Raw genomic sequence first — 230686 nt, 5'->3', positions numbered from 1 at the left:
TTATCCCGAGAACATATTGAAGGACAATGCCAGCAATGTTGTGGATCAGGAAATGTCTTAAAACTCTCTCTAATGCAACATAAAGATAAAATTCTTAACTACTCTCCTACAGATCTCTTTAGGCTATTTTTCCCCGATAATTCCCCACAACGTGTCGTTGATCTTATTGGAGAACTGAAAATTTCCTCATCTACACAAATCCAAGATCTTAACATCCCTACTCAGGAAAAATTATTTCAAGGAACTCCAAGGCATGCGGGACTAGAAAGAATTCTCATGGAACAATTTAATCTTGTTCCCTCATGTTCTCTTTTACATCCTCTAATTATATCCGACACATGCCCAGCATGCTCAGGATGGGGAATCCACACTTATGCGCAACATGTGCGCATAGGAAAAACTTCTCTCATAGATATCTACCAAGAAGATACTAGCTTCCTCAAAGATCTTTTAATGACTATCCATGATGATCAAGCACAACCTATCATTCAAGACCTACAAAACCGCTTAGCATTCATTGACAAGGTAGGCTTGAGCTATATTACTTTAGGGCAAAAACAAGATACTTTAAGTGATGGCGAACATTACCGCCTACATCTAGCAAAGAAAATCTCTACAAATCTTACAGATATTGTTTATCTTCTTGAAGATCCCCTATCAGGACTGCATCCTCAAGATATTCCAACGTTAATAAAACTGCTTAAAGAACTCGTCACTAACAATAACACTGTTATTGCCACGGACCGTAATAATCTATTAAAATTTTACGCAGATCATACCATGGATTTAGGTCCAGGATCAGGACCTCAAGGAGGCTATCTAACTGCTCAACCACCAGTATCCATAGAAGATTCTGATCATAAAGAAGCTCCCTTTAAAGAAACTTTAGACGTACATCTCTCGATTCACAATATTTCTAATCTGCATGTACAAGCTCCCCTTTATAGTCTTGTGGCTATTGCTGGAGTATCAGGGTCTGGAAAAACTTCACTATTAACCGAAGGTTTTTATAAACAAGCACAAAAACTCATAGATTCTGGATATGAGCACTTCTTAAATGTAGTATTCTTAGATTCTCATCCTTTACCATCTTCACAAAGATCAGATATCAGTACATATTTTGATATTGCTCCATACCTGAGAAACTTTTACGCTTCGCTTACACAGGCAAAGGCCTTGAATATTACAGCAAGCATGCTGAGTACAAATACAAAACAAGGACAGTGTTCAGATTGCCTAGGCTTAGGATATCACCTAATAGATAGAGCTTTTTACGCTTTAGAAAAACGCACATGTCCTACATGTTCAGGATATCGCATTCAACCTCTATCTCAAGAAGTTGTTTATGAAGGGAAACACTTTGGAAAGCTCTTACAAACTCCTATTGAACAGATCCTTACTATCTTTCCTTTTCTTCAAAAAATCCAAGCACCTCTACGAGCTCTGATAGATTCGGGGCTTGGCTATCTTCCATTAGGTCAAAATCTCTCTTCCCTATCGCTAAGTGAAAAAATCTCTGTAAAAATTGCTCGGTTCCTTCATCTACCTCCTAAAGAACCCACGCTATTTCTCCTAGATGAAATAGCCACTTCCTTGGACATAAATAAGAAATGCCAACTGCAAAAGCTATTTCGCATACTAATATCCCAAGGACATTCTATTATCTATGTTGATCACGACATACAGTTGTTAAAACATGCCGATTATATTATAGAACTCGGACCGGGATCTGGGAAATATGGAGGAAAGGTGCTCTTTGCAGGACAGCCTAAAGATATAGCGACTTCTAAAAAGTCAGTATTAAAAACATATATACGTGAATTATAACGGACGCTCTATAGAGAGGAGATTATAAGCAAGACGACAATTGTCACGTTCTTCATTATTTCCTAAACAATGGAAAAAGATAAATTTCTGTAAAAGTAGTTGCCGACGTTCTTGATAACTCAGCTGCTCTTCACAAATACCTAATGGGCTACAAAATACTCCGACTAAGGCTCGTGGAAATACAGAATCTTCTCGACATCCTGAAAGATGTAAATAAGCCAAGGAACTATCCTCAGCAAGTGCTAACCAGCAACCATAAAGAACAAAGGCATGGCTATTATCATCTATCCACAAAGATTCATCATAATTAGATAAGAGATGGTAAACTTTACTCTCATCTTTCATCCACAAATAAGCAAGCACTTCATAAGACAAAAGATATTCGTAACGCTGCTGAGGAGAAATATACTTTTCTACTAGTGTAATAGCCTTCAGAATCTCTTCGCCCCTACCACGGATCAAAGCGTCTTTAGCAAACAAATCAAACAAATACAAAATCAAAACAGGATCTAAATTTTCAATGCGGTCAAAGATCTTTTCTGTAGATTCCTGGATAGAGATAGTCTTTAATCCTGAAAGGAAGAGTAGAAGCTGATCAGGGAGAATTTCTACGATTTCTTCAGTGAATGTCGTTATTTGAATATTCTCACGTAAAATTTCTGAGTATACTTCTATAAACTCTTTATTCCCTAAATCTGCAGCTGTATAAAAAATATCTGCAAGAGCACGATAATCTTTTAAATCCCAGGATCTTTGAAATAAACCTGGAAGGAATGACGTAAATCCTGACCAATAACTCAATAGCAATTCCATTTTAGAAGAACGGAAATCTACAGGAGAAATGTCTAAGTTACAAAATAGAGTATCTTGAATTTTCCCATGTAAATTTTGAAGGAAATGTTCTTCTTCAGAAGAATTTATAGATTCGGGAGCAACATGAAGAGCAAGAAGCATGAAGATTAAAGAGATACGATGATGGCTATATAATGCTTCATGCAAACGATAGACAACATGATCACGAACACGAGAAATTTCTGGACGTTGACAGTAGCGCTTTAAAGCTAGTAATAAGCTTTTAACTTCTTCGTTATACTCTCCTAATCTTTGATATACTAAAGCTTTACCGAGATACTCTAAAGGAGCTGCAACGCTGTTGTGCAAAGTAGAGAACTCTTCAAGAGCTTGAGTGAATCCCTCAGCATCATTACTTTCAGAGGCTTTTTCCAATAAAGCGATTCCTATACGAAATTGTGCTTCATACCCTTCCTTACGTCCTGGGAAAGATTCAACAATCCTGCGATAAAATGTAATTGCACGATCGTATAACTTTTCATTAAGAAAGGCATCAGGAACTGCTAAACAACTGACTTGTAAAGATCCGCTACTTTCTAAAACAACAATATTTCCACAAACATCGGCAACATCTTGAATGATCACACCAATACGTCCTCCCCGAGCAGGAAGATAATCCATATGAATCATCCACACGATATTATCGATAATCAATGATAAACGGTGATTTTGCTTTTCAAAAGCTATGAAAAACTTGTCTTTATGTTCATCTATATTTCGGAAAGTTTTTTGTATTTCTAAGCCATTTTTCACCAAGGATACAGACAATACATCTTCCTTAATGTGTAGCCAAAAACCATAACCATGATAAAAATCCCCGTGATCTACATCTTCAGAAGGAGGAAGTAAAATTCCAAAGCCCTCTTCTAATCCCTTTCGTAATAAGGTATATTCCAGACGGACTTCAGAAAAACTTTCTATCTTAGAAATTGCTAGGCTATACCATAAAGCTGGCGATACCTTTAGCATTGGGAAATACTTAGATAATAAAATAGGTTCGTGAAACTTCCAACATTCTGTATCTTGAGTGTGTAAAACAATCTTAGGAGTCCATTCGGGACTTCCTTGTAGATGTTGTTCTATATCTGCTTTCAAAGCACTTACAGAACGATAACGCACTTTAGGATCTGCTGCTAAAGCTCTCATGACTACTTGAGAAAGAAAAGGCGGAATCTCTCGATGAGGGGCAATCTCTTCAGGAAAACTAATTTGATGATGAAGACTGATTTTCTCTCCCTTTTTCTTCCGATAGGGAAAAGATAATGTCAACATTTGATAGAGAATTACCCCTAGAGCATAAATATCTGTACTTTCTGAAGCTGGAGTACCTCGCAAACGTTCAGGAGCCATATAGTCAGGAGTACCTACAATCTTACCAGGAATAGTCATGTTGGAAAACAACGACCCCTCATTAGGGATATCAATGTCTAAAAAGAAGTCTTCCTCCATTTCTTTAGATAATGCAGCTCCCCAATCTAAAATAACCACCTCACTAAAAAGCCCAAGCAAAATATTATCAGGTTTAAGATCTCTATGAAGAATTCCTCGAGAATGTACATATTCTATAGTAGAACAAATCTTATGAAAAATGGAGAGGAAAGTCCCTACTGATGTTTGCTCAGCAAGATCTTTAGGCAGGGAATCACATTGCCATACACTTTTTAGTAAACTCTTAAGAGTGTACCCCTCTATGTAAGGCATTGTGTAGTAAACAGGATCGCTATCACTACAAATCGTAAAAACGGGAACAACCCCCGGATGAACAAGATCAGCAGCAATCTTTGCTTCTCTAAGAAAACGTTTTTTCAATAGCTCATTATCAGAAAGATCCTCACGGATTCTCTTAATAGCCACCTTACGAGAACAAACGGGATCATAGGCTAAATAAACCTCTCCCATGCCCCCTTTACCGATCATTCTGATAATATCGTAACGCTGCAAAAGTGCTTTGTCCTCTAGTTCTAAGAAAACGACGCTAGCTTATCAAGAATACTTTGTAATTCCATACGATTATTTTTTAAAGCTTCTTCTTTAGAACGCACAAGATCCGGATTAGCCTTTGCTCGGAAACTTTCACTATCCAATAAGCATGAGACACTTTCGATAGCATTTTCTAAACGTATTTTCTCTTTTTCTAGTCGATTTTTTTCTTTAATAATTTGTTCTATAGGAACAAGTACCCCAAGACGAATACCTTCAACAACTCCTAAACTATAGACACGATCCTTAGGCTCTTCGGTCAGATACTCAAGAGAAGCTATCCCACCGAGAGCACATATCATAGGCGCATAAGCATCGATAGAAATTCCCTCAGGACAAATAACAAATACTTCTAAAGAAGCTCTAGGGTCTAGCTGTATCTCCCCACGAATATTCCTAATAGTATAAACTAACCTTTCTGCAAGAGCGAAAGATTCATGAAGATCCCTAGGAATAGCTATATCTATAGTTTGCGGATAAGGAGCTACTACATAAGACTCTGCTCGCAACATATCTAAAGCATGCGCTGTGATAGCATCAGTGGATTGCTCATTAACCTCACCTAACCTCTCCTTTAACTTCAGAAATAGTGTTTCTGTAACAAAAGGAGTTATAGGATGCAAAACACCCAAAATGTTCACCAGCAAAACTGCTAATAGCTTTTGCTTTGTAAGCCGATCTTCCTCTCTACCCTGCTTTCCATAAAGTATAGGCTTGATAATTTCTATATATGTAGAACAAAAATCATTCCTAAAAAATTCATACGCCATTGTTGTTATCTTATCGAAAGCATAGCTTTGATATGCAGAATCTAACTGTTTTAACAACTGATTGAATCCATCAAGAATATAGTAATCTTCTAATCCTAAAAGAGTCTTATCTATACCATTAGCGAGGTCTTTACTCGTTAAATTAGAAATATGACCAAAGATAAATCTCGCGCCATTCCAAATCTTATTCGCAAAATTTTTGTATTCCTCAAACAGACGATAGTCAAGATCTATTTGCTCACCACGATTCGCACATGAGCATAATGTCATACGAACAGCGTCAGCACCATACTTAGCAATCATCTCTAAAGGATCAATGACATTGCCCTTAGATTTGGAAAGCTTTTCCCACTTTGCCACAACATCTTTAGGAAGAGATTTCCCCATGTCATAAGCATGTTTTTCTTCCCCAGAAATATATGTCCATTCCCCAAGATCATTATAACGTTTGTAAGACTTACCAAAAATTAATCCGTGTAAGAAAACATCATCAAAAGGTTTCTCTCCAACCATAGCACTGCAAAGCAGCACCATACGTGTCACCCAGAAAAATAGAATATCATGGCCAGTAATAAGAACCGCTGTAGGATAAAATTTCTCCAAATCTCCAGATTCTACATCAGGCCAACCTAAACATGTTAGTGGCCACAACCCAGAAGAAAACCAAGTATCTAATACATCAGGATCTTGATACCAAGAATCAGGATCTTGAGCAACCTCTTCAGGGATCCCTTCACCATCGTAACAGAGTACTCGATCTTGATCGCTCTTATGATACCATACAGGAATACGATGTCCCCACCACAACTGCCGACTAATACACCAATCACGAAGGTTATTCACCCAAGAGAGATAATTCCGTGTAAATTCTGGAGGGAAAATTTTTATAGAATCACTGGCAACAAACTCACGTAAAGAATCTCGAAAACTATCTACAGAAACAAACCATTGTTTCGATAAATATGGTTCGATAACCGCTCCAGAACGATAAGACACGCCGACTCTTAGTTTATAGGGCTCTTTTTTGACAAATAGCCCCATGGTGTCCAATGCTGTGATAATATCTTCACGAGCTTTTTCTTTACTTAATCCTACAAATATTCCCCCATTCTCATTTATCTCTCCAGTAGGAGTCAGAATATTTACCATAGATAAATTGTGATTGATTCCTGTGCGGTAATCATCTCGATCATGGGCAGGCGTGATTTTTACAGCTCCAGTACCAAATAAAGGATCTACAGATATATCTCCAATTATAGGGATCTCGCGATCTACAAAAGGTAGGTGAACCTTAGCTCCTAATAAATGACTGTAACGCTGGTCATCAGGGGAAATAGCAATAGCGGTATCCCCAAGTAATGTTTCTGGACGTGTAGTTGCTACAATGATTTCTTCATCACTATCGACTACTTTATAACGAATATAGTAAAGCCAACCATCCTTCTCCTCATACTCTACTTCATCATCAGCAAGAGCCGTTTGTAAAACAGGATCCCAGTTAACAAGATAGTATCCTCTATAAATATGCCCTTTATCAAAAAGCACCTTGAAAGCTTTTTTTACAGCACGATTCGCTAATGGTTCCATAGTGAAACGTAACCGAGACCAGTCGCAAGAACATCCCAACTGACGTAATTGAGAAAGAATTACTCCCTCACTCTTTTCTTTCCATTCCCAAACATGTTTTAGGAATTCTTCTCGGGAAAAATCTATACGGCGTTTACCCAAGGAAGAATATAAATGTCTTTCTACTACTGTTTGTGTAGCAATACCAGCGTGATCTGTACCGGGAACCCAACAAACCTCGAATCCCGACATACGCTTATAACGAATAAGAACATCTTGAAGAGTATTTACAAGCGCATGTCCCATATGCAAAATACCCGTAACATTCGGGGGGGGCATAATAATAGCATAAGGGAGCTTATCACTTGCTGATTGTGCCGTGAACATACCCGACTCTTCCCAAAAAGCATAAAGCTTTTCCTCTAACCCTTTAGGATCATAAGCCTTGGGAAATTCATCCTCTTCCATAATTCTATATCCAAATCTCTAAAGTATTTTTAGATGTCGTAGTAGCAAAAACCTAGGTTTAAGAAGCATCTACAGAAATAACTTCCATCCAAAGATGATGGCGCCTACTGACTATTTCTTTGTCTCCGCTAGATAAAGAAACCTTATAAGAAACAATGCCCTGTCGCTCTTCATAATCATCGCCTTTCAGACAATAAATACGATAACCAGAAAGTTGACGCACTTCATATGTTAATTTTTCTATCTTCCCATCGCCATAGTACACCCAAAGATGTAAAGTTGCGGGAAGCATACTTGTCATTCGATAGGGCAGACTCCAGGTAACAACAACCTGCTGACCAAATATCTCATGAACACAAGCTTGCTCTATACCCAGATGTGCCGCAGCCGTATAATCATTATCTACAAACTCTGTAAATGAGGATAACGAAGGTTGCGAACACGCTGATAAACATAGTACCGATACCAGAGGAAATAGGACTATGATCAATAAGATTTTAGAATAATAATAACGCAAAAACAAAAGCAAAGAGTGCAAACGATTCAACTATCCCAATAGATGCAAAAGATTTACCATAAATAGCTGAAGAACGCGCGTATGCTTGGATAGCACTTACACAACACTTCCCCTGCATTACAGCGGATATTAATAATGCTATACCGACAGAAAGCCCCATAGCAATAGCGCCTATAGCACCCACTTTACCATCTTTAACCCCATCTCTGAGTAAAAGCATGAAAATCAATCCGTAGATAGATTGTGATGATGGCATCGCCGATAAACCTATAATCTTTCCATGTCCCTCATCAATTCGGGACATCACAGCGTGTGAAGCCACCCCTGCCATACCACAACCAATGGCGCTGCCTATCATTGCTAAGCCCATGGCGAAAACAGGACCAACAACCGACAAATCAATCATTATGTACCTCTATATCTCATAATAATATCTTAAGAAAACCTCGAAGAATCAGTTCTTTAGTTATCTTGTTTATAATTTAATTTTTCCAAAGATCACGAATTCTATCAAACCGTAGAATTATTACCTAAATCTATCCCTAGGAATCCACAACCTTATGGCATACTACTTTCTTTAAAGGATGTAGGAGTTTCCCTCCCCCATCAAAACTATAGTGATACCACTCAATAAAGTTTAATCTAAGTCCATGAATCACTCCTCCCATAATAGAAAGAAGTATATTCACCGAATGACCGAATAAAATAATAACGAAAGCTATAGCAGGAGGGAAACGATTGCTAATCTGCACAATTGTTGTTCCTACCATAGCTCCTGCCAATCCCAATGCATAGATACGCAAATAAGATAGAACATCTGAGAATACCTGAATAATCGCAGTAATCTCATCAATACCGCTAACTCCACGTTGTAAAATAGCACCAGCAACAGCGAGACCTATACCTACAAATACTCCGTAATAACCAATTACCCCTCCAAGATCATAAGGAACATGAAATAGATAATGAATCAGAGATACCGATTGCAAATACAAAGGTAGATACAAATAGGCGCCGCACATAAAAATAATCCATCCTAGACCTGAATAACGCTGACGGATATAACGCAACATTCCTAGAGCCATATGAATCACCCCAACAAATAAAGCTAACTCCATTAGGATGTTATCGGTAAACTTATCATAGACAACGGCACGTGCTACAGTATCTCCACTAGATTTTTCTGTAGCGAGAAGAAACTCTTCTGGATTTTGTTTATCTTTTAACAAAGGATGTTCATTAACTAACTCCTTATACCCCTTAGGATGCTTATCTAGATAATATTCTGCTTTTTTCAAAGCCAACATATGGGTAAGAGAATACTCTCGTAAAGGATTTGAAGGACTTATAGAAATCCCAAAAAATGACATTGTCGCAAATCCCCAGAAAATACACCCCAATCCTAAAATAGAAAACATCTTCAAGAAACGCGCCAATGACTTAGAACCCTTAAGAGCACGACGCGCTTTAAACGTTATGAAAAGCGAGGTTGCTAAGAAAACAAGTCCATAACCACCGTCATTGACAATCATAGAGAAGAAAAAGAAAAATGAGATAAATACCCATAATGAAGGATCTTTATCTGAAGATGCCGGTGTATCATAAATGTTTACCAAATCTTCTCCGATACGTCCGAGACCACTATTTTCTAAATATGTAGGGACAATCTCATCAGGATCTGGAGCCACTTTATGTAAACAAATATCAAACTGGTTACATAGTTGTTCCAGTTCTTGAATACGATCAGATATTACCCATCCTGAAATAGAAAAAATCTTACCATCAAAGAGCTCCTCCACACTATCTTCAGCATGTCTTAATCGTTGTTCATTATCATAATCACAAAGCCCTTCAAGAACATCTTGACGATAAGCATAAAGTTCACAAATTCTCGATTTCTTAAGATGAATATTTCTTAAAAGAACAGATTCTTTAGATTGCAATTCGTTAACAGAATGGGGGGCATCGATCTCTGTGAATTGATCTTTTGACAAGTTAACTATACCAATCACAGCATAGTAATCGAAATTATATGCCGTAGATAAGTAAAAGACATTGGATTGCTCTACTTCTATATCTTGACCATCTACGTGTTTTCCATAGAAAAATCTGATTGTTAACCCAGTTTTCCTCGTAAATTCGACAATATCATCAGAAGAAAATGGCCCTAAAGGTTTAACTCTAAGAATCTCTTTCCTTAAAGCTTTCGTAGCTTCCGTCAAAGAGAGAATTTCTTGATGAAGAGAAAATACTTCCTCTAGTATCTGTTCAACAGTTAAATCCTCGGATTTTGACAAAGATAAGTCAGCCGAGGGATATTCTCTTTTCAGGCAGTTTAGAATTTTCAAACATTCAGAAAAACGACGTAATTTTTCAGAAGTAATAAATCTTTTATCAGAGATGAACTCAACTATTCCAAGTTCTCTACAAGCAGTAAAAAATTCTGATCGGTTTCTTCCAATAAAGAGATACTTATCAACATTTACGCGCATTCGGATTCCTCCTTACGCTGCTGTATCTTTTTCTTAGCCATTTTTACTTGGCCAACATCTGTAATGCTGCGATCACTTAAGAAAATCGCAATCTTCTTAATCATTCGTGTGGTCTCTGGAATCAGTTTCTTCTCAAAGAGATTTACACGAATGGATACATTTCTTAATTCTTCCTCTAGAATTCTTTGCTTTTCTGTAGCCACTTCAGAACGCACTTTATTAATTACAAACTCTCTGGAGTAGGCTACAAGGGTATCGATCCAAATAGGGGTATCTAAAACGGAATAAGAAGATTCTGATAGGATAATATTTCTTACTACAGGAACTTCTACTCCTGTAATATTTTCATAATCCTTTTCAACTTTTTCTATCCTGAAGCTATTTGTAATCGCATCAACATAAAGAGGAACACTATAAAGCTCCGCGAAAGCATAAATACTTTCCCTAGCTTCTTCATATGCTTGTATACTCTCACTAGCCTCTCGGACAGCATTAGAAACTTCCACTTGCAAGAGCGCTTTTTTTAATTTTAACGTCGGTAAATATGTTTCCAGACGCGAGAGTTTTACCTTCTCTAAACGATAGGCATTCTTTGTTAGCTTTATCTGTGAAGACATGACTTCGGCCAATACTTATTGATCAATTGTTCCTTTATTCCCACTTCTTCGGAATGGAAACTTTGGGCAAGAATTTTCCAACCAATGTCTAAAGCTTCTTCTAAAGGAATATTCACTTCTAAACTCATTAATCGTGTTTCGAAAAGCTCAGCAAATGCCAATAGCTTTTTATCCCAATTTGACAACTTAAAGCCCATAGACATTCTTTCAGCAGCTTTTCTAGAATCGGCATACAGCCGTATTAAGGAGTTTGCAAGATCTCCATGATCTTCTCTAGTTACCTTGCCAATAACTAATTGCTTCAAACGAGATAATGAACCAAACGGATCAATACGATTATTTTTCAGATAAAACTGTCCTTCTGTAATAAATCCAGTGTTATCAGGAACAGGATGAGTAATATCATCCCCGGGCATTGTAGTGACACTAATTAAAGTGATAGATCCACCGTTTGCTATATCCATAGCTTTTTCATAACGCAATGCAAGATCTGAATATAAAGATCCTGGATATCCACGGTTTGCAGGAATTTGATCCATAGTGATGGCGATTTCTTTTAAAGCATCTGCAAATGCCGTCATGTCTGTAAGTAAGACCAAAACATTTTTATTATGATCTACAGCAAATTTTTCAGCACAGGCTAAAGCCATATCAGGAATTAAAACACACTCTACAGGCGCGTCTACAGCTTTATGAATAAACATCACACATTTATCTGCAAATCCCAATCTTTTGGATTCATCAACAAAAAAGCTATAGTCAATGAACGTTAATCCCATACCACCGATAATTACAATATCAGCATCTGTTTGTGCTGCGATACGCATCAATAAAGCATTGTGATTCTCCCCTGAAGAAGAAAAAATAGGAATTTTTTGTGACTTAACTAAACAATTGAAGACATCAATCATAGGAATATTAGTTTTCACCATATCCCTGGGCACAACACGACAAACAGGATTAAATGTAGGTGTTGAGATTTCAATCGGATCACCGAAGCATTCTCCCTCACCATCAATCGGCTTACCTACACCATTTAAGCGTCTACCTATTAAAGATTCCCCATAAGTAACCTCCATAGAACGACCTAAAAAGATGACCCTATCTCCTGTCGACAATCCAGAAGTGCCTCCAAAAACTTGTAAAGTCACTTTCTTAGCATCAAAGCGCAAAACAGAAGCGTATGAAGATCTTCCATCTACTCTTTCGATTTCCGCTAATTCGCCTAAACGTGCTCCCTCAGCTTCTACGGTTATTAAGTTTCCTTTGATGTCGGTAATTTTTGTATATATTGTCTGCATAACCTTACGCTGTTTGTACCATCTTCGTCTCTAATAACCTAAGAACTATTTCCATCCCTTCTTTGTATTCTTCAGAAAGAAACTTCTGTCCATTTAAGGTTTTAATTTTACTTTGCAGTTCAAGGAAAAAACTCCTCGCATTATCGGGACAATCAAAGCTAAATTTCGCGTCAAAAATACGACTCATTAATGAAAATAACTCAATTTGCCGATCAAAGGGACAATAACAATCTACAGCATCAAAAGCATTCTGTTGGAGATAACAAAAGTCATATAACTCAGCTTTTAGGTAGATCTCCATATCATCCATGGGAATACCTTCTTCTCCGACGACTTCCATACGTTTACCAATTTCGGATCCTTCGCGAAGGAAGTAATTTGCTTTTTTAACTGCCTCTCCCCAACCTTGAATCTTATTCTCTAATATATCTCCAACTTGATCTAAATATTTTGACCAGGAAATCATCGGATCAATAGAAGGATAACGTCGAGCATCAGCACGAGCTTTTGAAAGACCACAAAAAGCTCCTACTACAGATAAAGTAGCTTGTGTTACAGGCTCTTCAAAATTTCCTCCTGCAGGAGATACAGCACCGCATATTGTCAAAGAACCTTCCGACCCATCTTTCATACGCACAGCGCCACCTCGTTCATAAAAAGCGGCTATTCTTGATGCTAGATAAGCTGGGAAAGCTTCTTCTCCTGGAATTTCTTCTAATCTTCCTGAGATTTCTCTTAATGCTTGAGCCCATCGCGACGTCGAATCAGCAAGTAAAAGTACATGTAGACCCATCTGTCTATAATATTCTGCAATAGTAATTCCCAGATAGATTGAAGATTCTCTAGCTGCCACAGGCATGGAAGAGGTATTACAAATAATACATGTCCTATGCATTAAAGACTCTCCGGTATGAGGATCTGTAAGGTGAGGAAATTCTTGTAATACCTCTACCACTTCACCAGCACGCTCTCCACATGCACAAAGAATAACAATATCTACAGCAGCATACTTAGATAAATGGTGCTGCAAAACTGTTTTTCCCGCACCAAATGGACCGGGGGTACAAAATGTCCCACCTTTCAATACAGGAATTTGCGTATCCAAGATACGTACACCTACGTCCATAATCTCATGACAAGGCACCTTATCTCCTTGAATAAATGCCTGCTTAATTGGCCATTTCTGAACCATAGTAAAGTTGTATTCCTTCCCATCCGCATCTCGAGCTTTAGCAACTACCGTATCAACGCTATAGCTACCTTCGGAAATTACCCAAGTAATGGTTACCTCTTTAAAACAAGAAAACGGCACCATAATTTTATGGTTAAAGTAACCTTCTTTCACAAAACCTAGAGCATCCCCACGAACAAGAACATCTCCTACAACAGCTTTTGGCGTATATTCCCACAATGTATGCTTACAAAGAGCATTAACATATTCTCCTCGTTTCAAAAAGAAACTACTCTCTGCCAATACCTGTAGACGGTTTTGCAATCCGTCAAAAATTCCTTGCAACAATCCTGGGCCTAATTCTGCTTCTAATAAGTGCCCAGAGAAAGTCACTAAAGCTCCTCGGCAAACGTCTTGAGTATCTTCAAAAACCTGAATTTTAACCTCTTGACCAACAACCTCAATAACTTCAGCTTTTAACCATGTGTCATTAACACTAACATAAGCAACTTCTCCTTGACGCACGTGTCCATCAAAACGCACACGCAATAAATTGCCGTAGGCCTCTACAACATATCCCTGAGTTGTTTGTCCTGAAGTTACTACCATGTGATTGCCTTTTCCATAGAATTAATAATGTTTTTGCCTTTCTCTAAATTTACCATACTATTGCGAATGGCAAATAAATATGCTGCAACCCTTGCTAAAACTGCATTTGCATCAAAATATTTATCCCGATACATCTCCTCAATTTTATGAAACTCGTAAAGAGACAGTGTACGGTTCAATGTATGAGGTAAACGTCCATAATCTTGTAATACATCACTCAAATCTGAAAATTCTTCTGGAAGCTCGTAATTAGGAGCATCTTTTTGCATCAAAACTTGAAGCACCACAGGATCAGAACTGTCTTCATCTCTTAATACATAAGAGACATCAAGTTTCATAACTCGAGAACGAAATCCTGCTAGAATAATGCGTAAATTTTGTTTGAACGTAAAATACGTGCGAAGGAACTCAGAAGAGCTATGTTGGTAATAGGATAGAAATTCCCTAACTAATGAAGAAAAGTTGTCTACACGCTCTTTAGAAGTCTTATATTGCAAGAGAAAGTCTTTAAAAAAATCCTCAAACTCACAATCATCTGACCATTGTTGAAGATTAACCATACCCTCAACATTCTCTTGTGTTACGATGCCATAAGAATGCGGTAGAGGTTTCCCTGACCAGAAAAATGCAAAATTTTCAAAATCAAAAAAACGTTTTAAGATGACGTAATATCCTAGATCTTGATTGGATAAATTTAAATGAAGTAGATCATCAAGAATATCAAAAGAATAAACGGGCCGAGACTCAGGAAGCTGAGGAAGAAAAAACGACGATAAAAAGTAGTATTGAGTCATGGCAATAACTCTAAAATTGGTTAGGACTCCGCATTTGAGAAAAAAACCTAAGAGCCCTGAAATATCATTTCACGAAAATCTTTTTGCAAATAACGCATTAAAAGATCAAGCAAGGTATCCGAACTAAGATCTAAAACCCAGTTCTTGTCTTCAACTTTTAATTGAACACCACCGACAAACTTCCCGATAGCCACTCCCTTACCTTTGAGTTTTGCTAATACGGATTTTCCTAGGAGTTCATTAACAGCTCTTGTCGCCACGTGTTTACCGATATAAGCTGTAAGATCCCCGGAAATGCCTTGGTCTTCTATAGCCTGTATCAACGCTGCAACAAGTTTAGCAGACACCTCAGGATCAGCTAAAGCATTGTCTAGCCATTCTGCTAAGGATTCTTTAAAGACTTTGTTTTCTACAGATTGTTTTAAACTTTCTAAGGAACGCTTTCCTGCTTGAACTAAAGCAGATTCTCCCTGTTTTAGCTTATTGTCAGCTTCTTGTTGAGCTGAAGCAATAACCTGAGCAGCTCGCTCCTGAGCTTCATCAATTATCCTTTTCGCCTGTTCTTTTGCATTACGCACAATGGCGTCCGCTTCATCTTCAGCAGGTTTTAAAGTTTCTATTCGTAGAGCATCGCAGATTTGCTTTAATTTGTCTTCTGCACCGAGATCTGCCATATTATTGCTACCATGAGAAAACAGAGTTTATCTTAAAAAAAATTTCGATTATAATTCAACTAATCCAACAGATTATAGCATTAGATCATTTAAATAAAATTAAATAAAAGATTTCCATGAAACTTCATGCTCTTATTTCTTTTCTGTTTGCTAGTTTTTCGCTCATAGCAAGTGCAAATCCTCAAACGCAAAGAACACCACAAAACAGCGCAAAACCGTCTCACAGACGTCTCTCAAGCGTTTCCCAAAGAAGAGCATTAAAAAGATCACAAGCTATTGTTCCCAATGAAATTGCTTCACGTTATATTGCAAAAAGAGCAAATAAAAACAGAAGAACAACACAGGCAGAAAAAGCAAAACACTTAGTTTCATGGGTTTCTTATTCTTGCGATGAGTATTCAATTCGCATTCCAAATAACTGGCAATGTATAAATGATAAAACACAACTCCCTGAAAAACTAGATGTAGTGTTTATTGGACAAGGAATAGGCTCGTTAACCCCTACGATCAATATTTCTCAAGAAATTACATCTAAAAATCAACCTGAATATATTGAAGAGATCCTTGCGTATCATAAAGCTAATGAAATGACGTTGGAATCTTCTGTATTCACTCATATTCAATCTGCTAACGGGGAATTTACTATTATTAAGACAGAAAAAAATTCTTCTTGGGGTAAGGTTTTTTGCCTACAAGGTGTTGCTGTCATCAACCATAAAGCCTATATTTTTACAAGCACAGCTACTTTGGATGATTACCCCAATGTATCTTTGATTTTTTTAAAAACTGTTTCTTCATTTAAGCTTTCAGAAAAAGAAGCAGCTTCTGGAGATGCGATCCTCGAAGAAGCCTTAAAAGCTCTTCAAACAGAAATAGAGTAGTATTCAGAATTTTCAAACTAAAGACGCATTCTCTTTATGTAAGACTTCTTTTTTAAGGGCATCGAAAATAAAGCGGATTGCTATTTTCTTCCCTTCAATAATTAAATTGAAAACCACAGGGAATCTTGAAAAGAGCAGTTGGAAAGGGACCTCTACAGCACTACCTTGAATAGAGACTGAGACAGTAGCATTTCCTAAGATAGGAGAGGCTTCATGAATCCTCAAACATAATGCAGCGAATTGACGAATAGAGTTTCGCATTGATGGGTCGAAGGTATATGTAGAAGAACAACAACTACAAGCTAGGACTTCCTCCAAGCTAAATACAGAAAAAGAAACTTCTCCTTCGCAGCAGCACGGACAGGAAAAAACAAGTAACGAGTTATGGTTCATCTTATCTTCTTTAATTTGCCTTTAAAGTACTTAACATCAACTCAAAGACAGTTTTTCTTACGCATCTTGGGCAGCTATTTGCTTAATAAATTCTGTAACCGCTGCTTCAAGAATTTGAGTATCACCAGAAAATATACGAATACCCTCAGCAAGTTTCTCAGTAGCCATAGCATCTTCATTCATTAAGAATCGAAATACGCTTTCTGTCAATTCAACAGGTTGAACATCTAATTTCTTAGCAGCTGTAACATCTAATTTTTTTGTAACCGGCGATTGATCCTTTTTCAATTCATCTAACAATTTCGGAGAAACTGTTAGCAAATCACATCCTGCTAGAGCTAATACCTGTTCCTTAGAACGGAAAGAGGCGGCCATGATTTGTGTAGGGATATCAAACTTCTTATAATATGTATAGATATTCGATACAGAAGCTACACCAGGATCAGCTTCTATAGAGTAACCCTCATCTCCATAAGCAGCTATCCACCAATCATAAATACGACCAACGAACGGCGAAATCAATGTTGCTTTTGCTTTAGCAGCCGCAATAGCCTGAATCAAATTAAAGACAAGAGTAACATTACAAGCAATACCTTGTTTTTCTAGAACTTCTACAGCTTGAATTCCTTCCCAAGTACCAGGAATTTTAACTAAAAGACGTTTCTTATCCCCACCAGAAGCAGCAAATAATTCACTTAGAAAAATAGCTCTTTGAATCATTGCTTCTGTATTAAAGGAAAGACGCGCATCAATTTCCAAAGAAACTCTACCTGGAATACAGTTAAGAATTTCTAAACCAAAATTCACCTGTATCTTATCTAAAACAAAAGTTAAAGTTTGAATATCATCGCCGTTTTGTCGAATTCCCCAAGCAATTGCTTCGGTTAGCAATTCTTGATACTTCGGCTCTTGCGCAACTTTAAGAATAAGAGATGGATTCGTCGTTGCGTCTTGAGATCCTGAAGACTTAACTAACTCTGGATCACCAGTATCACAAACAAGAACACTCAAGAGTTTTAGTTGCTCGAATTGGCTAGACATAAGCACCCTGTTATCACTATTCGTCTTTCGGTGAGGCTACCAAAAAAAAACATTACTATCAAGGAGGTTATGGATCAAAGCTTAACCTCCTATTCCGATCGTTAAAGCCTAAAGCCTAGCTAACAAGCGCATTCAGATTCGCTTACAAAGTCAAAAACAAGATCCTCTTGTTCTTTTTCCAAGTATTGCTTAATCCGCTTATGCGTATCAAACCCAGTACCACCAGGAATCATATGTCCCATAATGACATTTTCTTTGAATCCTAAGAGATAGTCAGTTTTACTACTACAAGCTGCATCAGTTAATACCCGAGTCGTATCCTGGAAGGATGCTGCAGAAATAAAGGATTCTGTACCCAATGAAGCTTTAGTAATTCCTAACAATACAGGAACAGCTTGAGCTGGTTTACCACCATCCTCTTCCGTACGTCTATTCTCTTCGTAAAACTCTTTCTTATTAACTTCTTCACCAAAGAGTAAAGTTGTATCACCCGGATCAGTAATGCGAACTTTCTGTAACATCTGACGAACAATAATTTCAATATGCTTATCATTAATGTCCACACCCTGTAGACGATAAACTTCTTGAACTTCGTTCACCAAATATTTCTGTAATTCACGAACACCACAGATTTCTAAGATTTCATGAGGAACAACTAAACCATCTGTGAGCTGTTGCCCTTTCATCACGTTATCTCCACGCTGAACAATCAAGTGTTTGGTCAACGGAATGAGATGTTCTTCTTCCATTCCTGTGATTTCATCACGAACAACAAGAATTCGTTTATTTTTCTGAATTCCTTTAAAGTCTACAACACCATCAATCTTAGCAATGTCTGCAGCATCTTCGGGTTTTCTGGCTTCAACCAATTCAGCAACACGTGGTAAACCACCTGTAATATCCTTAGTCTTAATTGCTCCACGAGGCAATCTCGCTAACAACATGCCTGGATCAACTTTTTGATTTTCTTCCACAGAAATAATAGCTCCAGAAGGAATCGCGTATGTTCCAACTAATTCTGTTAAACCAGCATCAGAGTAAATAGCAATTTGAGGGTGTAATTCTCCCCGATGTTGTTTAACAATAAGCTCGACTAAACCTGTATTTTTATTGACGACTTTTTCTGTAGAAATACCTTCCACTAAATCTTCATATTTTACAAAACCAGGTTTATCGCAGATAATTGGAATATTGTGCAGTTCAACTTCAGCGATTCTTTGACCTGAAGATACCTTTTCACCATCACCAACCAAAATCTTCACACCAAGCTCTACCGGATAAGTCTCTAAACTTTCTATAGATTTGGTACTTAAAAGTTTCTTGTATTCTTCTAAACTACGTCCTTCATCACGAACAACGTGAATGGCGCCCTTTTTGTTCAATACAAGGTGATTTCCATCTTGGCCTACAACAACACGAAGATCCATATACACCAAGATCCCATCATGATCCGTAACGATTTCTGGCGTGGAGGATGTCGCAGCAATACCTCCAAGGTGGAACGTTCTCATTGTTAACTGTGTTCCAGGTTCTCCGATAGATTGGGCAGCAATAATGCCTACAGCTTCCCCTAAACCAATCAGGCGACCGTTGGCGAGATTTAACCCATAACACTTAGCGCAAACACCGCGACGACTTTCACAAGTAAGCGTAGAGCGAATTTTAATACTTTCAATTCCAGCATCATCAATAAGCTCTGCCTGGGCAGATGTGACAACATCTCCGTTCTTAGCAAGAAGCTTGCTCTTATCCCCCGGTTGATAGATATCTTCAGATACTGTGCGACCATAAATACGATCTTTCAAAGGTAAAAGCTCTTCAGAACCTTGGCGAATCGCAGAAATCTCAATATGGTTCAATGTTCCGCAATCTTTCTCTGTAATAATTACATCTTGAGCTACATCAACAAGTCTTCGAGTTAAATATCCAGAATCCGCTGTTTTCAAGGCGGTATCCGCTAAACCTTTTCTAGCACCGTGAGAAGAAATTGAGTATTCAAGAACTGTCAACCCTTCACGGAAATTCGAAGTAATTGGAGATTCAATAATTGCTCCATTTGGCTTCGCCATCAAACCACGCAAAGCGCCTAACTGTTTTAACTGGGACTTATTACCTCGAGCTCCAGAGTCAATCATCAAGAATAAAGGATTATGCTTACTCTTTGCTTGTTTGCTGATCTCAACATAAAGAGCATCTGACAACAACTCAGAAACTTCCGTCCAAATACTAATAGTTTTGGAATGGCGCTCCCCATCCGTGATAATACCATCATCATATTGTTTCTTAACAACTGTAACTTTGTCGTAAGCTTCTTTAAGAATCTCACTCTTAATTTCAGGAATTCTAACATCCTTCAATCCCATAGAAATCGCAGCTTTCGTCGCTTGGATAAATCCTAAATCTTTAAGATCATCTAGAAAACGAACAGTAGCTTCAAGACCGACTTTCTTATAACATTGTAAAATTAATTCACTGATACGCTTACTTGGCATACTGTAATTTTGAAATCCTAATTCTTTAGGAACAATTCTATTAAACAGAACTCTTCCAGGAGTGGTTTCAATAATCTGACCATCAATACGTACTTTGATCTTTTCATGAATATGGATGCCGCGTCCAGTTTCATCACAACGATTATCTATACGTTCATCGAGAAATCCACCTGTATACAACGCTCGTAATACTTCAGTAACATCTCTAAAGATCTTAATTTTTCCGCCGTGATCTTCTGGGAAATATGTAGGATCCGCCATTAGATAGTAAATACCCAATGTCATGTCTTTAGAAGGCGTTGCAACAGGTTTCCCTGAAGACGGTAAGAAGATATTATCAGGAGCCATCATCAAAACCTTAGCTTCTAGCTGTGCTTCGATAGATAATGGCACGTGAACAGCCATTTGGTCTCCGTCAAAGTCAGCGTTGAAAGCTGCACATACTAACGGGTGGACACGAATCGCTTTACCTTCAATCAATACGGGTTCAAAAGCCTGGATTCCCAAACGGTGAAGCGTAGGCGCTCGGTTAAGTAATACAGGATGACCTTTAATAATTTCCTCTAAAACATCCCAAACTTCAGGAGCTCCGCGTTGAATCATTTTCTTAGCAGAACGAATAGTATAGACACTACCTTGATCTTTGAGTCTTTTAATGATAAATGGCTCGAATAATTCAAGAGCCATTTCTTTAGGCAAACCACATTGATTAAATTTCAATTCGGGGCCAACGATAATAACAGAACGCCCGGAGTAGTCGACTCTCTTACCTAATAGATTTTGTCGGAAGCGTCCATTTTTCCCTTTCAACATTTCAGAAAGAGATTTTAAAGGACGATTTCCTGCTCCCATTACAGGATGTCCGTGACGACCATTATCAAATAAGGCGTCCACAGCTTCCTGTAGCATACGTTTTTCATTACGAACGATCACTTCCGGAGTTTTTAATCTTAGGATAGCCTTCAAACGATTGTTACGATTGATGACACGACGATATAAATCGTTTAAATCAGAAGTAGCAAATCTTCCGCCGTCTAATGGAACTAATGGACGAAGATCAGGTGGAACAACAGGAACGCTTTTTAAAACCATCCATTCAGGATGATTAGAAGAGGAAACAAAACCTTCTATAATCTTTAACCGTTTAGCAAGCTTCATTCTAGCTTGCTGAGATTTTGTTTTTCGTAAACGATCCTTCAGCTCTTTTAATAAACTTTGAAGATCTTCTGATTTTAATAAATCATAGATAGCTTCTCCGCCCATTTTAGCTACAAAAGCATCTTTACCCCACTTCTCAATGACTTCTCGGTATTGAGCGTCATTTAAAAGCTGTTTCTTATTCAAATCTGTCTTACCTGGATCTATAACTACGTATTCTTCATAATAGATAATCCTTTCAAGATCAGATGCAGTCATCCCTAAGACATTACCTATTCTTGAAGGTGTAGTCTTGAAAAACCATATATGCACAATAGGCACTGCTAGCTCTATATGCGCCATACGTTCACGACGCACTTTAGAAAGAGTTACCTCTACCCCACAGCGATCGCAAACAATCCCTTTGTGTTTTATCTTCTTGTATTTACCACAACAACATTCCCAATCCTTTGTAGGACCGAAAATCTTTTCGCAAAATAGTCCACCCTTTTCAGGTTTAAACGTACGGTAATTGATTGTTTCAGGCTTCTTAATTTCCCCACAAGACCACTTATCGCGAATAGTAATATCTGAGGCAATTCCAATTTCTAATTTATCAAATAGCCCCTCTTTAGATAGAGTGACATTGTCTCGAGAACCTTCTACGAACATTATTGTTTTTCTCCAATAAGTGATTTATTAAGCATCTACTATCATAGGACGGACATCGAGTCCTAAACCTTGCATTTCTTTAATTAAAACGTTAAACGACTCAGGCGTACCTGATTTAAGAAGATTTTCTCCTTTAACAATAGATTCGTAAATCCTTGTTCGTCCAGAAACGTCATCAGATTTTACTGTGAGAATCTCTTGGAGCATATGAGCTACCCCATAAGCTTCTAAAGCCCACACTTCCATCTCTCCAAATCTTTGTCCCCCCATCTGAGCTTTACCTCCAAGAGGCTGCTGAGTTACTAGAGAGTAAGGCCCAATAGATCTAGCGTGAATTTTATCTGCAATCAAGTGGCTGAGTTTCAACATATAAATGTAGCCAATAACTACAGTATTATCGAATCTCTCTCCTGTCTTTCCATCGTATAGGTAAGACTTACCGTCTGCAGGCAATCCTTGCTCGATCATCATGTCCCAAATACGAGATTCTGGGAAACCTTCAAACACTGGAGTTTTTACATGAATACCAGCAGTTTTTGCAGCATAACCAAGATGTGTTTCCAATACTTGGCCTAAGTTCATCCTCGAAGGCACCCCAAGAGGATTTAAGATCATCTGTACAGTTTCTCCATTAGCCAAATATGGCATATCAGCTTCAGGAACAATCTTAGAAACAACTCCCTTGTTTCCATGACGTCCAGCCATTTTATCTCCAACCTGAAGCTTTCTTTTCGAAGCTACATAAACTTTAACCTGACGAATGACACCATGATCAAGATCAGCATCTCCTTCACGGATATGCTCAACTTCTGTTTTATAATTGACTTCCAAACGTTGTAAAGAAGTCTCATAATCAGAAAGTAGACCTTTTAAGACATCGTACATTTCACAAGGAGGCATAAGAAGATCGACTAAAGTCTCTTGTTCAAGAAGCTCTATAGTCTCCTGATCAAATATTGTACCTTCTTGAACCAAAATATCCGCTGTACGACGATGAATAATCGAAGCTGGAGCTTTCTCATTAAGTAATAACGCTCCGAGTTTCTCACGATATTCAATCTTCAATACTGAAATTTGATTTTTATAACCCTTCTGTAAGTCTTTTAAATGAACCGCTTCTTCTACAAGTTCATCATCACTCTTAGAAAGCCTGTCTTTTCTACTAAAGACCTTAACATCCATGACGACCCCTTCTGTCCCTGGAGGCACTGTCAAAGAAGCGTCTTTAACATCAGCGGCTTTCTCTCCGAAAATAGCTCTTAGTAGACGTTCTTCAGGAGCAAGTTCTGTTTCTGATTTTGGAGTGATTTTACCAACAAGAATATCACCTGGTTTTACTTCAGCACCAATCCGAATAATTCCGTCTTCACCTAAGTTTGCTAAAACTTCTTCAGAAACATTAGGAATATCACGAGTGATCTCTTCTTTTCCTAATTTTGTATCTCTAGCTGTCAGTTCGAATTCTTCAATATAAATCGAAGTATAGGCATCTTGCTTAATGAGTTTTTCAGAAATAATAATCGCATCTTCAAAGTTGTAACCATACCATGGCATGAAGGCAACCAAGATGTTCTTTCCTAAAGCAAGTTCCCCTTGATCTGTAGCAGGACCATCAGCAATAACATCACCCTTAACCACTACATCTCCAACACTACATAAAGGTCGTTGGTTGATGCACGTACCTGAATTTGATCTTAAGAACTTTTTAAGATCATAAGTACGCTTCAATGTAGGGTTATGCTTAGCCGCAACAACTATCTTATAACCGTCAACATAGTCAACAATTCCGTCTTCTTCAGCAACAACAATAGCCCCAGAATCTTTAGCGGCACGAGATTCTAATCCCGTTCCAACAATAGGAGCTTCTGTTTTTAACAAAGGTACAGCTTGACGTTGCATATTCGATCCCATGAGAGCACGGTTAGCGTCATCATGTTCTAGAAATGGAATCAAACCTGTAACAATAGATACCAATTGTTTCGGAGAAACATCCATATGTGTAACAGTACTCGTATCAGCTTCAAAAGCCTCTCCACGACACCTTGCCCAACATACAGGGTCCACAAACATATTATATTCATCTAAAGTTGCTGAAGCCTGAGCAATCACACATTCTTCTTCAACATCAGCAGTCATGTATTCGATTTCATCGGTGACAATACCATCTCTAACAATGCGGTAGGGAGTCTCAATAAATCCAAATTCATTAATTTTTGCGAAAGAAGATAGAGAAGTAATTAAACCAATATTCGGTCCTTCCGGAGTTTCAATTGGACAAATACGTCCGTAATGGCTCGCATGTACGTCACGAACTTCAAATCCGGCTCTTTCCCTATTTAAACCTCCAGGACCCAAAGCTGATAAACGACGCTTATGCGTTAATTCCGCTACGGGATTAGTTTGATCCATAAATTGAGAAAGTTGAGAACGACCAAAAAAGTCTTTCAAAACACTTGCAAGACCTTTTGCTGAGATGATCTTTCCAGGAATTAATGTATCGGAAGAAAAATCAAACAGATTCATTCTCTCGCGAACAATTTTTTCCATTCTAGCCAAGCCTGAACGACATTGGTTTTGAATTAATTCCCCTACAGAACGTACACGACGATTCGCCAAATGGTCAATATCATCAATAGAAGCTTTTTCATCACCCATTTTTAAACGGATAAGATACTTTAAAGCACCAATAACATCTTCTTTTCTCAGAGTAACTTGTGATAGAGACTCATCATCCATTGGGAATCCGAGTTTTCTATTCAACTTATAACGACCTACTCTTCCTAAGTTATAGCGCTTAGAATCAAAGAATAGACGCATAATTGTAGATCTAGCATTCGCTAATGTTGCAGGTTCACCTGGACGCAATCTCCGATAGAAATCTTTTAAAGCAGCTTCATAAGAGTCTGTTGGATCTTTTGCCAACATTTTGATGATAGGGTGATTCTCATCTGCCTCTACAGCTATTTTTAAAGTTGAAATATCCGCATCCAGCATGCGTTTTAACATTGCTGTACTAAGTTTTTCACCAGCTTTTCCATAAACCAGGGAAGAAGCCTCATCAAGAACATTGTCGGCTAAAATCTTACCAACTAAAAGAGTAAAATCTTTTTCACTCTTTAAGGAGCGTTCTTCTATTTGGAAAAATTCTTCAATAATATCAGCATCAGATGAATACCCTAAAGCACGAATAAACGTCATAGCTAAAATCTTGCGACGACGTTTTTTTCTATCAATATGGATATAAATTAAATCATTGATATCAAAAATAGCTTCTAACCAACTACCTCGATAAGGAATAATTCTAAAAGAAAATAAAATATTTCCTTTGGAATGCTTTTCCTGTTCAAAGTTAATTCCTGGAGATCTGTGTACTTGAGAAACAACAACTCTTTCAGCACCGTTAATAATAAAGGTACCTTTATCCGTCATAATGGGTATAGTTCCCATATAGACTTCTTCTTCTTTGATTCCTGTTTCATCAGTCAAACGGAAACGAACTTTTAAAGTTACGCTATAGGTGATTCCTCTACGAATACACTCATCAGGGGAGTATTTCGGCACACCCAAGTTATAAGACAGATACTCTAAGATAGTAGCTTCGTTATAAGATTTAATTGGAAAAATCTCTCTGAAAACTTCTTCCAGGCCGACATTATCGCGCTCTTCCGCAAGCTTCCCAATCTGAAGAAATTGCTTGTATGACTTAATTTGAATTTCAATAAGATTTGGAAGATCTAAGATATCTTCCTTTTTTTTGACGCTAACCCGCTCCGGGCATTTGAACATGCGAGCTCTCCTAAGACTATTGTGATGCCAAAAGACTTCCCTTAAACAAGCCTACGTATGCCTGTTAAGGGAGTATTACGATTGTATACATGATAAAAAAAGAAAAGAAAAATCTTATAGATTTTTCTTTTCTATAAATTACAAGCCTTTAAAAGAAGCTTTTGCTCCTGCATCTTGTAATTTTTTAACAGTATCCTCAGCATCAGACTTAGAAGTTTTTTCTTTAACAGTTTTAGGTAAGCCTTCTGTCATTTCTTTAGCTTCTTTTAAAGCTAATCCAGTAACTTCTCGGACAACTTTTAAAACGCCGATTTTTTTATCTGCAGGAACATCTTCTAAGGTCACAGCAAATTCTGTTGACTCAGCAGGAGCGGCATCACCACCTCCAACAGCAGCGCCAGCAGCAACAGCCATCATAGGAGCAGCAGCAGTGACATCCCATTTTTCTTCTAACAATTTTTTTAAAGCAGCTAGTTCTAATACTGTTAAGTTGCTTAATGTCTCTACTAAAGTTTCCAAACTTTGTGTCGTCACTTTTGTCACCCTTACTTAATTTGAGAGTTTTAACATTCTTCTTAGTTTTTTTGTGTTTTCTGGTCGATACAGGAGATAACACCAGAAAGAGCTGAGCCCATAATTCCAACAACCTGAGACATAGGAGCAGCTAACAATCCTACAATTTGTTGTCTCAATTCTTTTACTGAAGGTAATTTGGCAACAGCCTCTACTTCCTTACCCGACAAGTTAGCGCTATCAATTCGCCCGGCGAGAAAAACTAGTGAATCATTATGTTGTTTATTAAAATCTAATACTTGTTTTGCTGCAGAAACAGCATCATCATAAGCAAATACTACGCCTAGATGTCCTCCGGTATCCGAAGAATCTATGTCAAAACCAGCACTTTCCATGGCTTTGAAAAAAATTCTTTTTTTCAATATTTCAAATTCTGCAGAAACTCCTGAGAGTGAATTGCGAAACTCTCTAGAATATGCCGCTGTAAATCCAAGATATCTTAATAAAATAAAACCTTGGGATGCGGAGATTTTCTCTTCCACCTCTTGAAGGAGTAATTTCTTTTCTTCTTTCATTTTCCCTCTTGAATTAAGACGCCATTAACTCTCTAGTATCTATAGAAATACCCGGCCCCATAGTTGAAGAAACGGTGAATGATACTAGATACTGCCCCTTAGCTGCCGGCGGCTTAACTTTGATTAAAGCAGAGCATAAAGCTTCGATATTTTCTTTAAGAAGGTTTCCATCGAATGATAGCTTACCTACACCAGCATTACATACTCCGGCGCGATCTGCTTTAAATTCAATTTTTCCTTTGCGTAACTCAACTATAGCTTTAGTTACATCCATAGTTACTGTACCAGCCTTAGGTGTAGGCATAAGATTTCTAGGTCCTAAAACCTTACCTAATTTCCCAACTTCACGCATCATATCTGGAGTGGCAACAGCAACATCAAAATCGACCCAACCACCTTTGATTCTTTCAACAAGATCATCACTACCCACGAAATCTGCTCCGGCGTCTAACGCCTCTTTAGCCTTTTCTCCAGCAGCAAATACAAGAATTTTTAAAGTCTTTCCTGTGCCATTAGGCAAGGAAACAGATCCACGAATTTGTTGATCACTTTTCTTTGGATCTATACCCAATTTGATAGATACGTCAACAGTTTGATCAAAGCGCACTGTGGGGCATTGTTTTAAAATGTCTATAGCTTCTTGCAAAGAATATGACTTTGAAAAATCATAGCTTTTTAAGATGCCTCGTATACGTTTTCCATGTTTTGTCATAATTATGCAGCCCTATTACAATTTACTCGACGTCTATACCCATACTTCGGGCTGTTCCTTCCACCATGCGTTTTGCTGAATCAAGAAGAACGACGTCCATATCTTTCATTTTTTGTTCGGCAATAGCTGTCACCTGTGCCTGAGTCAATTTTCCAACTTTATTTCTGTTAGGAATTTTAGATCCAGACTCTAGATTCAATGCCTTTTTAATCAAAGAAGACACGGGAGGTTGTTTGGTTATGAATTTAAAAGTTTTATCTGAATAAACAGTAATTACTACTGGCAATAGATCTCCAGGACGATCTTGTGTTGCAGCATTAAACTCTTTGCAAAATCCCATAATATTTACGCCAGCAGCACCTAAAGCAGGTCCTATTGGAGGAGCTGGATTGGCTTTACCACCAGGAATTTGCAGTTTAATTAACTTAATTACCTTTTTATTCGACATACTAAACCTTACTCTATCTTGACGCCCCTCTATGAATAAAGAGGAAGAAACGAAAAACTAAAATTATAAGAAGATAGAGAATAAGAATACACAGATTTTCTTACTCTTACTCACTTTCTTGTTCTAGAGCAACCTCTTCCACTTGCCAAAACTCTAAATCATCAACACGAGTTTCTCTTCCAAAGATGGATACCATGACGCTGAGGCGTCCCTTATCATGGAAAACTTCAGAAACGACACCAATGAAGTTTACAAAAACACCGTCATTAATTTTGACTCTGGAGCCAACATCAAATTTATGTTTTTGTACAACACCGGCTTTCTTCTCTTCGATATCCTTTAAAATGTTTCTTACTTCATCTTCAGATAAAGCTAGAGGAACTCCTCCACCTAAAAATTCAACAACGCCGGGATTATTTTTTACATATAACCAAGACTCATCCGTTAGATGCATTTTAATTAACAAGTACCCCGGCCAGATGAACTTCTCAACTACCTTATGTTCACCTTTTTTTACTTCCATAACGTTTTCTATAGGCAAGACAATTTCTTGTATAAAATCCGTCATTCCAGATGATTCTTTAAAATCTTCTAAAGCTTTTTTAACTTTTTTTTCTTGAGCCGTAAAAACTTGAACGACATACCACTTAAACATGCAACTAACCAAACAAAAAGCCTGTTATACTACTTAGCAACGTAAGTAGCTTACGAAACACTAGATCCACACAATATATAGAAAAGCCTAAGCCAAAAATACTTGCTATCACGATTTTAACGTATCTTTTCAGATCACGCTTACTGACCCATTCAATTTTTTTAATTTCGTCTAGAAAGCCAGCTCCTGCTTGCTTTTTAGCTTTAGAGATTTTTTTAGAGAGTGTCTCTTGGTGATTGCGTTGTTTCATAAGCGAATTTCTAGATCAAAAATTAAGTCTATACGGGTGCGAAGGGAGTCGAACCCCCGACCGGCGGCTTTGGAGGCCACTGCTCTACCAGCTAAGCTACACACCCAAAAAAGCATGATTGAGACCAGCAATCTCAATCATGCTTATAAATTTACCTATAATTAGGCAATAATTTTTGAAATCGTTCCAGCGCCAATTGTACGACCACCTTCACGAATAGCAAATCTCATGCCTTCTTCTAGAGCTACTGGGCTAATTAATTGAACATCGAATTCAACGTTATCGCCCGGCATAACCATTTCTGTACCCTCTGGAAGAGTTACAACACCTGTTACGTCTGTTGTACGGAAGAAGAATTGTGGTCTGTATCCAGTGAAGAAAGGTTTATGGCGTCCGCCTTCTTCTTTTTGTAGGATGTAAACAGTACCTTTAAATTGTGTGTGAGATTTTACACTATTAGGCTGGCAAATAACCATACCACGTTCAACATCATTCTTACCGATACCTCTGAGGAGCAAACCAACGTTTTCCCCTGCTTGACCTTCTGGAAGTTCTTTTCTAAACATTTCCACGCCGGTAACAATAGTATCTCTAGTATCTCTTAAACCAACAATCTGAACTTTATCACCAACTTTAACAATTCCACGCTCGATACGTCCTGTTACTACAGTGCCACGACCAGAAATAGAGAATACGTCTTCGATTGGCATTAAGAAAGGCTTATCAATTTCACGCTCTGGTGTAGGGATATTGTCATCCACTGCCTGCATTAATTCACGAATCTTTTCAACGTAGCTCGCGTCGCCTTCTAAAGCTTTCAAAGCAGAACCACGGATAATTGGGCAACCTTTGTAACCTTTCTCTTCTAGAAGTTCAGCTAATTCCATTTCAACTAAGTCTACAAGCTCAGCATCTTCTTGAGAAATCATATCAATCTTGTTAAGGAAAACAACGATATAAGGAACACCCACCTGTCTTGCTAAAAGAATGTGCTCTTTTGTCTGAGGCATAGCACCGTCAGTAGCTGAAACAACGAGAATTGCTCCGTCCATCTGAGCCGCACCTGTAATCATGTTTTTAACATAGTCGGCGTGACCAGGACAGTCTACGTGAGCGTAGTGCCGGTTAGGGGTTTCGTATTCAACGTGAGATGCGTTGATAGTAATCCCTCTAGCTTTTTCTTCAGGAGTATTGTCAATAGAACTGTAATCGCAAAAATTAGCCAACCCCTCTGCTGACAGCGCACGTGTAATCGCAGCTGTTAGCGTAGTTTTACCGTGGTCAACGTGTCCAATGGTCCCTATATTGATATGGGGTTTATTACGTTGAAAAGTTTCTTTTGACATTTCAGAATCCTCATTAAATTAGTTTTACTCCAACCATTGCTTCTGCCCAGAATAGGAATTGAACCTACGACCGCTTGCTTACCATGCAAGTGCTCTACCACTGAGCTATCTGGGCCTATATTCACTGTTTCATAATGGCTCAGAGAATTGCCTAGTCTATGTCACTTATTTTAAAACATCAATAGAAAACAGTTAACGATGCCTGTATACAACTCTAGCTTTTGTTAGATCATAAGCTGACATTTCAACGGTAACGCGATCTCCAACAAGCAAACGGATATTACTCATACGCATTTTACCGCATAAATGAGCTGTGACCGGCATGCCATTCTCTAATAATATTTTGAAATGCATCCCGGGAAGGAGTTCTTGCACCCTACCCTCAAGCACGATAGTGTCTTCTTTTTTTGCCATGTATTAATTATCCTTAAACAAAATCCTCTCGGCCACAGACATCTTAATATTAAAGATTGGCCAGACGGGCAGATTTGGTCTTTTTAAAGAATAGAGCTTAATCCCATTCCGCTCCATCCATAAATGCAGCAGAATTATATTCAGTGTGAAGAAAAAGTCAAACGCCTTTCACGGATATTCGAAATATTATAAAAAATTATTGAATGCTTAGGATCAAGTGAGAAAATTTATTACAATATTTACAACTAAAATCAATTTACTTTACTATGTAGCGACTTAATTATCTTTAATAAATATAGAATGACATCTTCTGTTGCTTTTAGAGCTCCTTCTCCTAGTAGCTTGGAGAGTGTGGTAAGCATGCAAAATCATAGTGAATCCGATAGTGAAACGGATATCCCTATAGAGAACCCTCAGCTACCTGACAGCAAGATTAATGGAATTGCTATATCCTCTTCTATCCCACCCCTATCTTCTTTAAAAATTTTACCGTACCGACCTTCTCCAAAAACATGTTTAGACCATGTGCGTTCTGTAGGAGAAAAAATTAGTTCCTTCTTAAGGGATAATTGGAAATATATTCTATTATATATTCTTGCCTGGGCTCTAATATTAGCTTGCCACCATACTATGGCGGTAACCTTAACCATATGGCTAGGCATTGGGCTAGGCATTGGGGTGATTTTCGGTATTTTTACCGCCAATGTTTTAGATAGAAAAAATAAGTATAAGAATACGAATAGTCTTTGGAATTTGATGAATTATGGGTTACAACAACTCGACCCAAATGGAACGCGTCAAATTCTTTTGGCTACAATTATTGCCTCTATTTCTGCTCTAATTTATGCCATTCCAGAGGCTGTTGGAATCACCATTGGTGCTTGCATAGGGAACCAAATTAGTATTCTCACCTGTTATGGATTGCGCTTAGGAGATGATGATAATTACGTGGCGGATCAAGAAGCTTTTGATAAAAAAGTAGCAAATATTCAAAAAGCAATTAATCAATATCAATTAATTAAAAATCAAATGATCATGCAAAAGCAGATTTCTGCAATTGCAGCACAACAGAATAATCCTCAAATGACCAGTGCGTTACATACTCTGCAATTAGAGATGAATGCGCCTTTACCTTATGTATTCGATGTGCCTACAACACAATATCAGGATCGCTTACATTTCAGTGATCCTGATATTGTTATCGCCTCAGCAAATCAAAGAATTCTTGCCCTATCGCAAACTTTAACCTATCTAAGACAAGAGCCTAATCGTGTTGTTGAGGAATAGTTTTGGAACCCTCTGTATGCCCATTACACCATTCTGGATGTTTGAAAAAACAGCATCGTATTTCACAGATGCTATTTCCTGAAAAATTTCATAAAGATGTGTTATACAACTCTCTTTTAGATATCGGATCACAATCCAAAACTTTCGATAAAAGTAAAATCACAAGAGAAAACCTTGTATTAGGCTGTCAGAGCGATTTATATCTATACGAGATACATCAAGAAGGTCGGTTATTCTTTTTCACCTATACAGAAGCTTTAATCTCGTCAGGAATTGCTGCACTATTTGCTGAGGTATATTCTGGAGAAACACCTGTTACTATATTAACATGTAAACCGGTATTTTTTGACCAACTCAGCCAATATCTATCCATTGGAAGGATAAATGGTGGAGAATCTCTATATATGCGTATGAAGCAAATCTCCGTACGTTATCTAAAATCTTCAGAATAGATGATGGATATCACTTGCTTGTCAGAAGGTTATATGCTATTATCCGTTCTCTTAATCACGGGGCAGTAGCTCAGCGGTTAGAGCCACGGACTCATAACCCGTTGGTCACAGGTTCGAATCCTGTCTGCCCCATGTTCTTTTTATTCCTATGCACAACTCTCTTTTTTACATTAGTTTCCATACCACTCTTTATTTTAACTCGTTCATAGTGTTTGACTTATAGAGAACATCTGATCTAAAATCTCCTGGGTTTTAAAAACTTATTATTACTTTTATGAGACTAACAGCCAACGTGATAACCACAGGTAACTCACTCAATAATCACAGGGAATCGCACTGGTAAATTAGTTTCAAAAACATTTTCTAAAATCATATATTATTATTTAGGAGATCTTATGGAGCCACCTACCAACCTCCCTCCTCCGCCTCCCTCACTTCCTTCGTGGTTGTTAGAACAAGCCGGAGATGCAGGTATAAAACATACTGAAGAAATATCCAGAACCCCCCCCCCCCCCAACAAGAATTTCTAAAATTCTATCTTCTAAAATTACCTGCATTGCAGCTGTAATCTTTGCTTTATTAGGCGTAATAGCATGCATCATAGGAGCCGTACTCTTTCCTATGCACCCTAACTTTATTGTTATCGGTGGTGCAATACTTTCATTAATTTCTATTGCATTGGTATCTGCTTTACTTGCCCACGGGAAAAAAGAAGAGAGAGCCCTTCGTATAGAATTAGAAGCATCGGACGCTAAAATAGATCAACTACTAGATCAGTATAATCAGCTTGTTGATGAATATAACGATGATAGTGATGACGATGATGACGAGGCTATTGAAAGACTCACAGCAGATTATAATGCATTAGCTCAACAGTATAACGATCTCCTTCAGCAATATAATGAATTACAAGATGAAAAAGGTTGGAGTGAAGATGAATTAGCAGATGCTAATGCCCAACGAGCTATTCAGTTAGAACAACAAAATGCTGATCTACAATCCCAAAACAACGATTTACAAGAGAAAAATACCGAACTACAAAATAGCTACGGGGCACTATTTTTAGAAAAAAGTGAGGCGGATGTACGGATTCAAGAACTTTCTGAAAATTGCGAACAGTTACAATCTGAAATATCTGATTTAAAAAATTTAATAACAGAGAAAGAAGCCGAAATCGCCGTGGAGAAATCTCAAAGTGAGACCCTGCTCTCCAAATCACAGAATTTAGAAGAAGAAATCACTCGTCTTCAAATGCTGATAGGAGAAAATAAAAGCTCTTCACAAAAATTACAATCACAACTCGAACAACAATTAACAGCTCAAAAAGAATTAGTTGAAAAAACTGAAAAGGCTCTAAAAGCATCAAAAGAAGAAAAACAAAAACTTGAAGATCTATTAAAAGAGGCTGTAGGCACATCTACGGGCATCACACAACAACATCGAATCCTAGTAGAATCCTCAAAAAATAAAGTTGAAAGCTTAGAAAAACAAGTAGAGCAGCAACAGTTAAAAGTAGAGACTCTTCAACAACAGTTAGAACAAGAGAAAATAAAAGTAAAAGAGCTAGAAACACAGCTAGAAAGCCTTAAAGTCAAAACAGAACAGGAAATTAAAGAACTTAAAGAAAAAATCTCCAAATTAGAAAGTGATAAGAGAAATCTTCTTACTGCATTAGAGACATCTCAAAGCAACGTGAACCGTTTACAAGAAGAAATCACCAAACTAAGAGAAACCTTTAATACAACATCGAAAGCATTACAGAATGAAAATGCTAAACTCAAAAAAGAAGTTAGTGATCTACAAACACGACTATCCGTCTATACATCAAATCAAAATCTAATTTGTGAGAAAACTGTTAGAACTGTCAAAGTACAACATACGGTAACTGCTAAAAATAACGTCCAGAAAGTTGTAAGAACAACTTCACATCCTGTAACTGATTGGGAACAGAAAACAGTAGTTATCAACATGCAAGCTTTTGATAAAAAATCTCTAAAAGCTTCCAAAAAATCTTCAATAACATCAAGCTCATCTGGACTCGGAAGCGCGCCAACAGGGCCTTCTGAAGGCAAAACATCGCCCACAAGTGAAAAGCCTCCTGTGCCACCAAAACCCAAAAAATCAAAATTTTTCAGATTTTTCCGCTCTAAACAATAAATATCCAAGGCCTCTCATACATTTGTGAGGCCGTTTTTATTATAAAAACGCGCTGAAGTATATCTCTAAGTCAATCTTACTGTTTGACTTAATAGAAATTCAACCCCTAGCATTTTATCAATTTGCAAACAATTAGAGTATGATACTTATGGGAATCGCTGTTAATCCAGAATCTATACAAGCAGAAAATAAACTACCTATCCCAGAACATCGCGTATCAAGAACTTCTAAAGTTGTAGAATATACTCTTATAGCTCTTGCTGTATTGTTAGCCTCGTTAGGTATCATTGCATGTTCTATAGGAGCAGCTCTTACACCTCACTTGCCCATGCTGGTTATTATCGGAGGCACCCTTTTATCGCTAATTAGCTGTTTTGTTCTTGGAGTATTGCTTGTGCGTCTCAGTAGAAAAAATTTTGAATTAGAGAATAAAATTGATTCTTTATTAAAAGATCTCGAAGAATGTACTAAAAATCAAGAATGCTTATTACAAGAAAATGCTGATATAAAAAGTTCGCTTGATGATCTTATTGATAAGCACAATCAATTTGTTAATGAAATGAGTCATTTGATCGATCAATACGATACTAATCAGTCTTCATAGAATAAGAAAGATATAACAAAGCCTTGCATTATTTTACTTAATAAGAACTAAATTTATTCTTCCTGTTTGACTTATAAAACCGCTCACCTTATTATTTTTTAGATTTTTGAATAACAACGGTTTACATGTCATGACGCTGATTAACAATTCAGAAACCACAAAAACAAATAACTCTCTACTCCTCACCTCCACAGAACGCTACACATCAAAATATGCTAAAGCTATCGAATATACTCTTATGGCTTTAGTAGTTTTATTAGAATGCGGAGCTATTGCTGGATGCATTGCTGAGGCCATTCTTCAACCCTCTCTACCTATGATAATAATCTTTAGTATCATATTGCTATCCTTGCTTAGTGGACTTGGGCTTGTTGCATTACTTGCCTATATGCGTAGAAAAAATACAACTTTAGATAAAAGAGTAGCTGATTTGGAACAACGAACTTCTCAGGAATCATCAGAAAAAGTTAAGGAGTTAGAACGTCGAATTGATATTCTAGCCAACGATTATAACGGATTAAAATTAGATATGGGTAAAATCACTTCATAATAAGAATTTCATGATTTAGGATCCTATACAAAAATTCAAAAGGGCGCTAAAAGGCTATTTTGAAGCTCTTTTCTTTCATATGAATCGACTAATATTCTCATCGAAGGAAAGAGCTGAAACTGCTCTTATTGTTTGACTTATATAAATCTTCTGTCTAATATGTCTAGGTTTGTAAACAGGTAACTTATCTTCATGCGACAAACAATTTATTCAACATCTGCTGATTTATCACGCGAAGACTCTACCCCCCCCCCCCCCGACGGGAATTTATAAGACCCTGAAGTCAAGGATAATTCTTGCTCTAATCGTGTTGTCGACATGTTTGGCATTGGCGGCATGTATAGCAGGAACAACTATTTTTTCTACACCACCAAAATTTATTGTTATAGGTGGAATATCTACCGCTCTAATCAATATTCTCTGTTTATGTATATTAATCCTATTGACACGCAATTCTGCGGTTAATCTGCATAGAGATGTGGATATTAAGTTGTACCTGTTATCTCAACACTATAGGAACTTCATCAACGAACATGATGCTTTTGTTGAAGAATATAATGCTTTCCTAGATGAATACCGGCTCTACACTATAAGCGAGACAATAACTAATTACCAATCTCACCTCATAGAACAACCTGAAAAAGGATCTAAAAAAATGAGAAATAGAAAATAAAATCTTTCTTGAAAACAAGGAAAGATCACATCTAAATAATCTTTTCAAAAAAGGTTTCCTCCTCTGGAGGAGACCTTGTCTTCATGTTGCCCGTATTTATAAGTCAGTCATATTATTTGACTTAATAAAGAAATCTCCCTTATCATCCCCTCAATTTAAATAATAAGGTGTTATTGTTATGCAAATAACAAATAATGAAGAGTTTAATAAGATTTCCAGTCTAAAACCACTAACCCCCCCCCCCCCAACACGTTATGTTAAAGTAGCTTCCTACTTAACAATCATACTAGCCCTAGCAGGCATCGCTGCTTGCATTACCGCAGCTATACTCTTCCCCTCACTATCCTATCTTATTATCGGCGCACTTCTTTCTGCATTAGTCTCCGTTTTACTCATTGGTAAAGTTATTCTAAGCATACATGATGACAATGGAAGCATTACCAACGGGATATACCATATAAGAGATGAAGCAAATCAGTTGAAACATCAACAAAATAGAATGGCAGCGGATATCAAGGATTTCAGTCAAAAACATTTAGAGCTTAACAAGCAATACTTCGAAAACAAATCTGAGATTCGGGACGAGATAGATGCATGCAAGAATCTCCTGAAAAATGCTAATACCGCCTTCAACGGATTGAAAACTATGATACAAGATAACCAGTATTGCTTTGCATTTATAGCAAAGCAAAAAAATATTCCTATTTCTAAAAATCCAACTCAAAAAAACTAATCTTAAAGCAATCTTCACAATTAAAATTATAGGGTAACTCTATGACTGTATTAAATACCTCACACGGCATTATAGAAAATTCACAGGAAACAGAGATATTCTTCGATTGGATATCGAAAACTTTTTTGATCTCTTCTAATAAGATTACTATATACCTGGTCTGTTTAGTGGCTTGCTTAGGAATTGCCTTAGCAATAGCTTCGGCTGTACTTTTTCCAACAGTGCCCTGCTTTATCATTGTTGGAAGTACAATTTTGGCTTTACTTTCTTCTATTGTCTTATGCGGATTATTACTCTATTTATGGAAAATGTGTCCTAGACAGGAACTTCAGGACTTGATTACTGAAAAAATGAGAATCGAGCAGAAACACAATTCGCAGGCTACAGACTATGATGGTCTCAATACAAAATATAAAGAATTTATACTTGCATATAAGCCCGCTTTTTTCCTACTTAAGGAGGAAATAAAAGAGGTTCCAATATCTTGCCGAAGAGGATTAATGGCTCAAATAACCTATCATAAAGAAGATTTGGAACAACAAAGAGAAATAATAAAACCTTTCTTAGATAAAAAAGGTATCCAAATTAAGAAACTCGAAAACTCTTAATCCACAATAAACTTACATTCTTTACGAAAACCCTATCCTCTATTACAGCTTGAATGCGTATAGTATTTAACTTAATAAAGAAAGTAGATCTATTCTTGGATTAATAATAAAGTGACGCCCCAAGCGTCGCATTAAAGTTACCGCCTGCGTCGCCATAGCTATGTTTTCTTCTACTCTACCCTCCCTTACATTATCAGCGGAGCTCTCACAGGACTAATTTCCATCATATTCTTATGTGTAATTATTTTATACATGGTTAAAGAACGTTTGACCACTCAAATAGAAATGAAACAATTAAAAGATAATGAAATTGATATAAAACGTGAGCTTATAGCTTTAGAAGCAGATTTTAAGATGTTTATAAAGGAAAACGATATCTTACATGCCTAGCATAAAGAAACACTGAAATTAGTAAAGCAATCCCTAGACGCTTGGTCAAATCCTTTAAACAATCAACAACAAGAGATTAGTAAACATCAAAAAGAACTCAATAGTTTAATCTCTAAGAAATCTTAATTAAAAAAAATCTATTATCTTTTATAGAAACTTTTTTTAATTATGCTTATTTTTTGACCATAAGAAAGTTACTTTGTTATTATGGATAGATTTTAATAATAATCTTCTAGTGTTATGACGATTCTCACTCTTCCTGAGAAGACAGGTCTTTTTCAATTAGATTTCTTAGACCCACAAATAAGTAGACCTGCTACGGTCGTGCAGAATACGACTCTTGTTATAACAGGTTTACTTGCTTGCCTGGGCATAACTATGATCATTATCGGCGCAATAAGTTCTCCCACATTAAATCCTGTTATCGCCATAGGGAGTATGCTTGCGATATTTTCTATATTAGGAATAAGTCTTTTACTTGCCTATCTGTGTAAAAAAACAGCAGATCAAAACCTAAGACTCTCCATAGAAAACAAACAGCTCCTTACCTATAGTAAAAGCTTGAGTACTAATCTTGAAAAATCCACAAAACTGTATCAAAATATATCCCCACAAGAATAAATACGCTCTAGAATACCCCTAAAGCCATTTTCTTATTATTGACTTAATAGAAAATTCTAAATTACTCTGATTTTAATCTTTCAAAATTACATACAATTTTTTCTATGAGTCAAGTCAGTAATCTTAGATTATCAGGGCCTTCGGCTGAAGATGCTCCTATGTTATCCCATCTAAAATCTAAACTAATGATTACCCTAGTGGCCTTATCAATTTGCGTAGGCCTTGCGGGATGTATTGCGGGGGCTATTCTGTTACCCACATTACCTATTTTGATGATTGCAGGAAGTGTTATCATCTCGTTAATTTCTATTATCTGTTTATGCTCTTTGCTTATGATCTCAAGTAAAACAAATAAAGAAATACGGCAAATTAACTACATTCTATTACAGCAAAACAAAGAACTTTTCCACGCTCACGCAGAGTCTCAAAACAATTATAACGATCTTAAACTGATTGTTACAAACCATGAGGATCTGCTGAATACACCTACTTCAGAAAATTCAAGCAACGCTGAAAAGGGATCTAACTAAAAACAATGTTTCTGCACGAACGTAGAAACATTGTTCTATAAAGAAGTTTATTAAAAAACTAAAAATATCATTTTTGGAAGAACTGAAGAGCCTTTCTTCCTTGAACAACCAGAAATATCTTCAACGCCTCTCCAATAACAAATGGAGCAGCACCTAATTGTAAACCTCGAACAAGATCCACTTTGTTTGTCATTGATGTCATATAAAGGTAACAAGCGAGCCACAATGATCCCAATAATAGTATGATAAACGCTGCTCCTGCAAGGATAGATCCCAAGACATAACTGTTAGGACTCTTAAATCGACGATAAAGTACTGATATGAATACGGCGACTAGAGGAAACGCATAGAGGTATCCTGCTGTTGGTCCGAAAAATGTAGTAATACCATAACCCGAACTATAAAACACGGGGAAGAACAATCCTTCTAGTAGATATGCGATCACACTACTAATAGCAATCGTGGGAGAGCATACCACACCAATACAGTAAATTCCTAAAGTTTGGAAAGTAACAGGAATGGGAGTAAATGGCAGCGGTAGGGTAATTTTTGCTAATAAAGCCAGGAAAAGTGATCCTTCTAAGATCTTAACTATCGAGCTACTCATTATCCCTAACAGCCAAGATTTCTTCGTCAGACTATAACTCATCTCTCTCTCCTATCTACGGATATCCGATGTTCTGTGTTATTTTGTAGCTTTATACCTACTCTTGTCAATTTCTGAATTTAAAAAGACCTCTTTATTAAAAGATGAAAAGAAAATTTAACTAAAAGATATATAAATTAATTATTTTAACAAAAAATCATAAGTAGTTAATTGTGAAATTATTATGTTTTGAATTAAAATGCCTGCGAAGACTTTTTATTTTAGAACATATTACTCATGTTTTACTTCTTATCTTCTATATCTATCTGCCCCAGTAGTCTCTCTTCCCGTTCGGGGGGGGGGGGGGTTAGCTCTCGCCGTCCTTTTTCTTACCGATCTCTCCTGCGTTCTTCAATGAGAGTCGGAAAGAAAAAGGGGTAATTTTAAATGTCATCACCATCATCATCAAGTAGTTCGTCCGCGCTATCTCCAGAACCTGTAGCACCATGTCCGTTTAGAAATTGGTCGCCTCCGGCTCCAGATCCTACACCATCAGAGGTTGTGAGTTTATCACAGCGTATTGACGGTTTTGTAGAAAACTATATTCCTTTAACGGGTGATGGCTGTTTAAAACGCGTTCCAGGGTGCCCTTCATGCCCTTCCGGAGCTTGCGTCCACTCAGGCGGCGGGGAGCCGTTATTGGAGTTTTGTCATTGTTGGACATGCTGTTTTGGAAGACCTACTGGAAATAGCATGCGAGGTTTTTATACTGAGATAAAAGAATACGCTAGAGTCCACGGAAATGCGTGTACTGCCCACTCTTTATTAAAATCGGGTATCGATGTCGCAAAAGTATCGAAACAATATGGCGAATTATCGGAAGAAGAAAAAGAAAAAATACAGCGATGTTGTCAAACAGAGTTAAGTGCTACTGATAAAAGATACATCTCGATTACTGCAAGAACAAAATCGATGATGAGATTAGCAGATAACATTAGAGAAGAAGGCCTTCTTGAGGGGGTTTCGGGACAAATATTAGACCTGTGGCATGCAGCTCCAGAAGATACGAACCCCGAAGATGCTCAAAAAGTTTGGGTAAAAACTAGTGATGGTAAGAAATCTCCATTCTGCTTTACACAATGTTTAAACTATCTCAGAACAATTCGTTGTTATAGAACAAATCGAGATCGTCAAGCCCATAACTTTTTATTTAAAGCAAGTCCTGGTAGTAGCATTGCTTCATGTGTGATGTATACTCTTGCAGCTATAGTCAAAAATGAGAATTTCAGAGATCGCTTACTCGAAGAAGAATCCGATGGAGCAGGTGGAACAATCTATACCTGTTCTTACAAATTAATTAAAATAATTCTCTTACTTTCTATAGTAGCCAGAGATAAACACCCGCACGCTGGCTTCACAGATCAGCGTAGACAATTCGAAGATACAGACGAAGATGCAATACATCTTGCGTCGAATGCTTTCCGAGAAAAAATCTTAGGAACATATATATTCGATAGACATGGCACACAAATTCCACGAGAACTTCTTAGAGAATTTCCTACAATAACCATGAACGCGGGTCTCAAACCTTGGGGCAGGCTGACTTCGACTCAACCGAATCCGGCTACTATATTCGGAGAAGAGTCTTCAGGAGAAGAAGAGGAAATACCAGAAACTCCTCCACCTCCCCAAAGAAGACGAAGACAGAGACGCCAAACACCTCGCACTCGACCGTCCTCTTCAAAAGAGTCCTTAGTGCTTCCTGTCAGCAGTGACAGCAGTGACAGCGGCTCTCCATATCTAGTCAGGCCCACTGAGAGCAGTCCCGCTTCAACAATCAGCACGCGTAGATTAAGCATCTCATCCATTTCTACTCTTATCACTGTGGAAGAAAATCCCGACGACTATACATCCGATATAGAACAGCTTGCTGCAACTTATCCGATATCGATTTTGACATCCCCTCCTCCGAAAACACCCGAACCCGGTTCTCCTCAATTTAGAATCACTTCTTCCCCTCTACCCTCACCTCTATTTTCCTATAGTGAAAGTCGAGATGGATCCCCTTCGACACCTCCACCACCTAGAACCCCCACAATAAGTCCAAGAGTAGAAACATCCCCAGAAAGGGACCTCCCCATTTCGGAAAGATCGTTTGTATTAATAAGTGATTCTGAAGAGGACGAATCAACTGGAGAAGAATCGGTTATCCCAAGCCCCATCACTATTTCTTCAGATTCATCTAGATCAAGCAGACCTTCTTCTAGAACATCATCATATTTAACTTCTTACATTGGATATGAAAGCAATAGCGAGGATTCACAACTTATGCCAATAACACCATCAAGTAGCCCAAGCAGATCTAGCTATGATTTATTCAGCGAATCATCAACATCCGAAGCTACCCCAGAAACACCTCAAACACCTCAACCTAGTCCTTGGGGATCTAGCCCCTCTCCAGAAGGCGAGCCCTATACTGGCTACTTCAGTGAAGATTCTGGAAGATCCACGCTACCGCCACCTAGAACCCCCACAATAAGTCCAAGAAGATCAAGTTCTTCGGGAGGATATGGTAATTTTAGTGAAGATTCTAACTCTTCAGGATCGACTACTATCACATTAGCTAGCCCAGGAAGCCCACCATGTTCTCCTTTAGGGGCAATATCTTCGGTTACAGGATCATCCACACCTGGATCGTCTAGTGATGATGATGAGCAAGATAAACCTTCACCACGCCCTTCGGCAATTCAAACTACAGGTACTCACCACACAGGATCTGATGAGGGTTCATCAAGGAAACGCTCCGCGGATAGTGAAAGTAGCCAAGAAGGAACATCTACTCAGCCAACTGATGAGCCAGCTACAAGCTCTACGACAACTCCAGGAGATAGTAGTCTACCTCCTAAAAAACGCTGGAGAAACTGGCAACCAACCTAATCACAGATACTAAGAACAACTTTACAGGATTTCCCGTTATCTCCTTCTATGGGGAACACGGAAAATCCTGGTGAAGATCACTAAATTTGCTATAAAAAAGAAAAAGCAAAACACTGCATTAACTACTTGGCTAACAGCATAAACATCCCCATCCTCTAGCGCCTCTGAAAAGGGCGGAAAAGGGCGCGTGATTATCTCTTCTTCCATACCATTTACCGTACGACAACTAGAATGCAGAGATATTCCCGCCATGGATATCACCATAGACACGTAGGGAAATATCAATCCGTGTACAGCTATTAAAGCAGCTTCTGATACCATACGTGCATCTTGTACCATATCCCTTCCTGCAGGAACAACCGCCTCTTGTTGATTTTGTTCCTCTGAAATCTCTCTTGATGTTCTCAAAGATAGTAAACGAAAGCTATACTCTTGTAATGCTCCACGAATACGTGTTAAAGGAAAAGCTATCAATTCTTGAATATTTAAAAAGACACCAAGATTTAATAGCATCGCGTACAACGCAGTGTCACACCCATCCATACGGTAACCAATAAGCAAACGTAGGGCATTCACTATATCTGCAGTGTTTACCAATATTTCCATAGGTGCGCAGGCAAGAGCAAACAGTCTGAGCCAACGAAAGCGTCGCCTACGACGTTGAGAATTTGTAAAAACAATAAGACTATAACGTGCAAGAGCTAGTCCCATAATCCCCGCGCATATACCTATGGAAACCATTGTTTCACCATCAGACGTCCAGAAAAATAGCGTGACGATATCCATCACCCTAACTATCATGCTCAACCCAACGGTACACCTTTCTATAAATCCGGGAGCTACGTAGTTTTCTGCGGTATCTGTAAATGTTAAAGGAGAGTTTGCTAAGGAAATCACCCTATCAAAAAACGTTGAATTTCCCGGAGAAAAGCTAATCAGCTCCACCTGATTATTCGCTAATATTCCTTCCCAAGCATTAACATTAATCAAAGAAGTTGAAGGCCCAACTGTCTGATGTAAAACAGTTACATGAGCTGCATCTAACATATGTGAGCGTATTACCGTTAGGAAAGCAGGATCACAAAATGAAGGAAAAAACACTCCAAAAGAATTGTGCGAGTAAGGAAGAATCCTGGGTTGAGAAAGAAGAAAACCCTCACGATCTAAAAGTGATGTGATATCTCCTGATAACCGGTAGGTTGTTACACGGCCTATTCTAGGATAAAACGTGGGACTGATTCCTATAACCTCTATCCTATCTATATAAGGAGTTAAAGATAGAGCCGCATTAATGACATGTCCACCATCACCATAGAAATATTGTAGAAAACATCCTTCAGGATGCTGAGAAAAATACTCTTCCCAAATCGCAAGTAAAACCTGACACACTACAGAATCTTGAGAAAGAGAACCTAAAAAAGGAAGGTGCCTCCAGGTTAACTCTCTCCCTGAATGGTAAACTCCTGAAACAGGCCCTCCTCCTAAAGCTTCGCTTAAATGCATAGCTTCTACCATAGCTTCACGATATGTCGAAGAGCTACCATTCACGTATCCCACTCCTACACGATGGCATTGTCTAGGAAGAGAATTTTCTGAAGGTAGATGTTGGACAAGGAAACGTATTGCAGGAGTTGCAAGTATTGAGAATCCATTTTGAGAGATAGGGACTATAGCTTCTGGAATAGAAATAACAGATATTTGATTACTTGAACTAGCTTGTTCAGTACCAATTTCTGATACTGATTCTGTATTTTCGTCGTTACGAACTTCCGCATTTCCCTGAGCATTATTGCTAGAGGAAAAAGGATTTGGACGTGTGGGTGCCGTCATTGGAGTCTACACTCCAAAAGCAAGAAATTCCAAGAATAATACAGCAACCCAGAACAAGAACCCTTAAAAAGGGCCTCGAGGGGAAAAAACATAAATAAAAGGCTTACTTACAATGAAAGAACAAAGACTCTTATAAAGTCATTCTAAGATACAAATAATAAAAATCAATCGATTTCAAAAGTAAAAAATCATGTTTACATGATTGATTATCAAGGGTTAATACCAATCGCTTAAAACTAATTTCCCTAGTTGAAAACCTACAATTTTAACTACACAAGACATGATCGGGGCATTCACAAATATTTTGCCAGCACTCTCTTTGTTGATAGTTCGTATCTAAAGAACCATAAACTAGATAGTTCGAAGAAAAATGATTATAGACAACAACACCTCGAAGAAGGGAAAGGATGCTTATAATATAAATACTGAAACCTATAACACCAGTTGTTATTGAACCAAGTGCCATGCCTACAATACTACAAATTACACCGAAAACAACAAAAACAATAGAGAATACTACACCAACGCGTTCCAGCAAAGGAAACTCCTTCCATAAGTTGATCTGCTGTTGATTTTGTACACATGCATGTGTAATAGGTGCCGTTGTCATAACCATTATCTTCTTGCTTTGAGGAAACAAAGCATAAACTGAAATTAAAAAAAATACTATGTAGTTTATCGTTTTTTACCGTCGTCGATTTCCACATACTAAATCCACCATAATCATAATATTTACTGCTAATACGATCATACATATAAACAAACTGACTGTCTGTGATACTGCTAAAATATCTCCAGTTGCCCAAGCTAAAGAAGCATTGTGCAACTGATTAGAATATACACCCGTATCTGTAGTAGAATTTCTGCCTAACGTACTTGGGATATTAATAACTATACTGTTTAACACCCCGATAGTAAAAGCCAAGAATATTCCGTGAGCCGTTCCTATCATCATCTGAACAGAGCCTATCCTACTTCCTTCAGCAGAACGCACAACCACCCTAGATTCTTCAGGTGCTCCTGTCAACCTTTGTAAAATTGTGCTTTGAATACGTCCACGTAATCCTCTCCAACAATTTCTAAATATCTCCATAAAAAGAACACTACCACTTAATGTGGATGCCACAACAAATATAGCTTGTAAAATTGAGGGGGATCGTCCGTATCTTCTAACACAGTTGATGTTATCAAGTAAGGTCACTAAGAAAATCAGGGGCACTATACCATGAGCTGCCAGCCTTGCTCTCCTAAACATATCCCGAGCAGAACGGCGATTTGTAAACAATAAAAGAAAGTAGCGTAGTAAATTCAGACTGTAACCGCACACAATCACATAAGAAACTTCGACATCCGGAGATTGTGTAACAGAGAGAATAATACATTCTTGCAACAGACCGCTAATTCTAAATATACTGAATATGCTCGATAAAACAACATCCGTTGCCGCTGTTGGAGCGAAGTTAAATTCTGCTTCTGCAGAAGTATCTCCTAATCTTAATAATTCAGATAATCTCTCAAACGCTCCACCTCCACGACCAATCTCCACCAAAGAAATCTGATTTGAAGTTCTTTCCATCTCTATTTCCGAAGGAGGGGTGGTTCCTGTTAAACGCAAAGCCCAAAGATAGCTTGGGCAACGTATACTTGGCAAAAATAAACCCTCCGTTCCTGATGAGTAAGGAACAGTCGTTACATTAGATTGCGTAAACCCTCCCTGATCAAAAAGAGTAGTAAAATCTCCAGACACTCTAAAATGGTGTACGTTATCTCCTCTAACGTATACTGTTGGAGCAATACCAATCACACAAATTCTATCTCCATATGGAGTATGATCTAATACTTGCTGAACTGCAGCTCCACCATCTCCATAAAATATAATTATATGTCTTCTATGCCGATTCTCTGGATGAGAGAAGAAATGATTTAAAGAATCTGATAAAGCCTGACATAAGGGACTAAATGGAGAAAAAATAGGTCTGCGAGATAATTGTGAACACCAGCTCCCTGAGCCCGAATTATACAACATGCGTACAGCTACATTACGCACTTCACTAATGTATAAAGATTCAAGCTGCGCCTCAGCTAGAGTTTGACCGCTACCATTAATGTAGGTAACATCAATATTGTGCGCCGCAGGTATTTCCATATTGTTATCGAAAATACTTACGGCTTCAAATACATCTGAGGATTCCGTGACAAACGGTCTAGGACCCCCATGAATAAATAAATTTACTTGTTCAGTAGTCTGTTCAGGAAAGTGTTGCTCGGTATCATTAGAATTCATTTGTTGATCTTCTAAATTGATACTTTCTAGAGTCGGACTGCTGCCAAGATCGACAGGCAAAACCATAAAAACATCCAGCCTTATAGGCAGATATAGGTATTCATAAACTCTCTTGCTAAGAAAAGGATAAGCCTATTTCCTAACAAGCCTTTGTACTATGCGTAGCACTTCATTCTGTAAAATCAAACCTAGAGATGTTTCCACGACAACACCCAATACTTTACAGAAATATAATTGCTATAAAGTAGTTAGATGAAAGAACTTACAGACAAGATTTTGTCTGATAATTCGTATCTGTGAAAAAATTGACACAAGTTTTTGATTTATTAATTCTATTTTGTCTACTGCTTTTTTTAAAAAGCTCCCGGGCTATAAAATAAAAAAAAAGTATCTGCAAAGGAAATCACAGATACTTTTATAAGCTTGCTAAACTATGGTGTTGGTTATTATCTCTTATACATCACCATATCTCTAGCGCACCTCTCGCGCTTCCACGCGAGTTCCTTATCTGCTTTCTCTTTCTGCCAAGCAAGAAGATCTTTTTTAAAATCCAATTCTCTTTCTCGCATTTCGAGATCTTTATAAGCATATTCCATATCTTTAGAATGACGATAATAACGCCAGACATTGGCAATCTCATCGAGCTTTTGTAGCAAAACATCAAAAGTAAGATTTTCGTTATTCAATTCTTCAGAAGATACGTGAAGACATGAGAAAATATTTCTACATACCTGTAGAATTCTCTGCCCAGCGGGAGACTCTTTCATTAGCTCTATAGCCTGTTCATTACTTTCTAATTCTATATTCTCGTTCTTACATACAAGAGCAAGATCACGGTATAATTCCTGACCTTCCTCTACTAAAACTTGAAATAAAGAATCTAGCTGATCTGCCAGGTTTTCTCTATCTCCATCACTTATAGAATCAAAACAACAATCCATTCTCGAACTTTGTTGCTCAATAGTCTCTGTAGTCTCAGCTAAGCTATAACTACAGCATACTAAAGGAAGGAATGCAGCGGCTAAACTATAAATCACAAATCTTTTAATCATATCTACTCGTATTCTTGCTTAATTTGAATCAACCCAATCAAATTCATGAAATAGTATATAAGATAAAAATCTAAAAAGCAAACAAATGTGCAAAAAAAAATCGATCTTAAAATTATTATAAATAAAAATATAGAAATTAAGATAGATATTAGTGAATGTTAATATAACTTATAGATAAAAAGAGCTTCACTAATTTCACAAAACGATTTTCAATATCTGAAATATTTCCTCTGCTCTTTATCCTCTAGAGGATTGTGCATGCATAGAATATGTAAAACACAAGAAATCGATATATAAACTACTGTAATAAACATCAGGATAGCATGATAAATGAAGCTAGAGAACCGCGTTAGTCCGATTCTTGATAAAAACTTATAAATCCTATCTAACTTGAGCATTTCCAAAATAAAATTCAGAAAATTCGATTTGCAAATTACCTGACCTTGTTCATTTTTTAATGCAGCTACAGGTTCAACAGCTCGAACAGGTAGTAGAGGAATTTTAGTATGTCGATGCATCTGTAATTAAGTAGAGGAAAAGCGCTAACGATCAAGGAAAATGCAGCACAAATCATTTAAAATCAATAGGAAAGAGATATTGTATTTTTCAATGTAACTCATTGAAAAATGCGTTTTTTCTTTCCTGAAATCTATGTGAGGACCTGCTGACCTACTTCTGACCACTGTGACATTTTTTCCACAATGATTGGCAAAGATTTTACCTTTTGTAAATCCCTAATAGATAGGGGTAAACGTAAAATACTATGAGCAATATCTCGCTTATAGGCAAGCAACGCCTTTATTGCGATGGGATTTGTCGTATGAGCAAGCCAAAGAGAAAGCTCTTGCCACAATAATGCATTGCTTTCTTGATAAGGATTATCTACATAGCTACGTGCTTCTCCCGGCCAACCATTAGATAAAACAGAAACGAGTCCTTGAGCTCCACATGAATGCATTTGCGGCCACAAACCATCATCACCACAATATAAAATAAGATCGGAATCTAGCTGTATATATTCGCGACATTGTTCAATAGACCCTCCCGAATCTTTTACTCCATAAAAGGAAGGATGAGTAGATAATGCACGTACGGTTTCTAAATACAACGGTGTTCCTGCCCTAGAGGGAATGTTATATAAAATCGCAGGTTTATTCGTAGCATTTAAGAGATGTTCAAACCATAATGTCTGACCACAAACTCCAGGTTTTGTATAGATAGGACTAGTGATTAAAAAACCATCAATAGAATAGGCGGAACATATCTTTATCCATTCTAGAGCATCATTTAGTGAAATGCCAGACACCCCAACAACTATAGGAATCTGCAGTTTCAAAGAACAGGCGAAAGAAACCAAGGCCTCCTTCTCTTTTACTGTTAATGCTAGGCTTTCTCCAGTACTTCCAAGAAGAACAACACCGTTTCCTTCTTTTTCTTGAGAACGTAAAATCTTCTCAAAACTTGGAAAATCAATTGCATAATTAGGAAGAAAAGGAGTGATACACGCGGTGAGTAATTTCATAATGCTTGTTTTATACTACAGAAAACCTCTGCTTAACATAATCATTATGGAGTTGTTCTACAATATTTCCTGCTAGATTTTCAGGAACTACTAAGCTCAATGCCATGCAACTTTGACAACAGCAAAAGACAGGAGAAGGATAATTACGTAGTTTATCTGTAACAGTAGTTACAACCTTTGTTGAAGCTAATCCAGAACCAATCATAGCAATCAACGCCAGATCATAAAGCATATGTACTGTTCCTATGTCAGATAGCTTACTATAGAGATCTTGGATAATTTCTTCAGAAATATCATCATCATCTGTCGTAAAAGATACCTTAGCATCCTGAGAAGTGATTAAACCAGGAAGAATATGATAAGTATCTAGTATAGGTAAAATCTTATCTAGGCTGACAGCACCTAAAACACCACAATCTACAGACCATAATCGTTGACGTTGACGTAAGGAAAGGGCTTTTACACGAGGTGCATAGCTTACAGTTTTATCCATAGCATAGATCCAAGTACCTCCTTTAGAAACATCAAAAGTAGAGGTTACGAAAATAGGGATCCCTGCACGCACACACGGAGAAAGCATAGGAGGATAGAGAATTTTAGCACCAAAGGTAGCGAGATTCTGCATTTCTTCGAAACTCAACTCTGGAATGAGTTGTGCATCTTCAATGATTCTCGGATCCATAGTATAAATACCATTCACATCGGTATAAATACGTACTTCTTCAGCGTTACTCATTTCAGCAATTAATGCTCCGGAATAATCACTCCCCCCTCTACCCAATACTGTGGTCTTCCCAGAAGCATCTGCTCCTATAAATCCCTGAGTGATATAACAAATATCACTCTTAAGGTTAAGGGCATGCCAATTTTCTCGCATACGCGAAATATCGGGAGAAGCACGATGGTATGCGCCATTTGTCAATATGACAGTTCTTGCTTCTAAAAATTCTATAGGAAAGTTATTGCTATCACAGAAAGCCTGAAATAAAGAAGCTGATATATCCTCTCCTACAGCTAGAATTTCGGCTCGATCACTTGGAGAAATTTCTTCTTTATCTACATAACTGTTCAACTTTTCTATCCAAGGAGATATGGAAAATGCGAGTCGAAGTTCATGGATAATTTCATTATGCTTCCCTGCAATATCAAGAACAATTTGTTCACGATATTCACTAGAAATAGAACAAAACATATCTAGTAAATCTGTAATTCCCGCTACAGCACTGACAACAATAAAATGCGGCGTATTTTTAGAGACAATAGCGTACACTTTACGTATACTTTCTGCAGTTTCTAAACTGGTCCCACCAAATTTATATACTACTGGAGACATGCATGTTCTCCGGCATTTTGAAAACAATAGTTGTGCATATTTGTCAATAAAGCTCCCGCAGCACCTCGAACAAGATTGTGTATCAATACATTCATTTTTATTGTTCGAGAATCACTCCCATAAGTAATGGGTCCTATATGCACACGCATGTCATCATCTGCAAGATCTTTTCTCGCTTGTGGATGCCAAGGAGAATCATAAAGTTTATACGTACCTGGAAATGCTACATTCCTATGATGATAGCAATGAAGGATCTCCTCTATATCGACGGGATCAAGAAAAGTCACATGTAAAGTTAATGTGTGTCCATAAACTACAGGAACACGATGTACAGTAACTGCTATAGAAAACTGTGCGGGTTCATCATACTTCCCCAAAATCTTTAATGTTTCTCTAAGGATTTTTTCTTCTTCCCCCACTATATGAGGGATCGTATTTCCTAAAATATCCATGGAAGAAACCCCAGGATGACCAGCACCGCTTGCTGATTGTAAAGTGACAATATTCACACGATCAATCCTAAACTCCTTTAAAGGAGCTAAAGCTAAAGCAATACCGGAGACACAACAATTAGAGTTGGTGATAATTCTTCCCTGGAAAGGCTGCGTGGCAATAAGGCTAAGATGATCCTGATTTACTTCGGGAATAATAATAGGAACTGCAGGATGCATTCTAAAAGCAGATGAATTAGAGAAGATTAATTTTCCCTTAGATAGACAATACGTCTCTAATGATTCAGCTACTCTTTCCGGCAAGAAGGATACAATAATATCCGATTCGATCTCTTCAATTCTACGAACAGGCACGTGAGCCATGCTCTCCGGCATAGGCCCCAAAGACTCTTGCCAAACACACGCAGAACCATAAGTCTGACTATATTTTGTCTCGGAGGCAACAACTTCACAAATATGCCAAGGAAACCATTTATACAAGAGAGCTACGAATTTCTGACCGACCAGCCCAGTAGCTCCCAAAACAGCCACACGCATGTGTTGCCTCCTGAAATCATACTACATCATCGCTGATAGTGAATAAGAAAGCAGGTTAATAATAAAACAGCCACTTAGTCTAGAGTGTCGACAAGACAAAATACGCACTCCTCTTATTCAAAAATCAAGGAATCTTAGGAGCCGCATTGTAATAACGGTTTTGTTTTTTAAGCAAGAACTGTTCGTTCACACAGAAACCTTTAACCCTACTTCAGGTCCATAACATCCGGGAGGTGGAGATTCGTTTAACAACCAATCTAAAATTCTCAAAACTCCCTCAGCAAAAACCTCACGAGAAAAGACCGTATGCCGTAAAGTAATTTGCTCTTTATCACCGATAAAAGCTATTTCATGCTCTCCAGAAATGTTGCCAACACGTGATGTATGTAATTCAATATTTTTCACATTATCAGATTTAGACCCAACACTATATTCCTGCTGCCATTCTTTCTGTTTAGCATCACAAAGAATAGAGACTAATTCGTTAGCTGTTCCTGAGATCAAATCTTTCTTGTTTCTATGATGCACCTCAGTAATACGGATATCGTAGGCATCATCGAAAACACTAGCGAGTAGAACAGCTAAACGCTTCTGCACACACGCTCCTAAGCTCGTATTTGGACAGACAACAACAGGAACATAAGCAGCTAAATCTTCTAATTTTCTATCTATAGATGAAGACGCACTGGGTTTAGTCGTAGCAAAAATTAAAGGTTTAGGATTACAAAGCAAAGCCGTAAGAAGTTCATCAGAAAAAGATGAAGAAGAAAAATCTACAAGAATATCGTTATTTTCTATAACAAAAGATAAAGAGTGAGCACTCGTTCTAGAAAATCCCGGGCCTAAATTAAAGCGTGCGATGGATTTCAATAGAGTGCCGAGCAATGTTCCCATTCTTCCTGAACATCCGATAATACCCACACGCATAAATTCATCTCAAAATACAGAAAAACATCATTATTCATAGCTCTGAGAAAGCATAGCTTTCTCTCGACAAAAATCCTAAAGGACCCTAGAATTTAAATCTCTTTGATTCTTTTCAATGTGAATCATTCTTTAATCTGTAATAATCAAGAAATAGAAAGCCTTGTTAATTAAAGTAGCTCTTAAACTATAAAACTTCGATCATTCATGGCTCATCACATTGGCACAATTCTTTCTAACTCTGAACATCATTCGGATACCCTCTTAAATTCTCGACTTCCTTTATGGAAAAATTACTGTCCCAAGGTCTTTTTTGAATATTTAGAGGTTCTACATTTAGTTAAAGAATCACCTATAGACCTTAACCATATAAATAATACCTTATTATCAAAATCAGGATTTACATTATCACCAACAGAAAATTATCTTCCGCCGCACAAATATTTATTTGAATTAAGTGAGAAGCGTTTTCCTATAGCCACATATATGCGTACCTTGGATGACGATGGATTTTCAATTCTTCCTGATATTGTTCATGATTTATTTTGCCATGTTCCTTGGCTATTACATCCCGAGTTAATGAAATTTTTCTTTGCTATGGGGCAGCTGTTCATAAAAGCTGTAAGACGAGCTAAAAATATTTATCCTTTCGAAGATCAGCCGCGTATTCTCAACAGCAATGCTCTTGCCATCTCGCGATGTTTTTGGTTTACAGTGGAGAACGGACTCATTGAAGAACAGGGGAAAAGAAAAGCTTATGGGGCTGCTATATTAAGCTCCACTGAACAATTATCCTATACCTTTAATAACAATGTGTTTGTTTCTCCATTTAAAACGGAACACATTATACAGCGTCCTTGCAATCCATATTCCCTACAAACAACATTTTTTATTATTCATGAGTTTAGCGAATTAAATGATATATCAGAAAAGATGCAACTCTTACTAGAACAAGGACAACTTGATTTCATTGTTTTTGGTCCTCACGATATATACTATCAAGATATCCTCTACTTTCTAAATGACCATGTCTTTTCATAAAAATAAGATATTTTTTAATCTATCCCTTACCTTCTCATTAATTCTGATCTTATCGAATCTGGTAGCAGCTTCTAAGCTCATCGTGACCCCCTACTTTACTATTCCTGGAGGACTACTTTTCTACCCTATAACCTTTGTGATTTCTAACATCGTTAATGAGATCTTCGGTCCTGAAAAAACTCGACACATGGTATTGTCAGCATTTACTGGTAATATTCTCTGCTTAATATTTCTCCAAATCGTCTCTCTTCTTCCGGCTTCGTCCATAGAAATCGCAAATGCTTGGCATATTCTCTTTGATATCAGTCCAATAGCTTTTATCGCTTCATTTACTGCCTTCTCCGTCTCGCAACAGCTGGACATTCTTTCCTTTCATTTTTTTAAACGACGTTTTCCTAAAGCATCCCCCTGGATACGCAACAACGCATCCTCCATGCTCTCACAAATGGTAGACACTCTTATCGTTGATCTCGGTATTGTCTATATAGGGATGCGTATGTCCTTTACAAAAACTTTACAAATTATGACTTACTCTTATCTCTATAAAGTTTTCTTTACCCTAGCTACTACTCCGGTTTTTTATATAGGCATAAGAAGAATATCTAACATTTATAAAGACAGTGTAAAAACAAAATACGAGACATTAGTATAGAAATAACTAACTATACTTAAAACTAAATGATTTATTTTTCTAAAAGAGTTATAATTTTTGCGAAAAAAAATTAAAAAAACATTTTTATGGCTAATTTCCTGCTATCCTCGCCAAATACCGAGACGGGGTCAATCTACACCTTATACAACCCTATCCCTCTACCCCCCAAAGATCAAGAATCTAGATTTATAAGGGGGAAAACTCCTATTACTGGCCCGGGATCCTTTGATAATGCTTCATTTTTAAGTAAGTTAGCCCGTGTCCTTCTTGCTGCTATACTTATTATAGTTACTCTAGGGTTAATTCTGTGCTTTATGTCCACACAAAATCTCTTAGATCTCAATACCCATGAAATCTGTGTAGATTATTTAGACTACGATTATCCTCCGTATTTCCCTTACGGATACCCGACTCATCAAACCACACACTATACCCCAGAACCAATAATTACATTTGCAACTTGGGACAATTCACAAATTTTAAATCAATTCCTACAGTTATCCGAACGCCATACCAATCTATTTGTGCCAACGAAAACAGTAATTCCCACCTGTTTTTCTATAGAACGTCTGGCACTTCAAGATATGCATATGTATGATCTAAATACCCAGGAACCTTTAAATCAACCTGATCCCACCCAATGTCGCCACAACGAAATAAGTAGTTATCCTCATCTACAAGGAAGGAATTGTAATAATTTCCGCATATTCGCCTACCCTATGTGGCACCACCCCATGGCAAACAATGAAGACGAAATGATCACAAGAATGTGGGCAACAATACAAGCAGGGTACGCAGGAATATCTCACTGGACATTAGTTATTGTGAATCTAGATAGAAGAGAGGTTCTTTTCTTCGATAGTCTTGCACATTTTGTAACAAGCGATAAGATCGATCCCGCGTTAAAATCTATTGCAACTAGATTAGGAAACCACTATCTCGATGCTAACGGAATGCGTGCCCCATTTACTGTAAAAAAAGTTATTAATACCCCTGTACAGAGAGACGGCTCATCTTGTGGAATTTGGATATCCATCTTCCTTGAAAAATATTTAGAAAATCCTGACTATACATTCCCTCCTATGGGATATACTCAAACGCAAAACTTTGTACAAAATTATCTGGATAATCTTCATGAAGAACCTGATAATTCTAATACATAGTAACACCCGTAAATCGAATGCATTATGTACAACTGCAGCAATCTAAGAAGACAGTTACGCTATTTTCTAATCTCATTGATCCTTTGTTCTCCTTTTTATGCGTTGGCAACAACAGAGGAACATCATCCCTGTGTTGTACTGACAGGAGCTTCGGGTCAATTAGGATCAGCAATCACACGTTATCTTCACGATAGCGATTTCCACCTATTACTGGTGGGAAGACAAAAGAGCAAGCTATCCGCACTACACGAGAAAAATCCTAACTCCTCAACTCTAGCTATAGACTATTCCCTCCCAGGATATCTCGCTGATTATAAAAAAACACTGAAAGACCTAAATCGTCCTGTTCACGGACTCATTATTTCTACCCCACGTCCTATCTGGGGTGGCATACTACAATCTCCAGAATCTTGGGAAGCTACACTGCAAACAACCTTTGTAGCACAGACAGCTTTAATTCAAGCTACTCTTCCCTATATGAGTCCACAAAGTTCTATTGTTATTATAGCAGGCACCACATCAGTACAGCTAATTCCTGCCTACGGCCTTTCTTGTGTTATTCGTCGTATGTGGACAACATATACTAAAGCACTGGCGTACGAATTAGGCCCGAAAGGAATTCGCGTAAACGTTGTCTCTCCAGGAGTCGTACGTACTCCATTCCACGAAGAAAGGATCCGAGAAAAGGCACGGGCAAATCATTCTAGTTATGTAGAAGAATATAATAAAGAGACTGAATCCATACCTCTACGACGTTTTTGTGAAACTGAAGAACTAGCAAAAACTATAGAATTTCTTCTATCATCATCCTCCTCCTTCATTTCAGGAACTAATTTAATTCTTGATGGAGGTTGCACAACTTCTCTTCACTAGCCACCATTTTTTCATTAAAATTAATTGATTCACCTATATCTAGTGAAATAATAGGAAAGTTCCCAACCCCCGTCTCATTAAACATACTTGTTCTAAGTTAGTTTTAAATTTAAATAAAATAAACGCTTATCTTTCTAATTTTAAATACTTTAACATGGATTTTCAAAAATCCCTTAATATTGACTTTCTACAGATTCTGTGTTAAGAATTGTCTCCTTTGTCTACGTTTTCAATCTCTTTCTAGGAAAATATTATTTATGAATGAATGCCCTGAACAATGGTCATTAGAAGCTATTAAAGAAGTATACGACTCTCCTGTTTTTGAATTAATTCATAGAGCGAATGCTATACTAAGAAGTAACTTTCCCCATTCAGAATTACAAACTTGTTATCTAGTTTCGATAAAAACTGGAGGTTGTACTGAGGATTGCGCCTATTGCGCACAATCTTCCCGCTACCAAACTAGTGTCAAACCCGAACCCATGATGAAAATTACTGAGGTTATGGATCGAGCAAAACATGCTGTAGACTCCGGGGCTACGCGTGTCTGTCTAGGAGCTGCTTGGAGAGAAGTAAAGGATAATCATCAATTTGACCGCACCTTAGAAATGATCAAAGGTATCACAAACATGGGTGCCGAGGTTTGTTGTGCTTTAGGAATGTTAACTGCTAGTCAAGCCGAAAAACTTTATGAGGCCGGTCTTTATGCCTATAATCATAATTTAGACTCTTCGGAAGGATTTTATAAGACTATTATTACTACAAGAAAATACGAAGATCGTTTGAAAACTTTAGATGTGGTTGAGAAATCTGGAATTAGCACGTGTTGTGGTGGGATTGTTGGCATGGGAGAAACTGCTGACGATCGTGTTGGATTACTCCATACTCTAGCTTGTAGAGAGCGCATGCCAGAATCTGTGCCTGTAAACGTACTCTGGCCTATAGAGGGAACTCCCCTTCAAGATCAAGAATCGATATCCTTTTGGGAAATATTACGCACAATAGCTACAGCGCGTATTGTATTTCCTCATTCTATGGTACGCCTTGCTGCAGGACGTGCTTTCTTATCTGTAGAACAGCAAACGCTATGTTTTATCGCTGGAGCGAATTCTATTTTCTATGGAGAGAAACTCCTAACCGTAGATAACAACGATATGAACGAAGATACCGAAATGCTGAATTTACTTGGAATGCGCCATCGACCAGCATTCTCAATGAAAAGAGGGCAGCCATGCCAATCTACGACCTGTTAACAGAAAGATTAGAGAAACAAAAATATAGAAATACGTATCGAACTTTAAAAACAGCCTCAGCAACTATAGATTTCACATCTAATGATTATCTAGGCTTTGCTAGGTCTTTAGACTTGAAACAAGCATTCTCTAATACATTAGATTACGCATATTCTCTAGGTTCTACAGGATCACGTCTGCTTACAGGGCAGTCTCTTTTAGCAGATCATGTGGAAAAATATATTGCCGCCTATCACCATAGAGAAAGCGCATTGATATTTAATTCTGGATACGTAGCAAATTTGGGATTGATTTCCGCATTAGCCTCTCAGGACGATCGTGTAATTCATGATGTATATATCCATGCTTCTATTCATGACGGAATTCGTCTTTCTAAAGCTCAAGGCATTCCCTTTCGTCACAATGATATGGAACATTTAGAAAAACGTTTATCACAGCCTCATTGCGGACAAACGTTTGTCTGTGTAGAATCTGTATATTCTCTACACGGTTCTGTATCTCCCCTAAAAACTATCTGTGAATTATGTAAGAAATATTCTGCTCATCTTATTGTTGATGAGGCTCACTCTATAGGCATCTTTGGAGATAAGGGAGAAGGGCTTGTAGCTGCTTTAGGTTTACAAAATGATGTTGCAGCAACTGTATATACTTTTGGAAAAGCTTTAGGAATTCACGGTGCAGCTGTTGTAGGAAGTCGTCTTCTTAAAGACTATCTTATTAACTTCTCTCGTCCTTTTATCTATACAACTGCTCTACCTCCGCATGCATTTACAATGATACACCTCGCTTATCAATACAACGAAAACGCTACAATTTCTAGAGAAAATCTCCAAGAGCTCATCGTTTATTTTCGAGAAAATGCCAGGGGTATGCAACTGCCTATTCTTCAAGATAATGAAAATACCCCAATTCAATCCTTATGTATACCAGGAAGCACACAAGTGCGTACTGCAGCTAATAAACTACAAAATTCTGGATTTGACGTACGTCCTATTGTGAGCCCGACAGTAAAGCGAAAAGAAGAGCTATTACGTATCTGTCTTCACGCATTTAATACAAAAAGTGAAATCACAGAATTTTTGAATAAATTATACGAAATTCAAGAAAGCTTATGCATATTATCGTAGCAGGAATTGATACAGAAGTAGGCAAAACTTTTGTTAGTGCGATCTTAACTAATTTACTTCAGGCGGAATATTGGAAACCGATACAAGCAGGGTCCTTAGAGCATTCCGATAGCACGGTAGTTCATGAACTCTCAGGGACTTTATGTCATAAAGAAGCTTACCGATTTACCCATCCCCTAGCAGCACATCAAGCAGCAGAAATTGATAATATTCTTATTCATGAAGAGAATATCTCCCTTCCAGAAACACAAGCTACATTGATTATTGAAACTTCTGGGGGTTTTCTCTCGCCGTGTACACCAACCTCCTTACAGGGAGATGTCTTCGCCAAATGGCCATGCTATTGGGTGCTTGTTAGTAAAAGTTATCTAGGGAGCATTAATCATACATGTTTAACAATAGAAGCCATGCAAGCAAGAAAATTAAATATCTTAGGTATGGTTCTTAATCAATATTCTGAGGAAGAAGAAAAATGGCTACTTAATATGACAGGAGTGCCTTTTTTAGGACGTTTAAATTACGAAACTACTGTGTCTAAAGAGATCGTACAAGACTACGCGAATCTATGGAAGGAAACATGGAAAATTAAAGAAGAAAAGCTATGCCTCACGATGTAAAATATACTCCCACAAAAAGAACATATTCTAAGATATGGCATCCCTTTGCTCAGCCCGGGTTAGATCATAATCCTATCCATATTACACGTGGAGAAGGTGCTTATCTTTATACAGAATCTGGAACAGCCTATCTCGATGCTATATCTTCTTGGTGGTGCAACCTCCACGGACACACTCACCCGCACATTGCCAAGAAGATATCCGAACAAGCTCATCAACTAGAGCATGTAATTTTTTCTAATATTACACATTCTCCTGCTGAAGAGCTCTCTCAAAAACTTACTCAAATTCTTCCAGAAGGTCTAGAACGCTGTTTTTTTTCTGATAATGGTTCCTGCTCCATAGAAATAGCGATGAAAATTTCCTTACAATATTTCTACAATCAAGGAATAAAAAAGACACGTTTTGTATCTTTAGTAAATGGTTATCACGGAGACACTTTCGGGGCTATGTCTGTAGTAGGACCTGCAGATATCAACAAACCTTTCCAATCCTTATTTTTTCCTACTGACACTATAGAACCTCCTTACTACGGAAAAGAAGATATTTCTATTCAACAAGCAGAAGCTCTATTTGCTACTGGAGAAATTACAGGATTTATTTATGAGCCTGTTTTACAAGGCGTGGCAGGTATGCGTGTACATAATCCTGAAGGATTGAACACTATCCTAGAAATCGCCAAACATTATGGTGTGCTATGCATAGCTGACGAAATTCTTACAGGATTTGGACGTACAGGACCATTATTCGCTTCAGAACTTATGCAAACACCTCCTGACATAATTTGCCTTTCTAAGGGATTAACAGGGGGATTTCTTCCCTTTGCTGTGACTGTAGTTCGAGAAGAGATCTATCAAGCCTTTATATCTAAAGACCGTAGAGAAGCATTCCTCCATGGCCATACCTATACGGGAAATCCCTTAGGATGTGCGGCAGCTCTAGCTTCTTTAGATCTGACATTATCTCCTCAATGTAGACAACAACGAGAAATGATTGAGAATTGCCATAAACACTTCCAATCATATTATGGAGCACATTGGCAACGTTGTGATGTGTTAGGAACAGTGCTTGCTATAGACTATCCCACAGCTTCATTAGGGTATTTTTCTAATCTACGTGATACACTCTATAATTTTTTTATAGAAAACCACATAATTTTACGTCCTTTAGGAAATACCATTTACGTGCTTCCTCCTTATTGTATCCATGAGGAAGACCTTCATAGAATTTATCATTATCTCCAGGAGGCCCTATGCTTACGATTACAATAAAAACATTTGCATCCTGTGCAACACGTTGGCAACCTGTCCTTAAAAATATAGTTGCCTCTGATGATCTACATAGCAAATGGATCAATACATTATCGTTTTTAGAGAACTGTGGGGCAAAAAAAATCTCTGCTAGCGAGCATCCAACACAAGTAAAAAGAGAGGTATTAAAACATGCTGCTGAAGAATTCCGTCACGCATTTTATCTAAAAACACAAATATCAAGAATATCCAATGAACCTTTCCTCGATTACTCCTTAGAACAAATGCTAGGCACTTATGGAATAAAGTATTATCTGCATCTTCTAGATTTACGCACATGCAAGGTGCTTAAAAATCAATACCATCTTTCCGGACAAACATTAAAAACCACTGCTTATGTACTTGTAACTTCTGCTATAGAAATGCGTGCTTCCGAACTCTATCCTATCTATCATAATGTTTTAAAAGACGCGGGGAGCAAGATTACAATAAAATCCATAATCTTAGAGGAGCAAGAACATTTAGCAGAAATGGAATCAGAATTAGCAACAATACCCCATGCAAAAGAACTTCTTTCTTATGCTTGCGAGTTTGAAAGCACACTATGCTTGCAATTACTAAGCTATTTAGAAAAATTAACAGAAATAACCTGCTCAGTTTAACCTTATATGGGAATTACATTTCCTTAGACGATAAATAGCGATTCAGGCAAGCTTTTGGAAAACTAAAATAAGTTAGCCAAAATGCTTGCTTATAAGATTTCTCCCTCCTCCATTTCTGGGAATGTTTGTATTCCCCCATCGAAGTCCCATACTCTACGAGCAATTTTCTGGGCTTCTGTGTCTCATGGCACTTCAATAATAGATAATGCTTTGGACTCTCCTGATTCAGAAGTGATGATTCAAGCTTGTGAGCAACTTGGTGCAAAGATTCGTAAGAAATCTACATCTCTTGAAATTACAGGAACCTCGAATCTTAGATTACCAGAAAATACAGTTATCGATGCAGGAAGTTCAGGGATTGTTTTTCGATTTTTCACAGCAATTGCAGCAATATTCTCTGAAAAAATAACAATTATAGGATCTTCTCAACTACAAAGGCGTCCCATAGCTCCACTAATCAAAGCCTTAGAAAATTTCGGAGCCACGTTTTCATATCAAGGAGATCTACACACAATTCCCCTCTCTGTTTCAGGACCTATTTCTTCAGGATATACTGAAGTCTTAGGAGACGATTCGCAATATGCCTCGGCACTCGCAATGGCATGCTCTTTAGCAGAAGGCCCATTCTCCTTTACTATAATCAATCCTAAAGAACGACCTTGGTTTAAATTGACCTTATGGTGGTTAGAACAATTAGCCATCCCCTATTCACAATCAGAGGATACCTATTCATTTTTAGGAAAAGCTCAACCCAAAGCTTTTTCCTATACTGTTGGGGGTGATTTTAGTAGTGCAGCATTTCTTGTCGCTGCTGCACTACTTTCCCAATCCCCACATCCCACATACTTGCAAAATCTTAATATAGACGATGTCCAGGGAGATAAAGAATTGCTCTTTCTCCTTAGAAAACTGGGAGCAAATATTGTTTTTGAAAATAATACGGTTATTGTTTTCCCCTCAATACTTTCTGGTGGGAATATAGATATGGATCCCTTTATTGACGCTCTTCCTATTCTTGCAGTTCTCTGTTGCTTTGCTACTTCCCCCTCACATCTATATAATGCTCGAGGAGCTAAAGACAAAGAAAGCGATCGTATTACCGCTATTACTGAAGAACTTCAAAAAATGGGTGCATGCATTCAACCTTGTCATGACGGTTTGCTCATCAATCCTAGTCCTCTATATGGAGCTTCTATGTACTCCCATAATGATCACAGAATAGCGATGGCGTTATCCATAGCAGCGATGTACGCCTCTGGAGATAGTACTATCTCTGATACTGAATGTATTAAAAAAACTTTTCCAAATTTTATACAGATTTTAAATTCCCTACACACAAATATTCAGGAATACTATGAACCTATTTCTGTGCGGACTACCAACAGTAGGCAAGACCTTGCTGGGTCGTGCCTTTGCTAATTATCTATCGATTTCTTTCTTTGATATTGATGATTTAATTGTAAGTAACTATGGCAACGGGCTATATTCCTCAGCATGCGAGATATTTCAAGCTGTTGGAGACGAGGCATTTACATCTTTAGAAATAGAGGCCCTACGCTCTTTACCCCTAGATGATAGCGTCGTAGCTTTAGGTGGGGGTACAATCATGCATCAAGAAGCTTGTGCCATAATTAAAAACAGGGGAACTTTGATTTACCTGTCTCTTCCTGTTATTGAAATTTATAAACGACTCTTGAAGCGCGGCCTTCCTGAAAGATTAAAGCGAGCGCCCAATGTAGAAGAAATCTTACAACAACGTATAGATCATATGCAACGTGTAGCAAATTATAGTTTTCCTCTAGATCATGTAAATCTCCTAGACCAGCATTCATTGTTATCTGCATGTGAATCTCTTAATACTTTACTAAATCAATGAGAAATCGATTCGGTTCTTTATTTTCTTTGACCACGTGGGGAGAATCTCACGGCTCCTCCATTGGGGTTGTTATTGACGGTTGTCCTGCAGGTTTATTGCTTGAACCTGAGGATTTCATATCCGCAATGTCACGTAGATCTCCGGGAAAACCTGGAACATCTCCTCGCAAAGAAAACGATATCGTTCACATTCTTTCCGGAGTATATCAGGGAAAAACAACGGGAACACCTATTTCCCTTCAAATTTTCAATACCGATGTAAAGAGTGATGTGTACCGTAAGCAAGATGACCGTTATCGTCCCGGTCATGGACAATTTGCTTATGAAAAAAAATATGGTATTGTAGATTCCTTAGGGGGAGGAAGGTCATCCGCTAGGGAAACAGCGTGTCGCGTAGCTGCAGGGGTTATCGCAGCAAAAATTCTCGCTCACTATGATATTTATTGTTTAGCCTTCTTATCCAAAATCGGAAAAGAATCTATTGAAAAATATCCCAAATTCTCTAACGAATTTGCCCAAAGTATCTATAGCTCTCCTTTCTTTTCTCCTCTCGATAATGATTCTATTTTCCAAATATTGACTAATCTACAAAATGAACAAGACTCTTTAGGTGGAGTAGTATCTTTTATCACTTCTCCTATTCACGAAAGTCTTGGCGAGCCTGTATTTAATAAAGTGCAGGCAGTTTTAGCCTCAGCACTTATGAGTATCCCCGCTGCCAAGGGATTTGAAATTGGCTTAGGATTTGCGTCTGCTGATAGATTTGGATCAGAATACATTGATCCATTTATCATTGAGGATGAAAAGATCTCTATGGGGTCGAATAACTGTGGGGGCTCACTCGGAGGAATTACTGTGGGAATGCCTCTAAACGGACGCGTAGCATTTAAACCTACATCCTCAATTAGGAAACCCTGCTTCACAGTAACAAAATCGGGAGAGCCAACTATTTATACTACACAAAAAGAAGGTCGCCACGATCCTTGTGTAGCTATAAGGGCTGTGGGCGTTGTAGAAGCAATGGTAAATCTTGTTCTTGCCGATTTATTACTACAACAACGGTGTGCTAAGCTATGATAAAGAATTTTATTTCCGATCCGCACAACGTTAAGTTCGTGGAGAATTTCTTCAATAAAAAGTTATTTTCTTCAATATCTATAGACTTTCCTATTGTAATTATTAGCGATCTCCATGTGGCAGAAGAAATTCTTCCTCCCATCTTAGATTTCATGGATTCTTTAGGTTACAAGGTAATCCTGCTGACATTCCCTCCTGGAGAAAAAAATAAAACATGGGAAATCTTTATTTCCCTACAAAATCAGCTGGTTGATCAAGATGTTTCTTTAGGATCTACAATCATTGGTATCGGTGGAGGTATAGTTTTAGATATGGCCGGATTCCTGGCTTCTACATATTGTCGAGGAATTCAGCTATTTTTAATTCCCACAACAATGACAGCAATGATTGACGCAAGCATTGGTGGGAAAAATGGCATCAATTTACGGGGATTAAAAAATCGTCTAGGGACTTTTTATCCTCCGAAAGATGTATGGATATGTCCTGAGTTCTTAGCGACATTACCAAGGAGAGAATGGTTTCACGGAATTTCTGAATCCATAAAGCACGGATGTATTGCCGATGCATATATATGGGAGTTTTTGCATAACTATAGTGATATGCTCTTTTCTTCCCGGGAAATTCTGAACGAGTTTATTAAAAGGAACTGCATGATTAAAGCTGCTATCGTTGCCAAAGATCCTAAAGATAAGAATCTAAGAAAAATACTTAATTTCGGTCATACGATTGCCCATGCAATAGAAACATTATCCAAAGGTTATATCCCTCATGGATTAGCAGTAAGTGTAGGAATGATAATAGAAATGAAAATTTCTCTAGAATCGGGAATTATGAAAAATCCTTATCTTATTGAGCAGTTATATAATTTATTAAAACATTTCTGTTTACCTACAACTCTTGAAGAGCTACGGTCTTTGATTCCACAACATCTTCATAACGGATTTTACAATCCGGAAAATATTATCAACACACTCGGTTATGATAAGAAAAATCTATCGAAAAAAGCCGTAAGAATGGTCATGATAGAACATTTAGGAAGAGTTGCTCCATATAATGGCACCTATTGTGCAACACCAAAAATGGATATCCTTTATGAAGTTCTAAAAAGTGAATGTCATGTTATGTGCAACGATTAGCGGTCCTTCTTTTTCTGAAGCAAAACAACAACTTTTACGCTCGTTACCTCTAGTAGATAGTATAGAATTACGTATCGACTGTCTTTTATCTCTATCATCAGATCAGCTGAAACATTTGGTCTCTTTAGCAAAGAAACCTATTCTTACATTAAAAAAGCACGCTAGTTTATCTGAATCGGCATGGATAGAACGCACTATGGAACTAGCAAAATTACAACCTGATTATCTTGATATCGATAAAGATTTTCCTAGAGAAGCTTTAAGAAATATCCAAAATCAATATCCTAATATAAAGATTATCCTTTCCTATCATAGCAAAACCTCAGAATACGTTCCGAATCTTTATAATGACATGCTAAAACAACAAGCTCATCATTATAAAATCGCAATCACTTCAACCAAATCCATAGATACCCTGCGTTATATACAAATAAAAAAACATCTTCCCGAAAATACTACACTACTTTGCATGGGAAATGAAGGCGTCGCCTCTCGTATCCTTTCGCCATTAATGAAAAATGCTATTAATTATGCTTCGGGAATAAACGCTCCCAAAGTAGCTCCAGGGCAACTTTCTATAGAAGATTTATTAGCATATAACTATGCAAATCTCTCTTCAGAAGCCAGTATCTATGGTCTTATTGGTAATCCTGTAGATCGCAGTATCAGTCATCTCTCTCATAATAAGCTGTTCTCAGAACTGAATATGAAGATGAGTTACATAAAAATCCTTTTAACATCTCAAGAACTTAAAGACTTTTTCTCCCTAACGCGAGATCTTCCTTTTCGAGGGCTTAGTGTAACGATGCCCTTTAAAACCGATGTTCTTGACTATGTCGATATTTTTGATGTTTCTGTAAAACATTGCCAGTCTTGTAATACTCTAGTTTTCAATAATAATAAGATCACAGGATACAATACAGACGGTTCGGGACTATTAAATCTTTTGAAACGCAAAAATATTGCCTTACAAAATACACACGTAGCTATTGTAGGTTCTGGAGGAGCAGCAATGGCTATAGCAACGACATTTGCTTATTCAGGAGCTCGTATTAGCATCTTCAACCGAACAGAAGCTAATGCTAAAAAACTCGCTGAGCTATGTAATGGGAATGCGTTTTCTTTAAACTCTCTATCAGAAAATCACAATATAGATATTCTAATTTTATGCCTTCCTCCTAATGTGGAAATCCCTGAAGTCTTCTCTCCAGTAATTATCGATATCAATACATTACCTAAAGAATCTCACTACACAAGAAAAGCTAAAAAGAGAGGATGCCGTATCCTTTACGGATATGAAATGTTTGCAGAGCAAGCTCTACTACAATTTTCTCTATGGTTTCCTGAAAAACTCTCCGAAGAGGATGGCGAGAGATTCCGTATTAGCGTAGAAAATATCGTTAATACCATGTAAAAAATCCTTGTTTTGCTTTATGCTTTTCAAAATTTTTTATTTGAAAGCACATGCAAAGATATTGGCTATTTTTCTTTTTTCTTTTTCCTCTAGCTATTCATAGTAGCGAAACCACACGTTATGTAGAGGTAAAATCCATTCATGAGATTGCAGGGGATATCCTTTATGATAGCAGTGACTTTTGGTTAATATTTGATCTCGATGACACGTTATTAGAAGGTGCCCAGGCGTTAACACAATCATTGTGGTTACAGAAAACAATAGAGGTATTTCAACAGTTAGGGCTTTCTGAAAACGAAGCTTGGGAAACTACTTACCCTTACTGGGAAGAGTTTCAAGAAAAAGGATCTGTAAAAACTATAGAAAATGCTATGCAAATTCTCATTACAAAGATCCACGAAAAAAAGAAAACGCTTTTTGCTTATACAGAACGTAAACTCTCTTCAGAAAATATCACCTTGCAACAATTGAAAAGCTTAAACCTAAAATTAGATCGTACAGCTCCCGCCATACCCACTCGTCTACCAAAAGGGATTCTCTTTTCTTCAGGAGTGTTATTTGGAGAAGAATTGCATAAAGGGCCAGGGCTGCAATTATTTCTAGATGCCATAGATGCTCATCCTGAAAAGATCATTTATATTGATAATCGCAAGGAAAATGTTTTGCGTATCGGTGAGTTATGTAAATTAAAAAAAATTTCCTATCTAGGGATTACCTATACAGCTCAGAAATTCTTACCCCCAGTATACATCCCAGAAATCTCTAAGGTTCAATATACATATTCTCAAAAACTCCTTAGCAATGAAGCTGCTGCCCTACTCTTAAGACATCAAATGACAGAGTAGTGTTAAAATAATAATTCCTTAACTTCCACCAAAAATGATGGCATAAAAAAACTTCTTTTTTTTAGAGTCACAACAAAGAGCAGCGTATCTTTTCTTTTGGTAGTTCATGGCGTCTTTTCGTTCTTCTCTATTAACCGCTCTATGTACTTACGGTATGTTGACGATGCCCGCTTATGGAATCGATCCAAATCATCCTGAGCATCATCATCATAGATACTCCGAAAGACTAAAAAAAAGTAACGCTAAAGATTCTGATATCTCCTCCCTACCTGCGACATCAGAATCATCTGAAACCTTACGCCAAGAACCTCGTCGTCACATACTTACCCCAGTACGTAATGTCTTAGAAGATCACCCTTGCGATGAGGGGTTGTCGATCTCAAAATTGTTACACTCGATAGAGAAAGAGACTAACTCTCAAATATCTGTGGATTTTACTATTCTCCCTCAATGGTTTTATCCTAAAAAAGGTGCCCTAACAGCAATCGATGAAAAGCAGCCAACTTGGCAATTTTACATGAGTCCTAGCATCTCTTGGCAGTTATACAATAACCCTACAGCAGGCGTAGGGAGTATTGATTTCTCCTATACATTAATACGTTATTGGAGAAACAACGCGCAAAATGCCAATAATGCTACAGGCATCGCCGGCGGGATCAACGATTATAGCTCTCGAGCCAACACCTTATCACAACTTACATTCTCTCAGACATTCCCTGGAGAAATGCTTACCGTTTCGTTAGGTCAATATAGCTTATATTCTATAGACGGAACTTTATACGATAACGATCAGCAATCCGGATTCATAAGCTATGCACTATCACAAAATGCTAGTGCGACATATTCCTTAGGGAGTGTTGGTGCCTATGTACAATTTACACCTACACCTTCTATAAATATCCAGGCTGGCTTTCAGGATGCCTATAACATTTTAGGCACCTCTTTTGATGTCTATAACCTCACAAGAAATCGATATAATTTCTATGGTTATTTCTCGTGGGCACCACAAAGTTCTCTAGGTAGTGGACAATATTCCGCATTGATCTATTCTACAAGAAAGGTCCCCCAACAGCCTACCCAAACAACAGGATGGTCATTGAATTTCGGGCAGCATTTCGGGGAAAAACTCTATGTATTTGGAAGATGGAATGGAGCCACAGGAACAGCAGTAAATCTTAATCGTTCGTATGTTCTTGGATTAGCATCAGCAAATCCAATAAATCGTAATTCTCAAGATCTTTTTGGAGCTGCTTGCTCGATGAGCAAGGTGAATCCCAAGGTCGTTACAGAAAGAAAAATTCGTAAATATGAAACTGTAATAGAAACATTTGCAACTATAGGATTTGGACCTCATATTTCTCTAACTCCAGATCTACAAATTTATATTCATCCAGCACGGAGACCTGATAAACGTTCTGCTAAAGTTTACGGTGTTCGGGCTAACTTCTCTACCTAATCCTATAACCTCATTATTTACATCCTTAGGAGTTTATACATGCCTTACGGGACACGCTACCCAACATTAGCCTTCCACACGGGAGGAGTAGGAGAATCTGACGATGGAATGCCTCCTCAACCTTTCGAAACTTTCTGCTATGACTCCGCTCTTTTACAAGCGAAAGTCGAAAATTTTAATATCGTTCCCTATACATCCGTATTACCTAAAGAACTTTTTGGGAATATTGTTCCCGTGGATCAATGTGTTAAATTCTTCAAACATGGTGCTGTTTTAGAAGTAATCATGGCTGGACGCGGGGCCGCGACAGTAGACGGCACTCACGCAATTGCTACAGGTGTTGGCATCTGCTGGGGGCAGGATAAAAATGGCGAGCTTATCGGTGGATGGGCCGCAGAATACGTAGAATTTTTCCCTACATGGATCAATGATGAGATCGCAGAATCCCATGCAAAAATGTGGTTAAAAAAATCCCTACAACATGAACTAGATCTTCGCTCTGTTGTCAAACATAGTGAATTTCAATACTTCCATAACTACATCAATATTAAGCAAAAGTACGGTTTCTCATTAACTGCATTAGGATTTCTCAACTTTGAAAATGCCGATCCGGCAACAATTAGATAAGGAGAATTCATGATTTCTAATGGGGGCAAAACCGGGAAAAACCTTGGGGCCATAGCTTTAGCAGGTATGGTAATTAGCTCTATGATTGGGGGAGGAATTTTTAGCCTTCCCCAAAATATGGCGGCATCCGCGGGAGCAGGAGCTATTATCTTAGCATGGATCTTGACAGGCGTAGGCATGTTTTTTATTGCCAATACTTTTAAAATTCTCTCATTAGTACGCCCCGATTTAACAACAGGGATCTACATGTACAGCCGAGAAGGGTTTGGACCTTATGTAGGATTTACTATTGGTTGGGGATATTGGCTATGCCAAATCTTTGGTAACGTCGGTTATGCCGTCATGACCATGGATGCATTGAATTATTTTTTCCCTCCCTATTTTAAAGGAGGAAATACTATCCCCGCAATTATTGGAGGCTCTATTCTTATATGGGTTTTCAATTTCATAGTCCTTAAAGGAATCCGTCAGGCATCTTTCATCAATATTATCGGAACCGTATGTAAACTCGTTCCTCTTATTGTATTTATTGTTATCACAGCATTCCTGTTCAAGCTTGCTATTTTCAAAACGGATTTTTGGGGACATACAGCCACAAAAACACAACCATTACTAGGATCAGTAACTAGCCAGTTAAAAAGTACAATGTTAGTAACTTTATGGGCTTTCATTGGAATCGAAGGTGCTGTCGTTATGTCAGCACGTGCAAAAAGCTCTAGTGCTGTTGGGAAAGCTACCATATTAGGTTTTGTAGGATGCTTAACTGTTTATATACTTTTATCCATCTTACCTTTTGGTTCCCTATTTCAATATCAACTTGCTGGTATTGCCAATCCTTCAACTGCTGGAGTATTAGATATTCTCGTAGGGAAATGGGGTGAGGTCTTAATGAACATAGGTCTTCTTGTAGCCATACTCTCCAGTTGGTTATCTTGGACCATGATTGTTGCAGAGATCCCTTATTCTGCAGCAAAAAATGGTACATTCCCGGAGATCTTCACAATAGAAAATGCTGTGCATTCTCCTAAAGTTTCGTTATATATAACGAGTGCTCTTATGCAAATCGCTATGCTTCTCGTATATTTTTCAACAAATGCGTGGAATACGATGTTGAGCATCACAGGAGTGATGGTTTTACCTGCCTATTTAGCAAGTGCCGCTTTTCTTTTTAAATTCAGCAAAGATAAAAATTATCCAAATAAAGGACCAATTAAGTCTTCGACTGCAAAATATACAGGAATTTTTGGTGTTATTTATTCTATCTGGTTGATCTATGCTGGAGGTTTAAATTATCTATTTATGGCCATCATTCTCTTAGCCTTAGGTATTCCATTCTACGTAGACGCTGGTAAGAAAGGTAAGAACGCTAAAACTTTTTTTGCAAAAAAAGAGGTTACAGAAATTACAATAATTGCTTTGTTAGCGTTATTAGCGATTTTCCTCTTTTCAACGGAAAAAATCCGTTTATAACGATCCCAATCACCCTTTGGGAGAGGCCTTCGGGTCTCTCTCATTTTTTCTTTAGTTCCTCTTTATTTTCTTCTGCATTCCTCTCTGTTATTTAATACGTTATTTGCTTATTCTCAGAAGTAGATATAGAGACAAATTCTTAATTAAGATCTTAGATTTCAAGGTAAATGTATGCGTATAGCAGTTTTAGGAGCAGGGTATGCTGGGCTTTCTGTAACTTGGCATTTGCTACTACACTCTCAGGGAACAGCAACAATAGATCTTTTCGATCCCGTTCCTTTAGGTCATGGCGCATCGGGATTATCCTCAGGTCTCCTTCATGGCTTTACTGGGAAAAAAGCTAGTAAACCTCCGCTTGCGGATCTAGGAATTACCTCTACTCATGGCTTAATCACAGAAGCTAGCAAAGCATTAAATATTCCTATTGTTCTTTCTCGAGGAATCATTCGCCCAGCCGTAGATGATGAACAAGCAGAAATTTTTATGAAACGCGTTGAAGAATTCCCTAATGAATTAGAATGGTGGGAAAAAGCACGTTGTGAAATGACAGTTCCGGGTATAGTTGCCAATCTTGGTGCTCTATTTATAAAGAACGGAGTCACTATAAATAATAATGCCTACATCAACGGTCTTTGGGATGCCTGTGCTAATCTTGGTACACAGTTTTATGATGAGCTTATAGAAAATATTGAAGATATTGAAGAGTTTTACGATCACATTATTGTAACTCCAGGAGCTAATGCTCAGGTTCTCCCCGAATTACAGAAGCTTCCTCTATCTAATGTAAAAGGTCAGCTTATAGAAATTTCTTGGCCTGAAGACCTAGCGACGCCACAATTCAGTATCAATGCGCATAAATATATGGTGGCAAACACAGAAAATAATACTTGTATTTTAGGAGCAACTTTCGAACATAACCAGCCTGAACCTGTTATTGACGAAACTATCGCCTATAACGAAATCATGCCTCCTGTTCTTTCATTATTTCCCTCTCTTAAAGAAGCAAAGATTCTGAACTACTACGCAGGAATGCGTTCATCAAGTTCTACTCGCCTACCTATAATTAGTAGAATAAAAGAAAACCTTTGGTTCCTAGGTGGCTTAGGATCCAAAGGTCTACTTTATCACGGTCTTACCGGGGATATGCTCGCTCAGGCTGTATTAAAACAATCTACAGCCTATGTCGCTAAAGAGTTTCTATTCACTCTTTAATTAGATTTTCTTTTGAGGTTTGCTTCTCTAAGTAAAAATCAAAAGAGAAATTAAAGAAAAAGGAAACTGCAGGTGTAAGAATTAATGCTATTGGCATAACCAATACCAAAACTTCCATCAAAAATGATCCTGTATTCATATCTGATAAACAGACTAAATGTGACATCAAATAAAACGAATCTAAAGCTAACCAGCTACACAAAGCTAAGGGTGTTGCTGCTATGATAAATCCAATGGATTGGTTTAAGACATTTCCCTGAAAACAACGAAGTAAGTGCATATAGTCAATGCTATCCTGATCACTTAAAGCAGGTATGCAGAAAAATAGAGATACAAAAGCACCTAGAAATAGCAAGATCAAAGTTGTTGCTGAAAGGTAAGGAACAAAAATTAGCAGGGTATGGAAGAATTTACCAATCCAAGGTAAAGAGCTTAAAAATACTGAAAGTAAAATTACTGTGCTTACTACAACCATCGCTATAAAAAACGGCATAGAAACAAGCAGTGATAGCCAAAGTGATTTCCAGTTCTTATGAAATGCTGAAATGATTTTACCCACATTTCCCGTGGATTCTTGTTTTAAAAGTGCCTGTACGATCACAGCAGAAGCACAAACAATACTAAAAGAAGAGAAAAAAGCTCCCAGTCCTAATGTTGATAATGAAAAACTAAGAACAAACTGTGAACATAGTTTTAAAAACATGGCAAAAACAAAACCAAAACAGCACAAACTAGAAAAAATAAAAAGAAATCGCTGTTTATTAAAAATCTTTTTAAAAGCATTTTGACTTAATACATCAAAAGATTGAGTCATAAATCACCCCACTAACTTGCGCTATAACAAAGAGACATTCGCTTTTTCCTGAGAAATTTCATCCAAGGATATTTGAATCTTATTTTTTATAAAGGCATCCCAAGATAATCCAGGAACAATCTCATAATCCCCAGAGGACAACATACGACATGGGAAACCAAAAATTAAATCTTCAGGAATACCGTAAGGATTATAATCGGAACATACTCCAGTAGAGAACCACTCCCCATCTTTAGGAAGAAAAATAGAGCGTGCCGCTTCTGCTAAAGCACGAGCAGCTGATCCTGCGGAAGATTTTCCACGAGCTTCAATCACAGCACTTCCTCGATTTTGGATAGAAGGTAGCATAATATTTTCAAGCCAATCACGATCGCTTATCACTTCTACAGCAGATTTTCCTGAAATTAATGCCTGAGTAAAATCGGGAACTTGTTTTGCAGAATGATTTCCCCAAATAACAACATTAGTAACCTCATCTAAAGGCACTTCTGCACGATGCGCTAACATTGTATGCATACGATTTTGATCTAAGCGCAGCATAGAATGAAAATTTCTTCTATTCAATCTTGGAGCCTGATTCATAGCAATCCAACAATTGGTATTTACAGGATTGCCGACAACAAAAATCTTTGCATCTCGTTTAGCTGAAGTATTTAGCACTGAACCTTGAAGAGAAAAAATTTCTCCATTACGTTTTAAAAGATCCGAACGTTCCATTCCAGGACCTCGAGGTGCTGCTCCTATTAAAAAGGCCGCATCAATACCATCAAAAGCATCTTCCAAAGAAGTTGTGACACGTAGGGATTGTAAAAGAGGATAAGCGCAATCATCGAGTTCCATACGAACACCGGAAAGCACTCTTTCTAAACCTGGGAGGTCATATACACGTAGATCAATGCCGCAATCATTACCAAAAACATCACCGTGAGCCAAAGCAAACAAAAAACTGTAGGCAATTTGCCCTGTTCCACCCGTCACAGCAACACTAACCGTACGTGCTAGTTTCATAATCACGCCTCCCTAAAAAAAATCACTATAATCTTTAAATAAAAACAAAATCAAGCGCGTCTATTTTTTGATAGCTAAAGAAAGAAAATTCCCTAGCTAAAACCGTGTTAAGAGGCGAAATAAATAAAAGCGCTATGCTCTTATCCACAATACTCCGCATCTGAATTCTATACCAAGACTTATGCTTTACTAACGTTTCTGTCAAACCATAGTTCCCATTCCAAACTCTTATAAAAGATAGGAATATCCCAGTAAAAACAGAGTAGAAAAATCTCAAAAAAATATTAGCATGTAAAAAAAGACAAAAAGAAACATTACTGCTTTTTAAAAACAGTTGCAAATTAAAAAAATGATAATCAAAAAGTCTAAAAGGCTATACGATAGAAAACAGCTCCTCGAGCCCCCACCCAAACTCCCGTACCGGATTTGATGACCTGTTCTCCCTTCCGAGTAAATAAAACACCGTGAATATCCAAAAATCCTACTGAACGCACACGAATAAAAAACATAGCGTTTCATCCATCGCTTAGAAAATGAAAATGCTAATTATACCATAAAAACTATTAAAATATTGAGAGAAAACGAGTTTTATCTCCTTCAAATCCCTAGAGTTGGGTATTTTTATTTTTTAGTATCATTAAAAAGTCTTAACAACGCTTCAGCTTCAAGAAGGCCTCCTTCTTTTCCTTCCCCCTGCATAACCTGTAAGACCTGGTTTGCTAGGTCTTTCCCCAGGGTAACTCCTTCTTGATCGAAGGAGTTAATTCCCCAGCAAAAACCCTGAAAGACTATTTTATGTTCATAGAAGGCTAAAAGTGCTCCCATAGTATAGGGAGTGAGTCTCTCAGACACAAGAATCGAGGAAGGACGATTTCCTCTAAAATTTTTATTTGGATTAGTATTTTCCCGTCCTTTTGCTAAGGCTATCGACTGGGCTACCATATTAGCGAAAAGCTTTTGAGAAGAACTCGATCCAGCTATAACGATATCCTTTCCTCTTTGATTTTCGAGAAAACCAATGAATTCTACAGGCACGATATCACTACCTTGATGAAGGCATTGAAAAAAAGAGTGTTGGCTATTTGTTCCCGCCTCACCCCAAATAATGGGACTTGTGGAAAAGCTTATTATTTCTCCAGTCTGAGCAACACTCTTTCCATTAGATTCCATACCGCATTGCTGTAAATGCGCAGGAAAATATTCCAGTCCTGTAGCATAGGGAACTACAACAGAAGTAGGATAACGTAAGAAATTACGATTCCAAATCCCTAACATTGCTGATAATAAAGGAAGATTCTGACTCATATGAGGTTCTAAAGCTGCCAAATCCATAGCTGCAGCTCCTTCAAGGAGCTGTAAAAACATATCAAAGCCATAGGCAAAGCCTAAAACAACTCCACCAACCATAGATGTAGAGGAATAGCGTCCTCCGATGCTATCCCAAATATGGAAAACTTCAAGATATTTATCTGTATCATCCATAGGGCTACCCTCGCAGGTAACAGCAATAAAATGCTCTCGAAAACTCAATCCTTGTTTTAAGAAATGGTCCGCTAGTAATTCTTCATTAACAGCAGTCTCTAATGTGGTTCCTGATTTCGATACAGTAACAACCAAAGTCTTTGCGCAATCTATCTCTTGTAAAACTTCTGCGGCATTATCGGGATCTACATTGGAGACGAAATACACTCTCTTATCTGATGGACAACAGCCTTTTAAAGCACAATGTAAAGCTTTAGGCCCAAGTTCGGAACCTCCTATTCCAATTTGTACAATAGTTGTAAAGGCATCCCTATATTTATTAAGAAAATCTTTTAAACGTTGTGCTTCGATTTTTGATCTTAAAGAAATATCCTCGGCATTACCTTTTAGAGGAATTTCCTTAACCCATGCACGCGTCGCGGTATGTAAAGCAGGTCGAGATTCGCTAGGGAAGTTATCAATATAGTTAACAACTTCTCCATTTTGCATTGCCTGCATAGATTCGATAAGACCACGTTCAGAAGTCAAATCCGTTAATGCGGATAAAATACCCTCATCGATACGTTCCGTAGCGTAACTTAATGTAAAACCTTCTACAGACAAGGAAAACCTCTCTATACGCTCTTTAGAAATTACTCCAGGAATTGTCAAATCTATAGGCGCCATAGCCAAATCTTGCAATATCTTTGTTGAGGAGCTCTCTAAAAAGCCTTTTCTATCCATTGTCTACCTCGTCCTAGCTTAAAAACTATCTAAATATCTATACTCAAAACTATACCAGCCGAAGTTAGATTTTATGACCTCAGCCCAGTTTTGTGATGTTATCCTTGAAAAATTTGTTCTTTTTCTCTCGGTAGATCGCGGTCTTTGCCGCAATTCTATTTCTGCATATTGTCAGGACATTACCTTATTCCTAAAAATAAGTGCCATTACATCAACCAAAGAAATTTCTCAAGATAGCGTACATCTGTTTGTTCGTCAGCTACATAAACGCAAAGAAGCCGAGTCTACTTTAGCGCGTCGTCTGATTGCCTTAAAAGTATTTTTTCGATTTCTTAAAGAGGCAAAGCTTCTTGATCATCCTCCTCTTATCGAACATCCAAAAATTTGGAAACGCCTTCCCTCTGTTTTAACGCCGAAAGAAGTTGATGCTCTTTTATCTGCTCCTCAACAAACCAAAATTTCTCCTATCATTTCTGCTAGAGATACCGCTATGCTCCATACACTATATTCCACAGGTATTCGCGTATCCGAACTCTGTGGTTTATGCATTGGTGACGTTAGTGATGATTTTCTACGTGTTACCGGGAAAGGTTCTAAAACACGACTTGTTCCTCTAGGGAAACTCGCTTGTGAAACTATCGATACCTATCTGTGTCCTTTTCGAGAGAACTTTCAAAAGAAAAATCCAGAAGAACATCACCTATTTCTCTCTATACGCGGGCGTAAGTTAGAGCGCTCCTGTGTATGGAGAAGAATCCATTACTACGCAAAGCAAGTAACCCATAAACGCGTCTCACCACACTCCCTAAGACATGCCTTTGCCACACATCTATTAGACAATAAAGCAGACCTCCGAGTCATTCAAGAAATGCTCGGGCATTCCCGTATTGCCTCTACAGAAATCTATACTCATGTGGCTGCGGATGCCCTAGTAGAAAACTTTCTTTCCTATCACCCAAGAAATCCCTAGTCACAATGATAGAAAAATGTACCGTCCTCAAATCGAGAATAACAATCTTCATTACCCTGTGATGTTCCGGTATAGCCTCCGTAAGTCTCAGGATAATAGTATCCATAATCATAAGGATAGTAGAAACTATAAGGAACATGACCGTTTTGCTCTTGAAATTGCAATCCCGATACAGGCACTGCCTTTACTAAGGATACAGACTCCGAAGCAAGGGAATTTTCTCCAAAAGCCACAGAAAAACAACAGCTTAGGAAACAAGCGAAAACTAGAAGCATTTTCTTCATAAAATTCCTCAAAAAAAATCTAAAACTCTAGATTTTATTTTACTACGAACGGGAATTTAATGATTTTTCCTAGAGAAGAGATGTTGAAATGCCCAGGATAGGACTTGAACCTACATGCCGCGAAGCACTGGATCCTAAATCCAGCGTGTCTACCAATTTCACCACCTGGGCAGAAAAACACTCTATGGTGGTTAGCAGACTCATTTTGATTCCTATCACTGTTTTTGTAAATAGAAAATCCCTATATTCTCGAGTATTCTCTCCTATCCTCTAACCCTTTTATAATCAAACTTGCAGGAAAATGGGGTTTTATATAATTTTCATCGTTTCTATGTCCCCATAACTTACTCGTGCGAAAATTAGTATGAACACTCCCCTGCCTTCAGCAGTCCCATCTACCAACATGACGTTAAAGGAAGATGCCTCTTCTTCATCTTCAGCATCAACATCTTCCAGCATTTTAAAAACCGCAGCCGGAGATGTTGCGCTTTCTGTATTTACTTCAGAAGGATCAACGCCAGCCTCTCTAAGTTCGCTTGCTGCTCTTGCTCTTGCACAAATTTCTGCAACTTCTGGAGAAAATACTAATCCTTTACAAGATTGCACGCATAATCTTGTTTTTCTTCCTCCGGAAACCGTTGAAGTTGAGATACTCATCTCTGATCTCCTACAAGCTTTAGAAACCGCAGACCCGAAAACACAAGAAGAACCAACAAGTTTAGGGAAACAAGAACAATTTCTTCCCCAAGAAGGATGCAAACCCCAAGATGTGGCGCCAAGATCTACAAAAGAAACATATGCGACACCAAAAGAATCACAACAACCCTCGAAAGCCTCCACTAGCTATTCCTCTGCGAAAGCTTCTGATTCTCGATCTCCTACCACTCATTCTTCAATACAACATACCTTGGGACAATCTGCACAACGTGCTGTTCATACAACAACACCTCAGCAATCTCGAACGGAAAAGGATGGGGAGCACGTTTCTTCTCAGTCCTATGGTTCCTTTGTCACAGAGAAAAAAGAACAGCAAATCTTCACAACAAAGTCTCAAGAATCTAAACAAGATCGCGAAAATCGAGATCAAAAACAAGATCGACAGCATGAAGGACAACATCAAGAAGATGATCCTCAAGGAAGAGGTCAGGGCAAAAAATATAAAGCAAAGGTTTCTTTCGAAGAAATTGAAGAAGTTTCTCCTGAACTCTCTATAGCACATCTACGCTATCTTAATGATGTACGGCAGGCTCGAGAAATTAACGTTGAGGAAGAGAAAACATTTAAAAGAAAAGTGCAATCTCCAATGGCACTTTTCACAGCAGCAACTCCTCTACAAGGATTTACCCCAATTCCCACTCCAAAAGTTGAAAACGTGTTTATACGTTTTATGAAACTTATGGAAAGAATTCTTGGACAAGCTGAAGCCGAAGCTCAAGAATTATACCTGCGCGTTAAAGAACGTACCGATAATGTGGATACATTAACGTTACTTATTTCTAAAATTAATTCTGAGAAGGGGGCTATTGATTGGAGAGAGAATTCAGAAATGAAAGCTCTCGTAGATCAAGCTAAAAAACTTGGAGTAACAATAACAGACACGTTGCAATGGTCTGAAGAAGAGAAAAAGCTTCTGAAAGAAAATATTCAGATGCGCAAAGAAAACATGGAGAAAATTACACAGCTTGAACGGACAGATATGCAAAGGCATCTTCAAGAAGTCTCACAATGTCATCAGGCACGCTCCAATGTATTAAAACTTCTTAAAGAACTCATGGATACCTTTATTTACAATTTGCGTCCGTAATGTCATATTTAGCTTATTTATTAGAAAAGATAGCTTCATCAAGCAAAGAAGATTATCCCTTTCCGGATGATTTAGAAAGTTATTTGTCAGGATATTTTCCAAGTAAAGATCTTCCGTTAGATACATATCAAAAACTCTTTAAAATTTCCTCTGAAGAACTAGAACGTGTCTACAAAGAAGGTTATAACGCCTATCTGAATAGAGAATACCAAGAGAGTAGTGAAACTTTTCGTTGGTTAGTCTTCTTTAATCCTTTTGTCTCTAAATTTTGGTTTTCTTTAGGAGCATCATTACATATGAGCCAACTTTATCCCCAAGCTTTACATGCCTATGCTGTGACTGCATTATTACGGGATAAAGATCCCTATCCTCACTATTATGCCTATATCTGTTATACCCTTATGGACCAACATGAAGATGCAAGTAAGGCGTTAGAACTTGCATGGGAACGAGCGAAACATCATAGCTTTTATCAAGAACTAAAAGCAGAAATCTTGGATATAAAAAACCATGCATAATCCCATAACTCTAGGGAACTGACTATGTCTTCCTGGCTAGCACAATCTACAGAGATTCTCTTAAATCAACAGCCTTATATTCCAGATGGCCCTAAGCAATCTGAAGGAATATCTAGTATAAAATATTCAATCACTTTAGCTCCGGAATCCTCAGGAAAATCTCTACAGAAGTTCTTCACAGATAAACTTAGTAAAACCTTATTTATCAAAACTGAAGGGCAGGTTATTGGGCATAAACAACTAACTCCTGCGAGTTCTAGAGAAAAAATCTTACACTTCGGAAGTTCTTTAGCGTCACAATTGCCAAGGAAAGAACAGACATCATCATCTTCACCATGGAATCTTTTTTCACAAAAAAATTCCAAAGAATCGATGAAAACTCTTCTTAAAGATTTAATAACGCCTAAAGCTCAGGAAAAGACCTCTGAAAAAAGCCTTTCCTCTGATAAATCTCTATCCACACCTACACCTAAACAATCTGAAGAACAATCAAAAACCCAACATAATTTAGAAAGAACTGAGATCTTCCGTGAATCTACAGAAGATTTGGAACACAAAATGCTATCTGAGGAGAAATTCCTTTCTTCTCGGGATGCTGATTTACGCAGCAAAGAAGAAGATCGACTAACTCTAAAATCGCCACAAGGAAAATATAGTAAAGGATTATCACAAGATGAGCATCCAGGAAAACAGCAGCATCAAGAATGTCTCTTTAAAAAATTCAAAAAAAATCAAAAAACGCGAGCAGCTTCTGTTGTTCCTATTATTAGCCCTCCTTCTGTTGGTGTATTTACCCTAAGCTACCTTTTGACAAAACAAGGGATACTTTCAGATTTTTCTGCTTATGCATCCTACAAAGATTGTGTGGAAACGACCCAAAGGGAGTTAGAAGCAACACATGAAGAACGCATAAAACAAATCCAAAAATCTATAGAAAAAGAAGAACAAGCAAAACGTTGGGGTTCATTGGCTACTATTGTAGAGTGGATTACTCCATGGATCTCCATAGGATTAGCTTCCGTTGCTATCGTCATGGGCGGAGGTGTTTTCTCTTGGGTAAGTTTACTTGCAGGTCTTATCGCCTTAACACTAACTTTATTAGACGCTTTAAATGGTTGGGAAGCTATTGAAAAACTTCTCCCGGGGAAAAATAAGCAGTTAAAACAAAAGATATTGAAAATAGTACAAATTGTTCTTTATGTCATAGCTGCCTTACTTTCTATAGCCACTTTAAGCATAGAAAATCTTGGGCTTTCTCCACTTGCAGAAGGGGCTATGCGAGGTATAGGCCCTGCTCTAGAAGGAGCCTTAGGTCTTTTACGCGGAGCTATGCTTTGGGTGCGATCCAGTCTGTTTAAAATTAAATCCCACTACGTATCTCTTGAAACAAAAATAGAATTATTAAGTTTGGAAAGGGATGATTACCTCGCTCGCACTCAAGAACTCATAGAAAGTATTCATGATTCTTTCGAAAATCTCGCACGCGTGTTACAGTTGTGCAGAGAAATGGATAGAACATTTCTGGAAGCTCTAAGATAAATTCTTTTTTTTAAGGAATGTTATGACAGCATCTTGTTCAACAACAACGAGTACAACTTCAGAAAGTGCCGAGCTTGATTTGTTAATGATAGAATCGGGATCAGAGACATCTTCAACAACCGATGCTGAGGTTAGCGTTCCTGATTGTTGCCAAATGGCTATCTTACGTTCCATGTCGGATACTTGCTTAAGTTTACTGAATCAATCAGGATCGGTATTTTCACAACTTCCTCCCCAAGATAAACCTGCGCCCTCAGAAACTTTAATGGCAAAGAATGGTATGTTGATGAAATCTTCATCTCTACCGAATCTGTCATCACAAAAATCTCTAGATACATTTTCCTCTTCTGATAAAAATCCTGCTTTGCGACAAGCCAGCCAATCTTCGTCTTTTGCTTCTGTAAAAGAACAAAAAGCACAAGCAAGTATGGGATTTTCCTCTTGCTTAGCTCCTAAAGACGAAAATTCCATAACAAAAACAACAACACTGGTCTTAAATCTACCGGAATCTAAAGACGATGGTTTAGGGGGAAAATCATCCATTACCCTATGTACAGCACAAGTTGAAGTTCAAACTTACGATAAACAAACCATAAAAGAACACAGTCTGAAAGATACTGTTAGAACTTCTGAAGAAGCTGCAAAATCTGCACTATCTTCACCAAAACCTTCTACATCTTCTCTCAGTCCTATGGCGCTATTCAGCCATGTACAGAAAGAGACTACAGAAACACGTCTCGATACAAAATCTCAAGAAAGAGAAGAAGGAAAAGGAGAACAAGGACAGCAAGAACGTCAGGATCAAGAACAACAACATCATAAACAGAAAAGAGATTTCGCTATTGAAGAACTTTCTAATCAAATGTCTGCTCACTATACGCAGTCGCGTAGCTTACCTGATGAGATTATTGAATTTGCTCTTACAGAAGCACAGCTCAGCTCTCTGATGCATATGCGTGTATCAAATTTGGATGTTCTTAGAATCTGTGCAGAAATTATGAAGCTCATGTTGAATAGCAGAGAACAAGATAATCTTTCTCGTTTAGAAGCTAGAAAGCATCTTTTAGAAAAAGCTAAAGAGCTCATTGAAAGTTATGAAAGTCAAGCCAAGATTTCACAATGGTTAGGAATTGCTACGGCAACTTTAGGTATTATAGGAGCGGCAACTCCAATTATTGGTGAAATTTCTGGAAAACGCATTCTAGGATTTATCCAAAAACATACAGGATTATGGAAAGGAGCAACAGCACGAACATTCTTTAAAGGCGCTGGTAAAATTTGTACTTCATTATCGCAACTTACAGAAGCCTCATCAAAAATTTATGAGTTGAAAGAAACTGCGTCACGAACATTTGCAGAAAATTATAAAGAGATATTCCGTATGGAACATGACGAAATCACCCGCTCTATCGAAGAGGTGAAAGATCATTGGAAAAACATGGATAATTTCTTATTACAGGTATTACAAACAGAACACGATGCTGTTCGCAGTCTTTATCAATAGAGCGTACTTACTTTCGTATATTTTTATATGCTTTTGTCTTACCCCAAGGAAAAGTAACATCACAACTTTTCTCTGTGAAAAATATTGCATCCCCATCAGGTAAAGAATCTAAAGGGAAGGAAATACTGATGACCATATTCCCTGACTTTAACTTTGCTAAAGCCATTAAAATACCTTTCAATACCTTCAAAGAATACGACGAACCATAAAAATAGACACAAGAAGCCTGTGATAGTTCTGTTTCATGAAAATATTCTTTAAAAAATATTGTCGGCCGCAAAGATAACAGCTTATGCATGCGAGAAGCGAAGTTAATAAAACTAGATTGATTATCTATACCCACAACCTGACATCTTAGAATATGGGAAAACCAAAAACACACCTTTCCTAATCCGCAACCTAAATCATAAACGATATCTTGAGAGGTAACTCCGAATTCCCTACTCACTTTATTTAATGCTGACCAAGGAGTTTCTCCATAAACATTCCCCTCCTTTAGTAATGAAGATTGCGGTGAACGACGTAATCTCTTGTAGGGATTCCTCAATAAAGAATAAGAAAACTTCGCTAGATCATATACGATTAGTTTTGGGTATTTAATGTAGAGCGAGAAGGATAAATAAATGTATTCTCTAATAGAGAACATTATTCTGTGCATTCCTACTCGCAACACATATAAAAATGAAGACTTTTTAATTACGAAGCTCTTTAGGCGGTTGGAATACGACATCTTCTATAGCAAATATATCTTCTTCAATTTGTAAATCGGGTATTAACTCTTTTAATCTAGAAATACAAGATTGAACAATATGCTCGGGAGTTGATGCTCCTGCTGTTATTGCAATATCACCGGAATAATTCAAAATCTCATCAGAAATATGATCCGGGCTGTTCACTAATCTAGAGGGAATATTTCGTTTTTCAGCAACTTCTCGCAAACGATTGGAGTTTGAACTTTGCACATCTCCAATAACATAAACAAAGTTTACCTTAGGCAACACCGAACGTAAAGCTTCTTGGCGATTTTGTGTAGCATAACATACAGAAGAACTAGGTAAGGTAACAATATTCGGGTAACGTACTTTTAATGCTTGGGTAATTTCAGCAACATCATCCAAACTCAACGTTGTTTGAGTCACAAAAAATAAAGGTATCTCTACTCCGAAAGGAAGGTTCGCAACATCTTCCATCTTTTCCACTACCGTAACACTTTCAGGAGCTTCTCCACGAATCCCAATAACCTCTACATGCTTTTTCTTGCCTATCAAAATAATTTGATAACCCTTACTTGCATAAAGCTTAACTGCGGAATGAATCTTAGTTACCAGAACACAAGTTGCATCAATATCAAAAAGATTCCGAGTCTTTGCTTCTTCACGAACTTCTGGAGGAATACCGTGAGCAGAATAGATAACCTTTTCTCCACAAGGAACATCGCTAAGATCTTCAATAAAGATAGCCCCTCTCCTTTTGAGATCATCTACCACATGACGGTTATGAACAATTTCATGTTTCACATAAATCGGGGCTCCCCATTTTTCTAAAGCAGCCTCTACCACTTGAATAGCACGAACTACCCCACCACAAAATCCTCTAGGATTACTTAATATAACCCTACGCATACACCTCACCTCCAAACTTGAGCATGATGCTTAATAAAAAAAAACCTTTGGAAAAAGATTTTTTACTTTTTCTAAAGGTTATTAATATAACAGAAGATTTTTATATTGTTATATTTATTATGACCTAGTTCTTATATTTTATCTTTCTTCCGAATGAGAGGCATTTTTATCTGCTTCTTTCTCAATGAGATCAAGAACTAAACTTTTCACATTATTAATGTAATCAGAATATCTTCCTGTTTGTACGTCCATATCTGTAACATCTAAATATACGTGAGGAGAGACTCCTAAATTCTCTATATAAGAACCGTCTGGTCTTACTGCTAGAGATCCAGTTAAAGAACAACTTTTAATTCCTGTTCTATTAGGAAACTCTACGTTAAAGACAAAACCTCCAGCTCCTGCTGTAGTCATTCCTACAATCAAGGCTCGCTTATTATCTTTCATAATCGCAGGGAATAAATCTCCACAGGAGAAATCTTCCTGATTGATCAAGACACATATAGGATGTGTATAACGATGCTCAGGATGTGGGTGCACTTTAGCAAATCCTAATAAAGGCATAGGTGTAGAGAGATTAATATCTCCATTTGCCCAGCATTTTAAAACGGTATTAGAAAATGTCTGTAGATATCCTACGGCATTCATATCGATAGGATAACCTTCCATATCATCACCGAGAGCATTTCTTGCTTGCTCGTCAGTTTCAACACCATCGAGAAGATTCAACCATTTTACTGCAGATTGAACTTCACTTTGGGTTAAAATCATCCTATGTCTAGGTGTTTCTAAAGGCGTGTCTGTTAATCTAGAGATCAACGCATAAAGATAGAATACACTACCACCTGGATTATTAGTCTGATCAATAATCAAAGCTTCTGTTTTCTCTTGTAAAACACTTATGATCTCACTGAAGTCATTCCATGGGGATTCCATATTCATAACACTACGGTCTTCCATATCCGTCCAAGAATATGTAGAAATTCTAAGGAATCCAATATTGTGAGATTGTCCACGATTATCTGTACATGTGAATACATAGGCATGGTAGGGGCCACTTTTAGCTCTCCACGTCACATGTCCGAAATCAGGGAAGAAACCTTTTTTACTTCCGATATTGTAATCACTATTTAAACCACGTTTATATTGCTCACGTAGTTCGCCCCAGAAATAGGGGACCATTTCGTTTGTGAATAAGCAGTTTTCAGAAGCATTAGATATTAAAGGTAAAGCGCGGCCAGATCTCATCTCAATTACTGGATCTTTTACCAAAGGAGCTATTAAAGATAGATCCTGAATATGCTCAGGGGTATGGCGCCATTTAACTTTTACCGTACGTGTCAAACCGCTAGGACGACGAACCTTTAACGTAGCTATTCCTATAGGAATTTGCTGGCCTAAGGCAGCAGAACGAGAAAAAAGTGTTCGTGCGGCTGCAGCATAATCAGAAGGAGCGCCTCTACCGGTACGTACACTTTCGATCACCTCCATAATCGGCATGCCGTCCATCTCTAAAATTTCATCTCCCACAGAAACATCTGAGCTATATGTATGCACGTCGACAACAAAGCATCTATGAGAATTGCTTAACTTGACTGTATAAGGTAAATGAGAATTCTCTGTACGGAAGAAGGTAATCCCAGCATGGAAGTCATTTAAATCGGAGATATATTGCGCAAAAACTCCTTGGCAATAGCTTGTTGAAGGATTTTCCTCAATACATAATCTTAAACGCGCCTGATCCGTTGAATCTTTCAAATTCCAACGAAAAAGCTTATGTTTCCACTCTTTAGGAGCGTATTTGACATCAAGTAAGTGTTCTAAAAAATCCAAGTCTGAACATGCATTTTTTTGAACTAGAGTCTTAGCAGAACCTGAAATCTGAAAACCTAATACTAGGGAGCAAATCAAGGTTGTAATTTGTTTCACTTTCATATTTACCTCTCTTCCAAATAGAGAATGTTTATAAGGAGGTGGTATGATAGGGGTATAAAGATTTTATTAAAACAAAGTTTTTAAAAAAAATTTTTAACTCTAAGACAACCAACTCAAAACAACATAGCAATGCGCTCGAGCATAAAATATGAAATAAGACCACCAAAATAGCTAGCTAGTGCAATCCAAGAGATCTTTTTAAAATACCATAGAAAATCAACTTTCTCGATACCCATGAAGGCAACTCCAGCAGCCGATCCTATGATTAAAATACTTCCCCCAGTGCCTGCCGCATAAGCAATCAACTTCCATAGAGTATCGTCCAATGGGACTTGATACATACCCATAGTCGCAGCAACAAGGGGAACATTATCCAATACGCTTGAAATAAGACCAATAAAAATAGCCACAACATTCCTAGAAAATATCCTGTCCATGCTCATTGAAAGTTCAGAAAGAACATTAGAAAAAGTCAAAGCATTAACAGACAACAAGATACCTATAAAGAAGGTAATGGAGGAAATATCGATCTTCGTTAAAATATGAGGAATACGTAAGTGATAACGATCTTCCCCATGGGGAGAATGAATCCAGTCGCTAGCCAACCAAACAAGCCCGAGTCCTAATAAAGCTCCAATAAATGGTGGAACACCTAAACAAGCTTTCCAAATCGGAACCATCAATAAAGATCCCAAACCAATACAAATAATTAAACCACTTTTTTTAGGAGATCCCTCCATCTCAACATCCTTAGAGATCATTCCTGTGGTTCTCTTCTTAAGCATAAATTGTGCGCAAATTCCAGCTATAAGAACACAAACTAAACTAGGAACAAATAAAGCACGAATGATTCCCCAAGAAGTCACTTTATTATTAATCCACAACATTGTTGTCGTTACATCTCCTAAAGGAGTCCAAGCCCCCCCAGCATTTACACTAATAACGCAAATTGCTCCTAAAAGCAGGCGATCTTCTCGAGACTTGACCAAACGCTTCAAAATAGAGATAATGATGATGATAGATGTTAAATTATCCAAGGCAGCGGATAAGAAAAAAGAAAGCCCTATCAGCACCCAAAGAAGTAGAGTTCTAGATTGTATATAACAACACCGTACTATAATTGAAAATCCCTTGTGTGCGTCTATGAGTTCAACAATGGCCATCGCTGCGAATAAGAAAAAGATTACCTGAGCCATATCAGCAATTTCTTCAGCTAGAATCATGTGATCTGCATGTTGCATATGAGAAAAACAAACTAGCCACATCAAACCTCCCATAGCTAAGGCTACAGCAGATTTATTCACTCGCACAATATGCTCGAAAACAATCGCGATATATCCAAATAAAAACAGAGCACACAATTGGAATTTCAACATAATGACCTCAAAAATAATTCTACGAACTAGTGTACTCCTATTTACAGGTTAGGTAAAGTAGGAAAAATCCTTCCAGATTAAGAAAAGCGTTTCTTTTTTATATACTAAAATCAAAAATTTGTTATTTAGCACCGTTTTATACAGCAATTCTATATTCTTGAAGCTTAGATTTGACGAAACAAAACGTCTATAAACATAACGAACTATTTGACAAAGATACTAAAGAACAGAACAATAATAAAGTTCTCTAGTTCTGAATCCACGTTAGGAGTCTAGTGAAAGTCGCCTTATCGTTTAAACATCTTGTTCCCAAGCTTTATACTTGTATTAAGGAAGGTTATACCTTTAATACATTTAAAAAAGATTTCTTAGCCGGACTTACTGTAGGCGTTCTAGCATTTCCGTTCGCTATTGCTATTGCAATCGGTGTAGGCGTATCCCCTATTCAAGGTTTGCTAGCCTCGATCGTTGGAGGTTTTATAGCCTCTGCTTTAGGCGGTAGCCGTGTTCTTATATCAGGACCTACAAGTGCTTTCATCTCTATACTTTACTGTATTTCAGCAAAATATGGTGTTGAGGGGTTATTCACAATCACCCTAATGGGAGGGGTATTCCTAGTAGCTTTTGGACTTACTGGGCTTGGCACTTTCATTAAATATATGCCCTATCCGGTGGTTACGGGATTAACAACAGGTTTAGCTGTTATCATTTTTTCCTCTCAAATTAGAGACTTTTTAGGTCTACAAATGGGAGATAGCGTTCCCACAGATTTTATTGCTAAATGGATAGCTTACTGGGATTATCTATGGACGTGGGATAGTAAAGCTTTTGCCGTAGGGTTGTTTACCCTACTGATCATGATTTATTTCCGCAATTATAAGCCCAGATATCCAGGAGTAATGATTGCTATTATCGTAGCTTCAACACTAGTGTGGTTGCTAAAAATCGATATTCCTACGATTGGTAGTCGTTACGGAGCTCTTCCACAATCGATACCTTTGCCTTCATTCCCACATCTTAGCCTGACAAAAATTTTACAGCTTATGCCGGATGCTTTAACTATCGCTGTTCTTTCCGGTATTGAAACTTTACTTTCAGCTGTAGTTGCTGATGGTATGACAGGATGGAGACATCAATCCAATTGCCAACTTGTCGCCCAAGGTATTGCAAATATTGGTACATCATTCTTTGCTGGAATGCCTGTAACAGGTTCCTTATCAAGAACCGCAGCAAGTATTAAATCTGGAGCTACAACTCCTGTAGCAGGATTAATTCATTCAGCCTTTATCTGTGTTATTCTTTTAGCTTTAGCACCGCTAACAGTAAAAATCCCCCTCACTTGTTTGGCTGCTGTTCTTATTCTTATTGCTTGGAATATGAGTGAAATCCATCACTTTATTCACTTATTCACCGCTCCTAAGAAAGATGTTGTTGTTCTCTTAACTGTCTTTATTCTTACAGTCATGACAACCATCACCTCTGCAGTGCAAGTGGGTATGATGTTAGCCGCATTTTTATTCATGAAACAGATGAGTGATCTTTCTGACGTGATATCTACAGCAAGATATTTTGATGAGAACAAGCAGGCAAAAGATGACGATCTATTTTCAAAATCTGAAGTTCCTGCACATACGGAAATCTATGAGATCAATGGTCCTTTCTTCTTTGGAATTGCTGATAGATTGAAAAATCTTCTCAATGAAATAGAAAAGCCCCCAAAAATTTTCATACTATGTATGAGTCGTGTACCCACAATTGACGCATCCGCTATGCATGCTCTAGAAGAGTTCTTCCTAGAATGTGATCGTCAAGGAACACTTTTACTTTTGGCAGGAGTGAAAAAAACACCGCTAAGTGATCTTAAACGCTATCATTTAGATGAGCTTATCGGTGTTGATCATATTTTTTCGAATACGAAGAGCGCTCTCTTATTTGCTCAAGCTTTGATTAATTTAGAGAGCAAATCCTCTCATTAATGTTTCCCTACCATAGATTCAGGAACAACAAGACGATCGAACTCTTCTGCAGATAGGTATCCCATCTGTACACATGCTTCCTTTAAACCTATATTGTCATGGAAAGCTTTTAAAGCCATTTTAGAACATTTATCATATCCTAAAACTGGAGTTAATGCTGTAACAAGCATTAAAGAATTATCCAAATATTCTTTGAGACGATACTTGTTCACACGCAAGCCTGAAACAAAATAATCTGCAAAAGCTTGCATAGCCCCCGAAAGAATATCTACAGATTGTAAGAAATTATAAATTATCAATGGTTTCATAACATTGAGTTCAAAATTTCCTCGGCTTCCACCAATGATTACTGCCTGATTATTTCCTATAACTTGAGCACAAACCATTTGCAAAGCTTCGCATTGTGTAGGATTGATCTTACCAGGCATTATTGAAGATCCCGGCTCATTCTCAGGAAATAGTAACTCTCCTAAACCACATCGAGGACCCGATCCTAAAAAACTCAGATCCGTAGCTATTTTTGTTAAAGAACAAGCTAAAGTAGCTAAAACACCATGAGCATTTACTAGCGTATCGTGATTAGATAATGCTGAGAAATAATTTGATGCAACAATGAAAGGCTCTCCTGTTTCCTGACGTAAATAGTGGATAACTTTATCTATAAATCCATCAGGAACATTCAATCCCGTGCCCACTGCAGTTCCCCCTATAGCCAACTCATACATATGTGTAAGGGAAAACGCAATCCTCTCTAAACATTGACGTATCTGATTACTATAGCCAGAAAACTCCTGTCCTAATGTCATAGGAACAGCGTCCATTAAATGTGTTCTCCCTATCTTCACACAATCGCGAAATTCAGCAACCTTAGTATCTAACACCCTTTGCAGATGATCCATAGCGGGGATCAACTTTTTCTTAAGACTAATCACCGCAGCAATATGCATAGCTGTAGGGAAAACATCGTTAGAAGATTGGGATTTATTTACATGATCATTAGGATGTATTGGTGTTTTACTACCTACAACACCTCCATGACGTTGAATAGCTAAATTAGCAATAACCTCATTTACGTTCATGTTGGATTGCGTACCGCTACCCGTTTGCCACACTTTTAAAGGAAAGTGCTCGTCAAAATTGCCTTCAAGAATCTCAGCAGCAGCAGAAACAATCATATCACAATATTTTGAATCTAAAAATCCTAGATCACGGTTTACTTTAGCAGCACATTTTTTAATCCTAACTAAAGCACGGACAACTTCTTGAGGCATAATCTCAGGAGCCCAGGAAAAATATTTTTGAGAACGCGCCGTTTGCGCGCCATATAACTTATCTTCAGGGACTTCCACAATTCCTAAACTATCATTTTCTTGCCGCATATATTCTACTCCCTTATGATTCCTTTATTATTTCTTCCTCTAGATTTACAAAATGAAAAAAAAGTTTTTACATTACTTTATAACTATTTCATTTTTAATTTTGTTTTGGGAATTTTTTGCTAAAAATAACGCATCATTTTCCTTTCTCTGTCCACCGCCATCAAAAATAGCAGTGAATTTTTCAGATTCTATGAATCTTATTCTTTCTTCTTCCTGGTATACTCTGCGAGGTATTTTAGGGGGATTCTTTTTAGCACTATTATTGTCGATAGGATTAGTAATCCTTATGCTGACCTATAAGCCAGCAAAAGATCTCTTAAATCCATTTTTCATACTGGTACAATGTACTCCTATGTTCACCCTAGCGCCGTTAATTGTGCTATGGTTTGGTTGGGGATTAAATGCTGTTATTGTCCCAACAGCACTCACAGTCTTTTTCCCGCTAACAATAACAATCTATCAAGGAATCACATCTACTCCTGAAGAACTCTTAGAACAATTTATTTTACATCAAGCAACAAAAAAACAAATTTTCATTAAGCTACGCCTCCCCAATGCTCTTCCTCATATATTTTCCGGATTAAAAATTGCTATGGGATCCGCAGGATTTGCTGCTATTGCTGGAGAATGGGTAGCTTCACAGTCCGGTCTGGGTATTCTCATTCTTGAAAGTCGAAGAAACTACGATATGGAAATGACCTTTTCAGGATTATTTGCATTAACAACGGTAACCTTTATTCTATTTCAATCGATTCTGCTAAGCGAAAAACTTACCTTTGCTCTATTTCGCATAGAGAAAACAACGAAGAGATTTAGATTGCCAAGTAGAAAATTTGCTTTTCTACTCATTCCTTTGCTCATCCTACCTATATGGAAAGTCAAGACTAAACAAATAAACCCAAGTAACCTCACCCCCATAACTATACTTTTAGATTGGACTCCTAATCCTAACCATATTCCTCTATATGTAGGAGTTTCTAAAGGATTTTTCCGTAACCAAGGTATAGATTTATATATTCAAAAAAGTACAGATACTGGTGCTGTTATTCCTCATGTTCTATTTGAACAAGTAGACCTGACTCTCTATCACGCCCTTGGAGTAATAAAAACCTCTCTTCAGGGGGCTCCCGTACAAATAGTAGGGTCTTTAATAGACTCCACCCTACAGGGGTTTATCTATAGAAAAGAAGACAATATTTCAAAATTTGAAGATTTAAATAATAGAGTATTGGGTTTTTGTTTAAACAACTCGAGGGACCTTTCCTGTCTATTAGAAACGTTGCGTCTACACGGAGTTATTCCCTCAGACGTAAGAAATGTAAGCTCTGATTTAATCTCACCAATGTTATTGAAAAAAATTGATTTCCTCTATGGAGCTTTTTATAACATTGAAGGTGTTAAACTAGATACTTTAGGAATGCCTGTAGGTTGTTTCCTCTCCGATTCTTATGGACTTCCTACCGGACCTCAACTTCTCTTATGTGGAAAAAAAGATACAAAAGCTACATCTCCTGAAGTTGTTGAAGCTATACAAATAGCTCTTCAACAAAGTATTGACTACTGTAAAAAATATCCTAAAAAAGCTTTTCAAGCTTATCTTAAAGCAACCCCCGACACACCTAAAATTGTGAAAGATGAAGTTCTTCAATGGGAGGCCACACTTCCTCGACTTGCAAAATCTCAAGAACCCTTAAGTCAAGAACTAGGGAATACCTTATTACAAGCTATAGTACATCGTTATCCAAACTTTGCAGCTAAGATCAGTAACTTTTCTCTAAGTCAGATATATCCGTCTAACTCACAGGTTTGCCAGGATGAGAAAATACATGAGCAAGCCGAGATAATACATCTCGAAGTACTTCCATCGGTTTCTGGTCAGCACTGATACGAGAAACCTTATGAATAGGATAGTGTTGAATGATGGCATCAATATCTTTTTGATATGACTGCAAACGCTTTTGCAATACTTCAATACCAACTTCGTTAATTCTTCCCTTACTATAAAGAGATAGTTGCGTACGCTCAAGTAACTTAGCCTCTTCATGCACCTCTAAAATAATTACATGACGTACTGTAATATATGAATCTAAAAGCTTGGCTTGCCCTACCGTTCTTGGAAGACCGCTAATGAGCAGATCTTGACGATCTGGCAGAAACTTTCCAGTAGCAACCAATCCTTGAACATAATAATTCCATACGGCAACAACATCTTCATCAGGAATCAAGGATCCAGAAACTGCGTATTTATGAAAAAGCTGTCGAATAGGAGATCCTATAGGATAACAACGAAAAATATCACCAAGAGAAACATAAACCTGACTGTCCCCGTGGGCTATGAAATTTCCCAGTAAATCTTTACCAGCTCCGGGAGGACCAAATAAAAGAATAGAAGAGAAAGGCTTAGTATAAAGCTTTATGCTATGTGCTATGGATTCATCTATCATAAGATAATTTAGCTATCGGTATCGTGATTTCTATGTTTCTCCACACTTTAGTTGATTACCTTGAAAAATAATAGCCCTAGCATATAAAAATTCTTCCCATGGACACTATTTATTTTTTGTTACCCCAGGCTTGCATATTATTATTAGCGGCTGATGCTTTAACTAATGTTTTAGTATTAAATCATGTACTTGCTCGTTACTCTAGAAGTGAGCGTTTATCGCTATTAGCCAGAGAAAGTGTATTTGCCCTCTTTAGTATGTTTGCTCTTTATGAGGCAGCTTTAGGCACTCTGTATATATTAAAAACTCCTCTATGCGCAATACAGGTTGTTGGGGGTATTGCTGTCACTTTGACGGGAATGCGGGCTATTTTAAATTTAAGTAGAGAAAATAGTTGGAAAGGCTTTACATCTCCCTCTGCTCTATCTTTGGTAACACCTATAGCTTTACCTCTTATGATCGGGCCTTCTTGGCTAGCAGCTTGCTGCATTTTAATAGGTAAACGCTATAGCTTTGCTTCTGTTTCTCTTATTCTCGTTCTTTCTTGGATCCTTATTTCTTTAGCAACGATTATCCTACAAGTTTTTGTCGGCGGAGGAAAGGAAAAGGCTAAAGTACTCCTCGCTACACAAACAGTACTCGGTCTTTTCGCGACAATTGTAGGTACACAGCTACTTATGTCTGGATTGCAATTAGCCTTCTTATAAAAGAGACGTCTTATGCTATTAACTCTGATTAATCTTAGCTTACTATTCTACGTGCTCTTTGATGCTCCAGGATCTGTTCCTGTTTTTGTGTCTTTATTGAAGCACTACTCGGCAAAAAGGCAACAACGTATCATTCTTAGAGAATGTATCTTTGCTCTTGTTACCTTATTACTTTTTGTCACATTTGGAAGAAAATTCTTTCAATTTCTTGATATCTCCTTATACGCATTTCAATTCATCGGCGGTGTTTTACTGTTTTCGGTATCATTGAAAATGATGTTGGTGCCCCCACCTATAGAATCCGATTCATCTGAACCTCAATCAGAGCCTATCTTCTTTCCTTTAGCTTTTCCTGTAATCACCGGACCAGCAGTTATTACTTCATTGCTTAGCTATATGGAAGAAGATCTGTTTTCTAAAGAACTCATTCTTGGTGCTATGATTATCGCTTGGGTATTATCTGTATTCACCTTATTAAGTTCGAGTTTCTTCAACCGCATTCTCGGGTCTTCTGGTTTAGTTGCCTTAGAAAGATTATTCAGTATTGCCTTATTATTAATGTCTGCAAACCTCATGCTCAAAGGTATTTCAATAGCATTTAACATAGGTTTTTATATTAAGTAGTGTAATTAGATGAAAAGAAACGATCCCTGCTGGTGTGGAAGCAAACGCAAGTGGAAACATTGCCACTATCCCCAGGCCCCTCAAGTATCTTGGGAACAACAAAAACAGTATTACGCGTCACAATATGATATTATTTTAAAGACTCCTGAAGAAATTGCAAAAATTCGTCATGCTTGTCAAGTTACCGCACGCATTCTTGATGCACTCTGTAAAGCATCTAAAGAAGGTGTAACTACAGAAGAATTAGACCAATTCTCACGTCAATTACATAAAGAATATAACGCAATCCCTGCACCTCTAAATTATGGGTCTCCACCTTTTCCAAAAACCATTTGTACTTCACTTAATGAAGTAATCTGTCATGGGATTCCGAATGATATTCCTTTAAGGAATGGCGATATTATGAATATCGACGTTTCTTGTATTGTTGATGGATACTATGGTGATTGTAGTCGTATGGTTATGATCGGTGATGTCTCTGATATCAAGAAACGCGTCTGTCAAGCATCTTTAGATTGTCTCAATGCAGCTATGGCCGTATTAAAACCTAACCTACCCTTATATGAGATTGGTGAAGCTATAGAAGCTTGTGCTGATACTTATGGGTTTTCTGTGGTAGATCAGTTCGTAGGTCATGGCGTAGGAATAAAATTCCATGAAAACCCTTATGTGCCTCACTATAGAAACCGTAGTAATATCCCTTTAGCTCCTGGGATGACATTTACCATAGAACCTATGATCAATGTCGGGAAAAAAGAAGGAATTATTGATCCAAGGAATCATTGGGAAGCAAGAACTTGCGACAATCAGCCTAGTGCACAATGGGAGCACACTCTATTAATTACTGAGACAGGTTATGAGATACTAACTCTTCTAGAGAAGTAATCTCTTCTTCTAAGCACTCTATATGTGCAAGAAGGTTTTGAATCATCTCAATATCTTTCATATCTGCAAAATTTGAGGTCATTTCCTCTTGTTTTTGTAAGGTAAGATAATCCTCACGAACCAAGAAAAGCTCTTTACGAACTTCTGCCAATGTTTCTGTCTTTTCAGCAAACTGTGCCTTTAGCTGTAAATACTTATCTTTATAAGATTTGGATTCATCAGCAACAGGAGTTTTAATAAGAGTTTCTTGTTGATTCACAAGAACGTGTAATTGAGTGAGTTCTTCGTCTTTCTGGTTTAAAAGATTCTGAAACTCTTCTAGTCGCGAGCGTAACTGATCTACTTCTTCAATATGAGATTTAAGACTATGGCATTCATTTTCTAAGTTTTTTCTTAATAACTTCTCTTCAATAAGAGCATTTTCTAAAGATGACACCTTTTCATCTTTTTCATGTAAAGCTCGGATCCATAATTCGGCGTCCTCACGTCTTTCTTCACTATTAGAGAAAGTTTCTTTTCCAGATACCCAAGAAAATACTGAAGTAGTTTCATCCCCAGCTACAAGACGAACATATTCATTATGTAAAACAGCATAATCTTCTAACCAACTATTTTTCTGATCAGCAAGAATTTGCAAATCTAAAGCCATATGCTCCTGCTTCTTACAAGAATCTTGCAGCAAAGTACGACATTCTTGAAGCTCAGATTCTAAAGCACATGCACGTTTTTCTAAAAATTCACACGCCATAGTTTTATCGTGAACTGCTTTATCATAAGACACTTGAATCTCAGTATATTGATTCGACAGCTGATCGTATTTTTGTCTTTGCTCCTCATTTTCTTCGTCGATAAGAGATATACCGAAAACAAAAATTCCCCAAGACAACAAAAAGGCCACAGATAATCCCAAAGCCCATAATAATGAAGAACAAGTAGCAATATGCTTATAGTAGTATACAAATAGAAATAAACAAGAAACTACACAATATCCCCAAAAACGGAAATATACAGAAGCAACTAATGCTAAAGCAGAAAAACACATCATCAATAAAAGTAAAGTCGTGTCCACAATAGAAGCACAACCTAATCCAGAGAAAATCAAAACTATAGATGATAGAAATACCCACTCTATTGAGAAAGACCTACATCTACCCAACAAGGTTTCCCATCTAAATCCTTGATAGACTTTCTGATAAAGATGCTTATTAAAAACGTGCATGGCCTCAAATCCCATACAAGAATACTCCTAAGACTCTTCCAGAGAATCTTGAGCTTTAGTTAATAAATAGCTAATTACAGCAGGATCCCCTTCATAGGTCATCTCTACTTTCATCTTGCCATCTGAAGACGCATGCCCACAAGTCACCAGTACATAAGCACTCACATCCTCATCGAAAGTTCCTGTACTGTCATCACATTCGTTTCCAGACACTTCCTTCTCCTCTCTAGCTAAAGGCCCCTATTTCCAATCTAGTGATCTCTCATTCATCGATTGATAACAAGTCCTTTATTTTCTTTAGAAACTCTAAATTTTAGAGATCAAAACTTTTTTACTTTCCTTGCAAAATTTTTTAATTCTATTTGTTACTAAAGGAAAACAACTTATTAAACAAACCAATTATTAATTGAATTTATTATTTAATAAAACGCTTTGTTTGTTGGTAAAATAAAACTAAACAAAACTAAAAATTTTTCTATTATGACAGTACAACCTATAAGCACCACATCTACGGCTTCGATAGCAACTAGAGAAGCGACGCAGGCTGCTCAACTTCCCCCACTGGATCCATTAAACACACCTCCTATTGGCGCATTGCTTTTTAGCATTTACGAGCTTCTTTTACAAGCGATTGAAATTCGACAACAAACAGTTCTGACTCAATCACAACAATTAAATGATAATACTAATATTCAACAACAATTAAACCAAGCAACTAATCAAATCAAATTTGCTGTAGTAAGTGCTGGGGGAAAAGAAGACGAAATTACTCGAGTACAAAACCAAAACCAAAACTACTCCGCTCAAAGATCAAATATTCAAGACGAATTAGTGACTGCTCGACAAAATGGACAAATTATTCTCTCACACGCATCTACGAACATCAATATCATCCAACAACTAGCTTCTCAAGACTCCTCATTCTTAAAAACAACAAGTTCCATTGGAAGTACAGTAAACCAACTCAATAAACCTCCTTCATAAGCAAGTAGGAAAACAACTTAAAGTTAATCGAAGAAAATAGGTAGGAAATTATGTGGTTCTCTTCTCCAGCACTTCAAACTAGCCCTAGAGCCGCTATTGACGTTCCCGGCACATCCATTACAGGTGGACCTAATACAGCAACAGCTGACGAAATTATTGCAAAATTTGCTAAAGATTCCAACCCACTGATTATTACCGTGTACTATGTATACCAGTCAGTATTGGTTGCTCAGGATAACTTATCTATTATCGCTCAAGAACTTCAGTCTAACGCTTCCGCTCAAACTTTTTTAAACAACCAAGAAGCTTTATACCAATATGTAACTATCCCTAAGAATAAATTAAATGATAACTCTTCGGCATTTTTACAGGATGTTCAAGCAACCAACCAAGCTGTTGGAGCTTCTAGACAAGCTCTGCAAAACCAGATTTCAGGACTAGGAAATGGTTCCCAAGTGATTTCAAGTAACTTGAATACTAACAACAATATTATCCAACAGTCCCTACAAGTAGGTCAGGCTTTAATTCAAACGTTCTCACAAATCGTGAGCTTGATAGCAAACATTTAATCTTAAGGAACTTAGTATAATGAGCATCCAATCTACAGCATCAAACGTTGATAAAGTCCCAACAGTTGTTCCTCCAAGTACAAAAGTTGTCCCCGATAGTATTGTGATCAATAAACCTTCGGCTATCTACTTTTGTATTTCTGTAATGCTACAATTATCCACATCAACTACAGAATTTGGAAAATCAATTATGGCAGTGCTACAAGACAATACTGTAGCACAACAAAAGAAAACAAAAGAGCTTATCAACTTGCCTTTATTGAAAGTTCCTGACCTTCAAAAAGTTGATAACTTTGACGAAAATAAGCCTGAATATAAAAACCAAACAGAAATTCAAGCTTTTCAAACATCGAATCAGCAAATTACTGCTAATCGACAGCTAATCCAACAAGAACTTTCTGCCGCACAACAAAGAGCTCAAGCAAACCAAAAAGCTGTAAATGCTACGTCTACGGAGTCTATGAAGTTATTGCAAGCAACTAATGCTCTCCTATCTTCATTAAAAGAATATACTATTAAAGCAAATCTAACGACATCTCCGTCTGATTAATTATTTAGATAAGGACTTCTAATAAAACAATCCATGATCTAATATAAGGCATTACTGAAAAGATAAAGAATCAGGTAAAACCTCCATGAGGGTTATCTTCCCAGATAAACATAACAAAAACCCGTTTCTCACTCAGGTACTTAGACAACTTCCTTCGTTTATCTTAATAACCTCGTGTATTTCTCCTTTACTTTCCTACCTGATGAAAAAACTCTTTGGTATTCCAGGGATTATTGAAACTTTAGCACTATCCACAGCGGGAATACATAAACATAAATTTTGGCAGTTTATTACTTACCCCCTGATTACCGCAGATTCTCTGTGCATCCATAAAGAAGGATGTATGGATATCACGCAGCGCTTACTTATTCGAAATGTACTTGGTTTTACTTTCTTCTATAAAGCGACCAACCATATTATTCGAAAACTAGGATCTATGACTTTCCTAGTTCTTATTGTTAGCCAAACTCTTATCACAGGAGTCGTAATTTGGGCATGCTTAAAACTATTTCACAGTTCACAAGCCCTATTTGGTCCAGAATGTTTGATTAGCACGCTAGTGTTAATTTGGGTTTTTCTTGATCCGGAAAAACGTCTTGGACTCAATCCCTTTCCCATTACCCTATCACGCAAATGGGGATTTGTAGTCTTAGCAACCTTCTACTTTTTTATTCTTCTGTTCTCAGGAGCTTTTGCTATATTTTTTGGATCAATGCTATCAATAATGTTAGGAGTTCTCTTTTGCTATAAAGAGAAAATTCCTAATCCTTACAGAATATCCCGAATGTTTTAAGCTTCATCGGCAAATAAAGCTAAAATTGCTGCTCTTGCTTCTCCTAATCCAGAAAGAACACCTTCTTCAAACCTAAAAAAAGGATTTTCTTCTAGTATAGAGAAATCCATCGGTTGCAATACATCATCCGAGGTTAAGTTTGGAATGATTTGTTCTCCAACATCTTGTAAACGAGATTTTTGATTCTCATAAAGCTGATTTAATAAATCATGTATTTTATTTTTCATTTTTCTCTTTTCGCTTCTCTATAAAGAATTGTTTCATCAATCGTTCGGACTCTTCACAGCAGATTCCAGAAAAACATTCGACATGGTGAAATGGATGTTTTTCTGTAAAAACATTTATCCAACTTCCCCCTGCGCCCAAACGTAAATCTGGAGCTGCCCAGACAGTTCTACGAATGCGAGCCAGCTGAATAGCTCCGGCACACATTAAACAAGGCTCTAGAGTACAATAGAGCTCAGCATCTACCAAACGCCAATTCTCTAAATATTGTGCTGCAGCCCCTATACATAAAATTTCAGCATGAGCTGTGGGATCTTGTAGCTTTTCCGTAGTGTTGTGACCACGAGCAATTATTTTATTATCTTTAACTATAACACAGCCTACAGGAACCTCGTCTTCGTCATATGCCTGACGAGCTTCCTTTAGAGCTTGATTCATAAAAAATATATCTTTTTCTATATCCATTGGCTTTATATTAAATAACTCATAACCACTTTTTGAATCAGATTATAAAAAAAAGACTCCTATATAATAAACAGTAAAAAGTCCTCATATTAGTTTAACAAGCATTTTTGAATCAGATTCAGAATGTGGAATTTTTATTTACAAATCAAAAAAACCCGTCTCACCATACCAAAAGGTGTACATTAACAATCTTCTCAAGTATAATTGGCTTTTGCGGCAATTATTTTATTTTAAGGAGACATCCAATGTCTTTGGATAAGGGAACTAAAGAAGAAATTACAAAAAAGTTTCAACTTCATGAAAAAGATACCGGTTCAGCAGATGTGCAGATCGCTATATTAACAGAACACATTACAGAACTAAAAGAACACCTCAAGAGATCTCCTAAAGACCAAAATTCTCGACTAGCCCTACTAAAACTGGTAGGACAAAGAAGAAAGCTCTTAGAGTATCTTAACTCTACAGACACCGAAAGATATAAAAATTTAATTACAAGATTAAATCTAAGAAAATAATCTTTCATTGATTTTCCCCGAACATAAGATCTAATCAGGAGTCCTTCATGACATTTGAAACTATTTCCGTTACCCTCGAAGAAGGCAAAACATTAGTATTTGAAACGGGGAAAATTGCTCGTCAAGCTAACGGCGCCGTTCTTGCTCGCATGCAAGAAACTTGGGTTTTCTCATCTGTTTGCGCGGCTAATCTCGAAGAACCGGTGGACTTCCTTCCTTTAAGAGTCGATTATCAAGAAAAATTTTCTTCTATAGGAAAAACTTTAGGTGGGTTCATTAAAAGAGAGGGTCGCCCAACTGAAAGAGAAATTTTAACCTCTCGTCTAATAGATCGCTCTATGCGTCCTTCTTTTCCAAATCGGTTAATGCAGGATGTTCAAGTTTTATCTTATGTATGGTCATATGATGGGGTAACTCTCCCCGATCCTATAGCTATTTGCGGTGTTTCTGCAGCATTAGCTATTTCTGATATTCCTCAAATTAGTATTGTAGCTGGTGTTCGTGTTGGCTTTGTCAACAATAGTTGGGTAGTGAATCCGACAAAAGCTGAAATGGATGTTTCTAGAATGGAACTCGTTTTAGCGGGAACTGAAAATGCTATTTTAATGATAGAGGGTCATTGTGATTTCTTTACAGAAGAGCAGGTTATTGAAGCTATTGAGTTTGGTCATAAACATATAGCAACAATCTGCGGGGCAATCAAAGATTGGCAAAAGAAGATAGGTAAGGAAAAGAACTCTGATGTTGTTGTTCCTCTTCCAGAACAAGTACAGTCTTCTGTAAATGCATTTGTTGAAGGTAAATTCTCTGATCTTTTGAAAATCAAAGAAAAGAAGGCTTTTGAGGCTGCTTCAAAACAATTAGAAAATAACATTGTAGAGAAGTTGTTAGAAGAAAATGAAATCTTCACAGCATTGGATATTAAAACAGCCTTTAAACAAGCTAAATCAGATTACATGCGTACTTTAATACGCGAACAAAGTGTTCGTTCTGATGGACGTTCAGTAACAACAATCCGCCCTATTTCCATTGATACATCCTTCTTACCAAGAACCCATGGAAGCTGTTTATTCACTCGTGGAGAAACGCAAACCATGGCTGTTTGTACTTTAGGTAGCGAAGCCATGGCACAACGGTATGAAGACTTGAATGGGGAAGGATTAGCTAAATTTTACTTACAGTATTTCTTCCCTCCTTTCTCTGTTGGAGAAGTAGGAAGAATAGGCTCTCCAGGAAGAAGAGAGATTGGTCATGGTAAGCTTGCTGAAAAAGCTTTAAGCCATACTTTACCTGATCCTACAAAGTTTCCTTATACTATCCGTATAGAATCCAATATTACTGAATCTAACGGTTCTTCATCTATGGCTTCTGTTTGCGGAGGCTGTTTAGCTTTAATGGATGCTGGGGTCCCTATTAAAACTCCTATAGCCGGTATTGCTATGGGATTAATCTTAGATAATGATCATGTAACTATTCTTTCAGATATTTCTGGATTAGAAGATCATTTAGGAGATATGGATTTTAAGGTTGCTGGGGATACCGAAGGAATCACGGCATTCCAAATGGACATCAAAGTAGAGGGTATTACTCCTGCAATTATGCAAGCAGCTTTAGCTCAAGCCAAAGCTGGTCGTCAACATATCCTTGACACCATGAAAGAAGCCCTTGCAGCTCCTAAAACAGATTTATCACAATATGCTCCTCGTATTGAAACGATGCAAATTAAGCCAAACAAGATCGCTACCGTTATTGGGCCCGGAGGCAAACAGATTCGTCAAATTATTGACGAAGCTGGAGTTCAAATTGATATTAATGACTCAGGTCTTGTCAGTATCTCAGCATCTTCTCCACAAGCAATAGAAAAAGCTAAGTCTATTATTGAAGGTTTAGTTGGTGAAGTGGAGGTTGGTAAGATCTATGAAGGTCGCGTGACATCTATCGTTCCTTTTGGAGCTTTCGTAGAAATTCTCCCTGGTAAGGAAGGCCTTTGTCATATTTCTGAGTTCTCTAAACAACGTATAGAAAACGTTGGCGATTTCGTTAAGCAAGGAGATATTTTAGCTGTTAAGTTGTTAAGTATTAACGAAAAAGGTCAATATAAACTCAGTCATAAAGCTACTCTTAGTGAATAGTCTTCGTTTCTCTTAAGTCACTTGAGAAAATAAAAAAGCCACATAAATTATGTGGCTTTTTTTAATATCATTACTAAATTCAAAAACTAGCTTAAGTAGTAGTGTTGTTGAGTTTTAATGTACCATCTTTCATAGCGTCTTCTTGAGGTGGAGGTGGAGGCAAATCATCAGATACCTTCTTGAACAACATTCCTTCTTCTTTCAAACGTGCTCTTTTCTTTTCAGGATCCCATGTATGATCCATGATTTCTTTAACATCCTTAGCATCTAAAGTTTCAAACTCAATTAACATCTGAGTCATAAGCTCTACTTCATCTCGATGCTCTCTGATAATTGTTAAAGCACGCTGATAGGCAGCATCTAACAATGCCCTTAATTCACCATCAATAGCTTTTGCTGTTTCTTCCGAATAACTTTTTTCATGATACGATCCATAACCCGTAGAAGCATCCGAACGTTCATCATAAGTTACAGTACCTAATTGTTCACTCATTCCCCATTCGCAGACCATACTACGGACTAATTTTGTAGCCTGAGAAATGTCTTGCTGAGCACCACTAGAAATATCTCCTAAAAAGATATCTTCTGCGGCACGACCTCCCATAAGAACAGCTAATTGATCGAAAAGTTCTTTTTTCCAATAGCTAAGCTTATTTTTCTCAGGAAGAAAATGCGTGGCTCCCAAAGATAAACCTCGAGGAATAATTGTGACTTTATCTACAGGATCTGCGTGTTGCACGCAAAGACCTACAACAGCATGTCCTGATTCATGGTATGCCGTAGTTTTTCTTTCTTCAGCATCCATCTCTAAACTACGACGTTCTTTACCATAGAGAACCTTATCACGAGCCTCAGCAACGTCTACAGCAGTAACTGCAGTACGATCTTTACGAGCAGCAAGAAGAGCTGCTTCATTTAATAAGTTCTCCAAATCAGCTCCAGAAGCCCCAGGAGTACTTCGCGCTACCGCCATAAGATCTACAGTAGGATCTAATTTGATTCTCTTAGCGTGTACAGCTAGGATTTCAAATCTACCTTTAATGTCAGGTAAATTCATAACCACACGACGATCAAAACGGCCAGGACGCAATAACGCCTTGTCTAATACGTCAGGACGATTAGTTGCAGCCATAAGGATAACCCCCTCATTCGTACCAAAACCATCCATCTCAACAAGTAATTGGTTTAATGTTTGTTCACGTTCATCATGACCACCACCAATACCCGCACCTCTATGACGACCCACAGCATCAATCTCATCAATGAAAATGATACAAGGAGCGTTTCTCTTGGCTTGCTCAAACATATCACGAATACGGCTAGCACCAACACCAACGAACATCTCTACAAAATCCGAACCTGCTATTGAGAAGAACGGTCGGTCGGCTTCTCCAGAAACGGCTTTGGCTATTAAAGTTTTCCCTGTTCCAGGAGGTCCTATTAATAATACACCTTTAGGGATTCTTCCCCCTAGACTCGTAAACTTTGTAGGATTTTTTAGAAAATCTACAATCTCTATTAATTCTTCTTTAGCCTCTTCAATACCGGCAACATCAGCAAAAGTAACTTTATTTTGTCCCTTCATTAACAAGCGTGCTGGAGATTTGCCGAAAGACATCGCAGAACCATTCATACCACGCACCTGTCTGGAAAAGACGAAATAGACAAAGACAAGCACAAGGATAATAGGTAAAAATGTAAATAGATATCCTATATAATGTGGAGCAGGCTCCTCACTTTTAAATGTTTTCTCTAATACCAAGTTACGTGGCTGATCAGGTGCCTTAAAAGTTAAGGTACGGTTATGAGAAAAACCTTCCCATTCTTGTTTTGCTCCAGAAAACCAATGAGCAAATACCTCAGGATCTTGTTTTTCTAAAGCTCGAGAAGATAACTCCTGATTATTGAAATACCAAACTACCTGGCTGAGTTCTCCTCGAAGCTTATCCAGCTGCGCTTGATTGATCTGACTATCTTCGACGAGTTTCTCATATTTACTACGTTCTTCACGATATAGACGTACTGAACGCAACTGACCAAAACGCTCGCCATTATCAGATAAAGCTAGTGATGAAGAAATTCTCTGTAAAGAACCTAAAACTTTCTGATAAAGAATACCAAGCTGCTCAGCATCCATCGATTGAGTTAAAGAAAGCTCTACTTGTTGGTAGAGATCTTTTAATTCGCGTTTCAAACTCTCAGAGCCCACCCCTAAAGCGGGAGATAGATACTTTCCAATCAGTTCATATAAATCTGAACCAAATGTACGCAGACTCTCACTAGATCTAGGAAGAGTTTGATAACGCTGCTCCAAAGAACGTAAATTGATAATTTGGAAATTATTTGAACCTTCAACTACAAGAGCTGCTAAAGAAGATTTTCCTAATTCTACGCTAGGAGAAATTAAATATCCTGTTTCAGGAATAGGCGATCCTGAAATTGCAGAAAACCATAAAACAGAGCTCTCGACCTCTTTCGAAAGGTTATCTAAACTCTTATTTATTTCTTGAAGATCAAATTCTAATTGATGTCTTTGATCTATTAATTCCAAATAATGATAGCGTAGCTGGCTTTCAGCTGTTGGAGATTCACGAAAACGTCCACTAAATGAAACTAAATTATCATTCAGAGCAATCTTTCGGCTATCTTCGGGATAAATCAATTTTAAGTTTACTAAATGCTCTAGCTGATGGCTAAAACTGACCCGGGCTTTCTTGGCGACTAGAAAATTTTGAACGGCGATCACACCGAAGATTACACCAAATAGAAGGAAAAAAAATACCGTAGGAAAATTTTTTTTCGATTCGGGCTTCATTTTTTTATCTTTAGACATAAACTACACAACTAAGCTAATCAATCAGACAGGTAATTATTTAATATAGCATATTTTTTATTATTTTGTTTATAAAACCTAGTTATAAAATAAAAAAAATATGAAACACTGTATATACAATGACCTACTACTCATCATCTTCGGATATACAATGAGAATCATCATTATATACTTTCTATTCTATCATTACTACCCCAGCTTTTACGATCACTCTTTTATCTCGAAGTCGCATTTGCGCTGGTAAATCACGATGTAAATGATCATAAATCATTTGCAAGAAATGCCTTGAGACAACCACTCCAGCCCTAAGAAAGAATTCCTTACAAACCCATTTTGCTAAAAAAACTTGGTCCATCAATGCTTTAGGAATTTCAATAGACCATGTTGCGTTTTCTTGTTGTATGTTTTCAAGAAAGGGCTCCGCTTGCAATTTCATATAACAAGAAAGTTCCTCAGAATCCTGAGCTAATGTCAATAAAGGCTGTGTAATATTCTTACCAAAAATCTCTTCTAACCAAGGAAATATCTTCTTACGCATTCTGGCGCGCAAATAACGCTCATCAGTATTGGTCACATCCTGAATATAAGGAATATTTTCTTCATCTAAAGCATTCACTAAAACTTGTTTAGGAATGTGCAGCAGGGGCCTAAAGAGTGGGATACCTTGATAATATGTTTCTTGAGCCATACCTTTTAAATTACTTAAGGATGCCCCTTCTAATAAGCGCTTTAATACAGTTTCAGCTTGATCATTAGCATGATGAGCTAAAAATATCCCCGACAGATTATATTCCTTACATACCTTATGAAATAATCCATAACGATAGCGACGCGCAGCATTTTCTGGATCTTTTGAAGTTCTACATTCGGGAGGAACATGATCTATAATAATAGGGATCCCTTCTTCCTCGTATCTAATTTTAAGTTCTTCAGCCTCACGATAGGAAGATTCTCTCCATCCATAATCTACATGGACTGGGATAAAAGAGACTCCTCGAGACTTAAGGAGATATAAAAGAAATAATGAATCACTTCCTCCTGATAAAGCAAGTAAGTAGCTTTTTTTCATATCTAAAGCAGAAAAAAAAACTTCTAATCGCTTATCATTTCTGAGTAGACAGGATAACATAATCTAAATACATGTCCGTGTAAATTCATTACAAATAAGTTAAGGCTTATCAACTTGAAGAAATACTGTCACATTATCCTTAACCTTAAAGAACTCCTGATACCAGGTATACTATGCCTATTTTATGGAAAGTCTTAATTTTCCGTTATTTAAGAACCGTTACTTTTTGTACGCTTAGTCTTATCTGTATTTCTATCATTAGTTCTCTTCAAGAAATCGTCAGTTATATAGCAAAAGACGTTCCCTATCCGACAGTTTTACGGCTAACAGCTTATCAAATTCCATACTTATTGCCTTTTATTCTTCCTATTTCTTGTTTTATTTCAGCTTTTGCGCTTTTTCGAGGTCTTTCTGATAATAACCAAATCACTTTCCTTAAGGCATCTGGAGCTTCTCAAGGAATTATTACCTTCCCTGTCCTGATGGTCTCCTGCGCCATCTGTTGTATAAATTTTTATACATGTTCTGAACTCGCCTCTATTTGTCGATTTCAAACCTGTAAAGAAATTGCTAATATGGCGATGACTTCGCCAACACTTCTACTTCAGACGCTACAGAAAAAAGAAAATAATCGTATTTTCATTACCGTTGATCATTGTGCAAAAAGTAAATTTGATAATGTGATCATTGCTTTAAAAAGAGATAAGGAAATTGCCAATGTAGGAATTATTAAAACTATTATCCCTGATGTAGCAAATGATACTGTACAAGCCAGAGATGTTGTGATGATTTCAAAACTTCCTTCTACATTAACAGATCAGCACTCTTCCAATTCTAAGGAATACTATATAGAAACTTTGGATGAGATGCTAATCCCTAAAATTACTTCAACATTATTCGCGGGGAAGTCTTACATGAAAACACGAACAGATTATTTGCCTTGGAAGCAACTTGTTAAACAATCGTTCAGCCATGCACATCTACCGGAAACCCTAAGAAGAATTGGTATAGGTTTGCTTTGCATCACATTGACATATTCAGGAATGGTTTTAGGGACCTACAAACCAAGATTTCGCAAATCTATAGCCATCTATTGTATCTTTCCTGTGATGGATTTGATTTTATTAATAGTTGGCAAAAATACTACAACACTAGTTCCTGCGCTTATGTTGTTTATTATTCCCCAGATAATCTCTTGGATAGTTTTTGCTATCCGTGCGTATCGAGAAAGCAGAGGCTATGCGTAGATTATGTATATTTGGAAACGTTATGTATTAACTAAATTTTGGCTGTCTTTAATATCTTTAATAGTACTGGCTTTTGTTTTTTATGCTTCAATTCATCATTCTCTGCATGCTATCAAAGGAAATACAACCTCATTAGTTTCGGGTGCCTCTTTAAAACTTTCTATCCTGTATTATCTATCTCAGATAGCTCTTAAAGCAGAATTTTTAATTCCTCAGCTGGTTGCTGTAGCTACGACGATTACATTATTTTCAATGCAAAACAAACGGGAAGTCCTTCTCCTACAGGCATCAGGACTCTCATTGAAATCTCTAACAGCTCCCTTAATTCGTTCCAGCTTCATTATCACCTTACTTCTATATGCAAATTTTCAATGGTTACATCCTATATGTGAAAAAATATCCACAACCAAAGAACATATGGATCGTGGAACACTGGACAAGGTGCAAGATAAAGTCCCTGCTCTCTATCTTAAAGATCAAACCGTCTTATTATATTCTTCTATTGAACAAAAAGCTTTAACTCTTAACAAAGTATTTTGGATTAAAAATCCAAAGACTATTTACACAATGGAAAAACTAGCGTTTACAACACCTTCTCTTCCTATCGGTCTTGATGTTATACGTTTTTCAGAAACAGAATCTGGTAATATGGAACTTAGTGAATTCTCAGATATGAAAGAATTCCCTGAGATTGAATTTGGATTCTATGATAATCCTTTTTCTAAGATTTTCACAGCAGGAGGGAAAAACCGCCTTTCGGAATCTTTCCGGGCTATTCCTTGGAATGCGACAGGATTAGGACTATCAACAACTATCCCCCAGCGTATTTTATCTTTGTTATCTACATTTTATTATATGTTGATTTCGCCTTTAGCTTGTATATCAGCGATGATCATTTCTGCTTATCTTTGTCTAAGGTTCAGTCGTGTATCTACAGTAACGCTCGCTTATCTCGTTCCCCTGGGTACAATAAATACCTTTTTCGTCTTCTTAAAAGCAGGGATGGTATTATCTAATAGCAGTGTTTTGCCGATATTACCCGTAATGTTATTCCCTCTACTCGCCTTAGCAATATTTACAAACTATGCTTATGCTAAGCTTCAGTAATTTCGTTGAGATAACCTGAGAAATCCCATTTCTCTAAATCATAACTAAAGAAGGACTTGAAATTAGACAAGTTTTGTTTATTTTTCCTTAAACAATTAAGAAACTTACTCATTAATTCTATATGATTTACGAATATTAAACGGTCTCTAGCTACTAAAGTAGGCGCAAGCACTTTTACCATGAGTAATTTGAGTCTATGCTCATCCCAAGACTCTTCGCCAGCAAAGAAAGTAAATCCTGCAATGAATATCGATGCATAATCTAAACCATCTTTAGACATAACTATAAGATTATTTGGATCTATAATTTCTATAAGCTTAAAGACAAGCAGATAAGAAATAATATGCAGAAGTAATAGCTTATCATTTTTAAATAAGATCTTTTTCTTAGAGAAAAACGTATCTTTTAAAACAGATAAACTATTATCTAAAAATTCATGAATTTGCCCTTTAGATATATTAGGAACAAAAAAAAGCGATAAAGATCCCGATTTATTGAACTCTTCTTTTAATACCGAAAAGAATCCAAAAAAAGTTTCCTGTTCTCCGTGTACTCTTTCTATGCTTTTCAGAAGATCTTCGGGTTCTGGAAATGAAAATATGAACGCTCTATCAATTCTATCCAAGCTCTCTTCTATCACACGACTTCGCGCACGATCTTTCCTAGATAAACGATTCTGTATATTTAAAATGAAGGTGGTATCTCCTAAATCTGCTTTAGCATTAAGAAAGCCCATAAATTCTTCGTTACAATTAGCATACAATATGGAGCTTTGCGTTATAGGGCTCGGAGATCGTATGACTGTTATCGATTTATCCCCTAATTTCAAAGTTCCTTCTATTCCGGGAAACATACCTAAAATAATAGGATCAAATACTGGGGAATTCTGATCAAGCATTCTGTCTATAGCTTTAAATAATGGTCCATTTGGGTATTTAGAAAGTAACCGATACAACTCCTCATACACTTCAGAAACATATTGTCCCGAAGATAGAGGTTTTTTATCCCCTTCTAATTGCAGTTTCGTATGTATATGAAAATATAAATACCGAGCGGCTTCTGTAAATACGAGTTTACCTTCAAAGATTCCACTACTTAACGCGGACATTAATGTATGGGAATGTCGATAATGCATCTGATCATGAGTATTATTACTCAAAGTCTTCCATGCATCCCTAAGGAAATAGAGAAAATCATTGAAATAATGAAGATTATCTTTTTTAGGATTATTAGAAACTACAGTAGCATCGTATCTAGAAAAGAATAATCCCATAACAGCATTGTGAATCTTTTCCGTGGATTCTGTTTCTAAATCACTCAGAGCCTTTTGATAAAATAGCCGTATAGGCATATCATTGGTAAATACTAAAGAAGAAGCTAGATTGTGGAGTTCTTCACTATTCCATAAAATCGTTTTTGTTAAGGGATCGCCCTCATGAGCTGTTTCGTGAACTTTTCCCTGCTTACAAATAATCTGAGTAAGTGTATCAGTATAGAAACGCTTATTTTCTTCATCAGACATATAGAAAAGTTCGTAAGAACGATCTCGCTTAACCTCTACTAGATTATTTAAGAAACGCTCCTCTTGATGCATTTCTTCTAATTCTCGTTCTACTAAATCCTCATCTTCTTCCTTGATGATTTTTCGACTAAGATTTGCTTGAGTCTTACTATAAACCTTACTTAACTCAGAATAGTCGTGAACTAGGCTCTGATATAGCTCTCTCTCTCGACTCTCTAAAAACGAAAATACATTCTGCACGCCAGCAATAAGGAAATTAGATTCTTGTAATGCCTTATTCGCCTCACTCTTGGGTAAAGAACCTGCTTTCTTGAGATAATCTTCTATATTCTTCAAAGCTTGCTTCATTTCACCGACATGATGATCAACAGAAAACATGTCATCAAACTTAGCGTTCTCTATAAAAGATGATGGAGAACTATAAGAAATCTTTTTTAATTTCTCTAAATGCTCCAATGCTTTTTCAAAATTATAACAAGATCTTCTCATATTTCCTCTTAAAGGAATCAAAAAATTAGATTATTATTTGACAATCGTTTTATTAGTTTATTATAAAAATAATTTAACTATCAATTAATTTTAGAATACAAATAAAACTATAGTTAATAAAACTCTGAAATAAAGAAATTAAGAACAAATAAAAAATAAAGAATAAAAAAGAAGATAAAAACCAGAAGAGAGAAGCTCGAATAAGCTAAAGGATTGGTATCTAAAAAGGAACGGAAGAAGAGGGATTCGAACCCCCGGACCCTTTCAGGTCTCCTGTTTTCAAGACAGGTGCATTAAACCGCTCTGCCATTCTTCCTTAAGAAAATTGCTGTAAAAACCTTAGGTCGTTTTCACAGAAAAGACGGATATCAGAAATTCCATGTTTTAACATAGCTAACCTCTCAATACCCATGCCAACAGCATACCCTGTATAGATTTCAGGATCAACATCACTGTTACGCAAAACTTGAGGATGTATCATACCAGCTCCTGCCACTTCCAGCCAACCAGTATGTTTACATAAGGCACATCCTACTCTCTGACATTCACAAGAAACGTCAACTTCTATTCCCGGCTCAACAAAAGGAAAGTAGCTGTGGCGTAAACGCAACTCTATTTTCCTTTCAAAAAACGTATGGTAAAATTCGGTCAACATCCCTGTCAAGTCAGGAAGTGTTACATTACAATCAACATAGAAGGCTTCTACCTGATGAAAAATAACGTGTGAACGTGCCGAAATATCTTCATTGCGAAAACACAAGCCTGGAGCTACAACTTTAATAGGAGGCTGTCCTTTATTAAGTTCTCTAACTTGAACATTAGACGTATGTGTGCGCAATACTGTTTTAGTATCCAGATAAAAAGTATCATGCATTTGTCTAGCAGGATGATCCTCTTCAAAATTCAATAAAGAAAAGTTGTTTTCTTCACTTTCAATATTCGGAGCCTCGCGAACACAAAATCCTAAATGAACAAAGATATCCACAACATCGTCTAAAACTGTTTTAATAATGTGCTTGCCTCCAGGACACCACGGCTCACCTGGTAATGTAACATCAATTTTTTCTTTGAGAAATTCTGTGGATTCTTCTTCTATAAGAATAGAGTTACTTTTATCTCGAATTAAATCCTCAATATAAGTTTTGCAATCATTTATGGAAGCACCCACTAGAGCTTTCTGATCCTGAGGACACTCCCTTAATTTATCTGCAAAAGAACGAAAAAGACCTTTCTTTCCCAAATAGCGAACCCTTAGGTCGAAAAGATCTTTTGAAGAGTTAACTTGATTTAATTCAGTACAAAATTGTTGCTTTGTAGCCTCAAGCTCCTCTTGAATCGTCATGAGATTAGTTTCCTAAACAGTTGCCTCTAAAGCTTTTTTTGCTTGATTGGCTACTTCTGTAAAACCCATTGGGTTATGAATAGCCATTTCGGATAGCATTTTTCTATTTAAATCGATTCCAGCACACTTTAAGCCATTAATTAAACGACTGTAGGATAGACCATTTATTCTAGAAGCCACGTTAAGACGAGCTATCCAAAGACTACGGAAATCGCCTTTACGATCTTTTCTATGCATGTAATTGAATGCCATAGCTCTCATTACAGAAGATCGGCTTTGACGAAAGTGGCCTTTTCTATCTCCCCAAAAACCTTTAGCCTGTTTCAATATACGCTTACGACGACGTCTGGAAGCTACTGAACCTGTTGCTCTTACCATAATAAAATCCTTTTATCCTTAAACAAGCATCATTCGCTTATACATTCCTACCTGACCCTTATCTACTAGAGGTTGCTTAGATAGGTTGCGTTTTTCTTGCGAAGATTTTTTTGATAACTTATGCCTCTTCCCTGGGCGGGTTCTTTTTAACTGACCAGAACCTGTCAACTTAAAACGCGCCGCAACGGACTTATTGCTTTTCATCTTGGGCATTGATTTTGTCCTGTTTTTTTTTAGTTTTTACCGTTCCTGGAGCCATTACGCAAATTAAAGAACGGCCGTTTAATTTTGGCTCAGATTCTATGAATCCTACGTCTTCGAGACCTTGACTCATCTTTTGCACAACTTTGTGCCCATGTTCTGGGTAAGCAAGTTCACGACCTCGGAACATACATGTAATTTTTACTTTATTCCCCTTTTCAATAAAAGCTCTAGCCTGCTTTAGCTTTGTAGAAAAGTCATTTTCGTCAATATTTGGCTTTAACTTGACTTCCTTGATACGCACTTGATGCTGAGCTTTCTTAGAATCTTTCTCTTTCTTCGTTAGATCATAGCGATACTTACCGTAATCCATGATTTTACATACGGGTGGCTCACTATTTGAAGCAACTTCTACAAGATCTAAATCAGCTTCTCTAGCCAAGTCTAGGGCATCTTTGGTATTCAATATGCCTAATTGTTCACCAGAAGAACCTATAAGACGGACCTTAGGAGCTCGTATCTGTCTATTAATTTTTAAATTTAATGCCACACTCTATCCCGATTACTCGTTAACACGATTCTTTAAATGATCAGAGGTCAGTACCTTGCCGCGGAAAAAATCTATAGAAATAATCTTCCCCTTACCTAGACAAGAAAGCTAAGATCTTAGAGTATCCATAAAAGAAAAGCAATTGAAATCCCATTGTCTGGTGCTTTGTCCATCAACTTTTTATCTCTTTATTTAGAAATTTTTAATATTTTCAAAACTTGTCTTTACAACGTTTTTAATAAAAACTGTTCTAGGAGCAAATCTGAGAGCATGATTTTTTGTTGCATTTAAAACTTTCTAAAATATAACCTTAATGCTTTCTCATTTCGCATCTTTCTATACTAAGTTCTTAATTTGGCAAACTGAAAGTGTATTTTTATAACTAATAAATCATCGTTGTTTTGGTGTCATAATGTCTACGCTGACCCCTGAAAGTTCCTTAGGGTCTTACGTCAAGATTTCTCGTCCCCTCCCCAAACAAAAAATGCGGGAGATTGTGCTGCAGATGCTTTATGCCTTAGGTATGGATCCCGCATCTGAAGAAAGTCTTGTTCCTCTTTTAATGTCTGAAACCGCTGTGACTCAAAAGCACGCTTTCTCAGCTTTAAATTTTTCAAAAGAAATCCTTGCAAAGTCTCCTGAATTGGATTTATTAATTGCTCAAACAGTTAAAAATACTTCTTTTGAGAAACTGACTTTGATGGAGAAAAATGTTTTGCGTTTAACTCTTTTCGAGCATTTCCATGGTCAACCTATAAATACTGCTATTTTAATTGCTGAGGCCACAAGGCTGGTAAAAAAATTTAGCTATATTGAGGCCTGTACTTTTATTCACGCAGTTTTAAATGATATTTTTCGTTTATCTATACCGGAAACACATCCAGAAACTTCATTAGTATGTTGTTAGACCTAACTATATCTTAAACTTACCTGGTATCCTAAACGTGAAAGAATCTACTGTCATTCATTTTCCTTTCTCAGTTCGTCGTAGTGTTTGGTTAAGTAAGTATTCTACATTTCGTATTGGAGGCCCAGCGAATTACTTCAAAGAGGTTCACTCGGCAAGTGAGGCGCAGCAAGTTATTCAATTTTTACATAGTCAAAACCACCCCTTTATTATTGTAGGCAAAGGTTCTAATTGCTTATTCGATGATCAAGGATTTGATGGCTTTGTCTTATATAATAGTATCCAAGGAAAGGAGTTTCTCTCAGATACTACTATTAAAGTATATTCAGGGATGTCTTTTTCTTTTCTAGGTAAAACCCTGTCCACATCAGGATATTCAGGATTAGAATTTGCCGTAGGTATTCCTGGATCTGTTGGAGGTGCGGTATTTATGAATGCTGGTATTGGCAATCAAGATACGGCCTCAGTAGTTGAAAGCGTGGAAGCAATTAATTCTAATGGAGAAATCCTTTCATACCAATCGGAAGAACTAGAATTCGGTTATCGAAAATCACGTTTTCAAAATCATAACGAATTTATCTTATCCGCAACCTTCCGTATATCAAAAAACACTTCCTCTGTACAAATAGCTAAAGATCTACTTCAAAATAGACTACTCTCTCAACCTTACCAACAACCCTCCGCTGGATGTATTTTCCGTAATCCTCCAGGAAACTCTGCTGGCAAGCTAATAGATGAAGCGGGTTTAAAAGGCTTTTCTTTAGGAGGAGCACAAATATCTCCTAAGCATGCAAATTTTATTGTGAATACAGGGAGAGCCACTTCTTACGAAGTTAAGGAGCTTATCCAGGTGATTCGAGATAAATTAAAATCTCAGGGAATTAGCTTAGAAGAAGAAATCCGCATTATTCCTTATCGTCTACCTTAAGAGAACGGAAAATTAAGAGTCTTGGAGCTTTATTTCTATTCATAATATAGAAAGATCCTACTTCCCATAATTTAGAATCTAATCCACTCGCTAGTCTCTCAATAGATATCATTTCATTCGCTCCCTCTTTGTGACCTGGATAACATACGACCGTAATCACTCCTTGAGGGGCTACTAAATTGAGTGCCTTTTGAACGCTAACAAGAGTTGATGTCTCTAAAGTAGTAAGGCTCTTATTACCGTTGGGAAGATAGCCTAAATTATAGTGAAACAACTTAGCACCAGCTTCATTGATATACTCATGTGACATCTCTTTGAATTCTATAATAGATCTTTCTTCAGGAGAGAGGGAGTTGAAACATAAAAGAGAGGCTTTATCCAAAGCTTCTCTTTGTACATCATAGGCTATAAGTTTTCCTTCCCCTTTTAATAATTTAGCCAAGATCAAGCAGTCCTTACCATTACCGCAAGTAGCATCAACAACAGTATCTCCAGGAGTAAGAACCTCTTGAAAAATTTCATGAGATAAGCGAACAACATTTCCTTGAAGTAATCCTATTCCTTTAAACATCAACAAGCCTATTGCAAAGATACTCTTTTCTCGATAACATTGTGCCCAAGTTCGGGGTATTAGCTCAGTTGGTTAGAGCGTCACGTTGACATCGTGAAGGTCAGCTGTTCAAGTCAGCTATATCCCAACTTCCTTACAAATTCTGTATAAAAAATTTCTTGTCCTTTCGATCTCCATAGCCTTTCAAACCAAGAATCTCCATAGTTATCCAGTACCTTACAATAGTAAGGATCTTCCATCATAGGAAGTAAATGTCGCCTCATGATCTTAATAGCTTCAAGAAGATAGTTTTTATCGTCCGTAGCAAGAACTAAAACTCCAAACTCTGTCAACACTCTAACAACATCATTCATGAACTCATCTTGAAATAAACGATGTTTACGATGACGAGACTTGGGCCATGGATCAGGGAAGTTGACAACTATACGTTCCACAATCTCATTTTTAAGATAGTAACGAAAGAATGTTTGAGCGTCCCCACAAACAATCCGCAAATTACTGATCTCAAAATTATGCATTTTCGACCAAATTTTCCTTACACGATCAAAACGTCTTTCAACAGCTATCCAATTCATATTCGGCATATTTTGAGCTTGAGAAACTACCCAATCACCATTCCCCGAGCAAAGCTCACAGGAAATGGGATTGTTATTTTTAAAAAGGTCTTCCCATGATGGCATAATGAATTGATTATGTTTAAAATAGTGATCGGGAATATAGAGGACTCCGTCCTTTATTTCGGTACTACGTTCTTCCCAAAGAAAAGGAACTTTTAAATCTTGAGGTTTCATCTAGAAATAATAATAAGAACTTATATCTCAGGAAATTATAAAAGCTATCTTAGTTTTCTCTAAGGATTTTCTTTTCAAGAAAAAAGAATTGAAAATGATTTCTAAATATAAAAAAACGACTTCCAGGATCACTGAAAGTCGTCAAAACATCTATAAAACTATCTCAGATAGAAATTACCAATTCAAATTCGCAGAAGTCTGGTATTCCGTTACACGAGTCTCAAAAAAGTTTTTCTCTTTGTTAAGATCAATAGTCTCACTCATCCAAGGGAACGGATTCTTAGAGTTATAAATAGGTTTTAAGCCAATTCTTTCTAAACGACGATCAGCAATATGGCGAACATAATCAATGAACATCGAAGATTTTAATCCTAAAATACCCCGTGGCAAGCAATCTCTAGCATATTCGATTTCTAGATCTACTGCTTCCTGAATAAGAGCTACAATTTCATCTTGAAGTTCTTGCGTCCATACCTCAGGATTTTCTTCTTTAATACCATTGATAAGATCGATACCGAAATTCAAATGAATAGTTTCATCCCGTAAGATGTACTGGTATTGTTCTCCTATCCCTGTCATTTTGTTTTGGCGATGGAAAGAAAGAATCATCACAAAACCACTATAGAAGAAAATCCCCTCCATAATGATGTAATAGCCTACCAAATTCTTAATGAACTGACGTAATCCCTCTACAGAATCTGTTGAGAAATTAGGATCTAAAACATCTCCCGTTAAGGTCATTTGGAAATCATCTTTGGCCTTAATAGTTGCGCGTTCATTATAGGCATTAAAAACTTCTGCCTCATCCAACCCTAAAGACTCACAAATATAAAGAAAAGTATGCGTATGCACAGCCTCTTCAAATGCTTGTCTCAATAAATATTGACGTGCTTCAGGGTTTGTAATGTGCTTGAAAATAGCCAATACAATATTGTTCCCTACTAAACTTTCTGCCGTACTGAAAAATCCTAGATTCAAGAGAATTACTCGACGCTCATCTTCGGAAAGATCATTAGATTTCCATAATTCGATATCACGAGCCATTGGGACTTCTGTCGGCAGCCAGTTATTTGCGCACCCATTTAAGTAATGTTCCCATGCCCATTTATATTTAATTGGGACTAACTGATTCACATCTACCTGGTTACAATTAACCAAGCGTTTACTATTTAATTGGACGCGTTTTGATTTACCGTCTAAAATATCTGCTTCCATTATTTCCATCCTTCTCTTTTGTATTACTGGCAAGATTCACAACCTTCTTCGAGAGAACAGACGGGTGTTTCCTTAGTTCTTTCTACGACAATGCTCGTAGAAGCTGACTTATTCTTCATCCATCGAGGTTGAATTCCTCGTTTATTGATATCAGTAAACGATTTCTCTACAGAGGTAGCTGCCGAGGACCTTAAGTAATACGTGGTTTTCAGTCCTTTTTTCCATGCTGTGAGATACATAGCAGAAAGTTTTTTACCGTTAGGTTCTGACAAATATAGATTGAGAGATTGCCCCATGTCGATCCATTTTTGTCTTCTAGAAGCACATTCAATCATCCATTCGGGTTCAATTTCAAACGCCGTAAGGAAGATTTTTTTCAAATCATCAGGAATGCGTTCGATCTCTAACAAGGAACCATCAAAATATTTCAAATCATCCAACATATCAGCATCCCATAATCCTAATTTCTTGAGTTTTTCAATTAGATACACATTAGGAATTGTAAATTCTCCAGAAAGATTGGATTTTACAAATAAATGCTTATATGTAGGTTCTATTGATTGAGTAACTCCGATAATATTAGAAATAGTTGCTGTTGGGGCGATTGCCATAGTATGGCTATTTCTCATACCATAAGATTTGATGGCTTCACGTACAGGCGTCCAGTCCTTACGTGATGTAGTATCCATAAGAACATTTTCTTCACCGCGGTATTCTTTTAATAACTCTATAGTATCTAGTGGTAGATAACCTCGATCCCACTTAGATCCTTTATAAGAACTGTATGTCCCCCGTTCTTTCGCTAATAAACTAGAGGATAGTAGTGCATAATAGGCAACTAATTCTGAACTCTTATCAGCAAACTCTACAGCTTCTGTAGATGCATAACTGATATTAAGCTTATATAGGGCATCTTGGAAGCCCATGATTCCCAAACCCACAGCTCTATGCGTTAAGTTTGCATTAGCTGCTTCTTGAGTTGGATAAAAGTTAAGATCAATAATGTTATCTAAAATACGAATAGCTATAGAAATGGTCTCTTCGAGCTTCTCCTCATTGATATCTCCATTTTCAATATGTTCTACTAAATTGACAGAACCTAGATTGCAAACAGCTGTTTCACTTCCTGAACAGTTTAATAAAATTTCTGTACATAAATTCGAACAACGGACAACACCGGTATGATCTTGTGCGGAACGAATATTAGAAGGATCTTTAAACGTTAACCATGGATGCCCAGTTTCATAAAGCATACTCAGCATCTTACGCCATAAATCCTCAGCAGGAATTTTCTTGTATAATTTAATTTCCCCTGTATCCACTTTTCTTTCGTATTCTTCATAAAGCTTATCAAATGCAAAACCATAAGCCTCATGCAATCCAGGAACATCATCAGGGCTAAATAGCGTCCAGGTGCCCTTCTGTTCTAAACGTTTGAAAAATAAATCAGGAATCCAACTAGCAGTATTGATATCGTGGGTTCTTCGACGTTCATCACCAGTGTTTTTTCTTAATTCTAAGAAATCTTCATAATCTAGATGCCAAATCTCCAGATATACACACATGGCTCCTTTACGCTTACCACCTTGATTCACAGCAATTGCTGTATCGTTGGCTACTTTGATGAAGGGAATGACACCTTGGCTTTTCCCGTTGGTTCCCTTAATCAAAGAACCCGTAGCACGCACTCCCGTCCAGTCATTACCAATGCCTCCTGCCCATTTAGAAAGCATAGCATTGTCTGCGATAACTTTGTAAATGTGCGCGAGGTCATCCTGCACGGTAGATAAATAACAAGAACTTAGTTGGGAATGACGCATTCCAGAATTAAATAGCGTGGGTGTTGCTGGTGTATAGCGGAATGTAGATAGCAGATTATAGAAAGTAATCGCCCATGAAGTTTTATCCTCACCTTCGTTTAATGCAAGCCCCATAGAAACACGCATCCAAAAAATCTGCGCTGTTTCTAATCTACGTCCTTCATGCTGATTAAAATAACGATCATAGAGATTTTGCACGCCCATATAAGAGAACTGACGATCTCTAGATATATCTAAAGCCTCAGCAAGGGCATCAAGATCATACTCTTTTAAATGAGGATTTAACCGATACTTTTCCCCATTTAGAATATAATTTTTAAAACATTGCTTTTGTGCTTCGGCGAGACTAGAGTCCGTGGCACTCTTCCCCATTGTTTCTTGATAAACAACATCTGTAAGCAATTCCGCAGCTACGTAGGCATAGTCTGGTTCTTTTTCTATATTGGCTCGTGCTGCCATAATGCAGGCTAAAACAATTTCCGATTCTTTAATTCCGGAATAGAAATTTGCAAATGCCATAGAGGCCAGTGTATGAGGATCGGTTGTTTCAGGAAATCTTTGACATGCCCAAACAAATTTATCAGTTAACTGAGCTTTATTTATTTGGTAAGTAGTTCCATCACTTTTAACAACATCATAAACTTCTTCAATACTTTCTTCTTGTGCAGATATATCTTGTTTATGTTCACGAATTCTAGACCGCGCTTCTCGATATAAAATATAATTTTTTGCAACATCATAATAACCAACTACCATCAATTGTTTTTCAACAATATCTTGTATAGCTTCTATATCGATGGTTTGTTCTGGAGAACAAACTGCCAAAATTTCTTCGACAATTTTATTAGTGAGCTCATTTATCTCAGAAAGAATCCCTTGAAGAGGAATATCAGTAATTTTTTGTGTAGCTCTAAAAGCTTTTTCTAAAGCTGCTGAGATTTTCATAGGGTTGAATCTTACAGCATTTCCGTCCCTACGTACTACAGAAATACAGTGCCAAGATCCCTCACGTTGCTCTTTATGTTGATCTCTATAAATAATATAATCTCTAGCAACATCCTGTAAGCCATTTACATATAACTGGTTCTCTACCATATCCTGAATACGCTCAACAGTAACGACCTGACCTTCTCTAATCTTTTGAACCACCTCATTAACAACTCGATGAGTAATATCTGAAATGGAATTTTCTAAATCTTCAGGCAGAGGAGAGGTATTTTCTAAACTACGTGTATCACGAAAAGCAGCTTCTAAAGCTTGAGATATTCGATCCTGGTTGAAGGGAACAAACATGCCATTACGTTTTACAATAGTATAATGTTTCTCTTTTACCTCGACCATATGTCATCCCCTAACAGCTGTATTTTCGATTCAAATAAGTATTTGCAAGCAATAACGGAATCCGACTAACCACTTAGGAAAAAATTAGGGAATCTCTCGCAGTCGAAGATCAAAAAACTTAGAGAAAATTCTCCCCTTCCTAGAAGACGTTTCTTCTAGAAAACCCAATATGTAGTGAAACATTATGCGCTTGTATACCATATATAGGAATAGACAACGTTTCGTGCAATTGAAAAGTACTCTCATTCTCCGGAAAAAAATATGCTTCTGAGGAACATTTTTCAACTTAGATATGCAATGATCTTTTCGGCAAAAACTTGTTGATTTTAGATGAATATATTATGCTAAGACCGTAACGAACTTCTGGAATTTTCATGGCAGAATTGGAATCAGAGATCCGAGGCAAGCGTCGTGTAGTAACTCCTAATGCTATCACAGCTTTCGGCCTCTGTTGTGGACTTTTCATTATTTTTAAGAGTGTTTTGAAGACATCGTCATCCGTAGAACTATTGCATCGTCTGCAAGGACTTTCGCTTCTGTTAATCAGTGCAATGATTGCAGATTTTTCTGACGGTGCTATTGCACGCATTATGAAAGCAGAAAGCGCTTTCGGCGCACAATTTGACTCTCTTTCTGACGCTGTGACATTCGGCATAGCACCTCCGCTTATTGCAATTAAAAGCCTTGATGGCGTGTATGCTGGGGGATTTTTTTCTTCGATTCTTCTCGTAACATCTATTATTTACTCACTATGTGGCGTCTTAAGACTAGTTCGTTATAACTTATTTTCTAAAAATCCTGTAGATACGACACGACACTCGTGTTTTATTGGTTTACCTATTCCCGCAGCAGCAGCGTGTGTTGTCTCTTTAGCTTTATTTATAGCTTCTGATTTTTCAACGGTACTACCAGTACAGGTACGTGTTATTTTGATCTCTTTAGGATTACTTTTTATTGGAAGTTTAATGATCTCTCCATGGAAATTTCCTGGAATCAAAAACTTACGCTTTAAAGTCTCCTCTTTTTTACTTGTCGTCACTACAGGATTAGTGGCGTGTTTATTTTTCCTAGGTCTTGTCGATCACTTTACTGAAGTATTTTTCTTAGTTTCTTGGTTATATGTTTTGGTAGTTTTCCCTATTTTTGCGATCACATATCAAGGGAAGAAGAAACGTCAATGATGGATTCCATAACGCATATTACTATTACTCTCATGGCTTTTGGCTTAGGGATTTCTTTATCTTCTCTTTACTATCGCAAAAGAGAATCTTCTCAGACTGCATGGAGGAGAAATTTAGAGCATGAAAATGAGCTTCTTAAGAATTCTTTAGAACTATCACGTCGTCAAGAACAGCTCATGGAAGATTTTAGCAACAAGCTCGCGGTATCTTCACAATCTCTTATCAAAGAAATGAAAGAAGAAACACAAAGCTACTTTTCTGAAAAATCTAAAACTATTGAGTCTATATTAACTCCGGTTCAGGCTACCTTAACAGCTTTTAAGCAAAACTTAGAAACTTTCGAAACTAAGCATGCTGAAGATCGGGGTTCCTTAAAAGAACAAATCACTCATCTTCTCGTGGCTGAGAAAAAGCTTGAAAAGGAAACACAAGCGCTTACAGATATCTTAAAACATCCGGGATCACGCGGTCGCTGGGGAGAAATTCAATTAGAAAGAATTTTAGAACTTTCTGGAATGCTGAAATATTGTGATTACGAAACTCAGGCTACAGATGCTCAAGGTTCAGCACGTGCTGATATGATTATCCGTCTCCCTCATGAGCGTTGTTTGATCATTGATTCGAAAGCTCCATTTTCAGAAACATATTTTTCTCAAGACACTTCTGATAAATCTGATCTTGTAGGAAAGATAAAAGATCATATCAAAACTCTAAAATCCAAAAGCTATTGGGAAAAATTTCATTATTCCCCAGAATTTGTGATTCTTTTTCTTCCTGGAGAGAGTATTTTTAATGATGCTCTGCGTATCGCTCCTGAGCTTATCGATGTTGCAGCGACCTCTAATGTCATTTTATCAGGACCTTTAACACTATTGGCATTACTAAAAACTGTTGCCCATATGTGGAAACAAGAAAATCTACAAAAGCAAATTCAAGAAATAGGTCAGTTAGGGAAAGAGCTGCACCACCGCTTACATATAGTCTTCAATCATTTTCATAAGATCGGGAAAAACCTGAATAATGCTGTGCAAAGTTACAACGATATGTCCTCTAGTTTGCAACATCGGGTATTACCAACATTAAGGAAATTTGAAGGTCTAGAAGTGTCTTCCTCCGTACATAAGATAGAAGACCCATCTCCTATTGATAATCCTGCAACCTCTTTATTGCCAAGTTATGAAGAAAAGGAACTTCCTATAGAAGATTCCTTATTGCAAGAAGATAAACTCTAATTCTTATAAAGCTGATTTGATTGGCAACTCTTGATCAAAATTCGTTGCGTTGTCCTCAAGCATTTCTTTTCCAGCGAAAGAAATAAATGTTGTTTTACTCATAGGATCTTTTAAATATTTTTTCATAACAGAGCAGATATGTTCTTTTGTTACATTAAGAACAGCTCTACGAAATGCTTGACGTAAAGCAGGGACTCTTCCACAACGCAATCTGTAATACGCTGTAGATGCACGACTTCCAGGAGCTATTGGTGAATCTAAATTTTGGATAACTCCGAGAACTCCTTCATGAATATCTTCATTTGAAAAATTTCCTTTGGAATTTTCATCAATACCATGAAGAAATGCTTGATGCGTATCAAAAATTGCTGGATCACGATAACTATAACAATAAAATGCTCCCCTACCAAGATTTACAGCAGCTCCTGACCCATACGCTCCACCTTGTTCGCGGATTTTTGTATGTAAGACAGTATTATCAAGGATCTCAGCAGCTACAGTAAGAGCTGCAGCATCTGGATGATCGTAAGGTAAATCTCCAATAGGGAAAGCTAAAGCATTAAAAGCTGCACGAGCCGGAATGTATAACCCTTGAGATGCTAGAGAGATATCTATAGAAGGATTTTTCCACGGCTCATGTGGTTGACCTTCTATATCTAAAATTCCATAGAAATCATTCTCATGTAAATGTTGATAATTTGTATTGCTGCCACTCAGAATTAGCTGGCGTTTACCAAAGAAACATTTTTTATATAAAGATTGTAAAATACCAACAACACTATCTACTTCTTTATCAAAGCTACTCGTCAAACTACGAATCTTATCTACATAAGGTAACCCTGAAGCTAAATAGGACATAGTTGCTGATATAGATTTATCCATACAAGCCATGCTTACAGCATAACCCATAGGACTATTACGCACGCTATTTGTCAGTGCTTCATTATGCTGCATAAGCAGCTCTTTAATTCTAGCTACATCTGTAAAATCGACACTTGTTAGTGTATCTCCCATAACTTGAAATAGCTTATCAGCCTTCGATGCTAAAGCTTTTCCACGAATACCTATCGAAGGTGATAACAGAGCATTTTTATTTGCATGTGGAGAAAATTCATAAGAAACGTCTACGCCTCCCGTATGTTCTAGGAGAAACTCTAATTGCTCTTTATAAGATCTCCCTGCGCATCCTAACTGTAGCATTAGGAAAACAAGCAAACGCAACCAAGGTAATTCTTCAGCAGATAGAGGAGGTAGATCCATAACCAATTCTGCAAAAATTAAATCATTGGTAAAACAATCATGATGAAGAACCTCTCCATGCGAAACATTTTCCTTAACAAGATTGTATTCTTTTCCTGAGTTAGGAACTTTATCCAAAGAAAAATTAGGAAGAATCTTATCCAAATCTTCATGCTGCGCTTGATATTCTTCTAAAATTTTAGAAGTCAGACGTATTTTTTCTATATCTTCTGGAGAAAGCTTCTCCTGAATTTCTTTAAGAAGAGTTTGCTCTTCTTGATTTTCTATAGAAATTAAATCAGAATCGGGAAGAAGGATGACACGAGCAAAATGCGCGTTATCTAAGAAATACTTCCTGATAAGTTTTGGAAGGTAATCTGATTGTTTTAATTTTTCTCGAAGATCTGCAAACAGACTATGAATTCTTAATCCATCTTCAGCATGACCTCCATGCTGTCGTAATAACCCCGAACGGAAAAACAATGATAATCCGTATGGCAGAGAGTAACCAGAAATTTCCTTCCTAGCTAACTCTAATTGATGTACCGCAGCCTCAATAAGATTACTAGGGATTCCTTCTCTTATGATCTCTTCTAGACAAGCAAAAATCCAAGATTCTAATTTCTGAGCACCTCCATGAGAACATCCCTTACAAACAATAGTGATAGGAATTTCACGAATCTCACTATCGATTCCCATATCTGCTTGCTTACAAAAACCTGATTTTAATAATCGAGATTTTAAAGGAGCAGCATCTGTACCCATAAGGACAACATCAAGAACATGCAAAGCTAACAGCTCTTGCTGATCCAATATTGAACATGTCAACCAGGACAAGCCAAAAAGCACTTTATCTTGATCTTGACTATCCGAAGGATACTTAAGGATATTTCTAACAGGCTCTTTAAATCTCTTTTGAAGAGGAACAGAAATCGTTTGTTTTTCTAATTTACCTACATGACGAAGGAGTTTTTCTTCGAGAAAATCTAAATGTCTAGAAGGCTTAATATTTCCATAAAAGTAAAATAGGCATCGCCCAAGAGTATATTGGCTTTGATGGAAGGCTACTATACTTTCATGAGAAAGTGTAAGAATATCCTTAGGTTCACCTCCAGAGTTTACTCCGTAAGTAACTGAAGGAAATAGAGCTGCATTTAAAGCTTCTGACAACCGAGATTCTCCCGACATCATTGCGCCTTTCATCTCATTGAAAACTACACCTGTATAAGTTAAGGCATTTTCTGGGTTTAGTTCGTATCTCCATCCTTCTTGCAAAAAGCTATTTTCCGTAAGTAGCGGATGGAAAACAGCGTCTATATACACACTAAGTAAATTATAGAAATCTTCAGGAATTTGCGATGCTGCAGGATAACAAGTGAAGTCAGCTCCTGTAAAAGCATTCATAAACGTATTTAAACTACGTCGTGTCATGGAAAAGAATGGATCGCGCACTGGATAATTATCAGAACCACAGAGAACCATGTGTTCTAAAACATGAGCTACACCGTTAGAAGATTGCGGGCAGGTCCTAAAGCAGATATTAAAAACATTTTCATCGTCATTATTGATAATCATCATAATAGAAACGCCCGAGGGTTTATGTTCCACCTCAAGCAATTTACTTTCTATCTCAGGGACATCCTGGCTTAATTTAACGATGAAATTTCTATATGTATCTCCAGCTTTCATACTCTGTCCAAATCCCTAATGCGATGCATTAGGTGTTCTCCATCATTTTTTAAATCTATAGTGTTAATTACACTATAATGTTCTTACTTTTCAGCAAAACAAAGTTAAGTTACCTTGGGTATTATTTTCAATAACTCCTAGGGAAAGTTATGAACAGTGATCTCAATTATTTTGAAAGTCATTATGAAAAATTGCTCAAGGAATTCTCAGATTTTCTTCATTTTCGTTCTATATCTGCTGATCCCAACTGCCTTGCTAATTGCAAAAGTTGCGCAGATTTCCTAGTTGACAATCTTAAAGATATATTCTCAATAGAATTATGGGAAAAACCGGGCCATCCTCCTATTATCTGTGCTACTTATCATAAGGCGGGCTCGACATCTCCTACTTTACTTCTCTATAACCATTATGACGTACAACCTGCGGATCTTACTGATGGATGGTTAGCAGATCCATTTACTATGAGAAGGGAAGGAGAACGGCTTATAGCTCGTGGAGCTTCCGATAATAAAGGACAGTGCTTTTACACATGGAAAGCCCTTGAACATTATTACCAATCTAGAAAAAGCTTCCCTGTCAATATTACATGGATTATTGAAGGTGAAGAAGAAAGCGATAGCCCTGCCCTAAAAAGTTTTGTTAAAGAAAAACAGGAAGCTTTGCAAGCAGACTATTTCTTAATTGTTGATGGTGGGTTCTCCTCTGCAAAATCGCCTTCTGTTAGCATTGGAGCACGTGGCTTAGTAACAATGAAAGTCACGCTAGAAGAAGGTAGCAAAGATATGCATTCGGGTATCTTCGGCGGTATTGCTTATAATGTAAACAGGGCTTTAGCAGAAATGCTTGCCAAATTACACCATAGTGATAATTCGATTGCCGTGGAAGGTTTCTACAATGATGTTTCTCTCCCGAAAGAAAGTGAATTCTGTGATATTCCTAAAGGAAATCTTTTAAAAGATGGAGAGAAAACTTTAGGTTTTTGTCCTACTTTATATGCTCCTGCAAAAACTGCTGAAGAAGCTTTAAGTTTATATCCTACCTTAGAAATCAATGGAATCTCTGGTGGGTATACAGGACCAGGATTTAAAACTGTCATTCCTCATAAAGCTACTGCCTATCTTTCTTGCAGGCTAGTTCCTAATCAAAATCCAGAGAAAACAGCAAAACAAGTTATTCAACATTTAAAAAATCTTGTTCCCCCTACATTAAAATTTTCTTATGAGATCTTTGAAGGTTCACCAGGATGGAGAAGTTCTCCGAATCTTCCTATTGTTGTAGCATTGCAAGAAATTTATTCTGAGCTCTACCACGAACCTTGCCTTAGATTATTTATGGAAGCAACCATCCCCATTGCTTCACTACTTGGTGAAATGTCGAAAACAGAGCCTATCATTTGTGGTACATCGTATTTAAGCGATGCTATTCACGCTGCTGAAGAAAACTTCTCCTTAGAACAAATAAAAAATGGTTTCCTCTCTATTTGCCTTCTTCTTGATAAATTAGGAAAATCATAAAAAAAGCACTCTCTAAGAGAGTGCTTTCATGGAATAAGCTTATGAACTATAGGCTTATTCTTCTGGTTTTAACACAATAAAGCGAATCACTTCTCCTTGCGAGACCATAAGAAGAATACTTTCGTTATTTCCATCTTTTAAAACAGAGTTCAGTTCTTCTACTGTAGAAACCTTTTGTCTATTTATAGCTAAGATAAGTTGTCCTGGAGTTACTCCTGAAGATCCTGCTACTGAACCAGCTTCAACAGCAACAATAAGCACACCTTTACTATCAGGAGCCATACCTAATTTCTTAGCTGTTTCTGGATTAAGATTTTGCACACGAATGCCTACACGATTTAAAGCTGAGACACCATCATCTTGAGGAGCCTGGGAAACAATAACAGGAATTTCTATAACCTGTCCTTCACGGACTACTTTAAGTAATACGCGTGTATCAGGATTCATCAAGGAAATCGCATTACGGAATGCACTGAGAGATTCTACTTCTCTACCGTTATAAGCAATGATCACATCTTCTTGCTTTAATCCAGCTTTATGTGCTGGAGATCCCTTAACCACATCTGTAACTAAAGCCCCATAAACTTTATCTAGTTTATAACAGGCTGCTAGCTCAGCATCTATAGGTTGTAGAGTAACTCCTAAAAATCCACGAATTACCTGACCATCGCTGATTAACTGATCAATGATTCTTTTAGCCATCAAACTAGGAATAGCAAAACCAATACCAATATAGCCTCCACTACCACTTACAATAGCAGTGTTAACACCTATAACTTTTCCATCGATATTAAGAAGAGGTCCTCCGGAGTTTCCTGGATTAATAGCAGCATCCGTTTGTATAAAGTCTTCAAAATCCGCAATATGTAGCTGATTTCTACCTTTTGCACTAATTACTCCTACGGTTACCGTAGCCTGTAGACCAAAAGGGTTCCCAATAGCTATAGCCCAATCTCCTACTTTCAAATTATCAGAATTCCCAAAAGTAAGATGTGGGAGCTTATCAGCGTTAATTTTAATAACTGCTAAATCTGTTTTAGGGTCTAAGCCTATAACCTTAGCAGGATATTTTTGACCATCATGCAAGGTGACATGAATTTTCCCTGCGTCTTCGACAACGTGGTTATTGGTAACCACGTAACCATCCGAAGAAACTATAAATCCTGTACCGCGAACAGCCTCTTTGGACATCGGGCGTTCTTTCTGTGTAGGTAGACCGAAAAAACGATTAAAAAATTCATCATTGAAATAATCAAAAGGATTGTCATAAGGTCCACGACGTCCTGGTGCAGGATTCACAGGACGATTACATTTAGGAAAACTCTCAATATAAACAACACCTGGAGTTGCCTGTTCTGCAACCTTAGAAAATCCTCCGGAAATCTCCTTTAGAAGAACCTCTTGAGGCACCTCCGCTATCCGCGCATCTTTTTTTACAGCAGCGAATCCTGAAGGAGAAAGCGTCGGAATACTTAAAAACATCGCTGTGGCTAATAGTAAATATATTGGCTTCTTCGTCATACCTTTTTCCCTATAGGTAGGCTCTAGATTCTTTCTAGATTTCGTGCTCATGTTTTTGAAAACCTGTGAATCCTAATACTTTTTAAATGCGTACTTTATAAAGTATAGCGATCCACATGCCTTTTCGAATATAATCACGAAAAGCGAATTATATTGTAGCAAGATATTACTACAAAGAATTTTTATCTTAAGAACTTTCCGGATATGAATTTATATTTCCGTAAAAAGAATCTATAAAAAAGAAAAAATAGTGAGCTATTTTCCTGATTTATAAACTTCTATACGCATAAAAAATATATTAGCAATAGCATACGCAAAAAATTACAGATAAATAACTTGTAAACACTATAGTGAACGAAATACAGCTTCTACAGTTTCTCCGATAAGGGCTGGGGATTCAACGACAGAGACTCCTGATCTTCTTAAAGCTTCTTTCTTACTTTTCGCATCTCCAGAATTTCCTGAGATAATAGCTCCAGCATGTCCCATGCGTTTTCCTTTAGGAGCAGTTTCCCCTGCAATAAAAGCTACGACGGGTTTCGTGCAGTAGGTTTGGATCCATTCTGCAGCCTCTTCCTCAGCACTACCCCCAATTTCTCCAATCATCAAGATAAGTTCTGTTTGAGGATCATTTTGAAATTCTTCAAGAACATCAATAAATGAAGTTCCATTTAGTGGATCTCCCCCTATACCAATACACACACTTTGTCCTATGCTCCGTTGTGTAAGCTGCCAAACGGCTTCATAAGTTAAAGTGCCTGATCTAGAGACCACACCTACATTTCCAGGAAGATGGATATATCCTGGCATAATACCAATTTTACATGCTCCAGGTTTAATAATTCCTGGACAATTAGGACCTATAAGTCGAGAAGCACTATGTTGCATAACATGGCTTACTTCGAGCATATCTTTTACTGGAATACCTTCCGTAATACAGACAATTAGATCAATCCCCGCATCCTCAGATTCTAAAATAGCTTCTGCAGCATAAGCAGGAGGAACAAAAATCATCGTCACCTGGCAATTAGTATCTTGTTTTGCTTCTAATACAGAATCATACACAGGAAGATTTAGATGCTTGGTTCCTCCCTTTCCTGGAGTCACTCCAGCAACGAAATTAGATCCATAAGCTAAGCACTGCTCAGTGTGAAATGAACCTGCTTTACCTGTGATTCCTTGAGTGATTATCGGTATTTTTTTACTTAATGAGCAAAACATAAAGCTCCTTAAATTTGTTTACTTAACGCTACAGCAAGCTGCGCACCCTCATTTAAGGAATCTGTGAATTGGCAGGGGATTCCTGAACGTTGTACAATATCTTTTCCTAATTCTACATTTGTGCCTTCCAAACGCACCACTGTAGGAATGATGTTTTCTCTGGTTTGCATAACAGCAACTAGTCCTGAGGCAACCGCAGAACAATCCATAATTCCACCAAAGATATTGATAAAAAGAACTTCTACATTTTCGTCTGAAAGAACTAAAGAAACAGCCTCTTGAATTTGCTGCTCTGTAGCACTTCCTCCGACATCAAGGAAATTCGCTGCGGATCCCCCGTGAATTTTAAGAATATCTAACGTGCTCATAGCTAATCCAGCACCGTTTACCAAACAGCCGATATTCCCCTCTAGGGCTATGTAGGAAAGTCCTATCTGTTTAGCGAGCACATCACGGACGTTTTCTTGAGAAGGATCGTATAATACTTCAAGTTTCGGATGACGATATAAAGCATTGTCATCGATAGTTACTTTAGCATCTAAAACAAGAAGATCTCCTTCTTGAGTAAGTATTAAAGGATTGATTTCAAGAAGAGAAGCATCATTATCATAGAAGCACTGAACAAGCTTTTTAATTAGCTGTACACCTTGTTTTCCTGTATCCCCTTCCCAGTTCATAAATTTAATGATCTGTCGAAGTTGATAGTTGTATATACGAGCAAAAGGCGTTAGAGGGACTGTAAGCAACTGATCAGGATATTTCTGAGCAACCTCTTCGATATCGACACCGCCTGCTTTTGATAACATAATCGATGGGCAACGGTTTTTCCTATCCATAATCACCGCGAGGTAATACTCAGTAGCAATATTTACCAGAGGGGTAATAAGAACTTTTTCTACGGGAAGGGCTTCTCCAGAAGTTTGGTTACTTACAAAACGCATATGCAATAATTTCTGAATAGCTGCCAAAATATCAGAAGGAGATTTAGCAACGATTACACCACCATTTTTCCCTCGACCTCCAGCATGTACCTGCACTTTAACAACGCCTGCGCTTATACCCAATTCCTTAAGTATCTGCTCCCCTTCTTCAACAGAAGAGGCTACACGATAGGGAGGAATAGCAATATTGTAAGAGACTAGAAGATCCTTAGCTTGGTATTCATGAAGGTGCATAAATAACCCTTTGAATTTTCCTCCTTATCTTGTATCATTTCTTTTACTTCAACTAACTTTGCTCTAATCTGTGTTCAAGTTCTTTAGTAGCAAGATTCAGTCTTTATTTAAAAAATCCCTCTCCACAGATCTTCTAGAATTTACAGAAAGTTTATTTTATGAAGCAGATTTTGGTTCAGATCTGACTGAAGAGCTGTGTTCTCGATTGCGCAAGTGTCGCAAGCCTGATGAATCTACCGTTAAAGATCTTGTCTGCGCGCTACTTCGTGAAACAGTAGCCAATCTTCCTCGTATAGAGTCCCCTAAAATACAGGAGCCCTTCGTATCCTTAATGCTGGGAACAAACGGATCTGGGAAAACTACAACAGTGGCTAAACTAGCCCACCATTATCAATCTCGATCAGAGAAAGTCATGATTGTCGCTACTGATACTTTTCGTAGTGCCGGCATGGATCAGATGCGTTGTTGGGCTGAAAAATTAGGTTGTGGATTTGTCTCTGGGAAACCGGGTGGCGATCCCGCAGCTATTGCTTACGATGGCATTGCTTCTGCTATATCCCGGGGTTATAATCGTGTACTTATAGATACTTCCGGTCGTTTGCATACTCATACTAATTTATTGAATGAGCTATCAAAAATTGTTTCCGTTTGCAATAAAGTGCATCCAGGATCCCCCCATGAAAGGCTTATGACTATAGATGCAACTTTGGGTGGCAATGTTATTGAGCAAGTTCGTGTTTTCCACGACACTATTCCTCTATCCGGATTAATCCTTACTAAAGTTGATGGTTCTGCTAAAGGCGGGACCTTGTTTCGCGTAGCAAAACAATTAAAGATCCCTACAAAATTCGTCGGTTATGGCGAACTTATTGGGGATCTTGAAGAATTTCATATAGATAGGTTCTTAGAAAAGCTTTTCCCTTCTTCCTAAACTTATATTTTTTAGTTTCTTTTTCCTGAGGAAGAGAAAATCTGTAGAAGATACCAAAATATCATAATGACGTTGCAATACATCTTTAATGCCATAATTAAAGATAGCTTATAGCTTAAATCTCCATCATTACCTACATTCTGAGCTACCTTACGGATTGCTTGCGCATCCACAACGGTCAACCCCACAAAAATTGCTAATCCTAGATAGCAAATTAGTAGGTAGAAAATGGGCATATAAACAAATATGGACACCAATGCGAATATCACAGATACCAGCATTAAACCAATCAGAGCGAACATCAATATACTACTCATCTGTGTAAGATCACTTTTGGTAAAAGCTCCATAAGCAGCTGACAAACCAAAAATCAATCCTGCAGATCCAAAGGCAGCCCAAACGATTCCTCCACCATACTGCGCAGCATAGACAGGCACTAGTGTTCCAAAGAACAATCCCTCTAAAGCGGAGTAGGCTAAAAACAATCCCATAACTGCAGGAACAGAAAGCTTATGGATCTTAGCATTGATGTAAAAAGACACTCCTAAAGTAGCAATACACCAAATCCACCAGAATGAAAATAAACTTTTATACATCCCAGAAAAGTATAATCCTAATGATACAAAAGTCGTTACAGCAAGACCTGCAGTCATCCAGCCATAAACCCTAGATGTAAATGTTCCCGGTAAACGAGATTCTTGTGCGTAATCACGATCGTATAGTCCCATGTAACCTCCTATACTCACACATAATTAAAAATTAATAAACGTGCTCTTGTTTTATTTAAAACTTATAATAAAGGCTAGCTAAATTAATTACCACTACCAAGAGCATTAATAATAAAACCAATTTTCCACCTGGGATTAAATGTTTTTCTTGATAATGTTTTTTACCATAACGACCTTTCCAGACCATTAATACGGGAAACACTCCAATAATTAAAGCAGCACCTATGCCTCCAGCATAATTAAGACATTTAAGGACAATCTCAGGATAGCACATTGACCATGCTAAAGGGACAATAAAAGTTAAAAAGAAAATAGAAAAACTGTGTTTCTTTTTATTCCACTGAAAAGCATCAATTAGGAAGTCCATAACACCCAAAGCCACGCCTAAAAATGAAGAAACCAAAGCGAAGAAACCAAAAAATTCTCCAGCAATATAAAACATTGAACACTGCAATGAATTTTTCATAGCTTCTACTGCCGTATAGCCATTTTCCTGAGCTTTCATAAGAAAGTCTAAAGGAATTACTCCTAAAACAAGAGCTTCCCAAATCACGTATAAAATTAAAGGAATCAAGCTACCTATAATAATAGCCTTTCTAACATCTTTAACTTTCTTATCCATGTAGTAATACAGTGAGGGAACCACACTTTGGAAACCAAAAGAAAGAAAGAGAATGGATAAACCATCCATAGAACGTATCCACGAAGCACGCAAAAGTAGTTCGGGTTGTAAAGCTAAAACTCCTAAGATACAAAATACCGCAAAAGCAATAGCTAATCCGAAAACAAAAAAGCGATTACAATAATCTACGACTTTTGTCCCCATCATTAATGTAGGGCAAATCAAAACTGCAAATGCCAAAGGGGCTGCGTGACGTATCCAAGGAATATCTAATCCCTGACAGCCAAAAATACGAAATAGGATGTTTCCTCCCTCACAAAAGTAAGCGATAAGTAGAGAGTAAAATAGAAATAGATAAATGAGCCACATGAAGATCTTACCCATATCCCCTAAGGTATATTGAGCCATCGACAACATGTTAACTTGTTGCTTATCCTTAAACCAAGTCATAACTTCTAGAAGGCACAGCCCAGATCCCATAGAAAAAAGCCAAGATAGTACGTACAGAAGAGTCGTGGGAAGAAAACCTGTATATGCTGTTAATACAGGAACTGCTAACACGCCAGCACCTATGGCTGTCCCCGCAATAATGAGGGAACCTCCTAAAATCTTGCTAGACATAGAAAAACCTTTCGAATTTTGTCTTATATTTTAGAATTAAAGATAATTAGAAATAAAAACACTAAGCTTTTACTTTATTCAACAGTTACAGACTTTGCCAGATTCCTAGGACGGTCTATTTCATTGCCTTTTTTCAAAGCCATGGTATAGGCCATAATCTGTCCCACTATTGTGTAAAGGATAGGAGATACTAAAGGATGACTATCAGGAACATATATCTGGGAATCTGAAACCGCAGCAATATCTTCTTGTGATTCTGAAGCTATGGCAATCACATGAGCTTGCCGAGCTTTCACTTCCATAATACAACCCACCATCTTTTCATAGACCAGTGGGTCGCCACAAAAAGTAATCACTGGAGATCCCTTACTAATTAAAGCAATAGGTCCGTGTTTCATTTCGCCAGCAGGATAACAGTTAGCTTCAACATATGCAATTTCTTTCAATTTCAAAGCAGCTTCCATACAGATAGGATACATCAAGCGACGTCCTAAAAATATGAATCTATCTTCATTACAATAATCATTCGCCCATGAATGCAGACTTTCGTTTGCTAATAAGCGATTACATAATTCTGGAAGCTCAAGCAAACCTTTTCCATAAACACGATGTTCTTCTAACCTTAGTGTTTGTTTTGAAGTAGCTAATTTTAATCCTAACAAAATCAGTAAAAGCAATTGTGCAGTAAAAGCTTTTGTAGAAGCGACGCCAATTTCAATACCTGCTTCTAAAAATAAGCAATGATCCACACCTATAGCTAATGCTGATTCTTCAACATTACAAATTCCTAAAACACAAGCAACTTGTCTACGACGAAATTCTTTTAAAGCTGCCAGTGTATCAGCAGTCTCTCCAGATTGACTAATTAAAATCGCTAAGGTCTTTTTCCCAATATATGCCTGTCGATAGCGAAATTCTGAAGCAACTTCCACATGCACAGGAATAGAAACTAAAGACTCTATAATGTACTTTGCTAAAAAGCCTGCGTGATAGGAAGAACCACAAGCAACAATAGAAATCTCATCAAAATCTTCTATCGAGAAATTATATAAGAATTTTTCACTGACACATCCCTGAGAATCTAAATATTTATGAATGAGACGTTCTAAAACTTCTGGCTGCTCATAAATTTCTTTAAGCATGTAATAACTATAGCCCTGCTTATCCGAACCTGCATCGGCATAAGCAACTTGACGTACTTCTTTCTGAATGCGCTTTAAAGCAAAATTATACGTCTCAACTTCACTGCCAAGACCTACAACAGCTAATTCTCCAGAAGCTAAAGTTTGAACACTTTTTGTATATTTTAAAAACGCACGCGTATCAGAAGCTATAAAATTCTCCTGCTCTCCTAATCCAATGATTAATGGACTTTCCTGTGCTGCACAAAGCAAAATATTAGGATGATCTTTATGAATAAGACCACAGGAAAAACTTCCCTGAAGTTGTGATAGAGTCCAAGAGAAACTATGGACCAAATCTCCTGTAGATTGATAACGAAAAGCAAATAGCTGAACAATAACTTCAGAATCTGTATCTGAAGCAAAGGCAATACCTTCAGAAAGAAGTAGCGATTTTAATTCTTTAAAATTTTCAATAATCCCGTTGTGGACAATAGCACAAGTGGAGTTTTCATCAACATGAGGATGAGCATTCTTCACTGTGGGGATGCCATGCGTGGCCCAACGAGTATGACCTATAGCTAATGATGATGATACGTTATCTTTTTCTAAAGAGCTTCTAAGCTCATCGACACGGCCTATTGTTTTTTTTACGAACAACTGGCCCGGGACAACGGCTGCAACACCTGCGGAATCATAGCCCCGATATTCTAGCTTAGCTAATCCATCCAAGACTAAAGGAACAGCTAATTTAGATCCTAAATATCCAAATATTCCGCACATACATTCCCCTATTCTATAATGCCCGCTCCCAACTCAGAATCAACAATATCCGCTATAGTCTTAGCAAGGGAGTCCACTTGATGCTTCTTTAAACCTTCAACCATAACCCTGCAAATATTTTCAGTTCCAGAATATCTTAATAAAACACGACCAGAATCACCTAAAGATGATCTCACATCTCTAAGAGCTTCTTGGACTAAGGGCAAAGTATCTAAAGGAATTTTCTCCTTTACAGATACGTTGATAAGCGCTTGAGGACTTTTAACAATTGGGGATGTTAAATCTGAAAGTGTAGATTCACTTTCAATCATAATGCGTAACACTTGCAAAGCAGAAACAATGCCATCTCCAGTAGTATTATAATCCAAAAAGATCATATGACCACTCTGTTCCCCACCCAGATTTGCCTCATGCTCTAACATATTCTGTAGAACATGACGATCTCCTACAGGAGAAATCAATGTCTCTATCCCTAAGCTTTCTAGATATTTTAACACGCCGAAATTAGTCATTACAGTAGCAACAACACGGCTACCATTCAAAAGATCCTTTTTCTTTAAATCATTAGCACAAATACTCAAAATCATATCGCCATCAACAATATGACCTTTTTCATTTACCATGATAATACGATCGCCATCACCATCTAAAGCTATTCCCACATCAGCCTTATGCTCTATTACAGCTTTCTGAATTACTGATGGAAAAAGAGCTCCACAGTCATCGTTGATATTACTTCCTGTAGGCTCACAGCCATAACAAATCACTTCAGCATCAAGTTCTTCAAATACAGAAGGAGCAACCTTATAAGCAGCACCGTGTGCACAATCTAAAACTATCTTCAATCCTTTTAATGTTCTTCCCCTAGGGAAAGTGGCTTTAGCAAATTCTATGTAACGACCCATAGCATCCACTACACGCTTATTCTTTCCCACAGCATAATCTTCAGGCAAATCTCCAAAATCTCTATGAGCTACCATCTGCTCAATACGCCGTTCTATAACATCGCTAATTTTAAAGCCTTCTGAAGAAAAAATCTTTATCCCATTATCCCAATAGGGGTTATGGGATGCGGAAATCATAATTCCAGCATCTGCACGATAAGCGCGGGTAATAAAAGCTACTCCTGGAGTAGGAATGGGGCCTAACACTAGAGTTTCTATCCCCATAGAAGTCAAACCCGCAACAAGTGCATTCTCAAACATATATCCTGACAAACGGGTATCCTTGCCTACGACGACACGATGTTTTCCAGGTTTACTCTCCTGTAAAACACCTGCAACGGCCTTACCAAGTAATACAGAAAGCTCTACAGTCATAGGCTCATAATTGGCTCTTCCTCGAACCCCATCCGTACCGAAAAGTTGTTTTACTTCCTTTGTCATTTATTTCCTTAAAGATTCATCAATAGATTGAAGAGTTGCTCACACCTCTAGATTGAGGTATTAAAATAGTATTCGCATGGATTACCAGAGCATAAGATAAGTTAGGAATTCTAACTTAGGTTGCTCTCCAAAGAGCAACTGTTTGTATTTACTGAATTTGAAATCCCTACCATCTTCCTAATCCCTTTTAAATCTTCTAACACAAAACTAAAATTGTTATTAGAGAAATCATATTCTTGGATACGTGTTTTTGACATACGCATATAAAAAATCCGTTTAGAAATTTCCTAAAGAATAGATTGCCAGTTAAAATCCTACATGCCCTTATATAAATTTTTTAAAATCATCTTGATGCAAAAATAAAATATTTTCTCACATAGAGTATAAACATCCCCCAAATCTCGCAATAACAGTCGGGTTAAGAAATTGTGGGGAATTAAAATAAAAATTCTCTGAAAAAACATAGATAAATAATAAAAAAAAATCCTTGTATAGGGTATAAAGGAATGTCTTTCGGCTAGGCATTTTGTTCTTGCAAACTTCGATATTTTTGCTATGGTGAAATTCCCCTAGAAAAAAGAGTGCTTTTATAAACCCTTTTTCTTCCAAGACTTTTTAACACTTGATATCTATAATAAATGGTCTGTGACAACAAAACTCTCTTGCGTAGAGGCTTAGAATTGTTTAGAAAAATTTCTAAATCTGCACCCGCTCCCATTATCTATTCAGCTACCGACCACAATATAAAACTCAAAGACTTTTCTCCTCACGCACTCTCTGTAGTAAAAACTCTACGAAAAGCTGGCCACAAAGCGTATATTGTTGGTGGATGCATCCGCGATTTGTTACTCAATACAACTCCTAAAGATTTCGACATCTCGACATCGGCCAAACCTGAAGAAATCAAAGCTGTTTTCAAAAATTGTATACTTGTTGGGAAACGCTTTCGATTAGCCCACATACGCTTTTCGAATCAAATTATCGAAGTTTCTACCTTCCGTTCAGGAAGCACTGATGAAGATTGTCTCATTACTAAAGATAATCTTTGGGGAACAGCTGAGGAAGATGTTTTAAGAAGAGATTTTACAATCAATGGCCTTTTCTATGACCCTACAGAAGAAACAATCATAGATTATACCGGCGGGGTTAGTGACTTACAAAATCGGTATTTACGTACTATAGGGGATCCCCTTGTACGTTTTAAACAAGATCCGGTGCGAATGTTGCGTTTGTTGAAAATTCTTGCGCGAGCTTCTTTCACAGTAGATCCTAAAACCTTAGAAGCACTTGAGGAATGCCGTTATGAGTTAATTAAGAGCTCTCAAGCACGTGTTTTTGAGGAACTCATTAAAATGTTAGGCTCCGGAGTCTCTTCTGAATTTTTCAAGTTAACTGTTAAATATCAGATATTAGAAATCCTTTTTCCTTATATGGACAAGGCTTTTCGTTTAAATAAAATTTTAGAAAAGCAAACCTTTGCTTGTTTAGATGTTTTAGATGAAAATGTATTAAGTAAAAAATATAATTATGATCGTCATCAGCTTATGGCTGCATTTCTATTTCCTATTGTGAATTTCAATGTGCGCTATAAGCATCGGCAGCATCCAAGTTTATCTTTAACTGCTGTCTTTGATTATATTAAAAACTTTTTAGGGAAGTTTTTTGCAGACTCCTTTACTAGCTGCTCTAAAAAAAATTTTATTTTAACAGCTCTCGTGTTGCAAATGCAATATCGGTTAACTCCGCTAGTGCCAACAAAGAAAATTCACTTCTTTAACCGCAAGTTTTTAAACCACGTACGTTTTTCAGAGGCTCTTTCTCTTTTAGAAATCCGTAGCCTAGTTTATCCCAAACTAGATAAAATACTTGCTGCTTGGATTCGTCATTACCAAGCTATACAATATAAAAAGGAACTTCCTTCTTGAGTTTAAATTAGCCATGTTTCCTCTTTATCTGGTTCATGTACTGTATCCTATAGGATTGATCGCCAACTTATTTTTTGGTAGTGCGTTTACCATCCAGTGGTTTTTAAGTGAAAGACGAAAGAAAGCCTATGTCCCCAAGGCTTTTTGGATTTTATCCTCTATAGGAGCGATTATGATGATCGCTCACGGTTTTATCCAAAGCCAATTTCCCATAGCTTTACTTCATGGGGCAAATCTTATTATCTATTTCAGAAATCTCAATATTGCTTCCTCTCGCAAGCTTTCATTAAGAACAACATTAGTAATTCTTGCTTTAACCTTATTTTTTACAACACTACCATTCGTACTGGAGGCATATTACCATCCCCATATGGAGTGGATGGCCTCTCCTAATATCTTTCATCTTCCTTTGCCTCCACCAAATATTTACTGGCATATTGTTGGCTGTTTAGGGTTATTTACCTTTTCCTCAAGGTTTTTTATCCAATGGTGCCATTTGGAAATGAATAACCAATCTACTTTACCAGCATTATTTTGGCAGGTAGGTTTCATTGGAGGTTTCTTAGCATTCATATATTTCATACGTACCGGAGATCCTGTAAATATCCTCAGCTACGGCTGTGGTCTACTTCCCTCACTGGCAAATTTACGTATTATGTATAAGAAATCACGCTTATCAGAATTTCATAACCATAGCTGCTTCTTATCCGCAGGAGAGCCCAGCGGGGATACCTTAGGAAGTGATCTTCTTCGTAATGTCAAAGCTCTGAACCCTGATATACGTTGTTTCGGTGTTGGAGGACCTTTAATGCGTAAGGAAGGACTCGAACCTCTTATTCGTATGGAAGAGTTTCAGGTATCAGGATTTTTAGAAGTTTTTAGTGCTATTTTCAGCTTATTTAAGAAATACAGAAAACTCTATAAAGCTATTCTTAAAGAAAATCCTGAAACCGTTTTTTGCATAGATTTTCCTGATTTCCATTTCTTCCTAATTAAAAAGTTAAGAAAATGTGGATATAAAGGGAAAATTGTTCATTACGTTTGTCCAAGTATTTGGGCATGGAGGCCTAAAAGAAAGAAAGTCTTAGAAAAATATCTCGACACTCTTTTGCTAATACTTCCCTTTGAGAAGGAGATTTTTAAAAACTCTCCTTTAAAAACTCTCTATCTAGGGCATCCTTTAGTAAAAACCGTCTCTAATTTCCAATATTGCAACTCATGGAAACAAAAGTTAGAAATTTCTGACCAACCCAGTATTGCAGTATTTCCAGGTAGTCGACCAGGGGATATCTTTAGAAATTTACAAATACAAGCTCAAGCATTTTTATCCTCATCATTAGCACAATCACATCAATTGCTTGTGTCTTCTTGTAATCCTAAATATGACAAGAAAATGCTAGAGCTTCTAGAAAAAGAAGGTTGTCGTAATAGCAAAATCGTCCCCTCAGAATTCCGTTATCAACTCATGAGAGATTGTGATTGTGCTTTGGCAAAGTGTGGGACTATTGTTCTTGAGACTGCATTAAATCAAACCCCAACGATTGTTACCTGCCTTCTAGGGCCTTTTGATACCTTCTTAGCAAAGTATATCTTTAAGATTCTTATTCCCGCGTATTCCCTGCCAAACATCATTACAGGATCTATCATCTTTCCAGAATTCATAGGTGGCAAACACGACTTCACTCCAGAAGAAGTGGCAGCGGCAATTGATATCCTCGCAAACCCTACAGCTAAAGAAAAACAAAAATATGCCTGTCAGCAACTTCTCAATACTATGACAGAAAACATAGTAACTCCTAAAGAGTGTCTGCAAGCTATATACTCACAAAAAAAATCGTTTTCACTTAGAGAATAACTTTATCAAGAAATTTAATCCCAAAGGCTCTCAAGCTTAATTTTATAATCTATTCAAGAATATAATTTTTGATTAAAACAAGTGTTGCTTCACCTCCTAACCAGATGAAGCAACTTGAGTGATTAAGATTTTCTAAGAAAGAAAATCTTGGGTTAATGACTTAATAAGAGCTATTCATCATCATCCTTACCAGAGATAGCCAATAGAGTAGATCTTTGTTTAGGATTTAAAGCTAAAGACATAGTCTCAACAACAGCACCGCTTTTCGCTGCGTCTTTTGTTAATTGAACTACTTGCTCTCTTAACGCTTTGATTTCCTCATCTTTTTCGATGATTACCTTAGCTTGTAACTGAGTAGTTTCTATGCTTGCAGTTAGATCTTGTCTTGTAGCTGTTACTTTAGCTTTTAATTCATGAACCTTAGCCTTATAGTCCTGAATCTGTTCTTTATAATTGCTTATCTGTTCTTCTAATTCTGCTCGCAACTTGGCTATTTCAACTCGGTGAGCTTCCTTCAAAACTGCAATTTCTTCACGATGTTGATTTTCTTTTTGTATTATAGTGTCTTTCAAGCCACCTATTTCTGTTTCTTGATCACTGATCTTTTTATACAATTCTGTGTTTGTAATATCTCCAACCTGGACTCTTGTATAATGAACAGTGCCACCAGTTAAACTAGAGAGTTTTTCTTTAGCTTCTAAATAACTAGAAAGTTCTTTAGATTTTTTCTTCTCTAATTTCTTCTCAATATCCGAAACCATACGCTCATAAAGACTCAACGTAAACTTCAATTTTGCAAGTTCAGCTTCTTTCTCTTGGATGCTCTTTTGCTGTTCCTGATCTCTAGTTATATATGAGGAAATTTTCAGCTTATTTTGATTAAGTTCTTGTTGTAGAGTATTTAAAAGAGTTTTCTGTTGTTCTTGTTCTGCAGTACGCTCTTTCTTCTCTTGTTGCAGCAATGTTGTAAGATTTTTATTTTTCTCTTCTAAAGCTCGAGTAATTCCGACTTCTTTTGTAAGCTTAGCAACTTTTTCACGAGCCTCACTCAATTCTTTTCTAAGTCTAGTTTGTTCTTGGATGAGTATCTCACGCTCAGATGTTGAAGCTTCGCTTTGCTGATCTAATTTTTTTTGAAGCTCGGTTATTTGCTCGTCCATCTTCTTCTGAAGAGCTGATAGCTCTTTCTCTTTTTCCTCTAAACGAGTTTTCTCTTTTTGAAGCTCTCTTTCAAGCTCAGACATTTTAGTTTCTAAAACACCACGAGTTTTCTCATTTTGGAGTTTTTTAATCGATGTAGTTAGTGTGTTGATTTGCTTTTCTTTTTCTTTAAGCAATTCACGTATTTTCTTTTCTTGAGCTTCTTCTAAAACAACTTTTTCTTTTCTGAGGCTATTTATCTGAGTATTTAATTCCTTAACCAGTCCATCATGAGATTGGCCTTTAGATTCCAACTCTTGAACTTTACGTTCTAATTCCAAAATTCTATTGGTTTTTTGCATCATTTCTGTTTGCATACCAATAATGCGGGCTTCAAGGACATCGATCAAACTAGAACTACTCGTTACTAAAGCACATAGGGCTTCTTGCAACTTATTACAAGCTGGAAGGACTAATTGAACATCAACTAAGGTGAAAATATCTTCGATTTGTTGAAGAATGGTGTTATAGCGCGCTTGCGCTTCTTGATAGGCAGTAGTTTTATTTGCTAATTCTTGTTTGGCTTTAACTACTTCTTGTTGTAGATCATTTAATGATTTTTCTTTAGAACTAGGAGTGCCCCCCCCCCCCCGATGAAGAGATTAACTCAATCTGTTTTTGGAACTTCTCACTAGCGCTTTCGAAATTATTCTTCGCGCGAACCATTTCTTGATTTGCATTTTCTAATTTTGATTTTGCTTCAGTTTTTTGAGTTAGTAACTTCTTATGCTCATCTTGAGCTTTCTGATACTTGCTTACGATAGAATTTAAATTATCCTCAGCAGAAGCAACAACAGCTTTATTTTCTGATATGTTTTGCTTCAACTTAAGAACTTTTTCCTCGTCGATATATTTCTTTACGGGAACAAATCCACTAGCACGAGCTTTAGAAATAAGAGCTCTGCAAGTTAAGCAGCTAGCTCCAACAGTTAGCAACAGGAAACCAACAGCTACAGATAAGCCTATAACCAAGATGGAATACATCATACCCAGCTCAGCTCCAAAAAGCACGACACCTACTATACCCGCTGATAAAATAAGTACACCGAGGAGAATAGAAATAATGTTAGCAACTTTACGAGCTCTTGACTCACTAACATCACAACATTGCGCGTCTTTTTTTTCTAAGTTAAGTACACAACATGAAGGTACGCACTTCATAAAATACTCATAGTTAAAATATTAAAATCGCAAACAATTGAAGCTCTCCTCTTTCTTTTATTGCAACCGTTTTATATGCAATAGTTTAAGAAACATAGAGAGTTGTCATGGGAAAATGAGAAGTTTTTAGGTAAATAATTTTTAAAAACAGGCAAAGAAATCGTCGTGAGATACGTAAATGATCAAGTTTAAGAAGGTTTTGGAAGGCAAAGTTGTTCCATTTAGTTTCTGGAACAACTTATGGAAAAAATTAAATTATAGAATTAGGAAATAAGAATACTTCTAGATATATTTTTTAAAAAATAATCTGAATAATTGCGGGATATTATTAAAATAAGTGTAAATACGTTTGGAAGATTATGAAAGAATTGCTCCAAAATGACAGGTGTAATTCTAAAAATTTATTATAAAAATGGCTTAAGAATCTATTGAAATATTTTCCTTTTCCTCAGGTAATGCCTGCATCATCATCTGCAAACAGATTTCCAGTTTCTTTGCCTTTTCAACAAGTTTTTCTAGTTTCTCATTTCTTTCTTCTGATTCCTTTATACCCCCAAGTCTTTTCTGTAATTCCTCTATCTCGGCTTCAAGATGAAGAATTGTCCAATCAACAGCATCTAATTGTCGCTCAGTTGGGTCTTCCATTTGATTAACATAATCCTCACTGTAACAATTTTCGGATTCCAATTGTTTAGCAAGGGACTCTCTACGTGTAATGTATCCATCTAACATGCTAGAAGGAATCGCCCCACAATTAACTGCCGCAACAAGTTTATTATCGTAATCATTTAGCAGCTGATTGAAAAGCATTAGAGTTTTTCTTGATTTTACAAGTTCTCTTTCCATTTTTCTAATTGTCTCAGATTGCTTTTTGAGCTCTATTTTAGTGTTTATTTTGAAGCAATCGTGTTCAGATTGTATGTTCTTAATCCTACTTTCATACTTAGCAGTTATCAGGTCTACTTTATTGAGATTTACTTCTTTGACTATACATAAATTATTTTCAAAATTCTCTCTTTCTTCTCTACGCTTTATCTCCTCCCGTTCTAACTTTTGTTGAAGAATAGAATTTTGCTCAGTTAAAATTGCTAACTGCTTAATCTGATTTGTCATATCAGCATTTTTATAATCGTCATCCGATAAAAACTGACGCAATCTATTAATTTCTTCCTGTAGAGACTCCTGGTCTCCAGTGGATAAATTCTTCAAATCAGCAAGTTCCTTTTCTAACTCCTGAATACGCTGTTCCTTATTTTCCACCTCTAAGCGAGCATCATTTAGCTGCCCCTCTAATTCTTCTAAAATACATTGAATTTGCTCGTTATTCAGATAATCTTTAGCTTCGCTGATAGATTTATCCGAATTTTGAGTTCCCTTATGCAGCTGTTCGATACGAATTCTTAACTTATCTCTTGAACTAGTTCTTTCTTTATGTAGTTCTTCTATTTCCTTTTCTAATCTCTCAATAGTCTGTCTATCAGAAGAACCTCCCGATTTCAGCTCTTGAAGATGTTTTTGCAACTCACTCACGAGCTGTTCCAACATACCTGCAAGAGAGTCTGATAAAGATATGTATTTTTTTAAGAGAAATTGAAAAGTCTGGTATGTAGAAATCAGATTCAGAGAATCTAAGAATTTTTCTTTTTGATCGATTTCTTTATTGAAATCTTCAACAATAGCTAACGCTTTCTGATAAGCTTTTTCAGCCTCTTCTAACGTCTTCTTACTAACAGTTAAGGCTTTTTTAAGCCCAGAAAGGTCACCCCCCCCCCCCCCAGACGAAGAGCTATCCTTCTGCAGCTTTTCTAATAGAGAATTCAGATCAGTACGCGCCTCTGAGCATTTCTTACTGGCTATTTCTAATTCTTTAGAAGCTTGATTCTTATCGCTAAGCAATCTCGCATGCTCAAATTTGTTCTTATTGTACTCTTCAATTAACTTCAGTAATTTCTTTTCCTCTAGATCAATTAAAGTAGCTGTCTCAGAAATTTCCTGTTTGATCTTGGAAATTTCTGAGTTATATTTAGTTGATCTATTTGTGACCATTGCTCGAGTTTTAGACACTAAAGTACGACAACTCAAACAACTAGCACCTATAGTCAAAAGTAAAACACCTACGCATACAGAAACTCCTAGAGTCGTCATAGTATAAAGAGTCCCAAGCTCAGCTCCAAAAAGAACGGAGCAAACCAAGCCTGCAGCTAAAATAAGTAGACCGATAACAATAACAATTATGTTAGCTACTTTGTGGGCTCGAGATTCATTAAAACAACAATGCTGCACACGAACTACATCTATAAGATTAAAATCACGTGAAGGCACACTTCTCATAAAATATTCACCGTTAAAATAATAAAATCCTAATAATTAAAAGCGTCTCGTTTTTTTCGTTGCAACTACTTTATCTTAAACAGGTTAATTAAATAATTCTAATTGAAAAACATCTAATTATATGACTAAGAATATTAAAAAAACCCATGAGTAGAGAGTGTTTTAATCCATATCATCCAGGATCATTTGAACCATCTTTTGCTGTTCCGGAGTTAGGGAGCTCATTGTTTCTTTTAAAGAAGCTTGCAATTTTTGCATATCTTCAGTAAGTTTCTGGAGCTTTTCTTGGAGTTGATTAGAATTTGTTAAACTCTTGAGATCTTCCTTTAGAGTTAATATATAATGCTTAAGATTCGCAATTTCATTTTGAGCGTCACATAATTCTTCTTCGAATGTAGCATCCAAGTATACAATATCCTTTCGAGAATAAACTTCATTTCCAAGTTGAATTTCCTTAAGAACAGCTTTGTCTTTTATAAATTGTTCCAACAATACAGGTTCTACTTGAAGTAGGTCTTCATAATGCTCAATCACGTGATCGTATAAAACAAGGGTAGTTTTAAGTTTTTTTAATTTTAATCTTAAACCCTCAACTAATTCATCGTTTACTTTCTGATCAAATGCTTCGTGAACCATCCGAAGTTCATCTTTAAGTAAACAAAGACTACGCTCTAAGCCGTCTATTTCTTCTTTATATCTTAATTTTATCTCTTCAATCTCCAACGTATGTTGAGCATCTAATTTTTCTAGTTCTTCCTGATAAACTTGTCGTATCTCTATTAATCTATCCTCGTAAACAAAAGCTTCTTGCTTACGCCTTCTTTCAAGCTGATCTAACCTTTGTTCAAGAATAGCATTTCTTTCTGTCAAAACTGCTAATCTCTTACTTTGATCGACTAAATCGGTTATCTTTTGATTATCTTTCGAAGAGAGCTCACGTAATCTATGAATTTCATCCTGTAGAGACTCCTGATCTCCTGTAGATAAATTCTTCAGATCGGCAAGTTCCTTCTCTAAATCCTGAATACGCTGTTCTTTATTTTCTATTTCTGCTTGAGCTTCTTTTAGCTGCTTCTCCAGCTCTTCTATGATGCACTGGATCTGCTCAGAATTCAGTTTGGTTTTCCCAGTAACTTCTCCGGCTTCTTTTGTTTCTTTGTGAAGCTGCTCGAGACGTATCCTCAACTCATCTTTTGAACTACTTTTTTCTTTACGTAGTTTCTCTATTTCTTTTTCTAATTTCTCAACAGCTTGTTTATCAAAAGAACCTACTGATTGCAGCCCTTGAAGGCGTTTTTGCAATCGTTCTTCTTCCTCTTGAATTTTAAAAAGACGTATTTGTAATTCACCTATAAGCTGTTCTAAAAGATCGATAATGAGGGATTGAGAAGAAATTTGTTTTTTTAATAAAAACTGGAAGTCTTGATAGGAGGAAACTAAATTTAACGCCTCTAAGGCCTTTTCTTTTTCATGAAGGTTTTTATTGAGATCTTCAACCACAGCAAAAGCTTTCTGATAAGCTTTTTCAGCCTCTTCTAACGTCTTCTTACTAGTAATTAAGGCTTTTTTAAGCCCAGAAAGGTCACCCCCCCCCCCCCCCCGACGAAGAGCTATCCTTCTGGATCTTTTCTAACAGGGAATTCAGATCAGCACGTGCCTCTGAGCATTTCTTGCTAGCCATTTCTAATTTCTTAGAAGCTTGATTCTTACTTCCCACCAAGCTCTTATGCTCAAGTTTAACCTTATTATATTCATCAAAAAGATGAGAAATATCCTCTTCAGCCTTGACGATAATCTTTTTAGTTTCTGTTATCTCTTGCTTGATCTTTGAAATCTGTGAATCATATTTAGGCAGGTCCTTCCCATCTATTTTACGCGTTTTAGAGGCTAAAGCACGACAGTTTAAACAGGTGCCTGAGGTTAAAAGTAAAATACCCACAGCCACAGAAGTCCCCAAGACTATCATAGTATAGAACATGCCAAGCTCAGCGCCAAAAAGAACCGAGCAAACCAAACCCGCTGCTAGGATAAGCAGTCCTACGATAATAGCGACTATATTAGCAACTTTATGGACTCGAGATTCACCGAAACAACAACGCTGCACACATGTTAACTCTACATTAGAGCGGCATGAAGACACATTCCGCATAACTCATTCACCGTTAAAACAATAAAATCCTAACAATTAAAAACTTCTGACTTCTTTCATTGCAACTACTTTATCTTCAGAGCGTTAAGTAAACATTTTGAATTATAATATGAAAAAATAACATTTACTCTGGAATGGGACGAGATTGTTGCGGGATTTCGTGAAGACAAAGAACTCTGTCTGTCAATGAAATTTAGTTATTCTCAATGAGTCTTGCGATTATTTCTTCTTAGATTTTTTTGGCTCATTTAACTCTTTTCTTAAGGCTACTATCTGTTCCTCAAGTTCGGTGATTTGTTGCCGCGCATCATCCAGTAATAGCTGCGCTGACACATCTAGACTGCGTATCTCATCTCTAGTAAAATGTTTTTTGAGTTCTTGCTCTCGAATATTCTCATTTTCTTCGATAAAGTCCGCCAAAATATCTGAAGGAGCTTCTTCCTTAAATATCCCTCGATAACGATCAATCATCCGATTATATAGAATCGATGTGTTTTGTAATTTTGAGATTTCTAATTTTAACTTATTAATCTGTTCGTTTTTTTCTTGATCCGCCTTCTCAAATCTTCTTCTGAGTTCTTCCTGTCTTATTTGTAGTTGCTGTAGATCATGGCTATGATTCAATTTCATCTGATCGATTTGGATTTGATAATCCTGAGCTAATCTATTCTGTTCTTCCTCATGTAGCCTATGAATCTTCAATAACCCATTTTCATAATTAGCTTCTTCTTGAACACGACGCTTCTCAAGTTGCTCTAACCTATGTCGCAGAATGGAATTTTGCTCCATTAAAACCATTAAGCTCTGTCCCTGCTTTATCAAATCGGTCATCTTATGATTATCCATCTCAGAAAATTCCATTAATTTTCTTATTTCATCTTGCAAGTTTTCACGTTCTAACTTCGATAAACGTTGTAAATTAGAAAGCTCTTCCTCTAATTCCTGAATGCACTTTTCTTTATCTTTTATCCCTAATTGTGTGTAGTGCAACTGCTGCTCTAACTCCATCACAATGTGGCACAGTTCCTGATTATCTATTCGACCTCTAGCACCATCGACTAGCTTATCTGTATCCCATTTTCCCTTGTGTAACTGTTCTAATCTCTCTTGCAGCTCTTTCTGAGACTCTTTCTTCTCTCGGTTTAATAGATCTATTTCTTTCTTTAATTTCTCAATAGCTGCTTTATCAAAAGAATCGCTAAAATCAGAACCTCCTGATTGAATTTGTTGAAGACGTTGTTTTAGCTTCAGTTCTTCTTCTTGAATTGTTCTGAGATGCGTCTGTAGATCACAAACTCTATGTTCCAAAATATCGATAAGTGAGGAACAGGAAGAAATTTGTTTTTTTAATAGGGATTGGAAATGCTGGTAAGAGGAAACTAAATGTAAATTTTCTAAAGATTGTTCTTTTTGATGGATATCTTTGTTGATATTTTCAACAGTGGCTAGTGTTTTTTGATAAGTAGAAAATGCGTTCTCTAGTGTTTTCTTGCTTGTAATTAAGGCTTTTTTAAGCCCAAGAAGGTCACCCCCCCCCCCCCCAGACGAAGAGCTATCCTTTTGGATCTTTTCTAACAGGGAATTCAGATCAGCACGTGCCTCTGTATATTTTTCATTGACCTCTTCTAATTTCTTAGAAGCTTGATCTTTCTTCTTAAGTAATGTCTTGAGTTCAAGATGTACCTTCTTGTATTCTTCAGACAACTTAAGCAACTTTTTTTCCTCCTCTTCTATTTGAGAAGTACTCTTAAAGATCTCTTGCTTTAACTTAACAATTTTCGCATCTTCAGCTGTCCTATCTATTCTATGTGTCTTATTAAATAAAGAACGAAAACCTAGGCAACTGGCTCCTATAGTCAAAAGTATACTACCCACAGCTATAGAAACCCCTAAAGTCACCATAGTGTAAAGCGATCCCAACTCAACTCCAAAAATAATAGTACAAGCTATCCCCGCCGCTAAAATAAGCAGACCAAAAATCATAGCAACTAGATTGGCCACTTTATAAGCTCGAGAATCAATAAAAGAATTAGATCGCGTATGAACTATATCTAAAGAATTAGAATTACATGAAGGCACGCTCTTCATAAATCATTAACCATCAAAATAATAAAATCCCAACAATTAAAAACTCCAACCTTCTTTCATTGCAACTATTTTATCTTCAATGACTTAATCAAAAAATTTAAATTAAAATAAAATGAATATATGTTTTAGATCAAAAAATGACCCTTAACAGCATTGGAAGAGTTATTGCTAATCTGAAAGTGAGTGTGAGATAAAAAAATGAAGTTATTCCACCCAGAAATGAATGGAATAACTAAAAAGAATAGAGCTTCGCATAAAGCAAAACTCTAAATTAAAGTTAAAAAGGATATTTAGTTTCTACCATCAAGAATGTCTTGAATTTTCTTCTGATCATCAGGAGATAAAGAACTCATCATCAATTGACAGGTTGTTTTGAGTTTTTCTGCTTCTTTTTGGGCTTTAATTAGATCTTTAGTCAAATCACTGGTATCTCTGGCATTCTTAAGATCTACTTCTAGTCCCCGCTTATCACCCTCAAGGCTATCTATTTTTTCTTTAAGCTCAACAATCTGTTTATTAGCGTCATCCAATTGTGTTTGTGTTAGAATCTTCTGGAATCCAGACACATCTGCTTTAGAATAATGGATCGCTCCCTCGGTTACATTTTGTAAAGTTACTTTATCTTTTTTAAATTTATCCAATTCACTGGCTTTTAGTTTTGTAATCTTTTCCTCATACGAACCGACCATAGCTTGATAGAGAACTAATGTATTCTTCAGTCTGACAATTTCCTGTTCTTTCGTATTTAGTTCCTGTTTCTTTTGTTCCAAGTCATTATTAGCAACGCTATACTTTCTTTCAAAATCATCCTTATCCGTCTCTAATCTAGTTTTTTCTTCTCTATTTGAGTTCCTCAGATCACTAAGCTTAACTTCATAACCAGATTTCAACTTCGTAATCTTAGTTTCGTAATCAGATTTTTCTTGTTTATGCTCTTTTTCTAAGTTCGACTTCTGAGTATCATACTCAGACCGATCTCTATCACGAGCTTGTTTCAATTCATTAACAATAGCTTCGTGTTTAACTTTTAAGTCGTTGATCTTCTTCTCATATTCAGCTTTGATCCCCTCTTTCTCTTGAGCATGAAGTTGTTTCAAACTATTTAGATGCTGTTGATGTAATATGGCATCTTGTTTGTTTTTCTCTTGGGCTTCTTTTAACTGTTGTTGGAGAATCCGATTCTTATCCTTAACAATGTTAACCTGATTACTAATCTCGGTTAACTGTAGAATCTTTTGATTAGCTTCTCTTAGCTGTTCAAGTAATTTTTCAATCTCCGCCTGCGATGCAGATCTTTCCTGCTCAGATTTAGCATTAGTATTTCTTAATGCTTCACGTAACTCTTCGATTTCTTTGCTCTTAGAGTCCACATTTTCTCGCCATGTACGAATTTCTTTTTCCAACTCGTCTATTCTACTTTCAAGAATACCACGAGCTCTATCTTCTTTAAGCTTTCTAATCTCATCATTTAATTGTTCAGAAACCTCTATTTTCTCTTGAACAAGCTGAGTAATTTTAGCTTCTAACTCTTTTTGAAGATCATCTTTTGATTGTCGAAGGTCCGCAAGGGTTTTTTCCAAATCTTCTTTTGCCGCTACATCAGCTGCATTCTTAGCTTCTAATTCTCGAATTCGTGCTCTTAGCTCAACTTCTTGGTTTGTAAGGTTAAGAATTCGTGTTTGAAGCTCAAGAATTTTCTCTTCTAGAGAATCAATAAGAACAGAGTAGTCTTTAACTTGTTTGGTTAATAACTGTTGTAAAGTCGTATATGCTGGGACGAGTAGTTGAACTTCTAAGGATTTCTCTTTCTCAATTACTGCTAGATTTGCAGCCTCGAAAGCAGATACGGCTCCTTGATAAGCTGCTTCGGCTGCCTCAAGTTCATTCTTAGCAATAGTGACGTCTCTTTGAAGAGAATCCCAACCTTTTGAAGAGGCAACCCCTGAACGACGCGAAAGATCCGCATCTAAAAGAGTTTGCTGTTTGATCTTTTCACTAACAGTGCCCAACTTGGTTCTTGCTTTCGCATATTTCTTGCTAGCATCACCCATTTCTTTATTAGCATCGTCTCGCTTCTTAACTAGCTCTTTGTACTCAGACTTAGCTTTTTCGTAATCTTCAAGTACCTTATCTAAATTCTTACGTGCTTCCTCGATACCACCAGAAGTAGAAACAATGTTTTGTTTTAAGTTAGAGATTTGCGCGTCATCAATGTAGCGACGTTTAGGCTCGTCTTTCTTCTCGATTCTGATTGTCTTTGAAGTTAAAGAACGACAAGTTAAACAACTTGCTCCTAAAGATAAAAGTAAAACACCCACAGCCACAGAAGCCCCTAGGACTACCATAGTGTAGAGCATACCCAGTTCCGCACCAAAAAGAACTGAACAGGCTAAGCCAGCAGCTAAAATAAGTATACCAACTATAATAGCAATAATATTGGCAACTTTATGAGTCCTCGACTCACTAATACAATTACGTTGTATGCACGTTCCCTGTGAAGAGTTAGGAGTGTGCAAAGGCACAGTCTTCATAAGTAACTCACTGTTAAATATTAAAAATCGCAGATAATTGAAGCTGTTGACTTTCTTTTATTGCAACCGTTTTATAAGCAGTTACTTACAACGTAAAAGATTGTGAAAAATAATTTGAAAAATAATCCCTTTGAGACTAGCCTGTTGAAGCATTTTCTCAGAAATTATCTAAATTGACATAGACCGTGGCCTTCTAGGTTTTGGTGGAGCCTCTGCTAGTTCTTCTCGAAGATGCTCTATTAGATTTCTTGCACCTTGCAAGTCTCGAGAAAGACGTAGTTGGACGTAATTCATGAGTCTAGCGCGTTCTTTGGCTTGTTGCAGTTTTTCGCGTAGCTCTTGTATTTGCAATCGTTGTTGTTCTATCTTTTCATTAGCCTCGTAAAGTTTTTTCGATAATTTTTGAACTTCCTCTTCATAAGCTAGGCTACTTTCAAAATGAGCACTTACCATTTCTTGTTGTTGATTTTCATAATCTTCTCTTACTTTTTCTAAAGCAGATATATGAGCATTGAGGTTTTTGATATGCTCATCAAATTCTACGTTTTGCTCATCCATTTCAAATTGTAATAACTCAATTTTTTCAATGTAGCTTTCCTTATCTTCTAATCGCGTCTGTAAAATGATCTCAATATCATTTTCTATTTCATTTATATAGCTGTCCTGTTCACGAATCGTATTTTGTAATCGCTGAACTTCTAACAGCAAATTCTTCATTGAAATACGATAGCCTACCCTTTCAGAGCTATCTACAAAGTCTGTTTTAGAAAGATAGGTATGAATATACTTTGCCCCTACAGTAATTAAAACTATCCCTATAAGAATAGAAGCAAACAAAAGAATAGAACAAAATATAGGTAAGGAAGAAGCGTAAGCAGCCAAACCAATAACATTTGCAAGGATCAGAACAATACCAACAGCAACAGCAGTGGTGTGCGATAGCAAACACTTTTCAAAACGGTGTATGGAAACTTTATTTGTAAAAATTTGATCAGAATGAATAGGGGAAGTTACACCGTTCATGGCATGCAAATACTCTCAATAAAAATATAGAAAAGCCTTAGTTATGATCTTCAGTATCATCGTCAGGACGAACTATTATATTATTAGTTATAAATTCTTGAATATCAGAAATATCTCCATGTAAAGCATTTGCTCTTTCTGTCAGGATATTTCCCGTAGGGATTTCTATTTCATTTCTATTTGTACTCTCGGTAATGTATCCCTGAAGATTTTCTATCTTAGATTTTAACGCCGTAAGTTTTTCATTCAGTTCTGCAATAACATCACGTTTTTGTTCTCTATTTGCTACATTATCAGTAATAAATATCTGAAGTTCGGAAATCTCCTGTTTTAATTCAGATACTTTCCGTGTTAAATTCTCAATCTTTTGATCTTTATTACGAAGGGCTTGTGCTTTTTCACGAAGCTGAGCTTGCAGTTGCTCACAATAGCTTCTCAAGCTTTCAGCAATAACCTTTTCTGCCTCCTGAGATTGCCGTGCAAGTACAGATTCGGAATAAAGCAACTCACTATTAATGCGGAATCTATCTATAATCGTATCTGAGCTTGCTTTATTCTCTTCTAAGACCCTTCTCAATTCCAATAACTCAGTACGTAAACGAGAAACTAGTTCTGCTAAATCTGAGCTTTCCTGAGCCATAGCAGCATACCTACGTGTGAGGCTATCTAACTCCTCCTGCTTGACCTTTAATAAATCTTGAATCTTAATAGATTCTTCATCCAATTGCGCCCGTAAATTACAGATAGCGCCTTCTTTTTCAGATAACCGATTTTGTAGATCTTGTAATCGCACTTGAAAATCTAACACAGTATTCTCAGATATAGACATCTCTGCTCGACGGGATCGCGCCAACCTAAAGATGATCGCGGAATGTGCTCCTCCTATAACAAGGAGAAGTAAAACTCCAAGAATAACCCCAACAATAATCCCGTTAAACACTGCCGACGCCTGAGCACCAAATAAAACAAGTAGGGCTATACTAGCTGCTATCACAGCCAATCCTAAAATTGTTGCAATGACAGAGGTAATGAGAATAATCTCCGGTTTATTGATATTATAACGACTGGAAGCTAATTGCTGCGTATGAGCAAACCCTAAGGGAAGTGAAGGTTTCATAAGTTGCTCGCCTAAACATAATAGTGTAATAAATAACTGATTCTAAATAGAATAAGTTGCAAATATTCAATACACCTAATGTATTTAATATCAAGTTATTTATTCTTAAAATAAAGAAATTCAACAATTTAATCCTGATTTATCCAGAATATAAAAAAAAGCTCCATACTTCATGTAGGGAGCCTTTTTGAAATTATCATACAAGGAATTATTTAGACGAGTTATGTTCCGAAGAAGTACTTGCCTCATCATCCGCATTACCTTCTTCCATAATCATATATTCAATATTCTGTTGACGAGTTGGAGATCCTAAAACATTATTAGCTTCAAACCAGTCCGCGTCTTCTTCCATCTCGTCATCACTAGAGGGCAGTTCTATCTCCATGCTCGCTTCTTCCAATCGAGATTCTAATTCACGCGATAGGTTATTAATTTCTTCTCTCGCCAATTGTAACTGCTGTTCTAGACTTGCTTTATCGGTTGCATGGCGATGCAGATCCTCACTAAACCTTCCCTCACTATATTCTGCTCTATTAAACTGCGAGATAATTTCTTCTCTAAGACAGTCCAATTCGAGTCTTTGTTCTTGTAATCGTCTATTTAAATTTCGTTCTACCACTTCTAAATTATGCACTCTTCGATTTAATGCTCCTGTTTCATATCGATGCTGACGCATAGAAGCACAAAGATGAAAAAGGTTATAAACAGCGACGCAGACAAGCAAAATAGATACGATTATAGTCAGGGTCACAAAAATAATATGAAGAGACCCTAATTTTGTATGAGAGGCGATACGTATAGCAACTTGCGCCCCAAAGATAATGAAGCTCAAGGCTATCGCTGTAATATTCACAATGCGATGGCCTTGAGGCCCACGTACAGTAAAACAAACAGGAAGTCTGTTTAAATTCGTGCTCGTGTAGTTAGAAACCCCATTCACAACTTCCTCTAGGATAAAATGAAAAACACATACGTATCAAGAAACATAAAAGTTTCATGTATAAGTGACGCGAGGATATTCAGAATAACTCCTGGATATCTCGATATAGACTTCTATCCTAAAATGATCGCTAAGAATGGATACAAGCGTTAATGAGACTGCACTTTAGTTTCTAATTCTTCCACTTTTTTTGTTACTTCATTAAGAGTTTCCTCTTGACGGTTCAGTAACTTCAAACTCGTAGCATGACGTATCAAATAATATCCCATCAAACAGATGAGCAAAAGTCCAGCAACTATAGCCACACCAAGAGCGGCTAGGAACCGTACAGGGGCTCCCTCACCAAAATGAATTAATAGGGTAAATAGCCCCCCAATAAGCGCTAAGCTTGTAAACATGGTAATCAAGCTAGCAACACGATTGACTTTTGTATTGCGTACATCACAACAAGAAACATTCTTAGTCCCCATACCAATTGGGGCGGGTGTATTAACCAACATAAGCCACTCTCCTTAAATGAATTGCATCGTATTAGCAATTTACAGTAATAAGTCTAATTAATACGCAATAAAAAGATAAGAAAATTAAATACGATAATTTAGAAAAAATGACAAATAATTAATCAAAACAACTTCTAAAAGAATTAATTGATTAAAGAAATAAAAATTAATAGTGTATGCAGATATGTGGGAAATGATGCATTTATGTATTTCTAGATATCTGAGAAGGAAAAAAGAGAACAAAGTCCCCTATTGAGCAACTCGACAAACGAGTAGCTATTGAACTATTTTTTTGATCATTAAAACTAGAGATATTTTTCAGATTCTTAAAAAATCTCTATATCCCCTACAACTGACTAGCCGTTTTTGATCTACTGATTTGCTGTATGATTGTGCAATTCGATTGGAAGAGAATACTTACTCATAAAGTAATCTATAGCCACGTATAAAAGCAGCAAACTAGCTACCATAGACACAACTAATAAAACAAGCAGTATAGAACTAGGATTAGTATAAAAAAGGATTAGCAAAGCTATCTGAACACCAAATAACGCCACACCAGATAAGCCAGCAACTATATGAGCAACATGAACAAGCTTAGACTTATTTACGCTAACAGGCGCAGGGTTTATTTGATTCTCAATATTATTGATATTATCTAAATTAATTGTCATAGGCCATTTTGATTGTTAAGGATTAAAAAATTCTTATTAATGATTATAAAAAGCAATTGACCCTATTTATTCAATAGGGTCAACGGAGCTTATATTATTAATTTAAAGGACAGTAAATACACATTCACAGCCTTTTATTTCGTAATAATCGATGTAAATTAATCAACCTCACTACCTAGATCATCATCATTTCCATCTTGATTTTCTACGTTGTCTTCGTTGTTATTCTCAGGCTCATTCTGATCTACGTTGCCTTCATTATTGTTAGCACCATCTTGGTTCTCAACGTTACCAATTACGTGCTCTCCTTCTCCAGCATCTGCAAAGTCGTCATCTTCTGAATCTGACACAACAGCAGCCACACCTAACCCTAAAGGCTGATCAACTGTCGGTGCTGCCGCATCTACCAGAGCTCGTAATCGTGCCATCTCTAGAACATTTTCTGTTAACTGTGCATCAAGTCTTTGATTTTCTGCTGTTAGATTTGCATTCTGAGTTTGCAACTCTCGAACTCTTTGTTCATCTTCTAATCGTGCTTGAACTAAACGCTCTACTTGAGCCTGCAGATCCGTAACTCTCTCATTAGCTCCGTCTCTTTCTTGAATCAATACATTGGATTGCTCTGTTAATTGTCTGACTCTGGCTTCAAGATCCGCTATCTGTTGATTTCTATTGTCTATTTCTAATTCTAATCCTGCAATTTGGCCTTGGAGACGCGCTTGCTCTTGTTCAAGAGCTAAAACTCGTACATTCAAACGATGGTTAGCATCTCGTGTTTCCTGTTGTCCCTCTGTAAGATCTGTAAGCTGAGCTTGGAGATCTTGATTTTGAACTCGAAGATTTGCTATCTCGTGATCTTTCTCAATAATCTGAGCTTGCAGTTCCGTTACCTGAGCCTCTAAAGCCTCTACTTCTCCTTGAGCAGCTGTTAATTCTTGAGCTCTTGCTTCAAGCTGAGCTTGGAGATTCTGATTCTGAACTTGAAGATTTGCTATCTCTTGATCTTTCTCAGTAATCTGAGCTTCCAACTCTTGAATTCTATTACGTAGAGTTGTTACCTCTTCTCCAGTATCACCACGAGATTCAAGTTCTGTAATGCGAGTATTTAGATTAGTTATCTCTTGCTCTTTCTCAGTCACTTGATGCTGTAAAGTCGCAATCTGCTCTGCTAAACGTCCAGACTCTTGTGTTGCCAATTCAGTATTAGCTGCTACAGTTAGTTCAAGATCTCGAACTTTATTCTGTGCTTGAGTTAACTCTTGATTTTTCTCTGTCAATTGTGCTTGAAGTTCGGTAATTCTAGCTTCTAGACGCTGCTCTTCCTCGCTACCAGTACCTCTTGCAACTCGAAGCTCTTCAATTCTAGCTTGTAGTTGTTGCTGCTCTTGAGTTAGCTGGTTAATCCGTTCTGTTAAACCTTGGATTTGTTGCTGATCTTCTGTATTTTTGGATTCAAGCTCAGCGATCTTATTAACTAATTGGTTTCCTTCTGCAAGAAGATCATTATTTTGTTGTGTGAGAGTTGCAATTTGCTGATTTAATTCTTCAATTTCTTGATTTTTCGCTGTCAATTGTGCTTCAAGCTCTTCAATTCTAGCTTGTAGACGTTGTTCTTCTTCACTACCAGAGCCTCTTTCAGCTTGAAGCTCAGTAATTCTAGCTTGCAAGTTCTCTATCTCTTGATTCTTGCTGGTAATTTGTGCTTGGAGCTCTTCAATTCTAGATTGCAAACCAGCTATTTCTTGAACAGACCCTTCTTGCAATGCTTTAAGCTGTGTTTCTAACTCACGATTTCTTTCTGTAAGTATAACAACATCTGCTTGTGAAGCCTCTAATTCTGACTGTAGGTTTTGGATTTTCTGTTCTAACTGAACTACCTTTTCCACGGCTCCAGCAAGCTGTGCTGTCTTATCAAGAAGTTCTTTTTGGATCTTCCCTAGTTCTTCAGATAATCCTGGCTGATTTTCTTCTAATAATTTTAGAGTAGAATCATTTTGTTCCTGCAACAATCGAACTTGAGCTGTCAAAGATGATTTTTCTTGCTGTGCAGACTCTAAATCGCCTGTTACTCTTAACAACTCTCCTGACAAGCATTCACTGCGAGTTTGCTCTTCAATCAATTGAATTGCATTACGTGTGAGCTTAGCTTTTAGCTCTGTAATTTCACTTTGTAGGCGTGTGTTTTCCTCAATGAGTTTCGCATCACCAGGAACCTGTCGGCATCTTGAAACTAGCTGATACATAGCCATAGACAAAAGAATAACGCTAGCAAATAGCGCGACTCCAATAATGGCAGCAAGAGTTGTCGATGTAGGTAAAGCAAAGAAAACCAAAGCCCCTACTAAGGCTCCGATAAGTACCAAGCCTGCTAATAAGGTAATAGCAGCAGCAATTCGTTGATATTTACTTGCTTGTATGCTACAGAATGGTTGTTTTTGTGTTGTAGGTGTAAGTGTCGTTGTAGTAGTAGTAGAAGTAGTGTTCACTGGGTTAGTTGTCATAAACCGCTCACTTTAAATAAAATAAACTTAGAACATTGAAACGGTCGTAATGTTTTAAATGCAAGAACTTTATGCGAAATGACAAGTAAAAGATTTAGGTGAAGAATTAGAAGGAAATAATCTAAAGAGAAAAGCTTAGGAATATTCAAAAGCTTCCCTGATTCTTATAAATTGTGCACCTAAAAATACATGATTCTTTTGCGCACTTTATACAAGAAAAAAATTTTGTATTTTCAAAAAACTTCTTTAGAGATATTGAGAATATATTTTTATTAGAGAGAAATAAGAAATTAAAGATCCCCATTCGATAGTGGGGGATCTTTAATCAAAACGGAAAGCGTTATTTATCTTCAAATTGCTTTAATCTATCTTCGGCAACCCTAAGAGCTAAATCTTTAGATTGCATCTCTATAGAGACCTGTAAAAGAGCATTTTGAGCTTCAGTTAATCTCTTCTGATAATCTTCTAATTGAATACGAGATTCTTCTAATTGATTACGCAGGTCATGAGCAACTTGTTTTGCTTCTTCTTGCTCTGCTAACGATCTTCTCTCAATAGTATTAGGACTTAGAACCTCTTCATGCGCTCTAAGAGCCTCTGTAAGGGCTACGATTTTTGTTTCTAATACAATTATTTGTCCTTGCGATTCTTCCAGCTCTTCTCGCAATGAAAATAGCTTAGCCTCTCTGGTATCAAAAATTTCTTGTTCCAATTCATAAAGAGCCGAAGAATTAATTGGAGCGTTTGGGGGGAAATTAAAATCACGCACCCTGGCTTCCAACTCCGTATCGCCATCACAATATTGCTGTAATCTTAAAGCTCGCATGCTTTCTATCCTATTTCTTCCTGTTGCAGAACTACTAGAACGAAAAAGATTAAATAAGGCACTTTCCAATTCAAAAATCCTTTGATAACTAATTCTTCTCTCAGCATCTTCATTAAGTTCACAAACTTCCTGTTCTAATGAAGAGCCCTTACTTAAGTTTTCCAATCTTTGGATCCTTTGATGTGCCATACGCACACGGTCTTTAGTATCTCTACTCATTTGTATTCTTATTTTTTGTCTCTCTTGCTCTAGTTTAGATATACTACCTAATCTCCCCGAATCTGATCTTAACCTCATCAACCTTTCATTTGTGTATACTTGAACGGTTCTTTCTAATTGTCTATTACGTCTTTCCAAGTTTTTAATAGTTCCGTTACTGTCGCGTATCTCTTGATTCAAAGATCGAATTTGCCCTTGCAAATCAGAAACAGTACGTCCACGTCCACTGCGTAATCTTTCAACTTGCGTCTCTAACTCTTGAATCTTAGATTTACTTTCCTGTAGCTCCGTCTCTGCCGTTTTTCTTTTACTTACCTGATGGGTTATCTGTTCTCTAGCAACTCTTTGAGCACGCGTTTTTTCATTCGCACAGAGAATCATTTGTTCCTCTAGCCGTAAAATTTTCTTGTGTTTCTCTTCATTTTCCTTTCGTAGCTCAGCAATTTTATCTCCCAACTCTGTTTGCAAAGCTCGATAGGCCCTAGTTTGATCTCCATTCTCATCTGAAAATAACAAAGGCTCTCTTTGCAAATCACGGATGGTATCTTCAAGAGTAGAACATGTATTCTTAAGTGCCACTATTTCTCTCTCGTATTCACTATGTTTATCTCTAAAATCCTGAATATGCAACTCCCTCTCACTAGTAGCTTCTGCAAGTTCGTGTTCCAATCCATGGATTCTCAAATTGGCTTCAGATAAACTCTGTCTCAATTGTGAATTTTCTTCTTCATGACGTCGTCTCTCCTCCTGGATTTCCTTTTCAATAGTAGAGATTACTTCTATTTTACGTTTCAGTTCGCCTTTTAATTCACTGATTTTCTCCTCAGCATTCCTACATACCTCATCGAGTTCTTGTATCCTAGACTCCTGATGAGCAGCATTTACAGAAGAGTTGGATACTTTAGATACAGATATTTCCAATTGCACAAGCTTAGCTTCTAAATTCAAACATTTTATACGTAGTTCATCTCTTTCTCCTTCTAATTGCACTCTAAGTTTTTCAAATCTTCTTGCGATTCTACCGTTATTTTCTTCTTCTTCTTCCAAAGATTTTTGTACTAATTGAAGCTCTTCATAAACTTGTAATTTTAGGTCTTGTAGTTTCTGTATTTCCTCATCTTTCATCGCCAACTGTCTTTGTAACTCGGTTGATGTTGAGGATAATTGATCAGCACTAACTGCTACTGCTGTTTCCAATTCGGTCATGTGATTTTGTAGTTGTATACGTTCTTCCTGTAAGGTCTCCAAAGCGCTCTCTAAATCAGATGTACGACTTCTAGATTGGGATTCAGCATCAAAAACCGCCTGCTCTAAATCTCGAATTCTTGATTCAAAAGCACGACGCTCCTCATCTTGTGCTATTATCGAAATACGTTCTTGTTCTTCAAATCCACGAATTCTTATCTCATCCTCATGGTATCTTGCAACTCCAGCTTCTAATTCTAAAATTCTTTCAGACATACGCTGGCGTTCTATTTCCATTTCTTCTATCTGTTGATGCTTTGATCGTAGCTCTCCTTGGATTTCATTAACTATCTGAGCATTCCCTAAATCCATTCCTGAGATACCATCTAAACCTCCTGCTCTATCTTGCGTTAGCCTTTGATCTTGTAAATCAGATACACCAATAGTATGTTTCCTATTCGCGAGATAATAAGAGCTAATTATAAGGAAAAATACTGAAGCTAAAACACACATGGCTAAAACCACACTATGAATTACTCCTAGTTCAACACTGAAAAAAATCAGTGTAGTCACACCAGCAATAAGAACTAATAAGGATAAAAATATAGAAAATGAATTAATTACCAAGCAAACCTTGGATGAATTGGCCTTAATCAAACATTGATTTATTCCTTCTGAAGTTGGCGTTAAACACGCAGGGATACATCTCATAATTATCTCACAAACAATAACGACGATTTAAAAAATAAGATCTTCTAATTTGTTATTTTCAGATCTCTTATTCAGATAAAGAGGATTTTTTGAAATTTCTTCGTAATTAAAATTAAACAGGCGCGAAATAGGATAGGCTTCACAACAAAACATGAAGCCCGTTTAGAACATAGTGATAATGTCTATATACTCGAGGATCGATTACGTGTTCTTGGGGTCAGTTGTAAATTTATAGTTTCTAACAAAGCAATCCGTTCTTCCTGCTGTCGGATACGAACTAAAGCACTGGGGAGAGAATCTATGTTACTGTCTAATTCTAGATCTCTATAGTGTTCTACACCACATTGTAAGGCCGTTATATTTTCTTCTTTTTCCCTTACCAAAGCCTCTAGCTCATGAATCTGATCAAGATCTACATCATGCTGCTGACTTAGAGAATCTCGTAAATCAGAAATTTGTTGTTCTTTCTCTTGTAGTTCTTGATTAAATTGCTCTTGGTTTTGCAATAGATTTTGTCGAATTTCTGTCAATTCATTGGCATGAGATACCATTTGTTTAGAGATCTCATTTTCTAAAAATTGCAGTCGCTCTCGAATGGAGTTTTCTTTAGACTCCATTTCTCGTTGATGATTGTTTTCAAGCTGACTACGTAGAGATGTTTGTCTTATCATCTCCGAATAACATTCTTTGTCTTTCTCTTCTAAAAGATCGGCATGCTCTTTTCTTAATCGCTGAATTACACTTTCTAAATGTACTATACATTCACTTCTTTCCTGTAAAAGCATCTGTTGCTCTTGAGATATAGAATCTCCCCGGAGTTGTTCTAATCTTTCTTGATTTTCTAACTGTAGAGAACGTAAAGCAATCAGTTCTCTTTGTGCGGAGTTTAGTTGTGTTGTTAATTCAGCGACCCTAGCCTGTTCTATTAAAATTCTTCTAGAAATAACTTGCTCAAAAGCAGCCCCCTGACAACAAAAGTATACTCCAATAGCAATAAGTATCAGCCCTGAAATAATTGTAAAGCCTAAGAGAATAGCGCTTAACAAGCCTAAATCTGCACCTAGAAATACACATCCTGCAATGCTAGAAGCAATAATTAAAATTCCCGACACTATCGCAAGAGCGTTGATAGCAGTATGAGAATATGTTCGGTCTACATTTGTAGATACAGCCTGTCTCTCTGATCCAGAAGACAAGTTCGTCTGCATACATTTCATAAAGAAAACCCATAATAAAATAGATAACTTGCCTACGCTCGTTTGTGTAAAATATGGATAATATCAAGCGTTGAGAAAGAATGACCGCACAGAAAGTTAAAAAAATAAAAATTATGAATTTCTCTAATTCATAAATCTATTCTTATTCAATGTGTCTGAGTATTCATCATCGAGAATTCATCCCCCTGTTCAGACCTTTAAAAAAACACCGTTTAAAAATTGGAATAATTGTGTTTTGCTAAACCCTAACACGCTCGTTTATGATAAGTACTAATTTCTCCTTAATTATTTGTTTATATTGTAAGACATAAAACTATCGATCACTAGGATTTATAGGGTTTTCACTCGCATCCATAAATTCATCATCATCAGCTAATACTATGTTGTGAATTGTATCTTCCTCTAGGGTCATATCAATAATATCTAAGCTCGTTGCATTGAGATCTCTATGTATTCTCGCATTTCTTACCGAACCTTCTACAACTTGCATTCTCAGATTATGAATCTCGCGATCTTGTTGAGCAACCCGCTCCCTTAAACTAGAAACTTCTCTCTGCTGACTTCCTCGTTCACTCTCGAAATATTGAGACACCATGGCATCAACTTCCCTTCTAGTATACTGATCAGAGCTACCTAGAAACTCTCTTAAAAGCCCCTCACTATTTGAGCTAGCTATACGACTCTCATAATATTGAGGACCTAAGCGAGTCTCTATATTTTCGAACATCTTATGATAGAGGCCTAGTGTGAGCTTAAGTCTACGATTTTCCTCTTGAAGATCTTGATCTTGACTGAATTCATCATGCATCGATAACGTTTGTCTAATATGCTGTCTTGATTCATCGCTCACTTCTAAAAATGGAGTATTATCAAGGCTCTCTCCACTTTTACCTACTTCTTCTAAACGTATTTGCAAAGCCCGTATAGTCCCTTGATTTGTCTCATGTGTACGCTGCAATTCCTCTATAGAACTTTGCAATTCATTTTCCATTTGAGAAAGCTGTTCAAGGTCTCTATTACGCAAACTTAGTTGGCTTTCTAAAGCACAAATACGCGTTTGAGCATTTCCTTCTCTTTCCCTTAATAAAGTATTTACCTGATCATAAGCAGAAGCCACTTTCTGAAAGTCTAAAAGATGATGCATAGAACTAATCTGCTGAAGAATCCCTTCATAGACATGTACAGATTGAATGTATTCCAAGCATCTTTCTCTTAATGTAGTAAAACACTCTTGACATTCCCGACTTATACTTCGATTACCCTCCAGATTTACAAACTGATCTGAAAATCTCTGATAATCTGCATCAGCACTCTCATATGCCTCTCTAGCAATACGTAAGCTAGTAATTGACTCGTCTCTTTGATTTATAAGATCTTGATAAACAACACGTGCTTGAGCACATTCTGAAAGTATATCTCTCAGATTCTGTTCTATTTTTTCTGTATTTTCAGAGGGTGTTGAAGATATCTGAGATAGTCTTGGATCATCGACATAAGACCGTGCAACATTTTCCGAGATATGTTGGGATCGAGATACTAAAGCACAACAAGTGAAACATCTCAAACTCGCACAGAACAGCAAAACCCCAATCGCTACAGATAAACCAATAATTATGGTGGAGTATAACAAGCCTAACTGTGATCCAAAAAGCACCACCGCAGTTATAGCTCCAGCAACAATCAATAAACTCACTATTATTGATAAAATAGTCGCAACTAAACGAACTCGAGAATCAAGAAAATTACAACAACGATCATCAGAGTTCTCCAATTTCAAATAGAAACAAGGAGAAGCACACTTCATAAGAAAATCAACCCAAATTATAAACGGCTGAAATATAGTATTTTCTACTCTGTTTTATTTCAAGTTCTTATTAAGAAGTGCTCATTTAATTATTATTAAATTTAACCTAAATCATTTAAAATCAAATAAAAAGAAAAACTAAAAATTACCAGAAAAAATATTCGAAGGGACAAATATCCTAATTTGGATCGATACAAAATATGCGCTAGGCAAAAAAAAGACCTTTAGAGACCCTTTTTGATCAATTATCTCTTTTAAAATTAAGAGAATTCTCTATCTCTCTTATGCTTCTTTTATTTTCAGCATTTGTCATTAAGACTATCTTTTGATTAGAATTAGCTCCTTTATAATTTATTTGTAAGAATCTGCCATCTATACCACACACTGCATAGACGTTCTCTCCTGATTCAGGAGAAAGTAGTTAATACGACACCTCAGAAGCTTTATTTACATCAACAACCTGATATCAAAGATTTGTAGGCACGCAAGTCTATTCCTAATATGCGCGTATTGCCTCGCATTTGGTGATGAATTAATTCTTTTAAACTGAGACACACTCTATGACAAACATTCTTTCTAATGGTTTCCCCATTTATTCGATAAATGTCATACCAAAAAAAACGTTAAAACACACTCTACAAGGATATGCAGAAAGTATTCATATTCATGTTCTCTACACGTTTATAAAAACTGACTTATTGAAATACTCACAAACCACTAATACTCTGAAGCCCTGCAAAACTCTTTTTATTTCTATTCTCGCAGCCCTTGTTAGCGCTATTCTCCTATTACTTCTCTATCCTGTAAAACTCGCTATCCTAGCAATCAGCTTATGTTTAAAAGATCCTGAAATAACAACATTATCCCCCTTACAAACCTTCGTACGTAAAATCAAGGACATAACGAGTCAACAACTCTACATCGACTCCAGGAATCTCAGCGTTATTCCGGAATCCTCTCCTTTTCTTCAATCCTTCTTAATTCCAGAAACTCATCCTTGGGAATTATGCAATCTAGAACATGAGATATATATACTGTGCTCTACCCTACCTGAACCATGGAAGAAAATACTTAATTATGCCTACACTAAACATCTTAAAAATCAGGAAACCTCTTCCAAACAGGAAATATCGTATGAGGGGTCGCTATACTATACAGTCTTGCAAAAGCTAACTATAGCTTTGCAAGACCCAACTATTCTCAAAGAGAAAAAACAACAACTCCTAAACTATATTGGATCTTACGCAAACGCTTGTCCCCCCACTTGGATCGAAGTCATATTCAGAGAATTATCTGCGATCTACAACAAACAAGACACGAGCATTAACTATGTACTACTTTGCGTACAGACGTTCAAAGAAAACCTTTTACAATCCATTGCTAATCGAGCTTCTGAAGAGTGGCACCATATATCGAGTTTCAAACATTATCACGGACGCTCTTTAGGTCTGAATATGGATTCGCTAGTACGCATTCAATTCACTGGCTACCTAATTCTAAAAAAACAAGCTCTCTATAATCGTGTTTATAAACGATTTCTTTCTAACTATAGAGCTTCTGTAAGGAACCTTATTGAATATATTCGTTATCAAATTATCGAGTCTTCTCAGGAACTGAAGAATTCTATAGCAGTATATCTATGTGAAACTATGAGAAAACTAAAAGTTCCGGAAAATGAAATTGCTTCGGTCCTATCTTCTTTATTTTATGATGAGCAATTTGAATTAAACACTAAGGGGGTTGCTTTTATCCTCCTCCAGCAAGGGATTCTAACCACGGAGACACAAACAACTGTAGAAAAAATAACGCGAAGGCTTCAGGATTTATGCCTTTTAAATATTGAATAAATCAACTTGTAAAGAAATCTTTATAATCAACAAAAAAACCGTAGATAAAATCACTTAACAGTAACTACATAGAAATAAAAAAGTTGCAAATAATCTTGTGTTCTTTTAAACTTCTCTAGCCTTTTTTTAAAAGGCACGAAAATGACCCTTTTAGGGAGAATTTTTGGCATATTTTTCATTTAGGTAAATTTTTATGTCGCTAGAACACAATAATTTTCGTGCTGCTTTTGCACCGCCACCACCTGCTTCTGCACTGCACGAAACTTCTCTTATAAAAACCGCAAATCAAAAGATTTCTTTTAGATCCATATTCAATGCGTTAAGCACTAAACTGGGATCTTGTCTTTGTTTAAATCCGGAATTGCGTTCCGGTGCGGGATGGGTTTTTATCTTTGTTTTATCCGCCATCATCACAGTTCTCCTCTGTATTCTTCTTCTTCCGATAAAGTTAATCCTGCTAGGATTAAGCTGCTGTCCCTGCGTCTCTAGACCCGCTGTAAGAGGAGAAGAAATTCATGCAACACCTCAATTCCCCCAACAAATACCTCCGCCCAGTAGACGAGGTTCTGATTCCGGTATTTCTGCAGGACTAGATTCAAGCAGATTTGCTCCTGCATCCTTTATACCTATCCGCCCGCAATCCCCAGCACGGCGTACTTCTGTAGATCAAATAAGCATCCCTGACCATCCAGTTATCCAGTCAATTGACACAGTTCCTCAAGACATTACACTGAGACAATATCTACAAGCAAACTATCCTGAAAGAGACTTATCTGATATCACCCTAGAAAATTTAGGGGTTACTTTCCTACACCCTCAGGATCTCCCTCAAGGAACAGATATACTTGATCTTCCTGCCTCAATGTTTTTCCCAGAAGGAGCTCCATCTCCGATTGGATCTCCTCAACCCTCAATCATTCCATCTCAGCCAGCCTCTACTGCTTCTCTACCGGGAGATCAAACAGCTCCTCAACAACAAGACACATCAAGTCAACCAGCATCTCTAGCTGTTGATACATCTGGAGCAGCGGTCTCTGTTGGTCAGGAAGTCGATCAAACCTTGACTGCTCGAGAATTCTTAAATAGGGTTTATCCAAATACGGATCACAGCGTACTTATCCACGGCGCTCGTGTAAATGTACGACTTCAAGGCATTACTGTAGGTGAAAGTGATGAAGACGTCCTCAACCTACCCGCACTTATTGCTTTTCCTGATTTAGTTGCTGGGCAACCCATACGACCTACATCATTAAATCTCTCTGACGAACCAAGGTCTCTTGCTTCTCCGCAAGTAGAACCCGCGCCCCCTCCTCCTACTGCTGAAGAATTAATGTCCCCGAATGATCCTAGATATATATTTCTACAAAATAACTTCCCCGAACTAGCTCCTGAATACTATAACCAACATATCAACCTACTTGCTTCATTAGCTGGAGTAGAGGCAGAGAACTTTGATCTGCTTCAACTACCTCTAGAGGTATTTGTTGCAACACCAGCTCCTGCACCTGACTACGAGCCTATTTCTATAGAAGAAGCTCAAGAAAGATTCGGGGATCTCTCTGCTGAAGAGTACGCGAGAAGAAATAATGAATTTATCCGTAATCTTATAGAAAATTCACCAAGACGTTGGACTTTCTTAAATAGATTAAGAAATAATATCACCGAGACAACACCAAGTCTAACCTTGCGTAGAGAATGGTTCTCAATGTTGGATGTAATATCTAACAAAACTAATCCAGAAATTGCGGATCAGCAAATACAAGATCTTGCCCGCGGATGTCTGTTCAAAATTAACTCTATCTTGAGGAATACTAATGTCTCTCGCGAGAGAAAAGAAGAGCTCTTAAAATATGTTGCTTCTTATCACAATGATTCTCCAGCTACGTGGATAGAGGCAATGCAACAGGAATTAGCACTTCAAAATATCCTTAGTCCCGAGACACTTGCTATAACTGAAGATTCTGCGAGTGCGGGCGCAGCCGCGAGTAGCACATTAGCCAGTCCTATTCTCCCTCCATTTAATCCTCAGGCAACTGCTCAAGAAGTACAAGGATATGCACAATTGTTAAGAAATACATTATCTCGTCCTGTATTCGCGAATATGAATAATATTCACCTTGCTCCTGCCAATGATGAGTATTTAGAATCATTGATGAGAGATGCGCCCAATAACTGGCGACCAATCCGTAATCCATTGGAAAATCGCATCGCACAAATCACATCAGACAGAACTATACGTGATCACTGGGCAGAAATCTTACGACACTTGTCAGATGGAAGATCGGGATCCGTTAGCTCAGGAGAAGCTCAAGCTCTCGCACGAGCGACTATGTTCCAATTGCTTAAACTCTTAAATAATCGAGCTATACCTAATGATAAAAAATTATCAATTATCAATAACGTAGCTTCTTATAGTGACAGATGTCCTCCTACATGGGTGAGAGTTGCAGGTCAAGAATTGCAAGCTGTATTTAACTCTAATGATGCTTCGACAAATACTGTATTTACTTGGGTACAAGTCTTCAAAGAAAACCTTCTCTTAGACATTTTTAGAGGTGAAAGAGAGTGGCATATGATGACGGCATTTAAGCACAATCACGGCGCTGAATTAGGTTTGGATAATGCGGGTATCATTTTAGACCCTTATACAATGATGTTAACAAGTAGACGTTACGCAAATCAGCATCAAAACTTCCTGGATACATTCCTAAACACCTACAGTGATAGTGGTAATGCAATTGTCAATTCTGCTTTAGAACAAGCTCTTGGCGGATCTGAAGATCAGATTCAATCTCTAAGAGAGATTGTCCTTGCTGACTTAGAAACTGCGGGCATTCCTGAAGAACATCGTGCAGATATTATGATGGAAGTCTTCTTCCCTGAAGAAAATGACTATAAACCATCTAGAGAAGCGATTATCTACTTACTCTTAAAAGAAGGAATTGTGTCTACGCAAAATAACAACTAATAAACCTTCAGACACCTGTATCTATTTCCTACCGATGCTAAGGCGACATAATACCTAATTATGTCGCCTTAGTCTTTTGTCTCGAACATAAAATGATTCCATATACACGTTTCGGAAAAAGACGATCTTGTTATGATTGTTCGGTACGTTCTCTATACAGAATTATAATCTATAACGATTCCACTTTTTACTGGAAATTCTCTTTCCCACCAAGAACGACCTTGATTTCAAACTTTATAGTTAAAGTTAATATAAAAAAACTATATTACAATAACTTAATAAAAAGAACTTTAGAATTAGAATCAAACTGTTATAATGATAGAATATTAAAATAATAAACTGATTTAACCCTTAGAGAATACACTAGAAATGAGCGTATCCCTTAACCCAAATAATCCTTATCTACCGTCACCCCCAGATTCCCCAACCTCCTCGTGTTGTAAACGCATTATCACTCTCATAAAACAGATCAACTGCTGTTGTCTTTTCTCCAGACTTTTTCGAGAAATAGGTTCTACTCTAGGATTGCAACATCCAAAATCTTGTCTAGATCGTCTACTTATCGCTCTAGTATGCATTGTTTCTGTCCTTATTTCTCTAGTTGTCTATGTTCTACTCCTTCCCATTAAACTACTCATCCTAGCAATTTCTTGTACCTATCAAAGGAAAACAGACGAGATCTCTCTTCTTCCAGAAACTCAAAAAGTCTTCCAACCATTAACAGAAACCCAACAAGCATTTGTTGATGAGGTAAAAAGGGCGGTGCTCCAAAAAGTATCCGGGGAATTTGAAATTAATATGTCGCCAGATGTCTTACGTCTAGCTCCTCTACCCTCACCATTTCTAAACTCATTAGCAACAACATCCTACTCAAGGAATTTATGTGATTATAGAAAACTCACAAGACTAATTAATAATCTAAATTGTTGGGATTCTGGTTGGGCAACTATTATGAACTATCTCACTTCTTTATTAAAAGAAGACCCGTCTCACCCTGATGCTCAAGCATTTCCTATCATGATGCATCACCTGCTCTTAGCTCTAGAGGATCCTAAAATTTCTCAAGAAAATAAAAGCGCAGCACTTAAAGAAATCTCCTCCTATGCAAATACATGTAAACCTACTTGGGGAGAGACCATTTTCAGGTCTATCAATAATCTCTACAATACACGAAACTCTGGAAGAGACCAGATACTACTATGGTTACAAATGTTTAAAGAACATTTGCTTTCCCAACAACAACTCGTTGCTAATAAAGAAGAGTGGCATGAAATTAATGGCTTGAAACGTTTGTGTGGCGAACAACTTGGCTTAATCACCGATCATTTAAATGAGAATCTCTCTGACCTTACCTTACGCCAGACTTCAACTCTTCCTCAAAAGGTAGCACAATATACAGAGCTTAAAAATAGCTTTATAGAGGTTTACCGAAGATCGCACTCTGATTTGATACAATATATCCATAATGCATTCTCAACATCAGAAGCTGAAATACAAGCACGCGTTTATAATTTCTTACTCGAAGAAGTTGCTAATATCCTAAATCTTCCTGAAACAGGAGCACATATCGATTTAGTAGTAGATTGTTTCTACGATGATAATTACGAACTCAAGCCCGAAGGAATTATCTATCTCCTTTATATCATGGATATTATAGTCCCTAAAACCAACAATTAGAAAATTCTAAAACTAATAAAAAAGGCGTTGTGTATTTACGCAACGCCTTTTGATCTTTGAATCTGCTCTATTTCCTAGAAAATTAAACGCATACCACCATTCAAATCATAAGATATCGTATGTTCTCTCCACTCGTAGGTAAATCCTAAGAACGTAGAGAAGTAAGAATTCCACTCGGTATCATTACTAAATTGCGCCTTCATAGATTTCCTAGAAAGATCAGACCCTATCCCATCCCAAGAATAAGAAGCTGCGGGTAAATTGATAAGAACCGCAGGAGCCTGACGATAGACATCCAAAGCATAAGAAAAACTTAAGCTATTCACTTCGGAACGCTGTCCTCGAGAGTAGTTATGCTCCAAAGTGATACCAAAAGGAATTGCTACATTCTGTAAATGTCCTTCAGCAAATGTTCGTGCTTCACTACCTATCTCTGTAAATGCAGGGAAGTCAATATAAACATATTCAGCTTCTACAAAAGGTACAACTGCAGAAACAATCGATGAAATGAATCTACGTGAATTCACGATATGACGATAATCCACATGAGCATCTGCTAAAATTCCTCTACTATTCCAAGATCCTTTAGATCTACCTATGTTTGGCGTGGGATATGTTGTATTCAAGTCATTATGAATATCACTGTAGATAAACATTCCTTTGAATAACCAAGAACCCGCGAAGATACCTACATATCCAGAACCTAAATAACCACCTTGATCACTGCGTGACGAATATGATTGGCTATCTGTATAACCAAAGAGCTGAGCAAAGCTTCCTCCTATCAAGAAATCTTCTATCAACTGTGTGTCCAAACCTAAAGCATAGCCACCTGCACGGTGAGTAAAGCCATCTATTTTAGCAATTGTTGCACAATTGGAGAATGTTCCCATTCCAGATCCCCAAATATTTGTTGAGAAATCTAATTCTATTCTTTGCGCAGTAATATTATGAGCCAATTGTTGTTGTTTCAGAGCCCGTAAATCTCCATATTGTCCCCATAAAGTATTCAATACAATAGACCCATCCTTCTCAGGATTTAATTTATAGCTGGTTGGCTTCCAGTTAATCATTAATTTACCGTTAATCACCTGAGGATCCGACCATTTGCCCATATGTCCATAAGTATCTTCAGTAATTGTGGGGACAGAAACTTTAACATGCAGCTCTTCCAAAGAATGATCTAAATCAGGAATATCTGAAACTGCGGAAGCACTTTTAAATGAAAGTAACGTGATATCTGCTTCTTTATTTAATAAAGCATGATTTTCGTAACCCATGCCCGCAGAATCTATAAGATTCAAATCCAAAGATCCCGAACCAATTGTCGTTCCCTTGGGAACAATAATTTGTGGAGGTTGAGGAGTTATTTCATCGTCACTAGCAATAAAAGAAGCTAAATCTACACCAATAACACTAATATCTGCCAAAGTCTTCTCATCAGGATTTCTACCAGAATCATAAGCACTATAATAAGATCTTGCAGAAGGACTTTCAGGTTTTTCTGTAGGCTTAGCATTAGGATCGAAAATGCGTAATACAGTTCCTGCTGAGAGCAAGATCTCACTACCTCTTTCTTGCTTCAAACCACATAACCACAACTGAGCCTTATCAGATAAGATAAGAGTTCCTGACTCCAATAGAGCTACTTGAGGAATTTTAGATGTTGCATAGGCAAAGCGGATATTTCCAGAATGAGAAACTTCTGAATCATCTTTAGCTTTAGAGTTAAGTATTAGAGTCGGAGTATTTAAAATATCCTCATGATACACGGAGCTCTTTCTTAGTGTTAGATCTTCGAAAACAATAGCGTCTGAGAAATTAACAGTATTTTCTCCAGCAGCAGATACTTCAACTAATTTTGATTCTTTCCCAGCAAAGTAAAGTCCATTAGAAATGTCTTCAGAATTTCTATTTCCTTGGAAAACAATATCCCCTCCTAAAGCCTCTAAAATTACTGTTCCCTTTTCACTAATACGCACAGCACCACCTGTAGGAGCATAATTATTGTAAAAAGCTACAGAACCGGTATTTTTATTGATGACTAAATCTTGAGTATAGATAGCGCCACCACCGAACAAGTTATGCTCAGGATGTTTTGAAGCTGTTGTACTATTTCCTGAAAAGATCACATCTCCAATATTTTCTGTAATGATGACCTTAGTATTATCACTCACTACCTTAGAAGCAAAAGGCTCTTGATATTCGGGGGCTAGAGAACCTGTTAAAATCGCACCACCAAAACATCCCGAGGAATTCCCTGAGAAAAGCACCTTATTTTCATTTTCACGAATTATTACAGAAGTTTTAGCAAAAACAGCACCACCACCACTATGATGTCCTACGGTATTAACTTGTCCTTCTTCAAGATTATCTACATAGGGATCCCCAAAAACTAGATTATCTTTAAATTCTACCTTGCCAAGGTTTCTAGAAATCAAAATATCACCCTCAGCACTAGCAATGGCTCCACCAGCAGTTACAGTTCTATTGCCAATGAATGATACCGAAGATTCATTATTTTTAATGCTTAAGGCATCTCCTAAAGCACAAACAGCACCTCCAAGGAATTTTGAATAGTTACGGATAAATTGAACTCTTCCGTTATCTGAGATAGTTACTACTTTGGATAAGATAGCACCACCACTACTATTCTCACCAGAGACATGGTTATTAGTGAATGCAAGTTCCATGTTATTTTGCAAACTAACTCTATCTATTCCAAATAGAGCACCGCCACCCAAAGGTTGTTCTTTTTGTGCTTTACTATCCCTAATTTCCATGAAATTATCTGAGAAGGATAAAGCAGCAGCGTTGTCTTCAATCTCTATATGCTTAGCAAAAATAGCTCCACCACCACGAATTCCTAAATCTACAGGTGGAGATTTTAATGGTGTACTTGAAGCACTTTCTTCTTCAGAACTCGCAGGAACTGTAGGAAGAGGAAGAATTTTCCCTTTATTGTAAGAGAAGGCAATTGCTCCAGAGTTATCTGTAATCTTAACACCCTCATTAGCAAAAATAGCTCCACCACCAATACATGTGCTATCGGATTCACATTGACCTGCGGTATTCTTAGAAAATGTAATATCCCCAATGTTTCCTGAGATTAAAATATTCGATCCATACAGAGCTCCTCCGCCAAGATGACTGTGTGTCTCTTGAGATTCCAATAAATTCTCATTGGACTCAAAATTTATAGCCCCAGAATTATCTATAATCTTAATATCCCCTGATCCATATAGAGCCTCGTCAGAATTTGTATAAGGTTGCTCAGCAAGTAAGCAATGAATAGCACCCCCACCAAACTTAGAAGTATTCCCTTCAAAAGTAATATTTCCAAAATTCTGGCCGATCTCTACTTGATTTTGAGAACTAATCGCTCCACCTACAACTTCAGCAGAGTTTTCCTTGAACCAAGAATTTCCAACATTCTCCACTATCCTTACATTTCTAGATAAAAGAGCTCCTCCAGAAGACTTAGAAGTATTTTTGAAACAATGGATTCCTCCATTATTCAAGAAACTAATTCTCTCCCCAGAAGCTAAAGCACCTCCACCTAAAAATGTGGAACCTTGAGGAGAAGTTAAAGCGTGATTATCTAGGAACTCTATGGATCCCACATTTCCAACAAAATCAATTGACTGGAGAGAAGATATTGCACCTCCAGATAAGGCATGATTCCCTATGTAGTGCACATCTCCACGATTTACAGAACAAACAAAATTACCACAAGCTATGGCTCCACCGTTTGCTTTATCTGCATGGTTGCCGTCTACCAAAAGACTCCCAGAATTATCTAAGAAAATAATTTCTCCGCTGGGAAATCTAGATTTATGAGATTCACCATGTACCTTATGAGCATTAAAAGCTCCTCCACCTTGTGAAAAATCCGCAATCTCTCCAGAATATATGAGATCCAAATCTGTCTTGCAGCTAACTATAGTAACATCATGACAACCATTCACAGCAATACTACGGCCTGAAACAGCACCTCCACCAGCTAGAGATTCACAACCATCAAAAAGGAGTCTTTCTTTAAGATGTTCAAAAACAACATCTTCATCAGAATACACTGCAGCTCCCGCACCTATGGATCTTAAATTAGAAAAAGACAGCCCTGATTTAGGTCCAGTTCCCACAAGAGCAATACCTAAAAATCCGGGAGTAGTTTGATCTGCAGGATGACCCGATAGGTTTCTATAGCAAAAGGCTAAGCCTTGCTTAGGATCATCTATACTATATTTTCGATTCGCCTGGGATCCTTCACTTCCAACAGTAGAAACATTTTCAGAGCTTGTAGATAACTCTGTGTCTACATTCTTCCATGATAAAGGCTCTAATGTCTCGAACAAAGTACTTACATCTACTAAATGCTGTCTCTGACCCGCTTCCGCGCCTAAAATCTTAGTAACACACGAGGAAGCATCATGTATAACTGAAGTATCTATATGTACTTCTGCTTCTTTATTTTCCTTTTTAGGCTCCTGTGTATCTGAAGATTTCTCTTTTTTAAAAATACCTGCTGAAGTCGTTTCTAATTGTGTCTTTAAAGGAGGATTATTGAGAAATGCCTCTGAAACTGGTTCATAACCATATAATCGGTGATTATTAGAGATCATCCCAGTGGAAACTAATATTGCTAAAACTACGGAATGGGAAAATGTAGATTTTGGAAATCTTGATACCTTTTTTGCGACCATCGTAAACCTAATTCAGAGATGTTTCAGTATTCGTTTTCAAAAGGTTTATCACTATCAATACGATCCCGTCAATAGAGAAAGATGGTAAATAGATAAACTTAAAGACTAAGATAGACTGGATAAAATCTGCTCACAAACACGTGCCCGGGCTAAATCTATAGATCCAGAAATTCCATTAAATAAAGATCTTCCACAAGCTTTTCCATGACACTTTATTACAAGTTTGGAAAGCCCACACACCATTGAGCCAGGATAAATCGTATAATCTAACTGTCGTTTCACGTCAGACTCTAATTTATCTCCTAGAATATGGCGTAGGAAATCAAAAACACCCTCTGCCGTTTTTAAGAAGATGTTTCCTGTAAATCCGTCAGAAACAACAACATCCACACTACCGCTAAAGACGTCCCCACTTTCAATGTTACCCAAAAAGGCGTCCTGAAAGGTTTCTCTAAGAATACGAAATGTTTGCCGATGAGCTTCAGTTCCTTTTCGTTCTTCAGAACCAATATTCAACAAACCTATAGTAGGACGTTCTGTCTTTCCAAGACACTGCCTATAGGCCAAACCCATGCGAGCAAAACCTAGCATCTCATCTGGATTCACAGAAACATTAGCACCAACATCCAATATAACTGCACAACCACGCATAGTAGGCACGCGAACAAGTAAAGCTGGACGACGGACCGTGGGAAACACAGGAATTTTAGCTCGAGATAAGGTGATCAATGCGGCGGTATTCCCCGTAGAAATAAACGCATCTATCTTATCTTCTTTAAGATAATCTAAACCTAGAGCCATGGATGAAGATTTTTTACGAATAGCGGATAACGGAGAATCATCCATAGTGATAAAGCTTTCCGAAGCAATTATCTCAGGATATTCTTTGTGTGTATAGTTATTGAGTATCTGCTCCTTCACCTCATCAGAAGCAAAAGCAGTAAAAGAAATGTGCGAATTCGAAGCTCGAGAATGGAGTACATCGATTAGCACTTCCCAAATAATGAGAGGAGAGTGATCTCCTCCCATCAGATCTATGCCAATTTGCACGTTCATAACACAAATATATTGTTATTTCTTTTCTACAGTCATAACGGCTTTCCCGTTATAAAAACCACAAGAAGTACAAATCGTATGAGGAATAAAAGCTTGCTTGCAGTTGTTGCAGACAGCCGCATGACGAGCTTTTTTCGCATGATGACTTCTTCGGATATTTTTTCGCGCATTGCTATGTCGATTGCGTGGTACTGCCATATCTCTCACCTTTTATAAATTGTCGAAAGGGGTTTCCCCTTTGATTCTTTTTCTATCTTCTAAAAATTGTACGATATTTACTCTTTCAGGACAGCCATCTTTCTTGCATTCTTGAAAATGATCGCTCTCTAAGAGAAGTTCTTGTCTAATTAAATCTTTACAATCAAATACACCTGATTTGGCATCTTCGTGACAAATCAAATGTGAAATTGCTATTGAATCCACAGAGTATAAAAAATTTTTATCACAAACACAACAATGCAATCCTAATTGTGTCGATACACTTAAGGATAAAATCCACTGCTCATTGTCTATCTTTTCTAAACTCCCCGAAACTTCGATAGGGGTAGAGAAGATCTCCTCTTCACCTGCCTCACGAATGTTCTCTGGATTTAAAGAATATCTTATTACTTCTTTTTCCCCAGGAAACTTTAGTCGGCAAATGTATAATTTTAAATCATCAATGTTTCCCATAAGAAAATCTCAAAGCTCTATTTAAATCTGCTGTGAGTTTGAAGACAAGAGTTTACCAAACAAGATAATTATAGAAAACAAAGACATACTTTAAATCTATTGAGACAATAAATAAAACTATCATTTTTAATTTAAAAGAATCAATAAACCATTTCTGTAGAATTTTTTACCTATTTTTTTTATAATTTCTCCCGCAGTCAGTAGACAAATATCTAGGAAGTTTAGGACCGCTTCTACAAACAAACCTATTCCCGAATCATATCCGAGCAATGGCAGGAAAGACGGATTAGGCATCAAGGAAGACCATGGAAAACGACATCTTATTAAATATAGAGTCTAAAGAAATTCGCTACGCTCATCTAAAAAACGGTCAGCTTTTTGATCTCATCATTGAAAGAAAAAAAATTCGTCAACTCAAAGGCAACATCTATCGAGGTCGCGTAACTAATATCTTAAGAAACATTCAATCTGCTTTCATTAATATTGATGAAAGAGAAAATGGCTTCATTCATATTTCAGACGTATTAGAAAATTCTAAAAAGTTTGAACAAATGTTCGATATGGATTTCGATGTTCTCCCCAAAGAAAACAGTGAAAAGCCTGAAGCTCCAATAGAAGAGTTATTAAAATTAGATAGCCCCGTATTAGTTCAAGTCGTTAAAGAACCTATAGGAACCAAAGGCGCACGTTTAACTTCAAATATTTCTATTCCCGGACGTTATTTAGTTCTATTACCAAATTCTCCTCATCGTGGCGTGTCTAGGAAAATCGAAGATCCCCACATGAGGGATCAGCTAAAACAACTTATTCGTTCTTTTGAAATGCCCCAAGATATGGGTCTGATTTGTCGAACAGCCAGTGTACTTGCTTCTACTGATGCATTAATAAATGAAGCTCACGACCTACTTGCGACTTGGAAAAGTATCTTAGAAAAATTTCACTCCACAGATCAACCTTGTCTACTTTATGAAGAGACCGATATCTTAAAAAAGGCTGTAATCACCTGCATAGATAAGAATTATAAACGCCTACTAATTGATGATTATTCCACCTATCAAAAATGTAAGCGTATGCTCAAAAAATATTCTCCCGACTCCGCTGTAAAGATTGAATACTATCGCGATTCAATTCCTATGTTTGAGCGATTCAATATCGAAAAAGAAATTGATAAAGCAACAAAGCGAAAGATTTGGCTCTCCAGTGGCGGTTATCTATTTTTTGATAAAACAGAAGCAATGCATACTATTGATGTGAATTCTGGAAGAAGTACACAATTAGAAAGCGGTGTTGAAGAGACATTAGTTCAAATCAATCTAGAAGCTGCTGAAGAGATCGCTAGACAACTTCGTCTACGCAATGTAGGTGGTTTGGTTATTATCGATTTCATAGATATGAAATCGCGTAAAAATCAGCGTCGTGTTTTAGAGCGTCTAAAAGAACATATGAAATATGATGCTGCACGTTGCACTATTTTAAGTATGAGCGAATTCGGTCTCGTAGAAATGACACGTCAAAGAAATCGCGAATCTCTAATGCAAACACTATTTACAACGTGTCCTTACTGTAGTGGTAATGCAATTATCAAAACTCCAGAAAGTGTAGTTATTGAAATTGAAAGAGATCTCAAAAAAGTGATCAACCATAAAGAACACACTCACCTATGTTTAGTTGTTCACCCAGAAATCGCTGGTTATATGAAACAGGAAAAAGACGATGATGAACTCATTCGCCTGGCTAAACAATTGAAAGCTAAATTACAAATTAACACTTCAGACTCGCTTCATCTCAATCATTACCAATTCTTCTCATTAGTTACAGGAGAGAGTATTGAGTTATAGGCATGGTTATGCATTTTTCTACATATTTACTACAGGCTTTTGGCAATCAATCTCTGCCCGAGCCTTTGTATCAGAAGTTTCAGATATATCATCAAAACTATCTTGATGCAGCGACAAAAAAATGTTCTTTGGAAAAAGCAGAGGAACTATGTCTACAATGGCTGAAAATTGTGATTGAGGATCTGAAGGATCCTTTTATCTTCCCCCCTTACCATAAGAAAATTCGCTCCCCAATAGATTTATTTAACTTTGGCAAGCAATTTTTCTCAGTCCTTGTAGATGATGAGAATTCTAAAATTTACAATCTTCATCAACTAGATCATATTCAAGAATTTATAGACCGCAAAGATAATGTTATTTTACTTGCAAATCATCAAACAGAATGCGATCCCCAGTTGATGTACTACGCTTTAGGAAAAACCCATCCTAAGCTAGTAGAAAATATGATTTTCGTAGCAGGAGATCGTGTAACTTCCGACCCCCTAGCACGTCCATTCAGTATGGGCTGTGATTTATTATGCATCTATTCAAGACGTCATATTAATAATCCTCCAGAACAAAAGGAAGAGAAGTTACACCATAATCAAAAGAGTATGAAAACATTGAAAACTCTACTTAATGAAGGGGGTAAGTTTATTTACGTAGCTCCTGCAGGAGGTAGAGATAGAAAAACACGTGAAAATCTTCTTTATCCCGCAGAATTTCAACCAGAAAGTGTAGAGATGTTTCGTTTATTAACGAAGGCATCAGGGAGACCTGCTCATTTCTATCCATTCGCATTAAAAACTTATGACATTCTCCCACCCCCACCAACAGTAGAAGATGCTATCGGAGAATATCGAGCAATTTTCTTTGCCCCCCTTTTCTTCAGTTTTGGAGATGAGATTTTACTAGAACATCTATGCTCAGAAGAAGAACTTTCACAATGTGATAAGCATAGTCAACGAGCATTAAGATCAAAAAAAGCATTTTCCATTTTAACACAGCTATATGAGGAATTATAAGAATGAAGTGGAAAGCACTGTCTGTTACTTTACTGTTATCTCTACTAGTAACATCATGCAAACAACACACGCGAACGATCCCCGATCAGTGCCCCCTAAAAGTTCTTACCCCATCTATAGCAAATCAAAAAACTGCCAAGATCATCTGTGCAAATGGCCTCCAATTGCTAATAATTTCCAATCCAGGAATCTCAACTTCAGGAGCAGCTCTAGCGGTAAAGACAGGGAATTCCTCAGATCCTAAAGAATTCCCCGGATTAGCACATCTAACAGAACACTGCGTCTTTTTAGGAAATGAAAAATATCCAAATAGTGATGGTTTTTCTCATTTTTTAAGTAATAATAACGGGACGTACAATGCTTATACAAGCTCCTATACAACAAGTTATCTATTCTCTATAAAGAACTCAGCATTTTCTGAAGCTATCGAACAATTTGTGCACTTATTTATTCAACCTCTTTTCGATCAGGACGACATTGACAGAGAGAAAAATGCGGTACACCAAGAATTCGCTATGCATCCGAATAAAGATCTTCGTCGTGTACATCGTATTCAACAGCTTATTGCCCCTAAAGGACACCCTATCCAAAGATTTGGATGCGGGAATGCCTCTACTTTAGCACAAGTAAGATCCCAGGATATGCACGCGTGGTTTGATCAACATTATCATCCTGAAAATATGATTGCTGTTGTCCATACAACAGAACCAATAGAAAAAGCTGTAAAAGTTTTCCCAAAAATCTTTTCTAAGATTCCTTCTAAGAAAAATAGTCTTCATAAAAAAGCGTTCTCTCCCTCTGAAGAGGATTTCTCATCGGGGAAACTTTATATTAATTCCGCTGTAGAGCCTACAGCAAGTATAAAGATTTACTGGCATCTCTATAACACATCTCAAGCTCCTCTCGGTTGTTATGCAGCCCTTGCTTATGTGTTAAATCACGAAGCAACAGACAGTCTCGTCTCTTTATTAAAAGAAGAAAAACTTATTACAGAGTTTGATTCTGGATTTTATAAAACTTCAGAAAGCACAGGAAATTTCACTATCTATTATCAGCTGACTGAAAAAGGAGAGAGGGAATACTCAAAGGTATTACTTCATACCTTTAAATACCTACATCAAATCCAAAAACAAGGAATTCCTGAATATTGTTTGAAAGACATTTCTACAATCAACGCCCTAGAATATTGTTACAGTTCAAAAACAGAGCTCTTTAGAACTCTCCAAGGACAAATCTCAGATCTTATAGATGAGGATTTAACTACCTACCCATATCAGTCACTCGTTTATCCACAATACTCTTTCGAAGAAGAACAAGATATCCTGACGATTCTTTCTGATCCCTATCAAGCCCGTTATGTGTTATCAACAAAAAATCCTGAAAATTGGCAAGATGCAACAAAGCATTATGACAGCATTTTTAAAATGGATTATTATGAAAAATCTCTACCAGATTTGGAATCTTATAAACAGGCGTCTGTACAAGAGCGCATGGCTCTACCTCAACCAAACATCTATATTCCGAAAAATATTGAAGTTTCAGACGCACCTAAAATAGACAACAAGGAATTCCCTTTCAAACCTCAGCTAGCCTATGAAGATCTCGGTCTTACCTTCTACTATTGTGAAGATCATTTCTATACAATGCCCAAGCTTACTATAAATTTGCGGATGCGTTCTCCTAATATCTCTAGGAAGGATATCCGTTCATTAATAGCTACAGATCTATGTTCCTTAGCAATTAATGAAAATCTCCTTAAGCAATACTATCTAGCAGCTCAAGCCGGTCTTTTCTTCTCCACCTCTTTACGTGGAGATGGGTTGAATTTAGAAATCACTGGATATAATGCAACAGCACCTATCCTCTTGAAATCTATTTTATCTTCACTAAAACCCTCTATAAATCAAGAGAGATTCGATATACATAAGCAACAGCTTATAGAAACCTATCAAAGAAAAATCTCAGAATGCCCTATACGAGCAGGTATGGATAGGCTTTGGTCTTATACCCTAAACGATGTCTACTCCTATCATGATAAATTGACTGCACTACAAACTATGGATTTTGAAGAAGTAGAAAACTTTTCAAAAATCATGTTCGATCAACTGCATGTTGAGGCTATGGCTCTTGGACCTCCCTCAAAGAAGCAAGAACAAGAATTAGTAACCATTGTTCAAGATTTCGTCTCCTCCTACCCTAAGTATAAAGCAGATTCTTTCTATTATCAAAGACAAGACAAAGAAATCTCGAATATAAAAATAGATTACCCTCTATCTGGGAATGCTATGCTATTAGTTCTTCAGGATAAACACTCCTCTTCTGTTGAGCATATTGTTGCAACAGAAATGATGTTTAAATGGTTACACCACATAGCCTTTGCTCATTTGCGAACAGAACAACAATTAGGTTATGTCATAGGGGCGTGTTATCACGAACCTTTATTGTGTCCTTCAGGTCTATTTTATATCCGTTCTAATGCCTACACACCTCAAGAGCTGGTAATAAAAACAAAAACATTCATTGAAGCAGTTGCTATATCTCCAGAGAAATTTGGAATGTCTAAGCAGTATTTTTCTGATTTAAAAGACGCTTATATAAAAAATATCACTGATCCCACATATTCCTTAGAGTCCATGGGATCAGCTTTATTTTCCTTGGCCTTTGAAAAAGCTTCTGTACAATTCTCGCTTCCTAATGAAAAGATTATTGCCGCTAAAGCTATGGATTACGCGACCTTCAAAACTTATTGCCAAGAATTTCTCAATCAAAAACTAGGATCAGAAATTCCAGTATATATTCATGGGAAAGACCGTTAGGTTTTTCCTATCTAAAGAAACAATAAATGAATTCAGGGATATCTCTGAGAAACCAAAATGTCATTAGAGATATTATCGATGGTCCTAAAGCAAATAAGAATAACCATCCTAAAGATAATGATGAAGATGGAAATGACGGCCTTAAGATGAGATAGCCCACGATATTTGGCATATTCGAAATAATTGTAAGCCCTCCTGCAGACATACATCCAGCTATAACAAGATAAAGGAAACAATCTGTAGCTACAGGAAGGTTATGAACGAGATAATTCACCAAAGCATTATCTAAGAATATAGATAGGGTATATGAAGTAATCATATAGCCAAAATCTGACATTCTATGCATCAGCTCTAAAACCCACCATTCTTGAAGTTCTCCAAAAATCACAAGACCCGCATAAAACAGCCCTACAAAACAAACTTTCGAAATATTGATCGCATGCTGATAGAAAATAGTAAATTTCTGAAATCCTAAATAAAATATTAAAATAGCGGCCATTAATAATGGTACAGATCTAGCTAAGATTACAGAGCCAACAAGAACAATATGAACAAAAATAATCCATTTCGGGACTCGTTCATTCATCATAGAAGGATTGGTTACTACCTTAGGGAAGTGATTAAATTCCTTTCTAAAAATAAGATAGTAAATAGTTGTCGATAATAAGATGGAAATTACAGATTTCCAACAGAAATACTTTAAAATAAAACTATTTCCCCATTTCACTGAGGGCAAAATAATAAATAGAGCTCTAGAGGATAGTGCTGATGTTAATCCTCCCATAGAAATATTAGAAAATAGCAATCCCATCGTTGCGTAAGCAAAACGCGGAGATGGAGAAAATTTATAAAAGTTCCTAACGAGCAACGTCGCAGCAATAATCATAGCCCCTGTTTCTTTAAGAAGCACTGCAGATAGTGGTGAGGCTATCATCAGAGTCCACCACCAACATCGCGGAGACTGTCGACCTATTTTTGCAATATTTGAAAAAATACGTTCTGAGAAATAGACAATAGGTCGAGATTCAAGAAGAATGAGCATAATAACAATAAAGAGAGAGAATACATAATTCCTGCTATTGAAATAACTCATAGTCACTCTATAGCCCTCAGAATAGAGAAACCATAGAAACAGAGGAGCTGCCCAGAGAACGAAAACTAGCTCTACCCTACTTATCAACCGATAGAATTCACTTAGCCAAAGATATTTCTTCCATCTTTCAGGAAATACCATTTTCTTATGCTGATATAATTGACACTGACTGAACAGCCAAGGCGTAAGAAACGTATGTAATATCGAAAAGAAAAAAAGTAGAGCCGCCCCTGTCTTCAAGGATGAAGAATACTGAGGTAAAATCATAAACAACCTAGGAGACGCCAATTCTTATAATTAGCCATAGTGATATTTTGAGTAAAAATAAAGACTCAAAAACCTTTTCGTGAAAGTAGGGTGAACAATTGAGAATTTTCTCTCTGTTAAAAATAGAATGTAGGAAAGAAATTGTAAAAAATTTTTTATTTCTATAAGTAAAAGAAAGAGATGAGGGTCTAACTATGTCGCATACAATTACATTACTGACTACTGACAACAATACTGACGAGATTAAAAAAGCTCTTCAACGAATTACTTCTGCGTCTTCGTGTGTTCTTAAGTCTTCACCTGAGCAGGAAAACGCTGATCAGCCATATGAAGTTTGCCAAGCTGAAAGTGCCCTTTCTGTAGAAGCAAGTAAGATAGCTTCTGTTGCCGAAGGCACGCTATTATCTTGTTGTTGTAAATAAATTATTTGGATCCAGAAACCATTCACAGCTATGTTTGCTCAGGCTATTTACAAGCAAACCGTGACTATCTTGAATAGTAGTGTGAATAGCTTTAGCTACAGAAGGATCTGTTTCCATTTCTCTGGGATAGCTTACAAATAAAGTTGCCCCAGCTCCAGACATATTGACATGAGCATGAAAAGGACTCCACATCCTTTTTAGCATTTGTTTTTTCTCTTCAAGATCCTTACGAAAACGAAATACGGATTTCTCTAAATCATTTTCTCTCGTGTATAAAGCTATATCTTCTTTCCTATGAGAAAAATCATCGGGATGCACATAAGAAAAAGCGTCTTTAGTAAGCACTCCTTTATCAGAAAAATATAGTACATATCTCTCTTCACAATTGTAATCTTCATAGGGGAGAATCTCTTCACCACAACTTATGCCTATGGCAGATCCTGATGAAAAAAATAAAGGTACATCCATACCTATCTTTTTCCCCAATTCTTGAAGTACTTCGTTGGATAATTTTGTCTGAAAATGCTTATTTAAAGCATAAAGTGCTGTTGCAGCATTGCTGCTACCACCACCTATACCAGCTCCTATAGGAATACGCTTGTGCAATCTCCAAGTTACAGGATCATTTACCTGAGTGTAGTCTCTAAAAGTCTGAAGACTTTTCCATATAAGGTTCTGTGGAGCACTTAATTCTGGTAGATTGCAAATAAGAGTATCTTCGTTGCTACTCTCTAAATACAGATTATCTCCGAAATCAATAATTTGATACTGCGTGGTCATCTCATGGAAACCATGAGAAGTCTTTCCGTGAAGCTTTAAAAAAAGATTTAGCTTTGCTGGAGAAAAAAGATCCATAAAACTGCTTTTTTATAGGTGAGAAGTATTCTCCCCTCACCTTAAATGCCTAGTTTGATTCTTCAGCAGCTATCTCTTCTTGAGCTGGCTGTTGATTAAGAACGGTGATATATGAACTTTCAGAAGACACTTCAACAAATAAAGTCGCGGTAACATCTTCTTTAAGTTTCAAAGGCACACTTTTTTTCCCGAGATTCTTAATTGCGTAATGAGAATGTGGGAAATTCTTACGTGTAAGGATAATATTTTTCTTAGCTGCCTCATCAATAATATCACTAATTGTGACAGAACCATACATGTTGTTATCTGGGTCTACACGAACCTGAAACTCAAGAATAACATTTCTGAGGGCTTCTGCTAATTTCTCAGACTCTGCTCTATCTTCTGCAGCACGTAATAGCCGTTCTTCTTTTAGCTTCGCCTGCAATCGTAAAGTGCCTGCTCCGGCTATAACAGCCTTTCTTTGAGGCATAAGATAGTTACGGATATATCCAGGACGTGCAGTTACGATATCGCCACTACGGCCTAAACCATCAACATCCTCGAGTAAAAGTAGTTGTTGTTTCATATTGTCTCTCTTCCTCTAAATTAATCTTCTGCTACAAAAGGTAGTAACCCTATATGACGCGCTCTCTTAATGGCTAGGGTAAGTGTACCTTGGAAGCGGGAAGAGACACCTGTAATTCTTCTAGGTAAGATCTTACCTCTTTCCGTAATGAATTTTTTTAAAGTTTCCGTATCTTTATAATCGATTGTTTTCCAACCTGCGGAAACAAAAGGGCATTTTTTATTAAAACGCTTCCTTCTGTGTTCATTATTATGAACAGGCTTATTCATGTTTTTCTCCTTAAAAAATTATTCTGGTAACGATGCGAACTCTAACACTTCTTTAACCGCATCAGTTTTAAGGGTTAAAAATCTGAGAAGATCTTCATTAAGATGATATTCTTTCCATAATTCGGCTATTACTCCGGGAACTACTGTAAAATAGATAAGATAGTAGTAACCTTCTCTGGCTCCACGAATAGTATATGCCAATTTTTTGCGTCCTTGATCATGAATTTTTAGAATTTCACCACCATAATTTGTGATACCTGAAGTTACCTTCTCCAAAGCTTTGCGTCTAGCTTCCTCACTCAGAGTAACGCTAAATACATACGCCCCTTCGTAAAGTTGGGCTCTTTTTTCTTTCATTAAAAACTCCTAAACATAGCTAGAGTAGTTTATTTCCCTAAGATATCCTAGTCTATAAAAATTACTTATAGGATCCCTTAGGCAGTTTGAGTCCCAGAACACCATTGAGAAAATAACGCACTGGCCTCGATAAATAAAGATTGTATTCCAATCTGTTCTTCTTCAGTAAACTTTCCGAGAACGAAGTCTGACAACTCTATATCTTCTCTTTGAGGTCGACCTACACCTAAACGCATTTGCCAGTAATCATTCGACCCTAAGCTTTGCGTGATACTTTTTATACCCTTGTGACCGCCGCCGCCGGCATTCTGTCGGAGACGCACATTACCGAAAGGTTGATTCACATCATCAGCGAGAACTAAAATACGGTCCGTGGCAACATTATAATATTCCTTAACCACTGAAACAGCCTTGCCACTTAGGTTAACATAAGTCTTAGGCTTAATAAAAACCATGGGGCCTTGAGGCGATTCCACTTTGGCAATATCAGAAAATAACTTATGAGCTTCTTTAAATTGAGCTCCAGAAAATCCTTGAAGCAGCCTGTCAATAAAGAGGAACCCTATATTATGCCGCGTCCATGTATATTGACGCCCCGGATTCCCTATAGCAACAATCAGCATCGTCATAATTAAAATTATCTTCTAGATACTGTTACAACAACTTCCTTCAAAGAAGTAACCGGACGAAGTCCTGCGGGGATATTGATATCAGCCAATTTCTTTGTCTGAGACAATCCCAATGACCGGACATCCAATTCTAAGTAAGGTACAATATCTTTAGGTTTACACACGACGCGTAAAGCACGGATAACTTGTCTTAAGGACCCACCTAATTTAACGCCGACACAATCCACAGCATTAATACAGCGAATTGGAATATTTAATTTCACATCACGATCTTCTATAAGTTCTTCAAAATCTAAGTGAATTACTCTGTATGAGGTAACTTGATATTGAATATCTTTAACCAGGGCCTTAATCGTACGGCCTTCGTAAGACAAAGAAAAAATTGTAGAAGATAGCGCACCGCTTTCTAGACCAGATAAAAATTTACCAAATACGTGAGCGTCAACAACGATATTAGCTAAGCTCTTTCCGCCTGAATAAATAACAGCAGGGATTCCTCCTGTTTGACGAATTTTTTTAAGCAAAGATTTTTTATCAGTCTCGCGACTTGTAACTACGAGCTCCATAATGTGCTATTCTCCATAATCTTGAGCTAAAAGAACCCTCAGCCAAACACTGACTCCTAGAGCTAAAATGTGTTTTACTAGGGACCGTCGACTGTCATGTCTAGAACATATATCTGAACAGTTTTCGAGGCAAAATTATAGCTCTATCTCGGAAAAAGTCAATCTTTTCCCTAAAATGAGATTTTCCTTAACAAAACAGCAAAAAATAACGTGGATAGTCAAAAAAAGAAATAACAAGAAACCTTGGGGTGAAAGGATTCGAACCTCCGATGCACGGTACCAAAAACCGCTGCCTTACCGCTTGGCTACACCCCAACATCAGGCTACAGTTTATCTAATCTTCAGTTTTTGAAAATAGGAAAATTACAAAGTCATTAAGAATTTTACCATAACGTCAAACTATTGCGTCAAAAAATAGGCCTTTTCGTCTTGTGATTTTTGTTCTTTGCTTGGTATGACGCATAGATAAGCTGTGAAAAGAGAAAGTCATGAAAATCATACAAGCTACAGTCGAGTTTGCTCCTTTTATTAAAGCTGGTGGTTTAGGTGATGCTGTTTATGGTTTATCAAAAGCATTATCTGTAAATCATGATATTGAAATATTACTTCCTTTTTTTCCTCTCATTACTCCCTCTTTCTCCTCTCAAGTAATTGATGAGAAAGTTTTTTCTTATGAATTTTTAGGAAGACAGAGCGCCTCTTCTATTTCCTATTCCTATGAAGGAATGATTCTTACAATAATTAAATTGGATTCTCAATTAGATCTTTTCTCAACATCGACTATTTATACTGAGGACGATACATTACGTTTCAGCGCTTTTTCGGCTGCGACAGCAGCCTATATTCAAAAATTAGAGCGTGTTGACATCGTACATATGCATGATTGGCATATGGGACTCTTAGCAGGACTTTTAAAAGAACCCAATCTCCCACATTATCCAAAAAGAATTTTTACAATTCACAACTTTAGTTATCGGGGTTATTGCAGTACACAATTACTAGGAGCATCTGGAATCAGTGATTTCGGGTTGAGTAACTATCAATTATATAGAGACCCACAAATAAGTGTGTTACTCAAAGGTGCTCTATATTGTTCTGATTATATTACAACTGTGTCCCCCACATACGCTCAGGATATGCTTAATGATTATTCCGATTATGAAATGCACGATGCTTTGATGGCTAAACGTCATGTTTTCTGTGGGATTTTAAATGGTATAGATGAAGATATCTGGAATCCCGAAACAGACTCTTCTTTGGCTGTGAATTATAGTAAGGATTTACTTGAGACCCCTGACATCTTATTCACAAAGAAAGAAGAAAATAAAACAACATTATATGAAAAATTAGGACTCTCTTCTGAATATTCTCCTCTGATGTGTGTAATCTCCCGTATCGTAGAACAAAAAGGTCCTGAATTTATGAAAGCTGCTATTCTTCATGCTATGGAAAATAGCTACTCCTTAATTATCTTAGGAACATGTTATGATGAAGAAATTCAACGCCAATTTACAAATCTACAAGAATCGTTAACAACTTCTCCAAATATTCGAATTATCTTAGATTACAATGATCCTCTAGCCCGATTAGTTTACGGGGCTGCAGATATGATCTGCATTCCATCCCATTTCGAACCTTGTGGTCTCACTCAACTCATTGGAATGCGTTACGGAACAGTACCCTTAGCTAGATCTACTGGAGGTCTTGCTGATACTGTTGTTACAGGAATTAACGGTTTTACCTTTTCTCAGACAGATAATTTTAACGACTTTCTTCGCATGCTAACTCTAGCAGTCACTACCTACAGACACGAACCAGACGTATGGTTTCAAATTGTAGAAGAAGGTATGTTGCGGTCTTCAGGACTAACAACAATGGGTATGCATTATTTGGGAATCTATAATTCTCTATTATGATCTTTAGATTTTCCTCTTTGTAATACATGATTTTTATTCACCCAGAAGTACTCAACTCCTGAACATACAGAATAAATAGCAACAATAGAACCTACTACCGAAGCGAATAATTCCAAATCACTTTCAGAAATCATTCCTAGTGAGTGAGGAATCATAGCAAGTAAAATCAATAAAAAGCTTATACCTTGTAAAATAGCTTTTAACTTCCCGCTCGCTCTAGCTGCAAGGACAACTCCTCGAAAAGCACACACTGTGCGTAATGTACTAATTACAGAATCTCTAGCTAAAAATATGAAAACAAGAATTAAAGGAAGATTCACAGGGGGCTGAGTGAACGTTAGATAGAGAGAAATTCTATAAATACTATCTGCCATCGGATCAAGAAGCTTTCCTAAATCTGTGACTTGAGAAAATTTCCTAGCTATATAGCCATCAATAGCATCTGTAAGCTCTGAGAGCCCTAAAAGAGCGAGTAAAACATATGGAAGAACTACAGGAGTAATTCCGAGCCACTTTCCTTTAAGATAGAGTAGCATGAAAATTGGCGTTATAAATAGCCGGGAAAAAGTTAGATAATTAGGCAGTCCCACCCCATACCTCTATCAAAAAATTACTTAAACCGGAACTTCAGCACTAAACGAATGCCTAAAAAACAAATTAAATAGATAAGAATTAGAGCGCAAGTACCGAATGTTATAATGATGAAAAAACTATTTTTTGAAGACCGTATTTTTTCTATAGTATGCTCCCTAGTTCTTCTCTTAGTATTGTTTGTTTTTATTTGTAGTGGTATCTTTGCCTTTATTCCTAGAAAAAATCTATATTTCAGATGTCGTCTGATATTTGAATAAACAGATTGTTTCAGACCTTATTTTTTATCGGAGTTTTATCATGTCACAACCTCTTACTTTACAAGCTATGATTGCTAAAATTTTGCAGTTCTGGAGCGAGCAGGGGTGTGTGATTCATCAAGGTTATGATTTAGAAGTAGGTGCGGGGACATTTAATCCAGCAACTTTTCTACGCGCTTTAGGACCTGAGCCCTATAAAACTGCATACGTGGAGCCCTCAAGACGCCCTCAAGACGGTCGCTATGGCATGCATCCTAACCGCCTACAGAACTACCATCAACTTCAAGTCATTCTTAAACCTGTCCCCACAGACTTTCTCTCTTTGTATAAAGAGTCTTTGCAAATTATTGGTTTGGATCTTCGCGAACATGATATTCGTTTTGTTCATGATGATTGGGAAAATCCTACGATTGGTGCGTGGGGTTTAGGTTGGGAAGTATGGCTAAATGGCATGGAGATTACCCAGTTAACCTATTTCCAAGCTATAGGAAGTAAGCCTCTCGATACAATTAGCGGTGAGATTACGTATGGTATCGAGAGAATCGCTATGTATTTACAAAAGAAAAATTCTATTTTTGATGTATTATGGAATGATGAGCTCACCTATGGGGATATTACTCAAGCTTCTGAAAAAGCATGGAGTGAATATAATTTCGATGTCGCTAATACACAAATGTGGCTAAAACACTTTGAAGATTTTGCTCAAGAAGCACTCGCCACTTTAGATCAAGGTCTACCAGCTCCTGCTTATGACTTTGTCATCAAAGCATCCCATGCTTTTAATATTCTTGATGCTCGAGGTGTAATTTCTGTTACAGAACGTACACGTTACATTACTAGAATTCGTCAATTAGCCCGTGCTGTTGCGGATGGTTATGTAGATTGGCGAGCTGCTTTAAATTACCCATTGTTGCACAAGTGGGCGGCTCATAAAGATATAGCCCCACAAACTCTTCCCTGCCCTAAAATTGCAAAAGCAGAAAATCTTTTATTAGAAATTGGTTCTGAAGAATTGCCAGCAACCTTTGTTCCCATTGGGATTCAACAGTTAGAATCTTTAGCAAAGAAGCTTTTGTCTGATTATAATATTGGTTATGAAAATCTGGAGGTCTTAGGATCTCCAAGAAGACTTGCTCTACTAGTTTATAAATTAGAACCCACAGCTGTGCAAAAGGCTGTTGAGAAAAAAGGGCCTGCAATCTCTTCATTATTTAGTGATTCCGGAGAGGTTACTCTACAGGGAGAACAATTTTTTGCTTCTCATAATATGCCTATCCGTCATTACGATGATCTCTCTCAATACTCTCTATTCGAAATTCGCGAAATTAATTCTGTAAATTATCTATTCCTTCTACATCCTGAAGAGCATAAAGATACTGCAACAATCTTAGCTAATGAATTACCAAAACTCATTCATTCTATGAAATTCCCTAAGAAGATGGTCTATGATGATAGTGGTGTAGAATACGCACGACCTATCCGCTGGATAGTATCCCTATATGGAACATCTATTCTTCCTTTCTCTTTTGGGAAAGTAGCAGCTTCAGATACCTCTTGTGGTCATCGACAACTAGATCCCAGGAAAGTTCCTATTCCTTCTTGTGAACGTTATATTGATACTTTACGTGATGCTTGTGTAATAGTTTCGCATAAAGAACGGCGAGAAATTATCGAACAGGGATTAAAATCACATAGTTCTGACAATATTTCTCCGATTGCGAATCCTCGTTTACTTGAAGAAACAGTTTTCCTTACCGAACATCCTTTTGTTACGTGCGCGCAGTTTGATCAAAAGTTCTGTGCACTACCTAAGGAATTGTTAATCGCTGAAATGGTAAATCATCAAAAATATTTTCCTACACAAAATGCTTCGGGAGAGATTACTAATCAGTTTATTTTAGTATGCGATAATTGTCCTAACGACATTATCATTGAGGGAAATGAAAAAGCCCTAACTCCTCGCCTTACCGATGGAGATTTTCTTTTTGCTCAGGATCTGAAAACGTCATTAGCTACCTTTGTGGACAAGCTAAAAGCTGTTACCTACTTTGAAGCTCTCGGTTCTCTTTACAATAAAGTAGAAAGACTAAAAGCGCATAAAGAAATTGTTTACCCACTTATGCCTTTATCTTCTCAAGAAGATATAACAACAGCGATAGAGTTTTGTAAAGCAGACCTAGTCTCCGCTGTTGTTAATGAATTTGCAGAATTACAAGGAATCATGGGAGAATATTATCTAAAGCATGCCGGGCTGTCCTATGCAGCTGCAATAGCAGTGGGAGAACATTTACGTCATATTACTGATGGTCAAACAATCTCCACTACAGGAACGTTATTAAGCATAATAGATCGTTTTGATAATTTACTTTCTTGTTTTATCTTAGACCTACGGCCTACTTCATCTCACGATCCTTATGCTTTGCGTCGTCAATCTTTAGAGATTCTTACATTATTATATGCTTCAGAAGCATCTTTAAATCTCGAGAGTCTCTTACATCATTTAGCAGATAACTTCCCATCCACTATTCAAGGATCCACCTGGGATAAACCTGCGATTATCCATGATATCTTGGCATTCATCTGGGGAAGATTAAAAACCTTCATGGCTTCTTTAGGATTTAGCAAAGATGAAATTGCTACTGTATTTTCTGATACTTCTGAGAAGAATCCTGTAGAGATCATAAAATCAGCAAAAGCAATTCAGAGTATAAAAAATAGTCAAAGAACTGTTCTTGAAAAAATCACAACAACCCATAACCGTTTGAAAAAAATCTTAGCCTCTTTGAAATTCTCTATAAGCACGCATACACCGGCTCAACTTGAGATGCAAGAATCTCGACTTAAAGCAGCCCTCGATCACTTTGACGCGTCTATAAAAATAAAGGATAGTAAAAAAGACTACTTCCTAAGTCTTGGAGAACTTACTGATAGCATCAATACATTCTTAAATGAAGTACATGTTACTAGTGGAGATGAAGCGTTGAAAAACTTACGTATTCATCTATTGCTAATCGCTATGGAAAAATTTTCTTCTTATCATTGGGAGGCACTAAAAATATAAAACTATCTCTAGACATAAAAAAGTGGCTCTATAGATTTTTATCTACGGCCACTTTTCTCACTTTCGTCATTTCGATACATAATCTTAAAGATTAAGTTGAGTGATATCTAGAAGTGTTTCCTGATCTCCATCAACTACGATAGTCACCATGAGGATTCCAGAATTCTCAGGAAATTCCGAACTAGGGAATTTGCTCTTGAAATCTTCAAGTTTTGAAGAATCTTCTACATCACTATCCTCAGGTTGCAAAACGACTATAGTTGCCATACCTTCTAATGAGAAGCCAAAGAAATCACCAAGATCCAACCCATTCTGAATAAGTTCATCCAACACTTGTTTGTGAGTATCGCTCATCAAAACGATAATTAAAGGAATATCTTCTTGTTGGGCGTGTGTTAAAGCTTCGTCATAGTTTTGGAAAACATGAGAAGCAGAACTTTCTAAAATTACAGGACAACTTGTTTCTTCAGTAGCTTGAATAAGCTGACATGGTAGTAACAAACATGATAATAAAGCTAATAAGATACGCATAAAACTACTTTTCCTAATTAAAATGCCCGCTACGATATCACGAAACATAGAAAAAAGATATCCCGATTTTAGAACTGAAATGTCGGGATACCGGTAGAAAAAGAGTTATTTTATTACTAACGCACAGAGATAATAGGTTTTATAGAATTTTCCAAAGGCACTTCGATGGGTGCAATATCCATAATTTTTTCATCATTATCAGTGACAGAAATAGTCACTAGGTAGGTTCCTTTGAGATGTTCAACTTCTGAAAATTGCTTTTTAAATTCTGCAATCTCAGCAAGCATTGGATCAGGAACCGGTGGATAGATTAATAAATTAATACCAGTAGGGCTCAGTACAGCAAACTTTGCGTATTTACTGAGAACAGATTCTTCCATATTTATAGCCATGGTGTATAACGGTTGAAACGCTATTGTTTTTTCATCGCTATATAGGACAATCATAGTATTTTTACCTTCTTGTCTTATCGACATTAGGCAATCATTGTAAGAATAAAATATAGAAGGGTGCTTCATTGAAAGGTCTTCGACTTGCTGGTCGCTTTCCTCTTCTTTCAATGATGTGGAAGTTTCTCCTCCAATGGCTGGCAGGGCTAACAACAGTGAGAGTATAGATAACAAGATGTGCATAAGGCACCTCCATTGCTAGTTTTTTGGAAACATTGGAGGGAAGGATATCAAAGCCTTAGTTTTAAGGATAGTGCATTCTAATTTTAAAATAGTAATAATTTAGATTATCTAATTAAAGTAAATAGAGACCAATCACATGTTATTAATTATCAGGAGCATAGAACGCCATGCCCTGATAATTCTAGAACATAGAAATTTACGATTTTGAATCTACGGAAATTGGAGTGGGGACATTAAGAACTCTCTGCACTCTATCGTGACCTTTAGTATCTATAGTAACAAGGATTATACAAGGCTCTTGAAGGTCTAATTCCCAAAAATGATCCTGAAAATCAGCCATATATAAGACCATGGGATCCATTTTGGGATAAAAATCCTGAGGGCTAATCAAGCCCGGTTGCATAACCACAATATTACATACATTAGATAAATCAGTGGGGAAACAAAGATTCTTTTCAGTGATATCTGTCCAGACTTTTTTGGAAGTCGGATTAAAGTAAACGAATATACAGCATTTACCGCTGTCTCTAGCGTTTCCTAAAGCTTCAGGATATGAATAGTATACTCTTTGGCCATTAGAAAGCTCCACGTACTGTGGGGGAGAGAATTTATCAGAAATAGTATCTTCCTGACCTCTTAAAGGCGACTCTTTACCCCAAGTAGGTAGAGATGCTAATACAAAAAGAACAAAGCAACAAAAACGCATAAACCTATTCCCCGCTTATCAAAATTCACAAAACATACCGCACGAGGATTTCTAATCAATGACCAGCCTCTCCGATATTGCGCAAGCAAAGATAAAATAACGGGGATATAAAATCACTACTTGTAAAAATAATATTACAAAATACGAGAAGAGACTCTAAATTGTACTATTTCTTGCTATCAACGTCTCTAGTTCTAAAGCCTGTTGATTTTGCCATTCTTGAAGCAAAACAGAAGCTCCATAACCAAAGCCGGCAGCTTTAGCAAGCTCGCCAGCGCGGCCAGCTAAGGAACCACAACGCGCAGCCGCTAACCCCATAGCTTCTGAGACAATAATGCCTCGTGTGTGATTTGATTCTGTTATCATGCCTCCAAAGCACAGGGCCCAGGCAAGTATGGGCAAAAGAAACTTGAAAGCTCTCATAAAAACCAACAAATTAATAAATTAACAAGGTAATATTTTATATTAAACTTATTAATTTTTCAATCTTTACAAAGAGTTAATAATTCTTGTCGTTGATATAAATATCTTAGATGAACCCGTATAACTAACACTCCTGAGGATCTAGGAGGGTCACTATAATCCTGTCTTTCCGTAAACGGACATAATCTTCAAGGATAGAAAGTTTTTGTTCCTGAGAATTTTTTGACTGCCCTGATAGAGGATGCCGTTGTTCCCTCCATTGACGATCTGCTAGCTTTTGTAAAGATTGTACAAATACAGTCTCAAGACAATCGGTATTCATGCGTCGTTTTATTAGAAGCTCTATAATTACTTTATCTTCTAACAATGATAAAGCTTCATCAAAAGGAAGGTTACTATGATGTTTTTCGTAATATTCAATCAGATGGGAAAATAACTTCCTACATTCAGAATGTTTGAAATCCATGGCTGTGAAATAATTTTTTGCCGTGTGAGGAATGCTAATGTTATGGGTTTTACAAAATAGCATGCATCGCAAAACATCGGTTTCAATAATTATATCGGAATGGATTTTTGGTAGTTTCTCTTTATTAGCTATGGGAGTTTTAACGGGTGTAATTCCTGATTCTAATTTTGCTAAGGAAAATACCATACTTTCCGGAATCATCATCAAAGAAGCTAATTGCTTAAGATGTTCATATACGACAATAGGATTCCCCCATTTTTTAATTTTCGTAATGCTCTCTTCGATTACCAAGGCTTTTTCTCTTGGGGAAAAATTGGGATAAAGACGAATTTTTTCACTAACAAGGAAAGTAAGATAATCCTCACTTTGATCCAACAACTCTCCAAGCAGTCGGGCTCCTTTATGCAGTAGAAAGGAATCAGGATCCTCACCTTTAGGAAGACGACAGACCATAACAGCGATACCTACCGTCTGACACATGTCTCCAACACGAATAGCGGCTTTTATTCCAGCATCATCTCCATCAAAAAGTAAGTAGGCTTTAAGAACACCTAACTTGCTTAATTCTCTTATGTGATCTTCGGTAAAAGAAGTTCCTTGAGCCGCAAGAGTACAGTTAAATCCCGAATCTATCATCTGCAAGCAATCAGCTTGCCCTTCAACTAAAATGACACGTTTTTCTTTTGCTATTCTTCGTCGAGATAAATGCAATCCGAAAAGAGCTCGAGACTTTTTAAAAATAATAGTTTCAGGAGTATTTACATATTTACTCCCTCGTGTATTTTCCAAAAATTTTCTCGATGAAAACCCTATAGTATGTCCTAGAGAATCATGGACAGGGAAAATGATTCTTCGAGAAAATAAAAACCATTTATTGCCTATAAAGCCTGCAGTTTCGAGTTGTTGTTCAGAAATATCTCTTTCCCGCATTGCTTGGATAAATGAGGTTTGCTCTGGAGCATAGCCCAGGTGAAAACGATCTATAGTATCCGGAGAAAATCCTCGACGATATAGATACTGCAAGGCATCTCTACCCTCAGCAAGTTGATATAAGCAAAAACGAAAAAGTTTTTCTGCTTCACTATTAATTTGACGCAATTCATCTTTAGCTCCTGTAGGGAATGGGGATGGCGTATCCTTAATTTTGACAACAAGATCTACATGAAATTTCTTTGATAAAGTGAGAACAGCTTCACTAAATGTATATCCAAGATGATTCATTAAAAAACTAATGGCATCCCCGTGAGCTCCGCAACCAAAACAATGGTAGTAGGCTCCTGTTGGATTAATAATAAAAGAAGGCGTTTTCTCTATGTGAAAAGGGCAACACGCTTTATAGGTGGCTCCGCTTCTTTTTAAATGGAGGTGTTCCGAAAGCACTTCGATAATATCAATGCTGTGTCTAAGATTATCTAAACTTTCTTCTGTATACATAAGTTATAAGCTTGGCTGTTCCTTGGTTATGCCATATTCACTGCTTTAAATGAAAGACGGCTCATTTTATGAATTAGCAATCAATCAAACTCTAGAAGAAACCCATCTTGATCCCGAAGAATAAATATAGTAATCTACCTAGCTAACGCATAGGAAAATTCGGCAAAATCTCTATGGTCTTTTACATGAGTTTGCTAATCTAACCAACAGTTATTGAATTTATGGAATCCAACATTTCTAAGCGTTGTTTTCCACTCGACTAGGTTAATCTCTAGATAATATTTTTTCTCAAAAGAAGAACTATGACATCAAAAAAACCTACACCTATGATGAAGCAATGGCATCAATGTAAGGAGCAAGCTGGGGAGTCTCTCCTTCTCTTTCGCATGGGGGATTTTTATGAGGCTTTCTATGACGATGCGATTTTGCTCTCTCAAAATTTAGATCTCACCCTTACACAAAGGCAAGGAATCCCTATGAGTGGAATTCCTGTATCTACAATAAATGGGTATATAGATCGTTTGGTAAGTAAAGGATTTAAAGTCGCTGTTGCTGAACAGATTGATGAAGCTCACGACAATAAGGGAAAATCCGAACCCTTATCTAGAGAACTACAAAGATTTGTGACCCCAGGAACATTACTTTCCTCTTCCATACTCCCGGAAAAAGCAAATAATTACATTGTCTCTATTAATCGTGTCGGCGCCCTATTTGGATTTTCGTGTCTGGATTTTTCCACAGGATCGTTTTCATTACAAGAATACGACAACATGAAGGATCTCATTGATGAAATCTGTCGTCTAGCTCCTACAGAAATTTTAAGCTGTGATAAATTTTATAAAAAACATTCTGATATTGTAGAGCAAATCCAGCAACATTTAAAGCTTACCTTATCTACCTATTCTGATTGGGCTTTCGAACATCAATTTGCCACACAAAAATTATCCTCTCATTTCAATGTATCATCCCTAGATGGTTTCGGGCTCAAGGGATTGGTTCCTGCTATTAATGCTGCCGGGGCTTTACTTTCCTATCTTCAAGACAAACTACTTTTACCTGTTGAGCATATTTCCGTACCTAAAACACACGGACATCAAAAACACCTTCTCATAGATACTGCGTCTCAGGTAAATCTTGAGCTCTTGACTCCAATTCATGATCCTCAAGGAAAGAGCTCTCTTTTGCATGTTATGGAGCGTACCTGCACTCCGATGGGGGGCAGATTATTACGCAATACCCTAATAAATCCTTTTTATGATCAAAATGAAATTTTACTACGTCAAGATGCTGTAGAGTTTCTCTTGCATCGTTCGGAATTAAGAAAAAATCTAAGATCTTTCCTCTCTCAAGTACGCGATTTAGAACGTTTGATTACGAAGATCACTACCGAATTAGCGGGTCCTAAAGATGTAGGCATGCTTCGCGATTCATTAAATGCGAGTATGCGTATTTGTGAAATACTTGCTCCTTTATCTTTACCAAGATTCTTCCAGAGAAAATTTATACCTGCTATCGGTATAGCTTCCCTTTTAGCATTGCTTTCCGAAGCACTTTTAGGAGAACTGCCCTTAAGACTCTCTGAAGGAAACATTTTCTCCGATGACCATCATCCTGATCTTAAACGCCTACGCTATACTCGCGAGAATTCCAAAGAATGGCTGTGGCAATATCAAGAAACCATTCGCAAGCAAACAGGAGTTAAAAAACTAAAAGTTTGCTATTCTCAAGTTTTAGGCTATTACATAGAGGTAAGCAGTGACTTTGCTCCTCTATTACCTAAAGAATTTATTCGGCGACAATCACGTCTCCATGCTGAGCGGTTTACAACAGAAAAATTACAAGAATTTCAAGATGACATGCTCAATGTCTCTGATAAACTGCAAACGTTAGAAACTCAATTATTCAAAGATTTGTGTTCCCGAATTCTAGAACAACGCGACGCTATTCTTGGTTTATCCCAGGTAATAGCAGATACAGATTATATTCTTTCTCTTTCCGATCTTGCGGCAGAATATGGCTATTGTCGTCCTGTTGTAGATACTAGTGATTCTCTATCTATATCAGGAGGGATTCATCCTGTTGCACAAACTCTATTAGATAGGGGGACTTTTATCCCCAATGATATAAAAATGCATAGCACACGAACCCGGATGATTTTAATCACCGGACCAAATATGGCTGGAAAATCCACATATATCCGACAAATTGCTCTGCTTGTCATCATGGCACAAATGGGCTCATTCATCCCTGCAAGATCAGCGCATATTGGAATGATTGATAAGATCTTCACGCGTATAGGAGCTGGAGATAATTTATCCAAAGGAATGTCAACATTTATGGTAGAAATGGCAGAAACTGCCAATATCCTACACAATGCTACCGATCGTTCTTTGGTCATTCTTGATGAGGTCGGTCGGGGAACGAGTACTTATGACGGTTTGGCAATTGCACAATCTGTTGTAGAATATCTCTTATTCAATGAAGGCAAAAAAGCTAAAACCCTATTTGCAACGCATTATAAAGAATTAACCGATTTAGAAAATCATTGCCCACATGTAGAAAATTTCCATGCAGGCGTGAGAGAAAATGGTGGACAACCTGTATTTTTATATGAAATTCTTAAAGGGCATTCCCAGAAAAGTTTTGGAATACATGTTGCAAAACTTGCTGGCTTTCCTCTTTGTGTGATATCGAGAGCACAACAAATCTTACGTCAATTAGAAGGCCCAGAAGTGACTTCTAAACAAACCCAAGAAAAAGTACAGCAGCTCACGTTATTTTAACTATGCATGTAAAGGATTTTACTCCGAAACTGATTCCCGCATCTCCAGGTGTTTATCTCATGAAAGACAGTTCCGGAGAGGTATTGTATATCGGCAAAGCAAAAAATTTACGCAATCGCATAACAACGTATTTTCAAAAACAAAGGGATTCTAGGGAAAGAATCCCTTTCTTAATGAAGAAAACAACCAATATAGAAACAATTTTAGTCTCTAATGAAACTGAAGCTCTTCTTTTAGAAAATAATTTAATAAAAAAATATCATCCGAAATATAACGTACTTTTAAAAGATGATAAGACTTTTTTCTGTCTAGCGATATCTCTAACACATCCTTGGCCGAAAATAGATGCTATCCGCACCAAGGCAGTTACATCTTCAAAAAAACAGATAATTTTTGGCCCATATGTAAGTGCAGAAGCCTGTCGAACCCTTTTAGAAGTTATCAGTCAATGGTTTCCCCTACGTACTTGTTCTAATCAAGAATTCTCTTCGAGAAAACGTCCTTGCATCCTTTATGAGATGAAACGGTGCTTAGCACCGTGTGTAAATTTATGTTCTCATGAAGAATATGAAGGGACTTTGGAAAAAGCTATACTATTTTTAAAAGGCAGGGTCTCAGAAATCATTCAAGACTTAGAAAAATCCATCGAGAAGGCCTCGAAAGAACAAAAGTTCGAACAAGCAGGAGTCTATTATCGTACGTTAAAGCTTATTCGACAAGCTATGGTAAAACAGTATGTAGAAAAGTTTCATTTTCAAGACCTTGATGCTATTGGTCTGTATAGAAAAAATCGAGAAACAGTCATTACTGTTCTAACAGTACGCTCAGGAAAATTACTTGGAGCTCGTCATTTCCCATTTTCAGAAAATGCTCAGGAAGATACTGATTTGCTTTCCTCTTTTATTTTACAATACTACGCAAATCAACCGCAGACACCTAAAGAAATTCTCACTCCTATTCCTCTAGATATCCCTGATCTTCCATATCTATTAAACAAAGATGCACCTCCACAGTTACGCTCTCCGAAAATAGGTTACGGTAAAGAATTACTGACCTTAGCTAAAAACAATGCTAAAGTACATGCGGAAACGACCATACAATCTTCAAGATTACCCTATGAAGAGATGAAAAAAATTCTAAAATCTCCAGACTATCCTTACCGCATAGAATGCTATGACAATGCTCATTTACAAGGTTCTCATGCTGTTGGGGTGTATATTGTCTACGAAAACGATGCGTTATCTCCAAAAAATTACAGAACATTCTCTATCTCAACTTCTGCGCATAATGACCTAGCAGCTTTCCATGAAGTATTATCCCGTAGATTTAATTCTCTTACTTCTTCTCTTCCCGATATGATTGTGATAGATGGAGGACGTACACAATATTCTCAGGCAAAAAAAACATTAAAAGAACTCAATCTCACAGGAATTCAAGTCGTTTCCATAGCTAAAGAAGCGAGCAACCACAGCAGCTCATTAAGAAACGAAAAATTGTTCTGCGACACTTTTCCTCAAGGGATCCTTTTATCTCCAACATCAAAACTTTTGCAATTTTTTCAAAAACTTCGTGACGAAGCGCATAGATTTGCAATCAGTAAACATCGTAAAAAACGAAATAAAGATCTCTTATCACCTCAAGAGAAAATTCCAGGAATTGGAGAGATAAAGAGAAAACGTTTACTACAAAAATTTAAAAGCTGGAAACAAGTTATGAAAACCTCCCAGGGAGAGCTTGAAACTATCCCTGGGCTAACGAAAAAAGACATTAAACAATTGCTGGCTAAGCAAGCTGAGAAGACAGAGTTTACTGAAGACTGAAAAGAATATTACTCTTCAACTTCTTCCTTTATCTCCTCTAGAAAGTCCTCTGCTGAGGGTAGATCTGCAACACACAATTCTTCTAATTCATCTTCTGATTCTGATTCAGAGCGATCCTTAGGCTGAGTTAATCCCTTAATGATCACATGAACAGAAGCCACATGCAGACCTGTATATTCAGATATTTCAGAAACTATACAGCCCTGAATCTCTTCGGTTTTTTCTGGTATAGAAACACCGTAATCAACGTTTACTTCGACACGAACTTTTACTAGATGATTTTTAGAATCCTGTTCTACGTAGATTCCCTTCATTCTCTCGATATCTCTACCGAATAAAGTATCAATTAAATTCCCCCCCAAAAGAGAAACCCCGTTGATTTTAGCTAAACAATGTAAAATAATTACTTGAATTACACGAGTCTCTATATCACGGCTGAATACAGTCTCCGGAAATTCAATTTCTTTCACATCTAGTTTTAAATTCTGCTTATCCATATTCCTCCTGTGTGCCTATTTCGCTAGCGAGAAATGTACTCTATAGAAATAATAAGCACTAGTGATTAGTCTAATGGTCAAGCGGTTAATATGCTACCCTCAATGCTTCCTATTTCTTTTTTTTTGATTTACATTCTGTTAGGGTTTTTAGCCGCTTACCTGGCTGTTAAAAAAAATCGTAATCCAATTGGTTGGTTTCTCTCGGGTATGTGCTTTGGGTTCTTCGGAATCATCATACTCCTTATCCTCCCGGACCTCCCCCCTAGGAATGGTAATTCTACTCCGTCTTCTGATGATAACGAACCATCCAATAATATTTTTCATTCTATTTTAGAAGATTCTTCTGTTATGTCATCCCCACCTCCTGTTGATCAGGTGCCTAGAGATACAGAAAAATGGTTTTATCTAAATAAGGAGAAACAGAATGTCGGCCCCATGTTTTTAGAGGATCTTCTTCTATTTCTTAGAGATAAAGAAAAACATACTGCGGAAAACACAAATCCTGAGGATATCTGGGTTTGGAAAAAGGGAATGGAAAATTGGGAAAGGGTAAGGAACATCCCAGAACTCAACGAAGCGTTAAAAATTCTTAAATAATCTTAAAAAATCTAACGCATCGTTTCTAGTGGTAGATATATATAGTTCTAGAAATCCTACCAACTTGCTTTGATAACTCCAGGAATCTCTCCCATGGAAGCCATCTCTCTAAAACAAATTCTAGAAATAGCGAATTTTCTTAGATAACCACGAGGACGACCTGTTAACAAGCATCTATTGTGTAAACGAATAGGAGCCGTGTCTCTTCTCATCTTATTCAATGCCACACGTGCATTTTCCTTTTCTTCTTCGCTAGCAGTTAAGCTTTTTGCAATGTTGCGAAGCTCGCTTCTTTTTTTGTAGTTCGCCTCTACTAATCGTCGGCGCTTATTTTCTCTCGCTACTGCTGACTTTTTCGCCATGCGTTCTTACCTAAAACTTATTAAATTATTTTTTACGCGCAGGGCCCGTTTGACGTTGTTTACGATTAGGGTCCTTTTTATTAATAACATAAAGGCGCCCTTTACGACGAACAAGCTTATCTCCTTTTGAAGGATCTGCTTTGATAGATGAACTCACTTTCATGAAAACTATACCCTGATGGCCTCTCTCTAATGGAAAGAAAGACACTCTAAATTATGGAATATCGCTAAAAGGAACTAATTTAATCCCTTTGACACTTTTTGACAACAGCAGACTTAACTAGACGATAAGTTCCATCATCTAAAGCAAGAATCTCTTTAGTTCTCTTGATCTTATTAATCCAATTTTATAAACTTACGGAGAGTTTTTTCTAGTGCACTCATTCAATAGACTAGGAAAGCTTAGAAACCATAGGAAGGTACTGTGAAACGAACTTATCAACCTAGCAAAAGAAAGCGTCGAAATTCTGTGGGCTTCCGCACCCGTATGGCTACAAAAAACGGAAGAAACTTACTAAATCGCCGTCGCCGTCATGGCAGACATAATCTAGTCGACCTATAAAATATTTTGTTTTGTGCATCGATCAACCTTACCCAAATATGCTCGTGTATTGAAGAGAAGGCAATTTCTCTATATCTCGCGAGCGGGGTCTCATTGTCAAGGTAGTCAGGTTATTTTTCACGTTGCTCCGTCTAAATATTCTGGATGTTGCAAGTTAGGAATAACCGTATCAAAAAAGTTTGGCAAAGCAAATAAAAGGAATTATTTTAAACGAATTGTGCGTGAAGCTTTTCGTCAGAAACGTCATTCTCTTCCAGCTTGTCAAATTGTTGTTATACCTAAAAATAAACAACAACCTAATTTTAAAGACCTGCTTCAAGATTTTACTCAACAAATTCCCGAAGCACTCAATAGCAAGCTAGCAAAAAGCAAGCCTATGACTGGTGTCGAATGTAATCCAAAGAATGAGAAATGTGAGACCGCACTTCCTTAGGTGCCGTTTCAAAGGCAACCTCGGCATGCTGTAAAGCGCTTTTCCATTGGTCAGAATCCAAATAAAATTGAGCTATCATCATCTCAATTCTCCAAACATTTTCCTGATCCTGTTGACCGAATTCTGCTAAATAAGATTCTAAAGGAGCAATTACTTGACTTGGATCTTGGCGTATGCCCTCTTGAGATCTCTTCGCTAATTCTTGAAACTCAATCAAAGCAACAGTAAAGTGGGTATGTTTTTCATTTCTAGGATCTTTATTGAGTAACTTACGTTTTATTCTCTGACATTCTTCAGAATCCATTCTTCCGCCTTCAACAAGAAGACGATATTTTTCTGATAAAAAGAAATAATCATCATTACGTACGCCTAATTCCAAGGCTTTTGCCATGAAATCTTTTCGTGCAAGCTCTTCAGAAAGTCGATAATACTTCTGAAGTTCTTCCATAGACAACGTATGAATGATTGGATAGGCGTTACTTATTAAGAAATCACTCTCAACGATATGACATAGACTCTCACCTAAATTTTCTCCTGTTTCATTACCAAAGGAACCGATTTTATAAATCTCTCTTCCTTCATGAGAAAGTAGAAGAAGACAAGGGAACTCGTCAATTTTGAACTTAGTTTTTAGATAAGCATTTTGAGTGCGTAATGTTTCACTCTGTGAAGAATGTCGAGGAAAATCTACTTCTAAACATATGAAATTGCCATTTACCTTTTTCGAAAATTCTGAAGAAGTAAGAACCTCCTTACGAATTTTCATGCACGAACCATTCCAATCGGAACCAGAAAAAAAGATTAACATTGGCAGTTCAGAATCGCGGCTTTTTTTCACAGCCTCGTTATAATCTACATGCCAAACAAGCTTAGAAGAATTGTCATGAACAACGCCATGCAAACTTAGAGGACTTGCACCTAATAGAAACGTTGTTAATATCTTCAGTTGCTTCAAAGAATATTTCTTCATAATCTGTAACAGGATCATGGGCTTCCTCTCCTTCTCCTAGTGAATAGGACGCAACTCGTTCTATTTAGGCGTCACAGAATGCTCTCAGGGCATTCTATCAACCATCCTTGTTGTATAGTCTTTTTTTTATTAAAACGAAATAAAAAACACCACTTAAAAGTTTTGATCTTTTCTACAATCAAACACAATTGTCTATTGGATTAGATAATCATGTATTTCTTAGGAATATTTATGCGTAAAATCCTTAGATTAATTCTTCTTTTAAATAATCTTGTATTATTAATTCCTCTACCGCGTTCCTTAGAAAAACCATGGATTGGGAAACGATCTTATGTTAAAGTCACAAGAAAATATACTCTTCTTTCATATTGAGGCGTTAGTGTAGCACCCTGTCACAAGCTTAAGTCGACGCTCTCATCGGTAAACATCTAGAACCTCTGAGAGTCTATACATGAGACAATCACCTAAAAATAAACAGAAACTTTATTTGTATAATACAGCATCGAGAACGAAAGAGCTTTTTTCTCCTTTAAACGATACTGTGAAATTATATACGTGTGGTCCTACTGTCTATGACTACGCGCATATCGGAAATTTTCGCACGTATGTATTTGAAGATTTATTAAAACGAGCTCTTTTATTCTTTGGATACTCTGTAAAGCACATTATGAATATTACAGATGTAGACGATAAAACTTTGGCAGGAGCTTGTAAGAAAAATGTCTCCTTGGACGTTTACACTGCTCCGTATACACAAGCTTTTTTTGAAGATATTTCCACATTAAACATCCTACCCGCAGATATTTATCCCCATGCCACCCACTTTATTCCTCAAATGATTGAAGCTATTAAAAAGCTTTTAAATGATGGGATTGCTTATGTGGGTCAGGATGGTTCTGTATATTTTTCCATAGGAAAATTTCCAACATACGGCAAGTTATCTCAATTGAAATTACAAGATTTGCAATGTTGCTCTAGAGTAAACTCTGACGAATATGACAAAGAAAATCTTTCTGATTTCGTATTATGGAAAGCATATGATGAAAAGAGAGATGGTCATATTTACTGGGAAAGTCCTTTTGGTAAAGGACGTCCAGGGTGGCACCTTGAATGTTCAATCATGGCTATGGAGCTCTTGGGTGCTTCTATTGATATTCATGCAGGTGGTGTGGATAATATCTTTCCTCATCACGAAAATGAAATCGCTCAATCAGAATCTCTATCGCATGAACCTTTTTCTCGTTATTGGCTCCATTCGGAGCATCTTCTTGTTGATGGGAAAAAAATGTCGAAAAGTTTAGGTAATTTTTTCACATTAAGAAATTTATTGGATCGTGGGTTTTCTGGAGAAGAAATTCGTTATATGCTCTTACAGAGCCATTATAGAATGCAATTAAACTTCACGGAAGAGGGATTACTTGCATGTCGACAAGCACTAAAACGCTTACGTGATTTTATTTCCCGGTTAGAAAATTCCTATCCTGAAAACTCAAAAGTTGCAGAAGATATAAATCAGCAAGGAAAAATATTTTTACACGCATTCTCAGAAGCTATTGCGAATGATTTAAACATAGCGGCAGCTCTTGCAGCTTTATTTGATTTTATCCATCGAATAAACTCAACCATTGATAAAGCAAACTTCACACAAGCTGATGCCAATTATGTTTTAGACATTATGAAGAGAGTCAATACTGTACTTGGTGTGATCCCTTTCTCTGCCGATCTAAAAATCCCTAATGAAGTCATGCAACTTGTCGAGAAACGAGAAATTGCTCGCAAAGAAAAAAATTGGAAGCAGGCAGATATTCTGCGAGATCAGGTTACTTCCTTTGGCTACGTTATTGAGGATGCTAAATCAGGACCCAAAGTAAAAAAACTTTAGTCATTTTCTGATTCTAAACGACGCATAGCTGGAAAATATAAAACATCACGAATGGAGGCCGAATCAGTAAGGATCATCACCAAACGATCAATCCCTATTCCAAATCCTCCTGCAGGGGGAACTCCTTGGCATAAGGCCTCCAAAAATTCCTCATCAATAGGATGATATTCGCTATCGGGATCTAAGGCTTTTTTCTCCATTTGTTTTTCTAAAAGCATTCTTTGACGCAACGGATCATTCAACTCAGAATAGGCATTGCAAAGTTCTTTCCCTAAGCAAAAACTTTCGAAACGCTCTACAAAATCCGCATCTCCGGAACGTAAAGATTTACACAAAGGTGTGGTCTCTACAGGATGATCTGTAATATGGTGAGGAGCTATTAATTTATCACATACCAACTCATCAAATAGCGCCGCGATTAATAAACCTCTTGGTGCCGTTGCATAAGATTCTTCTGGTAATGAAGTACGCTCTTTTAAAATATTGCGTAGTTCATGATCTGCATGAAGATCGACATCTACATCTCCATACGTCTTGATACTATCTTTCATAGTCATACGAATCCAAGGAGCTTTAAAATCAACAGATTGTGGTCCTTGTTTCAAATGAGAGTAGGTTAAAATAGTACTGCCATCATTTAACGCACAGACTAAGTATTCAACAAGATTCTCCACATAGGTCATAACGCTATGATAATCCACGTTAGTTGCGTAGGCCTCAATCATAGTAAATTCAGGATTATGGGTTCTATCAATCCCCTCATTCCTAAATACTTTACCGATTTCATAAATACGTGGGGTTCCTCCAACAAGGATTTTTTTCAAAGAAATCTCAGGAGAGATCCTTAAGAATACTTCTGAATGCAAAGCATTCAAAGTGGTTATAAAAGGTGTGGCTTCAGCACCACCATAAACATTTTGTAATATAGGAGTTTCTACCTCTATAAATCCTTGAGCATCCATATACTGACGGATTAATTTAATAATACGGCTTCTCTTTAAAAAAGTTTGACGTACTTCATCAGAAGAAATCAGGTCTAACCAACGCTTTCTATAGCGAATTTCTTTATCACTTAATCCTGCATGTTTATCGGGAAGAGAAATTAATGCTTTGCATAGCAAAGTGACAGTCTCTACAAGAATAGTGAGTTCTCCGGAGTGCGTGAAAAATAGGTAACCTTCAATCCCTAAAATATCTCCAAGATCTAGTTTCTTCTCTATGAATTTTATCGGAGTAATCTCTGTATCTTTAGTAAGACCATCAACCGAAGAGAAATCTCTGTTGAACATAATTTGGATTTTTTGATCATTATCTAGGATTTGGGCAAAAGCATTCTTCCCCATAGAACGAAAAAGTACCATGCGCCCTGAGACTTTCACCTTAGGAGTCTTCCTATTTGCAGCATCTTCGCTATTCCCAAGAGTCTGTGATGAATATTCTTTTTTGATCTCCTCAACACTAGTTGTTCCTGGAAATTCATAAGGATAAGGATTGATACCTAGGTCAGATATTTCCTGCAGTTTATTACTTCTTTGGAGAAAATCTTCTTGTGTTAGGTATTCAGCTTCTGACATTTTTTCTAAATCCTTTTGCCTATTTCTTATTCTCCAAAGATTGCTCTATTTTCGAAAACATAATTTACAATGCAAGAAATTCGATGCTATCCGAAGAAAGTGGGTATTAAAAGTTCACTGTTAAGATAGAGATTTTCTCAAAAACAATAAAAAAGATGAATGTTTAATTAAGAGAAAAAGAGAACTTCAGAGAGGAAGATCTCCTCTCTAAAATTCTTTAAGAAGAGATTTACTATTTTTTATGCAAAGCGGCTTTGATTTTCTTAACGTAATTCTCACCACCACCATACTCAAATCCCATTCTAGCTTTCTCGGCTCCATTAGCATCAATAAAGATTAATGTTGGGAATCCGTTTACACCGTACTTGGATTTTAAAGTTTGGTTTTGCTGTTTTACATCTGCAGATTGATTATTAGACTGTGGAAAATCCAATTCCACCATATGTAAATTTTCATTAGCATAATTTTGAAATTCAGGAGTATTTAAAATCTGATCCTGCATTTTTATACACCAGATACACCAATCGGAACCTGTGAAAAATAGGCCTATAGGTTTTTTATCTTTCTTCGATTGTACAACAGCATCGGTATAACTTTCCCATTTAACTCCTGAAGTGCTCACTTGTTGAATAGCGGGTTTTCCGGAGTCCTTTTGATAATGAGAACGTCTTTTTGCTGCACAACAAGGCAATGTGAGTAATAAACAGAGAGTTATTAAACTTCCTTGCAACCAACGTTTCATGCAAATCCTCTTAAAAAAATAGTGTAGAATTTTCCCTTATTTACCGTAGTGTATTATCCTGTTGTGCGTAAAAAGCAAGGGGATTTTTACATTCGGGGAACAAAGAGCGTGGATGAATAAACCCTCTATATCTATAGTGAAACCATAGATATCTTTGCTATTTTTATATTCGCATGACACATCCGAATCCCTCAATTCCTTTGATTTTACAAGAAATCATTAATCGTTATTTAGAAGCGTATTATCCATCCTTAGCAAAGCTTATCCCCTTAAATTTTAAGGAAGAAATAAATAGAATTCCTATAAAAACTTCTGCATCTATTAAACCAAAAACTATTGCACAACCTACCATAGTAGATAAAAAATTAGAAAATCCTCTGATCAATCTGCTCCAAAATAATGAGGAACCTCCCTTACCCATTGTTCATGAGCGTATAAAAAAATCTTCATGGGAATGTATTCCTCCTCCTCCAGATTTGTCCAAAGAAGAAATTCTCAAGTTTCGTTACACTACTTTACAAGCACAGTGTATAAAAACACCTTTAGATATCCCATGCGGGATTTTTGTAGACGAAGAAAAAGACGAAGAAGTCTTATTTTTTAATAGATTAACGAAAATTCTCACCCAACAAATTTTTCCTTCACGGCTCATTTTATTAACAAATCATAAAGATATTTTTCACAAGAATAAGAGCTTCTCTTTATGTCTAGCACCTTTAACGATGATACGTTATAAAATGTCCGATGTACGTTATCATCAATCGTTCACTAAGGATGGGTGTACTTGGATTCCTATTTATTCTTCAGTATACTATGAAAATGATCCGCAATTGAAACGAGATCTATGGGTAATATTGAATCAACTACCTTTCGCCTATACGCAGAAGTCATAGTAAACTCCAATATCAATAAGGTATTAGACTACGGACTCCCTGAAAATCTTGAACACATTACTAAAGGTACTGGTGTTAGTGTCTCTCTACGGGGTGCAAAAAAGTATGGGATCGTCCATCAAATTAAAACAACAACAGAATGTAAACGAGTTCTACCGATCCTAGGTGTTATTGATTCTGGAATTGTACTGCCCCAAGACCTTTTAGAACTTATGTTTTGGATGAGTCAGTACTATTTTGCCCCTTTAGGGAAGACATTACGTTTAGTACTTCCAGGAATTTCCTCAAGCATTATACAACCAAAACAACACTACCGGGTTATACTCAAACAAAGCAAAGCGAAGACAAAAGAAATGATTCTCTCCATTCAAAAGGAATCTCCTTCGCAAGCAGCAGCTTTAAAAACATTACTATCTTGCAGCTCTCCTCCAGGCCTCTCTGAGCTTATGGATAAAGCTAAGATTTCCCAATCCCCTATCCATTCCCTAGAAAAACTCGGTGTTATTGAAATTGCCAATGCTGCAGATCTTGAAATTCAAGAAGACAGTTTAACATTTTTTCTCCCTGATCCCCATCCTTTATATCCTCAGCAACAATCTGCTTTGGATAAGATTTCCTTATCTTTATCCTTGGGAAAATTTCAAACCCATCTTCTTTTTGGTGTAACAGGGAGTGGAAAAACAGAGGTATATTTCCAAGCTATTCGTGAGGCAAGAAAACTAGGGAAAAGCGCTATCCTTTTAGTTCCTGAAATTGCTCTTACCATACAAACAGTTACCTTATTTAAAGCACATTTTGGAAAAGAAGTTGGTATTCTCCATCACAAGCTCAGTGACAGTGATAGAAATAAGACCTGGAGAGAAGCCTCAAAGGGGAATATTAGTATCATCATAGGTCCAAGATCTGCCCTATTTTGTCCTGTACAAAAATTAGGATTAATCATCGTTGATGAAGAGCATGATCCTGCATATAAACAAAGTGAAAGCCATCCCTGTTATCACGCCCGTGATGTTGCTGTTATGCGAGGAAAACTTGCTAATGCTACTGTGATACTAGGAAGCGCCACCCCGAGTCTGGAAAGCTATTCTAATGCATTATCAGGTAAATATATCCTTTCAGAATTATCAACACGCGCTGCTGCCGCCTGTCCTGCTAAAGTCTCCCTTATCGATATGAACATGGAGAGAGAAAAGACAAAAACAAAAACATTATTTTCACAAGCAGCAATTAAAAGTATTGAAAAACGTCTTACTATTGGTGAGCAAGTTCTCGTTTTCTTTAATCGTCGTGGCTACCATACAAATGTTTCATGCTCCTCATGTAAACATACTTTGAAATGTCCTCATTGCGACATGGTATTGACTTTTCATAAATATGCTAATGTTCTTCTCTGCCATCTTTGCAACTCCTCTCCTAAAGATCCTCAAACATCTTGCCCCAAATGTCATGGTATTATGACTTTACAATATCGTGGATCAGGGACTGAAAAAATAGAGAAAGTACTTCATAGTATCTTTCCAGAAGTTCGCACGATACGTATTGATTCTGACACCACGAAATTTAAAGGAAGCCATGAATCCTTACTAAAACAATTCGCCACAGGAAAAGCTGATATTTTAATTGGCACACAAATGATTGCTAAGGGTATGCATTTTCCTGCAGTCACTCTAGCAATAATTTTAAATGGGGACTCAGGTCTCTATATTCCTGATTTCCGAGCTTCTGAACAGGTATTCCAACTCATTACTCAAGTAACAGGAAGATCAGGGAGAAGCCATCTTCCTGGAGAGGTACTCATTCAATCTTTTCTTCCAGATCACAACACGATTCGTTGTGCCATGCAACAAGATTATCCTGCTTTTTATAACCAAGAGATCCCTGGAAGGGAATTATGTAGCTACCCACCATTTATTCGTCTTGTACGCTGTATATTCATAGGAAAATGTCCCAAGTTGACTTGGAAAGAAGCTAATCGCATTCATACATTACTTGGAAAACAGTTAGACTTCCATACACAACTCATGCAAATCACTCCTTGTGGGCATTTTAAAATCAAAGATGTATTTCGGTATCAATTTTTGATAAAAAGTAAACAAGTTCTGCCAGTAAATAAAAAGCTTCATGAAGCTTTATTATCAGCGAAACTATCACACAAAGTGAAGTTCATGATCGATGTCGATCCCACAACAACATTTTTCTAAATAGCTACACAACATAGCAATTAAGATATCGACCTCAGCGTGAGTATTATATGCATGGAAATTTACTCGTATAAAAGGCTTATTTACAAAAGTCATTAATCCAACATGTAAATTAACTTCATCCAACATTGAAATAAGAAGATCCTTATTGAAATCTCTTAAAAATATAGGCTGGCCACAACATTGTGAATGCAATCCAAAATGTTTCTGAAAATATGCCTTCAGAGTAAAAATCTGTTCCCTAAAATGTTTGCCCTCTGAAAATAGATGATCATAAGCAGCATCTATCGTAATCAACGCATGAGGAGCTAATGCTGTAGTATAACGTAAAGGTGGCGAATTCAACATCAATTCTGTTTTCACTTCTGAAGAGGAAAGAATTGCTGCTCCCATCGCCCCCATAGCTTTACTATAAGTCACAAGTACGGAATAAAAATTCTCATATCCCCATTCATAACATAATCCGCGACCTTCCTCTCCGAAAATCCCCATAGCATGAGCTTCGTCCACAATCAGGTGAGCGTTATATTTTCTTGAAAGAATTATAAGTTCTTCAAGAGGAGCGAGTGTTCCCGAAAAAGAGTATACGGAACAGACGAAAATAAAGATTCTTCCCGATGAAACTGCTCTATGAGAGATGAGTAGCGATTCTAAGGCGTTTAAATCATTATGTTGAAATGATTGCTGTTTCCCCGAGATCATCTTTAAACTTTGCACAACAGATACATGCACAGACTCATCCCAAAATACCATATCAGTATCTTTAGAGACGTGATAACAAAATCCTAGGTTCGCCATATAGCCGCTATGAACAACAAATGCAGCTTCAGCATTATGAAAATCCACTATTTTCTTTTCTAAATTCTGTAGAATTAGGGAAGGGCCGACAATAGCTCGAGAACCTCGTGCTCCCAGTTGTGCTTGAGGGGATTCATTGCAATATATACGGTAACGTCTCTCAACTTCGTTGACTAATGTTGTAGAACGGGAGAAACCTAAGAAATCATTAGTTACAAAATCTATTGGGCATTCACTCATTAAAGATCTTTTCCTTGAAATCTAGAATCTTTAACTATTCAAGTGTCTTTTATTAGTCCCCATGAAACAGAGAAAGAGCTAGAGAATTTAAAGCTCGGTAATCAGGCTTTCCTGTGCCCAGCATCGGGATAGATTCCAGTTGATGCTGATAGGATATCTTCATTATGCTACTTGTTTTTAAGTTTTTTAGGATATCATTTACTTCATTGAGAGTTGTAGAAAACGTCGTGAATAAACATAGTCTTATCTTCTCACCAGGAAGACCGCAAACAATTAACGAAATACCTTCTTGTTCTTCAGGCAGCCCAAAACCTTCAGTAAGTAAGCTCTCTAAAGCTTGTAAACTTAACATCTCACTACCGATTTTTACGAAACGACTAAGCCTTCCTTTTAAAAATAACTGACCATTTTTATCTAAGTATCCTAAATCTCCTGTCACATACCACTTATCCCCTCCCAGCTGAACAAATCCTTGATTAGGATCAGCTCCTAGATAACCAGAAAAGAGAGATGTCCCACGGATAACAACCAAACCTATCTCTCCCGATGACACAGGAACATAAGTTTCCTCGGAAACAATCATGATATCCATACCTTCAATAGGAATACCAACGCAGGATTCATCCTTTGGGCTATCTTCATTATTAATCGTAACAACCGGAGAGCATTCTGTAGTCCCATAGCCCTGACGAAGAATAATATGCGGGAAATCTTTCTCTGATTTCTCTCTTAAGGAATCCTTAAAAGCATCACCACCAATAACTACAAAACGCAAAGAGCTTAACAAAGATTCTTGTTTTCTAGCAGTCTTCAAAATGTAATCGAAAAAGATAGGCGTACTACCTAAAAAAGTCGCGTGAGTTTTATCTATAAGTTCTACAATTTTTTTAGGTTGTAAAGGATTGTAGGAGAAAACCACAGGCAAACCTGCAAGCATAGGGAAAAGAGCACAGCAGTTAAATCCATAAGCATGAAATGGAGGTAGAAACGACATCATGATATCAGTTTCTACAGGATCAAAGAATTTCAAACAGGCCTTCTGATTCTCTAAAAGATTCGCATGTGTTAATGGAACTCCTTTAGGAAGTTTCTCTGTCCCCGATGTAAATAAAATAACAGCAATTTTTTCCTCGCTCTGTCCTGAGATATCGAATAATCGCATTAACAAACGGTAAGGAAGAGAGAGATAAAACGCTATGCGCACTTTATCCCAAAGGGAGATTTGTCTACGTATGGTCTCCATGTAAATTAGTTGCGCTGGATACTCAACACCATCGCCATGGATCTGTCGCAAATGCTCAACAAGCTGTTTAGAAGTTAGTATATGATTTACATTAGCAAGCTCAATACAAACTGCCATTTCGCGAAGTCCGTGACTCCAATTAATCATAACAGGAACTTTACCAGATAATAGTATAGCAAAATAGGCAATGTAAGCTCCTGCAGAAGCGGGCATCATAACCCCAATATTCTGATCAGAATATTTAGATACTTTTAAAGCTAAAGCTATAATGGCCTTACGTAAATCATCGTAAGATAAGATACCAAGTTGCTCATCCCAACAACCAGCATCCGATTTCATTTCTGAACAAAGTTTTAAAAACTTCTCTAAAACTGTGTAACCGTCTCGTAAACCTATACAACGTTTATTAGAGTAATTCCAACGCTTATGCATACCATAACTCCCCTACATTAGGCATAAGGAACTTCTATAGGAAAACCCTCTTTACCCTCATTAAACCATGAAGAAAGAAAAGCATTCAAATCCTGTTTCGTGGGGAATTGTTTTAAGAAATCGTTGTCTATCTGATGTATTGTTACTTTCACAAAGCGTTTCGGCATGAAGAATAATCCCCGGCGTAATAGGGCTTTCATAGCTTCTTTAAATACTATACCCAACTTAGGTGTAGATTGAGTTTTATAACGCGAAAAAGCACTGCCCCATAATCCGCTAATACGTATCAAAAATACATTGCACTCCTTAGATTTATGCAATAGCACGTATGCCGAATACTGATTAACTATTTCTTCTTTACCGTTCCTTGATAATCTGCCAGCAGGATATAATAAAACGCTGCCTTTATTATCTAGGACACTAATTGTCTGATTATAAAATTCTTCCATCTGCTCAACAGTCTTTTTACATTCTCTTCCGGGAACAACAGTTGGAACAGGTATAGCCCCTACAGAATTCAAGAACCAGCGAACTACGGCATTTTTAAATAAATAATTCACAGCAAGAGGGCGCACATGAAAGCGCGGCCAAAATAAGTATTCAAGAATTACAGGATCAATTTCAGCTACATGATTTGATAAAAATAGAATTCCTTGATTAGGATTGGGTTTTAGAGACTTTAGACCCTCTAATTTTATCTTGTAGCGCAATTTTAAAGCAGAGCCAACGAGAAAAGCATAAGTAGCTTCATAGATAGTGCGCCACATCTTAACTATCATAGGTAACCTTTTTCCATAACAAATTCTCTTACAACCCCTCTAGCAAGTTTAACATAATCCTGTCTTTTGATAGTATGGTTTAGCTATTACTTAGGAAAAAAATCACTATGCCGTCTCATTTGTTAGATTATCAAAGAGTTGCAGAAAGTATAGTTGAGAAAACAATCGCCGAGTTAATTCGTTATCGACAACGCCTCCCGCTGGTCCATTTCTGGACAAAACCCGACGGGTCTTTTGTTACTCCTGCAGATTATGCTGTCCAATATTGTCTTCAAAAAAAACTATCAACAACCTTCCCTCATATTCCATTTATAGGAGAGGAAGTCCTAGATCCTGTAAGTGATAATCATAAAATTAATAAAATTTTAGAATTTGTTCATAAGCTAGATCCTAAGGCAACATCCGAAGATCTTTTAGAGACGTTAACACCCTATCAAGAAATCTCTTCATTATATTGGCTCGTTGATCCTATTGATGGTACATCTGGATTTATCAAAAATCGTTTTTTTGCAACCGCAGTGTCTCTAATTTATGAGGATAAGCCCATACTTGCTGTTATGGCCTGCCCATCGACAGATCCACACACATTTAAAATCTATTCTGCAGCTAAAAGCTATGGCACTTCGTTATTTGGCACAGCAATTGAATCTAAACGTTATTTAAAATCTGGAACTACGTTAACGAGAAAGTTTTGTGAGGCTTCTTTAGCAGCACGCAATCAACAACACCACACCACACGTCTATTAAGTTTATCGCTCCCCGGACAACCTCAGGCTTACCGTGTTGATAGTCAATACAAATATGCTATGGTTGCCGAAGGCTCTGTAGACTTTTTTATCCGTTATCCTTTTGCTATTTCCCAAGCAAAAGCTTGGGATCATGCTCCTGGAGCATTTTTGGTCGAGGAATCTGGAGGTATAGTTTCTGACATTTTTGGGAATCCGCTAAATTACCGTAGGGAGGATTTCATTTTAGAAAACCATCCCATAATTCTAGCTTCTGGAAATGAGGATATTCATAGGATTACTTTAGAAGCTCTTCAGGAACGTATGAATATCGTTCCCGAAGAGAACTTACTCGCTTATTAGACATAAGTAGTTAGTTTTTCTTCTACTATACTATCGGATAGAATTACAGTGTCTCGATCTGAATCTTCGCTCTGTTCATAAATTTCTCTAAGAACAACAGGAAGCTTACAGACCTTTTGTAGGACTGTCTTCGGACAATACGGTCTTCCGACAGCTAGGGCTACGTTTAATAGGCCTCCAGCATTAGCTAGATAATCTGGGGCGTATAATATCCCCTGAGCATGAAGCACAGCACCTAAAGAAGCGTTTTCTAATTGGTTATTTGCAGCTCCAACAATTGCACGACAACGTAAATTGTAAACATTATCTCTATTAATCACTCCTCCAAATGCACACGGAACAAAAATATCACATTCTAATGTTGGGAAAGCATCTTTAGCAACAACAGTTACGCTGTAGAATTTTGTAACCTCATCAAGAATTTCTTGATTCGTATCGGAAACATAAAGTTCCGCACCTTCAAAAAATAAAGAGTGTAATAACTTCCTACCGACTGCACCGAGTCCTTGAATACCGATCTTTCTTCCTTTCAAAGAAGAGTTCCCCCACAACTGTTCTGCAGTTTCTTTTATACATAAAAAGACTCCATGAGCTGTATAAATTGAGGGGTCACCGCTTATGCTTTCTATACCGCATACCCAAGGAGTCTCTTGATTGATGATATTGATATCACTAACAGAGACCCCCATATCTTCAGCCGCTATATATTGACCACCAAGAGAGTCCACTGCCTGACCAAAAGCTCTGAGCATATCCTCAGTAGGCCGTGTCATACCGCTAGGAAGGATGATAACGCTTTTTCCTCCTCCCGTTCCTGTCTCACTGAGAATTGCTTTATATGTCATACCCCTAGACAAACGCAAAACATCTGTTAGAGCATCATCAAAAGAACCATAAGCAAAAGCACGAACACCGCCTAATGCGGGGCCTACTAGTGTCTGATGGATAGCGATTAACGCGTGTAGCTGAACGCTTTCGCACGTTACCTCTATCACACGCTCATAATCTTCTATATTTATATCTTTGAACACTAGGGGATATTTCATAATCTTATAAGTGGAAGGATTTGTAATTATAATACGAAAGTATTGTATAGATTTAATTAAAAGTCAATTAACCAAACCCTCCTCCTTCTCTTAAAATTCCCCACATGCTACGCTAGGGTCCTCCAGAAGATTAAGAAAATAAAAAAAAGTCTATAACGAGAGTCGCTTATGTCTGAAAAACAATCTTTATCAATCATGCATCCTTGGCACGGTCCTATACTAACTCAAGATAACTACGAATCTCTATGCTGTTATATAGAAATTACTCCCCAAGATTCTGTAAAGTTTGAATTAGACAAAGCTACAGGTTTATTAAAAGTAGACCGTCCTCAGAAATTTTCTAATTTCTGCCCATGTCTATACGGATTATTGCCTAGAACATATTGTGGAGAACTATCTGGAAAATATAGTGGGGAACAAAGCCTAAAAGAGAATATTCAAGGAGATGATGATCCTTTGGATATCTGCGTGCTGACTGAAAAGAATATCACTCATGGGAATATCTTACTTCAAGCACGTCCTATCGGAGGATTACGTATTATCGATTCTGGAGAAGCCGACGATAAGATTATCGCTGTTCTTGAAGATGATTTAGTATTTTCAGAAATCCAAGATATTTCAGATTGTCCCTGCACAGTTCTGGATATGATCCAACACTACTTTCTAACTTATAAAGCAACTCCTGAGCATTTGATCCACGGCAAACCTGCAAAAATTGAAATCGTAGGTATCTACGGAAAGAAAGAAGCTCAAAAGGTAATTGAACTAGCTCATCAAGATTATCTGAATAAATTTTCTAGAGAAAAAACAACGATATAAATGTTTAAGGAGAGGTTCCCCTCTCCTTATATTTATAACTCAGAATGAGAAGAGATAACTATTGATAAATTTATCTGCTTCTCCAGCGATATCCTTAAGTTCGGGGAAACTCAATAAACGCATACCTTCTTGAATGCTTAACCATTGAGCATCACAGATTTCATCTGGATCTGCATGTACATCCCCTTGAACTTCTGCTAAAAAGTAAGTAACTTCTTTGCGAACAAATACCTCGTTATCATTAAAAGAGTAGTGTTCCACAAGAACTTTTGGGAAAAAATTGACTACACTTAAGCCTGTTTCTTCAACAAGCTCTCTTTCCGCAGCCTCCTGAGGGCCTTCTTTATCTTCAGAATGACCTTTAGGAAATCCCCAATGCTTACCTTGGGTATGGCAGATAAAACAAGCCTTCAGTGTACTTCTATCTGGAGTACCAAAAAACTTTATGGGAATAATACCAAAAGAGTATTCATACTTTGTCTTCATCATAATTAGGGTATATACCTCGAGAATAATATCGTTGAATTATGTCCACCAAAACCAAAAGAATTCGACATAGCAACGTCAATGTCCCAATCCTGGGCCTTGTTCGCAACCACATCAAAATCATCAATTTCTGCAATCGGGTTTTCTAAATTAATTGTAGGATGTAATTTACCCGTTTGAATTGCTTGAATTGTTGCAACAGCTTCGACCCCTCCAGCCGCTCCCAGACAATGGCCTATAAGAGACTTTGTGGAATTCATTCGTAAATTTTTGACATGACTACCGAAAGCTTTTTTCAATGCCAAAACTTCCGATATATCTCCTAGAGGAGTTGATGTTCCATGAGCATTAATATAATTTACACGTTCTTTAGGAATACCAGAACTTTCTAGAGCTCCAAGAACACATGACGTAATGCCCTCTCCATCATCTCTGGGAGCTGTAATATGGAAAGCATCGCAAGTAGTATACGAACCAAGTATCTCCGCATATATCGGAGCTCCTCGCTTCAAAGCGTTCTCTAAAGTTTCTAAAACTAAAATTCCAGCTCCCTCACCTATAACAAAACCATCTCTATCTCTATCCCAAGGACGAGAGGCTTCTTGAGGAGAATCATTCCTTTCCGATAAAGCTCGGTTAGCAATAAAACCGGCCAATCCGACACGGTTTACTGCAGCCTCAGTTCCACCACAAACTATCATGTCAGAACGTCCGGAAACAAGATGTTGATAAGCTGCATCAATACAATAATTCGAAGTTGCGCATGCTGTGGATATCGAATAATTCGGACCCATAAGTCCAAAATCCATGGCAATAAGCGCAGGAGCCATATTAGTAATAATATAGGGTATAAAAAATGGAGAAAGCTTCTTATTGCCAACAATAAGACGCTCCATTCCTTCATCTAAAGTCTGCAATCCTCCCATACCAGAACCGATGACAACACCGCAACGGAGGGGGTCAGCAGGAAGATTGTCTTTATCCCATCGAGACATTGCAATAGCTTTTTTAGCTGCAACTACTGCATAAGTAATAAAAGGATCAACTCTGCGTGCTTGTTTTTTATCTAAATAAGGCTCGGGATTAAATTCAGGAATCCAAGCTGCGAAACGGGTAGCATAATCTTCGCATGGAAAAGAAGTGATTGTATGAACGCCACTGATACCAGCAAGCAAATTATCATAAAAGGTGTCTATTTCATTGCCTAAACAAGAAACAACACCCAATCCCGTGACTACTACACGTTTTTTATTCATAAAGTTATTCTACCCCGTTAAGAAGCTAGAAGCTTGGATGTAATAATGGAACCGTCCTTCCACAGCTCTTCCAATCGATATTGTTCTCTGATGGATGAGACAAATAGATGAATGACGATAAATCCGTAATCTATAACTACCCAGTCACCATGGCTTAATCCCTCTACATGTAAAGGAGCGAGATTATACTTTTTTAATTCCTGTACGATAGTGTCTGCCAAAGCTTTTACATGTACACCGACATTCCCTTCAGCAAAAATAAAATAATCTGTGAGCTGAGAAATGGCACGGACATCTAAGACAACAGGGTTATTGCCCTTTTTGTTATCAATAACTTTGGCAATTACTTTTAATAAATTAAAGCAAAATAATTCCATAGAAACTGGCATGAGAATACTCGATTATCTAGGATAAGGTCGAGCTTTTTTTCTTAGGTTAAATAATATTCCAATAATACTTTCTGGCCATTTTTCTCAGTCTGCCCTTAGGTCGCACTACCGTTTTCTCCTCACCCAGAAGAAGAAAGGGTAAGTCCAAGATATGATCTGAGAAAGTATGACTTCTTGCCCGTCCTATTTTTTTAAGGTGGCTGAGTATTTTCGCCTTATTATCCCCAGTCAGACATTGATTTGCAAGCATTTGCCCTCTAGAAAACTCTTGAAATCCCGAGGCATAACACATATTCGCCCCAAGTCTCTCGGCTATGGGTCGAACAATAAAATCCGGGGATGAAGAAAAGATCATGACTTCACCTGAGGAATCCTCCAAAGCTTCATGAAATTTTTCTAAAGTAGGGTAATAAAAATCTTTTTCACCTAGCGTGTGTGCAAACTCCACCGCCATAGAAGAAAGTTCTTCAAAAGAAACCGTTGTAAGTAAGGAAGAGACGATTCGCGAATAAAACGAGGGCAAATCTAAAAAAAAAAATCGAAAACGCAGAAAAAACAAACAGCAAGAAGGGAGGGTTTTATAAGAGAATAAGCGACGCCCCAAGGCGTATTTATAAAACCCTATACTACTATTACCTCGTAGCAATGTACCATCTAAATCAAAAGCATATATACAAGATCGTCTCATGTTAACTGCTGAATTTGTCGCTTTAGATCAAGAATCCCTTGATCCAATTCCTCTAAAGCGCGTTTGTCTTCTTCAACTAGAGCACTATATTGCATAGCACGATCAAAATCTAGACCCGAAGATCCAAGAAGTTTTTTATCCTGCTCTAATTTATCCTTCAACTCCTTGCGACGCTCTTGTCTCTGGAACAAAACCTGTCGCATATTTGTGAGTTTTTCACGAGAATCAGGAGAAGACAGCAGTTGTTCTTCAAAAAACGCTGCTATATGCTGCAAAGTTAGATTTAATCGATTATCTAAGGCTATTCTTTCCGAAGCAGATAGAAAAACTGCTTTGGTTAAGGATTCTTTCAGTTCCTGCCAATCTGAACGCGCCTCTGGATGAATATCTCCAGAAATACACTTTTCAGAAAATACATAGATTTTATCAGTTAATTCTTTGATAGCTTCTTGTCTGATCTGTTTATCTCGAGCTAATTGCTCCTGATAAACTTGTTCTGCAGCATCCTGTTTTTCATGAAGCTTTTCAAAAAGAATTTGTAATTCTGCTTTTAAAGCAACTACATCGTCATGAACCAAATCTAGAGCACGTATACGTTTTCCAGCCGCATCTAGATCCTTGCGAATTTTGAAAAGATCGCCACCCTCTTCCAACATCTGAGCGATACTTGTTAATTGCTCACGAACATCTTTAGAGTTTTCTGCTGATGTAACTCTTAATCGACTTTGTTCCTGACGAATTTCTTTTTCTAGACCTTTCAGCTGATCCCAGCATTTACTTAGTTTCAAGCGGGTGTCAGAAAATACGGCAGAGGAAACAGCTAAGCATTTAGCAGCTTGCTGTAAATTTTTGATTTCTTTCCGTAAAAAAAAAACGGAGCGTTTTAATGTGTCCTTATCTGCACGAGAAAAATACTTGGAAACAAAAGACTCGATATCTTCTGAAAAAGCTTCACTGACCTTCTCAATAAGTTCTTTTCTTTTTGGGAACACTTGATTTCCTAGAGAGGATAAACGTTGGAAAAACTTACTTTTCAGCCGCATACGCATGCCAACATTCATCAATTCTTTTCGCAAATCAATAATTCTTGCGGAAAAACTACTTAACCAAACTAATGAGGCATGCAAATCCTTATAAAAGGTCTTGCGTTTTTCCAAAGTCTGGGTCTCTAAAAATACGGACTGTTCTTCTTGCACCGTCAGAGGATTGGTTCCGTCTAAGAAACTAGTGACATCTTGCTCAAGGCAAGATATGGCTAACTCAATCTGTCCAACAACAAAAGTCCCTTCTTCATCTTGTAAGGATTTAATATGCCGTCCTTCCTTCGTTAAATCAATGTAGCGACGCCAAAATTCAGCCCGCTTACCAACGTTTTCTACTTGATGGAATAATGGAAGACAGTGCTTTCGTATCGCCCAAAACAGCTTTAAATTTGCTCCTTGGTTGTTTCTTAAGGCTTGCTCCATTTTCTCTAAACTAAAAGCCACCTGGTCTTCTATCGATGAAAATCCAGTTAACTCTTGAGTAAATATGGTAAAGGATTCATTAGTCATTGCGGCGTCAGAAATATCATCACGTTTGGATTTCGATTCCTCACTAGAAACCACTATAGAACCTTGTTTTGCTTCTAAAGAATGAAAGCTGTTGTCTGAAGTATCCATAATAACAACTTAGGGTGTAGGGCTTGACAAAGAAATAATGAATAGAAGATAAAGTTTGCCCCCGTACTACATTATCGTCAATCGTTTTTATGCACTTATCTACTAGAATTTCCTTTGACGAAGGATTGGAGTTATTCAGAACAAGTCCTTTAGAGAAACTACAGGAAGCTGCGAATATTTTGCGTGAGCAACGTTATCCTGATAATAAAGTCACTTATGTCCTAGACGCCAATCCTAACTACACTAATATTTGTAAAATTGATTGTACCTTTTGTGCCTTTTACAGAAAGCCTCTCTCTTCTGATGCATTCCTTCTTTCTTTTGACGAATTCCGTTCTTTAATGCAACGATATATATCTATGGGGGTTAAAACTGTTCTTCTTCAAGGAGGCGTCCACCCAAGATTGGGCGTGGATTATCTCGAAGAATTAGTGCACATCACTGTTAAAGAATTTCCCTCTCTACATCCTCATTTTTTTTCCGCTGTCGAAATTTCACATGCAGCCATAGTTTCAGGGATTAGCACAGAAGAAGCTTTAAGAAAACTTTGGGAAGCGGGACAAAGAACTATCCCTGGGGGAGGAGCAGAGATTCTCTCTGAGCGCGTACGTAAAATCTTATCACCAAAAAAAATGGGTCCTGATGGATGGATTAACTTCCATAAGCTCGCTCATCGTTTAGGTTTTAAGACTACAGCTACTATGATGTTTGGCCATGTAGAAACCGCTCATGACATTCTTCTACATTTGGAGGCTCTAAGAAATGCCCAAGATGAAATTCCAGGATTCTATAGCTTCATTCCTTGGAGTTATAAGTCTGGAAATACAGCTCTAGGGCGCAAAGTCCCTAATCAAGCACCTCCTGAAATGTATTATCGTATTTTAGCTCTCTCTCGAATCTTTTTAGATAACTTTGAGCACATAGCAGCCTCCTGGTTTGGAGAAGGGAAAGAGCAAGGAGCTCGTGGGCTACACTACGGAGCAGATGATTTCGGAGGAACGATTATTGATGAAAGCGTTCATAAATGTACGGGATGGACATTAAAAAGTTCAGAAGAGGAAACCCGCGCAATGATTGCTTCTGAAGGTTTCATTCCTGTAGAAAGGAATACGTTCTATGAACATATAGAGACACCTATACATCAACCATGAAGGAAATAGTCTTCTGCGATTTTTTCCGCTATAGCTTCTGCTGTCAATCCTAGAGTAGGCAGCTCGCGAAACATAGGGTAGCGTTTAAACCAAGTTCTTTGTTTTTTGGTATATTGCCAAGTATTTGCAATGAATTTTTGTTTCACACCCTCATAGGATGCTTCCGGGGATCCTTGATCAATAAATTCAATCCACTCTCTATAGCCTATGGCTTTCGATGCTGAGGAGTTCTCTCTTATTCCCTGCTCAAGCAACCTATGCACTTCATCAATTAAATTATCTTCTAGCATCTTCTGACAACGCAATTGAATATTATCGCGCAAAAGCTCTTTTGGAGACGATAAAAACCAACCCCGACAATTATATTCCCTAGATTCTTGAGCCTCCATGCTCCAGTTATGCTCTGAAACCTTCTTGCCTGTAAAATGGATAATTTCTAAAGCACGAATGATTTTATTCTTATCATTCTTTGTTATGCTCTGCGCATATTCAGGATCTTTCTGATAAAGATTCTCATATAAAAATGATAAACCATGCTCGTGAATATAAAAAGCAAGCTGATCTCGAAATTCGCGATCTGCAGGCGGGCCTTCAGGAGGACCGGAAAGAAAAGTATGAAAATAAAAACCAGACCCTCCAACAAGGATAGGGACTTTATTCCTAGAAAGAATATTTTGACATGCCTGCATAGCCTGATAATAAAAATCGACAGCATTAAAAGGTTCTTGGACATGGCAGATGTCTATCAAATAATGAGGAATACGCTGTCTAGCTTCTATAGATACTTTTGCTGTACCAATATCCATGCCACGATAAACTTGCACAGAATCCACAGAAATAATTTCACCATCAATCATAGGCGCTAGCCATAAAGAAACATCCGTTTTACCCGATCCTGTGGGTCCTGAAAGTAAAATCACAGTACGTTTAAACAGTTTTGCAAATGACCTTTGCGGATCTAAGCAGACATCATATCCTGTAGATGTTATAGCATTAGATTGAAATTCGGGAGCACGCATATGCAATAGGATTAAAATTTAGTGAAACATTCTTGTTCTGATTGGCAAACAGGTAACAATTGATCAACACCTGCTATGCGAATAACTTCCGCAACTACATCTTGAACACAGCAAATACAAAGGAGGCCTTGGCGAGATTGCAGTAATTTAGATAGTGAAAATAAAAGACGGATCCCTGCACTACTCATATAAGTAACTTGTTGAAAGTTCAGCACCATTTTATGCTTACCTTCCTGCACTTTCTTATCTAGAAATACCTCTGCCTTTGGCACAGAAACAGCATCTAAAGCTCCTTCCAAAGAAACAACAAGAATATCACCGTACTGTTTAGTTATCCAATCCATAAAAGCAACTCCAAATAGTATTTCGCAAATATTAGCGATATTATTTACGATAAAAATAAAAAACAATGCGCACCCATGGTAAGAAGCTTTATAAAAATGCTTTTTTCTCCTGGACCGAGATACTCTATCTCTTATGCATTACTATGCATTTTCCTTAGCATACTGATCTTTATCCCTATCATTCATTGGCTTTTGTTTCCCGAGACTTTTTCATTCCCCACAACAAAAGCTCTCCCAATTAAAAATATTTTCCTAGTTTCGTCATCTCCTTCTAGAATTCCCGAAGTTATTTTTTCAGAAACACTACAACTCTCTGCAGATAATCCAACGTTTCTGCACCAATTTACGACTAAGAAAGCAGAGGCTACTTTAAAAAATTTAGGTATATTTTCTTCTGTAACTATAGAAAAGATTCCCGATAATAAAGGAATCATCATCTTTTATTCTCTGCATTCTCCGATTGGCTATCTAGGGAATCAAACCAACACTCTAATTAATCGTTTAGGAGAACAATTCCCCTGTCAGCCTTTTTTCAAATCCCAAAAACTTCCCAAAATCTTTTTTTCTAAAAAAGATTTAAATTTTTCTGTTTTACCTTCATGGAAAATAGACATCGCGTATCTTCTCATTGAAGACTTAAAAGAAGACCCTCCTGTAATTATCGATTTATCCCTTACCGAAATGTATCCTATGGAGCTAACTGTCGTTTTGTCTTCAGGAAATCTTTTAAGATTCCAATATCATGGATTAGGTGAGGGATTGAAAAATTATCATCTCACGCAAAATAGTGCTGTAATTGACTCTCAACAATCTTATATCTATGATTTAAGATTCCCCAACCATTTATTATTAAGTAAGATATGACTCCTATAATCATCTTTACTCAGCTATCTTCTCAAGAAGAAGCCGAGAATATTTCTAATACTTTAGTGATTCAGAAGCTTGCCGCTTGTGTTCATATTTTCCAAAAAGGAAAATCTACTTATATGTGGCAAGGCAAACTTTGCGTTTCCGAAGAATATCAAATGCAAATCAAAACAACATCTGCGCGATTTTCAGCAATTTCTGCAATCATTCAATCCCTATGTTCTTATGATGTTCCTGAAATCATTTTTGTTAAAATTGACGATGGAAATGAAAAATATTTACAATGGCTATCTCCAGAAACTGCCCCACAAATGCCCCAGGAATGAATAAATCTTGACGTTTTTTCTAAAATAGGTATAATCTTTTCCGGAACTTTGAAGGATACGTAAGTGTCT

At 37.2% G+C, this 230686-nt stretch carries 198 protein-coding genes and 7 tRNA genes (1 of these 205 running past the window's edge); 83 read left to right on the top strand and 122 right to left on the bottom strand.

Going from position 1 to position 230686, the window contains the following annotated elements; genetic code table 11:
- Positions 1 to 1827: the 3' portion of an excinuclease ABC subunit UvrA gene (gene uvrA / locus O1W70_RS04765; protein WP_375797219.1), read on the top strand. The gene continues 3594 nt to the left of window position 1, outside the view; the window shows 1827 of its 5421 coding nt (coding positions 3595–5421); its start codon lies off the left edge, out of view; it ends in the stop codon at positions 1825 to 1827.
- Here uvrA and pknD read toward each other — a convergent pair.
- The 10 genes from pknD to O1W70_RS04715 all read right to left on the bottom strand — a co-directional run bounded on the left by pknD (position 1822) and on the right by O1W70_RS04715 (position 15638).
- A complete protein-coding gene (gene pknD / locus O1W70_RS04760) occupies positions 1822 to 4620 on the bottom strand; it encodes a serine/threonine-protein kinase PknD (protein ID WP_332381535.1) in 2799 nt (932 codons plus the stop codon). The genes uvrA and pknD overlap by 6 nt on opposite strands.
- A 20-nt stretch (positions 4621 to 4640) precedes the next feature.
- The gene (locus tag O1W70_RS04755) at positions 4641 to 7463 is read right to left on the bottom strand and encodes a valine--tRNA ligase (RefSeq protein ID WP_332381536.1); all 2823 of its coding nucleotides are present in this window, start codon (positions 7461 to 7463) and stop codon (positions 4641 to 4643) included.
- A gap of 58 nt (positions 7464 to 7521) precedes the next feature.
- Positions 7522 to 8001, bottom strand: coding sequence for a hypothetical protein (locus tag O1W70_RS04750; RefSeq protein WP_332381537.1), 480 nt, complete (start codon positions 7999 to 8001; stop codon positions 7522 to 7524).
- On the bottom strand, positions 7961 to 8386 hold the full coding sequence (locus O1W70_RS04745; protein WP_117274444.1) for an ATP synthase subunit C: 426 nt from the start codon (positions 8384 to 8386) through the stop codon (positions 7961 to 7963). Before O1W70_RS04745 ends, O1W70_RS04750 begins: the two co-directional genes overlap by 41 nt.
- Before the next feature lie 136 nt (positions 8387 to 8522).
- Positions 8523 to 10472 carry a V-type ATP synthase subunit I gene (locus O1W70_RS04740; RefSeq protein WP_332381539.1) on the bottom strand — a complete coding sequence of 650 codons (1950 nt, stop codon included), beginning with the start codon at positions 10470 to 10472 and terminating at the stop codon, positions 8523 to 8525.
- Entirely contained in the window at positions 10463 to 11089 is a 627-nt protein-coding gene (locus tag O1W70_RS04735; protein WP_332381541.1) for a V-type ATP synthase subunit D, read from the bottom strand. Before O1W70_RS04735 ends, O1W70_RS04740 begins: the two co-directional genes overlap by 10 nt.
- Positions 11074 to 12390, bottom strand: coding sequence for a V-type ATP synthase subunit B (locus tag O1W70_RS04730; RefSeq protein ID WP_332381542.1), 1317 nt, complete (start codon positions 12388 to 12390; stop codon positions 11074 to 11076). Before O1W70_RS04730 ends, O1W70_RS04735 begins: the two co-directional genes overlap by 16 nt.
- Before the next feature lie 4 nt (positions 12391 to 12394).
- Positions 12395 to 14170, bottom strand: coding sequence for a V-type ATP synthase subunit A (locus tag O1W70_RS04725; protein ID WP_332381543.1), 1776 nt, complete (start codon positions 14168 to 14170; stop codon positions 12395 to 12397).
- The gene (locus O1W70_RS04720; RefSeq protein WP_332381544.1) at positions 14164 to 14964 is read right to left on the bottom strand and encodes a DUF2764 family protein; all 801 of its coding nucleotides are present in this window, start codon (positions 14962 to 14964) and stop codon (positions 14164 to 14166) included. The genes O1W70_RS04725 and O1W70_RS04720 overlap by 7 nt, the downstream gene beginning before the upstream one ends.
- A 47-nt stretch (positions 14965 to 15011) precedes the next feature.
- Positions 15012 to 15638: a V-type ATP synthase subunit E gene (locus tag O1W70_RS04715; protein ID WP_332381546.1), complete on the bottom strand. Its 627-nt coding sequence runs from the start codon at positions 15636 to 15638 to the stop codon at positions 15012 to 15014.
- Positions 15639 to 15754: 116 nt separating this feature from the next.
- On the opposite strand from O1W70_RS04715, the gene O1W70_RS04710 reads away from it, so the two are divergent.
- Positions 15755 to 16519 (top strand): hypothetical protein, encoded by a 765-nt coding sequence (locus O1W70_RS04710; protein ID WP_332381547.1) that lies wholly within the window; start codon positions 15755 to 15757, stop codon positions 16517 to 16519.
- Positions 16520 to 16531: 12 nt separating this feature from the next.
- Here O1W70_RS04710 and O1W70_RS04705 read toward each other — a convergent pair whose 3' ends face one another.
- The 14 genes from O1W70_RS04705 to infA form a co-directional block, all read right to left on the bottom strand.
- On the bottom strand, positions 16532 to 16912 hold the full coding sequence (locus O1W70_RS04705) for a ferredoxin (protein WP_332381549.1): 381 nt from the start codon (positions 16910 to 16912) through the stop codon (positions 16532 to 16534).
- Between the two features lie 57 nt (positions 16913 to 16969).
- Complete coding sequence (tal, locus tag O1W70_RS04700; RefSeq protein ID WP_332381550.1) at positions 16970 to 17953, bottom strand: transaldolase; 984 nt, start codon at positions 17951 to 17953, stop codon at positions 16970 to 16972.
- Positions 17954 to 18072: 119 nt separating this feature from the next.
- Entirely contained in the window at positions 18073 to 22254 is a 4182-nt protein-coding gene (gene rpoC / locus O1W70_RS04695) for a DNA-directed RNA polymerase subunit beta' (protein ID WP_332381551.1), read from the bottom strand.
- A gap of 27 nt (positions 22255 to 22281) precedes the next feature.
- Entirely contained in the window at positions 22282 to 26040 is a 3759-nt protein-coding gene (gene rpoB, locus O1W70_RS04690) for a DNA-directed RNA polymerase subunit beta (protein WP_375797218.1), read from the bottom strand.
- Positions 26041 to 26178: 138 nt separating this feature from the next.
- Positions 26179 to 26574 (bottom strand): 50S ribosomal protein L7/L12, encoded by a 396-nt coding sequence (gene rplL, locus O1W70_RS04685; protein ID WP_332381553.1) that lies wholly within the window; start codon positions 26572 to 26574, stop codon positions 26179 to 26181.
- A gap of 41 nt (positions 26575 to 26615) precedes the next feature.
- On the bottom strand, positions 26616 to 27128 hold the full coding sequence (gene rplJ, locus O1W70_RS04680) for a 50S ribosomal protein L10 (RefSeq protein WP_332381554.1): 513 nt from the start codon (positions 27126 to 27128) through the stop codon (positions 26616 to 26618).
- 13 nt (positions 27129 to 27141) lie between these two features.
- Complete coding sequence (gene rplA, locus O1W70_RS04675; RefSeq protein ID WP_375797217.1) at positions 27142 to 27840, bottom strand: 50S ribosomal protein L1; 699 nt, start codon at positions 27838 to 27840, stop codon at positions 27142 to 27144.
- 22 nt (positions 27841 to 27862) lie between these two features.
- Positions 27863 to 28288: a 50S ribosomal protein L11 gene (gene rplK, locus O1W70_RS04670; protein ID WP_332381557.1), complete on the bottom strand. Its 426-nt coding sequence runs from the start codon at positions 28286 to 28288 to the stop codon at positions 27863 to 27865.
- Positions 28289 to 28394: 106 nt separating this feature from the next.
- Entirely contained in the window at positions 28395 to 28943 is a 549-nt protein-coding gene (nusG, locus tag O1W70_RS04665; protein WP_014943925.1) for a transcription termination/antitermination protein NusG, read from the bottom strand.
- 4 nt (positions 28944 to 28947) lie between these two features.
- Positions 28948 to 29193, bottom strand: coding sequence for a preprotein translocase subunit SecE (gene secE / locus O1W70_RS04660; protein ID WP_117274460.1), 246 nt, complete (start codon positions 29191 to 29193; stop codon positions 28948 to 28950).
- 33 nt (positions 29194 to 29226) lie between these two features.
- Positions 29227 to 29299: transfer RNA gene (locus O1W70_RS04655), tRNA-Trp, on the bottom strand.
- Between the two features lie 55 nt (positions 29300 to 29354).
- Positions 29355 to 30539 (bottom strand): elongation factor Tu, encoded by a 1185-nt coding sequence (gene tuf, locus O1W70_RS04650; protein ID WP_332381560.1) that lies wholly within the window; start codon positions 30537 to 30539, stop codon positions 29355 to 29357.
- Positions 30540 to 30582: 43 nt separating this feature from the next.
- Positions 30583 to 30654 (bottom strand) — tRNA-Thr (locus O1W70_RS04645).
- 77 nt (positions 30655 to 30731) lie between these two features.
- On the bottom strand, positions 30732 to 30953 hold the full coding sequence (infA, locus tag O1W70_RS04640) for a translation initiation factor IF-1 (protein WP_006343365.1): 222 nt from the start codon (positions 30951 to 30953) through the stop codon (positions 30732 to 30734).
- 300 nt (positions 30954 to 31253) lie between these two features.
- Between infA and O1W70_RS04635 the strand changes: the two genes are divergently transcribed.
- The 3 genes from O1W70_RS04635 to O1W70_RS04625 all read left to right on the top strand — a co-directional run bounded on the left by O1W70_RS04635 (position 31254) and on the right by O1W70_RS04625 (position 32824).
- Positions 31254 to 32240 carry a hypothetical protein gene (locus tag O1W70_RS04635; protein WP_332381562.1) on the top strand — a complete coding sequence of 329 codons (987 nt, stop codon included), beginning with the start codon at positions 31254 to 31256 and terminating at the stop codon, positions 32238 to 32240.
- Positions 32241 to 32242: 2 nt separating this feature from the next.
- Entirely contained in the window at positions 32243 to 32692 is a 450-nt protein-coding gene (locus O1W70_RS04630; RefSeq protein WP_332381563.1) for a SufE family protein, read from the top strand.
- A 59-nt stretch (positions 32693 to 32751) separates the two neighbouring features.
- Positions 32752 to 32824, top strand: a tRNA-Ile gene (locus O1W70_RS04625).
- Positions 32825 to 33141: 317 nt separating this feature from the next.
- Here O1W70_RS04625 and O1W70_RS04620 read toward each other — a convergent pair.
- Positions 33142 to 33294 (bottom strand): hypothetical protein, encoded by a 153-nt coding sequence (locus O1W70_RS04620; RefSeq protein WP_375797216.1) that lies wholly within the window; start codon positions 33292 to 33294, stop codon positions 33142 to 33144.
- 19 nt (positions 33295 to 33313) lie between these two features.
- On the opposite strand from O1W70_RS04620, the gene O1W70_RS04615 reads away from it, so the two are divergent.
- The 9 genes from O1W70_RS04615 (at position 33314) to O1W70_RS04575 (ending at position 39558) form a co-directional block, all read left to right on the top strand.
- The gene (locus O1W70_RS04615; RefSeq protein WP_332381566.1) at positions 33314 to 34849 is read left to right on the top strand and encodes a hypothetical protein; all 1536 of its coding nucleotides are present in this window, start codon (positions 33314 to 33316) and stop codon (positions 34847 to 34849) included.
- A 148-nt stretch (positions 34850 to 34997) separates the two neighbouring features.
- Complete coding sequence (locus O1W70_RS04610; RefSeq protein WP_332381567.1) at positions 34998 to 35453, top strand: hypothetical protein; 456 nt, start codon at positions 34998 to 35000, stop codon at positions 35451 to 35453.
- A gap of 130 nt (positions 35454 to 35583) precedes the next feature.
- The gene (locus O1W70_RS04605; RefSeq protein ID WP_332381569.1) at positions 35584 to 36003 is read left to right on the top strand and encodes a hypothetical protein; all 420 of its coding nucleotides are present in this window, start codon (positions 35584 to 35586) and stop codon (positions 36001 to 36003) included.
- Positions 36004 to 36310: 307 nt separating this feature from the next.
- Entirely contained in the window at positions 36311 to 36676 is a 366-nt protein-coding gene (locus tag O1W70_RS04600) for a hypothetical protein (RefSeq protein ID WP_332381570.1), read from the top strand.
- Between the two features lie 178 nt (positions 36677 to 36854).
- Complete coding sequence (locus O1W70_RS04595; RefSeq protein WP_375797215.1) at positions 36855 to 37409, top strand: hypothetical protein; 555 nt, start codon at positions 36855 to 36857, stop codon at positions 37407 to 37409.
- A 41-nt stretch (positions 37410 to 37450) separates the two neighbouring features.
- Complete coding sequence (locus tag O1W70_RS04590; protein ID WP_332381572.1) at positions 37451 to 38017, top strand: hypothetical protein; 567 nt, start codon at positions 37451 to 37453, stop codon at positions 38015 to 38017.
- A gap of 252 nt (positions 38018 to 38269) precedes the next feature.
- Positions 38270 to 38407, top strand: coding sequence for a hypothetical protein (locus O1W70_RS04585; RefSeq protein WP_332381573.1), 138 nt, complete (start codon positions 38270 to 38272; stop codon positions 38405 to 38407).
- Positions 38408 to 38647: 240 nt separating this feature from the next.
- A complete protein-coding gene (locus tag O1W70_RS04580; RefSeq protein WP_332381574.1) occupies positions 38648 to 39028 on the top strand; it encodes a hypothetical protein in 381 nt (126 codons plus the stop codon).
- A 104-nt stretch (positions 39029 to 39132) separates the two neighbouring features.
- Positions 39133 to 39558, top strand: a complete 426-nt coding sequence (locus tag O1W70_RS04575) for a hypothetical protein (protein WP_332381575.1) — start codon at positions 39133 to 39135, stop codon at positions 39556 to 39558.
- A gap of 67 nt (positions 39559 to 39625) precedes the next feature.
- On the opposite strand, the gene O1W70_RS04570 is transcribed toward O1W70_RS04575, so the two are convergent.
- A complete protein-coding gene (locus O1W70_RS04570) occupies positions 39626 to 40207 on the bottom strand; it encodes a biotin transporter BioY (protein WP_332381576.1) in 582 nt (193 codons plus the stop codon).
- Positions 40208 to 40591: 384 nt separating this feature from the next.
- On the opposite strand from O1W70_RS04570, the gene O1W70_RS04565 reads away from it, so the two are divergent.
- A complete protein-coding gene (locus O1W70_RS04565) occupies positions 40592 to 43081 on the top strand; it encodes a hypothetical protein (RefSeq protein WP_332381577.1) in 2490 nt (829 codons plus the stop codon).
- Positions 43082 to 43117: 36 nt separating this feature from the next.
- Here O1W70_RS04565 and O1W70_RS04560 read toward each other — a convergent pair whose 3' ends face one another.
- The 9 genes from O1W70_RS04560 to O1W70_RS04520 all read right to left on the bottom strand — a co-directional run bounded on the left by O1W70_RS04560 (position 43118) and on the right by O1W70_RS04520 (position 53018).
- Entirely contained in the window at positions 43118 to 44911 is a 1794-nt protein-coding gene (locus O1W70_RS04560; RefSeq protein ID WP_332381578.1) for a DUF687 family protein, read from the bottom strand.
- Positions 44912 to 45176: 265 nt separating this feature from the next.
- The gene (locus tag O1W70_RS04555) at positions 45177 to 45521 is read right to left on the bottom strand and encodes a hypothetical protein (RefSeq protein WP_332381579.1); all 345 of its coding nucleotides are present in this window, start codon (positions 45519 to 45521) and stop codon (positions 45177 to 45179) included.
- 75 nt (positions 45522 to 45596) lie between these two features.
- Complete coding sequence (locus tag O1W70_RS04550) at positions 45597 to 47261, bottom strand: DUF687 domain-containing protein (protein ID WP_332381580.1); 1665 nt, start codon at positions 47259 to 47261, stop codon at positions 45597 to 45599.
- Between the two features lie 380 nt (positions 47262 to 47641).
- On the bottom strand, positions 47642 to 48247 hold the full coding sequence (locus O1W70_RS04545) for a hypothetical protein (RefSeq protein ID WP_375797214.1): 606 nt from the start codon (positions 48245 to 48247) through the stop codon (positions 47642 to 47644).
- A gap of 209 nt (positions 48248 to 48456) precedes the next feature.
- Complete coding sequence (locus tag O1W70_RS04540) at positions 48457 to 48765, bottom strand: hypothetical protein (protein ID WP_375797213.1); 309 nt, start codon at positions 48763 to 48765, stop codon at positions 48457 to 48459.
- A gap of 131 nt (positions 48766 to 48896) precedes the next feature.
- On the bottom strand, positions 48897 to 49769 hold the full coding sequence (gene dapA / locus O1W70_RS04535) for a 4-hydroxy-tetrahydrodipicolinate synthase (RefSeq protein WP_332381582.1): 873 nt from the start codon (positions 49767 to 49769) through the stop codon (positions 48897 to 48899).
- A 10-nt stretch (positions 49770 to 49779) separates the two neighbouring features.
- A complete protein-coding gene (locus O1W70_RS04530) occupies positions 49780 to 51102 on the bottom strand; it encodes an aspartate kinase (protein ID WP_332381583.1) in 1323 nt (440 codons plus the stop codon).
- Positions 51090 to 52091: an aspartate-semialdehyde dehydrogenase gene (asd, locus tag O1W70_RS04525; RefSeq protein WP_332381584.1), complete on the bottom strand. Its 1002-nt coding sequence runs from the start codon at positions 52089 to 52091 to the stop codon at positions 51090 to 51092. The genes O1W70_RS04530 and asd overlap by 13 nt, the downstream gene beginning before the upstream one ends.
- A 186-nt stretch (positions 52092 to 52277) precedes the next feature.
- The gene (locus O1W70_RS04520; RefSeq protein ID WP_375797212.1) at positions 52278 to 53018 is read right to left on the bottom strand and encodes a 4-hydroxy-tetrahydrodipicolinate reductase; all 741 of its coding nucleotides are present in this window, start codon (positions 53016 to 53018) and stop codon (positions 52278 to 52280) included.
- A 204-nt stretch (positions 53019 to 53222) separates the two neighbouring features.
- On the opposite strand from O1W70_RS04520, the gene O1W70_RS04515 reads away from it, so the two are divergent.
- From O1W70_RS04515 to O1W70_RS04425, 19 genes are all read left to right on the top strand, one after another.
- Positions 53223 to 54056, top strand: coding sequence for a phenylalanine 4-monooxygenase (locus O1W70_RS04515; protein WP_332381587.1), 834 nt, complete (start codon positions 53223 to 53225; stop codon positions 54054 to 54056).
- Positions 54043 to 54708: a queuosine precursor transporter gene (locus tag O1W70_RS04510; protein WP_332381589.1), complete on the top strand. Its 666-nt coding sequence runs from the start codon at positions 54043 to 54045 to the stop codon at positions 54706 to 54708. Before O1W70_RS04515 ends, O1W70_RS04510 begins: the two co-directional genes overlap by 14 nt.
- Positions 54709 to 54794: 86 nt before the next feature.
- The gene (locus O1W70_RS04505) at positions 54795 to 55871 is read left to right on the top strand and encodes a Ulp1 family isopeptidase (protein WP_332381590.1); all 1077 of its coding nucleotides are present in this window, start codon (positions 54795 to 54797) and stop codon (positions 55869 to 55871) included.
- A gap of 24 nt (positions 55872 to 55895) precedes the next feature.
- Complete coding sequence (locus O1W70_RS04500) at positions 55896 to 56744, top strand: SDR family oxidoreductase (RefSeq protein ID WP_332381591.1); 849 nt, start codon at positions 55896 to 55898, stop codon at positions 56742 to 56744.
- A 257-nt stretch (positions 56745 to 57001) separates the two neighbouring features.
- On the top strand, positions 57002 to 57997 hold the full coding sequence (bioB, locus tag O1W70_RS04495; protein WP_332381593.1) for a biotin synthase BioB: 996 nt from the start codon (positions 57002 to 57004) through the stop codon (positions 57995 to 57997).
- Positions 57976 to 59124 carry a pyridoxal phosphate-dependent aminotransferase family protein gene (locus O1W70_RS04490; RefSeq protein ID WP_332381595.1) on the top strand — a complete coding sequence of 383 codons (1149 nt, stop codon included), beginning with the start codon at positions 57976 to 57978 and terminating at the stop codon, positions 59122 to 59124. The genes bioB and O1W70_RS04490 overlap by 22 nt, the downstream gene beginning before the upstream one ends.
- A complete protein-coding gene (gene bioD, locus O1W70_RS04485; protein WP_332381596.1) occupies positions 59109 to 59741 on the top strand; it encodes a dethiobiotin synthase in 633 nt (210 codons plus the stop codon). The genes O1W70_RS04490 and bioD overlap by 16 nt, the downstream gene beginning before the upstream one ends.
- A complete protein-coding gene (bioA, locus tag O1W70_RS04480; RefSeq protein ID WP_332381598.1) occupies positions 59726 to 61012 on the top strand; it encodes an adenosylmethionine--8-amino-7-oxononanoate transaminase in 1287 nt (428 codons plus the stop codon). Before bioD ends, bioA begins: the two co-directional genes overlap by 16 nt.
- Complete coding sequence (locus tag O1W70_RS04475; protein WP_332381599.1) at positions 60994 to 61653, top strand: hypothetical protein; 660 nt, start codon at positions 60994 to 60996, stop codon at positions 61651 to 61653. The genes bioA and O1W70_RS04475 overlap by 19 nt, the downstream gene beginning before the upstream one ends.
- 81 nt (positions 61654 to 61734) lie before the next feature.
- A complete protein-coding gene (gene aroA, locus O1W70_RS04470; RefSeq protein ID WP_332381601.1) occupies positions 61735 to 63072 on the top strand; it encodes a 3-phosphoshikimate 1-carboxyvinyltransferase in 1338 nt (445 codons plus the stop codon).
- Positions 63008 to 63529, top strand: coding sequence for a shikimate kinase (locus O1W70_RS04465; RefSeq protein ID WP_332381602.1), 522 nt, complete (start codon positions 63008 to 63010; stop codon positions 63527 to 63529). The genes aroA and O1W70_RS04465 overlap by 65 nt, the downstream gene beginning before the upstream one ends.
- On the top strand, positions 63526 to 64605 hold the full coding sequence (gene aroC, locus O1W70_RS04460) for a chorismate synthase (protein ID WP_332381603.1): 1080 nt from the start codon (positions 63526 to 63528) through the stop codon (positions 64603 to 64605). The genes O1W70_RS04465 and aroC overlap by 4 nt, the downstream gene beginning before the upstream one ends.
- Entirely contained in the window at positions 64602 to 65741 is a 1140-nt protein-coding gene (gene aroB / locus O1W70_RS04455; RefSeq protein WP_332381604.1) for a 3-dehydroquinate synthase, read from the top strand. Before aroC ends, aroB begins: the two co-directional genes overlap by 4 nt.
- The gene (locus O1W70_RS04450) at positions 65722 to 67155 is read left to right on the top strand and encodes a bifunctional 3-dehydroquinate dehydratase/shikimate dehydrogenase (RefSeq protein WP_332381605.1); all 1434 of its coding nucleotides are present in this window, start codon (positions 65722 to 65724) and stop codon (positions 67153 to 67155) included. The genes aroB and O1W70_RS04450 overlap by 20 nt, the downstream gene beginning before the upstream one ends.
- Before the next feature lie 50 nt (positions 67156 to 67205).
- Entirely contained in the window at positions 67206 to 68000 is a 795-nt protein-coding gene (locus tag O1W70_RS04445; protein ID WP_332381606.1) for a DUF2608 domain-containing protein, read from the top strand.
- Between the two features lie 106 nt (positions 68001 to 68106).
- Positions 68107 to 69456: a carbohydrate porin gene (locus tag O1W70_RS04440; RefSeq protein WP_332381607.1), complete on the top strand. Its 1350-nt coding sequence runs from the start codon at positions 68107 to 68109 to the stop codon at positions 69454 to 69456.
- Between the two features lie 39 nt (positions 69457 to 69495).
- A complete protein-coding gene (locus O1W70_RS04435; RefSeq protein WP_332381608.1) occupies positions 69496 to 70083 on the top strand; it encodes a pyruvoyl-dependent arginine decarboxylase in 588 nt (195 codons plus the stop codon).
- 9 nt (positions 70084 to 70092) lie between these two features.
- The gene (locus tag O1W70_RS04430) at positions 70093 to 71553 is read left to right on the top strand and encodes an amino acid permease (protein ID WP_332381609.1); all 1461 of its coding nucleotides are present in this window, start codon (positions 70093 to 70095) and stop codon (positions 71551 to 71553) included.
- Between the two features lie 171 nt (positions 71554 to 71724).
- On the top strand, positions 71725 to 72765 hold the full coding sequence (locus O1W70_RS04425; RefSeq protein WP_332381610.1) for an FAD-dependent oxidoreductase: 1041 nt from the start codon (positions 71725 to 71727) through the stop codon (positions 72763 to 72765).
- Here the strand turns inward: O1W70_RS04425 and O1W70_RS04420 are convergent.
- The 4 genes from O1W70_RS04420 to O1W70_RS04405 form a co-directional block, all read right to left on the bottom strand.
- Positions 72755 to 73579: a hypothetical protein gene (locus O1W70_RS04420; protein ID WP_332381611.1), complete on the bottom strand. Its 825-nt coding sequence runs from the start codon at positions 73577 to 73579 to the stop codon at positions 72755 to 72757. The two genes, O1W70_RS04425 and O1W70_RS04420, sit on opposite strands and share 11 nt — an antisense overlap.
- A gap of 21 nt (positions 73580 to 73600) precedes the next feature.
- Positions 73601 to 74587, bottom strand: coding sequence for a malate dehydrogenase (locus O1W70_RS04415; RefSeq protein ID WP_332381612.1), 987 nt, complete (start codon positions 74585 to 74587; stop codon positions 73601 to 73603).
- A 365-nt stretch (positions 74588 to 74952) separates the two neighbouring features.
- Positions 74953 to 75096: a protein LtuA gene (gene ltuA, locus O1W70_RS04410; protein ID WP_332381613.1), complete on the bottom strand. Its 144-nt coding sequence runs from the start codon at positions 75094 to 75096 to the stop codon at positions 74953 to 74955.
- Positions 75097 to 75208: 112 nt separating this feature from the next.
- Positions 75209 to 76792, bottom strand: coding sequence for a glucose-6-phosphate isomerase (locus tag O1W70_RS04405; protein WP_332381614.1), 1584 nt, complete (start codon positions 76790 to 76792; stop codon positions 75209 to 75211).
- Between the two features lie 73 nt (positions 76793 to 76865).
- On the opposite strand from O1W70_RS04405, the gene O1W70_RS04400 reads away from it, so the two are divergent.
- Complete coding sequence (locus O1W70_RS04400; protein WP_332381615.1) at positions 76866 to 77762, top strand: site-specific tyrosine recombinase XerD; 897 nt, start codon at positions 76866 to 76868, stop codon at positions 77760 to 77762.
- Here O1W70_RS04400 and O1W70_RS04395 read toward each other — a convergent pair.
- Together O1W70_RS04395 and O1W70_RS04390 are read right to left on the bottom strand one after the other, a co-directional pair.
- Positions 77759 to 78046 (bottom strand): hypothetical protein, encoded by a 288-nt coding sequence (locus O1W70_RS04395; protein ID WP_332381616.1) that lies wholly within the window; start codon positions 78044 to 78046, stop codon positions 77759 to 77761. The two genes, O1W70_RS04400 and O1W70_RS04395, sit on opposite strands and share 4 nt — an antisense overlap.
- An 89-nt stretch (positions 78047 to 78135) precedes the next feature.
- Positions 78136 to 78217: transfer RNA gene (locus tag O1W70_RS04390), tRNA-Leu, on the bottom strand.
- A 193-nt stretch (positions 78218 to 78410) separates the two neighbouring features.
- Between O1W70_RS04390 and O1W70_RS04385 the strand changes: the two genes are divergently transcribed.
- Genes O1W70_RS04385 through O1W70_RS04370 form a run of 4 tightly spaced genes read left to right on the top strand, consistent with a single transcriptional unit; the run spans position 78411 to position 83411 of the window.
- Positions 78411 to 79850 (top strand): hypothetical protein, encoded by a 1440-nt coding sequence (locus O1W70_RS04385; protein WP_332381617.1) that lies wholly within the window; start codon positions 78411 to 78413, stop codon positions 79848 to 79850.
- A complete protein-coding gene (locus O1W70_RS04380) occupies positions 79850 to 80368 on the top strand; it encodes a SycD/LcrH family type III secretion system chaperone (protein WP_332381618.1) in 519 nt (172 codons plus the stop codon). Before O1W70_RS04385 ends, O1W70_RS04380 begins: the two co-directional genes overlap by 1 nt.
- A gap of 24 nt (positions 80369 to 80392) precedes the next feature.
- Positions 80393 to 81907 carry a hypothetical protein gene (locus O1W70_RS04375; protein WP_332381619.1) on the top strand — a complete coding sequence of 505 codons (1515 nt, stop codon included), beginning with the start codon at positions 80393 to 80395 and terminating at the stop codon, positions 81905 to 81907.
- A gap of 22 nt (positions 81908 to 81929) precedes the next feature.
- Positions 81930 to 83411, top strand: a complete 1482-nt coding sequence (locus O1W70_RS04370; RefSeq protein ID WP_332381620.1) for a hypothetical protein — start codon at positions 81930 to 81932, stop codon at positions 83409 to 83411.
- Positions 83412 to 83418: 7 nt separating this feature from the next.
- Here O1W70_RS04370 and O1W70_RS04365 read toward each other — a convergent pair whose 3' ends face one another.
- The 4 genes from O1W70_RS04365 to O1W70_RS04350 all read right to left on the bottom strand — a co-directional run bounded on the left by O1W70_RS04365 (position 83419) and on the right by O1W70_RS04350 (position 88344).
- The gene (locus tag O1W70_RS04365) at positions 83419 to 84141 is read right to left on the bottom strand and encodes a class I SAM-dependent methyltransferase (RefSeq protein WP_332381621.1); all 723 of its coding nucleotides are present in this window, start codon (positions 84139 to 84141) and stop codon (positions 83419 to 83421) included.
- Positions 84104 to 85033 carry a 4-hydroxy-3-methylbut-2-enyl diphosphate reductase gene (gene ispH, locus O1W70_RS04360; protein ID WP_332381622.1) on the bottom strand — a complete coding sequence of 310 codons (930 nt, stop codon included), beginning with the start codon at positions 85031 to 85033 and terminating at the stop codon, positions 84104 to 84106. Before ispH ends, O1W70_RS04365 begins: the two co-directional genes overlap by 38 nt.
- Before the next feature lie 138 nt (positions 85034 to 85171).
- The gene (locus O1W70_RS04355; RefSeq protein WP_332381623.1) at positions 85172 to 86968 is read right to left on the bottom strand and encodes a protease-like activity factor CPAF; all 1797 of its coding nucleotides are present in this window, start codon (positions 86966 to 86968) and stop codon (positions 85172 to 85174) included.
- A 113-nt stretch (positions 86969 to 87081) separates the two neighbouring features.
- The gene (locus tag O1W70_RS04350) at positions 87082 to 88344 is read right to left on the bottom strand and encodes an NhaD family Na+:H+ antiporter (RefSeq protein ID WP_332381624.1); all 1263 of its coding nucleotides are present in this window, start codon (positions 88342 to 88344) and stop codon (positions 87082 to 87084) included.
- A 275-nt stretch (positions 88345 to 88619) separates the two neighbouring features.
- Between O1W70_RS04350 and O1W70_RS04345 the strand changes: the two genes are divergently transcribed.
- Positions 88620 to 90320: a solute carrier family 26 protein gene (locus tag O1W70_RS04345; protein ID WP_332381625.1), complete on the top strand. Its 1701-nt coding sequence runs from the start codon at positions 88620 to 88622 to the stop codon at positions 90318 to 90320.
- Here the strand turns inward: O1W70_RS04345 and fumC are convergent.
- The gene (gene fumC / locus O1W70_RS04340) at positions 90317 to 91699 is read right to left on the bottom strand and encodes a class II fumarate hydratase (RefSeq protein WP_332381626.1); all 1383 of its coding nucleotides are present in this window, start codon (positions 91697 to 91699) and stop codon (positions 90317 to 90319) included. The genes O1W70_RS04345 and fumC overlap by 4 nt on opposite strands.
- 52 nt (positions 91700 to 91751) lie before the next feature.
- Here fumC and O1W70_RS04335 point away from each other — a divergent pair, with 52 nt between their 5' ends.
- A complete protein-coding gene (locus tag O1W70_RS04335; protein WP_332381627.1) occupies positions 91752 to 93584 on the top strand; it encodes an ABC transporter substrate-binding protein in 1833 nt (610 codons plus the stop codon).
- Here O1W70_RS04335 and O1W70_RS04330 read toward each other — a convergent pair.
- Positions 93493 to 94143: a nucleoside monophosphate kinase gene (locus O1W70_RS04330; protein WP_332381628.1), complete on the bottom strand. Its 651-nt coding sequence runs from the start codon at positions 94141 to 94143 to the stop codon at positions 93493 to 93495. The two genes, O1W70_RS04335 and O1W70_RS04330, sit on opposite strands and share 92 nt — an antisense overlap.
- Positions 94144 to 94241: 98 nt before the next feature.
- On the opposite strand from O1W70_RS04330, the gene O1W70_RS04325 reads away from it, so the two are divergent.
- The 3 genes from O1W70_RS04325 to O1W70_RS04315 are packed head-to-tail and all read left to right on the top strand — an operon-like array spanning position 94242 to position 96359.
- Complete coding sequence (locus tag O1W70_RS04325) at positions 94242 to 94850, top strand: MarC family protein (protein WP_332381629.1); 609 nt, start codon at positions 94242 to 94244, stop codon at positions 94848 to 94850.
- Positions 94851 to 94862: 12 nt separating this feature from the next.
- The gene (locus tag O1W70_RS04320; protein WP_213241380.1) at positions 94863 to 95474 is read left to right on the top strand and encodes a MarC family protein; all 612 of its coding nucleotides are present in this window, start codon (positions 94863 to 94865) and stop codon (positions 95472 to 95474) included.
- A gap of 9 nt (positions 95475 to 95483) precedes the next feature.
- Entirely contained in the window at positions 95484 to 96359 is an 876-nt protein-coding gene (locus tag O1W70_RS04315; RefSeq protein WP_332381630.1) for a methionyl aminopeptidase, read from the top strand.
- Here O1W70_RS04315 and O1W70_RS04310 read toward each other — a convergent pair.
- Both O1W70_RS04310 and O1W70_RS04305 read right to left on the bottom strand, forming a co-directional pair.
- The gene (locus O1W70_RS04310; RefSeq protein ID WP_332381684.1) at positions 96316 to 97467 is read right to left on the bottom strand and encodes a hypothetical protein; all 1152 of its coding nucleotides are present in this window, start codon (positions 97465 to 97467) and stop codon (positions 96316 to 96318) included. The two genes, O1W70_RS04315 and O1W70_RS04310, sit on opposite strands and share 44 nt — an antisense overlap.
- A gap of 138 nt (positions 97468 to 97605) precedes the next feature.
- Positions 97606 to 97791, bottom strand: a complete 186-nt coding sequence (locus tag O1W70_RS04305; RefSeq protein ID WP_332381631.1) for a hypothetical protein — start codon at positions 97789 to 97791, stop codon at positions 97606 to 97608.
- Positions 97792 to 98058: 267 nt separating this feature from the next.
- Here O1W70_RS04305 and O1W70_RS04300 point away from each other — a divergent pair, with 267 nt between their 5' ends.
- From O1W70_RS04300 to O1W70_RS04285, 4 genes are all read left to right on the top strand, one after another.
- Positions 98059 to 98562, top strand: a complete 504-nt coding sequence (locus O1W70_RS04300; protein WP_332381632.1) for a DUF720 domain-containing protein — start codon at positions 98059 to 98061, stop codon at positions 98560 to 98562.
- 50 nt (positions 98563 to 98612) lie between these two features.
- Positions 98613 to 99131 (top strand): DUF720 domain-containing protein, encoded by a 519-nt coding sequence (locus O1W70_RS04295; RefSeq protein WP_332381633.1) that lies wholly within the window; start codon positions 98613 to 98615, stop codon positions 99129 to 99131.
- Between the two features lie 19 nt (positions 99132 to 99150).
- On the top strand, positions 99151 to 99681 hold the full coding sequence (locus tag O1W70_RS04290) for a CT847 family type III secretion system effector (RefSeq protein ID WP_332381634.1): 531 nt from the start codon (positions 99151 to 99153) through the stop codon (positions 99679 to 99681).
- Positions 99682 to 99766: 85 nt separating this feature from the next.
- Positions 99767 to 100474, top strand: coding sequence for a hypothetical protein (locus O1W70_RS04285; protein ID WP_332381635.1), 708 nt, complete (start codon positions 99767 to 99769; stop codon positions 100472 to 100474).
- Here O1W70_RS04285 and O1W70_RS04280 read toward each other — a convergent pair.
- Complete coding sequence (locus tag O1W70_RS04280) at positions 100471 to 100701, bottom strand: hypothetical protein (RefSeq protein WP_332381636.1); 231 nt, start codon at positions 100699 to 100701, stop codon at positions 100471 to 100473. The genes O1W70_RS04285 and O1W70_RS04280 overlap by 4 nt on opposite strands.
- Entirely contained in the window at positions 100691 to 101164 is a 474-nt protein-coding gene (gene tadA / locus O1W70_RS04275) for a tRNA adenosine(34) deaminase TadA (RefSeq protein ID WP_332381637.1), read from the bottom strand. The genes O1W70_RS04280 and tadA overlap by 11 nt, the downstream gene beginning before the upstream one ends.
- 245 nt (positions 101165 to 101409) lie before the next feature.
- On the opposite strand from tadA, the gene rpsO reads away from it, so the two are divergent.
- Positions 101410 to 101679, top strand: coding sequence for a 30S ribosomal protein S15 (gene rpsO / locus O1W70_RS04270; RefSeq protein WP_011006716.1), 270 nt, complete (start codon positions 101410 to 101412; stop codon positions 101677 to 101679).
- 47 nt (positions 101680 to 101726) lie between these two features.
- Positions 101727 to 103811, top strand: a complete 2085-nt coding sequence (pnp, locus tag O1W70_RS04265) for a polyribonucleotide nucleotidyltransferase (protein ID WP_332381638.1) — start codon at positions 101727 to 101729, stop codon at positions 103809 to 103811.
- A 91-nt stretch (positions 103812 to 103902) separates the two neighbouring features.
- On the opposite strand, the gene ftsH is transcribed toward pnp, so the two are convergent.
- Positions 103903 to 106644 carry an ATP-dependent zinc metalloprotease FtsH gene (gene ftsH / locus O1W70_RS04260; RefSeq protein ID WP_332381639.1) on the bottom strand — a complete coding sequence of 914 codons (2742 nt, stop codon included), beginning with the start codon at positions 106642 to 106644 and terminating at the stop codon, positions 103903 to 103905.
- 175 nt (positions 106645 to 106819) lie between these two features.
- Positions 106820 to 107773: a tRNA lysidine(34) synthetase TilS gene (gene tilS / locus O1W70_RS04255; RefSeq protein WP_332381640.1), complete on the bottom strand. Its 954-nt coding sequence runs from the start codon at positions 107771 to 107773 to the stop codon at positions 106820 to 106822.
- 113 nt (positions 107774 to 107886) lie between these two features.
- Between tilS and O1W70_RS04250 the strand changes: the two genes are divergently transcribed.
- Together O1W70_RS04250 and O1W70_RS04245 are read left to right on the top strand one after the other, a co-directional pair.
- Positions 107887 to 108960 carry an LptF/LptG family permease gene (locus O1W70_RS04250; protein WP_332381641.1) on the top strand — a complete coding sequence of 358 codons (1074 nt, stop codon included), beginning with the start codon at positions 107887 to 107889 and terminating at the stop codon, positions 108958 to 108960.
- Positions 108961 to 108963: 3 nt separating this feature from the next.
- A complete protein-coding gene (locus O1W70_RS04245; protein WP_332381642.1) occupies positions 108964 to 110067 on the top strand; it encodes an LptF/LptG family permease in 1104 nt (367 codons plus the stop codon).
- Here the strand turns inward: O1W70_RS04245 and O1W70_RS04240 are convergent.
- From O1W70_RS04240 to infC, 6 genes are all read right to left on the bottom strand, one after another.
- On the bottom strand, positions 110054 to 112078 hold the full coding sequence (locus O1W70_RS04240) for a calcium-binding protein (RefSeq protein ID WP_332381643.1): 2025 nt from the start codon (positions 112076 to 112078) through the stop codon (positions 110054 to 110056). The two genes, O1W70_RS04245 and O1W70_RS04240, sit on opposite strands and share 14 nt — an antisense overlap.
- Positions 112079 to 112309: 231 nt before the next feature.
- Positions 112310 to 112394: transfer RNA gene (locus O1W70_RS04235), tRNA-Ser, on the bottom strand.
- Positions 112395 to 113420: a phenylalanine--tRNA ligase subunit alpha gene (gene pheS / locus O1W70_RS04230; protein ID WP_332381644.1), complete on the bottom strand. Its 1026-nt coding sequence runs from the start codon at positions 113418 to 113420 to the stop codon at positions 112395 to 112397.
- A 12-nt stretch (positions 113421 to 113432) separates the two neighbouring features.
- Positions 113433 to 113798: a 50S ribosomal protein L20 gene (gene rplT, locus O1W70_RS04225; protein WP_332381645.1), complete on the bottom strand. Its 366-nt coding sequence runs from the start codon at positions 113796 to 113798 to the stop codon at positions 113433 to 113435.
- Positions 113799 to 113816: 18 nt separating this feature from the next.
- Positions 113817 to 114011: a 50S ribosomal protein L35 gene (rpmI, locus tag O1W70_RS04220; RefSeq protein ID WP_011006725.1), complete on the bottom strand. Its 195-nt coding sequence runs from the start codon at positions 114009 to 114011 to the stop codon at positions 113817 to 113819.
- On the bottom strand, positions 113989 to 114549 hold the full coding sequence (infC, locus tag O1W70_RS04215; RefSeq protein ID WP_332381646.1) for a translation initiation factor IF-3: 561 nt from the start codon (positions 114547 to 114549) through the stop codon (positions 113989 to 113991). Before infC ends, rpmI begins: the two co-directional genes overlap by 23 nt.
- Positions 114550 to 114961: 412 nt before the next feature.
- Here infC and nusB point away from each other — a divergent pair, with 412 nt between their 5' ends.
- A complete protein-coding gene (gene nusB / locus O1W70_RS04210; RefSeq protein ID WP_332381647.1) occupies positions 114962 to 115456 on the top strand; it encodes a transcription antitermination factor NusB in 495 nt (164 codons plus the stop codon).
- 37 nt (positions 115457 to 115493) lie between these two features.
- The gene (murB, locus tag O1W70_RS04205) at positions 115494 to 116384 is read left to right on the top strand and encodes a UDP-N-acetylmuramate dehydrogenase (RefSeq protein ID WP_332381648.1); all 891 of its coding nucleotides are present in this window, start codon (positions 115494 to 115496) and stop codon (positions 116382 to 116384) included.
- Here murB and O1W70_RS04200 read toward each other — a convergent pair.
- The gene (locus O1W70_RS04200; protein ID WP_332381649.1) at positions 116362 to 116955 is read right to left on the bottom strand and encodes a class I SAM-dependent methyltransferase; all 594 of its coding nucleotides are present in this window, start codon (positions 116953 to 116955) and stop codon (positions 116362 to 116364) included. The two genes, murB and O1W70_RS04200, sit on opposite strands and share 23 nt — an antisense overlap.
- 53 nt (positions 116956 to 117008) lie before the next feature.
- On the opposite strand from O1W70_RS04200, the gene O1W70_RS04195 reads away from it, so the two are divergent.
- Positions 117009 to 117082, top strand: a tRNA-Val gene (locus tag O1W70_RS04195).
- On the opposite strand, the gene trmB is transcribed toward O1W70_RS04195, so the two are convergent.
- From trmB to O1W70_RS04180, 3 genes are all read right to left on the bottom strand, one after another.
- A complete protein-coding gene (gene trmB / locus O1W70_RS04190) occupies positions 117069 to 117746 on the bottom strand; it encodes a tRNA (guanosine(46)-N7)-methyltransferase TrmB (RefSeq protein ID WP_332381650.1) in 678 nt (225 codons plus the stop codon). The two genes, O1W70_RS04195 and trmB, sit on opposite strands and share 14 nt — an antisense overlap.
- Positions 117747 to 117920: 174 nt before the next feature.
- Entirely contained in the window at positions 117921 to 118961 is a 1041-nt protein-coding gene (locus tag O1W70_RS04185) for a ribonucleotide-diphosphate reductase subunit beta (RefSeq protein WP_332381651.1), read from the bottom strand.
- A gap of 23 nt (positions 118962 to 118984) precedes the next feature.
- A complete protein-coding gene (locus tag O1W70_RS04180) occupies positions 118985 to 122122 on the bottom strand; it encodes a ribonucleoside-diphosphate reductase subunit alpha (protein WP_375797211.1) in 3138 nt (1045 codons plus the stop codon).
- Positions 122123 to 122496: 374 nt separating this feature from the next.
- Between O1W70_RS04180 and O1W70_RS04175 the strand changes: the two genes are divergently transcribed.
- Both O1W70_RS04175 and rmuC read left to right on the top strand, forming a co-directional pair.
- Positions 122497 to 123303, top strand: a complete 807-nt coding sequence (locus O1W70_RS04175; RefSeq protein ID WP_332381653.1) for a phosphatidylcholine/phosphatidylserine synthase — start codon at positions 122497 to 122499, stop codon at positions 123301 to 123303.
- Positions 123300 to 124535 (top strand): DNA recombination protein RmuC, encoded by a 1236-nt coding sequence (gene rmuC, locus O1W70_RS04170; protein WP_332381654.1) that lies wholly within the window; start codon positions 123300 to 123302, stop codon positions 124533 to 124535. Before O1W70_RS04175 ends, rmuC begins: the two co-directional genes overlap by 4 nt.
- 3 nt (positions 124536 to 124538) lie before the next feature.
- On the opposite strand, the gene O1W70_RS04165 is transcribed toward rmuC, so the two are convergent.
- Positions 124539 to 127463, bottom strand: a complete 2925-nt coding sequence (locus tag O1W70_RS04165; RefSeq protein ID WP_375797210.1) for an insulinase family protein — start codon at positions 127461 to 127463, stop codon at positions 124539 to 124541.
- Positions 127464 to 127612: 149 nt separating this feature from the next.
- Between O1W70_RS04165 and O1W70_RS04160 the strand changes: the two genes are divergently transcribed.
- Positions 127613 to 128977 (top strand): M20/M25/M40 family metallo-hydrolase, encoded by a 1365-nt coding sequence (locus O1W70_RS04160; RefSeq protein ID WP_375797209.1) that lies wholly within the window; start codon positions 127613 to 127615, stop codon positions 128975 to 128977.
- 54 nt (positions 128978 to 129031) lie between these two features.
- On the opposite strand, the gene O1W70_RS04155 is transcribed toward O1W70_RS04160, so the two are convergent.
- From O1W70_RS04155 to sucC, 3 genes are all read right to left on the bottom strand, one after another.
- On the bottom strand, positions 129032 to 130498 hold the full coding sequence (locus O1W70_RS04155; RefSeq protein ID WP_375797208.1) for a DegQ family serine endoprotease: 1467 nt from the start codon (positions 130496 to 130498) through the stop codon (positions 129032 to 129034).
- Between the two features lie 345 nt (positions 130499 to 130843).
- Positions 130844 to 131719 carry a succinate--CoA ligase subunit alpha gene (gene sucD / locus O1W70_RS04150; RefSeq protein WP_332381658.1) on the bottom strand — a complete coding sequence of 292 codons (876 nt, stop codon included), beginning with the start codon at positions 131717 to 131719 and terminating at the stop codon, positions 130844 to 130846.
- Positions 131720 to 131727: 8 nt separating this feature from the next.
- Positions 131728 to 132894, bottom strand: coding sequence for an ADP-forming succinate--CoA ligase subunit beta (gene sucC / locus O1W70_RS04145; protein ID WP_332381659.1), 1167 nt, complete (start codon positions 132892 to 132894; stop codon positions 131728 to 131730).
- A gap of 70 nt (positions 132895 to 132964) precedes the next feature.
- Here sucC and ftsY point away from each other — a divergent pair, with 70 nt between their 5' ends.
- Complete coding sequence (ftsY, locus tag O1W70_RS04140; protein WP_332381660.1) at positions 132965 to 133825, top strand: signal recognition particle-docking protein FtsY; 861 nt, start codon at positions 132965 to 132967, stop codon at positions 133823 to 133825.
- A gap of 11 nt (positions 133826 to 133836) precedes the next feature.
- Here the strand turns inward: ftsY and O1W70_RS04135 are convergent, their stop codons facing one another.
- The 4 genes from O1W70_RS04135 to glmM form a co-directional block, all read right to left on the bottom strand.
- Entirely contained in the window at positions 133837 to 134553 is a 717-nt protein-coding gene (locus O1W70_RS04135) for a Bax inhibitor-1/YccA family protein (protein WP_332381661.1), read from the bottom strand.
- A gap of 55 nt (positions 134554 to 134608) precedes the next feature.
- Positions 134609 to 135796, bottom strand: coding sequence for an aromatic amino acid transport family protein (locus O1W70_RS04130; protein WP_332381662.1), 1188 nt, complete (start codon positions 135794 to 135796; stop codon positions 134609 to 134611).
- 74 nt (positions 135797 to 135870) lie between these two features.
- Entirely contained in the window at positions 135871 to 137700 is a 1830-nt protein-coding gene (gene glmS, locus O1W70_RS04125) for a glutamine--fructose-6-phosphate transaminase (isomerizing) (protein ID WP_375797207.1), read from the bottom strand.
- A gap of 8 nt (positions 137701 to 137708) precedes the next feature.
- Complete coding sequence (glmM, locus tag O1W70_RS04120) at positions 137709 to 139085, bottom strand: phosphoglucosamine mutase (RefSeq protein WP_375797206.1); 1377 nt, start codon at positions 139083 to 139085, stop codon at positions 137709 to 137711.
- A gap of 638 nt (positions 139086 to 139723) precedes the next feature.
- On the opposite strand from glmM, the gene pcnB reads away from it, so the two are divergent.
- On the top strand, positions 139724 to 141010 hold the full coding sequence (gene pcnB, locus O1W70_RS04115; RefSeq protein ID WP_375797205.1) for a polynucleotide adenylyltransferase PcnB: 1287 nt from the start codon (positions 139724 to 139726) through the stop codon (positions 141008 to 141010).
- Between the two features lie 13 nt (positions 141011 to 141023).
- Entirely contained in the window at positions 141024 to 142865 is a 1842-nt protein-coding gene (gene lpxB / locus O1W70_RS04110) for a lipid-A-disaccharide synthase (RefSeq protein ID WP_375797204.1), read from the top strand.
- A 170-nt stretch (positions 142866 to 143035) separates the two neighbouring features.
- Here the strand turns inward: lpxB and O1W70_RS04105 are convergent, their stop codons facing one another.
- The 16 genes from O1W70_RS04105 to O1W70_RS04030 all read right to left on the bottom strand — a co-directional run bounded on the left by O1W70_RS04105 (position 143036) and on the right by O1W70_RS04030 (position 167042).
- Positions 143036 to 144457 (bottom strand): hypothetical protein, encoded by a 1422-nt coding sequence (locus O1W70_RS04105; RefSeq protein ID WP_375797203.1) that lies wholly within the window; start codon positions 144455 to 144457, stop codon positions 143036 to 143038.
- A 178-nt stretch (positions 144458 to 144635) separates the two neighbouring features.
- Positions 144636 to 145226 carry a coiled-coil domain-containing protein gene (locus tag O1W70_RS04100; protein ID WP_375797202.1) on the bottom strand — a complete coding sequence of 197 codons (591 nt, stop codon included), beginning with the start codon at positions 145224 to 145226 and terminating at the stop codon, positions 144636 to 144638.
- Between the two features lie 417 nt (positions 145227 to 145643).
- A complete protein-coding gene (locus tag O1W70_RS04095) occupies positions 145644 to 147557 on the bottom strand; it encodes a hypothetical protein (RefSeq protein WP_375797201.1) in 1914 nt (637 codons plus the stop codon).
- A 162-nt stretch (positions 147558 to 147719) separates the two neighbouring features.
- Entirely contained in the window at positions 147720 to 149057 is a 1338-nt protein-coding gene (locus O1W70_RS04090) for a hypothetical protein (protein WP_375797200.1), read from the bottom strand.
- A gap of 82 nt (positions 149058 to 149139) precedes the next feature.
- Positions 149140 to 149706 carry a hypothetical protein gene (locus tag O1W70_RS04085; protein WP_375797199.1) on the bottom strand — a complete coding sequence of 189 codons (567 nt, stop codon included), beginning with the start codon at positions 149704 to 149706 and terminating at the stop codon, positions 149140 to 149142.
- Between the two features lie 219 nt (positions 149707 to 149925).
- Positions 149926 to 151794, bottom strand: a complete 1869-nt coding sequence (locus tag O1W70_RS04080; protein WP_375797198.1) for a hypothetical protein — start codon at positions 151792 to 151794, stop codon at positions 149926 to 149928.
- Positions 151795 to 152084: 290 nt separating this feature from the next.
- Positions 152085 to 154325, bottom strand: coding sequence for a hypothetical protein (locus O1W70_RS04075; protein ID WP_375797197.1), 2241 nt, complete (start codon positions 154323 to 154325; stop codon positions 152085 to 152087).
- A 168-nt stretch (positions 154326 to 154493) separates the two neighbouring features.
- Positions 154494 to 155348: a hypothetical protein gene (locus O1W70_RS04070; protein WP_375797196.1), complete on the bottom strand. Its 855-nt coding sequence runs from the start codon at positions 155346 to 155348 to the stop codon at positions 154494 to 154496.
- Positions 155349 to 155385: 37 nt separating this feature from the next.
- Positions 155386 to 156465 carry an IncA family protein gene (locus O1W70_RS04065; RefSeq protein WP_332381139.1) on the bottom strand — a complete coding sequence of 360 codons (1080 nt, stop codon included), beginning with the start codon at positions 156463 to 156465 and terminating at the stop codon, positions 155386 to 155388.
- A gap of 208 nt (positions 156466 to 156673) precedes the next feature.
- Entirely contained in the window at positions 156674 to 157405 is a 732-nt protein-coding gene (locus O1W70_RS04060; protein ID WP_332381137.1) for a hypothetical protein, read from the bottom strand.
- A gap of 149 nt (positions 157406 to 157554) precedes the next feature.
- Positions 157555 to 157905: a hypothetical protein gene (locus O1W70_RS04055; protein ID WP_332381136.1), complete on the bottom strand. Its 351-nt coding sequence runs from the start codon at positions 157903 to 157905 to the stop codon at positions 157555 to 157557.
- 371 nt (positions 157906 to 158276) lie between these two features.
- Positions 158277 to 158579, bottom strand: a complete 303-nt coding sequence (locus O1W70_RS04050) for a hypothetical protein (RefSeq protein WP_332381134.1) — start codon at positions 158577 to 158579, stop codon at positions 158277 to 158279.
- A 158-nt stretch (positions 158580 to 158737) separates the two neighbouring features.
- Positions 158738 to 161080: a hypothetical protein gene (locus tag O1W70_RS04045; RefSeq protein ID WP_375797195.1), complete on the bottom strand. Its 2343-nt coding sequence runs from the start codon at positions 161078 to 161080 to the stop codon at positions 158738 to 158740.
- Positions 161081 to 161420: 340 nt separating this feature from the next.
- Positions 161421 to 164021: an IncA family protein gene (locus O1W70_RS04040; RefSeq protein WP_375797194.1), complete on the bottom strand. Its 2601-nt coding sequence runs from the start codon at positions 164019 to 164021 to the stop codon at positions 161421 to 161423.
- 182 nt (positions 164022 to 164203) lie between these two features.
- Positions 164204 to 165238 carry an IncA family protein gene (locus O1W70_RS04035; protein ID WP_332381131.1) on the bottom strand — a complete coding sequence of 345 codons (1035 nt, stop codon included), beginning with the start codon at positions 165236 to 165238 and terminating at the stop codon, positions 164204 to 164206.
- Positions 165239 to 165551: 313 nt separating this feature from the next.
- Complete coding sequence (locus O1W70_RS04030; RefSeq protein ID WP_375797193.1) at positions 165552 to 167042, bottom strand: IncA family protein; 1491 nt, start codon at positions 167040 to 167042, stop codon at positions 165552 to 165554.
- Positions 167043 to 167602: 560 nt separating this feature from the next.
- Between O1W70_RS04030 and O1W70_RS04025 the strand changes: the two genes are divergently transcribed.
- The 3 genes from O1W70_RS04025 (at position 167603) to O1W70_RS04015 (ending at position 173534) form a co-directional block, all read left to right on the top strand.
- Complete coding sequence (locus O1W70_RS04025; protein WP_332381127.1) at positions 167603 to 168889, top strand: DUF1548 domain-containing protein; 1287 nt, start codon at positions 167603 to 167605, stop codon at positions 168887 to 168889.
- Between the two features lie 193 nt (positions 168890 to 169082).
- A complete protein-coding gene (locus tag O1W70_RS04020) occupies positions 169083 to 171857 on the top strand; it encodes a DUF1539 domain-containing protein (RefSeq protein ID WP_332381126.1) in 2775 nt (924 codons plus the stop codon).
- A gap of 369 nt (positions 171858 to 172226) precedes the next feature.
- Positions 172227 to 173534 carry a DUF1548 domain-containing protein gene (locus O1W70_RS04015; protein ID WP_332381124.1) on the top strand — a complete coding sequence of 436 codons (1308 nt, stop codon included), beginning with the start codon at positions 172227 to 172229 and terminating at the stop codon, positions 173532 to 173534.
- A gap of 74 nt (positions 173535 to 173608) precedes the next feature.
- Here the strand turns inward: O1W70_RS04015 and O1W70_RS04010 are convergent, their stop codons facing one another.
- The 4 genes from O1W70_RS04010 to O1W70_RS03995 form a co-directional block, all read right to left on the bottom strand.
- Complete coding sequence (locus O1W70_RS04010; protein ID WP_332381121.1) at positions 173609 to 178237, bottom strand: autotransporter domain-containing protein; 4629 nt, start codon at positions 178235 to 178237, stop codon at positions 173609 to 173611.
- 105 nt (positions 178238 to 178342) lie between these two features.
- Positions 178343 to 179293, bottom strand: a complete 951-nt coding sequence (gene plsX, locus O1W70_RS04005; protein WP_332381119.1) for a phosphate acyltransferase PlsX — start codon at positions 179291 to 179293, stop codon at positions 178343 to 178345.
- A gap of 15 nt (positions 179294 to 179308) precedes the next feature.
- Positions 179309 to 179491, bottom strand: coding sequence for a 50S ribosomal protein L32 (gene rpmF, locus O1W70_RS04000; protein ID WP_011006763.1), 183 nt, complete (start codon positions 179489 to 179491; stop codon positions 179309 to 179311).
- 12 nt (positions 179492 to 179503) lie between these two features.
- Positions 179504 to 179965: a hypothetical protein gene (locus O1W70_RS03995; protein WP_332381117.1), complete on the bottom strand. Its 462-nt coding sequence runs from the start codon at positions 179963 to 179965 to the stop codon at positions 179504 to 179506.
- Between the two features lie 305 nt (positions 179966 to 180270).
- Between O1W70_RS03995 and O1W70_RS03990 the strand changes: the two genes are divergently transcribed.
- Genes O1W70_RS03990 through O1W70_RS03980 form a run of 3 tightly spaced genes read left to right on the top strand, consistent with a single transcriptional unit; the run spans position 180271 to position 185623 of the window.
- Positions 180271 to 181803 carry an Rne/Rng family ribonuclease gene (locus O1W70_RS03990; protein ID WP_332381115.1) on the top strand — a complete coding sequence of 511 codons (1533 nt, stop codon included), beginning with the start codon at positions 180271 to 180273 and terminating at the stop codon, positions 181801 to 181803.
- An 8-nt stretch (positions 181804 to 181811) separates the two neighbouring features.
- Positions 181812 to 182807, top strand: coding sequence for a 1-acyl-sn-glycerol-3-phosphate acyltransferase (locus tag O1W70_RS03985; RefSeq protein WP_332381113.1), 996 nt, complete (start codon positions 181812 to 181814; stop codon positions 182805 to 182807).
- 2 nt (positions 182808 to 182809) lie between these two features.
- Positions 182810 to 185623, top strand: coding sequence for an insulinase family protein (locus O1W70_RS03980; protein ID WP_332381111.1), 2814 nt, complete (start codon positions 182810 to 182812; stop codon positions 185621 to 185623).
- A gap of 7 nt (positions 185624 to 185630) precedes the next feature.
- On the opposite strand, the gene O1W70_RS03975 is transcribed toward O1W70_RS03980, so the two are convergent.
- Entirely contained in the window at positions 185631 to 186983 is a 1353-nt protein-coding gene (locus O1W70_RS03975; RefSeq protein WP_332381109.1) for a putative Na+/H+ antiporter, read from the bottom strand.
- A 194-nt stretch (positions 186984 to 187177) separates the two neighbouring features.
- On the opposite strand from O1W70_RS03975, the gene rbp7 reads away from it, so the two are divergent.
- On the top strand, positions 187178 to 187405 hold the full coding sequence (gene rbp7, locus O1W70_RS03970; RefSeq protein ID WP_332381106.1) for a reticulate body protein Rbp-7: 228 nt from the start codon (positions 187178 to 187180) through the stop codon (positions 187403 to 187405).
- On the opposite strand, the gene ispE is transcribed toward rbp7, so the two are convergent.
- From ispE to O1W70_RS03935, 7 genes are all read right to left on the bottom strand, one after another.
- Positions 187385 to 188260 (bottom strand): 4-(cytidine 5'-diphospho)-2-C-methyl-D-erythritol kinase, encoded by an 876-nt coding sequence (gene ispE, locus O1W70_RS03965; protein WP_332381104.1) that lies wholly within the window; start codon positions 188258 to 188260, stop codon positions 187385 to 187387. The two genes, rbp7 and ispE, sit on opposite strands and share 21 nt — an antisense overlap.
- A gap of 49 nt (positions 188261 to 188309) precedes the next feature.
- Positions 188310 to 188828, bottom strand: coding sequence for a 50S ribosomal protein L9 (gene rplI / locus O1W70_RS03960; protein ID WP_332381102.1), 519 nt, complete (start codon positions 188826 to 188828; stop codon positions 188310 to 188312).
- 20 nt (positions 188829 to 188848) lie between these two features.
- Positions 188849 to 189097 carry a 30S ribosomal protein S18 gene (gene rpsR, locus O1W70_RS03955; RefSeq protein WP_011006772.1) on the bottom strand — a complete coding sequence of 83 codons (249 nt, stop codon included), beginning with the start codon at positions 189095 to 189097 and terminating at the stop codon, positions 188849 to 188851.
- A gap of 18 nt (positions 189098 to 189115) precedes the next feature.
- On the bottom strand, positions 189116 to 189454 hold the full coding sequence (gene rpsF / locus O1W70_RS03950; protein ID WP_117274566.1) for a 30S ribosomal protein S6: 339 nt from the start codon (positions 189452 to 189454) through the stop codon (positions 189116 to 189118).
- Positions 189455 to 189531: 77 nt separating this feature from the next.
- Entirely contained in the window at positions 189532 to 190083 is a 552-nt protein-coding gene (pth, locus tag O1W70_RS03945; protein ID WP_332381099.1) for an aminoacyl-tRNA hydrolase, read from the bottom strand.
- 8 nt (positions 190084 to 190091) lie between these two features.
- Positions 190092 to 190649, bottom strand: a complete 558-nt coding sequence (locus tag O1W70_RS03940; RefSeq protein ID WP_332381097.1) for a 50S ribosomal protein L25/general stress protein Ctc — start codon at positions 190647 to 190649, stop codon at positions 190092 to 190094.
- Between the two features lie 243 nt (positions 190650 to 190892).
- A tRNA-Gln gene (locus O1W70_RS03935) sits at positions 190893 to 190964 on the bottom strand.
- A gap of 173 nt (positions 190965 to 191137) precedes the next feature.
- On the opposite strand from O1W70_RS03935, the gene glgA reads away from it, so the two are divergent.
- Positions 191138 to 192565, top strand: coding sequence for a glycogen synthase GlgA (glgA, locus tag O1W70_RS03930; RefSeq protein WP_332381095.1), 1428 nt, complete (start codon positions 191138 to 191140; stop codon positions 192563 to 192565).
- Here glgA and pgsA read toward each other — a convergent pair.
- Positions 192547 to 193155 (bottom strand): CDP-diacylglycerol--glycerol-3-phosphate 3-phosphatidyltransferase, encoded by a 609-nt coding sequence (gene pgsA, locus O1W70_RS03925; RefSeq protein ID WP_332381094.1) that lies wholly within the window; start codon positions 193153 to 193155, stop codon positions 192547 to 192549. The two genes, glgA and pgsA, sit on opposite strands and share 19 nt — an antisense overlap.
- Before the next feature lie 301 nt (positions 193156 to 193456).
- Here pgsA and O1W70_RS03920 point away from each other — a divergent pair, with 301 nt between their 5' ends.
- Positions 193457 to 196477 (top strand): glycine--tRNA ligase, encoded by a 3021-nt coding sequence (locus tag O1W70_RS03920; protein ID WP_332381092.1) that lies wholly within the window; start codon positions 193457 to 193459, stop codon positions 196475 to 196477.
- A gap of 84 nt (positions 196478 to 196561) precedes the next feature.
- Here O1W70_RS03920 and O1W70_RS03915 read toward each other — a convergent pair whose 3' ends face one another.
- The 5 genes from O1W70_RS03915 to dnaG form a co-directional block, all read right to left on the bottom strand.
- The gene (locus tag O1W70_RS03915; RefSeq protein ID WP_332381189.1) at positions 196562 to 197008 is read right to left on the bottom strand and encodes a hypothetical protein; all 447 of its coding nucleotides are present in this window, start codon (positions 197006 to 197008) and stop codon (positions 196562 to 196564) included.
- Positions 197009 to 197124: 116 nt separating this feature from the next.
- Positions 197125 to 197640, bottom strand: a complete 516-nt coding sequence (locus tag O1W70_RS03910) for a hypothetical protein (protein ID WP_332381090.1) — start codon at positions 197638 to 197640, stop codon at positions 197125 to 197127.
- A gap of 196 nt (positions 197641 to 197836) precedes the next feature.
- Positions 197837 to 198346, bottom strand: coding sequence for a hypothetical protein (locus tag O1W70_RS03905; protein ID WP_332381088.1), 510 nt, complete (start codon positions 198344 to 198346; stop codon positions 197837 to 197839).
- Positions 198347 to 198502: 156 nt separating this feature from the next.
- A complete protein-coding gene (locus O1W70_RS03900) occupies positions 198503 to 198769 on the bottom strand; it encodes a hypothetical protein (RefSeq protein WP_332381086.1) in 267 nt (88 codons plus the stop codon).
- Between the two features lie 124 nt (positions 198770 to 198893).
- The gene (gene dnaG, locus O1W70_RS03895) at positions 198894 to 200669 is read right to left on the bottom strand and encodes a DNA primase (RefSeq protein WP_332381085.1); all 1776 of its coding nucleotides are present in this window, start codon (positions 200667 to 200669) and stop codon (positions 198894 to 198896) included.
- A gap of 302 nt (positions 200670 to 200971) precedes the next feature.
- Here dnaG and mutS point away from each other — a divergent pair, with 302 nt between their 5' ends.
- Together mutS and uvrC are read left to right on the top strand one after the other, a co-directional pair.
- Positions 200972 to 203452, top strand: a complete 2481-nt coding sequence (gene mutS, locus O1W70_RS03890; RefSeq protein ID WP_332381083.1) for a DNA mismatch repair protein MutS — start codon at positions 200972 to 200974, stop codon at positions 203450 to 203452.
- Positions 203453 to 203454: 2 nt separating this feature from the next.
- Entirely contained in the window at positions 203455 to 205272 is a 1818-nt protein-coding gene (uvrC, locus tag O1W70_RS03885; RefSeq protein ID WP_332381081.1) for an excinuclease ABC subunit UvrC, read from the top strand.
- Between the two features lie 8 nt (positions 205273 to 205280).
- Here the strand turns inward: uvrC and O1W70_RS03880 are convergent, their stop codons facing one another.
- Positions 205281 to 205769 (bottom strand): Asp23/Gls24 family envelope stress response protein, encoded by a 489-nt coding sequence (locus tag O1W70_RS03880; protein ID WP_117274577.1) that lies wholly within the window; start codon positions 205767 to 205769, stop codon positions 205281 to 205283.
- A gap of 90 nt (positions 205770 to 205859) precedes the next feature.
- On the opposite strand from O1W70_RS03880, the gene O1W70_RS03875 reads away from it, so the two are divergent.
- On the top strand, positions 205860 to 206366 hold the full coding sequence (locus tag O1W70_RS03875) for a DUF4339 domain-containing protein (RefSeq protein WP_332381079.1): 507 nt from the start codon (positions 205860 to 205862) through the stop codon (positions 206364 to 206366).
- A gap of 56 nt (positions 206367 to 206422) precedes the next feature.
- Here O1W70_RS03875 and rpsN read toward each other — a convergent pair whose 3' ends face one another.
- Positions 206423 to 206728 (bottom strand): 30S ribosomal protein S14, encoded by a 306-nt coding sequence (rpsN, locus tag O1W70_RS03870; RefSeq protein ID WP_332381078.1) that lies wholly within the window; start codon positions 206726 to 206728, stop codon positions 206423 to 206425.
- Positions 206729 to 206753: 25 nt separating this feature from the next.
- A complete protein-coding gene (rpmJ, locus tag O1W70_RS03865) occupies positions 206754 to 206891 on the bottom strand; it encodes a 50S ribosomal protein L36 (protein ID WP_117274580.1) in 138 nt (45 codons plus the stop codon).
- 261 nt (positions 206892 to 207152) lie between these two features.
- Here rpmJ and rpmH point away from each other — a divergent pair, with 261 nt between their 5' ends.
- Positions 207153 to 207290: a 50S ribosomal protein L34 gene (gene rpmH / locus O1W70_RS03860; RefSeq protein WP_020359129.1), complete on the top strand. Its 138-nt coding sequence runs from the start codon at positions 207153 to 207155 to the stop codon at positions 207288 to 207290.
- Positions 207291 to 207303: 13 nt separating this feature from the next.
- Positions 207304 to 207723: a ribonuclease P protein component gene (gene rnpA / locus O1W70_RS03855; RefSeq protein WP_332381074.1), complete on the top strand. Its 420-nt coding sequence runs from the start codon at positions 207304 to 207306 to the stop codon at positions 207721 to 207723.
- On the opposite strand, the gene O1W70_RS03850 is transcribed toward rnpA, so the two are convergent.
- A complete protein-coding gene (locus O1W70_RS03850; protein ID WP_332381073.1) occupies positions 207665 to 208711 on the bottom strand; it encodes a thioredoxin family protein in 1047 nt (348 codons plus the stop codon). The two genes, rnpA and O1W70_RS03850, sit on opposite strands and share 59 nt — an antisense overlap.
- Before the next feature lie 433 nt (positions 208712 to 209144).
- On the opposite strand from O1W70_RS03850, the gene cysS reads away from it, so the two are divergent.
- A complete protein-coding gene (gene cysS / locus O1W70_RS03845) occupies positions 209145 to 210575 on the top strand; it encodes a cysteine--tRNA ligase (protein WP_332381071.1) in 1431 nt (476 codons plus the stop codon).
- On the opposite strand, the gene lysS is transcribed toward cysS, so the two are convergent.
- Positions 210572 to 212149 (bottom strand): lysine--tRNA ligase, encoded by a 1578-nt coding sequence (gene lysS / locus O1W70_RS03840; protein ID WP_332381069.1) that lies wholly within the window; start codon positions 212147 to 212149, stop codon positions 210572 to 210574. The genes cysS and lysS overlap by 4 nt on opposite strands.
- A 232-nt stretch (positions 212150 to 212381) precedes the next feature.
- Positions 212382 to 212891, bottom strand: coding sequence for a disulfide reductase DsbH (dsbH, locus tag O1W70_RS03835; RefSeq protein ID WP_332381067.1), 510 nt, complete (start codon positions 212889 to 212891; stop codon positions 212382 to 212384).
- Between the two features lie 173 nt (positions 212892 to 213064).
- Between dsbH and O1W70_RS03830 the strand changes: the two genes are divergently transcribed.
- Positions 213065 to 213784 (top strand): hypothetical protein, encoded by a 720-nt coding sequence (locus O1W70_RS03830; protein WP_332381065.1) that lies wholly within the window; start codon positions 213065 to 213067, stop codon positions 213782 to 213784.
- Entirely contained in the window at positions 213736 to 215985 is a 2250-nt protein-coding gene (priA, locus tag O1W70_RS03825) for a primosomal protein N' (protein ID WP_332381063.1), read from the top strand. Before O1W70_RS03830 ends, priA begins: the two co-directional genes overlap by 49 nt.
- Here priA and O1W70_RS03820 read toward each other — a convergent pair.
- Genes O1W70_RS03820 through O1W70_RS03810 form a run of 3 tightly spaced genes read right to left on the bottom strand, consistent with a single transcriptional unit; the run spans position 215932 to position 219477 of the window.
- Positions 215932 to 217023 (bottom strand): aminotransferase class I/II-fold pyridoxal phosphate-dependent enzyme, encoded by a 1092-nt coding sequence (locus O1W70_RS03820; RefSeq protein ID WP_332381061.1) that lies wholly within the window; start codon positions 217021 to 217023, stop codon positions 215932 to 215934. The two genes, priA and O1W70_RS03820, sit on opposite strands and share 54 nt — an antisense overlap.
- Positions 217024 to 217075: 52 nt before the next feature.
- Positions 217076 to 218698, bottom strand: a complete 1623-nt coding sequence (locus O1W70_RS03815; protein WP_332381059.1) for an AMP-binding protein — start codon at positions 218696 to 218698, stop codon at positions 217076 to 217078.
- Between the two features lie 17 nt (positions 218699 to 218715).
- Complete coding sequence (locus O1W70_RS03810) at positions 218716 to 219477, bottom strand: 1-acyl-sn-glycerol-3-phosphate acyltransferase (RefSeq protein ID WP_332381057.1); 762 nt, start codon at positions 219475 to 219477, stop codon at positions 218716 to 218718.
- A gap of 107 nt (positions 219478 to 219584) precedes the next feature.
- Between O1W70_RS03810 and O1W70_RS03805 the strand changes: the two genes are divergently transcribed.
- Positions 219585 to 220565 carry an inositol monophosphatase family protein gene (locus tag O1W70_RS03805; RefSeq protein ID WP_332381056.1) on the top strand — a complete coding sequence of 327 codons (981 nt, stop codon included), beginning with the start codon at positions 219585 to 219587 and terminating at the stop codon, positions 220563 to 220565.
- Here O1W70_RS03805 and O1W70_RS03800 read toward each other — a convergent pair.
- Positions 220562 to 221611 (bottom strand): Glu/Leu/Phe/Val dehydrogenase, encoded by a 1050-nt coding sequence (locus O1W70_RS03800; RefSeq protein WP_332381054.1) that lies wholly within the window; start codon positions 221609 to 221611, stop codon positions 220562 to 220564. The two genes, O1W70_RS03805 and O1W70_RS03800, sit on opposite strands and share 4 nt — an antisense overlap.
- A 168-nt stretch (positions 221612 to 221779) precedes the next feature.
- Here O1W70_RS03800 and O1W70_RS03795 point away from each other — a divergent pair, with 168 nt between their 5' ends.
- A complete protein-coding gene (locus tag O1W70_RS03795) occupies positions 221780 to 222430 on the top strand; it encodes an inorganic pyrophosphatase (RefSeq protein WP_332381052.1) in 651 nt (216 codons plus the stop codon).
- 39 nt (positions 222431 to 222469) lie between these two features.
- On the opposite strand, the gene O1W70_RS03790 is transcribed toward O1W70_RS03795, so the two are convergent.
- The 5 genes from O1W70_RS03790 to O1W70_RS03770 are packed head-to-tail and all read right to left on the bottom strand — an operon-like array spanning position 222470 to position 226910.
- On the bottom strand, positions 222470 to 222919 hold the full coding sequence (locus tag O1W70_RS03790; protein WP_332381051.1) for a bis(5'-nucleosyl)-tetraphosphatase: 450 nt from the start codon (positions 222917 to 222919) through the stop codon (positions 222470 to 222472).
- A 2-nt stretch (positions 222920 to 222921) separates the two neighbouring features.
- Positions 222922 to 224172, bottom strand: a complete 1251-nt coding sequence (gene fabF / locus O1W70_RS03785) for a beta-ketoacyl-ACP synthase II (RefSeq protein WP_332381049.1) — start codon at positions 224170 to 224172, stop codon at positions 222922 to 222924.
- A 17-nt stretch (positions 224173 to 224189) separates the two neighbouring features.
- The gene (gene rsfS, locus O1W70_RS03780; protein WP_332381187.1) at positions 224190 to 224549 is read right to left on the bottom strand and encodes a ribosome silencing factor; all 360 of its coding nucleotides are present in this window, start codon (positions 224547 to 224549) and stop codon (positions 224190 to 224192) included.
- Positions 224550 to 224607: 58 nt separating this feature from the next.
- Positions 224608 to 225249: a haloacid dehalogenase-like hydrolase gene (locus O1W70_RS03775; protein WP_332381047.1), complete on the bottom strand. Its 642-nt coding sequence runs from the start codon at positions 225247 to 225249 to the stop codon at positions 224608 to 224610.
- Positions 225246 to 226910, bottom strand: a complete 1665-nt coding sequence (locus tag O1W70_RS03770) for a hypothetical protein (RefSeq protein WP_332381046.1) — start codon at positions 226908 to 226910, stop codon at positions 225246 to 225248. Before O1W70_RS03770 ends, O1W70_RS03775 begins: the two co-directional genes overlap by 4 nt.
- Positions 226911 to 226999: 89 nt before the next feature.
- Here O1W70_RS03770 and mqnC point away from each other — a divergent pair, with 89 nt between their 5' ends.
- Positions 227000 to 228061 (top strand): cyclic dehypoxanthinyl futalosine synthase, encoded by a 1062-nt coding sequence (gene mqnC, locus O1W70_RS03765; RefSeq protein WP_332381044.1) that lies wholly within the window; start codon positions 227000 to 227002, stop codon positions 228059 to 228061.
- Here mqnC and miaA read toward each other — a convergent pair.
- Positions 228052 to 229080 carry a tRNA (adenosine(37)-N6)-dimethylallyltransferase MiaA gene (miaA, locus tag O1W70_RS03760; RefSeq protein WP_332381042.1) on the bottom strand — a complete coding sequence of 343 codons (1029 nt, stop codon included), beginning with the start codon at positions 229078 to 229080 and terminating at the stop codon, positions 228052 to 228054. The genes mqnC and miaA overlap by 10 nt on opposite strands.
- An 11-nt stretch (positions 229081 to 229091) precedes the next feature.
- Positions 229092 to 229424, bottom strand: a complete 333-nt coding sequence (locus O1W70_RS03755) for an STAS domain-containing protein (protein WP_332381040.1) — start codon at positions 229422 to 229424, stop codon at positions 229092 to 229094.
- Between the two features lie 75 nt (positions 229425 to 229499).
- Here O1W70_RS03755 and O1W70_RS03750 point away from each other — a divergent pair, with 75 nt between their 5' ends.
- Both O1W70_RS03750 and cutA read left to right on the top strand, forming a co-directional pair.
- The gene (locus O1W70_RS03750; RefSeq protein ID WP_332381037.1) at positions 229500 to 230288 is read left to right on the top strand and encodes a hypothetical protein; all 789 of its coding nucleotides are present in this window, start codon (positions 229500 to 229502) and stop codon (positions 230286 to 230288) included.
- Positions 230285 to 230617: a divalent-cation tolerance protein CutA gene (gene cutA / locus O1W70_RS03745; protein WP_332381035.1), complete on the top strand. Its 333-nt coding sequence runs from the start codon at positions 230285 to 230287 to the stop codon at positions 230615 to 230617. The genes O1W70_RS03750 and cutA overlap by 4 nt, the downstream gene beginning before the upstream one ends.
- Positions 230618 to 230686 lie beyond the last annotated feature (69 nt).

Source organism: Chlamydia sp. 16-02, assembly GCF_042235055.1.
GTDB lineage: Bacteria > Chlamydiota > Chlamydiia > Chlamydiales > Chlamydiaceae > Chlamydia.
Note: the sequence above shows the minus strand (reverse complement) of the source record. Positions and strands in the feature narration are given on the sequence as shown.

Bases quoted from the DNA above. Each gene is read 5' to 3' on its own strand.
- O1W70_RS04025 (WP_332381127.1), top strand. From the start codon at position 167,603: ATGACAAACATTCTTTCTAATGGTTTCCCCATTTATTCGATAAATGTC.
- O1W70_RS04555 (WP_332381579.1), bottom strand. From the start codon at position 45,521: ATGACAACGGCACCTATTACACATGCATGTGTACAAAATCAACAGCAG.
- rbp7 (WP_332381106.1), top strand. From the start codon at position 187,178: ATGTCGCATACAATTACATTACTGACTACTGACAACAATACTGACGAG.
- O1W70_RS04435 (WP_332381608.1), top strand. From the start codon at position 69,496: ATGCCTTACGGGACACGCTACCCAACATTAGCCTTCCACACGGGAGGA.
- nusG (WP_014943925.1), bottom strand. From the start codon at position 28,943: ATGTTTAAGTGGTATGTCGTTCAAGTTTTTACGGCTCAAGAAAAAAAA.
- O1W70_RS04010 (WP_332381121.1), bottom strand. From the start codon at position 178,237: ATGGTCGCAAAAAAGGTATCAAGATTTCCAAAATCTACATTTTCCCAT.
- rplJ (WP_332381554.1), bottom strand. From the start codon at position 27,128: ATGAAAGAAGAAAAGAAATTACTCCTTCAAGAGGTGGAAGAGAAAATC.
- O1W70_RS04375 (WP_332381619.1), top strand. From the start codon at position 80,393: ATGTCTTCCTGGCTAGCACAATCTACAGAGATTCTCTTAAATCAACAG.
- bioD (WP_332381596.1), top strand. From the start codon at position 59,109: ATGCATATTATCGTAGCAGGAATTGATACAGAAGTAGGCAAAACTTTT.
- O1W70_RS03990 (WP_332381115.1), top strand. From the start codon at position 180,271: ATGGAAAACGACATCTTATTAAATATAGAGTCTAAAGAAATTCGCTAC.
- O1W70_RS04505 (WP_332381590.1), top strand. From the start codon at position 54,795: ATGGCTAATTTCCTGCTATCCTCGCCAAATACCGAGACGGGGTCAATC.
- O1W70_RS04735 (WP_332381541.1), bottom strand. From the start codon at position 11,089: ATGTCTTCACAGATAAAGCTAACAAAGAATGCCTATCGTTTAGAGAAG.
- ispE (WP_332381104.1), bottom strand. From the start codon at position 188,260: ATGGATCTTTTTTCTCCAGCAAAGCTAAATCTTTTTTTAAAGCTTCAC.
- O1W70_RS04245 (WP_332381642.1), top strand. From the start codon at position 108,964: ATGTATATTTGGAAACGTTATGTATTAACTAAATTTTGGCTGTCTTTA.
- O1W70_RS04500 (WP_332381591.1), top strand. From the start codon at position 55,896: ATGTACAACTGCAGCAATCTAAGAAGACAGTTACGCTATTTTCTAATC.
- rpsN (WP_332381078.1), bottom strand. From the start codon at position 206,728: ATGGCGAAAAAGTCAGCAGTAGCGAGAGAAAATAAGCGCCGACGATTA.
- O1W70_RS04385 (WP_332381617.1), top strand. From the start codon at position 78,411: ATGAACACTCCCCTGCCTTCAGCAGTCCCATCTACCAACATGACGTTA.
- O1W70_RS04560 (WP_332381578.1), bottom strand. From the start codon at position 44,911: ATGACGGCACCCACACGTCCAAATCCTTTTTCCTCTAGCAATAATGCT.
- O1W70_RS04355 (WP_332381623.1), bottom strand. From the start codon at position 86,968: ATGAAAGTGAAACAAATTACAACCTTGATTTGCTCCCTAGTATTAGGT.
- dsbH (WP_332381067.1), bottom strand. From the start codon at position 212,891: ATGAAACGTTGGTTGCAAGGAAGTTTAATAACTCTCTGTTTATTACTC.
- O1W70_RS04350 (WP_332381624.1), bottom strand. From the start codon at position 88,344: ATGTTGAAATTCCAATTGTGTGCTCTGTTTTTATTTGGATATATCGCG.
- pth (WP_332381099.1), bottom strand. From the start codon at position 190,083: ATGACGATGCTGATTGTTGCTATAGGGAATCCGGGGCGTCAATATACA.
- O1W70_RS04380 (WP_332381618.1), top strand. From the start codon at position 79,850: ATGTCATATTTAGCTTATTTATTAGAAAAGATAGCTTCATCAAGCAAA.
- priA (WP_332381063.1), top strand. From the start codon at position 213,736: ATGGGTAATATTGAATCAACTACCTTTCGCCTATACGCAGAAGTCATA.
- O1W70_RS04430 (WP_332381609.1), top strand. From the start codon at position 70,093: ATGATTTCTAATGGGGGCAAAACCGGGAAAAACCTTGGGGCCATAGCT.
- O1W70_RS03750 (WP_332381037.1), top strand. From the start codon at position 229,500: ATGGTAAGAAGCTTTATAAAAATGCTTTTTTCTCCTGGACCGAGATAC.
- O1W70_RS03820 (WP_332381061.1), bottom strand. From the start codon at position 217,023: ATGAGTGAATGCCCAATAGATTTTGTAACTAATGATTTCTTAGGTTTC.
- cysS (WP_332381071.1), top strand. From the start codon at position 209,145: ATGAGACAATCACCTAAAAATAAACAGAAACTTTATTTGTATAATACA.
- O1W70_RS04030 (WP_375797193.1), bottom strand. From the start codon at position 167,042: ATGAAGTGTGCTTCTCCTTGTTTCTATTTGAAATTGGAGAACTCTGAT.
- glgA (WP_332381095.1), top strand. From the start codon at position 191,138: ATGAAAATCATACAAGCTACAGTCGAGTTTGCTCCTTTTATTAAAGCT.
- O1W70_RS04405 (WP_332381614.1), bottom strand. From the start codon at position 76,792: ATGGATAGAAAAGGCTTTTTAGAGAGCTCCTCAACAAAGATATTGCAA.
- O1W70_RS04530 (WP_332381583.1), bottom strand. From the start codon at position 51,102: ATGTCTCCAGTAGTATATAAATTTGGTGGGACCAGTTTAGAAACTGCA.
- O1W70_RS04085 (WP_375797199.1), bottom strand. From the start codon at position 149,706: ATGCGGAATGTGTCTTCATGCCGCTCTAATGTAGAGTTAACATGTGTG.
- O1W70_RS04200 (WP_332381649.1), bottom strand. From the start codon at position 116,955: ATGTTTAAAGGAATAGGATTACTTCAAGGAAATGTTGTTCGCTTATCT.
- miaA (WP_332381042.1), bottom strand. From the start codon at position 229,080: ATGCGTGCTCCCGAATTTCAATCTAATGCTATAACATCTACAGGATAT.
- rpsR (WP_011006772.1), bottom strand. From the start codon at position 189,097: ATGAATAAGCCTGTTCATAATAATGAACACAGAAGGAAGCGTTTTAAT.
- rpmJ (WP_117274580.1), bottom strand. From the start codon at position 206,891: ATGAAAGTGAGTTCATCTATCAAAGCAGATCCTTCAAAAGGAGATAAG.
- O1W70_RS04730 (WP_332381542.1), bottom strand. From the start codon at position 12,390: ATGCAGACAATATATACAAAAATTACCGACATCAAAGGAAACTTAATA.
- O1W70_RS04420 (WP_332381611.1), bottom strand. From the start codon at position 73,579: ATGACTCAATCTTTTGATGTATTAAGTCAAAATGCTTTTAAAAAGATT.
- lysS (WP_332381069.1), bottom strand. From the start codon at position 212,149: ATGTCAGAAGCTGAATACCTAACACAAGAAGATTTTCTCCAAAGAAGT.
- asd (WP_332381584.1), bottom strand. From the start codon at position 52,091: ATGCGTGTGGCTGTTTTGGGAGCTACTGGGCTGGTCGGTCAGAAATTC.
- O1W70_RS04715 (WP_332381546.1), bottom strand. From the start codon at position 15,638: ATGGCAGATCTCGGTGCAGAAGACAAATTAAAGCAAATCTGCGATGCT.
- O1W70_RS04135 (WP_332381661.1), bottom strand. From the start codon at position 134,553: ATGGGACTATACGATCGTGATTACGCACAAGAATCTCGTTTACCGGGA.
- O1W70_RS04580 (WP_332381574.1), top strand. From the start codon at position 38,648: ATGACGATTCTCACTCTTCCTGAGAAGACAGGTCTTTTTCAATTAGAT.
- O1W70_RS03805 (WP_332381056.1), top strand. From the start codon at position 219,585: ATGCCGTCTCATTTGTTAGATTATCAAAGAGTTGCAGAAAGTATAGTT.
- O1W70_RS04515 (WP_332381587.1), top strand. From the start codon at position 53,223: ATGGCTCATCACATTGGCACAATTCTTTCTAACTCTGAACATCATTCG.
- O1W70_RS04165 (WP_375797210.1), bottom strand. From the start codon at position 127,463: ATGAAAGCTGGAGATACATATAGAAATTTCATCGTTAAATTAAGCCAG.
- O1W70_RS04070 (WP_375797196.1), bottom strand. From the start codon at position 155,348: ATGAACGGTGTAACTTCCCCTATTCATTCTGATCAAATTTTTACAAAT.
- glmM (WP_375797206.1), bottom strand. From the start codon at position 139,085: ATGACAAAGGAAGTAAAACAACTTTTCGGTACGGATGGGGTTCGAGGA.
- dnaG (WP_332381085.1), bottom strand. From the start codon at position 200,669: ATGTATACAGAAGAAAGTTTAGATAATCTTAGACACAGCATTGATATT.
- O1W70_RS04320 (WP_213241380.1), top strand. From the start codon at position 94,863: ATGCTATTAACTCTGATTAATCTTAGCTTACTATTCTACGTGCTCTTT.
- O1W70_RS04175 (WP_332381653.1), top strand. From the start codon at position 122,497: ATGGCAGAATTGGAATCAGAGATCCGAGGCAAGCGTCGTGTAGTAACT.
- O1W70_RS04720 (WP_332381544.1), bottom strand. From the start codon at position 14,964: ATGACTCAATACTACTTTTTATCGTCGTTTTTTCTTCCTCAGCTTCCT.
- O1W70_RS03905 (WP_332381088.1), bottom strand. From the start codon at position 198,346: ATGCGTTTTTGTTGCTTTGTTCTTTTTGTATTAGCATCTCTACCTACT.
- O1W70_RS04605 (WP_332381569.1), top strand. From the start codon at position 35,584: ATGACGCTGATTAACAATTCAGAAACCACAAAAACAAATAACTCTCTA.
- O1W70_RS04440 (WP_332381607.1), top strand. From the start codon at position 68,107: ATGGCGTCTTTTCGTTCTTCTCTATTAACCGCTCTATGTACTTACGGT.
- ltuA (WP_332381613.1), bottom strand. From the start codon at position 75,096: ATGTTTTTTATTCGTGTGCGTTCAGTAGGATTTTTGGATATTCACGGT.
- O1W70_RS03985 (WP_332381113.1), top strand. From the start codon at position 181,812: ATGCATTTTTCTACATATTTACTACAGGCTTTTGGCAATCAATCTCTG.
- O1W70_RS04595 (WP_375797215.1), top strand. From the start codon at position 36,855: ATGCAAATAACAAATAATGAAGAGTTTAATAAGATTTCCAGTCTAAAA.
- O1W70_RS03775 (WP_332381047.1), bottom strand. From the start codon at position 225,249: ATGAGACGATCTTGTATATATGCTTTTGATTTAGATGGTACATTGCTA.
- O1W70_RS04100 (WP_375797202.1), bottom strand. From the start codon at position 145,226: ATGAAGTGCGTACCTTCATGTTGTGTACTTAACTTAGAAAAAAAAGAC.
- cutA (WP_332381035.1), top strand. From the start codon at position 230,285: ATGACTCCTATAATCATCTTTACTCAGCTATCTTCTCAAGAAGAAGCC.
- rsfS (WP_332381187.1), bottom strand. From the start codon at position 224,549: ATGGAATTATTTTGCTTTAATTTATTAAAAGTAATTGCCAAAGTTATT.
- O1W70_RS04725 (WP_332381543.1), bottom strand. From the start codon at position 14,170: ATGGTAGTAACTTCAGGACAAACAACTCAGGGATATGTTGTAGAGGCC.
- O1W70_RS04490 (WP_332381595.1), top strand. From the start codon at position 57,976: ATGCCAATCTACGACCTGTTAACAGAAAGATTAGAGAAACAAAAATAT.
- rmuC (WP_332381654.1), top strand. From the start codon at position 123,300: ATGATGGATTCCATAACGCATATTACTATTACTCTCATGGCTTTTGGC.
- O1W70_RS04710 (WP_332381547.1), top strand. From the start codon at position 15,755: ATGAAACTTCATGCTCTTATTTCTTTTCTGTTTGCTAGTTTTTCGCTC.
- O1W70_RS04590 (WP_332381572.1), top strand. From the start codon at position 37,451: ATGACTGTATTAAATACCTCACACGGCATTATAGAAAATTCACAGGAA.
- O1W70_RS04325 (WP_332381629.1), top strand. From the start codon at position 94,242: ATGGACACTATTTATTTTTTGTTACCCCAGGCTTGCATATTATTATTA.
- O1W70_RS04315 (WP_332381630.1), top strand. From the start codon at position 95,484: ATGAAAAGAAACGATCCCTGCTGGTGTGGAAGCAAACGCAAGTGGAAA.
- O1W70_RS04570 (WP_332381576.1), bottom strand. From the start codon at position 40,207: ATGAGTTATAGTCTGACGAAGAAATCTTGGCTGTTAGGGATAATGAGT.
- O1W70_RS04155 (WP_375797208.1), bottom strand. From the start codon at position 130,498: ATGACGAAGAAGCCAATATATTTACTATTAGCCACAGCGATGTTTTTA.
- rpoC (WP_332381551.1), bottom strand. From the start codon at position 22,254: ATGTTCGTAGAAGGTTCTCGAGACAATGTCACTCTATCTAAAGAGGGG.
- O1W70_RS04365 (WP_332381621.1), bottom strand. From the start codon at position 84,141: ATGTCGTATTCCAACCGCCTAAAGAGCTTCGTAATTAAAAAGTCTTCA.
- O1W70_RS04620 (WP_375797216.1), bottom strand. From the start codon at position 33,294: ATGATGCATGCTATTACGCCTAATAAAGCAAAGATTACAGCTGCAATG.
- rpoB (WP_375797218.1), bottom strand. From the start codon at position 26,040: ATGTTCAAATGCCCGGAGCGGGTTAGCGTCAAAAAAAAGGAAGATATC.
- O1W70_RS03795 (WP_332381052.1), top strand. From the start codon at position 221,780: ATGTCTGAAAAACAATCTTTATCAATCATGCATCCTTGGCACGGTCCT.
- O1W70_RS03815 (WP_332381059.1), bottom strand. From the start codon at position 218,698: ATGCATAAGCGTTGGAATTACTCTAATAAACGTTGTATAGGTTTACGA.
- pnp (WP_332381638.1), top strand. From the start codon at position 101,727: ATGACATTTGAAACTATTTCCGTTACCCTCGAAGAAGGCAAAACATTA.
- O1W70_RS04050 (WP_332381134.1), bottom strand. From the start codon at position 158,579: ATGACAATTAATTTAGATAATATCAATAATATTGAGAATCAAATAAAC.
- O1W70_RS03980 (WP_332381111.1), top strand. From the start codon at position 182,810: ATGAAGTGGAAAGCACTGTCTGTTACTTTACTGTTATCTCTACTAGTA.
- O1W70_RS04395 (WP_332381616.1), bottom strand. From the start codon at position 78,046: ATGAAGAAAATGCTTCTAGTTTTCGCTTGTTTCCTAAGCTGTTGTTTT.
- O1W70_RS04130 (WP_332381662.1), bottom strand. From the start codon at position 135,796: ATGTCTAGCAAGATTTTAGGAGGTTCCCTCATTATTGCGGGGACAGCC.
- O1W70_RS04565 (WP_332381577.1), top strand. From the start codon at position 40,592: ATGTCATCACCATCATCATCAAGTAGTTCGTCCGCGCTATCTCCAGAA.
- O1W70_RS03975 (WP_332381109.1), bottom strand. From the start codon at position 186,983: ATGATTTTACCTCAGTATTCTTCATCCTTGAAGACAGGGGCGGCTCTA.
- pcnB (WP_375797205.1), top strand. From the start codon at position 139,724: ATGGTCTGTGACAACAAAACTCTCTTGCGTAGAGGCTTAGAATTGTTT.
- O1W70_RS04745 (WP_117274444.1), bottom strand. From the start codon at position 8,386: ATGATTGATTTGTCGGTTGTTGGTCCTGTTTTCGCCATGGGCTTAGCA.
- aroA (WP_332381601.1), top strand. From the start codon at position 61,735: ATGCTTGCTTATAAGATTTCTCCCTCCTCCATTTCTGGGAATGTTTGT.
- O1W70_RS03830 (WP_332381065.1), top strand. From the start codon at position 213,065: ATGACACATCCGAATCCCTCAATTCCTTTGATTTTACAAGAAATCATT.
- rplT (WP_332381645.1), bottom strand. From the start codon at position 113,798: ATGGTAAGAGCAACAGGTTCAGTAGCTTCCAGACGTCGTCGTAAGCGT.
- O1W70_RS03790 (WP_332381051.1), bottom strand. From the start codon at position 222,919: ATGATGAAGACAAAGTATGAATACTCTTTTGGTATTATTCCCATAAAG.
- O1W70_RS04615 (WP_332381566.1), top strand. From the start codon at position 33,314: ATGCACCCTAACTTTATTGTTATCGGTGGTGCAATACTTTCATTAATT.
- O1W70_RS04295 (WP_332381633.1), top strand. From the start codon at position 98,613: ATGTGGTTCTCTTCTCCAGCACTTCAAACTAGCCCTAGAGCCGCTATT.
- O1W70_RS04425 (WP_332381610.1), top strand. From the start codon at position 71,725: ATGCGTATAGCAGTTTTAGGAGCAGGGTATGCTGGGCTTTCTGTAACT.
- O1W70_RS03810 (WP_332381057.1), bottom strand. From the start codon at position 219,477: ATGATAGTTAAGATGTGGCGCACTATCTATGAAGCTACTTATGCTTTT.
- O1W70_RS04055 (WP_332381136.1), bottom strand. From the start codon at position 157,905: ATGTTGGTTAATACACCCGCCCCAATTGGTATGGGGACTAAGAATGTT.
- O1W70_RS04550 (WP_332381580.1), bottom strand. From the start codon at position 47,261: ATGGTTTTGCCTGTCGATCTTGGCAGCAGTCCGACTCTAGAAAGTATC.
- O1W70_RS04510 (WP_332381589.1), top strand. From the start codon at position 54,043: ATGTCTTTTCATAAAAATAAGATATTTTTTAATCTATCCCTTACCTTC.
- rpsF (WP_117274566.1), bottom strand. From the start codon at position 189,454: ATGAAAGAAAAAAGAGCCCAACTTTACGAAGGGGCGTATGTATTTAGC.
- pheS (WP_332381644.1), bottom strand. From the start codon at position 113,420: ATGACGATTCAAGAGGAGCTTGAGGCTACAAAGCAACAATTTTGTACT.
- rplI (WP_332381102.1), bottom strand. From the start codon at position 188,828: ATGAAACAACAACTACTTTTACTCGAGGATGTTGATGGTTTAGGCCGT.
- O1W70_RS04705 (WP_332381549.1), bottom strand. From the start codon at position 16,912: ATGAACCATAACTCGTTACTTGTTTTTTCCTGTCCGTGCTGCTGCGAA.
- O1W70_RS04045 (WP_375797195.1), bottom strand. From the start codon at position 161,080: ATGACAACTAACCCAGTGAACACTACTTCTACTACTACTACAACGACA.
- O1W70_RS04635 (WP_332381562.1), top strand. From the start codon at position 31,254: ATGACATCTTCTGTTGCTTTTAGAGCTCCTTCTCCTAGTAGCTTGGAG.
- O1W70_RS04520 (WP_375797212.1), bottom strand. From the start codon at position 53,018: ATGCGTGTGGGTATTATCGGATGTTCAGGAAGAATGGGAACATTGCTC.
- aroC (WP_332381603.1), top strand. From the start codon at position 63,526: ATGAGAAATCGATTCGGTTCTTTATTTTCTTTGACCACGTGGGGAGAA.
- mqnC (WP_332381044.1), top strand. From the start codon at position 227,000: ATGCACTTATCTACTAGAATTTCCTTTGACGAAGGATTGGAGTTATTC.
- O1W70_RS04075 (WP_375797197.1), bottom strand. From the start codon at position 154,325: ATGAAGACTGTGCCTTTGCACACTCCTAACTCTTCACAGGGAACGTGC.
- O1W70_RS04040 (WP_375797194.1), bottom strand. From the start codon at position 164,021: ATGAGATGTATCCCTGCGTGTTTAACGCCAACTTCAGAAGGAATAAAT.
- O1W70_RS04540 (WP_375797213.1), bottom strand. From the start codon at position 48,765: ATGCATCGACATACTAAAATTCCTCTACTACCTGTTCGAGCTGTTGAA.
- rplK (WP_332381557.1), bottom strand. From the start codon at position 28,288: ATGTCGAATAAAAAGGTAATTAAGTTAATTAAACTGCAAATTCCTGGT.
- O1W70_RS04020 (WP_332381126.1), top strand. From the start codon at position 169,083: ATGTCGCTAGAACACAATAATTTTCGTGCTGCTTTTGCACCGCCACCA.
- uvrC (WP_332381081.1), top strand. From the start codon at position 203,455: ATGCATGTAAAGGATTTTACTCCGAAACTGATTCCCGCATCTCCAGGT.
- O1W70_RS03850 (WP_332381073.1), bottom strand. From the start codon at position 208,711: ATGATCCTGTTACAGATTATGAAGAAATATTCTTTGAAGCAACTGAAG.
- O1W70_RS03900 (WP_332381086.1), bottom strand. From the start codon at position 198,769: ATGAGAGCTTTCAAGTTTCTTTTGCCCATACTTGCCTGGGCCCTGTGC.
- O1W70_RS04280 (WP_332381636.1), bottom strand. From the start codon at position 100,701: ATGAAAAATAAAATACATGATTTATTAAATCAGCTTTATGAGAATCAA.
- O1W70_RS04370 (WP_332381620.1), top strand. From the start codon at position 81,930: ATGACAGCATCTTGTTCAACAACAACGAGTACAACTTCAGAAAGTGCC.
- O1W70_RS04330 (WP_332381628.1), bottom strand. From the start codon at position 94,143: ATGATAGATGAATCCATAGCACATAGCATAAAGCTTTATACTAAGCCT.
- infA (WP_006343365.1), bottom strand. From the start codon at position 30,953: ATGGCAAAAAAAGAAGACACTATCGTGCTTGAGGGTAGGGTGCAAGAA.
- O1W70_RS03800 (WP_332381054.1), bottom strand. From the start codon at position 221,611: ATGAAATATCCCCTAGTGTTCAAAGATATAAATATAGAAGATTATGAG.
- O1W70_RS04415 (WP_332381612.1), bottom strand. From the start codon at position 74,587: ATGAAACTAGCACGTACGGTTAGTGTTGCTGTGACGGGTGGAACAGGG.
- tuf (WP_332381560.1), bottom strand. From the start codon at position 30,539: ATGTCAAAAGAAACTTTTCAACGTAATAAACCCCATATCAATATAGGG.
- fumC (WP_332381626.1), bottom strand. From the start codon at position 91,699: ATGCGGCAAGAAAATGATAGTTTAGGAATTGTGGAAGTCCCTGAAGAT.
- bioB (WP_332381593.1), top strand. From the start codon at position 57,002: ATGAATGAATGCCCTGAACAATGGTCATTAGAAGCTATTAAAGAAGTA.
- trmB (WP_332381650.1), bottom strand. From the start codon at position 117,746: ATGAAACCTCAAGATTTAAAAGTTCCTTTTCTTTGGGAAGAACGTAGT.
- O1W70_RS03880 (WP_117274577.1), bottom strand. From the start codon at position 205,769: ATGGATAAGCAGAATTTAAAACTAGATGTGAAAGAAATTGAATTTCCG.
- O1W70_RS04080 (WP_375797198.1), bottom strand. From the start codon at position 151,794: ATGAAGAGCGTGCCTTCATGTAATTCTAATTCTTTAGATATAGTTCAT.
- ftsH (WP_332381639.1), bottom strand. From the start codon at position 106,644: ATGTCTAAAGATAAAAAAATGAAGCCCGAATCGAAAAAAAATTTTCCT.
- O1W70_RS04740 (WP_332381539.1), bottom strand. From the start codon at position 10,472: ATGCGCGTAAATGTTGATAAGTATCTCTTTATTGGAAGAAACCGATCA.
- O1W70_RS04240 (WP_332381643.1), bottom strand. From the start codon at position 112,078: ATGAGAAGATCTTGTTATAATTTTGAAAAAGCATTGGAGCATTTAGAG.
- O1W70_RS04095 (WP_375797201.1), bottom strand. From the start codon at position 147,557: ATGAGAAGTGTGCCTTCACGTGATTTTAATCTTATAGATGTAGTTCGT.
- dapA (WP_332381582.1), bottom strand. From the start codon at position 49,769: ATGAAATTACTCACCGCGTGTATCACTCCTTTTCTTCCTAATTATGCA.
- fabF (WP_332381049.1), bottom strand. From the start codon at position 224,172: ATGAATAAAAAACGTGTAGTAGTCACGGGATTGGGTGTTGTTTCTTGT.
- O1W70_RS04475 (WP_332381599.1), top strand. From the start codon at position 60,994: ATGCTTACGATTACAATAAAAACATTTGCATCCTGTGCAACACGTTGG.
- glmS (WP_375797207.1), bottom strand. From the start codon at position 137,700: ATGTGCGGAATATTTGGATATTTAGGATCTAAATTAGCTGTTCCTTTA.
- sucC (WP_332381659.1), bottom strand. From the start codon at position 132,894: ATGCACCTTCATGAATACCAAGCTAAGGATCTTCTAGTCTCTTACAAT.
- sucD (WP_332381658.1), bottom strand. From the start codon at position 131,719: ATGTTTTGCTCATTAAGTAAAAAAATACCGATAATCACTCAAGGAATC.
- O1W70_RS03910 (WP_332381090.1), bottom strand. From the start codon at position 197,640: ATGCACATCTTGTTATCTATACTCTCACTGTTGTTAGCCCTGCCAGCC.
- O1W70_RS04185 (WP_332381651.1), bottom strand. From the start codon at position 118,961: ATGGAAGCAGATATTTTAGACGGTAAATCAAAACGCGTCCAATTAAAT.
- O1W70_RS04755 (WP_332381536.1), bottom strand. From the start codon at position 7,463: ATGGAAGAGGATGAATTTCCCAAGGCTTATGATCCTAAAGGGTTAGAG.
- ispH (WP_332381622.1), bottom strand. From the start codon at position 85,033: ATGCGTAGGGTTATATTAAGTAATCCTAGAGGATTTTGTGGTGGGGTA.
- O1W70_RS04065 (WP_332381139.1), bottom strand. From the start codon at position 156,465: ATGAAACCTTCACTTCCCTTAGGGTTTGCTCATACGCAGCAATTAGCT.
- O1W70_RS04450 (WP_332381605.1), top strand. From the start codon at position 65,722: ATGTTATGTGCAACGATTAGCGGTCCTTCTTTTTCTGAAGCAAAACAA.
- O1W70_RS04015 (WP_332381124.1), top strand. From the start codon at position 172,227: ATGAGCGTATCCCTTAACCCAAATAATCCTTATCTACCGTCACCCCCA.
- O1W70_RS04300 (WP_332381632.1), top strand. From the start codon at position 98,059: ATGACAGTACAACCTATAAGCACCACATCTACGGCTTCGATAGCAACT.
- O1W70_RS03770 (WP_332381046.1), bottom strand. From the start codon at position 226,910: ATGGATACTTCAGACAACAGCTTTCATTCTTTAGAAGCAAAACAAGGT.
- O1W70_RS03995 (WP_332381117.1), bottom strand. From the start codon at position 179,965: ATGGGAAACATTGATGATTTAAAATTATACATTTGCCGACTAAAGTTT.
- O1W70_RS04285 (WP_332381635.1), top strand. From the start codon at position 99,767: ATGAGGGTTATCTTCCCAGATAAACATAACAAAAACCCGTTTCTCACT.
- lpxB (WP_375797204.1), top strand. From the start codon at position 141,024: ATGTTTCCTCTTTATCTGGTTCATGTACTGTATCCTATAGGATTGATC.
- tadA (WP_332381637.1), bottom strand. From the start codon at position 101,164: ATGGATATAGAAAAAGATATATTTTTTATGAATCAAGCTCTAAAGGAA.
- O1W70_RS04160 (WP_375797209.1), top strand. From the start codon at position 127,613: ATGAACAGTGATCTCAATTATTTTGAAAGTCATTATGAAAAATTGCTC.
- O1W70_RS04180 (WP_375797211.1), bottom strand. From the start codon at position 122,122: ATGGTCGAGGTAAAAGAGAAACATTATACTATTGTAAAACGTAATGGC.
- O1W70_RS03875 (WP_332381079.1), top strand. From the start codon at position 205,860: ATGCTACCCTCAATGCTTCCTATTTCTTTTTTTTTGATTTACATTCTG.
- O1W70_RS04035 (WP_332381131.1), bottom strand. From the start codon at position 165,238: ATGAAATGTATGCAGACGAACTTGTCTTCTGGATCAGAGAGACAGGCT.
- O1W70_RS04545 (WP_375797214.1), bottom strand. From the start codon at position 48,247: ATGATTAAAAGATTTGTGATTTATAGTTTAGCCGCTGCATTCCTTCCT.
- O1W70_RS04335 (WP_332381627.1), top strand. From the start codon at position 91,752: ATGAAAAAAAAGTTTTTACATTACTTTATAACTATTTCATTTTTAATT.
- O1W70_RS04445 (WP_332381606.1), top strand. From the start codon at position 67,206: ATGCAAAGATATTGGCTATTTTTCTTTTTTCTTTTTCCTCTAGCTATT.
- nusB (WP_332381647.1), top strand. From the start codon at position 114,962: ATGTCTACGCTGACCCCTGAAAGTTCCTTAGGGTCTTACGTCAAGATT.
- O1W70_RS04400 (WP_332381615.1), top strand. From the start codon at position 76,866: ATGACCTCAGCCCAGTTTTGTGATGTTATCCTTGAAAAATTTGTTCTT.
- O1W70_RS04290 (WP_332381634.1), top strand. From the start codon at position 99,151: ATGAGCATCCAATCTACAGCATCAAACGTTGATAAAGTCCCAACAGTT.
- O1W70_RS03920 (WP_332381092.1), top strand. From the start codon at position 193,457: ATGTCACAACCTCTTACTTTACAAGCTATGATTGCTAAAATTTTGCAG.
- O1W70_RS03915 (WP_332381189.1), bottom strand. From the start codon at position 197,008: ATGCGTATCTTATTAGCTTTATTATCATGTTTGTTACTACCATGTCAG.
- O1W70_RS03940 (WP_332381097.1), bottom strand. From the start codon at position 190,649: ATGGAGCTCGTAGTTACAAGTCGCGAGACTGATAAAAAATCTTTGCTT.
- tilS (WP_332381640.1), bottom strand. From the start codon at position 107,773: ATGTTATCCTGTCTACTCAGAAATGATAAGCGATTAGAAGTTTTTTTT.
- O1W70_RS04585 (WP_332381573.1), top strand. From the start codon at position 38,270: ATGGTTAAAGAACGTTTGACCACTCAAATAGAAATGAAACAATTAAAA.
- O1W70_RS04575 (WP_332381575.1), top strand. From the start codon at position 39,133: ATGAGTCAAGTCAGTAATCTTAGATTATCAGGGCCTTCGGCTGAAGAT.
- rplA (WP_375797217.1), bottom strand. From the start codon at position 27,840: ATGACAAAACATGGAAAACGTATACGAGGCATCTTAAAAAGCTATGAT.
- secE (WP_117274460.1), bottom strand. From the start codon at position 29,193: ATGAAACAACGCAATCACCAAGAGACACTCTCTAAAAAAATCTCTAAA.
- rpmI (WP_011006725.1), bottom strand. From the start codon at position 114,011: ATGCCCAAGATGAAAAGCAATAAGTCCGTTGCGGCGCGTTTTAAGTTG.
- plsX (WP_332381119.1), bottom strand. From the start codon at position 179,293: ATGAACGTGCAAATTGGCATAGATCTGATGGGAGGAGATCACTCTCCT.
- rpmF (WP_011006763.1), bottom strand. From the start codon at position 179,491: ATGGCAGTACCACGCAATCGACATAGCAATGCGCGAAAAAATATCCGA.
- tal (WP_332381550.1), bottom strand. From the start codon at position 17,953: ATGTCTAGCCAATTCGAGCAACTAAAACTCTTGAGTGTTCTTGTTTGT.
- bioA (WP_332381598.1), top strand. From the start codon at position 59,726: ATGCCTCACGATGTAAAATATACTCCCACAAAAAGAACATATTCTAAG.
- O1W70_RS03755 (WP_332381040.1), bottom strand. From the start codon at position 229,424: ATGGATTGGATAACTAAACAGTACGGTGATATTCTTGTTGTTTCTTTG.
- rpsO (WP_011006716.1), top strand. From the start codon at position 101,410: ATGTCTTTGGATAAGGGAACTAAAGAAGAAATTACAAAAAAGTTTCAA.
- O1W70_RS04610 (WP_332381567.1), top strand. From the start codon at position 34,998: ATGGGAATCGCTGTTAATCCAGAATCTATACAAGCAGAAAATAAACTA.
- O1W70_RS04250 (WP_332381641.1), top strand. From the start codon at position 107,887: ATGCCTATTTTATGGAAAGTCTTAATTTTCCGTTATTTAAGAACCGTT.
- mutS (WP_332381083.1), top strand. From the start codon at position 200,972: ATGACATCAAAAAAACCTACACCTATGATGAAGCAATGGCATCAATGT.
- O1W70_RS04465 (WP_332381602.1), top strand. From the start codon at position 63,008: ATGAACCTATTTCTGTGCGGACTACCAACAGTAGGCAAGACCTTGCTG.
- aroB (WP_332381604.1), top strand. From the start codon at position 64,602: ATGATAAAGAATTTTATTTCCGATCCGCACAACGTTAAGTTCGTGGAG.